Annotated in this window: 172 protein-coding genes and 2 pseudogenes (1 of these 174 only partly in view); 69 read left to right on the forward strand and 105 right to left on the reverse strand. The window is 69.6% G+C overall.

The window, feature by feature from the left end; translation table 11 throughout:
- The 12 genes from IAI58_RS21145 to hdhA form a co-directional block, all read right to left on the reverse strand.
- A protein-coding gene (locus tag IAI58_RS21145) for an efflux RND transporter permease subunit (protein ID WP_207449629.1) crosses the window boundary here: on the reverse strand, positions 1–131 show its beginning. The gene continues 2,965 nt to the left of window position 1, outside the view; the window shows 131 of its 3,096 coding nt (coding positions 1–131); its start codon is at positions 129–131; its stop codon lies off the left edge, out of view.
- The gene (locus IAI58_RS21150; protein WP_207449627.1) at positions 128–1,447 is read right to left on the reverse strand and encodes an efflux RND transporter periplasmic adaptor subunit; all 1,320 of its coding nucleotides are present in this window, start codon (positions 1,445–1,447) and stop codon (positions 128–130) included. Before IAI58_RS21150 ends, IAI58_RS21145 begins: the two co-directional genes overlap by 4 nt.
- A 14-nt stretch (positions 1,448–1,461) precedes the next feature.
- On the reverse strand, positions 1,462–2,886 hold the full coding sequence (locus tag IAI58_RS21155; RefSeq protein WP_207449625.1) for an efflux transporter outer membrane subunit: 1,425 nt from the start codon (positions 2,884–2,886) through the stop codon (positions 1,462–1,464).
- The gene (locus IAI58_RS21160; RefSeq protein ID WP_207449623.1) at positions 2,883–3,314 is read right to left on the reverse strand and encodes a periplasmic heavy metal sensor; all 432 of its coding nucleotides are present in this window, start codon (positions 3,312–3,314) and stop codon (positions 2,883–2,885) included. The genes IAI58_RS21155 and IAI58_RS21160 overlap by 4 nt, the downstream gene beginning before the upstream one ends.
- On the reverse strand, positions 3,311–3,736 hold the full coding sequence (locus tag IAI58_RS21165) for a hypothetical protein (RefSeq protein ID WP_207449621.1): 426 nt from the start codon (positions 3,734–3,736) through the stop codon (positions 3,311–3,313). Before IAI58_RS21165 ends, IAI58_RS21160 begins: the two co-directional genes overlap by 4 nt.
- A gap of 12 nt (positions 3,737–3,748) precedes the next feature.
- Entirely contained in the window at positions 3,749–4,381 is a 633-nt protein-coding gene (locus IAI58_RS21170; RefSeq protein WP_207449619.1) for a sigma-70 family RNA polymerase sigma factor, read from the reverse strand.
- A 111-nt stretch (positions 4,382–4,492) separates the two neighbouring features.
- Positions 4,493–5,140: a uracil phosphoribosyltransferase gene (upp, locus tag IAI58_RS21175; protein WP_207449617.1), complete on the reverse strand. Its 648-nt coding sequence runs from the start codon at positions 5,138–5,140 to the stop codon at positions 4,493–4,495.
- Positions 5,141–5,226: 86 nt separating this feature from the next.
- Positions 5,227–6,186 carry an alpha/beta hydrolase gene (locus IAI58_RS21180; RefSeq protein WP_207449615.1) on the reverse strand — a complete coding sequence of 320 codons (960 nt, stop codon included), beginning with the start codon at positions 6,184–6,186 and terminating at the stop codon, positions 5,227–5,229.
- A gap of 62 nt (positions 6,187–6,248) precedes the next feature.
- Positions 6,249–7,001 carry a tellurite resistance TerB family protein gene (locus tag IAI58_RS21185; protein WP_207449613.1) on the reverse strand — a complete coding sequence of 251 codons (753 nt, stop codon included), beginning with the start codon at positions 6,999–7,001 and terminating at the stop codon, positions 6,249–6,251.
- Between the two features lie 21 nt (positions 7,002–7,022).
- Positions 7,023–7,490 carry a MerR family transcriptional regulator gene (locus IAI58_RS21190; protein ID WP_207449610.1) on the reverse strand — a complete coding sequence of 156 codons (468 nt, stop codon included), beginning with the start codon at positions 7,488–7,490 and terminating at the stop codon, positions 7,023–7,025.
- 499 nt (positions 7,491–7,989) lie between these two features.
- On the reverse strand, positions 7,990–9,207 hold the full coding sequence (locus IAI58_RS21195; protein WP_237182979.1) for a serine hydrolase domain-containing protein: 1,218 nt from the start codon (positions 9,205–9,207) through the stop codon (positions 7,990–7,992).
- Between the two features lie 408 nt (positions 9,208–9,615).
- Complete coding sequence (gene hdhA, locus IAI58_RS21200) at positions 9,616–10,383, reverse strand: 7-alpha-hydroxysteroid dehydrogenase (protein WP_207449607.1); 768 nt, start codon at positions 10,381–10,383, stop codon at positions 9,616–9,618.
- 42 nt (positions 10,384–10,425) lie between these two features.
- On the opposite strand from hdhA, the gene IAI58_RS21205 reads away from it, so the two are divergent.
- Positions 10,426–10,746, forward strand: coding sequence for a hypothetical protein (locus IAI58_RS21205; protein WP_207449605.1), 321 nt, complete (start codon positions 10,426–10,428; stop codon positions 10,744–10,746).
- Here IAI58_RS21205 and IAI58_RS21210 read toward each other — a convergent pair.
- Together IAI58_RS21210 and IAI58_RS23625 are read right to left on the reverse strand one after the other, a co-directional pair.
- Complete coding sequence (locus IAI58_RS21210; RefSeq protein WP_208776299.1) at positions 10,743–11,792, reverse strand: FkbM family methyltransferase; 1,050 nt, start codon at positions 11,790–11,792, stop codon at positions 10,743–10,745. The two genes, IAI58_RS21205 and IAI58_RS21210, sit on opposite strands and share 4 nt — an antisense overlap.
- 399 nt (positions 11,793–12,191) lie before the next feature.
- Positions 12,192–12,449, reverse strand: a complete 258-nt coding sequence (locus IAI58_RS23625) for a hypothetical protein (RefSeq protein ID WP_207449601.1) — start codon at positions 12,447–12,449, stop codon at positions 12,192–12,194.
- Here IAI58_RS23625 and IAI58_RS23575 point away from each other — a divergent pair.
- Positions 12,378–12,663 (forward strand): annotated as a pseudogene (locus IAI58_RS23575) (lysozyme). The gene IAI58_RS23625 and the pseudogene IAI58_RS23575 sit on opposite strands and share 72 nt — an antisense overlap.
- Before the next feature lie 25 nt (positions 12,664–12,688).
- Here IAI58_RS23575 and IAI58_RS21220 read toward each other — a convergent pair.
- Positions 12,689–13,009, reverse strand: coding sequence for a hypothetical protein (locus tag IAI58_RS21220; RefSeq protein WP_207449599.1), 321 nt, complete (start codon positions 13,007–13,009; stop codon positions 12,689–12,691).
- A gap of 290 nt (positions 13,010–13,299) precedes the next feature.
- Between IAI58_RS21220 and IAI58_RS21225 the strand changes: the two genes are divergently transcribed.
- The 3 genes from IAI58_RS21225 (at position 13,300) to IAI58_RS21235 (ending at position 18,482) form a co-directional block, all read left to right on the forward strand.
- A complete protein-coding gene (locus IAI58_RS21225) occupies positions 13,300–15,594 on the forward strand; it encodes a heavy metal translocating P-type ATPase (RefSeq protein ID WP_237182587.1) in 2,295 nt (764 codons plus the stop codon).
- 92 nt (positions 15,595–15,686) lie between these two features.
- Complete coding sequence (locus IAI58_RS21230; protein ID WP_237182980.1) at positions 15,687–17,882, forward strand: amylo-alpha-1,6-glucosidase; 2,196 nt, start codon at positions 15,687–15,689, stop codon at positions 17,880–17,882.
- Positions 17,883–17,987: 105 nt separating this feature from the next.
- A complete protein-coding gene (locus IAI58_RS21235; protein ID WP_207449597.1) occupies positions 17,988–18,482 on the forward strand; it encodes a cupin domain-containing protein in 495 nt (164 codons plus the stop codon).
- A gap of 74 nt (positions 18,483–18,556) precedes the next feature.
- Here the strand turns inward: IAI58_RS21235 and IAI58_RS21240 are convergent, their stop codons facing one another.
- Positions 18,557–18,766 carry a hypothetical protein gene (locus IAI58_RS21240; RefSeq protein ID WP_207449595.1) on the reverse strand — a complete coding sequence of 70 codons (210 nt, stop codon included), beginning with the start codon at positions 18,764–18,766 and terminating at the stop codon, positions 18,557–18,559.
- Between the two features lie 390 nt (positions 18,767–19,156).
- On the opposite strand from IAI58_RS21240, the gene IAI58_RS21245 reads away from it, so the two are divergent.
- On the forward strand, positions 19,157–21,442 hold the full coding sequence (locus tag IAI58_RS21245) for an FdhF/YdeP family oxidoreductase (protein ID WP_207449593.1): 2,286 nt from the start codon (positions 19,157–19,159) through the stop codon (positions 21,440–21,442).
- Positions 21,439–22,248 (forward strand): formate dehydrogenase accessory sulfurtransferase FdhD, encoded by an 810-nt coding sequence (gene fdhD / locus IAI58_RS21250; protein WP_207449585.1) that lies wholly within the window; start codon positions 21,439–21,441, stop codon positions 22,246–22,248. Before IAI58_RS21245 ends, fdhD begins: the two co-directional genes overlap by 4 nt.
- 13 nt (positions 22,249–22,261) lie before the next feature.
- Here fdhD and IAI58_RS21255 read toward each other — a convergent pair.
- The 3 genes from IAI58_RS21255 to IAI58_RS21265 form a co-directional block, all read right to left on the reverse strand.
- Positions 22,262–23,016, reverse strand: a protein-coding gene (locus tag IAI58_RS21255) for an IS5 family transposase (protein WP_208776015.1) whose coding sequence is annotated in 2 segments (ribosomal slippage) — positions 22,262–22,683 and positions 22,683–23,016 — 756 coding nt in all. Because the reading frame shifts where the segments join, the coding sequence is not laid out codon by codon here.
- Between the two features lie 77 nt (positions 23,017–23,093).
- Entirely contained in the window at positions 23,094–24,092 is a 999-nt protein-coding gene (locus IAI58_RS21260) for a DUF2891 domain-containing protein (protein WP_208776300.1), read from the reverse strand.
- Positions 24,089–25,114, reverse strand: a complete 1,026-nt coding sequence (locus tag IAI58_RS21265) for a P1 family peptidase (protein ID WP_207450855.1) — start codon at positions 25,112–25,114, stop codon at positions 24,089–24,091. The genes IAI58_RS21260 and IAI58_RS21265 overlap by 4 nt, the downstream gene beginning before the upstream one ends.
- A gap of 93 nt (positions 25,115–25,207) precedes the next feature.
- Here IAI58_RS21265 and IAI58_RS21270 point away from each other — a divergent pair, with 93 nt between their 5' ends.
- Positions 25,208–26,785, forward strand: a complete 1,578-nt coding sequence (locus IAI58_RS21270) for an ABC transporter substrate-binding protein (protein WP_237182671.1) — start codon at positions 25,208–25,210, stop codon at positions 26,783–26,785.
- Between the two features lie 4 nt (positions 26,786–26,789).
- On the opposite strand, the gene IAI58_RS21275 is transcribed toward IAI58_RS21270, so the two are convergent.
- The 5 genes from IAI58_RS21275 to IAI58_RS21295 are packed head-to-tail and all read right to left on the reverse strand — an operon-like array spanning position 26,790 to position 31,664.
- The gene (locus IAI58_RS21275) at positions 26,790–27,782 is read right to left on the reverse strand and encodes a Bug family tripartite tricarboxylate transporter substrate binding protein (protein WP_237182981.1); all 993 of its coding nucleotides are present in this window, start codon (positions 27,780–27,782) and stop codon (positions 26,790–26,792) included.
- Between the two features lie 30 nt (positions 27,783–27,812).
- The gene (locus tag IAI58_RS21280) at positions 27,813–28,949 is read right to left on the reverse strand and encodes an iron-containing alcohol dehydrogenase (protein WP_207450851.1); all 1,137 of its coding nucleotides are present in this window, start codon (positions 28,947–28,949) and stop codon (positions 27,813–27,815) included.
- Positions 28,950–28,955: 6 nt separating this feature from the next.
- Complete coding sequence (locus IAI58_RS21285) at positions 28,956–29,846, reverse strand: isocitrate lyase/PEP mutase family protein (RefSeq protein WP_207450849.1); 891 nt, start codon at positions 29,844–29,846, stop codon at positions 28,956–28,958.
- A 31-nt stretch (positions 29,847–29,877) separates the two neighbouring features.
- On the reverse strand, positions 29,878–30,375 hold the full coding sequence (locus IAI58_RS21290; protein ID WP_207450847.1) for a 3-isopropylmalate dehydratase small subunit: 498 nt from the start codon (positions 30,373–30,375) through the stop codon (positions 29,878–29,880).
- Positions 30,372–31,664: an aconitase/3-isopropylmalate dehydratase large subunit family protein gene (locus IAI58_RS21295; RefSeq protein WP_207450845.1), complete on the reverse strand. Its 1,293-nt coding sequence runs from the start codon at positions 31,662–31,664 to the stop codon at positions 30,372–30,374. Before IAI58_RS21295 ends, IAI58_RS21290 begins: the two co-directional genes overlap by 4 nt.
- A 198-nt stretch (positions 31,665–31,862) precedes the next feature.
- On the opposite strand from IAI58_RS21295, the gene IAI58_RS21300 reads away from it, so the two are divergent.
- Positions 31,863–32,897: a LacI family DNA-binding transcriptional regulator gene (locus IAI58_RS21300; protein ID WP_207450843.1), complete on the forward strand. Its 1,035-nt coding sequence runs from the start codon at positions 31,863–31,865 to the stop codon at positions 32,895–32,897.
- Here the strand turns inward: IAI58_RS21300 and IAI58_RS21305 are convergent.
- Genes IAI58_RS21305 through IAI58_RS21315 form a run of 3 tightly spaced genes read right to left on the reverse strand, consistent with a single transcriptional unit; the run spans position 32,890 to position 36,002 of the window.
- Complete coding sequence (locus tag IAI58_RS21305) at positions 32,890–33,945, reverse strand: HlyD family secretion protein (protein WP_207450841.1); 1,056 nt, start codon at positions 33,943–33,945, stop codon at positions 32,890–32,892. The two genes, IAI58_RS21300 and IAI58_RS21305, sit on opposite strands and share 8 nt — an antisense overlap.
- Before the next feature lie 30 nt (positions 33,946–33,975).
- Positions 33,976–35,565, reverse strand: coding sequence for an MFS transporter (locus IAI58_RS21310; protein ID WP_207450839.1), 1,590 nt, complete (start codon positions 35,563–35,565; stop codon positions 33,976–33,978).
- The gene (locus tag IAI58_RS21315; protein WP_207450837.1) at positions 35,562–36,002 is read right to left on the reverse strand and encodes a MarR family winged helix-turn-helix transcriptional regulator; all 441 of its coding nucleotides are present in this window, start codon (positions 36,000–36,002) and stop codon (positions 35,562–35,564) included. The genes IAI58_RS21310 and IAI58_RS21315 overlap by 4 nt, the downstream gene beginning before the upstream one ends.
- Before the next feature lie 193 nt (positions 36,003–36,195).
- Between IAI58_RS21315 and hemA the strand changes: the two genes are divergently transcribed.
- Positions 36,196–37,407, forward strand: coding sequence for a 5-aminolevulinate synthase (gene hemA / locus IAI58_RS21320; protein ID WP_207450835.1), 1,212 nt, complete (start codon positions 36,196–36,198; stop codon positions 37,405–37,407).
- 56 nt (positions 37,408–37,463) lie between these two features.
- Here hemA and IAI58_RS21325 read toward each other — a convergent pair whose 3' ends face one another.
- Positions 37,464–38,450, reverse strand: coding sequence for an SGNH/GDSL hydrolase family protein (locus IAI58_RS21325; protein ID WP_237182982.1), 987 nt, complete (start codon positions 38,448–38,450; stop codon positions 37,464–37,466).
- A 269-nt stretch (positions 38,451–38,719) separates the two neighbouring features.
- On the opposite strand from IAI58_RS21325, the gene IAI58_RS21330 reads away from it, so the two are divergent.
- Together IAI58_RS21330 and IAI58_RS21335 are read left to right on the forward strand one after the other, a co-directional pair.
- The gene (locus tag IAI58_RS21330) at positions 38,720–38,965 is read left to right on the forward strand and encodes a type II toxin-antitoxin system CcdA family antitoxin (protein WP_207450833.1); all 246 of its coding nucleotides are present in this window, start codon (positions 38,720–38,722) and stop codon (positions 38,963–38,965) included.
- A complete protein-coding gene (locus IAI58_RS21335; protein WP_207450831.1) occupies positions 38,965–39,285 on the forward strand; it encodes a CcdB family protein in 321 nt (106 codons plus the stop codon). Before IAI58_RS21330 ends, IAI58_RS21335 begins: the two co-directional genes overlap by 1 nt.
- A 42-nt stretch (positions 39,286–39,327) precedes the next feature.
- Here IAI58_RS21335 and IAI58_RS21340 read toward each other — a convergent pair whose 3' ends face one another.
- The 3 genes from IAI58_RS21340 to IAI58_RS21350 all read right to left on the reverse strand — a co-directional run bounded on the left by IAI58_RS21340 (position 39,328) and on the right by IAI58_RS21350 (position 43,105).
- Positions 39,328–39,696, reverse strand: a complete 369-nt coding sequence (locus IAI58_RS21340) for a response regulator (RefSeq protein WP_207450829.1) — start codon at positions 39,694–39,696, stop codon at positions 39,328–39,330.
- A gap of 32 nt (positions 39,697–39,728) precedes the next feature.
- Positions 39,729–41,177, reverse strand: a complete 1,449-nt coding sequence (locus IAI58_RS21345; protein WP_207450828.1) for an ATPase domain-containing protein — start codon at positions 41,175–41,177, stop codon at positions 39,729–39,731.
- A gap of 89 nt (positions 41,178–41,266) precedes the next feature.
- Entirely contained in the window at positions 41,267–43,105 is a 1,839-nt protein-coding gene (locus IAI58_RS21350) for a hybrid sensor histidine kinase/response regulator (protein WP_208776302.1), read from the reverse strand.
- A gap of 213 nt (positions 43,106–43,318) precedes the next feature.
- Here IAI58_RS21350 and IAI58_RS21355 point away from each other — a divergent pair, with 213 nt between their 5' ends.
- A complete protein-coding gene (locus IAI58_RS21355; protein WP_208776159.1) occupies positions 43,319–44,650 on the forward strand; it encodes an IS701 family transposase in 1,332 nt (443 codons plus the stop codon).
- Here the strand turns inward: IAI58_RS21355 and IAI58_RS21360 are convergent.
- On the reverse strand, positions 44,645–44,830 hold the full coding sequence (locus tag IAI58_RS21360) for a hypothetical protein (RefSeq protein WP_207448444.1): 186 nt from the start codon (positions 44,828–44,830) through the stop codon (positions 44,645–44,647). The genes IAI58_RS21355 and IAI58_RS21360 overlap by 6 nt on opposite strands.
- 116 nt (positions 44,831–44,946) lie before the next feature.
- Positions 44,947–45,921: a LysR family transcriptional regulator gene (locus tag IAI58_RS21365; RefSeq protein ID WP_237182505.1), complete on the reverse strand. Its 975-nt coding sequence runs from the start codon at positions 45,919–45,921 to the stop codon at positions 44,947–44,949.
- 105 nt (positions 45,922–46,026) lie between these two features.
- Between IAI58_RS21365 and IAI58_RS21370 the strand changes: the two genes are divergently transcribed.
- The 5 genes from IAI58_RS21370 to IAI58_RS21390 all read left to right on the forward strand — a co-directional run bounded on the left by IAI58_RS21370 (position 46,027) and on the right by IAI58_RS21390 (position 50,131).
- On the forward strand, positions 46,027–46,848 hold the full coding sequence (locus IAI58_RS21370; protein WP_207448440.1) for a dihydroorotate dehydrogenase electron transfer subunit: 822 nt from the start codon (positions 46,027–46,029) through the stop codon (positions 46,846–46,848).
- On the forward strand, positions 46,845–47,780 hold the full coding sequence (locus IAI58_RS21375; protein ID WP_207448439.1) for a dihydroorotate dehydrogenase: 936 nt from the start codon (positions 46,845–46,847) through the stop codon (positions 47,778–47,780). Before IAI58_RS21370 ends, IAI58_RS21375 begins: the two co-directional genes overlap by 4 nt.
- Positions 47,777–49,030: a Zn-dependent hydrolase gene (locus IAI58_RS21380; protein WP_207448438.1), complete on the forward strand. Its 1,254-nt coding sequence runs from the start codon at positions 47,777–47,779 to the stop codon at positions 49,028–49,030. The genes IAI58_RS21375 and IAI58_RS21380 overlap by 4 nt, the downstream gene beginning before the upstream one ends.
- The gene (locus IAI58_RS21385; protein WP_237182504.1) at positions 49,027–49,716 is read left to right on the forward strand and encodes an orotate phosphoribosyltransferase; all 690 of its coding nucleotides are present in this window, start codon (positions 49,027–49,029) and stop codon (positions 49,714–49,716) included. Before IAI58_RS21380 ends, IAI58_RS21385 begins: the two co-directional genes overlap by 4 nt.
- Before the next feature lie 97 nt (positions 49,717–49,813).
- Complete coding sequence (locus IAI58_RS21390; RefSeq protein WP_207448437.1) at positions 49,814–50,131, forward strand: hypothetical protein; 318 nt, start codon at positions 49,814–49,816, stop codon at positions 50,129–50,131.
- Between the two features lie 39 nt (positions 50,132–50,170).
- Here IAI58_RS21390 and IAI58_RS21395 read toward each other — a convergent pair whose 3' ends face one another.
- Positions 50,171–50,821, reverse strand: coding sequence for a TetR/AcrR family transcriptional regulator (locus IAI58_RS21395; protein ID WP_207448436.1), 651 nt, complete (start codon positions 50,819–50,821; stop codon positions 50,171–50,173).
- A gap of 104 nt (positions 50,822–50,925) precedes the next feature.
- Here IAI58_RS21395 and IAI58_RS21400 point away from each other — a divergent pair, with 104 nt between their 5' ends.
- The 5 genes from IAI58_RS21400 (at position 50,926) to IAI58_RS21420 (ending at position 58,606) form a co-directional block, all read left to right on the forward strand.
- On the forward strand, positions 50,926–52,080 hold the full coding sequence (locus IAI58_RS21400) for an efflux RND transporter periplasmic adaptor subunit (RefSeq protein ID WP_207448435.1): 1,155 nt from the start codon (positions 50,926–50,928) through the stop codon (positions 52,078–52,080).
- Between the two features lie 3 nt (positions 52,081–52,083).
- Positions 52,084–55,206: an efflux RND transporter permease subunit gene (locus IAI58_RS21405; RefSeq protein WP_207448434.1), complete on the forward strand. Its 3,123-nt coding sequence runs from the start codon at positions 52,084–52,086 to the stop codon at positions 55,204–55,206.
- A gap of 99 nt (positions 55,207–55,305) precedes the next feature.
- Positions 55,306–55,968 carry an SGNH/GDSL hydrolase family protein gene (locus IAI58_RS21410; protein WP_207448432.1) on the forward strand — a complete coding sequence of 221 codons (663 nt, stop codon included), beginning with the start codon at positions 55,306–55,308 and terminating at the stop codon, positions 55,966–55,968.
- A 63-nt stretch (positions 55,969–56,031) separates the two neighbouring features.
- Positions 56,032–57,450, forward strand: coding sequence for an MBOAT family O-acyltransferase (locus tag IAI58_RS21415; RefSeq protein WP_207448430.1), 1,419 nt, complete (start codon positions 56,032–56,034; stop codon positions 57,448–57,450).
- A 10-nt stretch (positions 57,451–57,460) separates the two neighbouring features.
- Positions 57,461–58,606 carry an alginate O-acetyltransferase AlgX-related protein gene (locus IAI58_RS21420; RefSeq protein ID WP_207448428.1) on the forward strand — a complete coding sequence of 382 codons (1,146 nt, stop codon included), beginning with the start codon at positions 57,461–57,463 and terminating at the stop codon, positions 58,604–58,606.
- Positions 58,607–58,628: 22 nt separating this feature from the next.
- Here the strand turns inward: IAI58_RS21420 and IAI58_RS21425 are convergent, their stop codons facing one another.
- The 4 genes from IAI58_RS21425 to IAI58_RS21440 all read right to left on the reverse strand — a co-directional run bounded on the left by IAI58_RS21425 (position 58,629) and on the right by IAI58_RS21440 (position 65,821).
- A complete protein-coding gene (locus IAI58_RS21425) occupies positions 58,629–59,363 on the reverse strand; it encodes an ABC transporter permease (protein ID WP_208776303.1) in 735 nt (244 codons plus the stop codon).
- Positions 59,364–59,370: 7 nt separating this feature from the next.
- Positions 59,371–63,675 (reverse strand): cellulose synthase subunit BcsC-related outer membrane protein, encoded by a 4,305-nt coding sequence (locus IAI58_RS21430; protein ID WP_207448424.1) that lies wholly within the window; start codon positions 63,673–63,675, stop codon positions 59,371–59,373.
- Positions 63,676–64,114: 439 nt separating this feature from the next.
- A complete protein-coding gene (locus IAI58_RS21435) occupies positions 64,115–64,312 on the reverse strand; it encodes a hypothetical protein (protein WP_207448423.1) in 198 nt (65 codons plus the stop codon).
- Between the two features lie 120 nt (positions 64,313–64,432).
- Positions 64,433–65,821, reverse strand: a complete 1,389-nt coding sequence (locus IAI58_RS21440) for an amidohydrolase family protein (RefSeq protein WP_208776304.1) — start codon at positions 65,819–65,821, stop codon at positions 64,433–64,435.
- 312 nt (positions 65,822–66,133) lie between these two features.
- Between IAI58_RS21440 and IAI58_RS21445 the strand changes: the two genes are divergently transcribed.
- The 5 genes from IAI58_RS21445 (at position 66,134) to IAI58_RS21465 (ending at position 71,815) form a co-directional block, all read left to right on the forward strand.
- Complete coding sequence (locus IAI58_RS21445) at positions 66,134–66,655, forward strand: hypothetical protein (protein ID WP_207448422.1); 522 nt, start codon at positions 66,134–66,136, stop codon at positions 66,653–66,655.
- Between the two features lie 9 nt (positions 66,656–66,664).
- Positions 66,665–67,864, forward strand: coding sequence for an MFS transporter (locus tag IAI58_RS21450; RefSeq protein ID WP_207448421.1), 1,200 nt, complete (start codon positions 66,665–66,667; stop codon positions 67,862–67,864).
- Positions 67,865–68,127: 263 nt separating this feature from the next.
- Positions 68,128–69,981 (forward strand): ATP-dependent zinc metalloprotease FtsH, encoded by a 1,854-nt coding sequence (gene ftsH / locus IAI58_RS21455; protein ID WP_408906210.1) that lies wholly within the window; start codon positions 68,128–68,130, stop codon positions 69,979–69,981.
- A gap of 158 nt (positions 69,982–70,139) precedes the next feature.
- Positions 70,140–70,562, forward strand: a complete 423-nt coding sequence (locus IAI58_RS21460) for a CopG family transcriptional regulator (protein ID WP_207448419.1) — start codon at positions 70,140–70,142, stop codon at positions 70,560–70,562.
- Positions 70,563–70,585: 23 nt separating this feature from the next.
- Complete coding sequence (locus IAI58_RS21465) at positions 70,586–71,815, forward strand: extracellular catalytic domain type 1 short-chain-length polyhydroxyalkanoate depolymerase (protein WP_207448418.1); 1,230 nt, start codon at positions 70,586–70,588, stop codon at positions 71,813–71,815.
- An 18-nt stretch (positions 71,816–71,833) separates the two neighbouring features.
- Here IAI58_RS21465 and IAI58_RS21470 read toward each other — a convergent pair whose 3' ends face one another.
- The 6 genes from IAI58_RS21470 to IAI58_RS21495 all read right to left on the reverse strand — a co-directional run bounded on the left by IAI58_RS21470 (position 71,834) and on the right by IAI58_RS21495 (position 77,657).
- Positions 71,834–73,060 (reverse strand): serine hydrolase domain-containing protein, encoded by a 1,227-nt coding sequence (locus IAI58_RS21470; protein WP_207448417.1) that lies wholly within the window; start codon positions 73,058–73,060, stop codon positions 71,834–71,836.
- Positions 73,061–73,131: 71 nt separating this feature from the next.
- Positions 73,132–74,643, reverse strand: coding sequence for a phospholipase D-like domain-containing protein (locus IAI58_RS21475; protein WP_207448415.1), 1,512 nt, complete (start codon positions 74,641–74,643; stop codon positions 73,132–73,134).
- Positions 74,644–74,726: 83 nt separating this feature from the next.
- On the reverse strand, positions 74,727–75,728 hold the full coding sequence (locus IAI58_RS21480) for a 2-hydroxyacid dehydrogenase (RefSeq protein ID WP_207448413.1): 1,002 nt from the start codon (positions 75,726–75,728) through the stop codon (positions 74,727–74,729).
- 31 nt (positions 75,729–75,759) lie between these two features.
- Positions 75,760–76,479 carry an LrgB family protein gene (locus IAI58_RS21485; RefSeq protein WP_207448411.1) on the reverse strand — a complete coding sequence of 240 codons (720 nt, stop codon included), beginning with the start codon at positions 76,477–76,479 and terminating at the stop codon, positions 75,760–75,762.
- A 7-nt stretch (positions 76,480–76,486) separates the two neighbouring features.
- Complete coding sequence (locus tag IAI58_RS21490; protein ID WP_207448410.1) at positions 76,487–76,837, reverse strand: CidA/LrgA family protein; 351 nt, start codon at positions 76,835–76,837, stop codon at positions 76,487–76,489.
- A 130-nt stretch (positions 76,838–76,967) separates the two neighbouring features.
- Positions 76,968–77,657 carry a fumarylacetoacetate hydrolase family protein gene (locus IAI58_RS21495; RefSeq protein ID WP_207448409.1) on the reverse strand — a complete coding sequence of 230 codons (690 nt, stop codon included), beginning with the start codon at positions 77,655–77,657 and terminating at the stop codon, positions 76,968–76,970.
- Between the two features lie 100 nt (positions 77,658–77,757).
- Between IAI58_RS21495 and IAI58_RS21500 the strand changes: the two genes are divergently transcribed.
- The gene (locus IAI58_RS21500; RefSeq protein ID WP_207448408.1) at positions 77,758–78,441 is read left to right on the forward strand and encodes a FadR/GntR family transcriptional regulator; all 684 of its coding nucleotides are present in this window, start codon (positions 77,758–77,760) and stop codon (positions 78,439–78,441) included.
- Positions 78,442–78,446: 5 nt separating this feature from the next.
- Here IAI58_RS21500 and IAI58_RS21505 read toward each other — a convergent pair whose 3' ends face one another.
- On the reverse strand, positions 78,447–79,139 hold the full coding sequence (locus IAI58_RS21505; RefSeq protein ID WP_207448407.1) for an isochorismatase family protein: 693 nt from the start codon (positions 79,137–79,139) through the stop codon (positions 78,447–78,449).
- Between the two features lie 70 nt (positions 79,140–79,209).
- Here IAI58_RS21505 and IAI58_RS21510 point away from each other — a divergent pair, with 70 nt between their 5' ends.
- The 3 genes from IAI58_RS21510 (at position 79,210) to IAI58_RS21520 (ending at position 81,774) form a co-directional block, all read left to right on the forward strand.
- The gene (locus tag IAI58_RS21510; RefSeq protein WP_207448406.1) at positions 79,210–79,959 is read left to right on the forward strand and encodes a DUF3750 domain-containing protein; all 750 of its coding nucleotides are present in this window, start codon (positions 79,210–79,212) and stop codon (positions 79,957–79,959) included.
- A 53-nt stretch (positions 79,960–80,012) separates the two neighbouring features.
- Positions 80,013–80,705, forward strand: coding sequence for a GntR family transcriptional regulator (locus IAI58_RS21515; RefSeq protein WP_207448405.1), 693 nt, complete (start codon positions 80,013–80,015; stop codon positions 80,703–80,705).
- Positions 80,706–80,790: 85 nt separating this feature from the next.
- The gene (locus IAI58_RS21520) at positions 80,791–81,774 is read left to right on the forward strand and encodes a Bug family tripartite tricarboxylate transporter substrate binding protein (RefSeq protein WP_208776305.1); all 984 of its coding nucleotides are present in this window, start codon (positions 80,791–80,793) and stop codon (positions 81,772–81,774) included.
- A gap of 87 nt (positions 81,775–81,861) precedes the next feature.
- Here the strand turns inward: IAI58_RS21520 and IAI58_RS21525 are convergent, their stop codons facing one another.
- Entirely contained in the window at positions 81,862–83,937 is a 2,076-nt protein-coding gene (locus IAI58_RS21525; protein ID WP_207448403.1) for an AsmA family protein, read from the reverse strand.
- Between the two features lie 204 nt (positions 83,938–84,141).
- Here IAI58_RS21525 and IAI58_RS23175 point away from each other — a divergent pair, with 204 nt between their 5' ends.
- The 3 genes and pseudogenes from IAI58_RS23175 to IAI58_RS21540 all read left to right on the forward strand — a co-directional run bounded on the left by IAI58_RS23175 (position 84,142) and on the right by IAI58_RS21540 (position 86,661).
- Complete coding sequence (locus IAI58_RS23175; RefSeq protein ID WP_237182503.1) at positions 84,142–84,969, forward strand: DUF2272 domain-containing protein; 828 nt, start codon at positions 84,142–84,144, stop codon at positions 84,967–84,969.
- 47 nt (positions 84,970–85,016) lie between these two features.
- Positions 85,017–86,300, forward strand: a pseudogene (locus tag IAI58_RS21535) (multidrug effflux MFS transporter); the annotation flags it as partial.
- Positions 86,301–86,328: 28 nt separating this feature from the next.
- Positions 86,329–86,661 carry a winged helix-turn-helix domain-containing protein gene (locus IAI58_RS21540; RefSeq protein ID WP_207448402.1) on the forward strand — a complete coding sequence of 111 codons (333 nt, stop codon included), beginning with the start codon at positions 86,329–86,331 and terminating at the stop codon, positions 86,659–86,661.
- A 217-nt stretch (positions 86,662–86,878) separates the two neighbouring features.
- On the opposite strand, the gene modD is transcribed toward IAI58_RS21540, so the two are convergent.
- The 9 genes from modD to IAI58_RS21585 form a co-directional block, all read right to left on the reverse strand.
- Entirely contained in the window at positions 86,879–87,727 is an 849-nt protein-coding gene (gene modD, locus IAI58_RS21545) for a ModD protein (protein ID WP_207448400.1), read from the reverse strand.
- 89 nt (positions 87,728–87,816) lie between these two features.
- Entirely contained in the window at positions 87,817–88,932 is a 1,116-nt protein-coding gene (modC, locus tag IAI58_RS21550; RefSeq protein ID WP_207448398.1) for a molybdenum ABC transporter ATP-binding protein, read from the reverse strand.
- Entirely contained in the window at positions 88,932–89,630 is a 699-nt protein-coding gene (gene modB, locus IAI58_RS21555; protein WP_408906209.1) for a molybdate ABC transporter permease subunit, read from the reverse strand. The genes modC and modB overlap by 1 nt, the downstream gene beginning before the upstream one ends.
- Positions 89,631–90,404, reverse strand: a complete 774-nt coding sequence (gene modA / locus IAI58_RS21560) for a molybdate ABC transporter substrate-binding protein (RefSeq protein WP_207448458.1) — start codon at positions 90,402–90,404, stop codon at positions 89,631–89,633.
- 58 nt (positions 90,405–90,462) lie between these two features.
- Entirely contained in the window at positions 90,463–90,870 is a 408-nt protein-coding gene (gene msrB, locus IAI58_RS21565; RefSeq protein ID WP_207448396.1) for a peptide-methionine (R)-S-oxide reductase MsrB, read from the reverse strand.
- A gap of 45 nt (positions 90,871–90,915) precedes the next feature.
- Positions 90,916–91,680, reverse strand: a complete 765-nt coding sequence (locus tag IAI58_RS21570; RefSeq protein WP_207448394.1) for an SDR family NAD(P)-dependent oxidoreductase — start codon at positions 91,678–91,680, stop codon at positions 90,916–90,918.
- A complete protein-coding gene (locus IAI58_RS21575; RefSeq protein ID WP_207448392.1) occupies positions 91,677–92,612 on the reverse strand; it encodes a 3-hydroxyacyl-CoA dehydrogenase in 936 nt (311 codons plus the stop codon). Before IAI58_RS21575 ends, IAI58_RS21570 begins: the two co-directional genes overlap by 4 nt.
- Before the next feature lie 14 nt (positions 92,613–92,626).
- A complete protein-coding gene (gene hisD, locus IAI58_RS21580) occupies positions 92,627–93,934 on the reverse strand; it encodes a histidinol dehydrogenase (RefSeq protein WP_207448390.1) in 1,308 nt (435 codons plus the stop codon).
- A gap of 74 nt (positions 93,935–94,008) precedes the next feature.
- Positions 94,009–95,079 (reverse strand): LacI family DNA-binding transcriptional regulator, encoded by a 1,071-nt coding sequence (locus tag IAI58_RS21585; protein WP_207448388.1) that lies wholly within the window; start codon positions 95,077–95,079, stop codon positions 94,009–94,011.
- A 358-nt stretch (positions 95,080–95,437) separates the two neighbouring features.
- Here IAI58_RS21585 and IAI58_RS21590 point away from each other — a divergent pair, with 358 nt between their 5' ends.
- Complete coding sequence (locus tag IAI58_RS21590) at positions 95,438–95,614, forward strand: hypothetical protein (protein ID WP_207448386.1); 177 nt, start codon at positions 95,438–95,440, stop codon at positions 95,612–95,614.
- Positions 95,615–95,787: 173 nt separating this feature from the next.
- On the opposite strand, the gene IAI58_RS21595 is transcribed toward IAI58_RS21590, so the two are convergent.
- The 4 genes from IAI58_RS21595 to IAI58_RS21610 are packed head-to-tail and all read right to left on the reverse strand — an operon-like array spanning position 95,788 to position 99,786.
- Positions 95,788–97,392: an ABC transporter substrate-binding protein gene (locus IAI58_RS21595; RefSeq protein WP_207448385.1), complete on the reverse strand. Its 1,605-nt coding sequence runs from the start codon at positions 97,390–97,392 to the stop codon at positions 95,788–95,790.
- Between the two features lie 26 nt (positions 97,393–97,418).
- Positions 97,419–98,249 (reverse strand): polysaccharide deacetylase family protein, encoded by an 831-nt coding sequence (locus IAI58_RS21600; protein ID WP_207448384.1) that lies wholly within the window; start codon positions 98,247–98,249, stop codon positions 97,419–97,421.
- 12 nt (positions 98,250–98,261) lie between these two features.
- Positions 98,262–99,029, reverse strand: coding sequence for an SDR family NAD(P)-dependent oxidoreductase (locus tag IAI58_RS21605; protein ID WP_207448383.1), 768 nt, complete (start codon positions 99,027–99,029; stop codon positions 98,262–98,264).
- Positions 99,022–99,786 carry an SDR family NAD(P)-dependent oxidoreductase gene (locus IAI58_RS21610; protein WP_207448382.1) on the reverse strand — a complete coding sequence of 255 codons (765 nt, stop codon included), beginning with the start codon at positions 99,784–99,786 and terminating at the stop codon, positions 99,022–99,024. The genes IAI58_RS21605 and IAI58_RS21610 overlap by 8 nt, the downstream gene beginning before the upstream one ends.
- A 119-nt stretch (positions 99,787–99,905) precedes the next feature.
- On the opposite strand from IAI58_RS21610, the gene IAI58_RS21615 reads away from it, so the two are divergent.
- A complete protein-coding gene (locus IAI58_RS21615) occupies positions 99,906–100,712 on the forward strand; it encodes an IclR family transcriptional regulator (RefSeq protein WP_207448381.1) in 807 nt (268 codons plus the stop codon).
- A gap of 41 nt (positions 100,713–100,753) precedes the next feature.
- Here IAI58_RS21615 and fbaA read toward each other — a convergent pair whose 3' ends face one another.
- From fbaA to IAI58_RS21630, 3 genes are all read right to left on the reverse strand, one after another.
- Entirely contained in the window at positions 100,754–101,854 is a 1,101-nt protein-coding gene (gene fbaA / locus IAI58_RS21620; RefSeq protein WP_207448456.1) for a class II fructose-bisphosphate aldolase, read from the reverse strand.
- Between the two features lie 189 nt (positions 101,855–102,043).
- The gene (locus IAI58_RS21625) at positions 102,044–102,994 is read right to left on the reverse strand and encodes an NAD-dependent epimerase/dehydratase family protein (protein WP_207448379.1); all 951 of its coding nucleotides are present in this window, start codon (positions 102,992–102,994) and stop codon (positions 102,044–102,046) included.
- A gap of 5 nt (positions 102,995–102,999) precedes the next feature.
- On the reverse strand, positions 103,000–104,742 hold the full coding sequence (locus IAI58_RS21630) for a fatty acyl-AMP ligase (RefSeq protein ID WP_207448377.1): 1,743 nt from the start codon (positions 104,740–104,742) through the stop codon (positions 103,000–103,002).
- A gap of 270 nt (positions 104,743–105,012) precedes the next feature.
- Here IAI58_RS21630 and IAI58_RS21635 point away from each other — a divergent pair, with 270 nt between their 5' ends.
- Positions 105,013–105,804: a phosphocholine cytidylyltransferase family protein gene (locus IAI58_RS21635; RefSeq protein ID WP_207448375.1), complete on the forward strand. Its 792-nt coding sequence runs from the start codon at positions 105,013–105,015 to the stop codon at positions 105,802–105,804.
- A gap of 13 nt (positions 105,805–105,817) precedes the next feature.
- Here the strand turns inward: IAI58_RS21635 and IAI58_RS21640 are convergent, their stop codons facing one another.
- Genes IAI58_RS21640 through IAI58_RS21660 form a run of 5 tightly spaced genes read right to left on the reverse strand, consistent with a single transcriptional unit; the run spans position 105,818 to position 110,544 of the window.
- On the reverse strand, positions 105,818–106,582 hold the full coding sequence (locus IAI58_RS21640; RefSeq protein WP_207448373.1) for a nucleotidyltransferase family protein: 765 nt from the start codon (positions 106,580–106,582) through the stop codon (positions 105,818–105,820).
- Positions 106,579–107,730, reverse strand: coding sequence for a GNAT family N-acetyltransferase (locus tag IAI58_RS21645; RefSeq protein ID WP_237182501.1), 1,152 nt, complete (start codon positions 107,728–107,730; stop codon positions 106,579–106,581). Before IAI58_RS21645 ends, IAI58_RS21640 begins: the two co-directional genes overlap by 4 nt.
- Positions 107,730–108,794: an LptF/LptG family permease gene (locus IAI58_RS21650; RefSeq protein WP_207448369.1), complete on the reverse strand. Its 1,065-nt coding sequence runs from the start codon at positions 108,792–108,794 to the stop codon at positions 107,730–107,732. Before IAI58_RS21650 ends, IAI58_RS21645 begins: the two co-directional genes overlap by 1 nt.
- Positions 108,791–110,101 carry an LptF/LptG family permease gene (locus IAI58_RS21655; protein WP_207448367.1) on the reverse strand — a complete coding sequence of 437 codons (1,311 nt, stop codon included), beginning with the start codon at positions 110,099–110,101 and terminating at the stop codon, positions 108,791–108,793. Before IAI58_RS21655 ends, IAI58_RS21650 begins: the two co-directional genes overlap by 4 nt.
- Positions 110,101–110,544, reverse strand: coding sequence for an HIT family protein (locus tag IAI58_RS21660; protein ID WP_207448365.1), 444 nt, complete (start codon positions 110,542–110,544; stop codon positions 110,101–110,103). Before IAI58_RS21660 ends, IAI58_RS21655 begins: the two co-directional genes overlap by 1 nt.
- On the opposite strand from IAI58_RS21660, the gene IAI58_RS23180 reads away from it, so the two are divergent.
- On the forward strand, positions 110,522–111,112 hold the full coding sequence (locus IAI58_RS23180) for a DUF2141 domain-containing protein (RefSeq protein WP_207448363.1): 591 nt from the start codon (positions 110,522–110,524) through the stop codon (positions 111,110–111,112). The two genes, IAI58_RS21660 and IAI58_RS23180, sit on opposite strands and share 23 nt — an antisense overlap.
- Here the strand turns inward: IAI58_RS23180 and IAI58_RS21670 are convergent.
- Positions 111,096–112,019: a metallophosphoesterase family protein gene (locus tag IAI58_RS21670; RefSeq protein ID WP_208776307.1), complete on the reverse strand. Its 924-nt coding sequence runs from the start codon at positions 112,017–112,019 to the stop codon at positions 111,096–111,098. The two genes, IAI58_RS23180 and IAI58_RS21670, sit on opposite strands and share 17 nt — an antisense overlap.
- Between IAI58_RS21670 and IAI58_RS21675 the strand changes: the two genes are divergently transcribed.
- From IAI58_RS21675 to IAI58_RS21685, 3 genes are read left to right on the forward strand one after another with little or no spacing between them, the layout of a single operon-like run.
- The gene (locus IAI58_RS21675) at positions 111,999–113,198 is read left to right on the forward strand and encodes a CDP-alcohol phosphatidyltransferase family protein (protein ID WP_207448359.1); all 1,200 of its coding nucleotides are present in this window, start codon (positions 111,999–112,001) and stop codon (positions 113,196–113,198) included. The genes IAI58_RS21670 and IAI58_RS21675 overlap by 21 nt on opposite strands.
- A gap of 5 nt (positions 113,199–113,203) precedes the next feature.
- The gene (locus tag IAI58_RS21680) at positions 113,204–114,157 is read left to right on the forward strand and encodes a diacylglycerol kinase family protein (protein WP_207448357.1); all 954 of its coding nucleotides are present in this window, start codon (positions 113,204–113,206) and stop codon (positions 114,155–114,157) included.
- Positions 114,154–115,110: a hypothetical protein gene (locus tag IAI58_RS21685; protein WP_207448355.1), complete on the forward strand. Its 957-nt coding sequence runs from the start codon at positions 114,154–114,156 to the stop codon at positions 115,108–115,110. The genes IAI58_RS21680 and IAI58_RS21685 overlap by 4 nt, the downstream gene beginning before the upstream one ends.
- Positions 115,111–115,122: 12 nt before the next feature.
- Here IAI58_RS21685 and spt read toward each other — a convergent pair whose 3' ends face one another.
- The 4 genes from spt to IAI58_RS21705 all read right to left on the reverse strand — a co-directional run bounded on the left by spt (position 115,123) and on the right by IAI58_RS21705 (position 119,141).
- A complete protein-coding gene (gene spt, locus IAI58_RS21690; RefSeq protein WP_207448454.1) occupies positions 115,123–116,343 on the reverse strand; it encodes a serine palmitoyltransferase in 1,221 nt (406 codons plus the stop codon).
- Positions 116,340–116,555 (reverse strand): acyl carrier protein, encoded by a 216-nt coding sequence (locus tag IAI58_RS21695; protein WP_207448353.1) that lies wholly within the window; start codon positions 116,553–116,555, stop codon positions 116,340–116,342. The genes spt and IAI58_RS21695 overlap by 4 nt, the downstream gene beginning before the upstream one ends.
- Positions 116,556–116,650: 95 nt before the next feature.
- Positions 116,651–118,036: a lipopolysaccharide biosynthesis protein gene (locus IAI58_RS21700; RefSeq protein WP_207448351.1), complete on the reverse strand. Its 1,386-nt coding sequence runs from the start codon at positions 118,034–118,036 to the stop codon at positions 116,651–116,653.
- Positions 118,037–118,190: 154 nt separating this feature from the next.
- Positions 118,191–119,141, reverse strand: a complete 951-nt coding sequence (locus IAI58_RS21705; protein WP_207448349.1) for an MYG1 family protein — start codon at positions 119,139–119,141, stop codon at positions 118,191–118,193.
- Positions 119,142–119,271: 130 nt separating this feature from the next.
- Between IAI58_RS21705 and IAI58_RS21710 the strand changes: the two genes are divergently transcribed.
- From IAI58_RS21710 to IAI58_RS21720, 3 genes are read left to right on the forward strand one after another with little or no spacing between them, the layout of a single operon-like run.
- On the forward strand, positions 119,272–120,543 hold the full coding sequence (locus IAI58_RS21710; protein ID WP_207448347.1) for a metallophosphoesterase family protein: 1,272 nt from the start codon (positions 119,272–119,274) through the stop codon (positions 120,541–120,543).
- A gap of 6 nt (positions 120,544–120,549) precedes the next feature.
- The gene (locus tag IAI58_RS23355) at positions 120,550–124,032 is read left to right on the forward strand and encodes an AAA family ATPase (protein ID WP_207448346.1); all 3,483 of its coding nucleotides are present in this window, start codon (positions 120,550–120,552) and stop codon (positions 124,030–124,032) included.
- 37 nt (positions 124,033–124,069) lie between these two features.
- Complete coding sequence (locus tag IAI58_RS21720) at positions 124,070–125,413, forward strand: solute carrier family 23 protein (RefSeq protein WP_207448345.1); 1,344 nt, start codon at positions 124,070–124,072, stop codon at positions 125,411–125,413.
- A 51-nt stretch (positions 125,414–125,464) separates the two neighbouring features.
- Here IAI58_RS21720 and IAI58_RS21725 read toward each other — a convergent pair whose 3' ends face one another.
- From IAI58_RS21725 to IAI58_RS21775, 11 genes are all read right to left on the reverse strand, one after another.
- The gene (locus IAI58_RS21725; RefSeq protein WP_207448344.1) at positions 125,465–126,127 is read right to left on the reverse strand and encodes a 2-dehydro-3-deoxy-6-phosphogalactonate aldolase; all 663 of its coding nucleotides are present in this window, start codon (positions 126,125–126,127) and stop codon (positions 125,465–125,467) included.
- Positions 126,128–126,218: 91 nt separating this feature from the next.
- Entirely contained in the window at positions 126,219–126,872 is a 654-nt protein-coding gene (gene msrQ, locus IAI58_RS21730) for a protein-methionine-sulfoxide reductase heme-binding subunit MsrQ (protein ID WP_208776324.1), read from the reverse strand.
- Between the two features lie 20 nt (positions 126,873–126,892).
- Positions 126,893–127,828 carry a protein-methionine-sulfoxide reductase catalytic subunit MsrP gene (msrP, locus tag IAI58_RS21735; protein ID WP_207448342.1) on the reverse strand — a complete coding sequence of 312 codons (936 nt, stop codon included), beginning with the start codon at positions 127,826–127,828 and terminating at the stop codon, positions 126,893–126,895.
- Positions 127,829–127,963: 135 nt separating this feature from the next.
- The gene (locus tag IAI58_RS21740; protein WP_207448341.1) at positions 127,964–128,749 is read right to left on the reverse strand and encodes an SDR family NAD(P)-dependent oxidoreductase; all 786 of its coding nucleotides are present in this window, start codon (positions 128,747–128,749) and stop codon (positions 127,964–127,966) included.
- Positions 128,750–128,760: 11 nt separating this feature from the next.
- Positions 128,761–129,474 carry an ABC transporter ATP-binding protein gene (locus IAI58_RS21745; RefSeq protein WP_207448340.1) on the reverse strand — a complete coding sequence of 238 codons (714 nt, stop codon included), beginning with the start codon at positions 129,472–129,474 and terminating at the stop codon, positions 128,761–128,763.
- Positions 129,475–129,476: 2 nt separating this feature from the next.
- Positions 129,477–130,244, reverse strand: coding sequence for an ABC transporter ATP-binding protein (locus IAI58_RS21750; protein WP_207448339.1), 768 nt, complete (start codon positions 130,242–130,244; stop codon positions 129,477–129,479).
- A 3-nt stretch (positions 130,245–130,247) separates the two neighbouring features.
- Entirely contained in the window at positions 130,248–131,255 is a 1,008-nt protein-coding gene (locus IAI58_RS21755; RefSeq protein WP_207448338.1) for a branched-chain amino acid ABC transporter permease, read from the reverse strand.
- A gap of 1 nt (position 131,256) precedes the next feature.
- Positions 131,257–132,159: a branched-chain amino acid ABC transporter permease gene (locus IAI58_RS21760; protein ID WP_207448337.1), complete on the reverse strand. Its 903-nt coding sequence runs from the start codon at positions 132,157–132,159 to the stop codon at positions 131,257–131,259.
- A 47-nt stretch (positions 132,160–132,206) separates the two neighbouring features.
- Positions 132,207–133,466, reverse strand: a complete 1,260-nt coding sequence (locus IAI58_RS21765; RefSeq protein ID WP_207448336.1) for an ABC transporter substrate-binding protein — start codon at positions 133,464–133,466, stop codon at positions 132,207–132,209.
- Positions 133,467–133,704: 238 nt separating this feature from the next.
- The gene (locus tag IAI58_RS21770) at positions 133,705–134,643 is read right to left on the reverse strand and encodes an alpha/beta hydrolase (protein ID WP_207448335.1); all 939 of its coding nucleotides are present in this window, start codon (positions 134,641–134,643) and stop codon (positions 133,705–133,707) included.
- Between the two features lie 99 nt (positions 134,644–134,742).
- Entirely contained in the window at positions 134,743–136,386 is a 1,644-nt protein-coding gene (locus tag IAI58_RS21775) for a flavin-containing monooxygenase (RefSeq protein WP_207448333.1), read from the reverse strand.
- A 170-nt stretch (positions 136,387–136,556) separates the two neighbouring features.
- Between IAI58_RS21775 and IAI58_RS21780 the strand changes: the two genes are divergently transcribed.
- The 4 genes from IAI58_RS21780 (at position 136,557) to IAI58_RS21795 (ending at position 140,707) form a co-directional block, all read left to right on the forward strand.
- Positions 136,557–137,453, forward strand: coding sequence for a LysR family transcriptional regulator (locus IAI58_RS21780; RefSeq protein WP_207448331.1), 897 nt, complete (start codon positions 136,557–136,559; stop codon positions 137,451–137,453).
- 153 nt (positions 137,454–137,606) lie between these two features.
- A complete protein-coding gene (locus IAI58_RS21785; protein ID WP_207448452.1) occupies positions 137,607–138,137 on the forward strand; it encodes an RNA polymerase sigma factor in 531 nt (176 codons plus the stop codon).
- Positions 138,134–138,907: an anti-sigma factor family protein gene (locus IAI58_RS21790; RefSeq protein ID WP_207448329.1), complete on the forward strand. Its 774-nt coding sequence runs from the start codon at positions 138,134–138,136 to the stop codon at positions 138,905–138,907. Before IAI58_RS21785 ends, IAI58_RS21790 begins: the two co-directional genes overlap by 4 nt.
- Positions 138,908–139,003: 96 nt before the next feature.
- Complete coding sequence (locus tag IAI58_RS21795) at positions 139,004–140,707, forward strand: gamma-glutamyltransferase family protein (protein WP_207448327.1); 1,704 nt, start codon at positions 139,004–139,006, stop codon at positions 140,705–140,707.
- Between the two features lie 134 nt (positions 140,708–140,841).
- On the opposite strand, the gene IAI58_RS21800 is transcribed toward IAI58_RS21795, so the two are convergent.
- Together IAI58_RS21800 and IAI58_RS21805 are read right to left on the reverse strand one after the other, a co-directional pair.
- The gene (locus IAI58_RS21800; RefSeq protein WP_207448325.1) at positions 140,842–141,462 is read right to left on the reverse strand and encodes an alpha/beta hydrolase; all 621 of its coding nucleotides are present in this window, start codon (positions 141,460–141,462) and stop codon (positions 140,842–140,844) included.
- 26 nt (positions 141,463–141,488) lie between these two features.
- Entirely contained in the window at positions 141,489–142,412 is a 924-nt protein-coding gene (locus tag IAI58_RS21805) for a ring-cleaving dioxygenase (protein WP_207448323.1), read from the reverse strand.
- A 160-nt stretch (positions 142,413–142,572) separates the two neighbouring features.
- Between IAI58_RS21805 and IAI58_RS21810 the strand changes: the two genes are divergently transcribed.
- Entirely contained in the window at positions 142,573–143,514 is a 942-nt protein-coding gene (locus tag IAI58_RS21810) for a LysR family transcriptional regulator (RefSeq protein WP_207448321.1), read from the forward strand.
- 13 nt (positions 143,515–143,527) lie between these two features.
- Here the strand turns inward: IAI58_RS21810 and IAI58_RS21815 are convergent, their stop codons facing one another.
- The 5 genes from IAI58_RS21815 to IAI58_RS21835 form a co-directional block, all read right to left on the reverse strand.
- Positions 143,528–144,700 (reverse strand): CaiB/BaiF CoA transferase family protein, encoded by a 1,173-nt coding sequence (locus IAI58_RS21815; RefSeq protein WP_207448319.1) that lies wholly within the window; start codon positions 144,698–144,700, stop codon positions 143,528–143,530.
- A 102-nt stretch (positions 144,701–144,802) separates the two neighbouring features.
- Positions 144,803–145,345 carry a hypothetical protein gene (locus IAI58_RS21820; RefSeq protein ID WP_207448318.1) on the reverse strand — a complete coding sequence of 181 codons (543 nt, stop codon included), beginning with the start codon at positions 145,343–145,345 and terminating at the stop codon, positions 144,803–144,805.
- A gap of 83 nt (positions 145,346–145,428) precedes the next feature.
- A complete protein-coding gene (locus IAI58_RS21825; protein WP_237182984.1) occupies positions 145,429–145,632 on the reverse strand; it encodes a heavy-metal-associated domain-containing protein in 204 nt (67 codons plus the stop codon).
- The gene (locus tag IAI58_RS21830; protein ID WP_207448317.1) at positions 145,629–146,018 is read right to left on the reverse strand and encodes a MerR family DNA-binding protein; all 390 of its coding nucleotides are present in this window, start codon (positions 146,016–146,018) and stop codon (positions 145,629–145,631) included. Before IAI58_RS21830 ends, IAI58_RS21825 begins: the two co-directional genes overlap by 4 nt.
- On the reverse strand, positions 146,018–148,378 hold the full coding sequence (locus IAI58_RS21835; RefSeq protein ID WP_207448316.1) for a heavy metal translocating P-type ATPase: 2,361 nt from the start codon (positions 148,376–148,378) through the stop codon (positions 146,018–146,020). Before IAI58_RS21835 ends, IAI58_RS21830 begins: the two co-directional genes overlap by 1 nt.
- Positions 148,379–148,468: 90 nt before the next feature.
- On the opposite strand from IAI58_RS21835, the gene IAI58_RS21840 reads away from it, so the two are divergent.
- Positions 148,469–149,503 carry a trypsin-like peptidase domain-containing protein gene (locus IAI58_RS21840; RefSeq protein ID WP_207448315.1) on the forward strand — a complete coding sequence of 345 codons (1,035 nt, stop codon included), beginning with the start codon at positions 148,469–148,471 and terminating at the stop codon, positions 149,501–149,503.
- 42 nt (positions 149,504–149,545) lie between these two features.
- On the opposite strand, the gene IAI58_RS21845 is transcribed toward IAI58_RS21840, so the two are convergent.
- The 7 genes from IAI58_RS21845 to IAI58_RS21875 all read right to left on the reverse strand — a co-directional run bounded on the left by IAI58_RS21845 (position 149,546) and on the right by IAI58_RS21875 (position 159,396).
- The gene (locus tag IAI58_RS21845) at positions 149,546–150,157 is read right to left on the reverse strand and encodes a cysteine hydrolase family protein (protein ID WP_208776310.1); all 612 of its coding nucleotides are present in this window, start codon (positions 150,155–150,157) and stop codon (positions 149,546–149,548) included.
- A gap of 30 nt (positions 150,158–150,187) precedes the next feature.
- Complete coding sequence (locus IAI58_RS21850) at positions 150,188–152,221, reverse strand: NAD(+) synthase (RefSeq protein ID WP_207448314.1); 2,034 nt, start codon at positions 152,219–152,221, stop codon at positions 150,188–150,190.
- Positions 152,222–152,324: 103 nt separating this feature from the next.
- Positions 152,325–153,299: an arginase gene (gene rocF / locus IAI58_RS21855; protein ID WP_207448313.1), complete on the reverse strand. Its 975-nt coding sequence runs from the start codon at positions 153,297–153,299 to the stop codon at positions 152,325–152,327.
- Between the two features lie 25 nt (positions 153,300–153,324).
- A complete protein-coding gene (gene ku, locus IAI58_RS21860) occupies positions 153,325–154,194 on the reverse strand; it encodes a non-homologous end joining protein Ku (RefSeq protein ID WP_208776311.1) in 870 nt (289 codons plus the stop codon).
- Positions 154,191–156,761, reverse strand: coding sequence for a DNA ligase D (gene ligD, locus IAI58_RS21865; protein ID WP_207448310.1), 2,571 nt, complete (start codon positions 156,759–156,761; stop codon positions 154,191–154,193). Before ligD ends, ku begins: the two co-directional genes overlap by 4 nt.
- 84 nt (positions 156,762–156,845) lie before the next feature.
- Positions 156,846–158,222 carry an MATE family efflux transporter gene (locus IAI58_RS21870; protein WP_237182500.1) on the reverse strand — a complete coding sequence of 459 codons (1,377 nt, stop codon included), beginning with the start codon at positions 158,220–158,222 and terminating at the stop codon, positions 156,846–156,848.
- 88 nt (positions 158,223–158,310) lie between these two features.
- On the reverse strand, positions 158,311–159,396 hold the full coding sequence (locus IAI58_RS21875) for an alpha-hydroxy acid oxidase (protein ID WP_207448308.1): 1,086 nt from the start codon (positions 159,394–159,396) through the stop codon (positions 158,311–158,313).
- A 197-nt stretch (positions 159,397–159,593) separates the two neighbouring features.
- Here IAI58_RS21875 and hmuQ point away from each other — a divergent pair, with 197 nt between their 5' ends.
- Positions 159,594–159,914 carry a heme-degrading protein HmuQ gene (hmuQ, locus tag IAI58_RS21880; RefSeq protein WP_207448306.1) on the forward strand — a complete coding sequence of 107 codons (321 nt, stop codon included), beginning with the start codon at positions 159,594–159,596 and terminating at the stop codon, positions 159,912–159,914.
- A gap of 90 nt (positions 159,915–160,004) precedes the next feature.
- Positions 160,005–161,024, forward strand: coding sequence for an NADP-dependent oxidoreductase (locus IAI58_RS21885; protein ID WP_207448304.1), 1,020 nt, complete (start codon positions 160,005–160,007; stop codon positions 161,022–161,024).
- A gap of 34 nt (positions 161,025–161,058) precedes the next feature.
- Here IAI58_RS21885 and IAI58_RS21890 read toward each other — a convergent pair whose 3' ends face one another.
- Positions 161,059–161,928: a hypothetical protein gene (locus IAI58_RS21890; protein ID WP_237182499.1), complete on the reverse strand. Its 870-nt coding sequence runs from the start codon at positions 161,926–161,928 to the stop codon at positions 161,059–161,061.
- A 690-nt stretch (positions 161,929–162,618) separates the two neighbouring features.
- Here IAI58_RS21890 and IAI58_RS21895 point away from each other — a divergent pair.
- Both IAI58_RS21895 and IAI58_RS21900 read left to right on the forward strand, forming a co-directional pair.
- Positions 162,619–163,818 carry a M20 aminoacylase family protein gene (locus IAI58_RS21895; RefSeq protein ID WP_207448300.1) on the forward strand — a complete coding sequence of 400 codons (1,200 nt, stop codon included), beginning with the start codon at positions 162,619–162,621 and terminating at the stop codon, positions 163,816–163,818.
- 5 nt (positions 163,819–163,823) lie between these two features.
- Positions 163,824–165,395 (forward strand): ABC transporter substrate-binding protein, encoded by a 1,572-nt coding sequence (locus IAI58_RS21900; RefSeq protein WP_207448298.1) that lies wholly within the window; start codon positions 163,824–163,826, stop codon positions 165,393–165,395.
- Between the two features lie 35 nt (positions 165,396–165,430).
- On the opposite strand, the gene IAI58_RS21905 is transcribed toward IAI58_RS21900, so the two are convergent.
- From IAI58_RS21905 to IAI58_RS21920, 4 genes are all read right to left on the reverse strand, one after another.
- Entirely contained in the window at positions 165,431–165,790 is a 360-nt protein-coding gene (locus IAI58_RS21905; protein WP_207448296.1) for a nitrile hydratase accessory protein, read from the reverse strand.
- Entirely contained in the window at positions 165,759–166,415 is a 657-nt protein-coding gene (gene nthB, locus IAI58_RS21910) for a nitrile hydratase subunit beta (protein ID WP_207448294.1), read from the reverse strand. Before nthB ends, IAI58_RS21905 begins: the two co-directional genes overlap by 32 nt.
- Positions 166,412–167,038: a nitrile hydratase subunit alpha gene (gene nthA / locus IAI58_RS21915; RefSeq protein WP_207448292.1), complete on the reverse strand. Its 627-nt coding sequence runs from the start codon at positions 167,036–167,038 to the stop codon at positions 166,412–166,414. Before nthA ends, nthB begins: the two co-directional genes overlap by 4 nt.
- A 125-nt stretch (positions 167,039–167,163) precedes the next feature.
- On the reverse strand, positions 167,164–167,409 hold the full coding sequence (locus IAI58_RS21920; protein WP_207448290.1) for a DUF3126 family protein: 246 nt from the start codon (positions 167,407–167,409) through the stop codon (positions 167,164–167,166).
- 240 nt (positions 167,410–167,649) lie between these two features.
- On the opposite strand from IAI58_RS21920, the gene IAI58_RS21925 reads away from it, so the two are divergent.
- From IAI58_RS21925 to IAI58_RS21935, 3 genes are all read left to right on the forward strand, one after another.
- Entirely contained in the window at positions 167,650–168,042 is a 393-nt protein-coding gene (locus IAI58_RS21925) for a response regulator (protein WP_207448288.1), read from the forward strand.
- Positions 168,043–168,147: 105 nt separating this feature from the next.
- A complete protein-coding gene (locus tag IAI58_RS21930; protein WP_207448286.1) occupies positions 168,148–168,876 on the forward strand; it encodes a DUF7168 domain-containing protein in 729 nt (242 codons plus the stop codon).
- Positions 168,873–169,313 carry a SprT family zinc-dependent metalloprotease gene (locus IAI58_RS21935; RefSeq protein ID WP_207448284.1) on the forward strand — a complete coding sequence of 147 codons (441 nt, stop codon included), beginning with the start codon at positions 168,873–168,875 and terminating at the stop codon, positions 169,311–169,313. Before IAI58_RS21930 ends, IAI58_RS21935 begins: the two co-directional genes overlap by 4 nt.
- Here IAI58_RS21935 and IAI58_RS21940 read toward each other — a convergent pair.
- Together IAI58_RS21940 and cysK are read right to left on the reverse strand one after the other, a co-directional pair.
- Entirely contained in the window at positions 169,310–169,903 is a 594-nt protein-coding gene (locus IAI58_RS21940) for a DUF4412 domain-containing protein (protein WP_207448282.1), read from the reverse strand. The two genes, IAI58_RS21935 and IAI58_RS21940, sit on opposite strands and share 4 nt — an antisense overlap.
- A gap of 78 nt (positions 169,904–169,981) precedes the next feature.
- Positions 169,982–170,953 (reverse strand): cysteine synthase A, encoded by a 972-nt coding sequence (gene cysK, locus IAI58_RS21945; protein ID WP_207451555.1) that lies wholly within the window; start codon positions 170,951–170,953, stop codon positions 169,982–169,984.
- A 66-nt stretch (positions 170,954–171,019) separates the two neighbouring features.
- Here cysK and IAI58_RS21950 point away from each other — a divergent pair, with 66 nt between their 5' ends.
- The 3 genes from IAI58_RS21950 to IAI58_RS21960 all read left to right on the forward strand — a co-directional run bounded on the left by IAI58_RS21950 (position 171,020) and on the right by IAI58_RS21960 (position 172,744).
- Positions 171,020–171,475, forward strand: a complete 456-nt coding sequence (locus IAI58_RS21950; protein WP_208776325.1) for an RrF2 family transcriptional regulator — start codon at positions 171,020–171,022, stop codon at positions 171,473–171,475.
- 68 nt (positions 171,476–171,543) lie between these two features.
- Positions 171,544–172,299 (forward strand): 2-keto-4-pentenoate hydratase, encoded by a 756-nt coding sequence (locus tag IAI58_RS21955; protein WP_207449000.1) that lies wholly within the window; start codon positions 171,544–171,546, stop codon positions 172,297–172,299.
- Between the two features lie 64 nt (positions 172,300–172,363).
- Entirely contained in the window at positions 172,364–172,744 is a 381-nt protein-coding gene (locus IAI58_RS21960; RefSeq protein WP_207448998.1) for a VOC family protein, read from the forward strand.
- A 15-nt stretch (positions 172,745–172,759) separates the two neighbouring features.
- Here IAI58_RS21960 and nikR read toward each other — a convergent pair whose 3' ends face one another.
- Complete coding sequence (gene nikR, locus IAI58_RS21965; protein ID WP_207448996.1) at positions 172,760–173,179, reverse strand: nickel-responsive transcriptional regulator NikR; 420 nt, start codon at positions 173,177–173,179, stop codon at positions 172,760–172,762.
- Positions 173,180–173,273: 94 nt separating this feature from the next.
- On the opposite strand from nikR, the gene nikA reads away from it, so the two are divergent.
- The 8 genes from nikA (at position 173,274) to IAI58_RS22005 (ending at position 180,604) form a co-directional block, all read left to right on the forward strand.
- Entirely contained in the window at positions 173,274–174,851 is a 1,578-nt protein-coding gene (gene nikA, locus IAI58_RS21970; RefSeq protein WP_207448994.1) for a nickel ABC transporter substrate-binding protein, read from the forward strand.
- Complete coding sequence (nikB, locus tag IAI58_RS21975; RefSeq protein WP_207448992.1) at positions 174,851–175,792, forward strand: nickel ABC transporter permease subunit NikB; 942 nt, start codon at positions 174,851–174,853, stop codon at positions 175,790–175,792. The genes nikA and nikB overlap by 1 nt, the downstream gene beginning before the upstream one ends.
- Positions 175,789–176,601 carry a nickel ABC transporter permease subunit NikC gene (nikC, locus tag IAI58_RS21980; protein WP_207448990.1) on the forward strand — a complete coding sequence of 271 codons (813 nt, stop codon included), beginning with the start codon at positions 175,789–175,791 and terminating at the stop codon, positions 176,599–176,601. Before nikB ends, nikC begins: the two co-directional genes overlap by 4 nt.
- A complete protein-coding gene (locus IAI58_RS21985) occupies positions 176,598–177,374 on the forward strand; it encodes an ATP-binding cassette domain-containing protein (protein ID WP_237182539.1) in 777 nt (258 codons plus the stop codon). Before nikC ends, IAI58_RS21985 begins: the two co-directional genes overlap by 4 nt.
- Positions 177,371–178,177: an ATP-binding cassette domain-containing protein gene (locus tag IAI58_RS21990; protein ID WP_207448988.1), complete on the forward strand. Its 807-nt coding sequence runs from the start codon at positions 177,371–177,373 to the stop codon at positions 178,175–178,177. Before IAI58_RS21985 ends, IAI58_RS21990 begins: the two co-directional genes overlap by 4 nt.
- Positions 178,178–178,279: 102 nt before the next feature.
- Positions 178,280–179,308, forward strand: a complete 1,029-nt coding sequence (locus IAI58_RS21995; protein WP_207448986.1) for an aldo/keto reductase — start codon at positions 178,280–178,282, stop codon at positions 179,306–179,308.
- The gene (locus IAI58_RS22000) at positions 179,305–180,171 is read left to right on the forward strand and encodes an amidohydrolase family protein (RefSeq protein WP_207448984.1); all 867 of its coding nucleotides are present in this window, start codon (positions 179,305–179,307) and stop codon (positions 180,169–180,171) included. Before IAI58_RS21995 ends, IAI58_RS22000 begins: the two co-directional genes overlap by 4 nt.
- Positions 180,155–180,604, forward strand: coding sequence for an RbsD/FucU family protein (locus IAI58_RS22005; protein WP_207448982.1), 450 nt, complete (start codon positions 180,155–180,157; stop codon positions 180,602–180,604). The genes IAI58_RS22000 and IAI58_RS22005 overlap by 17 nt, the downstream gene beginning before the upstream one ends.
- Positions 180,605–180,671 lie beyond the last annotated feature (67 nt).

Consider the following 180,671-nt stretch of genomic DNA (forward strand, 5'->3'; position numbering starts at 1 on the left):
GTCGGGAAGTCGACATTCGGCAGCGCCGAGACGGGCAGCCGCAGATAGCCCATGATGCCCGCCAGCAGCACCGCGATGGCCAGCAGCGTGGTGGCCACGGGGCGGGAGATGAAGGGCGCGGAGATATTCACGGCGCGCTGCCCGTGGCGCCGCCAGGCGCCGTGGCGGGCGGCTGGGCCGGGGCGGCGCCCTGCGGCGGGGTGCGCCGGCCCCTGCCTTCGGGGGCGGGATCACCACCGGCCGGGGCGGTGCGCTGCGGTGCCGGGCGCGGCCCGGCTGGGGTGACGCGGCTGCCCTGGCTCAGCCGCAGCGCGCCGGAGGTCACCACCTGCTCGCCCGGACGAAGGCCTTCCCGCACCACGGCCTCGGTCTGGGTGACGGGGCCCAGCGTCAGGTCGCGCATCTCCACGGTATTGTCGGGCAGCACCACGAAGGCATAGGCGCCGCGCGGGCCCTGCTGCACCGCCACCAGCGGCACCACGACCGCATCCGGCACCACCTCCATCCGGATCCGCAGGTTGACGAAGGCGCCGGGCCAGAGGCGGCCGCTTTCATTCGGGAAGACGGCCTTCACGCGCACGGTGCCGGTCGCGGCGTCCACCGCATTGTCCACGGTCAGCAGGTTGCCGCGCTCCACCACTTCCCCCGGCAGGCCGGGAATGCTCTCCACCGGCACGGGCCCGGCTTCCATGGCGCGCAGCAGCCGCGGCAGCTCCTGCTGCGGCAGGCTGAAATTGACGCCGATGGGGCTCAACTGCGTGATGGTGACGATGCCGTTGGTATCCGAACCCCGGACGATATTGCCCGTATCCACCTGCCGCAGGCCGGCGCGGCCATCGATGGGGCTGCGGATGGTGGTGTAGTCCAGCTGGGTGCGGGCGCTATCGATCGCCGCCTGGTCCTGATCGACCTGCGCCTGCAGCATCGCGACCTGGGCCCGCTGCGTATCCACCTGCTGGCGCGTCACGCCGCTGGCGCGCAGCAGGGATTCATAGCGGGTGAGGTCGGTGCGGGCATTGGCCAGCTGCGCCATGTCGAAGGCCTTTTTCGCCTCGGCCTGGGCCAGGGCGGCGCGGTAGGTGCGGTCGTCGATGCGGGCCAGCACGTCGCCTGCCTTCACCTCCTGCCCCTCCTGGAACAGCACTTCCATCAGCTGTCCATCCACTTGGGGACGCACGACCACGCTGGCCAGGGCGGTGACGGTGCCCAGCGCATCCAGCGTCAGCGGCACGTCCTGCCGCGCGGCGGGGGCCATCGTGACGGGAATGGCCACGCCGCCCGGCGGGCCGTTCCGCGCGCCCCGCCCGCGCCCGCCGAAAGGCGCGCTGGCGGGGGCATTGGCGGCGGTGTCCTGCGGCGTGGCCTGGCGGTTCCACCACCACCAGGCGCCGGCGGCCACCGCCGCCAGCAACAGCAGGAACACGGCGAAGCGGATAAGACGGGACATGAGGCTCCCTCGGGTCAGAGCGGCGCCGGCCGGCCGGGCTGCCAGCCGCCGCCCAGCGCGCGGAACAGGCCGACAGCGGCCTGCAGCCGCGCCAGGCGCGCCTGAACCAGATTGTTGCGGGCGGAGAAAAGCGACTGCTGGGTATTCAGCAGCGTGATGAGATTGATGGTGCCGGCGCGCAGCTGCGCCTCGGCGATGCTGGCGGCACGACCGGCCCGCTCGGCGGCTGCGGCCTGCAGCCGCTCCTGCTCCGTGGTTTCGCGCAGCGCCACCAGCGCGTCCTCCACATCGCTGAGCGCGGAGACGATGGCGCGGCGGTATTCCACCACCAGCTCCTCCGCCTGGGCCTGGGTCAGCTCGATCCGCCCCTGCCGCGCGCCATTGTCGAAGATCGTCTGGGTCAGGCCGGTGGCCAGGCTCCAGAACTGTGCCTCCGGCCGCAGCAGCGTGCCCAGCACCGCGCTGCTGAAGCCGCCCTGGGCCGAGACGGTCACGCTGGGCAGCAGCGCCGCGCGGGCGGCGGCCACATCGGCATTGGCGGCGGCCAGCTGCGCCTCGGCCGACCAGACATCCGGCCGGCGGGCCAGCAGCTCACCGGGCAGGCCAGGAGCCGGTTCGGGGACGCGGATCCGCTCCAGCCCGCCCGGCAGCACGTCGATCTCCTGCGGCGGGCGGCCGAGCAGCACGCCCAGGGCATTGATGCTCTGCGCGATCCTCTGGCGCAGCGCGGGCAACTGTGCCTCCTGCTGTGCCACCAGCGTCTCCTGCTGCGCCAGGTCCAGCCCGGTGGCGATACCGGCCGCGACCTGAGAGCGGATGATGGAGAGGATGCGCCGCGCCGCCTCCAGGTTCTCCTCCTGCACCCGCAGCTGCTCGCGCGTGGTCAGGATGTCGAAATAGGTATTCGCCAGGCTGGCCTGGGTGGTCAGCATCACCGTGACGGCATCGAAGCGGCTGCCCTGGGCGGCCAGCCGCGCGGCCTCGGCATTGTTGCGGTTCAGGCCCCAGAAATCGATCTCGTAGCTGGCGGCGAGGCTGGCGTCATAGGCGGTGCTGCGCCGGTTGCCGCCGCCATTCTGCCGGCGCGCGGCGTCCAGCCCGCCGGAGAGGTTGGGCAGCAGGGCGGAGCCGGCGATGCGCGTCTGTGCATCCGCCTGCCGCACCCGCGCGGCGGCCGCGGCGATATCGAAGGCGCCGGCACTGGCCTGGGCCATCAGCCGGTCCAGCTCCGGCGCATTGAAGCCGCGCCACCAGTCCGGGTCGGGCCAGCGGGCCTCGCCCTGGGCTGCGGCCTGGCGGAAGCGGTCGGGGATGGTCAGGCCGGCGCGGGTGGCGTCGGGGCGGATGGCGCAGCCGGCCAGGGCGAGCATGGCCAGGAGGCTGATGGCGGCCTTCCGCCCGGCACCGGCGCCGGATAGGCGCGGGATGGCGGCGCTCATTCGCGGTTCCCCGGCATGTCCGCCAGCAGCCTGCGCCGCCCGTCGGGCGAGATGGCGCCGGTGGCCTGCGCCAGACTGTCCTCGTAAGCCTCGCTGAAGGAGAACCAGCGCTCCCGCCCGGCCGCCATGGCGGCGCGCAAGGCCTCCTCGGAGAAGGGCTCGGCCCCCATGGCGCGGCGGACCTCCGGGCGGGCCTGCCGCATGGCGCGCTGGGCAGGCTCCCAGCGCGGCCGGTTGGCCTCCATCACCTGGCGGAAGGTCTCGCGGTCCCGGGGGGAGAGGACGCGCTCCATCCTCGCCTGCAAGCCGCGCACGCCGGAGGGGCGGCCGGGCTGGGGCCAGAACATCATTCCCGCAAAGACAAGGTTCAGGGCCAGTGACGCACCCAGCGCCACTTTCAGGATCAACGTGCCGGAAGGTCGGTTCACTCGGTGCTCTCGATCATCGCAATCTGGCGCGGGGCGCTGAACTCCGGCGCGTCGGCAAGGGGCGGGGCGTAGGTCAGCCAGAGGCCGGAGGCCAGCAGCACCGCCAGGGCGCCGCAGCCGACGGGCACCAGCCCGCGCAGCCAGTCCAGCGGCATGGCCCATGGATTGCTGGAGACGGCGGGCAGCGGCATCCGGGCGACGTGGACGGCGACATGAGCCCGCATCCGCGCCAGGGCGGCGGGGTCGGGGCCCATCCGGCTGCCGCGCAGCGCGTCATCCAGGCCCGAGGTGTGCCGCAGCCTCTCCTGCGCCTCCGGCGAGGCCTTCAGCAGGGTGCGCGCGGCCTCCGCATCGGCCCGGGGCCAGCGGCCGAGATCGGCGCCATAGGTATCCAGGAGATCGTAGAAGCGGGCCATACGCATGGGAAAAGTCCTTCAGCCACCGCCAAGCCGGCTGGCGAGGAAGCGCCGCGCGCGCCGCAGCAGCCCTTCCAGCGCCCGTGTGGAGACGGAGAGTGCTGCGGCGGCCTCCGCGCCCGGCAGTTCCTGGTCGTAGAACAGCGCCAGGGCGGCCCGCTGCCGCGTCGGCATCTCCTTCAGCGCCGCCGCCAGCAGGGCGCGCCGCTCGCGCGCGGCGGCCTGTTGCTCCGGGTCCGGGCCGGAGGCAGGGATTTCCTCGCCCGGTGCAGGGGCGAGGCGCCCGGCCTGGCGGACATGGTCGATGGCCAGGTTGGTGGCGATGCGGTGCAGCCAGGTGGAGAAGCGTGCCCGCCCCGGATCGAAGCGGCCGGCCGCCTGCCAGGCGCGCACCATCGCCTCCTGCGCCACCTCCTCGGCGGCACCGGCATCGCCGGTGACACGGTGGGCGAGGCGGTACAGCCTGGGCAGGTGGCGGAGGGCGAGCTGGTCGAAGGCCAGCCTGTCCCCCGCCGCCGCCCAGGCCATCAGCGTCTCGTCATCGGCGGACGGGCGGTCGCGCTCCAGCACGGCGGCATTTTCAGCGCGTCGGACGATGTCGGGCTCGATCCACCCCTGTGGGGGGGTGTCCAGGAGGTGAGTCAGGAACATGGGCTGCCGTGGTTCTCGCCGGTGATACGGCGGTGAAACGCGCAACCCACGCGGAACGGGACGAAATTTCTTGCCGGGGGCCTATCCGGCCCGAGCCTGCCCCCCCAGACCTTACTTCGTGCCGTAGAGCCGGTCGCCCGCATCGCCCAGCCCCGGGCGGATATAGGCGTTCTCGTCCAGTTCCCGGTCGATGGAGCAGGTGAAGACCGGCACGTCCGGATGCGCCTCCGTCAGCGTCTTCATGCCCTCGGGCACCGCCAGCAGGCAGGCGAAGCGCAACTGGGTGGCGCCGGCCTGCTTCAGCCGCGTCAGTGCCGCGGCGGCCGAATGGCCGGTGGCCAGCATGGGATCCACGACGATCACCAGCCGCTCTCCCACATCCTCCGGCAGCTTCAGGTAGTATTCGACCGGCTTCAGCGTGGCATGGTCGCGATAGAGGCCAATATGGCCGACGCGGGCGGAGGGGACGAGGTCCAGCATGCCCTCGGCGATGCCGTCGCCGGCGCGGAGGATGGAGACGATGCAGAGCTTCTTGCCGGAGAGGATGGGCGCCTGCATGGTTTCCATCGGCGTCTCGATCGCCGCGGTCTCCAGCGGCAGGTCGCGGGTCAGCTCATAGGCCATCAGCAGGCTGATCTCGCGCGCCAGCCGGCGGAACTCGCCGGTGGAGGTCTGCTTCTGCCGCATCAGCGTCAGCTTGTGCTGCACCAGCGGATGGCCGATCACCGTCACGTTCTTGGGGGCTGGGCTCTCGGCCATGGCGTGCTGTCTCCTGTCGGGGGCCATTCGGGCTGCCTCTTCCGCCAGGGCAGGGCGGGTTGTCCAGTCCTGCCTGCCATGCCCGCTCAGTTGAGGTAGCGCGCGATCGCCGCCAGCACGTCGCCCTGCGCCTGCCGCGCCTTGGTAAGCAGCCTGGTCTGGCCCAGAAAGCCGTGCGGCACGCCGGAATAGACCTTCATCTCGTGCGGGACGCCGGCCGCCGTCAGGCGCCGGCCGAATTCCAGCGTGTCGTCCAGCAGCGGGTCCAGCCCGGCGGCCAGCAGCAGCATCGGCGGCAGCCCCTCGAACCGCGCATGCAGCGGCACGGCGCCGGCGTCGTCCCGCGCCGTGCCACCGAGGTAACTCGTCCAGAACCATTCCATCCGCTCGGTGGAGAGGCCGAAGCGCCCGTCCCCGAACGCGCGGTGGGACGCACTCTCATGGTTGGCGGAGAGCATGCCGTAGACGATGGCGCCGAAGCGGGGCAGCGGGTCGCCGGCATCCCGCAGCCGCAGCAGTGCCGCCAGCGCGGCATTGCCCCCGGCGGAATCCCCGCCCAGGCCGATCCGCCCGGGGTCGATGCCCAGTGCCGTGGCCTCAGTCTGCAGCCAGCGCAGCACCGCCACCACCTGCTCCACGGCGGTGGGATAGGCGTGCTCGGGTGAGAGGGCATATTCCAGCCCCACCACCACGATCCCAGCCTGATCGGCCACCTCCCGCTTCCAGCGATCCATGCTGTCGATATTGCCGACGGTGAAGCCGCCGCCATGCACATGCAGGTAGGCCGGCAATGTCCCGGCAACGCCCCTGGGGCGGTAGAGCCGCACCCGCACCGGCGGCGAGATGGGCAGGCTGTGCTCGGCGGTCTCCGTCTCCGGCCCCCCTTCGTTCAGGAAAGCCTGGAAGCGGTAGGTGGCGGCACGCGCCTCCCCGATCGGCAGGGTCAGCACGTCGCCACTGCCCAGGCCCCGCTCGCGCAGCATGTCCTGCGCGGCCAGGACCTCCGCATCGGGCTGATGAGGATCGGTGGGGGAGAGGTCATTCATCGCCGCACGGTCTCCGAAGGAGCCGGCAGCTTGGCAGAGCGTCCAGGGCCGCGCCAGCCGGTTCAGGCGCCGGAAGCAGCCTCGGCCTGGGCGTTGAGATGCGCCGCCAGATCGGCCGGCAGCTTGAGCCGGTGCGCCAGCGCATCAAGATAGGCGTGTTCCGCCGGGTGGTCGGGGTCGATGGCCAGCCGGGTGGCGAGGTAGAGTTCCGCCCCCTGTTCCTGCGTCCGCGCGCTGGCGGCGATGGCGTTCAGGTCGGTCGGCTGGGACAGTGCGTCGAAGACCAGGGCCTTGGCCTCGGCATCCAGCCCGGCCTGCTCGACATGCGCGAAGATGGCCTGCTGTTCCTCGGCATCCACATGGCCGTCGGCCTTGGCAGCGCCGATCATGGCGCGCACCAGCGCCAGGGCGAAGGGCTGACCATCGGCCGCAGGAAGGGCAGCGCCGAAGCCGGCATCCGCCGCCTGCACATCCTGCACCGTCGCGGGGGCGGCGCTGGCGGGGGCCTGGCCCTGCTGCCAGTTCTGGTAGGCGCGATAGGCCAGGGCGCCCAGCGCCGCCGCGCCGCCATGGCTCAGCAGCCCGCCGACGCCCTTGCCTTTCTTGCGGCCGCCCAGCAGCAGCCCGATCAACCCGGCGCCGGCCGCGCCGCCCAGTATCCCTCCGGGTATGCCGCTGGAGGCACCGGCACTCTGCTGCCCCCAGGGCGAGGCACGCTTTCCACCGGTCATCTGGCCCAGCAGCGAGCCGAGTTGGTCGCCGCCCTTGGAACCGGGGCCGAGGAAGCGGTCGAGAAGCATCTTGGGGTCGATCATGCTCCGGAGATCGGGATGGAATTACAGGGAATCAATATCCGCCGACCCCGCTGACACACGGCCGTGGCTGGGATCGAGACAATGTGCGTGGCTGGCATCGGCCAGCACCTCGATCACCCGGCACTGGCCGACGGTATGGCCATGCGCCTCCAGCATCCGCCCCAGCTCCGCCTTCAAGGATTCCAGCCGGGTGATCCGGCTGGTAACGGCGGCCAGCTGCTGCCGGGCGATGGCATCGGCATCGGCGCAGGGAGTATCCGGCCCGGCCTCGGCCAGCCGCAGGAGGTCGCGGATGGCCTCCATAGAAAAGCCCATGTCCCGCGCATGGCGGATGAAGGCGAGGCGCCGCCGGTGCGGCTCGGCATAGAGGCGCTGGTTGCCGGAGGTGCGCGGCGGCGCGGGCAGCAGCCCCACCGTCTCGTAATAGCGGATGGTGCGGATATTGGTCCCGGTCAGCCGGGCGAGCTCACCGATCGGGAAATGGGCCATGGTTGGAAACCTCCAGCGGCTGGAGGTCGTGATATGGGCGCGTATCGAAGCCTCTTGAACCTCCAGCCGTCGGAGATCTGGCAGGGCCCGTCAACCAGCGCTCTTCTGCTTTGATCCTGCCGGGATTCCCCTGCTTTGACATGGTAGCCTGAGGTGTCGACATGGTTGACTTGTTCCGGCTGACAAAGGTGCGGGCCTGGTATCCCGCCAGACGGCATCGTTCTGGCAGCGCCAGATGACGGCTTCCATCATGTGCCGGAGAGGATGGTGCTGCGCCCTGAGGCCTGGCGGCGGTCCAGGCTGGGGCACCACGAATCAGCGACAGGTCCTGCCTCTCCGCCTCCTGGGATCTCATCGCGGGCCTGCCAGGGACATGTGGAGACAGATCTCAAAGGTTCCTGAGGGATCCTGCCGATTTCAGGATGATTCGCGATGAAGGTCGGCACATTTCCAGCTTCGCCGCGATCCTCAGAGGCCACCGATGCACCGGCATCTGCACTCACCTCGATTTCAGATACGCTGCCACGGCCCGGAATGCAGGGAGCGAAGTGGGATCGATGAGCGGATTTTCTGCCCGCGGGTAGGATGCGAAGCGCACCAGAACCATCTGTGCTGACGGATCCACATAGATTGTCTGCCCATATACGCCACGGGCGGCGATGATGCCGTCATCTCCGGGATAGACCCACCACATGCTGCTATACTTACCCCCCACCAGCGCGGGGTAGGCAGTGCCGAACTTCGCGGGATCGCCGCCGGCGCGAATTCGCCGCACTACCTCGGCCGGAAACAGGCGCTCTCCATTGATGACGCCTTCGTTCAGCATGAGGAGACCGATCCGGCCCAGGTCGCGCAGGCCGGCGCTCAGTCCTCCGCCGGCATAGGGAACGCCTTCACCGTCCACCGTCATATAGGCACTTTGCTCGGCCCCCATCGGGCGCCACAGCCTTTCGGAGGCGAGATCCGTTACCGACTTTCCGGACACGCGCGATATGATCCAGCCCAGCACGTCCGAGTTGACGGTCTTGTAGTGGAACGCCTCACCATGCCGACCCTGCGGCTGCAGTTGCTGGAGATATGCCCAGTATCCGTTCGGGCCTGTGTAACCCTGCGGTTTCGGAAAGGGACTGGCGGCAGCTGAATAGGCCCAGATGTCGGCATTCGGGTCTGAGTAGTCCTCGGAGTAGCGAAGGCCGGTGGTCATATCCATCACCTGCCGGACCGTGGCGGTAGCAAAAGCACTGTTCCTGATCTCCGGGATGATCTCCGACACCAGAGCCGATTCGTTGAGCGCTCCTTCCACGATCAGTATCTCGGCGAGCAGACCGGTGAGCGATTTCGTCATCGACATGGCGGCATGCTCGCCATCGTCGCCGAGGCAGCCGAAATACCGTTCATAAACCACCCGGCCCTTGTGCAGGATCAGCATTCCGTCCGTGTAGTTGGCATAGAACGACTCTTCCCAGGTCATCGCTTTGTCGCCGCCGATCGGCATGAACTTCACTGCATCGATCGACCGCTGCGCATCTTCCAGTTCCTGTTTCGGGAGATACTGAAGCGGAACAGGTGCCCCAAGGCCGCGGCTGATCCTTTCGGTCGGGAGCAACTCACGCATATGGCACACGGACCAGCGTAGGCGTGGAAAGCTGAAATAGACTGATTCGGGCTGAGTGATGATCCTGTCTTTCGGCGGCGGGAAGCCCTGCATCCATCCCATCGTTATGGGGTTGGACTCCTGCGCCGACAGTGGAGGGGGCGGGGTGGAAACTCCTTCAACTCCCTGGCCAGATGCCCCGGATGTTGGTCCCAATATCATGGCAAGCCCCGTTACAAGGATGGAAGCATGAGGATTCGGCCAAGGCATCGACGAGTTCCCCTAACGGTGGAATGCCCGAGTGAAGGCACTTCAGCCACGCGTTCCCGGCTTATCCTGAACAGCACCGGGCGTGCCCGCGGCTTGCATGAGGCAGTTGGGGGCGCGACATGCGGTGTGCGAGGTGGCCTCCATGCACACTGCCGGAAGCGTGTTGATCGCTCAGCTCCCGGTTATGCCTTCCCTGAGGACTGTCAGGGACGTTGTCGACCAGGGTGAGCACGACCATAGAGACGCCCATGATGCAGCCCATCAGTCCAGTTCCTGCACGCCGCCCCCGGAGACCGTGAGAATCTGCCCGCTGATCCAGGAGGCGGCCGGGGAGCACAGGAAGAGGGCTGCGTTAGCGATATCCTGAGGCTCCCCCAGGCGCTTGAGGGGGGTATGGCGTAGCATCTCCTTCTCGACCTCGGGCGTGAGCACGCTTGCCAGCGCATCCGTGCGGGTCGCACCCGGCGCGATGGCGTTGACCCGGATACCATGTGGGCCAAGGTCGAAGGCCATGTTGCGGGTCAGGTGATTCACCGCCGCCTTGGATGAGCCGTAGGACGTCATCCGCACATTACGGTTCTCGCCGGCCATGGAGGAGATATTGAGGATCGCGCCATGGCCCGCCGCTGCCATATGAGGCGCGGCCAACTGCGACAGGCGGAAGAGCGAGAAGAGGTTGAGCTCGAAGGCCCGGCGAAAGTCGTCCATGGGCATGTCGAAGGGTTTTGGTCCGCCGCCTCCTGCATTGTTGATCAGGACCATGAGGCTACCGAAATGCGCGACCGCTGCCTGCACGGCAGCCTGCAGATCGGCCTCCTTGGTGACGTTGCAGACAATCGCTGCAGCTTGGCCTCCCGCCTGCCTAATCCCTGCCGCGACCGTTTCGGCGGCCTCGGCCTTAAGGTCGCTGACCACCACAGCCGCGCCGGCTCCGGCCATGGTCTGGGCGATGGCCCGGCCGATGCCAGCGCCTGCTCCTGTGACCAGCACGACGTCGCTATCCAGTCGGAACTGCTTGGGATCAAACACGTCCGCACTCCGTCAAACACAAACAAAGTGCAGGCCGCCGTTATGCGTTTCTCCCTCAGGAAGTTACTTCTTCGCAATGCCATGGTCCGCTTGCCGGACGAGGCGGCCGGCAGCGAGGTGCTGAGCATCACCTCTGGCCCCAAGGCAGTGGAACAGTGGCTCCGCGCCTTCAACGCCGCCGATGCCCACCGTCAGCGCATGCTCGGCGGAAGGATACCCGGCCAGCTTCTCAAAGAGCGCCTCCGGATACAACGAAAGCTCGCCCGACCAGGAACACCCGAAGGTCGTGCCGGGTCAAAGGACATCGCCCACGCATGCCTCATTGCTGAGGGCGCCAAGGCGGTTTCACAACCGGACAGCTAGCGGCGGGAGTTGCGGAGCACCAAGGTCCCGTCATGCTCCACCATGGCAACCAGTGACTTTGCGCCCTGCCTCCACCTGAAGCGGGGAGGCTTCTCGTTCTCCAGCACCCACTCGTTCTGGAAGAAGAGTTGAATGAGCTCCCCATGCAGCCTGCTGTCATGGGTGCCAATGATGACGAAACGGGCGCGCTCGTTCAGGCTCGCAATGCCTGCACGGCATACATCCAGCTCACCGCCCTGGATATCGATATGAACGAGATCATAGATGGGTTCAGCGGCGAGAAGACTGTTGATGCCGAGGACCCTGACATCCATCCAATCCTGGACCTGCCGCCCGATATGGTCGGTTTCCGCATTCTCGGCCTGCGGCGCCGAGCCCCAGTCGCCAGCAGGATCCGGCACCCTTGGCCAGCGTGCCGTGCCGTCCTCGGCCCCGACAGCGGCAAGATACGCTTCTGCGCTCGGCGAGGTGAAGCCATGGTCGTGCAGATGCTCGACGAGAAAGGCGTGATGCCCCGGGTCGGCCTCAACCGCCCTCAGGCGGATCTCGGCAATGCCGAGATGCCTCGCGGCGACGCCGGCGGCAACAGACCACGGCCCCCAGCCGGCACCCAGTTCGAGCGAGACGAAGCGCCCCTGAGCCGCCAGCACGGCCTTGAGCGCGCCGATCCACTCGACCGCCTCAGAGTGCCAGCCGTCGGTAGGAACAGGCAAGCCGAGCACTCGCCCGGCCAGTCCCTCGCTGCCCCGCACATACCGGGTCGGCATCTGCACGCCCAGAAAGTTGGTAATGCATCCCGGGCGCGGCTCTCGCCGGATATCGGCGAATGGCGCGAATACCTCGAGGTCGGCTTCCGTGAAGCCGGTGTAGACGGAGAGGGGATCAACCTGCGGCGAAGGCGCCGGCTTTACCTGCGGGGAGGCGAGTGGCTCCAGCTTCTGCATCGCCGCCTCAATGAGGGTAAGGCGCTCACTGAATTCCTCGACGATGCGAGGCATGTAGGCTGCACGCCTTATCCACCTTCGTGCGCGTTGGATCATCTTCATCCAAAACCTTTCCGGCCTCGGCACATATTTGACACAGGCAACGACCAACGTCGACGCTGCGTTTCCCGGGGGTAGAGAGTTTCAAGCGTCGCGTCGTGCGCTTTTCAGAGAACGATAACTCATGCTTATCGTGTCTCAGGAATGAGAGAGCGCGATTTGCCTTATTCTCTGGGCGTTTGAGCGAAAGCTTTAGATTCAGCGGTTTTTCCCGTTCTGCTGAGATGACGAACCGGCCGCTGGCACCGCCCACGCTCCGGCAGTGGCGTCCGTGCCTGGCGGCCACCATCCCGCGCAGGTGGCGTCGTCATATGAGGCAGGGGAGGTGATCCCCGCCCCGGCGAATACTCCGCTGCCGGTCGGGCCTCACATCCCGCCGGCGGCCATCACGCTCCTGTACCACTATGAGAGTTGCGCCAGGCGGCTGCCGTCCAGGCTGATTGGTCCGTGTCTGGACGGCACGGGCATCGCGACCATCGGCTGGGGCAACACGCGCTGGGAGGATGGGCGGGTGGTGAAGATGACCGATCCGCCCATCACCAGGCGCGGGCCGACGCCCTGTTCGAGACCATCCTGGCGCAGTTCAACATGCGGGTGCGGGAACTGCTGCCGGCCGCCGTGGATGAGGACGCCCACGCCGCGTGCTTGAGCCTCGCCCATCACATCGGCACCGGCGCCTTCGCCGGCTCAACCGCGCTACGCAAGCTCAAGGCGGGGGACCGACAGGGCGCGGCCACAAGCCCTCCAGCTCTGGAACAAGGCCGGCGGCAAGGTGCTCAAGGGCCTCCAGCGGCGACGGCGGGCTGAGTCCCTGGTCATGCTGGGCGCGGCGGCTGAGAGCGCGATTGCAGCCGCGGCGCGGGATTTTCCGTGAGCCGGCGCGGATGCGGGGGGGGTGATCAGACCCGCTGGGTGACGCGCGCCCACAACTGATCCAGCCAAGACAGCAGCCCCCGCTCCGCTGGCTTTTGGCACCCCTCGGCCATGAGCCAGTCGAGATACGCTTCCTTGCTCGGAAAAATGAGCTTGCGGTCGTCCACCGTGACGTGGTGCGCCGACATGCCGTATGGATGCAGCCGCATCAGGCGGCCCGCGCGCATCTCGCCGATATACCAGCGCTCCTCGTCCACGTATGGCGGCATCGCGTCTTCGTTAGCTGGCGGCATCCGCTCCGGCAGACGCGGCCAGTTCCAGCGACGGCTCCCCTCGGCCTTGAGCATCCCCCACCCCCAGCACTGCTGATGCCGCTTTTCGTTTCCGTCACAGTACACAGGAGCGTTACTCGCGGGAAGAATGATTCTAATCAGAAACGAAAAGTGCTTCTGGCAGGCCGGAGCTTATCACTGCGAACAAATGAGGAACAAGGCTTTGTCACAAGATCCCGGCCGCCCGATATCAGGCGACGGGGCCGCAGAATTTGGAACACTCAACTCTTTGATATACCGCCTCTTGAACCTCCAGCCGCTGGAGGTCCCATAACCAGGGCCAGCAGCAGGATCGGAGGCCGAGGATGGCGCGGGAGACAGAGGCGAAGATGCTGGCTTGGCGGGTGGAGGGGATGGATTGTGCCGCCTGCGTCGCCAAGGTGGAGAAGGCGATCGGCCGCCTGCCTGGCATCTCCGACATCCGCGTCAACCTGATGGGGGAGCGGCTGAGCCTGCGCCGCGAAGAAGGCGGTGCCACGGCCGAGGCCATCGAACGGCGCGTGGCGGCGCTGGGCTATCGCCCGACCCCCGTCTCCCCAGTCCCCCGCGACCACGATCACGCGGATGAGCATGGGCATGGCGCCGGCTGCTGTGGCCATGATCATGACCATCGGCACAATCACGATCACGGCCATCACCGCCATGGACCGGATGCGCCCCGGCTGCATTCACATGGAGGCATCGTTCATGCCCATGGCGCCGAGGATGAGGAACTGGCCGCCGGCATGCCCTGGTGGCGCACCGGCAAGGCGCGGCTGGTCTTCCTGATCGGCGGGCTGGTGGCGCTGGCCTGGGCGCTGGCGCATCTGATGCCGTCGCTGGCGGGGTGGTTCTGGCTGGCGGCGACGCTGGCGGGCCTCTTTCCCTTCGGCCGCCGGGCCCTGTTGCTGGCCCGCGCCGGCAGCCCCTTTTCCATCGAGACGCTGATGTCCGTGGCCGCGCTGGGCGCCATCCTCATCGGCGCGGTGGAGGAGGCGGCGCTGGTGGTCTTCCTCTTCGCGCTCGGTGAGGTGCTGGAGAATGTGGCGGCAGGTCGCGCCCGCGCCGGCATCCGAGCCCTGGTGGAGCTGCTGCCCCGCAGCGCGCGGCGGGAAACGCCTTCCGGCGGGACCGAGGAGGTACCCGCCAGCGCCCTGCGCCCCGGCGACATCGTGCGCGTCCGCCCTGGCGACCGCCTGCCTTGCGACGGCGAGATCCTGGAAGGCCGCTCCGCCATGGATGAAAGCCCCGTGACCGGGGAAAGCATGCCCGTGGCGCGCGGCACGGGGGATGCGGTCATGGCGGGCTCCATCAGCACCGACGGCGCGCTGCGCTTGCGCGTCACGCGCGGGGCCGGCGCCAATACCCTGGCTCGCATCCAGCGGCTGGTGGAGGAAGCCACGGCCTCCCGCGCCCCCACCCAGCGCTTCATCGAGCGCTTCAGCGCCTGGTGGACGCCTGCCGCCATGGTGGCGGCGGCATCGACCATGCTGATACCGCCGCTGGCTTTCGGGGCTGAGTGGGGCACCTGGTTCTATCGAGGCCTGGCGCTGCTGCTGGTGGCCTGTCCCTGCGCGCTGGTCATCTCGGTGCCGGCGGCCATGGCCTCCGGCCTTTCCGCCGGCGCGCGGCGCGGGCTGCTGGTGAAGGGCGGTGCGGCGCTGGAGGCGATCGGTGGCGCCAGGACCATCGCCTTCGACAAGACCGGCACGCTGACCGAGGGCCGCCCGCGCGTGACCGACCTGCTGCCCCTGGGCGCCACCCCGGCCGAGGAGGCACTCCGGCTGGCGGCGGCGGTGGAGCAGAGCTCAGGCCATCCCCTGGCGAAGGCCATCCTGGCGGAGGCAGAGGCGCGTGGCATCACGCCGCCCCCGGCTGCCGGCGCCGGCGCCCTGGCGGGCCGCGCCGCCCATGCGGTGGTGGAGGGGCGGGCCGTCTCGGTCGGCAGCCCCCACCACGCCGCCGAGTCCGGCGCCAGCCTGGACGAGGCGCGGGTCGCGGCGCTGGAAGCCGAGGGCAAGACGGTGGTGGCCGTGGTGGCCGATGGCGTGGCGCTGGCCCTGATCGCCCTGCGGGACGAGCCGCGCGAGGATGCCGCCGCCGGCATCGCCGCCCTGCGCGGCCTGGGGCTGCGCCCGGTGATGCTGACCGGCGACAATCCGCGCACCGGCGCCGCCATCGGCGGGGCACTGGGGATGGAGGTCGAGGCCGGGCTGCTGCCGGCGGACAAGCTGCGCCACATCGGCCGGCTGAAGCAGGGAGGCGCGGTCGCCATGGTGGGCGACGGCATCAACGACGCGCCCGCACTGGCCGCCGCATCGGTCGGCATCGCCATGGGCGGCGGCACCGATGTGGCACTGGAGACCGCTGACGCGGCCCTGCTGCGCGGCCAGCTCTCCGGCGTGGCGGAGCTGGTGGCGCTCTCCCGCGCCACGCTCGCCAATATCAGGCAGAACGTCGCCATCGCCGTGGGGCTGAAACTGGTGCTGCTGGTCACCACCCTGCTCGGCGTGACGGGCCTCTGGCCCGCCATCATGGCGGACACCGGCGCCACGGTGCTGGTGACGCTGAACGCGCTGCGCCTGCTTGCCTGGCGCCCCCGCCTGCCCGGATCACACTGAACCGACTTCGAAACGGACCACCGCCGAGAGGGCGGCGGGGCTGGACATCCGCTCCGATCGCTCGACATGCTGCACAGCCCGGAGAAAACATTGTGCAGCCACGGCCCAGACCACAGACCGAATCCGCCCCTGCCGCCCAGGCCTCGCTGCAGGAGCGGCGGCCGCGCACGCTGAAACATGGGGACAGCTTCGGCCTCTTCGACCGCTCCGGCGACCTGGATGGCCTGCCCGGCAGCCCGGAAGGGCTTTACCACCTCGATACCCGCTATCTCTCCCGCCTGCGCCTGCTGGTGAACGGGCAGTCGCCGGTGCTGCTGGGCTCGGACCTGAATGTCGAGGATACCAGCCTGACCTGCGACCTGACCAATGCCGCCGTGCCCGGTACTGCCGAGGACGGGACGGCCCGCGGTCAGCTGCATCTCCGCCGCAGCAAGTTCGTCTGGAATGGCGCCTGCCATGAACGCATCGCCATCCGCAACTTCGGCGACCAGACCCTCTCTGCGCGGGTGGACTTCGCCTTCGGTGCGGATTTCGCCGATCTCTTCGAGGTGCGTGGCCGCACGCGCCCCAGGCGGGGCAGGATGCATGAGGCCGGGATCGGCCGGTCAGAGGTGGTGCTGCGCTATACCGGGCTCGACGAGATCACCCGCAGCGCCCTCCTGGGCTTCTGCCCACAACCCGCGAGCATCGGCCCAGCAGAGGCCTGCTATACGCTGACGCTGCCGCCGGGTGGGCGGGAGGTACTCTTCCTCTCCGTCAGCATGTCCGAGGCACCCGCCGGGGAGGCCAGGCCGCCGGAGGAGCCGCCGCTGGCGCCCAACCACGCTTTCCATGCGGCGCTGCGCGCCTCCCGCCGCGCGCAGCGGCGGGCCACGGCCCGCGCCGCGAAGGTCGAAACCTCGCACGACATCTTCAACGAGGTGCTGCGCCGAGCCGCCGATGACCTGGGCATGCTGCTGACTGAGAAGCCCGGCGGCCCCTATCCCTATGCCGGCATCCCCTGGTTCAGCACCGCTTTCGGCCGCGACGGGCTGATTACCGCCTGGCAGGTGCTGTGGTTCGACCCGGCCATCGCACGCGGCGTGCTGCATTTCCTGGCCTCCACCCAGGCGGAAGCCGAGGATCCGGCCAATGATGCCGAGCCCGGCAAGATCCTGCACGAGATGCGGGCCGGCGAAATGGCGCGGCTGCGGGAGGTGCCCTATGGGCGGTACTACGGCAGCGTCGACTCCACGCCGCTCTTCGTCATGCTGGCCGCCGCCTATCTGGACCGTAGCGGAGATACCGCGACGCTGCGGGACATTTGGCCCAATGTCGAGGCCGCGCTGGGCTGGATCGACCGCTATGGCGACCGGGACGGCGACGGCTTCGTCGAATACCAGCGCCGCACGCCGCAGGGGCTGATCAACCAGGGCTGGAAGGACAGCGGCGACAGCATCTTCCACGCCGACGGCAGCCTGGCCGAGGGGCCGATCGCCTTAGTTGAGATGCAGGCCTATGTCTTCGCGGCATGGCGTGCCGCCGCGCGGATCGCCCGCGTGCTGGACCTGCCGGCGCGCGCCGAGGGGCTGGAGGCTCGCGCCGCCCGGCTGCGGGAGGATTTCGACGCCGCCTTCTGGGACGAGGCGCTGGGCACCTATGTCCTGGCGCTGGATGGCGCCAAGCGGCCCTGCCGCGTCCGCAGCTCCAATGCCGGCCATGCGCTCTTCGCCGGCATCGCCAGGCCGGAGCGTGCGGCGCGGCTGGTGCGTACCCTGATGGACCCCGCCAGCTTCTCCGGCTGGGGCATCCGCACGCTGGCGGCGGGCGAGGTCCGCTACAACCCCATGAGCTACCATAACGGCTCCGTCTGGCCGCACGACAACGCCCTGATCGCGGAGGGCTTCTCCAACTATGGCTACCGGGCCGAGGCCGCGCGGGTGCTGGAAGGAATGTTCGGCGCTGCCGAGCACCTGGAGCTGCGCCGCCTGCCGGAACTCTTCTGTGGCTTTCCCCGCCGCAAAGGTGCCGGCCCGACGCCATACCCCGTGGCCTGCGCCCCACAGGCCTGGGCAGCGGTGGCCCCGCTCTCGCTGCTCTCCTCCTGCCTCGGGATGAACTTTTCTCCGAAGATCGGCTGCGTCGGCTTCCAGCGGCCGTCGCTGCCTTCCCTTCTGGATTCCGTGGTGCTGCGGGACCTGCGGCTGGGAGAGGCACGGATCGATATCGGCTTCCACCGGGTGGACCAGGAAGTCGGCATGGCGGTGCTGGCACGGCAGGGAGACATCCGGGCCACCATGACGAGCTAATAAGCACGAATGATATTCGGGCCTTTAAAATAGACCAGAATTCAATCGTGATTTAAGATCGCGCTGCCCCCACCCAGGGGGTGCCAGAGAGAAGGATCTCCAGACATGCCGCATGACGGCCACGACCATTCCTCGTTGCAGGGGCCGCCGGACGGCTGGAAGCATACGGGCGTCCGGGTGATCCCCGGCGGCAGCCTGGACGAGAACACCGCCCAGACACCGGGAATGCACCGCGCCGCCGCCATCAACCTGGCACGGGTGGGCGCGCAGAAGATCTGGGCCGGCACGGTACACATCCACGCCAATGCCAAGACCGGGGCCCATCATCACGGACCGCTGGAGAGCGTAATCTATGTGGTGAAGGGGCGCGCCCGCATGCGCTGGGGCGAGAACCTGGAATTCGTCGCCGAGGCCGGACCGGGCGACTTCATCTACGTGCCGCCCTACGTGCCGCATCAGGAGATCAATGCCTCCAGCGACGAGACGCTGGAATGCGTGCTGGTGCGCAGCGACAACGAGGCGGTGGTGGTGAACCTGGATATCGAGCCGGCGGAGAAGCCGGAGAACGTGCCCTGGATCGACCCGATCCATAAGGCCTAAATCTGTCCGGGCGAATCGGAAAGGGGCGCCGGTGGAAACCACCGGCGCCCCTTTTGCCTTCGTTCCTGCCGGGTTCAGGCCGCGTGGGCGGCGGAGCTGGCCGAGTCCTGGTGGCGGGCAGCGACCAGCCGGGCCACGCGCGCGGCCTCGTCCGGGCTGGGGAAGGTGGCGCCATCCAGGTCATCCACCACCGGGTCCACGGCGCGGAAGCGCCAGCCGGTAGGATGTGAAACGGCAACGCCGACGAAGCGGCCCGCGACGTCGATAGGACGGGAGGCGATCATGGTCGGAAGATCCCTTACCGGCGCACAAGGCGGCCGGGCGACGGAGTTCTGGCTAAGGTCAGGGAGGGCTGGACGGCGCTTTCAGCGCCGACAGCACATTCGCGCCCTGATCCGAGCGGGCTGCGCCAGGGTCCGGCAGGCGGGACGGCGCTTTAGCGTTTGGTGACGCGGTGCAAGCTGCATAACTCAAATCCCCGCGGGGCCTGGAGCCCGTGATAACGAGTAGCCAAGCCTACCTGCGCCTCGTTATCCGATATTGCAAGTGAAATTTATGTTCACACGTTTTTAATGAGTATATCATGCGGCGCCGGCTGAACCGCGACAGGCAACAATCGCCGCAGTCGAGGGTTCTTTCTCCGTGGTCCCGCCGGGACAGGAGAGGGCTGAGCCATGAGCGACGGAACCCGGATTGAACCCTATGAAGGCCCGGCGGGCGGCTGGGGGTCGCTGAAATCGGTGGAGGGTATCCTGCACCGGGAGGGCAGGCTGGTGGGCGGCAACGCCATCCTGATGAAGCAGAACAAGCCGGACGGCTTCGGTTGCGTGAGCTGCGCCTGGGAGAAGCCTGCGGTGCCGCACACCTTCGAATACTGTGAAAACGGCGCCAAGGCGACAGCCTGGGAGATCACGTCCAAGCGTACGACAGCGGATTTCTTCGCGGCCCACAGTCTGGCGGAGCTGCGCGGCTGGCGCGACCACGACCTGGAGGCGCATGGGCGTCTCACCCAGCCGATGCGCTGGGACCCCGAGACGGACAAGTACCGGCCCGTCAGCTGGGACGATGCCTTCCAGGAGATCGGGGCCGAACTTCGCAGGCTTGAGCCGGACCAGGCGGTCTTCTACGTCTCCGGCCGCGCTTCGCTCGAAGCTTCCTACATGTGGGGGCTTTTCGCGCGGCTGCATGGCACCAACAACCTGCCCGACTCCTCCAACATGTGCCACGAGAGCACGTCGGTCGCGTTGCCGGAGAGCATCGGCGTGGCGGTTGGCACCGTATCGTTGGATGATTTCCACCATAGCGACTGCATCTTCTTCTTCGGGCAAAATCCGGGCTCGAACAGCCCGCGCATGCTGCACCCCTTGCAGGAGGCATCGAAGCGCGGCGTGCCCATCATCACCTTCAACCCGCTGCATGAGCGCGGCCTGGAGCGGTTCCTGAATCCTCAGGCGCCGCTGGAGATGCTGACGGGTTCGGAAACCCGCATCTCCACGCAGTATCATCAGGTGAAGGCGGGGGGCGACATCGCCGCCATCATGGGCATGTGCAAGGCGCTGATCGAGGCGGACGATGCCAAGGGCGGCGGCGTGCTGGACCACGACTTCATCGCCCAGCACACCTCGGGCTTCGAGGATTTCGCCCGCGCGGCACGCGATACCGAATGGGCGGAGATCGAGCAGGAATCCGGGCTGACGCGAAAGGCGATGGAAGCCGCGGCGCGCTGCTACGCCCAGTCCAAGGCGGTGATCGGCATCTACGGCATGGGCCTGACGCAGCACCGGCGCGGCGTCGAGAACGTGCAGATGCTGGCGAATCTTCTGCTGCTGCGCGGCAATATCGGCAAGCCCGGGGCCGGCATCTGCCCGGTGCGCGGCCATTCCAACGTGCAGGGCCAGCGCACCATCGGCATCACCGAGAAGCCGGAACTGGTGCCGCTGGACAGGCTGGCCGAGCAATACAATTTCCAGCCGCCCCGCAGCACCGGCCTGAACACGGTGGAGGCATGCCAGGCCATCATCGACGGGAGCGTGCGCGCCTTCCTGGCCCTCGGCGGCAATTTTATTCGTGCGGTGCCGGAGACACAGGCAATGGAAGATGCCTGGCCCCGCCTCAGGCTTTCGGTGCAGATCGCCACCAAGCTGAACCGCAGCCATCTGATCCCCGGCGAGGTGACCTACTTGCTCCCCTGCCTCGGGCGGATCGAGATCGACCGGCAGAGCACCGGCGCGCAGGGCGTCTCGATCGAGGATTCCAACGGGCAGATCCATCCCTCGCGCGGCATTGCCGAGCCGGCGGGGCCGCATCTGCGCTCCGAGCCCGCCATCATCGCCGGGTTGGCCAAGGCCACGCTGCCCATGAATGCACGCGTGCCCTGGGACGAGTGGGTTGCGGATTACAGCCGCATCCGCGACGCGGCGGCCGAGACCTATCCCGATATCTTCGTGGATTTCAACGCGCGGCTGCGCCAGCCCGGCGGCTTTCCGCGCCCCCGCGCGGCACGGGAGCGGGTATGGAAGACCAGCACCGGCAAGGCCAATTTCATCAGCCCCGCCGGGCTGCGCGCCGACCCCGATGTGCCGCTGGACCGGGAGGGCGTGCTGCAACTGATCACGCTCCGCTCCAACGACCAGTTCAACACCACTGTCTACGGCTATGAGGATCGCTTCCGCGGCGTCAGCGGAACGCGTGACGTGGTCTTCGTCAGCCGCAACGACATGGTGCGCCTCGGCCTGGAGGAAGGTCAGGCGGTCACCCTCGCCAGCGCCGCGGGGGATGGGAAGGAGCGGCAGGTCAGCGGGCTCCGCGTGGTGGCCTATGACCTGCCGGACGGCTGCATCGCCGCCTATTATCCCGAATGCAACCGGCTGATCCCGCTCTGGCACCATGCGGAGCGCAGCAAGGTGCCGGCGGCGAAATCGGTTCCTGTCCACATCCAGCCGGAGGGGAGGGCGGCATGACCAGCGGCGTGCGTCACGCCCCGCGCCGGGTCTGGCGCCGTGGCGGGTGGCAGGAGGGCGACCGCGCCCTGCCGGAGGAGGTGCCCGTCGCCTTCACCTATGATGGCGCCGCCCATGCGGTGATGATGGCAACCCCGGACGACCTGCGGGACTTCGCCATCGGATTCAGCCTGACGGAAGGGATCCTGAGCAGCCCCGAGGACATCGAAGCCCTGGAGGTCGTATCTCTGCCCACGGGCATCGATCTGCGATTCTGGCTGCATCCCGGCCGGTCTGAGGCGCTGGCGGCGCGGCGGCGGCGCATGGCGGGGCCGGTGGGCTGCGGCATGTGCGGGCTTGAAACACTCTCTCAGGCACGGCGGGTGGTGCCTCGCGTGGGGAAGGGCATCACTCTTTCACCGGACAGGATCGAGGTGGCGCTGGCGGCCCTGTCCTCGGCCCAGGCGCTGCATGCACAGACCCGCGCCGTCCATGCCGCCGGCTTCTGGCATCCCCGGCTGGGGCTGGTGGCGCTGCGCGAGGATATCGGCCGCCACAATGCGCTGGACAAGCTGGCCGGTGCCCTGGCTACCCGGCGGATGGTCGCCGAAAGCGGGATGGTGATGGTGACCAGCCGCATCTCGGTGGAACTGGTGCAGAAGGCCGCGATGATGGGCGCCACGGTGCTGGCCGGCATCTCGGCCCCCACCATGCTGGCACTGGAGGTGGCGGAAGCCGCGGGCATCACCGTCATCGGCATCGCCCGGCAGGACGGGTTCGAGGTCTTCACCCATCCCGCCCGGGTGCGGGACATGGCTCCGGCCTAGGTAGGGGACTCATTCAGATCCACTCTGTGACGGCGGCGATCAGCGCGAGTGAGGCCAGGTAGTTCTGGGCCAGGCGGTCGTAGCGGGTGGCGACGCGCCGCCAGTTCTTGAGGCGGCAGAACAGGCGCTCGATCTGGTTGCGGCGCCGATAGGCCTGGCGGTCGAGTGGGTAGGGCCTGGTGCGGGTCGCGGTGGAAGGGATGACGGCCTTGATGCGGCGCTCCTTGAGCCAGCGCCGCAGGCTTTCGGCGTCATAAGCCTTGTCTGCGATGAGGCACTTCGGTGCGGCCACGGCCCCGAGCAGTGGCAGCGCCATGCTGATGTCGGCGGTGTTGCCCGGCGTCAGCGCGAAAGCGACCGGTCGGCCGCGATCATCGGCCAGACAATGGATTTTCGAGGTGCGGCCGCCGCGCGAGCGGCCAACCGCCTGCGTCCACTCCCCCCTTTTCCACCCGCGGCCGAGCGGTGCGCCTTCACGTGGGAGCTGTCCAAGCTGAGTTCCTGAGGTATCTCGCCGGAGGCGGCCATCTTCGCGAACAGGCGCTGCCACAGACCACGTCCGGACCACCTGTTGAAGCGATTGTAGATGGTGGTCGGCGGACCGTAGGCCGCAGGCACATCGCGCCAGCGGCAGCCGGTCTTGAGCACGTGCAGGATGCCGCTGATCACCCGCCGGTCATCCACGCGGGGCTTGCCTGGCCTGCCGCGCGGCAGGTGTGGCTCAATGGCAGCCCAAGCCTCATCCGACAGCCAGAACAACCGCGCCATCTCAGCCTCCTGAGCCGTTCAAACCCGTTCAGGAGATAAAACACCAGCAGCGCCAATAAGTTGTATGGGTTCCCTACCTAGGCTTCCAGCGCCAGCACGGCGAAGCTGGCCAGCCAGTGCTCGCCCATGTAGTCGCCGGCGACATGCGGCAGGCCGGCTGCCAGATGCGTATCGGCCGCCTCCAGCGCCAGCGCGCGGCGGGGGTGGCCCTCCGGCAGCGCGGCGGCCAGGCTGCGCCAGCACCAGGCGCGGCTGAGGTTCAGGCCGTCCAGGTGCACGATCTTGCCGTCGCTGCGGTCGCTGACGGTCGCGGGTGTGAACAAGGTCGCCGGTTGCCGCTGCTCCAGGCGCGGCAGGAAGCGTATGAACCAGGGCAGGAACTCCCCTGCGGGCAGCAGGCGGCGCATGCATTCCGCCTCCATCAATGTGGGGGAGAGGAACTCGTCCCCGCCCGGCTCCCAGGCCTGGCAATCCGCATCCCCCGCGTGCCAGCGCCACGCAGCGTCCCGCGCCATGGCCAGCAGCCCGGCGTCTTCCATGGCCTCCGCGTAGTCGGCGGCGAGCGTCAGCGCGAAGCCCGTGTTGAAATGCGTGCCGACACGGAGGGGATAGGTGGCGCGGGGCAGGAAGGCCTTGAAGCGATCGGCCATCATCCCGGCCAGCGGCGCCAGGAGGCGGGCATGCCGGTCGTCCTCGTGGCGCGAGAGTTCCTCTGCCAGCTTCAGCAGCCAGGCCCAGCCATAGGGGCGCTCGAAGCCACGGGCTGCCGGGCGGCGCAGATAGGCGCATTCGCCCTCCACATTCTCCGGCGTGAACTGCGCGGTGAAAAGCGCGCGGATCTCTTCCGCCGGCGCCATGGTGGGGAAGCGCCGCAACAGCCGCGCCAGCATCCAGTAGCCATGTACGCAGGAATGCCAGTCGAAGCTGCCGTAGAAGATCGGATGCAGCGCGCGCGGCCCCCGCACATCCTCCGGCCCGGCGAGCACATGGTCCAGCTTGTTGGGGTATTCGCGCGTCACATGCCCGAGGGCGATTCGCGCCAGCCGGGCGGCGAGATCCTGGTCCAGCCGCATCATGCCGCCGCTCCCCCGCGCGGGGCCTGCCCGAAGCGGTCGCGCCACGCCGGCTGCGCGCCGGGCCAGGGCAGCGCGGTGGCCTCGAAGACCGCGCGGGCCACGGCGCGGGCCATGACCTGCGTCGCAGCATGGCCCAGCAGGGTGAGGGCGTGAACGGGATGCTCCAGCGGATGCTGGCCGGTGGCGGCGGCGAAGACTGTGTCGCCGTCATTCGGCGCATGGGCGGGCAGGATGGCGCGTGCCAGCCCGTCATCGGCCATCAGCGCCAGGCGGCGTGCCTGGGGTTTGGTCAGGGCCGCATCCGTGACCACCAGCCCGATGGTGGTGGCCGTGCCCGGGCTGCCCTTCAGCCGGGGGCTGCGGTGCTCCGGCAGGAAGCGCGGCGGCAGGCCCTGGCCGCCGAATTCGGCACCCTCCTCGAAAGGCGCTGCCCAGAACCAGGGTCCATCCCCCACCAGGGGCGAGCCCACTGCGTTCACCGCCACGATGGCCGCGACGCGGTGGCCCAGCGGCGTCACGGTGCTGGCCGAGCCCAGGCCGCCTTTCACGGTGGCCGTGGTGGCCCCGGTGCCGGCGCCGACCGAGCCGAGCGCGAAGCCGCCCGCCGCGGCGGCGCGCGCGGCCTGGTAGCCGAGGTCCCGGTACGGGCTGAAGCGGCCCCAGTCCTTGTCGCCGCCATTCAGCAGGTCGAAGAGGATGGCCTGGGGCGCCAGGGGGATATTGATGCCGGCGAAGGCGATGCCGCGCCCGTCCTCCCGCAGCGCGGCCTGCACTCCGCCCGCTGCGTCCAGCCCGAAGGTGGAGCCGCCGGAGAGCACGATGGCATCCACCCGCTCCACCGTCATCTCGGTGCGCAGCAGGTCGGTGTCGCGCGTGCCGGGAGCGCCGCCGCCGATCTGCACAGACGCCACGGCGGGCTGGTCGAAGATCACGGCGGTGACGCCGGAGCCCAACGAGAGGTCGGTGGCATGGCCGACACGCAGGCCAGGGATATCAGTCAAGAGGTTCAGCGTCTCACTCATGGCATCTATGATGCGCTCCCCAAAGGGTATCGGCCAAGGTTTTCCGCTCCGCGAAACCGGCCTATGGGTGCGGCCGATCCGACGGAGGCCCTCATGCCCGTTTCACGCCGCCTGCTGCTCGCCGCCCCCGCTCTCCTGGCGGCGCCACGCCTTGCCCGGGCGCAGAAGGCCAATACCCTGCGCTTCGTGCCACAGTCGGACCTGTCGATCCTCGATCCCGTGCTGACCGCCGCCTATGTCACGCGCAACCACGCCATGATGGTCTTCGACACCCTCTACGGCATGGACGCGCAGTTCCGCATCCAGCCACAGATGGTCGAAGGGCAGCGGGTGGAGGAGGATGGGCGGCGCTGGACCCTGATGCTGCGCCCTGACCTGCGCTGGCATGACGGCACCCCTGTCCTGGCACGGGACTGCGTGGCCAGCATCCGCCGCTGGGCGGTGCGGGATGGGCTGGGGCAGACCCTGATGGCGGCGACGGAGGAGCTTTCCGCCCCCGATGACCGCAGCATCGTCTTCCGCCTGAAGCATCCCTTCCCGCTGCTGTCCTACGCCCTCGGCAAGCCGGGCTCGCCGGTCTGCGTGATGATGCCGGAGCGGCTGGCGCAGACCGATCCTTTCAAACCCGTGGCGGAGATGATCGGCTCCGGCCCCTTCCGCTACAATGCGGCCGAGAGGCTGGCCGGGGCGCGCGTGGTCTATGACCGCAACCCCGGCTATGTGCCGCGCGGGGGCGTGTCCAGCTTCACCGCCGGCGGCAAGGTGGCGCATTTCGATCGGGTGGAGTGGCTCGTGCTGCCCGACCCTTCCACCGCCGCCTCAGCGCTGCGGGCCGGCGAGGTGGATTGGTGGGAGGCGCCAGGCTTCGACCTGCTGCCCATGCTGCGCCGGGGCGGCGAGGTGAAGGTTACCTTGCCGGACCCCACAGGCTTCATCGGCACCATGCGGATGAACCACCTGCAGCCACCCTTCAACAACCCGGCGCTGCGCCGGGCCGTGCTGCCGGCGTTGACGCAGTCGGATTTCATGTCGGCGGTGGCCGGCAATGCTCCGGGCGGCTGGCGCGACGGCGTCGGTTTCTTCTGCCCCGGCACGCCCATGGCCAGCGACGCCGGCATGGCGGCCCTGACCGGCCCACGGGATATCGAGGCCGCGCGCCGGGCGGTGGAAGCCTCCGGCTATGCAGGGGAGCCGGCGGTGGTGCTGGCGCCGACCGACTTCCCCAACCTCAAGGCCCTGGCCGATGTGGGCGCCGACCTTCTCTCGCGCATCGGCATCAAGGTCGATTACCAGGCCATGGACTGGGGCTCGGCCATCCAGCGGATCGGCAAGACGGAGCCGGTGGAGCAGGGGGGATGGAGCGTCTACCACACCTTCTGGTCCGGTCTGGACCAGTTGAACCCGGCGGTGAATGCCTCGCTGCGCGCCAATGGCCGCGCGGCCGGGCGCGGCTGGCCAGACAGCCCGGCGCTGGAAGCGATGCGCGAAAGCTGGCTGGCGGCCGGCAGCGAGGCCGAGCAGGTGGCCATCGCCGCCGGGATGCAGCGGCAGGCCTTCGAGGACCTGCCCTATGTTCCCCTCGGCCAGCTGCTGCAGCCGACGGCCTTCCGCCGGGACATCCAGGACATCCCGACGGGCTTCGCCGCCTTCTGGAGCGTGCGGCGGGGCTGAGGGCTTATTCCGTGCGGATGCCGCCCGCACGGATCACCTTGGACCAGCGGTCATATTCGGACTGCAGGAAGGTGCTGAATTCGGCGCGCGTGCCGCCGATGACGCGGCCGGCCTGGACTTCCTCCACGGCCTTCCGCACTTCCGGCACCGCCGCGACCTTGTTGAAGACCTCGTTGATGCGGTCCGCCAGCGCGGGGTTCATGGCGGGCGGGGCGACGACACCGTACCACACCGCCGCCTCGAAGCCCGGAATGGCGTCGCGCGCCGAGGGCACGCCGGGAAGCTGGTCGGTCGTGTCGCCGCCCATGGCCACGGGACGCACCTGGCCGCCCTTGATCATCGGGAAGGCGGAGGCGAGGCTGGGGAAGGAGAACTGCGCGTCGCCGCGCATCACCGCCGTCACCGCCTCGGAACCGCTGCGGTAGGGCACGTGGACCATGGTCGTCTTGGTCTGCTGCTCCATCAGCGCCATGGCGAGGTGGCTGATATTGCCGACACCGGCGGAGGAATAGACGAAGCCCTCGGGCTTCGCGCGCGCCGCGGCGATGATCTCGGCCAGCGTCTTCTCCTTCACGGAGGGATGCGCGATCATCACGGCATGCAGGACGGCGCCCTGCATGATCGGCGTGAAGCCGGTCAGCGGCTCGTAGGAGAGCTTAGGATTCAGCTCCTTGCCGACGACATTGGCGCCGATATCGGCCATCATCAGCGTGTAGCCATCAGCCGGCTGGGTGTTCGTATAGGAACCCGCCACCATGCCGCCCGCACCCGAGCGGTTCTCCACCACCAGCGTCTGGCCGTTGGCGAATTCGGAGAAGCGCTGCGCGAAGAGGCGGGCCAGCGTGTCCACGGCGCCGCCGGCGCCAAAGGGCACGACCATCTTCACGGGGCGGTCGGGCCAGGACGCGGCCGGCGACTGGGCCAGGGCGGGAGTCGCGAGCAGCCCGGCCGCGAGCCCGCCGAAAGCCCGGCGGGTGATCTTCGTTATCGTTGTCACTGGAATTTCCTCGCTATAGTCAGGGAAGAGTCAGAAGGCCTCTTCGTAAAGGCGAAGCGCATCCGCCTCTGTCAGTTCCACGGGATTGTTGATCAGCAGGCGTTGCTGCTGCATGGCATCGGCCGCCAGCTGGGGCAGGCTGTCGCGCGTCACCTGCAGCTCATGCAGGCGCTTCGGCATCTCGCAGCCCGCCACCAGCCGCTCGACGGCGGCGAGGAAGGCCTCGGCCGAATGGCCCTCGGCACCCACGGAGGGGGCCAGCTCGGCATAGAGCGGCGCGGCGGCGCTGAGGTTGAAGCGCAGCACCGGCAGCAGCATCAGCGCGTTGGAGAGCCCGTGCGGCACGTGGTAGCGGCCGCCCAGCGGATAGGCGAGGGCATGCACGGCCGCGACCGGCGCATTGGCGAAGGCCATGCCCGCAAGGCAGGAGCCCAGCAGCATCGCGCCGCGCGCCGCCTTGTCCTGCCCATCCTTCAGCACCACCGGAAGGTTGGCCGAGAGCAGCGCGAGCGCCTGCTTGGCCAGCACGTCGGAGAGCGGATTCTTCAGGCGCCTGCTGGTGAAGGCCTCGATGGCATGCACCATGGCGTCGATGCCGGTCGCCGCCGTGACGGCCGGCGGCAGGCCCAGCGTCAGGTTCGGGTCCAGCAGCGCCACGTCCGGCAGCAGGCGGCGGGAGACGACGCCCTTCTTTTCCTCGGTCGGCGTGGTGACGATGGAGATCGGCGTCACCTCGGACCCCGTGCCGGCGGTCGTCGGCGCCAGGATCAGCGGCAGGCGCGGCCCCTGCGCGAGGTCGACGCCATAGATCGTCGCCAGCTCGCAGGGGGAGCGAAGCAGGTAGGCTACCAGCTTCGCGGTATCCATGGCGCTGCCGCCGCCGATGGCGAAGACGCCATCGACGCCGGCCGCGCCGAGCTTCTCCACCGCGGCCAGCACGATCCGCTCCGGCGGGTCCGCCTGCACCTCGTCATAGACGGTGACGGCGATGCCGGCGGCACGCAGGCGCGCCTCCACGGGCGCCACGAGGCCGGCACGGACCAGCCCCGCATCGGTGACCAGCGCGACATGCCGGACACCGAATTCCGCGAACATCGCGGGCAGGTCATCCAGGGCACCGTCGCGCAGCACGATCCGCGGGGTGGTGGAGAAGCTCATCGACAGCATGATGGATTACTCGGCGGCCTGCTTGGGCTCGTCGCGGGCCCAGCGCTTGTCGAAGTCCCAGACCTCCGGGAAGCCCATCAGCTCGTTCATCTTGGCGAAGTCGTAGATGACGCCCTTGTCGAGGCTGTTGGTGTCGCCTTCCTTCAGCAGATGCGCGTAGGAACGCTCCAGCGCCGCCGCGACCGTCAGGAAGCCGATGGCCGGATAGATGGCGATGTTGAAGCCGAAGGAGGCCAGCTTCTCGGCGGAGAGGATCGGCGTGCGGCCGCCGCCATCGACGTTATTGGCCAGCAGCGGCGCGTCGATCTCCTGGCCGATGCGCTTCATCTCGTCCTCGGATTCCGGGCTCTCGATGAAGACGATGTCGGCGCCGGCCTTCTGGTAGAGCTTGCCGCGGCGGATCGCCTCGTCCAGGCCCAGGCTGGTACGGGCATCGGTGCGGGCGATGATCAGGAAGTCATCGCTCTTGCGCGCCTCGGCGGCCACCTCGATCTTCAGCGCCATCTCCTCGGCGGGGATGACGCGGCGGCCCGGGGTATGGCCGCACTTCTTCGGCACTTCCTGGTCCTCGAGCTGGATGGCGGTGACGCCCGCCGCCTCATAGCCCATGACGGTGTGGCGCACGTTCAGCAGCCCGCCATAGCCGGTATCGGCATCGCAGATCACCGGCGTCTTGCAGCCCTGGGCGAAGCGGCCCATGCGCGCGACCATGTCCGTATAGGTGGCGATGCCGGCATCCGGCACGCCCAGATAGGAGGCGACGGTGCCGTAGCCCGTGGCATAGAGCGCGTTGAAGCCCATACGGTCGGCCATGCGCGCGGAAATCATGTCGAAGATGCCGGGGGCGACGATGAACTTCTTCGCCGCGATGGCGGCCTTCAGGCTGGGATCGGCCATGGATCGTGTCTCCTCTAGAGAAATTGGTTGTTCAGGCGGCGGCCAGGGCTTGGCGCACGCGCGATACCAGTCCGCCGGCGGCGAGGATGGCGCGCACCTCGTCGCCCAGCGGCGCGGCCTGCCAGCTCTCGCCGCCCTGCGTCACGGCCATGCGGTCGAGGTCGACTCCGGCCTCCTCGCCCTCGCGCAGCGCCTGGGCGGCGTCGGGGCAGAGGATGACGGGCAGGCCGAGATTGACGGCATTGCGGAAGAAGATGCGCGCGGCGCTGACCGCGACGATGGCCGAGACGCCCGCTGCCTTCAGCGCGATCACCGCATGCTCACGCGAGGAGCCGCAACCGAAGTTCCGGCCGACGGCCAGGATGTCGCCGGGGCGGACCCGCTTGATGAAGCCGGGGTCGAGGCCCTCCATGCAGTGGCGGCCCAGTTCCTCCGGCTTGCGGAGGGACAGGTAGCGGCCGGGCAGGATGACATCGGTGTTCACCTCGTCCCCGAAACGGTGGACGCGGCCCTGAAAGACCAAGCTCATGCGGCCTTCTCCAGCATGCGGGCGACCTCGTCCGGCGGGACGATCTCCCCGGTCACGGCGGCGGCGGCGGCGACCCAGGCATTGGACAGGAAGACCTGGGAGTCCGGGTGCCCCATGCGGCCGCGGTAGTTGCGGTTGGTGGTGGCGATAGCCGTCTCGCCCGCCGCCAGGATGCCCATATGGCCACCGAAGCAGGCGCCGCAGGTGGGAGTGGAGATGGCGGCACCGGCCTCGGCGATGATGTCCAGCAGGCCCTCGGCCAGGGCCTGACGCCAGATCTTCTGCGTCGCCGGCACCACCACCATGCGCACGCCCTGGGCGACCTGACGCCCGCGCAGGATCTCGGCCACCTGACGCAGGTCCGTCATGGTGCCGTTGGAGCAGTTGCCGACGTAAACCTGATCGACCTTCTGGCCGCGCAGCGCCTCTACCGGCACGCCCGAGGCCGGGGAGGGCGGCTTGGCCACCATCGGCGTCAGGCTCGAGAGGTCGATCTCGATCCTCTGGCGGTATTCAGCATCGGCATCCGGCATCACCGCCGGGGCGGCCGGCACGCCGCGCTTCACCATATCGGCGGTGGACAGCGCGTCACCTTCGAAGACGCACATATCTGCGCCGCCCTCGACCGCCATGTTGGCGACGGCCATGCGTTCGTCGATGCCCAGCGCGGCCACGCCCGGCCCGCCGAATTCCAGCGAGGCATCCGCCGCGCCATCCGAGCCGATGCGGCGGATCAGCTCCAGGATCACGTCCTTGCCCGTGACGAAGGGGCCGGGCCTGCCGGTCAATTCGACCCGGATGCTATCGGGAATCCGCATCCAGAGCCGGCCCAGGGCCAGCGCGCCCGCGAGGTCGGTGGAACCGAAGCCGATGCCCAGCGCGTTGAAGGCGCCGGCGGTGCAGGTGTGGCTGTCGGCGCCAAAGACGATGGTGCCGTGGCCGACCATGCCGAGTTCCGCCAGCAGCGTATGCTCGATGCCGCCGCGGCCGGGCTCGTAGTAATGCGGAATGCCATGCTTGCGGGCGAAGTCGCGCGTCATGGCGATGGCGCCCGCCGCGGTCACGTCGGGCGCCGGCGCGAAGTGATCGGCCACCAGCACGATGCGCTGCGGGTCGAAGGGGCGGGCGGCGCCCATGGCATCGAACTGCTCGAAGGCCAGCGGGCCGGAGACATCGTTCAACAGGACGACATCCGGCCGGATGGTGGCGATGGCGCCGGGGTAGATCGCCTCCGGCCCTTCCACCGCATGCGCGGCCAGGATTTTCTGTGTGATGGTGCCGTGCTTCATGCCGACACCCTGCAGGGACCGCTGGCCGCTGGCCGCATGGCGCCTTCCTCCCGAATCTGCTTTGCCTGGCCTTTGCCAAGCCTTATGCAATCGATAGCATAATCCGGTGCGCCGTAAAGGGGGGTTCACGGAAACTCTCCTTGAGCAGGCTTGGGCCAGCGATTGCATGAGCCCCGGCGCTCTGCTACCGGCGCAGTCATGGAGGACCCGCAGCATCCGGCCAGGGCGACCGTGGCCAGCCTGGCCCGCCGTGCCGGCGTGGCAGCCTCCACTGTTTCCAGGGCGCTGCGGGACGACCCGCGAATCTCGCCCCAGGTCCGTGCCAGGATCGCCGCACTGGCGGCGGAGGCCGGCTATACCCCAAATGCCCTGGCACGCACGCTGGTCAGCGGCCGCAGCGGGTTAATCGGCCTGGTGCTGGGGCCGATCGAGAATCCCTTCTATACCGAGCTGATGCAGCAGGCCGTGGTACAGGCGGCGGCGCGTGGCTACCGGCTGCTGCTGCTGCATGTCGGCTCCGGCCCCATCGACGACGCGACCGCCGCGGCGCTGCTGCAATACCGGGTCGATGGCTGCCTGATCACCTCGGCCGAGCTATCCTCACGCGCCGCTTCCGTCTGTGCCGCCAATGGCGTGCCGGTCGTGATGATCAACCGCGTGGCGCGGGAACATGCCAGCGCTGTCTCCTGTGACAACCTCGCGGCGGGGGAAACCCTGGCCGATCTGTTGCTGGCTGCCGGCCACCGCCGCATGGCGGTGATCGCCGGCAATCCCGGCACCTCCACCAATATCGAGCGTGCCGACGGCTTCATCCGCCGCGTGACCGCGGCGGGGCTGCCGGCGCCAGCCGTGCTGCCGGGTGGTGGGGACCACGCCGCCGGCTATGCCGCCGGCCAGGCCGTCGCCGCCCTGCCGCGGGCGGAGCGGCCGGATGCCCTCTTCGGCGTCAGCGACATCCTGGCCATGGGGGCCATGGACGCGCTGCGGGAGGCCGGGCTCTCGGTGCCCGGGGATATTTCCGTGGTCGGCGCCGATGGCATCGCCGCCGCCGGGCGGCCGCCCTATCGCCTGACCAGCTATGCCCAGCCGTTGGAAGCCATGGTCTCCCGCGGGCTGGACCTGCTGCTGGCGCGCATTGGCGGCGCCAGAATGCCGGATGAGCGGGTGCTGCTGCGCGGCCAGCTGATCCGCCGCGCCTCCGCCCGGCTGCCGCTCGAGGCCGCGCTCACCTGACCGGCTGATCCGCCGTGTCGACCCGCACCACCACCGACAGCCCTGGACGCAGCCGTTCCGCCAGGGGCTGGCCCTCATCCACCGTGATACGCACCGGCAGCCGCTGCGCCACCTTGGTGAAGTTGCCTGTCGCATTGTCAGCGCGGATGATGCTGAACTCCGAACCCGTGGCGGGGGAGAAGCGCTCGATCCGCCCCGTCAGCTCGACGCCGCCCAGGGCATCGACGCTGAAATGCACAGGCTGGCCCGGGCGCATGCCCGCGACCTGTGTTTCCTTGTAGTTCGCCACCACCCAGCGATGCGGCGGGACGATGGTGGTGAGCTGCGTGCCTGCCTGCACATACTGGCCGAGACGCGCGCCCACCTCGCCCAGCCTCCCATCCTCCGGCGCGCGGATGCTGGTATTCTGCAGGTCGATCTCCGCCAGCTTCACCGTGGCCTCGGCATTGTGCACGGCGGCCTCCAGCGCCGGGCGGGTGGCGAGGGTCTCAGCCAGGTTCTGCTCGGCCACCGTGACGGCGGCATGGGCCTGGGCCAGACCCGCCTGGGCCTGGTGCAGCGCCGCCTCGATACTGACCAGCGTGGCGCGGGACTGGATATTGGAAGCGACCAGCGGCGCGATGCGCTGGTAATCCGCCTGGGCCTTGGCCAGCACGGCCTCGGCACCGCGCAGCTGTGCCTTGGCGACCTCGATGCTCGCCTCCCGCGTCTCCCGCGTGAGATCCAGATTGGCCAGGTTGCTCTGCGCCGTGGCCAGGGAGGCCCGCGCCTGCTCCAGCCGCTGGCGGTAGATGCGGTCGTCGATCTGCACCAGCAGCGTGCCGGCCTTCACGTCCATGTAGTCCTGGACCGGAATCTCGGTGATGTAGCCGGTCACCTGCGGGCTGATGGTAGTGACGAGCCCGCGCACATAGGCATTGTCCGTGACCTGCACCGTGGAGGTGAAGGGCGGCAGGTGCCAGGCATGCAGCACCAGCAGCACGCCCGTGAGGCCGATGGCGGCAACCGGGATCGTGGCGCGGTTCTTGAGGAAGCTGGGGAGGGGCATCGTTGTCCTGATGGATCTGCTGCGGCCGGCTCAGGCGGCCTGGGTCTCGCGGCCGCGCAGCCGCTTGAAGAGCATGTGCGCCAGCAAAAGCACGATGGCGGCCATGGCCATGACGGACACGGTCAGGAAGACATCGTTATAGGCCAGCACATAGGATTCCCGGCTGGCGACCTGCGCCAGCATCGCATTGCCTTCGGCGCCGCGCAGCGCCGGGTCGCCCAGCGTGCCGGCATGGACGCCGCTGTACTGCTGGATGCGGGACGCCACGGCCGGGTTCTGCAGCGTCAGCGACTGCACGATCTCGCTGGAATGGAACTTCTCGCGATAGACCAGCAGCGTGCCGAGCCCCGCCGAGCCGAGCAGGCCGCCGAAATTCTGCGAGACGAGGAACACCGCCAGGAAGCTCGGCAGATACTGCATGCCGGTGCGGATGAGATAGGTGAAGCTCCAGGAGGTGGCGGCCGGCAGGAAGATGGCGGCGCCGAAGCCCATCATCGCCTGGGAGAGATAAAGATCCTGCGGCCGCGTCAGGCTGGTGGACTGGCTGTCCATCCAGGCGCCGGCGGCGATCAGCAGCAGGGCGACGAGGTGGATGCCCTCCGCCCGATGCGGCTTGTTGATGCAGGCAACGGCAAGAGAGCCTGCCAGCGTCGCCGCCGTGATCACCCAGAAAAGCCCGGTCATGTGGTCGTTGAGCAGGCCGAGATTCTGGAAGAAGCCGACCATGCCCGTGCTCTGCTCCGCCATCACGCAGCGGAGGATCAGCATCGAGCCGCCGAAGGCGATCATGTTCAGCGACGAGAGGAAATGCAGATGCAGCAGCGGCTGCGCGCGGTTCATCTCGATCAGCAGCACCAGCGTCAGCGCGCCAATACCACCGGCCAGGGTCACGCCCAGCCAGGGCGCTTCCAGCCACCAGTAATAGCGGCCCAGGGTGAGGGCGACCGAGAGCAGACCGCAGCCGAGTGCCAGCAGCGGCAGGGAAAGGATATCGACCCTGTCGAAGACCTTGGCGCGGGGCGGCGGCGTGATCGGCAGAAGATAGATCACGGCGAAGCTGAGCATGGCCAGTCCCAGCTCCAGCACGTTCAGCCCGTGCCAGAGGTCGAGCTGCAGCAGATCGGGCGAGATGACCCGCGCCAGCGGCATCGACAGCTGCGTTCCCATCAGGCCGAGCGCGAGGCCGGAGGACAGCTTTTGTGACGGGGGCAGGGGCTCCAGCATGTAGAGGAAGGCCAGTGTACCCAGCGGCGCCGTGGCGAAGCCGGCTACCCCGCGCAGCACCACCGCCGCGTTCAGGTCATCCGTGAAGAGATGCAGCAGGGAGACCAGAACGAAGAAGCCCAGCCCCAGCTCAGCGAAGATGCGGATGCCGTATTGCGTGCGGAACTTCCACAGCAGCAGCGTGGCCGTTGCATTGGTGGCGGAGAAGGCGGCCGATAGCCACAGCACCTCGTTGGTCGTGGCGCCGAACTGCGCCTGCGCCGCCAGAAGATTGGCGGTGAACAGGTTGCTGCTGAGGCCAGAGGTCAGGCCAAAGAGCAGGGAGGCCAGGAAGTAGACGAAGATGCGCGGCAGCGAGGCGGGGAGCGGGGCCGGCGGGTCTGCCGCGCCGCTCATCGGCCGGCCTCCCCGGCGAGGGCATCCAGATTGGCGCTGATGGCGCGCAGCACCTTCAGCGCCGTCGCCAGCTCGGCCTCGTCGATACCCGCCAGCACGCGCGCGCGCAGCCCCTCGGAGATACCGGTCACCTCGGCCGCCACGGGGGCAGCAGCGGCGGTCAGCGCGACGCGCTTGGCACGGCGGTCCCCGGCTTCCGGCAGGCGGGCGACGAGACCCTGCCTCTCCAGGCCATCGAGCAGCCGCACCAGGGTCGGGTTCTCGATCGAAAGCTGCGCGGCCAATTCCCTCTGCGGCATCCCGTCGCGCTCATGCGCCAGCAGCGCCAGCACACGGGCGCGGGCCAGGGTCTGGCCGGAGGCCCGCAACTCCGCATCGAAGCAGCCGCGCCAGCGAAAGAAGACGCGCCGCAACTCAGCCCCGAAAGCTTCATGCACGGACAAAGTCGTGATCCATCGATAAAATGTTAGCTTGCTAATTAAATCGATGAGGACATGACTACAAGCGATGCAGCCTTGCCCCGACGGGATTGCTGATCTGTGCTGTGCGCGGCACGAAGAGGTGAAGCGGATGACATTCCTGCAAGCCGGGTTTAATTCTGGTTCCCTGACTCAGTTGGCGGAGGCCGTCTTGCATCCCTTCCAGAATTATTGCCGAGACGAACTCGCCCGCATGAAGGCCGAGGGGCGCTATCGCAGCTTCGCGGCCCTCTACAAATCCCGCAGCGACTTTCCGCGCTATACTGACGCCGAGGGGCGGGAGATTATCGTCTGGTCCTCCAATGACTATCTCGGACTTGGCGGTTCCGACATTCTGGCCGATGCGGCGATCCGTGCGGTGGAGATGCATGGCGTCGGCTCCGGCGGCACGCGCAACATCTCTGGCAATACGCCGCTGCATGAGGCGCTGGAGCGGGAGCTCGCCACGCTGCACCAGAAGGACGCGGCACTGGTCTTCACCTCCGGCTACGTGGCCAATCAGGCGGCGCTGGGCACCATCCTCGCCAGCATGGGCGGTAACTGGCAGGTCTTCTCGGACGAGAAGAACCACAACTCCATGATCGCCGGCATGAAGAATGCCCGGCACAAGAGCATCTTCCGCCATAATGACGTGGCGCATCTGGAGGAGCTGCTGGCGGCCGCCGACCCGGCGGTGAACAAGCTGGTGGCCTTCGAGTCCGTCTATTCCATGGATGGCGATATCGGCCCGCTGGCCGAGCTGGCGGCACTCTGCCGGAAATACGGCGCCTTGAGCTATCTGGACGAGGTGCATGCCGTCGGGATGTATGGCCCGACCGGTGCCGGCGTGGCCGAGCGCGACGGCATTCTGGACCAGATCGACATCGTCCAGGGCACGCTGGCCAAGGCCTTTGGCTGCCATGGCGGCTACGTGGCGGCAGGGGCGGAGATCGTGGACTACCTGCGCTCGGCTGCGGCCGGCTTCATCTTCACCACGTCCCTGCCGCCGGCCCTGGCCGCCGCGGCCCTGGCCAGCGTGCGGTACGTGAAGGGCGCAAAGGCGCTGCGGGCGCGCCATGCCGAGCGCGCCGCCCGGCTGAAGGCCGCCTTCCGCGCCGTGGGCGTCGAGCCCATGCCTTCGGTCAGCCATATAGTGCCGGTGCCGGTGGGCGATGCCGCGCTGTGCCGCCGCGTCAGCCAGATGCTGCTGGAAGATCACGGGCTCTATGTGACGCCCATCAACTACCCGACGGTGCCGCGCGGGACCGAGCGGCTGCGCTTCACGGCCACGCCGCGCCATGGCGATGCCGAGATCGAGCAGGCAGCCCAGGCCCTGGCGGATGTGCTGCGCCGGGTGGGGCTGCTGCGGGCGGACGCCGCCTGAGGCAGCCACGGGTCCGGAAAGCCCCGGGCCGCGCCAAGCGGTCCCGGGGCCGGTATCTACGCCGCCAGGGCAGGGCTGCCGCGCCGGCGCGACCAGACCAGCGCCAGCAGGGCCGGGGCCAGCAGCAGCAGGGCGGAGGGCTCAGGCACCGGGACCGCCAGCTGGTCATGTGCGATCCGCTGCAGGGCAAGGGCCTGTTCCGGGGTAATGCCCAGATCGGCGGCCACATATTCCTCCAGGCCCAGGCTGAGCGGGTCCAGCCCTGTGATGCTGCCGAAGACCATCAAGGCTTCCAGGTAATAGCCGAAGACGCTGGCGTGATAATTGTCCGGCGCCCAGAGGCTTACCTGGCCGGGCGCGATGCCGTCATAGGGATTGGGGTCGGCGAAGCCGGTCTCCATCGCCCTGTTCCATGCCCCACCCACGGTGATGACACGGTCGATCTCCGGCGAATTCGCCTTGGCGGCCTCGTAGCCGGCCTGGACATCCTGATACATGGCGCTGATCGGCTGGCCATACCAGGCGCCGGTGGGGCGGTAAGTCTGGTCGGCGCGGGACCAGGTAGCCATCAGGCTGATATCGACATCCGGGTTCCGCGCTGTCAGCAGATCCGCGAACAGCGCGGAATATTCGATCAGCTTGGCCGGGTTGCCGGGGTCCGTCACGTCCAGGGTGCTGTAGCTTTGCAGCACCACATGGTCCCAGGGTTGGTCGATCAGACTGCGCCGGTTGTTCCAGTGGAAATCCAGGCCTGAACCACCCTGGGTCTCCAGGCTGACATCGTAGTCCAGGCCGGCCTGCAGCGTGAAAGCCTTGAAGAGAGCGGGGACACCGCCGATGCCCGTGCCGTTGAGGTCAGTGACCGTACCGGGCCGGTAGGCCTGCACCGTCGGCGGCGCTGCGCCGGCTGGGTCGCCATAGGTGAAGCTGTTGCCAACGAAGAGGATGCTGGCGGCCGAGGCTGCCGTGCATTGCAGCGCGAAGGCGAAAACCGACACCACCAGGATGCCGGCCCGCCGGCCTGTCGAAGAGGGGAAGTTCACTGTTTCCTCCATTGCTTGACCCAAAGCCCAGGACGCGCTGGCTTCGGGCGAAGCAAGCCAAGCAAAGGGCATACCGGAGAAGGAAATCTTTCTTTTTCAGGAGTTCAGGAACGTTTTTCGATATCGCTGTTACTGATATGTAAAGAACTGCAACAACTATCCAGCCTTAAGCGCATAAGATATGTTATGTAATATAAGAGGCGCGAAGCATATGTCTTGAAACCCGCTCTCATTGATGCGTATCAATACGCATCTACATGGAGGCGCCGATGCCTTACGATGCGAACGCGCCCAAGCGGCGCGTCAACATGACCCTCAATGTCGATCTCGTGGATCAGGCCCGCGTGCTGACCGACAATCTCTCCGATACGGTCGAGCACCTGCTCGCGCAGTTCGTAGCCGAGGCCGGAGCAGCCCAGCGCGAGAAAGAGCGGCGGATCGACCAGCATATCGAGGCCAGCAACCTGTTCGTCGCCCGGCACGGCACGCTCGCCGACGAATTCTCCACCCTCTGATGCCACAACAGTTCGGGGTCTTCCGGAACCCCGGCCGGAACAAGGCCGTGATCCCCTATGTATTGGTGGTCCAGTCCAACCGCTTCCGGCACTCCGGCCGGCGTGTCGTGGTCCCCCTCATCTCCGCCAGGAGCTTCGCCCCACCGGAGAGCGACATCGGGCCACGCTTCATCATCGGTGGCGAGGGTGTGGTACTGGATCCTCTCCAGGTCACGAATGTTCCGGCCGCCGTCCTGGGCGACCCGGTGGCTTCCCTGGAGCAAGAGGAGGAGCGTATCGTCCGGGCGCTGGACGTCATGATGAGCACGGCATGGCGTTGATCCCGCGGCGCACCGTCGTGGCGGGCCGGCCACGGAAAGCGCTCAGCCGCCGGGGCGGCCGACCAGCGCGATAACGGCATCCACGATCTCCGACACCCGGAACGGCTTGTCGAAGACGGCGGCGAAGAGATGCGCGTTCTGCCGCGCGATATCGGCTTGCGCGCCACTCATCAGGATGATCGGCGGCGGGTCGCCATCCGTCCGCTCCTGTATCGCCTGGGCGAATTCCAGGCCGTTCATTACAGGCATCATGAAATCCGTGATGACCAGCGCGGGCCTGTCCCGCTGGAAGACATCCAGCCCCTTCCGCCCGTTGCTGGCGCGGACGGCCATGAACCCTTCATCCTCCAGTGCGAAGGACAGCACATCTGCGATCAGGAATTCGTCATCGACCACCAGGATCGTCGTCATGTGCCGGCCTGCCCCACTGAACGCTTGCGCGGTCAGTTCCCCGGTCCGGAGTTGAGCGTTCCCGTCGTGATCGTGCTCATGCTCTCGAAGGCCCGGGACAGCCGGATGCCGTGATCCGTGATCACGAGCTCGCGGAGCGAAGGCTCGAAGCCGCTGTCCCTGACCTTGATGACCGAGAAGACCCGGCGGAGTTCCGAGCGCACCTCGACGAGCCGCACCAGCAACAGGTTGTCGAAGATGCTGGAAAGCTCCATGGCTGGCGCATGGGCATTGGCATCGAACATGTCACGGATTTCCCAGCTCGCCGTGACGGAGGTCCCCATCGCGCGCAACTCGTTGATGAGAGCTGCGAAGAATTCCAGCCGCCGGCTCTGGTCGAGAACGGTGCGTGCGATGGCGCCCAGGCTGTCGATCATGACCCGCCGGTAGCCGCCCTGGCGCACCGCATCCAGCAGGCGGTAGCCCAGTTCATCCATCAGATGCTCCGCCGCCGGCTGCCACATCAGGCGGACGGCACCGGATTCCATCTTCTGCCGCAGGTCGAGCCCCATCCGCTCGGCCTTGCGCTGCAGGCGCCCGGCCGTCTCGTAGAAGCCGAAGATCAGCCCCGGCTCCTGCATCGTGCATTGCGTGATGAAGTTCAGCCCCAGGCTGGTCTTGGCGGTCCCGGACGGACCGATCACCAGGGTCGCGGAATTGCGCTGCAGCCCCCCGCCGGTCATCTTGTCCAGGTCCTGGACGCCGCTGCTCACCCGCTCGTCGCCCGGCTCCGGATCATCAGAGTTCGGCCTGCTGCCCAGCACGGCTTCCAGCCGCGGATGCACGACAATGCCATCCGGCGTGATCCTGAAATTATGCAGCCCCCCGATCGCGCCGCTGCCGCGCGTTTTCCGCAGATGCAGCCGGCGGATGGAGCGAACCCCCACCAGATCCTCGCCCAGCTCGATGACGCCATCGACCATCGTGTGCTCGGGGCTCGAGTCGTCCATCCGGGCGCTGGTCAGCAGCAGCACGGTGCAGCCAGCGAAGGCGGCATGCCCCTGCAGTTCCGCGATGAATTTCTTGGTATCCAATGTGTTGTCGGCGCGGGAGCGCGCATTGAGCACGCCGTCCACCACCAGCACCGAGGCACGCTGCCGCGCGATCTCCCGCCGCAGCAGCTTCACCACCTCGTCCAGCCCCTCGCTCTCGAGGGTATCGAAGGCGCTGACGAACTGGATTTCGTTGCCGATCCTCTCCCGCGAGAAGAAGCTCAGGCTGGAGAGGAAGTGGAAGAGCCGCTCATGCGATTCGGACAGCAGCGTCGCGAAGAGCACCCGCCCACCCTGTCGCGCGTGATGGAAGGCGATCTGGTTGGCCAGGATGGTCTTGCCCGAGCCGGGCCGCCCCTGGACGATGTAGGAGGATCCGGCCAGCAGACCACCCTTCAACACGGTGTCCAGGCCCGGGATTCCCGTTTCTAACCTCGCGAGAGTTTCCAAGTCCGTCGCAACCCCAACAAACGGCCGAGGGGCAGCCAGGCGCTGCCCATGATGGCCCTGCCCTTCTCTGCACTCTTATGGGCGTGGGGTCAAAGGCCTCCGGGGCCCCGGGCCTGCTTCCCCTGGCGGCGGGTCGCCTGCAGGCCGGCATTCCGCTGCGCCTGGTTGGAAAGGACGTGGCGGATCTTCCGGGCCAGCGCCTGCTGGGAATAAGGCTTGCTCAGTAGCTCCACCCCCTCATCCAGCCGGCCGCCACGGGCGATGCCATTCTCGGCATAGCCGGAGGTGAAGAGCACGCCCATCCGCGGCTGCAGTTCCCGCGCCCGGCGCACCAGTTCGGTGCTCCGCATCGGGCCGGGCATGACGACATCGGTGAAGAGCAGGTCGAGCCTGATGCCACTCTCGATGATAGCCAGGGCACCCTGGGCATCATTGGCGCGCAGCACGGTGTAGCCCAGGCAGGAGAGCATATCGACCACGACCTCTCGCACCGCCTCGTCATCCTCCACGACCAGTATCGTCTCACGCCCCCCGGCGACGGTATCCGGCACGGCCTCATCCTCCTCCGCCGGCGCGTCGCAGCGGGGCAGGTAGAGGTGGATGGTGGAACCCCGGCCGGGTTCGCTGATCACCCGCACATGCCCCCCGGACTGGCGGACGAAGCCATAGACCATGGAAAGGCCCAGCCCGGTGCCCTTGCCTTCCGGCTTGGTGGTGAAGAAGGGCTCGAAGATCTTTTCCACCACCTCCGGCGGCATGCCGCAGCCGGTATCCGTCACCGTCAGCATCACGTAGTCGCCGGGCTCGGCGTCCGGATGCTGCCGGGCATAGGACTGGTCGAGCACCGTGTTGCCGAGCCCGATGGTCAGCCGGCCGCTGCCGCCCATCGCGTCCCGCGCGTTGATGGCCAGGTTCAGCAGCGCGTTCTCGACCTGGCTCGGGTCCACCAGCGTGTTCCAGAGGCCGGGGGCGATGATCGTCTCGATATCCACCTGCTCGCCCAGGCTGCGCCGCAGCATGTCGTCCAGCCCCAGCACGAAGCTGCCGATATTGACCACGCGCGGCCGCAGGGGCTGGCGCCGCGCGAAGGCCAGGAGCTGGGACGCCAGCCGGGCGCCACGATCCACCGCGCTGATCGCCTTCTCCAGCCGCGTGGTGGGCTGCCGCCGCTGTTCCAGCTCACGCTCCAGCAACTCCAGGCTGCCGCGGATGACCTGCAACAGATTGTTGAAGTCATGCGCCACGCCGCCGGTCAGGTTGCCCAGCGCCTCCATATTCTGCGCCTGTTGCAACTGCGCCTCGGCGCGCTGCCGCTCCCGCTGCTCGGCCTCCAGCTCCCGCGTGCGTTGCCGCACCCGCGCTTCCAGATCCTGCGCGCTCTGGCGCAGCATGTCGCGTGCCCGGACGGTGTGCTCGATATCCGTGCAGGTGCCGAGCCAGCGGATCACCTCGCCGCTCGTCTCGTCCCGCACCGGCAGGGCGCGGCGCAGGAACCAGCGCCAGGCGCCATCGGCGCGGCGCAGGCGGTATTCGCTCTGGTAGCCCTGCCCCGTCTCGACCGCGCGGCGCCAGTTCGCCTCGGCGGCCGCGCGGTCGTCGGGATGCACGGCGCTCAGCCAGGCGGCGATATCGGTGCCATGCGCCGGCAGCCCGGTGAATTCCTGCCAGCGCTCGTTGAAATAGTCATACCGGCCCTCGGCATCCGCGGTCCAGATCAGCTGCGGCAGCGCGGCCGTCAGCGCCTGAAGCTGCGCCTCGCTCTCCCGCAGCGCGCGGCCGGCGATCTGCTTCTGCTGCTCCAGCCTGACGCGGCCGGTGGTCTCCATGACCACCCCCAGCACGCCCGCCACCCGGTTCCGCCGGTCCCGCACACTGCTGTAATGCAGGTCCAGCCATACCTCCTCAGGCTCGCTTCCCCGGTGCAGCACGAAATGCTGGTCGGTGTAGGAGAGCGTGCCGCCCCCGAGGCACTTGCTGAGTACATTACGGCTGAACTCCGCCCCCTCCGGCCAGGCCTCGGTGACAGGCAGGCCCAGGATTTCCGGATGGCGGTTGCCGGCGAACCGTGCATAGCACTACCTGGGCATTTTGTTTGCGTATGATCTGATGGTGTGCGACGCCTCCTGCTGGAGGCGACGATGATGACGAGCATCCTTGGTGGTGGAGCAGATCTGGATCGCTGGCTAGCGCCGTTCCTGGAGGTTCTGGGGCGCAAGACCCGCCGCACCTGGGCACCGCTCTACCTGCGGGGTCTGCTCGGACCCGGCGAGCGCAAGAGCCTGCAGCCGATGGCCGCCCGGCTTGGCTTGGGCGGCCACGACCAGCTGCAGCACTTCATCGCCAGCCCCGCCTGGGATGATGCGCCGCTGTGGTCGGTGCTGGCGCAGCAGGCCGACAAGCTGGTCGGCGGTCCGCAGGCTTGGCTGGTGATCGATGACACGGCGCTGCCTAAGAAAGGCACGATGTCAGTCGGCGTGCTGCCGCAGTACTGCGGCCAACTCGGCAAGAAGGCCAATTGCCAATCGCTGGTGTCGCTCACCCTGGCACAGGGCGAGGTGCCTGTTCCGGTCGGTCTACGGCTGTTCCTGCCGGAGAAGTGGACCGATGACCCTGCACGCTGTGCCCAGGCAGGCGTGCCGGAGGCGGCGATGGCGCCGCGAACCAAGGCCGAAATCGCACTGGACGAACTCGACCGGCTGAGGGCGGCGGGCGTGCGGTTCGGCACTGTGCTGGCCGATGCGGGCTATGGCGCAAGTGCGGCGTTCCGGCAGGGCCTGGATGCTCGGGATCTGCGCTGGGCGGTGGGCATCCCGCGCAACCAGAAGGTCTACAGCGCCGCCGTGCAGCTGGTGCCGCCGCAGGGACGGGCTCGTAAGCCAGTGCCGAACGAAGAGCCAGCAGAGGCGGAGAGGGTGTTGGCCTCGCAAACCTGGCGCCGCATCGCCTGGCGGCAGGGTACCAAGGGCGCATTGGCGGCCCGGTTCGCCGCGGCGCGCATCCGGGTGGGCGACGGCGCGGTTTGGGGCAACAACCGGCATCTGCCGGGTGATGAAGCCTGGCTGGTCGGCGAATGGCGCTCTAGCGGCGAGCGGAAGTACTATCTGAGCAACCTGTCCGCCGACACACCGCTGCGGGCGCTGGCGGCCACCATCAAAGGACGCTGGATCTGCGAACAGGCGCACCAGCAGCTGAAGCAGGAACTCGGGCTCGGCCACTTCGAGGGACGGTCCTGGACAGGCCTGCACCGACACGCGTTGATGAGCTGCATCGCCTGTGCCTACCTGCAGCACCTCCGCCTCGCCGCGCACCGCCGGACGAGGCGGGGGGAAAATGCGGCCCCCAATGCCGGGCCCGCCACCCTCACCAAGCCTGCCCGCCGTGCGACGCGCCATTCTCGACCGCCTGTTCAGCCATCTCGTCACGCCGATCCGATGTCCGCACTGCCGACGCAGGTTCCTGTCACCTCATCATAAAATGCCCAGGTAGTGATAGGCATCGTTATACAGCAGGATGCCCTGCTCGCCCCAGAGCAGCACCAGCGGCAGCGGGGCTTCCAGCATGAAGCTGAGCGTGGCCCTCAATGTCCCGGGCCAGTTCCGGATCTGGCCGAGCGGCGTGGCAGCCCAGTCGAAGTCCCGGATCAGAGCCGGCATGCCGTCCGCTCCGGCGGGGAAGAAAACCAGATTGTCCGAACATGCGAAGGCTGCACGCATCATCATTCATCCGGTCTCGGGCAGAGGGACGCTGGACAGAAGCTGGGGCGGTGTAACTATTTTCCTGGCGGCTCCTCATAGCAGGATTCGTCAGCCCCATATACGCAAAGTCCAAGCTGCGCGACGATCTGCCGCGCGAAGGCCTCCACCGCGCCGGAATGCGCCTGGCCGGCGCCGGCATAGAGCCCGAGTTCGCTTGTCACGGGGCGGTTGCCATGGCGCAGCGGCACATGCGCCAGCCGCCCGGCCTCCAGCTCCGCCTCAAGTCCCACACGGGTCATGAAGGCCACGCCCAGTCCGCACAGCACCAGCTGCCGCATCAACTCGATCGATCCCGCCTCAACCTGCCCCTGCAGGCTCAGCCCGGCCTGGAACAGCAGCGGTTGCAACTGGTCGCGATTGGCGAAGTTCTCGCGCGGCAGCACCAGCGGCAGGCCGGCGCAGTCGCGCAGCGTGGCGAAGGGTTTTCCGGCCAGCGGCGAATCCCTCCGCACCACCAGGCCCAGTGGCAGGGGCACTGTGCTCAACTGCCGCAGTTCCGGCCGGCGCCGGACCTCGAAGGCCAGACCGAGATGCGCCTCGCCGGTCAGGATGGCGGCGGGGATGGCGGCGCTCTCCAGCAACCGGGCACCGATGCTGATGCGCGGATGCCGCTCATGCAACGCGGCGATGGCGGCGGGTACGATGCGGTGGCAGCACCCTTCCAGCGTCACCAGCTCCACATGGCCGGCCCGCAGCCCCTCCAGTGCGTCGAGGTCGGAACGCACCCGCTCCACATCCCGCAGCACCGTCAGGACGTGGCGGGCCAGCACCTCCCCCGCCGCGGTCAGGCGCAGCCCGCCCGGCAGGCGCTCGAACAGCGGGGAGCCGATCTCAGCCTCCAGCTTCAGGATCTGCCGGTTGACGGCGGAGGAGGCGATGTTCAGTCGCCGCGCCGCCTCCCGGATCGAGCCCGCGCGCCGCACGGCGTCGAAGTAGTGGATGGCGGCGGCATGGATGCGCGGATTGCGCGGCGTCGTGTCCCGGGCCAAGCGGCACCCCTCCTGCTGCCGATCCGGCATCGGCTTGCGCGAAATCTTCTTCTTTCTAGCGCGCCCGGCGCGTCCTAAGCGAATCCCTCAAGTAGAGGACGCCGCATGCCTCACCCTGCCCCCGCGCAGCCGAAACCGGTTTCCCAGCAGGCCGCCCTGGTGCTGGCGCATGATGCCGTGAACGCCGAGTACCGCCACCTCGTGCTGCGGACCGACGCCACGGCGGCGGCGGCACGGCCCGGCCAGTTCTTCCAGCTGCTCTGCCCCGCCCCGCCCGGGGAGGCCCCTTTCCTCCGCCGCCCCATGAGCCTCTACGGCGCCGATGCCGAGGCGGGCACGGTGGAATTCCTCTACAAGGTGACGGGCGCCGGCACGCGCGGCCTGGCCACGCTGCGGGTGGGGGAGCGGCTGGATATCCTGGGTCCGCTGGGCCATGGCTTCATCCTCAATCCGTCCTGGCGCGACATCGTGGTGGTCGGGCGCGGCGTGGGGCTGGCGACGCTCGGGCCGCTGGCACGGATGGCGCGCGGCATGGGCATCGGCGTCACCGCCGTCCTCAGCGCGCGGCGGCCGGAACTGATGCTCTCCGACGAATTGTTCCGGCAGCACGGGGCCTCGGTGCTGGCCGTGCATGACCATGACGGCACCAGCGCGCCCGCGGCGGTGGAGGCCATGCTGCGCGGGCTGATCGCCCAAGGCCGCTGCGATGCCTTCTTCACCTGCGGCTCCGCCCGGCTGCTGCGGCTGCAGCAGGGGCTGGCGCGGGAATTCGGCCTGCCGGGACAGGTCGCGATGGAGCAACAGATGGCCTGCGGCCTCGGGATGTGCTTCTGCTGCGTCAGGGATTTCTCGGTGGACGGGAAGACGGTGCACCGGCGCGTCTGCTGGGACGGCCCCGTCTTCGACATGCTGGAGGCCGTGGCATGACGGACATGTCCGTTCGCATCGGCGATTTGAAGCTGGCCAATCCGGTGATGCCGGCCTCCGGCACCTTCGCCGAGGGGCTGGGGCAGGTGATGGACCTCTCCCGCCTCGGCGCCATCGTCACCAAGACCATCACGCGCGAGCTGCGGGACGGGAATGCACTGCCCCGCGTGGCCGAGGTGCAGGGCGGGATGCTGAACGCCATCGGCATCCCTTCCAAGGGCCTGTCCCATTTCCTGGAGAAGACCCTGCCGCTCTACCGGGAATGGGGACCGCCGCTGGTGGTCAGCATCTCCGCGCCCACGGTGGAGGGCTTCGCCAGCCTCGCCTCCGAGGTCAGCGTGCCAGGCGTCGCGGCCATCGAGGCCAATATCTCCTGCCCGAATATCGAGGAGGATGGCCGCGCCTTCGCCATGCGCGCCGCCTCGACCGAGGCGGTGATCCGGCGGATGCGCGCGGCGACCACCCTGCCCCTCTGGGCCAAGCTCACCCCCAATACCGGCGACATCGCCGAGGTCGCCCTGGCCGCCGAGGCTGCGGGGGCCGATGCGCTGGTGGTGGCCAATACCATCCTCGGCATGTCCATCGACCTCCGCAGCTTCCGCCCCAGCCTGGGCAATGTGATGGGCGGCCTCTCCGGCCCCTGCATCAAGCCCATCGTGCTGCGTCAGGTCTTTCAGTGCGCGCGGGTGGCGCGCATCCCCATCATCGGCTGCGGTGGCGTCTCGACCGCCGAGGACGCGGCGGAATTCATGCTGGCGGGCGCCAGCGCCGTGCAGGTCGGCACCGCCACCTTCCTCAACCCGCAGGCCATGACCGAGGTGATCGAGGGCCTGGACCGCTTCTGCGCCGGCCGGGGCATCGCCCGGGTGGCCGATCTCACCGGCGCCCTGCGCCACGCCGAAGACTCTCGCCTGGAATCCTCCGCAGCATGACCCCCGACCGCGATATGGCCATCCGTCTTTTCGAGCGGCTGCGCGCCGCCGGCCATGACGGTGTCGGCATCACCCGTGAAAGCTATGGCCACGGGGAATCCGTGGCGCTCGACCTCATCGAGGAGGAAGCCCGCGCGCTGGGGCTGGAGACTCACCGGGATGCCGGCGCCAATCTCGTGATGACGATGCCGGGCAGCGATCCCTCCCTCCCGCTGGCCGCCTGTGGCTCGCATCTCGATTCCGTGCCGCAGGGCGGCAATTTCGATGGCGCGGCCGGCGTAATCGCCGGGCTGCTGGCGCTGAAGAGCTTCCAGGCGCAGGGCTTCAGGCCCCGGCGCGGCATTGCCGTCTATGCCCTGCGCGGGGAGGAGAGTGCCTGGTTCGGGCGGGCCTATATGGGCTCCTCCGCCCTCTTCGGCCGGCTTTCCGGGGCGGATCTCACCATGCCGCATGTCGTCACGGGGCGGCCGATGCTGGACTGCATGCGCGATGCGGGCGTGGAGGCCGGGCGCGTGGCGCGGGGGGAGAAGCTGCTGGACCCCGCCTCCCTCGCCTGCTGGCTGGAACTGCATATCGAGCAGGGCCCGGTGCTGGTGGCCCGCAAGATCCCGCTCTCCGTCGTCACGGGCATCCGCGGCAACGTCCGTCACCGCACGGTGGAATGCATCGGCGAGGCCGGGCATTCCGGCGCCGTGCCGCGCTGGCTGCGCCGCGACGCGGTCTTCGCGGTGGCCGAGCTGATCACGCGGCTGGACCGCCACTGGCGCACCCTGCTGGAGCGAGGCCGGGACCTGGTGGTGACCTGCGGCGTCATCGGAACCGACCCCGCCGAGCACGCCCTGGCCCGCATCCCCGGTCTGGTCCGCTTCTCCTTCGAGGCACGCAGCCAGAGCGCCGAGGTGCTGGAAGCCTTCTACGACCTCTTCCTTTCCGAATGCGCCGGCATCGGCGAGGAGCGTGGCGTGCAATTTCGTTTCGACCGCAGGCTGGACACGGCACCCGCGCGGATGGATGAAGCTCTGGCCGAACGGCTGCGTGCCGGGCTGCGCGACATGGGCCTGCCGGATGAGCCGATCCCCTCCGGCGCCGGCCATGACGCGGCGGTCTTCGCCCAGGCGGGCATCCCGAGCGGCATGATCTTCGTGCGGAACGAGCATGGTTCGCACAACCCGAAGGAGGCGATGGAGATGGATGATTTCCTCCTGGGCACGGAACTGATGGCCCGGACCCTGCATGAGGTGGCGGCATGATGGCCGCGCCGCCCGGCCCGGCTGGGCAGACCGGGGCCGAGACCGCCCGCCTGCTGCTCGAGGCCGGCGCCATCCAGGTCAGCCGGGAGCAGCCATTCGTGCTCGCCGCCGGCTGGGCCAGCCCGGTCTATGTCGATTGCCGCCTGCTGATCGACCGGCCGGAATGGCGCCGCGCCATCACCCGCATGGCCGCCGAAAGCCTCGACCCCGCCAGCTTCGACATCATCGCCGGGGCCGAGACCGCCGGCATTCCCTGGGCTTCCTGGCTAGCGGAGGCGCTCGACAAGCCGCTGCGCTATGTCCGCAAGCGCCCCCTGGGCATCGGCCGCAACGCCCAGGTCGAGGGCGGCGGGGTGGATGGGCAGCGCGTGCTGCTGGTGGACGACCTGACCACCGACGGCAGCAGCAAGCTCGCTTTCGCGCGGGGCCTGCGCGCGGCGGGGGCCGAGGTGAACCAGGCTTTCTGCATCTTCCATCACGGCGCCTTTCCTGGCGGCGCGGAACGGCTGGCGCGGCTGGGCCTGACGCTGCACCCGCTGGCCACCTGGGCCGATGTGCTGGCGCTGGGCAGCGATGCCGGCATGGATGCCGAGGACCGTGCGGAGATGGCGCTTTTCCTGCAGGATCCCGTTGCCTGGTCCACCGCCCATGGCGGGCGCGCCACCCTGACGGTGCCACCGCTTTAGCTGGCGGTGGGCACGACAGGGCAACCCGGCGGCCCGCATGGAGGTTCCTACGGCAGGATGGCGCCATCTGGCGCCCTAACGCTGGAGGAGAATTCCCATGCGGCATGCCGCTTTCGCCCTGATGACCGCCGCCACGCTGGGGCTGGCCGGTCCCGCCCTCGCCCAGGGTAACGAGCCGCAGCGCACCATCACCCAGCCACCCACCGACACCGTGCCGAACCCGTCCAGCGGCACCGCCAACAGCAGCGCCGGCCCCACCCGGCCGGGCGGCAACTCAGGCAACAGCGCCTCTCAGCCCGAGCGGCCCAGCGGCAACAACCCCTCGCCCCTGGGCACGACGACCGAGGCGCCCTCGCTGGAAATGCGGCAGGTCACACCGGAGGCACGGCCGGACCGGCAGCAGGGCAACCGGTGATCGCGCGCCGCGCGGTGGGCTGACCGCCCTTCCGCCGGCTCAGGCCAGCAGCGCCCGCAGCATCAGGTCCAGATGCGCGGCGCGCATGGCATCGAGGTCAGGCGCGTCCGCCGGCCCCAGCAGCAGATGCCAGACGGAGCCCATCATCACCGGTGCCAGCAGAACATGCGCCAGCCCCGGCTCCTCCAGCACGCCGGGGCGGAACTCGCCGTTGGCAGCCCCGGCCCGCAGCACAGCCTCCAGCACCCGCATCGCCGGCTGGAGGACGACATCGCGATAGAGGCCGGACAGTTCCGGGAAGTGATCGGCCTCGGTCAGCAGCAGCTTCATCAGGATCCGGTGCTGCTGCTTCTCGGCCGCCACCCGCGCGTAACCGATCTCCATCAGCGCGGTCAGAAGCTCCCGCGCCGTGCCCTGGAAACTTCCCGTCATCTGCCGCGCTTCCGCCAGCGCCGGCTCCACGCAGGCGGTGACGACACTCTGGAACAGGTCCGGCTTCCCGCCGGGGAAGTAGTGATAGAGCAGCCCCTTGGTCACGCCGGCCCGGCTGGCGACGGCCGCCATGCGTGCCCCGGCGAAGCCCCGTGCCGCGAATTCCTCCAGGGCAGCTTCCAGGATCAGGGCCTGCCGCTCGGCGGAGGGAAGGCGTGCGGGACGCGGCGGGGTCTGGCTGTCGGGGCTGTCTGTCATGGTGCGAGAGTGAAGGTGGCTCTTATTGACCATTTGGTCAACAACATCATATAGGCGTCAAGGCCGGCTTTTCCGCCGGCACGGCAAGAAGTCAGAACCACTCCATGCTCGACAGCCCCGCACCGCATTTCACCTCGTCGACCGAAGCCCCGGCCAGACGCGCCTGGATCTGGGCCGTGGCGGCGCTGGCGGTCTTGGCTGCAGGGCTGGCGGCCTGGCAATTCATGCTGCCGCGTGCCCCGGCGCAGACCGCCGCCCCGGCTAAGGCCGAGCCGCCTCCCGCGCTTTCCGTTGCCGTGGTGCCGGTCACGTCACGCAGCCTCGCCCGCGCCGTCTCCGGCGATGGATCGGTGGTGGCCTGGCAGGAGCTGCTGCTGGGCGCCGAGGTCGGCGGGCTGCGCGTGGCCGAGGTCGCGGTGGAGGAGGGCGACCACGTGACCGCCGGCCAGGTGCTGGTGCGGCTGGAGGATGCCGTACCCGCCGCCCAGCTCGCACAGGCGGAGGCGGGGCTGGCCGAGGCGGAGGCGGCGCTCACCATCGCCCGCGCCGACCTGAACCGCGCCGTGGAACTCTCCCGCACCCAGAATACGCCGCGCCAGGTGCTGGAGCAGCGGCAATCCGCCACCCGGCAGGCCGAGGCGCGCATCGCCTCCGCCCGCGCGGCGCGGGACGAGGCGCAGGCGCGGCTGGGCCAGGCGCAGCTGCGTGCGCCATTCGACGGCATCGTGCTGAAGCGCGGTGTGCTGCCCGGCGCCGTGACGGCCGTGGGACAGGAGATGGTGCGGCTGCTGCGCGACGGCCGGCTGGAGCTGGATGCCCGCGTGCCGGAGCTGGATCTGGCCACCATCGCCCCCGGCCAGGCCGCGCGGGTGATCCATGGCGTGCGTGAGATCACGGGCGAGGTCCGCGCCATCGCTCCCGGCGTGACGCCGGAGACGCGGCTGGGCATCGTGCATATCGCCCTGCCCCCCGATTCCGGCCTGCGCCCCGGCATGTTCGCCCGCGCCGAAATCCATGCCGAGGCCAGCAGCGCGATCGTCATCCCGCAGGAGGCCGTGGTCTTCCGCGACGGCGCCGCCGCTGCCTTCGTGCTGGAGGGCGAGCATGTGCGGCTGCGCCGCCTGACCGCGGGCGCGCGGCAGGAAGGGGTGGTGGAAGTACTGGACGGCCTGAAGGAAGGCGAGCGCGTCGTGCATCGCGGCGCCGGCTTCCTGGCCGATGGCGACCGCGTGCGGCTTGCCACGGCGCTGGAGGACTGAGCCATGGCCGCCCCCGAACACCGCAATATCTCCGCCTGGGCCATCCGCAATCCGGTGGCCACCACCGTGCTCTTCCTGCTGCTGACCGTGGCGGGGCTGGTGGCCTATCCGATGCTCCGCATCAACAACATGCCGGATATCGACCTGCCGGTGGTGGTCGTCACCGTCATGCAGCCCGGCGCCGCGCCGTCCGAGCTGGAGACGCAGGTGACGCGCCGGGTGGAGGATGCCGTCGCCGGCCTGGGCGACGTGCGGCACATCACCTCCACCGTGGTGGACGGTACCTCCACCACCATGGTCGAATTCGCGCTGGGCAAGAATATCGACCGTGCCACCAACGACGTGCGGGACCGCGTCTCGCGCATCCGCACCGACCTGCCCGCCGATATCCGCGAGCCCGTCATCTCCCGCGTCGAGACCACCAGCGGCGCGATCATGACCTATACCGTCGCGGCGCCAGAGATGGACCAGGCGGAGCTGTCCTGGTTCGTCGACGATGTCGTGGCCAAGGCGCTGCTCTCCGTGCGCGGCGTGGGCGAGATCAACCGCGTCGGCGGCGTGGAGCGGGAGATCCGCATCTCGCTGAAGCCGGATCGGATGCTGGCGCTGGGCATCACCGCCGCGCAGGTAAACGAGCAGCTGCGCGCGCTCAACATCGACCTGCCCGGCGGCCGCGGCACGCTGGGCGGCGCGGAGCAGACCATCCGCACCCTGGGCGCCGCCCAGAGCGTGGAGGCGCTGCGGCAACGCAATATCGTCCTGCCCAATGGCCGCACCGCGCGGCTGTCCGACCTGGCCGAGGTCAGCGACGCCACGGCCGAGGTGCGCAGCGCCGCGCGGCTGGATGGCCGCCCGGTGGTGGGCTTCGAGGTCATGCGCACCAAGGGCTCCTCCGAGGTCGCGGTGGCCGAGGGCGTCGAGGCGCGGGTGCGGCGGCTGATGGCCGAGCATCCGGGCGTGGAGCTGAGGCAGGTGGCCTCCACCGTCACCTTCGTGGTGGCCGGCTACCACGCGGCGCTGGAGGCCCTGGTGGTTGGCGCGGCGCTGGCCATGCTGGTGGTCTGGATCTTCCTGCGCGACTGGCGCGCGACCTGGATCGCCTCCATCGCCATGCCGCTCTCGCTCATCCCGACCTTCCTGGTGATGTGGGCCTTCGGCTTCTCGCTGAACAACGTCACGCTGCTGGGCCTGACGCTGGTGGTTGGCGTGCTGGTCGACGACGCGATCGTGGAGATCGAGAACATCGTCCGCCACCTGCGCGCCAATCCGGCGGCCGGCACCATGCGCGCGGCGCTGGACGCCTCGGCCGAGATCGGGCTGGCGGTCGTCGCCACCACCGCGACCATCCTGGCGGTCTTCGTGCCCGTGGCCTTCATGCCCGGCATTCCCGGCCAGTTCTTCCGCGAATTCGGCCTGACGGTCGCGGCGGCCGTCGCCTTCTCCCTGGTGGTGGCGCGGCTGCTGACGCCGCTGCTGGGCGCGCATTTCCTGAAGGCCGGCAACAGCCGGCACGACGAGGACGCGACCGGCTTCTTCGGTCGCCGCTACATGCCGCTGCTGCAATGGTGCCTGCATCACCGCTTCCTGACCGTCGTGGCGGGCGTCGGCTTCCTGGCCGCCTCCATCGCTCTGATGCCCTATATCCCCCGCGACTTCGTCCCCGGCTCCGACCGCAGCCGTTCCGCGCTGTCCATCGAGCTGGCGCCCGGCTCCACCCTCTCCCAGACCGAGGAGGTGGTGCAGGCGGCCACGCGCATCCTGAAGGCGCGGCCGGAGGTGCAGTCCGTCTTCGCCTCCATGGGCACCAGCAGCAGCGGCGCCATGGCCATGGGCAGCAGCACCCATGAGGGCGACCCGCGCCAGGCCAACCTGATCGTCAATCTGCTGCCGCTCAGGAAACGCGAACTGAGCCAGCAGCAGTTCGAGGCGGCGGTGCGGCCGGAGCTGGAGAAGCTGCCCGGCGCGCGCATCCGCTTTGGCGCCGATGGTCAGAGCGGCGCGAAGCTGCAGGTGACGCTGGCGGGCGACGACGGCACGGCGCTGAACGAGGCTGCGCGGGAGCTGGAACGGCAGATGCGCTCCCTGCCCCAGCTGGCCGGCGCGCGTTCCACGGCCAGCCTCGCGCGCCCGGAGATCCAGGTGATGCCGCATGACAGCCGCGTGGCCGATGCCGGTGTCTCGCCCAGTGCCATCGCCGCCACGATCCGCATCGCCACCACCGGCGACATCGACCAGAACCTCGCGCGCTTCAACCTGCCGGACCGGCAGATCCCCATCCGCGTCATGCTGGATGAGCAGGCGCGCGGCAATCTGGAGCATCTGCGCGCCCTGCGGGTGCAGGGCCATGGCGGCGCGGTGCCGCTGGGCAGCCTGGTGGAGATCCGGCACGGTGCCGGCCCGGCGCAGATCGACCGGCTGGACCGCGTGCGGAAGGCGACCGTGGAAGCCGAGCTGAACGGGCTGCCACTCGGCGTCGCGACCGAGCTGGTCAACCAGCTGCCCATCATGAAGAACCTGCCCCCCGGCATCCGCCAGCAGGAGATCGGCGATGCCGAGATGATGCGGGAGCTGTTCTCCGGCTTCGGGCTGGCGCTGGGGGCGGGCGTGCTGATCGTCTACCTGGTGCTGGTGCTGCTCTTCGGCGGCTTCCTGCAGCCGCTGACCATCATGTCGGCCCTGCCGCTCTCCCTGGGCGGGGCACTGGTGGCGCTGATGATCGCGCAGAAGTCGCTGGGCGTCTCGGCGGTGATCGGCGTGCTGATGCTGATGGGCATCGTCGCCAAGAACTCCATCCTGCTGGTGGAATACGCCATCCTGGCGCGTCGGGAACGCGGGCTGGACAAGGATGCCGCCATCCTGGAAGCGGCGCGCAAGCGTGCCCGCCCCATCATCATGACCACGATCGCCATGTGCGCGGGCATGGCCCATATCGCTCTCGGCATCGGCGCGGATTCCGAATTCCGCTCGCCGATGGCACTGGTGGTGATCGGCGGGCTGGTGACATCGACGCTGCTCAGCCTCGTCTTCGTACCGGTGGCCTATTCCTACATGGATGGTGTGGAGCGCTGGATCGGGCGGCGCCTGCACCGGCGGGCCACCGGGTCAAGCCCCGCTCCCGCTGAATAATAGCAATTTACTGGATTTGCATCCGTTGCGCATTCTTTTACATCGTAGTTGTTTTTTGAGGCGCCCCTGTCCTGAATGCGCCGCGGAGCAGCCTGACCGATGCAATCCCTCCTGACGGGGCTCAGCCTCCTGATCCTCGGCGACAGCCATTTCGGGATGCAGAACTACCTGATCACCACCTTGCAGGATGAGCTGATCCGCCAGGGCGCACGGGTCTCCACCTTTGCGGCCTGTGGCTCGCCCCCCAGTATCTGGCTTACCGCACGGGTCGCTTCCTGCGGCACGGCACAGCGTGTCCAGTCCGGCCCCGTGATCCAGCAAACCGGCGCCGAGGCCCGCACCACGCCCGTCGACCAGCTGGTCGCCAGCGTGAAGCCGAACATGATCGTGGTCGCGATGGCCGATACCATCGGCGGCTACGCCCGCCCGCAGATGCCCCGTGAGGAAATCGAGGAGCAGGTGGCGGTGCTCACGGACAAGATCCGCAGCCTGAACATCCCCTGCCTCTGGGTCGGGCCTAGCTGGGGCAACGAAGGCGGGCCCTTCATGAAGACCTTCGCCCGGGTGGATGAGCTGTCGAAGTTCATGTCCACCATCGTCAGCCCCTGCACCTATGTGGACAGCACCAAGCTGGCCGGGCCGGGCCAGTGGGGCACATTCGACGGCCAGCATTTCACGGTCGCCGGCTACAAGGCCTATGGCGCCGCGCTGGCCGAACAGATCGCGAAGCTGCCGGAGGTGCAGGCGGCGGCGAAGCGCTGAAGGGCGCCGAGAAGGGCCGCACCACCGCCCCAGACATGGCCCCTCCTCCGCAGGCGTGCCCGCATGATCTTCGCTTCCTTCGAGTTCGTCTTCCTCTTCCTGCCTGTCTACTTCACGATCTATTTCCTCGCGCCGGCCCGCTGGCGCAACTGGCCCGTGCTCATCCTCTCCTGGCTCTTCTATGCCTGGTGGCGGGTGGACTTCCTGGCGCTGCTGATCGGCGTCACGGTCTTCACATTCACCGTCGCGCGGCTGATGGATGCCGCGGGCGTGGAGACCGCCCGTGGCAGGCGGCTGTTCATCCTGGGCATCGCAGGCAATCTCGGCGTCCTCGCCTACTTCAAATACGCCGATTTCGGCGTGCGGAGCTTCAACGACCTCGCCGCTATCCTCGGCGCCGCGCCGCTGTCCTGGACTGGCATCCTGCTGCCCATCGGCCTGTCCTTCTACGTGCTGCAATCCGTCAGCTACCTGATCGACCTGCGACGCGGCGTGGTGCCGGTCAGCCGCGACTTCATCGCCTATGCCACCTACAAGGCCATCTTCAGCCAGCTGATCGCCGGCCCCATCGTGCGCTATGCCGAGGTTGAGCAGGATCTGAAGCAACGGAGGCATTCGCTGGCGCTCTTCGGTGCCGGCGCGCGGCGCTTCATGACCGGCTTCGCCATGAAGGTGGTGCTGGCGGATACGCTGAGCCCGATGGTGGATGCCGTCTTCGCCCTGCCCGAGCCGACGCTGGCCGAGGCCTGGGCCGGCGCCATCGCCTATACGCTGCAACTCTTCTTTGATTTCGCGGGATACTCCGCCATGGCCATCGGCCTGGCGCTGATGTGCGGCTTCCACTTCCCCGAGAACTTCGACCGTCCCTATCTTTCCCGCAACATCCAGGAATTCTGGCAACGCTGGCACATCACGCTGGGTCGCTTCCTGCGGGACTATCTCTACATCCCCCTCGGCGGCAATCGGCATGGCCGGTTCCGTACCTATCTCAACCTGTTCCTGACCATGGTGATCGGCGGCCTCTGGCACGGCGCTGACTGGAGTTTCGTCCTCTGGGGCGCCTGGCATGGCGGGATGCTGGCACTGCATCGCGGATGGAGCCGGGCCGGCTTCCGCATGCCCCCTGCCCTTGGCCACGCGCTGCTGATGCTCTGCATCGTCATCGGCTGGGTCACCTTCCGCGCACCCGGCATCCAGGGCGGCTTCGGGATGTATGGCGGCATGCTCGGGCTGAATGGAACGGGGCTGACGGATGCCCTGGCCTGGCAGGTTACGCCGGACCAGTGGTGGACCATGCTGGCCGCCGCTGTCCTGGTCTATCTGCCCGCCCTCGCCCGTCATACCCCGATGTTCCGCCCGCCGGAGCAGAACGGTCCGATCTGGCGCGCCGCCTGGATCGCCGGCCCTTTCCTCGGCTTCCTGTTGAGCCTGGTGCTGCTCTACAGCCGCGCCGCCGTGCCCTTCCTCTACTTCCAGTTCTGAGAAGGCCGCGATGCGCCCGCCCGCCAGCCCCTTCCTCCGCGCCGCCCTGGCCGGCCAGGGTATCGCCCTGGTCCTTCTGCTCGCCTGGGGCTTCTGGCAGGGCGTCTGCGCCCTCGCCCGGCCCGTGGCGCAGGCACGCATCCACCGGACCCTGTCCCTCGACGCCTTCCTCTCCGGCCAGACGGCGGCGGCGGTAAACCATGCCATGGCGCAGGACCTGCCGGTGGACCGGCAGCTCCGCGCCGCCGGGGGTGTCTTCCGCTGGATGCTCTTCCGCTCCGCCGGGCCCCAGGTGCGCGCCGGCTGCGACGAATGGCTCTACCTGACCGATGAATTGCGCCCCTGGCCGGATGCCCAGGCGCATCAGGTCGCCCGCGTCGACGCCCTGAAGCGCATCGCCGGCCGACTGGCGAGCCAGGGAATCCAGATGCTGGTGGCCGTGGTGCCGGACAAGGCGCGTGTCCATGCGCGGGACCTCTGCGGCGCCCCCTGGTCCGCCCAGGCGCGGGCCCGCTATGGCGGCTTCCTCCAGGCGCTGGAGACCGCTGGCCTCCCGCATCTCGGCCTGTTGCCCGCGCTGGAAACCGCAGGGCGTGAGGCCCCGGCCTTCTATCGCACCGACACGCATTGGAGCCAGCATGGCGCCGCCGCCGCTGCCTGGGCCATCGCCCCGGTGGTGCGGCGGATGGGCATCGAACCAGCCGAAGCCTTCCGCACCAGCGCCGAGGCGGAGGAGAGCCATGGCCCCGGCGACCTGCTGCGGCTGATGAGCCTGGATCATGTGCCGGACTGGCTGCGCCCGGCGCCGGACCGCCAGCGCAGGGAAATCACGGAACCTTTGCAACCCGCCGCGCCGGGAGGCGGACTGCTGGACGACACGCCGGCGCCCCCCGTGACGCTGATCGGCTCATCCTATTCCATGAACGCCAATTTCCATGGGCGGCTGCAGCAGGCGCTGGGGGTCACGGTCGCGAATTTCGCCCAGGAGGGCGGCGGCTTCTTCCGCGCCGCCAGCGACTATTTCGGCGGCCAGGCCTTCCGCGAGACGCCGCCCAGGATGGTGCTCTGGGAAATTCCGGAACGCATCATCGGCCAGCCGATCGGCCCAGCGGAACAGAACTTCCTTGACCTCTGGCAAACCGGCGCGGGTCACTGACGCCAGCCCCACCCAAGCCGTATCACCGCCGTGGCGCGATCCGGTCCCTCGCCAGAACGGTGATTGGCTGGCCCTGGGGCGCCATGAGCCAGATGCTGTACTGCCCGCCAGCTTCCAGCCGGCCGAGATCCCGCACCGGCGCCTGCTGCCCCTGGCATGAGGCACGCAGGCTGGCGGCGGCGGGATTCACGCTGCGGGCCTTGGTGGTATAGGGTGCGACCCCCGTGAAGATCGCCTGATTGGAACCCTCCAAGGTCAGTGCCCCATCGCCGCAACCGGGAATCAGGTTGTAGAAGGCCAGACGGGCCCGCAGTTGGTTGAATTCCAGGCTGTCCGGAAGATTCATCGCCGTCAGCTTTCCCTCCTGCCTTAGCAGAATCAGTGTGTTATACCCTTTCTCGAAGGTAATGGCAGAAGAAAGCTCTTCCCCTCCCTCGGTGATGCGGAATCGCGTCTCCTGCCCCGTCGCCTTTTCAGCAGGCACATAGGGGCCGATGCGGTCGGCCTCTCCGTCCCCTACGGTAAAGCCCGGCATGATGTCAGATGTGATGTCAGCACTGCCGGGCAGGGCGTTAATTATACGGATAAATGCCAGGTCATCCGGCAGGCGCTGCTCATAGAGCATCGGAGCCTGGGCCAGCGCCGGCTGGGCCATGAGACCGCCCAGCATGCATGCCGCAAGGACCATGCGGCGAGGGCGATAAACAGGCATCACCGGCATGGCATGGCCAGCGGAGGGGAGGACAAAGTTGCGCATCCGTATCTCACCGCAGCGCCGTGTTCCGCAGCATGAAACCGGTCAGTTCCGGCCCCGGCTGCTCCAGCGCATAGCGGAGGCGGACCATGCCCGTGGCCTGGTTCCAGTCCCCGGCACGGTCATAGGTGGCATAGGCACCGATGCGGAGCTGCGGCGTGATGTTGTACTCCGCCTCGGCCCGCAGCGACCCGACGGCACCGCTGCCATCGCGTGAGGGATAGCGGCTGTTGAGCGTGCCATCGCCCGCCGCCGCGAAGGCCAGCTGCCCCTGGAGGGCGGGATCGGTTGGGAAGACCGGGCTGTCATCCTCATGATAGTTCTGCCAGCCCAGGGCGCCGCCCAGGCGCAGCCGCAGATCGCCGATCTGCTTCCGCCAGTCCGCCTGCACCACCGCCGCCACATAGGATTGCGGGCTGAAATAGCCGCCATGGCCCAGGGTGAAGTAGCGCAGGTTCTTCTCGTATTCGGCGTAGCGGACATCGAAGCCCAGCATCAGCTCCTGGTCGGGCTGGCGCAGCACGGTCCAGCCGATGCCGCCGCCCAGGTCAAAACGGCTGTTGCCGGCCACGCGGTGCCCGTCGATGGTCGCATAACCGCCGCCGCCATAGAGCACGGCATCCCCGATGGTATATTCCAGCTGCGCGCGGCCGCCGCTGCTGGCGACGCCGCCCCAGGTGAGGCCGCTGCGGTCATCCCGCAGGCCCGCGTAGGAAAGCACGCTGTCATTCAGCGCCCGGCGCTCACCCACCGCGCGCAGGCGCAGGCGGTCGGTCAGCGCCGGGGCGTATTCGATGCCACCGATGACGTTCGAGCGCCGGAAGCCCAGCGGGGTCGTGCCGACATCCGCCTTCAGGTCCCCATAGGCATAATTGACATTCAGTGCCACGCCGCTGGCCCGGCCGCTGGGGCTGACCATCCCGGCGGTGCTGCCGCCCGCCAGCGGATTGGTGCCGAACTGCCGCATGCTGTTGAGGCTGCCATTGATCGTGCCGGCGCTCAGCGTGGCAACCTCGGCCCTGGCCGCCACCCGCCCGCCGATGCCCGGCATGGCGGCCGAAACCTCGACCGGCGCCGTCACCTCGGCCAGCTCGCTCAGCCCGCTTTCGCCGGAGCGGGTGCGCAGGCCAACGCCGCCCTGGACCCAGGTGGCCGTCTCCTGCCGCGCCGCCGCCAGCTCGGTGGCGATCTGCGCGGCCACGGGGTCGGCGATCTCGGCGCCGGCCGGCGTCTCGCTGGCGCTGCTGCGAAGCCGTGCCGCCAGCAGGGCGGCGTCACCCCCGCGTCCGCCCGCCGCCTGCAACTGCGCATGGCGACGCACGCCCGCCCCCTCAAGCGAGCGCAGCGCGCGATATTGGTCGCCGCGCGCCCGTGCCACGCGGGCGTCCAGCAGCATGATCTGCGGCTCGGCCGGGTAGCGGCCGCGGCCTTCCTGTAACAGCGCATCGGCCCGCTGCCAGTCACGCCGCGCCAGCGCTGCGTCGGCCGCGACCGCCAGAGCCTCCAGGCTGCCGGGGCTGCGCGCCAGGGCGGCATCGGCGATGGCCTGCGCCTCGTCGGGCCGGTTGCTGGCCAGGTAGACGCGGGCCAGGGCCAGATTGACCGAGGCATTCTCCGGCATCTGCTGCAAGGCGGGCTGCAGCCGCGCCAGCGCGGCCTGCTGGTTGCCCTCGGCGCTCAACTGGCCGGATTCCACCACGGCGCTGCCGGCGCTGAGGGCCAGGATCTGCCGCCGCTGCTCCTCCGTCAGCTTGCCGTCCAGCAGGATGTTGCTGGTCAGCGCCTCGGCCTCCTCCACCTGCTGGGCGGAGAGCAGGGCGCCTGCCAGCTGGATGCGCGCATCGACCGAGGCATTGCGGTTGAGGGCGAGGGCGAGGCGCGCGGCCTGCGCCGCCGCCTCCGGCTGGCGCAGGCGGCCCAGCGCGCGGACCACGCCAGGGGCCATGGTGCCGGAGGGGTCCGGGCGGGAGGCCAGGGCGATCAGCCGCTGCATGGCGTCCGAGCGCGGCAGGGTACGGGCCAGGCCTTCCAGCCGCGCGATCTCCTGCTCCTGCCGTGCCTGGGTCAGCAGGCGGTTCGCATCTGCGTTGCGGAGCCGGTTGGGGATGGCCTCCAGACGGGTGATGACCTCGCCATGACGTTGCTCCTCCTGTGCCAGCAGCGCGGCGGCATAGGAGGCGTCGGGCGTGCCGAGCGCGGCGAGATCCTGCTCCTCCCGCGCCGCGGCATCCGCGCGGCCCTGGTTGCGGAGCAGGCGCACCAGGTCCAGCCGCGCCCATGGGTTCTTCGGGTCCAGGTCCCGCGCCTGGGTCAGCAGAGCCAGGGCCACGGCCGGGTCGTTGCTGCGGCTGGCCTCGTCGCGCAGGGCATAGGCGCGCTGCGCGCCGGTACCGCCGGCGGGGTTGAAGCCGGTCTCGCGCTGCAGCGCCTCGGCCTCGGCGAAGCGGTTCTGCCGCAACAGCACGTCATAGAGGCCGCCCGCCGCTTCCGGCAGGCGGGGCTGCCGGGCCAGGGCGGCGCGGAACCGGCCCTCCGCCGTGTTCAGATCTCCGCGCCGCAGCGCGATCTGGCCCAGGATGGTCTCGGCCGCCACCTGTTCCGCCGCATTGCCCTGGGCGGCCCGGCGCGCCAGCTGGTCCGCCCGCTCCAGATCACCCCGGCCCAGCGCCTGCCGCGCCTGGGCGGAGGGGCTGTTCGGCGCGGGCCCGGCGGATATGCCTCCGCCGCCGATGCCCGAAAGCATGGAGGCAACCTCCGCCCGGCGTGGACCAGCCTGGGACAGCGCACGGTCGCGCAACTGCCGGGCTTCGGCCAAGCGGCCCTGCCGCTGTCGCAGATAGGCCATGCCGGCCAGCCCATCGACATCCTCGGGCCGGACATCCAGCAGCATCTGGAAGCCCTGCTCGGCCTTGGCCAACTGGCCGGCATGCATATCGGAATAAGCCAGCCCCACGAACATGCTGGCGAATTCCGCCGTCCGCGCCGGTGCCAGGGCGATGGCCCGGTCGCGCAGCTCCCGCCCTTCTTCCAGCTTTTTCTGCTGTACCCGCACCAGGCCCAGGCCGGCCAGGGCGGTCGCATCCTCTGGCGAGGCGGCCAAAGTCTCCTGGAAAGTGCGCTCCGCCTGCTGGACCTGACCCGCCGCGAGGTCGGCGAAGCCCAGCCGGTCGAACATGTTCACGAGTTCCTGCCGCCGGTCCGGGGCGGCGGCGACGGCGCGGTCGCGCAGCTGCCGCGCTTCCTGGAGCCTGCCCTGCTGCAGCCGCACAAGCCCCAGCCCCGCCAGCGCGGAGGCCTCGTCCGGTCGCTGCGCCAGGGACTCCTGAAACTCCTTCTCCGCGGCAGCCACATCCTTCTTGTTCTGCAGCAGGTCGAAGCCGCGGAGACGCGCCTGCGTCGCGGCATCGGGCAGCGAGCTTCTGGCCTCCTGCAGCTTCGCCTGGATCTGCGCATCGGGGGGATTAGCGGCGAGATAGGCCTCGATCGCCGTGATCAGCTCCCCGCTCGGCCCCTCCCAGAGCAGCGCGTCACGCCAGGCGGAACGGGCCGCCGCCGAGACCTGCGGGTTCCGGGTCAACCGGGTCAGTGTCTCGATGCCGGTGAAGCGCGTGGTTTCCCGGAGGGTCTGGATCTGCGCCAGCGTCAGTTGCAGGCGCGGGTTATCGGGGTCGCGCTGGACCATGGCGCTCAGCGCCTTCACGGCCTCCCGGAAGTTCTGGAAGTCGATGCTGGCGAGGGCGCGGTAATATTCCTCAGCGATTCCTCCGGGGAAGGCACCATTGGGGAAGAGGGCACGGTAGCGCGCCACGGCCTCCGCCGCCCGGCCGGACCGCGCCAGGGCGCGCGCTTCCTCCAGCGCCGCGCGATCGGCCTCCGTGAAACTCCGTTGCCGCTCGATCAGGGGGATGCGCGGGTCGTTCGGCGCAACGCGGCGCAGCATGGCGAGATGGCTTTCCGCCTCCCCCCCGCGCCCGAGCTGGATGGCGATCTCGGCGGCGCCGGCCAGCACATCGGGGTCTCGCGGGCTGATGGCCAGCAGGCGCTCGGCCGCGGCATAAGCCAGTTCGGGCCGGTTCTGCGCGCTCCAGAACTCCATCTGCTCGGCCAGGGTAGTGACGGCACTGGCCGGTCCGGCCGGGGTCGCGGCAGTGGAAGCGGCCGTGGAGGGGGCGGGATCGGGGACCGGCGCCTGGGCGACCGCCGTGCCGCCCAGGATCAGGCTCCCCAGCACCGCTCCCAGGACCGGTGCGCCCCGCCCACAGCCGGAGGTCTCGGCCGGAGGCACGCTGGCGCGTTGTTGGGAAGCCTGTGTCATCCGATCCGATCCGTTCGCCGAAGGCGATTTGCCCGAGTTCCCCTGCCCGCAGGCAAGCACGCTCCACGCAAATCTATGCCGCCCACATCCTGATGATAAGCTACAGCCAGGGGCGTCGGGATGCGTCGAATTTTCTCAGAAATGCATGAATTTTGAGTAGGACATGCCGGCGCTGTGGCAAATTCGCCGCTTTTCGGTGATGTGCCGGTGCCAGACGCCGGGCCACGCAACTATGGCGTGTCCTTGGCTGCCGCCGTTTAACCGGAAAATCGTCCAGGCGGAAATTGCACTGGATGTATCATCCTGCGGCCGGGCCGTAGCACGGTGAGACAGAAGGGGCATGGGTTTTCCCTGCCCCCGTTCCGGCCGGGTGCGGGTCGAAGGCAGCGCCTGGGTGGAAGGCGCCGGGGCAGCGGAGATGTCCCGGCGCCCATCCGTCTCAGCGGGTTTCGCCGGTGCCGGGACGGGTATTCATGATCGGGGTACCGGGCGGCGGCGGCGCGGAGCCACGGGCCTCGGCGGGCCGGCCGCCTTCCCGCACGACTTCGCCGGAGGCGGGTCCGGTCTGGTTGCCGGATGGCGCGCAGGCGGCGACGAGCAGGCCGAGCCCCAGGGCACCCAGGGTAATGGTCCTCATGGTCTTCCTTCCTTGTGCTGTGCCGCCTGGCACCGCCAAGGCACCGGCGCGGCGTTCGGGACAAGGGCTCAACGTGCGCCTGCCGGATCGGTTTGCCACAGGCGCGCTTTTTGTCGTGCCTCAGCCAGCGAAGGCGGCCCGGGCCTCCGGCAGGTCCCAGATCTTCTGAATGGCGGCGGCGCCGTCGGCGGTGATGGCATGTTCATTCCCCCCCAGCAGCTGCCCGCCATGCAGCAGCAACCGGCCATCCACCATGACGCCGTCGATATTGGCGCGGTTGGCCAGCCAGACCACCGCGCGGCACGGGTCGAACAAGGGCTGCAGATGCGGATGCGTCAGGTCCACCAGGGTCAGGTCGGCCGTGGCGCCGGGGCGGATCGCACCCAGGTCGCCTCGCCCTATGGCGGCCGCGGCGTCGCGCGTGACGGCGCCGATCAGCTGCGGCGCATTCGCCACGTCCGGCCTGCCGGCATCGATCTTGGAAATGATGGCCGCCGCGTTCACCTCGCCCAGCAGGTCCATGTTGTAGCCGTCAGTGCCGATGACCGTACGCACGCCATGTTCCGCGAAGCGGGCATAGGAGGCGGTGGTGCCGGCGCGGGCGAAGACGCGCGGGCAGTTCAACACCGTGGCGCCGCGCGCGGCCATCAGCCGCAGATCGCCATCGGTGCTGGCGATGCAATGCGCCGCCAGCAGGTCGGGGCCCAGCACACCCAGCCAGTCCAGATATTCCGCCGGCGTGCGGCCGTCATAACGCCCGCCGATGGTCCTCACCTCCTCCGCGCTCTGCGCCAGGTGGGTCGTGACGGGCACTCCCAGCGCCCGTGCCCGCGCCGTGGCTGCGCGCAGCAGGTCGGGGCCGCAGGTATCCGTGGCATGGGGGCTCATCGCCAGCCGGATGCGGCCCTGGTCCTGCCCTTCCCATCGCGCATGCAGCGCGTTCCAGGCGGTGAGGTCGGCCTCCCCGTCATTCCCCGCGTAAGTCACCTGGCCCGAGGCATCGGCCCGGGCATCGCCGGTGGAGAAAAGATAGGGCGCGCCATAGAAGCGGATGCCCATCTCCAGCGCGGCATCGAACATCTCCGGGATGCCGTTGCGGAAGGGCTCCATCACCGTGGCGGCGCCGCCCTTCAGCAGTTGCAGGATGCCGAGCCGGGCGACGGCCATCCGCTCCTCCGGCGAGAGGATCTCGATGCCGCGCTTCGTCAGCGGCAGCAGCACCGTATAGACGATGCTGGCATTGTTCTTCCGTCCCGCACCGTCCTCGGTATGCGTGCGGGCCACCGCCTCGCTGAAGCAGTGGTTGTGCAGATTCATCAGGCCCGGCAGCAGGAAGTATCCGGGCTTGTCCAGCACAATATCCGCGCGCGGCCTGGTGGTGGTGATGGCGGCGATGCGCCGGCCCTCGGTCAGTACCCAGTGGTCGCGCAGCACCGTCTGTTCACCATCCTGCTCCGTCAGGACATAGGAGCCGAAGATGGCGGTGGTACCGGGCTCGGTCAGGGACATCGCGCATGCTCCTCGGGCGGGTCTGCGACAGGCTTAACCGCGTATCTGCCCCGCGTCATGCGGGTGCCTGCACGATCCTGGAGGTCCGGCGGGACCTTCGCGCCCGGCCCATCGACGATATGGCGGGATTCGGACCCCGAGTCGCTCGCCACCCCGCCCGGCAAGCCGACGGCGCGTTCAGGGTGTCCGTGAACTTGCCAGGGCACCGATGGCCCGTAAGCCCGCCTCACCGGACAGCGTCTCCACGACAGGCGGCTGGCCGGCGCTTCAATGAGGCTTGCGAGGCCGGGTTCATAAGCGCAGGTAAAGGTCATGGCCACGCGATCCCTCCTCTCGCGCCTCTCCCTCGCGGCTGCCTGCCTGGGCATGACGATACCCGGCCTGGCCGCGGCCCAGGATGCACCAGTTGTCCCGCCAATCAGCCAGGCGCCCGCGCCACAGCCCCCGGCCCAACAGCCGCCCGCGCCACAGCCGCCCCCCCTGCCCCCGGCGGCGCAGGAAAAGCTGGACAAATCGGCCGTGCCCCTGCTGGGAAGGGACGTGAAGGGCCCCTCCGGCATGGTGGTGGCGCAGTTCGTCAACGTGCTGGTGGACCCCGCCGGCCGGGCGGTAGGGGCGGTACTGGACTACGGTGGCTTCCTTGGCGTCGGTAAGCGGCGCATCGCCGTGGCCTGGCGCTGCCTGAGCTTCCAGGCCGACGGCATCCAGCTGAGCCTGGGCCGGGAGCAACTTCGTGACGTCCCTGACTTTAAGGATGGCGAGCCGGCCGTGATGGCGGCGCCGCCAGAGGCCGGCCAGGCTGAGCCGCCGGAGGAAGCGCCCGGAAAGGAGTAAGGCGTCGGCATGGCATCGCGACGCAGCGAACGGGCGCTGGACTGGCTCAACTTCTTTGTCGCCGATGTGCAGACGGGGTTCGGGCCCTTCGTCGCCGTCTATCTGACCGCGCAGGCCTGGACCGAGGTGCAGATCGGCTTCGTGCTGAGCATCGGCACGGCCACCGCCATGCTGGCCCAGGTGCCCGCCGGCATGCTGGTGGACGCCACGCCCCGCAAGCGGCTGGCGGCACTGGTGGCGCTGGCCAGCATCGCCGTCAGCGCCCTGCTGCTGGCGGCCTGGCCGGAATGGCTGCCGGTCATCGCATCGGAAGTGCTGCATGGCGTCGCCAGTTGCGTGCTGGCGCCCGCCGTGGCCGCCATCAGCCTGGCACTGGTGGGCCGGGCGCGGCTGGGTGAGCGGCTCGGGCGCAATGCGCGCTATGCCTCGATAGGCAACGGTGTGGCGGCCGCGGCCATGGGCAGCGTCGGCGCTTGGCTCTCCGGCGCCTCGGTCTTCTGGCTGACGGCCGCGCTGACGGTGCCGAGCCTGATCGCACTGATGATGATCCGCGCCGAAGACCTGCATCCGCCGCCCGTCATCCGTGACCCGAAGACCGCCGCGCCGCGCGACAGCATCTGGCTGCTGCTGCGCAACCGGGGCGTCCTGGTCTTCGCGCTCTGCTGCCTGCTTTTCACGCTGTCCAACGCCGCCATGCTGCCGCTGGTGGGAGCCGAGATCACGCGCCTCGGCGGCGAGCAAGCCAATCTCGTCATCGCCGCCTGCATCGTCGTGCCGCAGCTGGTGGTGGCGGCCCTCTCGCCATGGGTCGGGCGGCTGGCGGAATCCCGGGGGCGGCGCATCGTGCTGCTGCTGGGCTTCAGCGCGCTGCCGCTGCGCGGTGCGTTGCTGGCCGTGGTCTCGGACCCGATCGGGCTGGCGGCGGTGCAGGCGCTGGACGGCATCAGCGCCGCGGTGATGGGCGTGCTGCTGCCGCTGCTGGCGGCCGACCTGACGCGCGGCACCAACCGCTTCAACCTCTGCATGGGGCTGTTCGGCCTGGCCGTGGGCATCGGCGGTACCATCAGCACCAGCCTCGCGGGCGCCGTCTCCACCTGGTTCGGGCCAGCGGCGGCCTTCGGCATGCTGGCCGGCTGCGGCCTTCTGGCGATTCCTCTGCTGCTCTTCGCCATGCCGGAGACGCGGGAGAAAGAGAACGGAGCTGCCTAGGCTCCGCTTCTTCGATGCCGGAACCAGGAAGTTCGCGAAGCGGATACGCGGCGGCGAATCATGCTGGCGCGGAGGCCGGCACCGGAACCTTCGTTCGCGGAACAGTGTTAGAATCCTTCAGGGGCGCCCATCGTAGAGTGACGGCATCGGTTCAAGCACCTGCCGCGCACCGCCACCGGACGAAGGCGGGCCACGCGCCGAAGTCCACCGGAGCCGGACCCGGCGTTGTCTTGGCGGATTGGCATTGGACAGGAAGGCAGGCAGTGATGAAGAGAAGCACATTCACTGCCTGGTACTGGGTTGCGGCGCTGCTTGGCCTCGTGGCGGCGCAGTATGTCGCGACGACCGTCGTGCGACCGGTGGCGACGATCCCCTACAGCCAGTTCCAGCAACTCCTGCAGGAGAACAAGATCGCCGAGGTCGGGGTCTCCGACCGCTTCCTCCAGGGCGAGCTCAAGGAGCCGCTGCCCGGCGGGCAGATCCGCTTCGCGACCACTCGGGTGGAGCCGCCGGAATTCGCCGAGGAGCTGAGCCGCCACGGCGTGCGCTACACCGGCCAGGTCGAGAGCAACCTCCTGCCGATGCTGCTCTCCTGGATCGTCCCGGTGCTGCTGTTCGTCGGTGCCTGGCTCTGGATCGGCCGGCGCATCGGGATGGGCCAGGGCGGCCTGATGCAGATCGGCAAGAGCAAGGCCAAGGTCTATGTCGCGGCCGATACCGGCGTGACCTTCGCCGACGTCGCCGGCGTGGACGAAGCCAAGGACGAACTGCGGGAGGTCGTGGACTTCCTCAGGGAGCCCGAGCGCTACCGCCGGCTCGGAGGGCGGATGCCGAAGGGCGTGCTGCTGGTCGGCCCGCCCGGCACCGGCAAGACGCTGCTGGCCAAGGCCGTCGCGGGCGAGGCCAAGGTGCCGTTCTTCTCCATCTCGGGCGCCGAATTCGTCGAGATGTTCGTGGGCGTCGGCGCGGCACGGGTGCGCGACCTGTTCGAGCAGGCCCGTGCCAGGGCGCCGGCCATCATCTTCATCGACGAGCTGGACGCGCTCGGCCGCGCGCGCGGCGTCGGCGGCGCCTATGGTGGCCATAGCGAGGCGGAGCAGACGCTGAACCAGTTGCTGGTCGAGATGGATGGCTTCGACAGCCGCTCCGGCCTCGTCATCCTGGCCGCGACCAACCGGCCGGAGATCCTAGACCCGGCGCTGCTGCGCGCGGGGCGCTTCGACCGTCAGGTGCTGGTGGACAGGCCGGACCGGAAGGGCCGCGTGGATATCCTGCACGTCCACATGCACAAGGTGACGCTCGGCCCGGATGTGGACGCGGAGAAGGTGGCCGCGCTGACGCCGGGCTTTACCGGCGCGGATCTCGCGAACCTGGTGAACGAGGCGGCGCTGCTGGCGACCCGCCGCAGCGCGGATGCCGTGACCATGGCCGATTTCAGCAATGCGGTGGAGCGCATCGTCGCCGGCCTCGAGAGGCGCAATCGCCTGCTCAATCCGAAGGAGCGGGAGATTGTTGCGTATCACGAGATGGGCCATGCGCTGGTGGCGCTGGCACTGCCGGGCATGGACCCCGTGCAGAAGGTTTCGATCATTCCACGCGGGATCGGCGCGCTCGGCTACACGGTGCAGCTGCCGACCGAGGACCGCTTCCTGATGACGCGCGAGGAGCTGGAGCGGAAGATGATGGTGATGCTCGGCGGGCGCGCCGCCGAGCTGATCGTCTTCGGCCACCTCTCGACGGGCGCCGCCAACGACCTGGAGCGCGTCACCGAAACTGCGCGCGCGATGGTGGCGCGCTACGGCATGTCCGAGAAGCTCGGCAGCGTCACCTACGAGCGTGATCCACGGTCCTTCCTCGCCGATGGCGGCCCGCTGGGGGGCGGCGCGCGCGGACGAGAATACGGCGAGGCGGCGGCCAACGCGATCGATGAGGAGGTACGCCGCATCGTGGACGGAGCCTTGGAACAGACCCTTGCCCTGCTGCGCGAGCGCCGCGAGGTCCTCAACAAGGGTGCGCGTCAGCTGCTGGAGATGGAGACGCTCGACCAGGCGGAGCTGACCCGGCTCGCCGGACGGCCCGCCGAGCCGGCGCAACCGGACGCCACGGCCGCGCAGTGAGGCGCCGCCCCGCGCCTGCCGCCCTGGGCGGGTGAGAAAGCCGAAGCCACCCCGCATCGTTCCGGAACGAGTGTCGTCCGCTATGGCCGATGCTCCTTGAAAGCCACTGCCAAGGACCCATCTACCATCCACATGGATGGTCAGAGGATGGCGAACAGATGGCTGGGAATGTGCATGAGCTCCGGCCCAAGCCCGGCGGCGAGACCGAGAAGATCACCATCAACCTGGGCTATGTCGACCTCGGTCATATCGACCTGCTGGTTCAGGACGGTTTTTACTCCAACCGGACCGACTTCATCCGCACCGCGATCCGCAACCAGATCGAGCGGCATTCCGACGCGGCCAGGCAATCCGTCACGCGCAAAGGTCTCGATCTCGGGGTCCGGCATTTCAGCCGGGAAGACCTCGAGGCCGCCCGCGCGGCGGGTCAGCGTCTCGACATCCGGGTACTGGGCCTGGCAAGCATCGCAGCCGATGTCTCGCCGGAGCTGGCCCGCGACACGATCGCCACGATTTCCGTCCTTGGCGCATTGCAGGCCAGCGGCGCGGTGAAGGCCGCGCTCGCCGATCGCATCCGCTGAGAGGCGCATTGAAAGTTTCAGACATGAACACGGTTCTTCCGAACTCCATGCTCCAGGCGACCCGTCTCGTCCGTGAAGGACGGCTGGGCGAAGCCTCCACCCTGCTGCAACACTTCCTTCGTGGCGGAGAGCCGCCTGCCGATGCGCCAGCAGCGCACGGCACCACCGGCGAAGCCCGCGGGCAGCCACGGCGCGTCATCGACATCGACCCCGAGACGGGTGAAACCCCGGACCCCATGGCGGCCGCAAGGCGCCCAGCCGCCGCCGGAATGGGCAAGGCCAGGATGCCGCAGGCGCTGCAAGGCCTTCTCGACCAGTTCAATCAGGGCGGTCTCGCTTCGGGCCTGTCGTCCCGTCCGGCCGTGCCGGTTCCCGACGGTGCGCGCTTCCTGGCCGGCTCTTACAGCAGCGATGCCGGGAGCCGCGGCTACAAGCTCTTTATCCCCAGCGGTTATGCCGGTGAGGCAGTGCCCCTGGTCGTCATGCTCCACGGCTGCACGCAGTCACCGGATGATTTCGCCGCCGGCACGCAAATGAACGCGCTGGCCGAGGAACAGGCCTGCCTGATCGTCTATCCCGGCCAGACATCATCGGCCAATGCCCAGAAGTGCTGGAACTGGTTCAGCCCTGGCGACCAGCAGCGGGACCAGGGCGAGCCCGCGCTGATCGCCGGGATCACGCGTCAGGTCATGCGCGACTACGCGGTCGACCCAGGCCGCGTCTACATCGCCGGGCTGTCCGCCGGCGGCGCCGCGGCGGCCATCATGGCGCAGTCCTATCCGGACCTTTACGCCGCCGCGGGCGTGCATTCCGGCCTGGCCTGCGGCGCGGCCCGCGACGTTCCCTCGGCCTTCGCCGCCATGCGGAATGGCGCGGCGCCGCAGCAGCCCATCCGCGCGGGAGCGGCCGGGGGAAGCCCGCGCATCGTCCCGACCATCGTGTTCCATGGGGACAAGGACGGCACGGTGCATCCCCGCAACGGCGATCAGGTCATCGCCCAGTTCGCCATGGCCGGCACCCGGCGGGCCGAGCCGCAACGCGGGCAGGTGCCGGGCGGGCACACCTATAGCCGCACCATCCATACGGATGCCGCCGGGAAGCCCTTGCATGAGCATTGGCTGGTCCATGGCGGTGGCCACGCCTGGTACGGCGGCAGCGCCGCCGGGTCCTATACCGACCCACGAGGCCCTAACGCATCGCGCGAGATGCTCCGCTTCTTCCTGGAGCATCCGCGCGGAATCACGACGCCGTAACTCCGGGACCCGCCAGCCTCAGTCCATCAGGGCCTGATAGGTCAGCACCCTCAGCTCCCGCCGCAGCGGGTAGGTGGAGGACGGTATGAGTTGGGTCAGCAGGATCACCGCCATGTCCTCGGCCGGATCCACCCAGAAGGCGGTGCTGGCGGCACCGCCCCAGGCGCATTCGCCCGGCGAGCCCAGGATCTGCGCCCGCGCCGGGTCGAGCATCACGGAAAAGCCGAGGCCGAAGCCGATTCCCTCATAAGTGCTTTCGGAAAAGCGTGGCTGGCCCATGGCCGCCATGTCGCCGGGCAGATGATTGCTCATCATCAGCGCGATGGTCTTGCGGCCCAGCAGGCGGGTGCCGTCCAACTCGCCTCTGTTCAACAGGAACTGGCAGAAGCGGACATAGTCCCCGACGGTCGAGACCAGTCCGCCGCCGCCCGAGCAGATGGCGCGGGGCTCGCCGAAGCGGCTGTCCTGCGGGTCATCGATCAGCGACAGGCGCCCGTCCGCGCCGCGGCCGTAGCAGGCGGCGAAGCGCGGGAGCTTCCCTGCCGGCACATGGAAATCCGTGTCCACCATACCCAGCGGCTGGATGAGGCGTTCCCGCAGGAACGTTCCGAAATCCTGGCCCGATATGACGGCGACCAGATGCCCCAGCACATCCGTCGCGATGGAGTAATTCCATTCCCGCCCCGGCTGCGCCAGCAGCGGCACGCCGGCGGCAGCTTCCACCACCTCGCCCAGGCTGCGGTCGGAGGTCTGGAAATCCACGCCTTGCTCTCGGTAGAGCGCGTCCACCATGCTGGCCTGCATGAAGCCATAGGTCAGGCCCGAGGTATGCGTCAGCAGGTCCCGGAAGGTGATGTCACGCTCGGCCGGGACGCTCTGGTAACTTCCCTGGCTACCACCGGTGAAAACGCGCATGTCCCGGAAGCAGGGCAGGAAGCGCGTGATCGGGTCGTCCAACTGGAAACGCCCTTCCTCGTACAGCATCATGATGGCGACGCTGGTGAGCGGCTTGGTCATGGAATAAATGCGCAGGATGGTCTCCGGCGTCATCGGCACGCCACGCGCCATATCCGCGAGGCCGGAACAGCCGAGATGCGCCACCTGGCCATGCCGCATCACCAGCGTGGTGGCACCGGCCAGCCTGCCGTCGCGGACCAGCGCCTCCCGCCAGGCATCAACCCGCGCCAGCCTGGCGCTGCTGAGCCCGACATCCTCGGGCCGGACCTGGTGAAGGGCACTCTCCATCCGTCGCACTCCCTGCAACTGGAACAAGCCGGCAGCATGCGCCCGGGGGCACCCGATGGCCAGACCGCGCCTCAGCGCCCCCGGCGCAGCAGGCGCCGCAGCCGCCCCTTGCGGAAGAGGCCGCGCTGGCTGACCGCCTCGAACATCTCCTCAGGCCCCTCGGGGTCCAGCACCTCGTTGTCCGCCAGCCATTCCTCGACGACATTCAGCTCCGGCTCCTCATAGGGGCGGAGCGAACGGCCGGGGCCACGCAGCGCCTCGACGGCACCGACCAGCGAACCCTCCGTCTCCATGCGCTGTGCCACCTCCTCCTCCGTCACGCCGAGATGCTCCGCCAGCAGCCCGTCGCGAAAGCGGCGTATGCGCGCGGAGAGGTCAGGATCGGCCGGCGCGCCGGCATCCACCGCCACGTCGCATTCCGTGTCCAGCCGCATGGAACGGTTGTTGAGGTTGGAGGAGCCGACCCGCAGCACCCGGTCGTCCACGATCATGATCTTGGCATGGACATAGATGGGCTGCCCGCCCCTGGTGAAAGGGTGATAGAGGCGGAAGCGCCGGCCATGCGTATCGGCGCGGCGCAGCGCCTCATGCAGCCGGGCGCGGGCGGTATCCATGGCGACCGGCTCCAGCCATCCCTGCGCCGAGACGGGATTGACCAGCACGATTTCCGGCCCGTCCGGCTCCGAGAGCCGCCGGGCGATGGCCTCGGCGATGCGGCGGGAGGCGAAATACTGGCTCTCCGCATAGATCATGCGCCGGGCACTGGCGATCAGGTCCAGGTAGAGCTGCTCGATCTCCAGGACAGGCTCGACATCCGGCATGCGCGGATAGGTCCGGGCGATGGCGAAATCCGTATCCTGGAACTGCGGCTTCAGCATCTCCGGCCAGCAGTCGGTGCAGCTTTCCACCGGCTGCAGCACCTGCCCTCCGGCGGCGTGCCAGCGGTCGCGCGTCACCTGCCCGAGGACACGCGCGGCCTCGCCATCCAGCGCGGTGGTGGCGTCGTGCCAGGGGCCATAGGGGCTGCCACCCGGGCGGCGGCGGTCCGGTTCCTCATCCCGGTGCGCGCGGGTGTCCCAGCGGTCGCCCGTCATGTCGATGCCGCCGCAGAAGGCCAGGCTGTCATCCAGCACAACGATCTTCTGGTGGTGGGAGGCGCCGGTCGGATGCGCGCTGTCCAGCCGCGCCTGGATGCGCGGATGCCACATCCAGCGCATCAGCGTGAAGACGGTCGTGCCGCGGAACACCGCCCGCATGGCGCCGATATCCCAGCGCAGCAGATAGATCTCCAGCTCCGGCCGCCGCCGCACCAGCCAGAGGATGAAGTCGCCGAGCCGTTCCGGTGCCTCATCCGCCGCATCGGCCTTGCCGAGGCGGATGCGCGCGTCGAAATCCCAGCCCACCAGCATGATGCGGTGCTTCGCCGCCAGCATCGCTGCCCGCGCGACCCGGAAATAGTCGTCGGCATCGACGATCACCGCGGCGTGGTCGGCGCGCGCCACGCGCCAGCAATTCCGCCCGGGTTGCAGCAGCGAGGATGTCGTCCCGGCCAATGCGGATTGCTCGATACCGGCTGATGTCATGACCCGGCCACTGGCCGCCCTCCTCCACGCGGCGGAATGCCGACGGCGGCGGTGCAACGGTGTTCCGCCACCAGGGTTTCCGTTCAGGACAAGGCGGGCAGCCGGTTCGGCAGAGGTCGGCCAGCCTCGAAATCGGCGGCGGAATGCAGCGTCGTCTCGGCAATGGCATGCAGCGCCGGGCGCGTCAGGAAGGCCTGATGCCCGGTGACCAGGACATTGGGAAAGGTCAGCAGCCGCTGGAAGACGTCGTCCTGGATGATCTCGTTGGACAGGTCCTCGAAGAACAGGTCGCCCTCCTGCTCATAGACATCCAGCGCCACGCCGCCGACAAGGCCGCGCTTCAGCCCGTCGATCAGCGCATCGGCGTCCACCAGCGCGCCACGGCTGGTATTGATCAGCTGGAAGCCAGGGCGCGCGCGGGCGATGCTGGCGGCATCGACCAGATGGCGCGTCCCCGGCGTCAGCGGGCAGTGCAGGGTGATGATATCCGCCTGCTCCAACAACTGCTCGGTCGGTACGTAGCGCACGCCGGCGCTGACCAGGGCGGGGTTTTGCACCTGGTCGGCGGCCAGCACCTCGCAGCCGAAGCCCAGCCGCAGCGCGCGCGCCACCAGGGCGCCGATACGCCCGGTGCCGACCACCCCGGCCACGCGCCCGTGAAGCCCCAGGCCCAGCAGTCCATCCAGCGAGAAGTTATTCTCCCGCACGCGGGCCCAGGCGCGATGGATCTTGCGGTCCAGCGACAGCATCAGCCCGATGGTGAATTCCGCCACGGCCTCCGGCGAATAGGCGGGCACACGCACCACCGTGATCCCCAGCCGCGCCGCCGCCGCCAGATCGACATTGTTGAAGCCGGCGCAGCGCATGGCCACCAGCCGCGTGCCGCCTTCCGCCAGAACGGCCAGGGTAGCGGGATCCAGCCGGTCGTTGACGAAGGCGCAGACCGCCGGCCAGCCAGCCGCCAGCGATGCCGTCACCGCGTCCAGCCTCGGCTCCAGGAAGCCGATCTCATGGGCGAAGGCGGTATTGGCTTCCTCGAAACTCTGGCGGTCGTAGGACTTGGTGCTGAAGAAGGCGATGCGCATGGTCGGGTCTCCCTGCCGTCATTCAGCCTAATCAACGCATCAGGTTCCACAGGAACGGCAACCAGAGTGTCGTCAACACCGCATTCAGCCCCATGGCGAGACTGCTGAACACGCCGGCGGTGAGGTTGACCGAGAGCGCCCGCGCCGTGCCCAGCCCGTGCGAGACGGTGCCGATGGCCAGCCCTCGCGCCCGCCAGTCCCGCACGCCGGCCCAGTTCATCACCAGCGGGCCCAGCGCCGCGCCCACGGCGCCGGAGCAGAGCACGACGATGGCCGTGAGCGAAGGCAATCCGCCCAGCCGCTCGGCGACGCCCATGGCGACGGGGGTGGTGACGGAGCGTGGGGCCAGCGAGGCCAGGATCTCCGGCGCCGCGCCACAGGCCGCAGCGAGCCCGACACCCAGCCCCGCCGAGAGCAGCCCCCCCAGCAGGATGGAAAGCCCCGCCGGCAGCAGCGCGCTGTTGAGGTCACGCCATTGCCGGTGCAGCGGCACCGCCAGCGCCACGGTGGCCGGCCCCAGCAGGAAATGGACGAACTGCGCGCCCTGGAAGTAGGCGCGGTAATCCACCCCCGTCACCAGCAGCCCGAACGACAGGATGGCGACGGCGATCAGCACGGGGTTCGCCAGCGGGTGCCGGTGCAGCAGATGCTGGATGCGCAGCGCCGCCAGCCAGGCCAGTAGGGTGAAGGTCAGGGCGGAGAGTGGCTCCCGCGCCAGATAGACCCAGATATCGGCAAGGTCCTGCGGCATGGCGACGTCAGCCCCGGCGCCGCAGCAGGAACTGCGCCAGGCGCCCGGTCAGCGCCATGCTCAGCAGCGTGCCGGGGATGATGGCCAGTGCCAGCGGCAGCCAGTTGCTGGCCAGGGTGGGCAGCAGCACGACCACCCCCACCCCCGCCGGCACGAACAGCAGCCCGAGATTCCCGAGCAGCACGTCGGCCACGCGGCCCAGGGCAGGCGGCGGCTCCTCCTTCCCGCGCCACAGGCGCAGGATGACGAAGAGCAGCATCATGCCGATGACCGGGCCGGGGATGGGCAGGCGCAGCACCCGCGCCAGCAGCTCGCCGGCCAGCTGGCAGGCCAGCAGGGCGGTGATGGCGCCGGTCATGGCTGGCGCACCGTGAACGACAGGGGCATGAGAAGGGTCCTTCCGCGGCAGGAACCCCCAGATTTCCCTCTGCCCGGCCGCTGCCGCAACGCATGATGAGCAGCGGCCGGGTGTGCGTCAGGCGGGAGGCTCAGACCGCCTGATAGGTCACCGTGACCTCGCCCACGCCCTCGCAGGTGCCATGCATGGTGTCGCCCGGCTTCACGGCGCTGACGCCGGCGGGGGTGCCGGTCATGATCAGGTCGCCCGGCAGCAGCTCCACATAGCGGGAGAGATAGGCGATGGCTTCCGGCAGGGACCAGATCATCTGGCTCAGGTCGCCGGTCTGCTGCACCTTGCCGTTCACGGTGACCTCGATCTTGCCCCGGCTCGGATGGCCGATGCGGGAGGCAGGGACGATCTCGCTGATCGGGCAGGACTGGTCGAAGCCCTTCGCGAGTTCCCAGGGGCGGCCAAGCTTCTTGGCTTCCGCCTGGATGTCGCGCCGCGTCATGTCCAGGCCGATGGCGTAGCCATAGACATGCTCCAGCGCGCGCTCCTGCGGGATGTTCTTGCCGCCCTTGCCGATGGCGGCCACCAGCTCGACCTCGTGGTGTAGGTCCTTGGTCTGGCCGGGAAAGGGCAGCGTGCCGCCGGGCACAGCGGCATTGGCCGGCTTGGAGAAGAAGAAGGGCGGTTCGCGGTCGGGGTCGTGGCCCATTTCCCGCGCATGCTCGGCATAGTTGCGGCCGACGCACCAGATGCGCCGGACGGGGAAGACGCCTTCTTCTCCCTTGACCGGGATGGTCGTCTCGGGCGCGGGCTCGATGACATAGCGCATGGCGGTTGCTCCTGAACCAATTCCATTGATTGGTTAGGCCCGCACGGGAGAGGCGTCAAGCGGGTGGCGCAATGAAGCCGGGACGCCTATGGCAGAGGCCATGGAACCTGATTCCGGCCTCCACGGCACGCCGGTCATGACACTGCTGCAGGCTTATCTCGCCAGCATCGCCCTCCCCGCCTCCGGCCGGCTGCCGCCGGAGCGCGAATTGGCGGAGGCGCTGGGCGTCTCCCGCGCCGAGCTGCGCAAGGCCCTGGCGATGTTGGAGGCCGAGGGGCAGCTCTGGCGCCATGTCGGCAAGGGCACCTTCCTGGGGCCCCGGCCACTGGCAGCCATCGGCGACGTGGCGCATCTGGCCCGGCAGGCGGATGCCACGGACATGTTGAATGCCCGGCTCGCATTGGAGCCGCAGCTTGCGGCGCTGGCGGCCCGCAATGCCAAGCCGGCGCAGCTGGAGGCGATGCGCGCCGCCATGGAGGCCTCCCGCCGTCCGGGCCTCTCCTGGCGGGGCTATGAGGGCCAGGACGCCCGGCTGCACCGGGAGATCGCCTCCGCCGCCGGCAACCCGCTGCTGCTGCATCTGTTCGACCAGTTGGCGGCCATCCGCCGCGTGCTGACCTGGGACAGGCCGCGCCCGCAGCCGGAAGGCCCGCCACCCGGCCATCCCTCCTTCGCCGAGCACGAGCAGATCGTCGCCGCCATCGCGACCAGGGAGGCCGAGGCGGCGGCGGCGCATATGCATGACCACATCGCCGCCGTGCACCGCCTGATCGCCCAGGCCTGAGGCGTTCAGCCCGGTCCCGCATTGCTGCCGAGGGCGGCGCGCAGCTCCGCCCCCGTGGTCAGCCAGCCGAAGAAGTGCAGCACGTTGAACTCCGTGGCCGCCTGCTGCCCCGGCCCGGCGGCCATGGTGCCATCCGTCACCATCACCGGGAAAAACTCGCGGTGATAGGCATCCCGCAGCGTGCTCTCGACGCAGACATTGGTGGCGACGCCCAGGATCAGAACGGTGCGGATGCGGCGGGCGGCGAGGATCTGTTCCAGGTTGGTGCCGGCGAAGCCGCTGTAGCGGGATTTCGGCACCACGATATCGCCCGCCTCCGGCCGCAGGGCCTCGACGATCTCGTAGTCCCAGCCGCCTTTGGTGATCAGCCGTCCCGCCAGCTCGGGCTTCTCCCGCATCAGCCGCAGGGCATTGGATTTGTGCCAGACCGGGGCGGTGGGGCCGCCGGCCTCGCGCAGGTCGGGCTCGAAGCCGTTCTGCAGATAGATGACGGGCATGCCCGCCGCCCGGCAGGCGGCGATGGTCAGGCGCGCTTCCTCGATCACCGGCGCGCTGCCGCTGACATCGAAGCCCGCCTGATCCAGGTAGCCGCCGGGGCTGCAATAGGCATTCTGCATATCCACCACGATGAGCGCGGCATCGGCGGCGGAGATGGGCAGCGGGCCGGGACGGGCCGGCAGGGTCACGGTCTGCGTCATGGCGGCAGGTTACAGGCAGAAACAGGCCTGGGGAGATTGCAGATGGCATGAGCGGAACAATCTTCCGTTCATGCTCGCCCTGCTGAAGCCAGCCGCCTGGCTCTTCCTCCTGTTCTTCCTCCTCCCGCTCGGCGTCTCCGCCGCGCTCTACTGGCAAAGCGGCCAGGGCGCGGGCTGGCAGACCGCTGACCGTTCCAGTGCCGGCATCCTGCCGCCGGCAGAGACGCACAGGCCGGCCGTGCTGCGCGTCTTCGCCGCGCAGACGGTGCGCTGGCGCGGCATTTTCGCCGTGCATTGCTGGATCGTCTTCAAGGAGGAAGGCGCTTCCCACTACACGCGCTACGATTACACCGCCTGGGGCGAGCCCATCCGCATGAACGGCTTCGAGCCTGATGGCCGCTGGTTCGGCCGAGCGCCACAGACGGTCCTCGCCGCTGATGGCGAGAGGGCGGAGGCGCTGATCCCGCGCCTGCGACAGTCCATCGCGCAGTATGCCTACCGCAACCGCGGCGACTACCGCGCCTGGCCCGGGCCGAATTCCAACACCTTCGTCGCCGCCGTGCTGGATGGGCTGCCGGAGATCGAGCTGGCGCTGCCGCCCACCGCCATCGGTAAGGATTATCCCTATGATGGCCGCTGGCTGCGCCTGACCCCTTCGGGCACCGGCATCCGGCTGACCCTGGGGGGCTATGGCGGGCTGACCCTGGCCTGGGTGGAAGGGATCGAGCTGAACATCCTGGGCGCCGTGGCCGGGCTGGACCTGCGTCGCCCCGCCATCAAGCTCCCCGGGCTCGGGCGGCTCGGGGTGAGCGCGGGCTGAACCGTTGCGGAGACGCTTGCCGGCGTCCGGCGGCTCCTGCTATTGCAGATCCGATGGTCACGACCCTCGCCCCGCCCGCGCTGACGTCGCTTCCGCCGGAGGAGGATCTCCGCCCCCTGGCCGACCGCGCCTATGAGCGGCTGCGGGAGGCGATCGTGGAAGGCATCCTCATCCCCGGCGCCAAGCTGTCCGAACGCGGACTGGCGGCCGCCCTCGGTATCTCCGCCCAGCCGGTGCGGGAGGCGCTGCGGCGGCTGGAGGCGGAGGGGATGGTGGAGACGCGGCCCCGCAGCGGCTCCTTCGTCGCGCCGCTGGACACGCCAAGGCTGGTGGAGATGGGGCGCATCCGTGCCGCGCTGGAAGGCGCCGCCGCCGGGCTGGCCGCCCGCCGCGCCGGCGCCGCCGACATTGCCGTGCTGCGCTCACGGCTCGCCGCCATGCGAGCCGCCACCGGGACGGGCGACCCGGCCATGCTGCGCCGGGCCAACGAGGCCTTCCATGACGCGCTGCACACGATCGGCGGCAATGCCTTCCTGATCCGCAGCCTGCATGCGCTGGGCGCCTACGACCATATCGGCCGCGCCCGTGCCCTGGCGGCGGAGGACGAGCCTCGCCAGGCGCTGGATGAGCATGCCGCCATCCTCGATGCCATCGCCGCCCGGGATGCCGAGGCGGCGGAGGCGCTGATGCGCGCCCATACCCTGCGGTCCCTGGCCGTCGCCTTTCCAGAGGAGAGCCGCGACTAGCAGAGCCCGCGCCGGCAGCGCCGCTGCCGCAGGATTCCACATAGCAAACACAGGGCGGTCAACGCCCGTGCCAGGAGGAATGAAGATGCAGTTGTTTCCCCGTGCCGCCATCGCCGCGGCCATGCTGAGCCTCGCCACCCCTTGGGCGGCGCAGCCGGCCGCCGCGCAGGGCGCGGCCTATCCCAACCAGCCGATCCGGGTGATCGTCCCCTTTTCGGCCGGCACCTCGGACACCGTGGCACGCCTGGTCGGCCAGAAGATGAGCGAAACGCTGGGCCAGCCGCTGGTGGTCGAGAGCCGGCCCGGCGCCGGCGGCAATATCGGCAGCGAGGCCTGCGCCCGCGCGACGCCCGATGGCTATACGATCTGCCTCGGCACCATCAGCAGCCACGCGATCAATCCCTCGATCTTCGTGAAGATGCCTTATGACAACCTGAAGGACTTCGCGCCGATCACGCAGCTCGCCGCCCAGCCCAATGCCCTGGCGGTGACCAACGACCTGCCCGCGAAGAACATCCAGGAACTGATCACGCTGCTGAAGGGCAAGCCCGGGGAGTACAACTACGGCTCCTCCGGCGTCGGCACCTCCATCCACCTGGCGGGCGCGCTCTTCTCCCAGCTCACCGGGACGCAGATGGAGCATGTGCCCTATCGCGGCAGCGGCCAGATCATGACGGCGCTCCTGTCCGGCGAGTTGCCGCTCGCCTTCGACAACTTCTCCTCGGCCTGGCCTTTCGCCAGGGAAGGAAAGATCCGCATCCTCGGCGTGACCTCCGCCAGCCGCAGCCCGACGGCGCCCGACATCCCCGCCATCGCCGAGGCGGTGCCGGGCTTCGAGAGCCTCTCCTGGCACGGCTTCTTCGCCCCCGCCGGCACGCCGCCGGAGATCGTGGCGCGGCTGAACAAGGAGGCCGTGGCGGCGCTGCGCTCCGAGACCGTCTCCTCCCGCTTCCGCGACCTGGGCATCACCCCCGTCGGCAATTCGCCCGAGGAATTCCGCGCTTTCATCGCCGGCGAGACGCAGCGCTGGGGCGAGGTCGCCCGCGCCGCCAATATCCGCGTGGAGTGATCCGCGCCCCGGCACGGGGCGGCGAATGGCGCCGGGCCGGCCGCTGGCATCCCATCGACGGGGTGCCGGGGCCGGCCCGGTGCTTTTTCAGCGGCGTTGCCGGCTGCCGGCGCGGTTGGCCAGGGCGCGGCAGCCGCTATCCTCGTCCGTGCCGAACTGGATGGTCGGCAGGATGGCCAGCAGCGGGTTGATGAAGGCCAGCCCCACTGCCGCGCCGCCCCGCGCGCCGAGTTCCAGCGGCTCGGGCAGCACGCTGGGGTCGCTGAAACTGCCGGAGATACGGATATCGGTGGAGAGCGCGCCGATGGTGAACTCGCGCGACTGCGTGCGCAGGCGGTAGCCGATCTGCTCCCGGGCCAGGTTCACCTGCCCATCCCCGACGATGATGGCTTCATCGGTGTCGATGATCATGGACTGCGTGTCCAGGGTGCCATCCTTCAGCGCCAGGTCGGCGATGAAGCATTGCAGGCTGGTCCGGCTGGGGATGCCTAGCGCGGAGAGGATGGCATTGGCCAGCCGCAGCCCGGAAAGATCCACCAGCAAGGCCGAGAGATTGCCGCCGGAGGTGGTCAGCGTCACCCGCCCGTCGCCGCGCCCCAGCAGCTGCGCCAGTGACGCGCCGGTGGAGCGCAGCTCCGCCCGCCCGCTCAGCGTGCCGCCGCCCTCGGAGCCCGCGGCGCTCATCAGCTTGGAGATATCGATGCGCTGGAACTGCGCCTTCACATCGGCCCTCAGCCCGCCGCCATCCACCGGGGAGAGCTTGCCGGTGAAGAGCATCTGCCCCCGGCCGATGCCGAAGGAAATCGGATGCAGGTCGACATTGCCGTCGACGACGTCGAATTCGGCGCGCAGGTTGTCCAGCGGCTGGCTGCGCCCGCCGCGGATGGAGCCGGCGCGGTATTTCACATGCACATCGGCGGCCGTCAGCTTCGGCATGTTCACCGGCGTATCCGGCAGCACCTGTCCGCTGGGCTTGGCGGGCGGCTTGTCGCCCGGAGCCTCGCCGATGAAGCCCGCGAGGTCATCCAGGTCGACACGCTCGGAGACGAGGTTGACGGTCACGTCCGGCCGCTCCCGGCGCGGCAGCACCGCGACCTCCCCGCCCAGGTCGCTGCGGCCAACGGTGCCCCTGATATCGCTGAAGCGGATGCGCTCGGCGCTGTAGTCCAGCGCGCCGGCGACGCGATAGGCCGAGGTCTGCGGGATGGGCACGCCGGTCAGCGGCGTCAGCAGGCCCATATCGGGCCCGGCGAGCACCAGCTGCAGCGCCGCGCCCTGGAAATGCAGCGGGTCGCTGAGCGTGCCTTGCAGCGAGACATTGGTGGGCCCGTTATCCAGCCGCAGCTGCACCGGCCAGGGCTTCTCGGCCTCGCGCAGCGAGAGCAGCCCGCCACCCACCAGGCGTCCGGTGATGGGCTGGCCGGCATAGGTGCCCTCGGCCGTCACGACGATGCGGGATGGCTCGGCCTCCAGCGCGGGCGTGATGGCATTGGCATCGGCCGTGGCGGAACCCTGCCGGGGCGGCACGGGAGGCGCGGGCGGCGCCGGCAGCGGGAGGCCGTTCTCCGCGATCACCAGGGTGGATTCCGGCGTGGCGGCAGGGGCCTCGGCCGCTGCCTGCGGCGTGGCTTCCTCGGTCTCGATGTGGAGGCCGAAATCGGCGCGCAGCTGCGGCAGGATCACCTTGCCCTCGCCATCGCGGATGCGCACGGCGCCGATCTGCGGCTGCTGCGCCGGCTCGGACGGCTCGCCGGCATTTTCCTGGCCGTCGGTGTCGAAGATGTAGTTGGCGCTCCCGTCCGGCATAGCGCGGATATTCAGCACGGGGCGGTCGGCCTCGATCCAGGGCAGGGTCAGCGGTGCGCCACGCCACCAGTCCCAGGCATTCACGGCGGCGGCGAGCCGGTCGATGCGCGCGAAGGGCGTGGGGTCGTTGAAGCCCTCGGGGTTTCCCACCACCACGCCCTCCGCCGTGACGACGATGGTGCGGCCGAGCTTCACATGCAGATGCTCCAGCTTCACCTCCCGCCCCAGGGCGGCGGAAGCACGCGGCTCGATGATCGGGATCAGCCAGTCCCAGCGGAAGAGCGCCACGGCCAGGGCGACGAGCAGCACGGGAATGCCGAGCCAAAGCAGCCATCTGCGCGCCGCGCGTCTCGCCATCGTCGTCCTCCGTGATCTGCCGCGCTCTCCTGCGTCAACGTCGCCTGGGTGGCGGGGTTGTGCGCGGCGCCCAATGCTCAAGTCATGGTGAGGGTAGCGGCCACCACCTCCAGGCGGCGATGCGCCGCGGCAAGGTGGCACGCCTTTGTGACGCTGGGCCGCCCGCCGCGTTGAGGCTTCCGCAACCAAGGCGGAGATTCGACTATGCGCGGATGGATCGGGCGAGGGCTGGCACTGGCGATGGCCGGGGCAGCGCTGCTCTCAGGCTGCGCCTCTCCGCCGCCGCCCCCGCCGGTGCCGCAGGTCAGTGCCGAGGCTCCCCAGCGGGCGGCGCTGGTGCGCGCCGCGCTGGAGGAATGGGAACGCTGGGGACGCCCGACCGTCGACGGCTGGCCGGAAGTGCTGCCGCAGGAGCCGGCACCCGAGAACTACAGCAATGTCCTGGCCTACTGGGAGACGGTGCCCGAGGGCCCCGCCGTCATCCAGCGTCACCAGCAGACCCACGACGCCTTGATGACCGGGCTGATGGAAATGCTTCCCGTGGGCGCGCCGCAGGTCCTGCCCTCCATCTCCCTCTGGTCGCATCCGGCGTGGTCCGCGGCCTTCGTCAGCTACGTCATGCAGCGGGCGGGCGTACCGGGCTTCGTCTTCCCCCCCTCGGCGGCGCATTCCTTCTATGTCGACGCGCTGCTGGCCAACTGGTCCAGCTACCCCGAGGGCGCCGCCTTCCGCCCGCATGCCCCGCATGAATACGCGCCCCGGCCCGGCGACCTGATCTGCGCCGACCGTTCCATATCGCCGCTCTACGGCTGGGAGGAGCGGCTGGCCGAGCCGGGCCAGTTCCGCCCGATGCATTGCGACGTGGTGGTGGCCTCGGGCGGCGGGCTGGTGCAGGCGGTGGGCGGCAATGTGCTGGGCGCGGTGGTGTTGCGCCGCTTTCCCGCGGATGCCGCAGGCCGTGCCCTGCCCCCGCCCTGGGACAAGCCGCCCTTCTTCGTGGTCTTCGAGAACCGGCTGGATACGACGCGCTGAAGGATGGGGGCAGCTTACTTACCTCTGCCCCCTGACCAGGCTAGACACGGCCGCGACAAGACAGGACTACCGCTATGGCAGTGAAGACACAGGCGCCGCCCGCCCCGGCACCGGGCGGCACGCCGCATGCCGGCATGGGCTTCAAGCAATTCGTGGCGATCATCGCCGCCATGATGATGACCAACGCCCTGGCCATCGATTCCATGCTGCCGGCGCTGCCGGAGATCGGCCACGCGCTGGGCGTCACCTCGGACAACCAGCGGCAATGGATCATCACCGCCTATCTGCTGGGCTTCGGCGCGCCGCAGATCATCTATGGCCCGCTGGCCGACCGCTTCGGGCGCAAGCCGGTGCTGCTGACGGGCTTCGTGATCTATACCCTGGCCAGCATCCTGGCGATGTTCAGCGGCAGCTTCGCCACCATGCTGCTGGCGCGGGTGCTGCAGGGCACCGGCGCGGCGGCGACGCGGGTGCTGGCGGTCTCCATCGTGCGGGACTGCTACTCCGGGCGGAAGATGGCGCAGGTGATGTCGCTGGCCTTCATCGTCTTCCTGGCGGTGCCGGTGGTGGCGCCGAGCCTGGGGCAGCTGATCGTGCTGGTGGCCCCCTGGCCCTTCATCTTCCTGGCGCTGGCGGTGTTCGGCGGTGCCGTCGGCATCTGGATCACGCTGCGCCTGCCGGAGACGCTGCACCCCGAGGACCGCATGCCCATCGCCGCCGGGCGCATCATGGCCGCCTTCCGCCTGGCGCTGACCAACCGCCAGGCCGTGGGCTACATGCTGGCCATGGCGCTGATGCTGGGCGGGCTCTTCGGCTTCATCAATTCGGCGCAGCAGGTCTTCGCCGATACCTTCCGCGCGCCGGAGCTGTTCACCACCATCTTCGCCGCCGTGGCGATGGCCATGGCCATCGCCTCCCTGCTGAACGCCCGGCTGGTCGGGCGCTTCGGCACGCGCCGCATCTCCCACACCATGCTGCTGGGCTATATCGGCTTCGCGGTGGTCCATGCGGCCGTGGCGCTCTCAGGGCATGAGAGCCTCCTGACCTTCTCGCTGCTGCAGGCCGGCATGATGTTCTGCTTCGGCCTGACCGGGCCGAATTTCGGCTCCATGGCGATGGAGCCGCTGGGACACATCGCCGGCACCGCCTCATCCGTGCAGGGCTTCGTCACCACCGTCGTCGGCGCGCTGATCGGCTTCTTCGTCGGCCAGCAGTTCGACGGCACGACCGCGCCGCTGATGCTGGGCTTCGCCGGCTGCGGCATCATGGCCCTGGTCCTCGTGCTCTTCGCCGAACGGGGGCAGCTCTTCCGCTCCCGCCAGGGCGCCTGAGGCCGGCACCGTGGCGGCACCCGGGCTGATGATCCGCATCGATCTGGGCGCCGGGCGCCGGCTGGGACCGGGCAAGGTGGCATTGCTGGAAGCCATCGCCGAGACCGGCTCCATCTCCGCCGCCGCGCGGCAGATGCGCATGTCCTACAAGCGGGCCTGGAGCCTGGTGGAGGAAATGAACGGCTATGGCCCGCAGCCCGTGGTGGCCGCGGCCCCGGGCGGCGCCCGCGGCGGCGGCGCGAGCCTGACGGAACAGGGACGGCGGCTGGCCGAACTCTACCGCGCCGTCGAGGCCGCCGCCGGCGCGGCGGCCGAGGCACCGCTGCGCGCGCTGGCCGCGCTGACCGGCCCCGGAACCTAGGGTCCCGTCCCCCGGTCCGTGGGACTATCCCTGAACCGTGGCGGAGCGGCGGGCCGATGGAAAGCACGGCCGCCTGTCCGGATGGCGAGGTCTGAAGGACTTCGGAATCAGGACACCGAGGCGGCTTCCATCCACCAAGGTCCGCTTGCCGGCCCTGGCCTTTTGACGGCGCGAAGGCCTTCCCCGGCCAGCGGCCTCTGCCTGACCGGGATCCGCACTAGCCCAGCCGGTCGAAGGCGACGCTGATCGCCAGCGGCGGCGCGGCGAAGGGCGCGGCGGTGATCAGCACATCGGCGCCGGCGCGGGCATAGGCTGCGGCATTGGCCTCCGTCACATCGCCATTCGCCGCCAGCCTGGGGCGCCTCGCGTGATCGGTCAGGGCGCGCGCCACCTCGGCGAACTGCTCGGGCGAGAGGCCGGCGCATTGCACGACATCGACGCCGGCATGGGCCAGCAGCACGGCTTCGTCCACGCTCCGGGCTTCCACCATCACCTGCCGTCCCGGCTGGGCCGCGCGCAGGCGTGAGACCCAGCGATGCGCCGGCTCCCGCCCCAGGAAGGCGCGGTGATCCGCCGTCACCAGCAGGCTGTCGGAGAGGCCGAGGCGATGCGGCACACAGCCCGCCGTCATGATGGCCTTCAGCATCACATCCTTGGCGCCCGGCAGATGCCCGCGCGTGCAGGCGACGACGATATCCGGGCGGGCCGTGCGGGCCTCGGCGCGGATGCGGGCTGCGCGGCTGGCGACACCGGAGGCCACCGCCATCAGCGCCTGCGCCACCTTGGCCGCCAGATGCAGGGTGCTGGCCGGACCCGTGGCGGTCAGGATGGTTCCGCCCTCCTCCGCCAGCGCGCCGGAGGAGGCGACCCGGTGCACCTCGGCGCCCGCCAGGCGGAACAGGGTCTCCGCTTCCTCCGCCGCGCAGAGCGTCATGGTGGCACCAGCCCGCAGCACCGCCTGGCCCCGCGCGTCCTGAATTCCCAGCGCCAGGGTGGTCAGGTCGCCATAAGGCGCGTCTTCCCGCAGCATCGCTTCCAGCCGGGCGGTCGAGATCAGAAAGGTCATTTCCACGGTTTCCTTGGACGCTGGGGTTGGGGCTTTGCCGTCAGGATAGCGCCGTCATGCTTCGCGTATGACAGGGCGCAGCGGGCGGCTCACATGCCGGTTGGACATGCCTCGTTACGGGCTTCGCCATGATCGAAGGCGACGGATTTGATCAGCGCCCAGACTTGCCGCCCCGGCGAGAGGCCAAGCCGCGCCACGGAATCGCGCGTCACGCGCGCCAGCAACAGGCTGGGGCCGATCCGCAGCCGCAGCGTCGCCTCATGCGGACCGGCGGGCACGCCGGGGACGACGGATTCGATCACCGCCGGCAGCACATTCTGCATGGAGAGGCCGCGCGGCTCCTCGACGGCCACGGAGACGTCGCGCGCCCGCAGCCGCAGCCGCAGCGCGGTACCCACCGGCACCGGCCGCAGCGTCGCCACCAGTTCCCCGCCAGGGAAACCCAGCCGCATCAGGCCACGCGCCGCATCGTGCACCAGCACCACGCAGGGCAGCAGCGCGCCGGCATCGCGCCGCGCCGCGAGGGGCAGGTCGGGGCGGGCGGAAAGCTCCTCCGCCGGACCGGCGGCCAGCACGCGCCCGGCCTCCATCAGCACCAGCGTATCGGCCAGGCGGTCCACCTCCTCCAGCGAATGGGTCACGTAGAGCAGCGGCACCCGCAGCGCGTCACGCAGACGCGCCAGGAAGGGCAGCACCTCGGCCCGGCGGGCGGCGTCCAGCGCCGCCAGCGGCTCATCCATCAGCAGCAGGCGTGGGCGGGCCAGCAGAGCACGGCCCAGCGCCACGCGCTGCTTCTCCCCGCCCGAGAGCGCGCCGGGCCGGCGCCCTAGCAGGTGCCCGATGCCCAGCAGCGCCGTCACTTCCTCGAAGCCCGGTCCCTCGGCGCCTCGTGGCGCGCGGCGGGCGCCGTAGCGCAGGTTGCTCTCAACCGAGAGGTGCGGGAAGAGGCGCGCATCCTGGAAGACGACGCCGCAGCGGCGCCTTTCGGGCGGCACGTCCAGCCCGGCGCCGGTATCCAGCAGCACGTCGCCGTCCAGGGCGACGCGGCCTTCCTGGGGGCGCAGCAGCCCGGCGGCAGCCGAGAGCAGCGTGGACTTGCCGCAGCCCGAGGGGCCGAAGAGCACCGTCACACCAGGCGTCGGCGCGGCGAAGGCGGCCTCAAGCCCGAAGCCGGGAAAGCGGTGCCGGACCGAGACCTCCAGCATCAGCGGCCCAGCATCCGGTGCATGTGCCGCGCCACCCATTCCGCCAGCAGCAGCCCGCCCACGGCCAGCGCAAAGGACAGCGCCGCCAGCCGCGCCGCCCTGATCTCGCCGCCCGGAGACTGGGTGGCGCTGTAGATGGCCAGCGGCAGAGTCTGGGTCTCGCCGGGGATATTGGAGACGAAGGTGATCACGGCGCCGAATTCGCCCAGCCCGGCGGCGAAGGCGGTGATGGCGCCGGCCAGGATGCCGGGGGCGATCAGCGGCAGGGTGACGGTGCAGAAGCGGTCCAGCGGCCCGGCGCCCAGGGTGCGCGCCGCCGCCTCCAGCCCCGGGTCCACGGCCTCCAGCGAGAGGCGCACGGCGCGGACGATCAGGGGGAAGGACATGACGGCCGTGGCCAGGGCGGCGCCCCCGCTGGTGAAGACGAGGCGGATGCCGAACCATTCCTGCAGCAGCCGCCCGATTGGCCCCTGCACGCCGAACAGCACCAGCAGCAGCCAGCCCACCACCACGGGCGGCAGCACCAGCGGCAGATGCACCAGCGCATCCAGCAGCGCCCGGCCAGGGAAGCGCCCGCGTGCCAGCACCCAGGCCGCCAGCACCGCCGGCGGCAGGCCGAAGGCCACGCTGCGGAGCGCGACCGCCAGGCTGAGCCGGACGGCCTGCCATTCCTCGGGCGAGAGCAGCTCCGGCAGCACTCAGGGCTTGTTCAGGCTGAAGCCGAGGCGGCGGAAGGTGGGCGCGGCCTCCGTGCCGGTCAGGAATTCGAGCACCGCGCGCGCCCGGGCGTCGCCCTCCGCCCGGCGCGTCAGCGCGAAGGGATAGGTGACGGGCGGATGGCTTCCGGCCGGAAAGGTGCCGACCACCGCCACGTCCGGCGCCACGGCGGCATCGGTGCCGTAGACGATGCCCAGCGGCGCCTCGCCACGCTCCACCAGCAGCAGGGCGCTGCGGACATTGTCGGCACGGGCCAGGCGGGGACCCAGAGCCTGCCACTGGCCCATCCAGGTCAGGGCCGCCTGGGCGTATTTGCCCACCGGCACATGGGCCGGATCGCCCGTGGTCAACCGACCGTCGGCGCCCAGCAGCGCCAGCAGGTCCGTCTGCTGCGTCAGCGCGACCGGATGCGCCCGCGCCCTGGGAGCCACCAGCACCAGGCTGTTGCCGACCGGACTGATGCGCGTCGCACTGAGGATCAGGTTTCGCTGCTGGAGATAATCCATCCAGGGCTCATCGGCCGAGGCGAAGAGATGGGCCGGCGCGCCCTGCTCGATCTGCCGCGCCAAAGCGGAGGAGGCGGCGAAGGAGAAGCGCAGGGTCTGCCCGGTGCGGGCCCGCCACTGCTCGCCCAGCGCCTTCATGGCATCGGTCAGGCTGGCGGCCGCGAAGACGGTGATGGCATCCTGCGCGCGGGCCGGTGGGGCCGCGGCGGGCAGCGTGAGCAGGACGGCCAGGATCAGGCGGCGAAGCATCACGGCGGCCTCCGCTATGTCCAACCAGACATAACGGAGGCCTGACCGGGCGGCAAGTTCAGGCGGGCGTGAAATCCATGGCCACGCCGTTGATGCAGTAGCGCAGGTGACTAGGGGGCGGACCATCCGGGAAAACATGGCCGAGATGGCTTCCGCAGCGGGAGCAATGCACCTCCGTGCGAATCATGCCGTGGCTGCGGTCGGTGGTGGTTTCGACCGAGCCTTCCAGCGGCTCGTCGAAGCTGGGCCAGCCGGTGCCGCTCTCGAACTTCCGGCCGCCGCGGAACAGCGGCTGGCCGCAGCCGGCGCAGGAGAAGGTGCCGTCCCGCTTCTCATGCAGCAGGGCACAGGTGCCCGGCCGCTCCGTGCCGTGCCGGCGCATCACCTGGTACTGCTCCGGCGTCAGGCGCTGGCGCCATTCGGCGTCGGTGAAAGTGACGGGATACTGACGGGTCTCGTTGTCCATGCGGTCCTCCGCTGATGGCGCCTGGGCGGCAGAGATGGGGGTTCCCTACTCCGCCGTCCACCCACCATCGACCAACATGGCCGAACCCGTCATCAGCGAAGAGGCGTCGGAGGCCAGGAAGACCACCGCGCCCATCAGATCCTCCACCTGCCCGATGCGCCCGAGCTTGATCTTGCCCAGCACGCTCTCCTTGAAGGCCGGGTCCTCGAAGAAGGGCCTGGTCAGCGGGGTTTCGATGAAGGTGGGGCCGATGCTGTTCACGCGGATGCCATGCGGCGCCAGGTCGATGGCCATGGCCTTGGTCAGCCCCTCGATGGCGTGCTTGCTGGCGCAATAGACGGTGCGTCGCGCACCGCCCACATGGCCCATCTGCGAGGAGACATGGATGATCGAGCCGGGCCTGCCCGCCGCGATCAGCCGCTTCGCCACGGCCTGTGCGGCGAAGAAGGCGCCACGCAGGTTGAGGTCCATCACCGCGTCGAAATCCTCCACCGTCACATCGGTGAACTGCGCGGGGCGGTTGCTGCCGGCATTGTTGACGAGGATGTCGTAGGGCTCCCGCGCCTCCAATGCCGTGGCGGTGGCATGGGGGTCGATCACGTCCAGGCACAGGGTGTCGGCGCTGCCGCCCTCGGCCCGGATGGCCCCGGCGGCGTCCTCGATCTCCGGCGCGGTGCGGGCGGCGAGGGTGACATGCGCCCCCGCCTCGGCCAGGGCCGCGGCCATGGCGAGGCCGATGCCCCGCCCGGCACCCGTGACCAGCGCCCTGCGCCCGTCCAGACGGAAGGAGGGTGTGCGCGGCAGCTTCATGGCTCGGCGTCCTTCAGGTGGCGCGCCAGCGCCATCAGCCGGCGGTCGCGCCAGGCACGGCGAGCCGCGAGTTCAGATTCCGGCAGCACCTCGCGCCGCTGCGCCTCGATCTGCCCGATCAGCTTCTCATCCCAGACGCGGTGCTCCTCCGTGGAGGCGGCGATGCTGTGATAGAGCGGGCCGAGGCGCCGGGCGTAATCGGCCACGCCGCCGGGGGCGTTGAGGTCGATGGTCTCGAAGGGCCCCATGAAGGCCCAGCGCAGGCCGAGGCCCTTGGACACCGTGCGGTCCACATCCTCGGCCGTCGCCAGCCCGGCTTCCACCAGCCGCCAGGCCTCCATCAGCAACACGCCCTGCAGGCGGTTGAGGATGAACCCCTCGATCTCCCGCGTCATCTCGACGGGGGCCTGGCCGACGCGCTCCATCAGGGCACGGACGGATTTCACCGTCTCCGGCGCCGTCCAGGGGGCGGGCACCAGTTCCACCACCGGCGCGAGCGACGGCGGGTTGACCGGATGCGCCACCAGGCAGCGCGCCCGGCAGGCCACATGGTCGGTATAGGCGGAGGCCGGGATGCCGGAAGAAGAGGAACCCACCAGCGTGTCGGGGCCGATGACGGCATCGATCGCGCTGAAGACCTCGCGCTTCACATCCGTGCGCTCGAAGGTGCTTTCCTGCGCGTAGACGGCGCCATCCAGCGCCTCGCGCAGGTCCTTCGCGACGGTGACTCGTGCGAGGATGGCCGAAGGGTCCTCCTCGACCAGCCCATAGGCGGAGAGATCGTTCAGCTGCTGCCGGACCACCTCGCGCCCCTTCTCCGCCCCGCCGGGGGAGGCGTCGTAGAGCGAGACCTCGCAGCCTGCGCGCGCGAAGACCACGGCCCAGCCGCTGCCGACCAGACCCGTGCCGATGATGGCGATCTTCTCCGCCATGGCGTCTTCCTCCCTTATTCCGCCGCGGCGCCGTACGGCACGTTCTTGCCGCCGTAGCGCCGCACGCGCAGGTTGGCCTGTTCGCCGTGGCCCGTGAAGCCTTCCAGCGCGCAGAGGCGGGAGCAATATTCGCCGATGCTGGCCGAGGCCTCATCTGTCAGCACGCGCTGATAGGTGCAGGTCTTCAGGAACTTGCCGACCCAGAGGCCACCCGTATAGCGCGCCGCCTTCTTGGTCGGCAGGGTGTGGTTGGTGCCGATGACCTTGTCGCCGTATGCGACGTTGGTGCGCGGGCCGAGGAAGAGCGCGCCGTAATTCGTCATGCGGTCCAGGAACCAGTCGGGGTCCTTCGTCATGACCTGCACATGCTCGGACGCGATCTGATCGGCGATCTTCAGCATCTCCTCGTCGTCTTCCGCGACGATGACGGCGCCATGGCTCTCCCAGGCCTTCCGCGCGATCTCGGCGGTCGGCAGGATCTTCAGCAGGCGCTCCACCTCCGCCATCGTCTCGCGCGCCAGCTTCTCGGAGGTCGTCAGCAGGATCGCCGGCGAGTCCGGGCCATGCTCGGCCTGGCCCAGCAGGTCGGTCGCGCACATCTCGCCATCGACGCTCTCGTCGGCGATCACCAGCGTCTCGGTGGGACCCGCGAAGAGGTCGATGCCGACGCGGCCATAGAGCTGCCGCTTGGCCTCGGCCACGAAGGCATTGCCGGGGCCGACTAGCATGTCCACGCTCTCGATGCTCTGCGTGCCCAGCGCCATGGCGCCGATCGCCTGGATGCCACCGAGGCAGTAGATCTCATCCGCGCCGGCCATGTGCTGCGCGGCGACGATGGCGGGCGCGGGCTTGCCCTGGTAGGGCGGCGCGCAGGTGATGATGCGCGGCACGCCCGCCACCTTGGCGGTGATGACGGACATATGGGCCGAGGCCAGCAGCGGATACTTGCCGCCGGGCACGTAGCAGCCCACCGAGTTCACGGGGATGTTCTTATGGCCGAGCACCACGCCCGGCAGCGTCTCCACCTCGATATCCTTCAGCGCGTCGCGCTGGGCCTGGGCGAAGTTGCGGACCTGGGTCTGCGCGAATTCGATGTCCTGGAGGTCGCGGTCCTTCAACTGCGCCATGCAGTCGCGGATCTCGGACTCGCTCAGGCGGTAATTGTCCCGGTCCCATTTGTCGAAGCGGACGGAGAGTTCGCGCACCGCCGCGTCACCGCGCGCCTCGATGTCGAGGAGAATGTTCTCCACCGTCTCCCGCACCTGGCGGTCGGCGGATTTCGCCGCTTCCACATCCGTGCCGCGCTTGAGCCACTGCGCCATCACCCGGTCCTCCCTGGCTGTTGCATACGTATGCAACAAAGGTTAGCGCAGGCCCGGATGGGCCGCAACGGGGTTCAGGGCTTCCAGACCAGCCTTCCCTCCTGCGTGACCACGCCCTGCGGCGGCAGGCGGGCGGAGCCCCGCAGCACCAGTTCCCCCGGCATGACCGCGCCCACGGCCGGCGCCGCCGGATCGGCCAGGTGGTGGCTGAGGATGGAGAGCACACGGGCCGCCATGGGCTGGATCGGCTGGGCATAGGTCGTGAGGTCCACCACCGGCCAGGATGCCGGCCCCGCGTCGTCGAAGCCGATGATGGAGACCTCCCGCCCCGGCTCCAGTCCGAATTCCCGCCGTGCCACGCCAAGCGCGGCGAAAGCCATGTGGTCATTGGCGCAGAACAGCGCATCCGGCCGCTCAGGCGCCGAGAGCAGTTCCCGTGCCGCTCGCGCCGCCTCCGCGAAGTCGTAATGCCCGACGGCCCGCAGCGGCGGCGGCAGGCCCAGCGCCGCCAGGGCCTCCCGGAACCCGGCCTCACGTTCCCGGCTGGTGGAGGCGTTCTCCAGCCCGGCGATGAAGGCGGGGCGCCGGTGACCGCCCGCCGCCAGGAAGCGCGCGATCAGCGCCGCGCCGCCATGGTTGTCGCCGGTGACGCTGGAGGTGGCGCCATCCTCGGTCCGCCGGTTCAGCAACACCACTGGGATACCGGCCTGCCGGCATTCCAGCGCGAAGCGGGAGGAGAGGCTGGCCGAGGCCATGACCAGCGCGTCCAGCCGGTAGCGCAGCACCTCCTCCAGGATGGGGTCGGAGCTTTCCCCCGGCCGGGCGGTGAAAAGCAGCACCCGGTAGCCCGCCCCTTCCAGCGCCGTGGAGAGGGCCTCCAGCATGGCGGGATAGAACGGGTTCTCCAGATAGGCGGCCGCGACCCCGATGATGCTGGACCGCCGGGTGATCAGGGAGCGCGCGATCAGATTGGGGCGATAGCCCAGCCGGGCGGCAGCTTCGGCCACCTTGCGCGCGGTGTCCGGTGCGATGCTGGCACCTGGGGTGAAGGCGCGGGAGACGGCGGATTGCGAGACCCCGGCCAGCCGCGCCACGTCATGCGCCGTGGCGGCGCGGATGGGGCCGGGCGCACGGGTCTTGGCCATGCGGTGTTCAGCCCCGCCGGCCAGGGCGCGCGGCGAAGCGGCAGGGCGGCAGGGCGGACGGCGGAAGCAAGGGCGGTGTCATGGCGGGTCCAGCGGAGCAGTAGCGCGAATGGGGCCGGCTCTCACGGGCAAACTGCGCTCTGGCCAGCACCGAGGGCAACCCGGCGAGGGAGCCGCGAGCCAAAGCTTTGCCATAATTACCCTTGTGGCGCTGCCGTTTTCCATTTTTTGTTCACGATAAGTTCTGATACTGACCTGGAGACGCGCCTCAGTATGGCAAAAACGTGACCGTCGCTGCCCAAATTGAGGCTGGAATGTGGCGATAGTTCGCCCTAATTGGGAAGCACAGGAGGCACCGATGGACAGCAAGCTGATCGATATCCGCGGCACCAAGAAGATCCACGAGGATGCTGTGGCTGCCGCCCGTCGGGAACGCGAAAGCGCCGCTTATGCCGAACTGGCCGAGATGAACGTCAACTGGAACAGCTGGGGCGAGAAGCCTGGATTCCTGATGGGGTCCTACCGCCCGCACTGAACGCACGCGCCTCTCCCCCAGGCGCGGCTGCCTTCCCCCAAGGCAGCCCCCCGAAACCGCAGCGGCCTGCCTCGCCATTGATGCGAGGCAGGCCGTTTTCATATGGCGGCGCTGTCAGGCCAACAGGGCCGGGACAGCGGAACGGGAAGCCCGTGGGCTTCCCGTCATCTCATTCAGGACGCTTCGCGGCGGATGTTCCAGAGCACGGGGAAGCCGAAGTCGATCACTCCCTTCAGTTCCTTCCGCCACACCGCCGGGCTGGAGAACTGGCCCGTCAGCATGAAGTTCACATTGGCCAGGGCGCGGCGGTTGATCTCCGCCATGATCTCCCGGCGCTTCTCCAGATCGGCCTCCGCCTCGAAACGCTGTAGCAGCGGCGTCAGGGCCTCATCGCAATACAGCCAGGGCGCGGTGCCCGTGCAGTTGTAGCCGATGCCCAGGTTGCTCAGCGGGTCTGAAAGGTCGAAGCCCGTGTAAACGACGGGCACGGCGCTCCAGCCGCCCTTCTCCACCGGCTCACGGCTCAGCCAGCGCTGCGCGGCCGTGGCCCAGTCCAGGGTCTGCTGGTCCACGTTCAGCCCCATCCGCTTCATGCGATCCGCCACCACCATGGCCATGGGGTTGATCAGCGCTGAATCCGCCGGGTGCAGGAGGACCACCCGCTCGTTGTTGTAGCCGGATTCCTTCAGCATGGCGCGGGCGCGTTCCAGGCTCGGCTCCCGCAGGGCCTCACTGCCGGCCTCGGTGGCGTAGCGCGTGCCGCACATGGTCATGGACTGGCAGATGGGCTGGAACATGCCCTCCGGCAGGCCGTGCACGGCCACCGTCTCGCTCTGGTCCAGCCCCGTCTGCAGGGCCTGGCGCACCTTCAGGTTGTTGAAGGGCGGCTGTGCATGGTTCAGCGCCAGGCCCCCCATGATCTGGGCGATGCCGCCGGGCTTGGCCAGGGTGAGGTTACGGTCGCGTTGCAGCACCGGCAGGAAGTCCAGCGGCGCGTATTCGAGGTAATCCACCTCGCCATTCCGCAGCGCGGCGGCGCGGGTGGCGGGGTCGCCGATATTGATGAATTCGGCGCGCTCGACATGCACGACCTTGCCGCCGGCCAGGCCATCCGCCGGCTCCTCGCGCGGGCGGTAGCGCGGGTTACGGCGGAAGACGGTCTTCTCGCCCGGCACCCATTCCTCCTTGATGAAGAGGAAGGGGCCGGAGCCCACAATCTCCTTCACCGCCTCGGTCGGCGGCGTCGTTCCCGCGATGCGCGCGGGCATCATGAAGGGCACATGCACGCTCGGCTTGCCCAGCGCGTCGATTACGCCGCCGAAGGGCCGCGACAGTTCCAGCACGAACTGATTCTCGCTGGTGGCGCGCAGATCCTTACTGGCCGCCATCAGCCGGCGGCCGGTGGAATCGCGCCCGCCCCAGCGCTTGATGGAGGCGACGCAATCCTCCGCCGTCACGGGCTTGCCGTCATGCCATTCCAGGCCGGGGCGCAGCGTGAAGGTATAGGTCAGACCGTCATCGCTGATCTTCCAACCTTCCAGCATCTGCGGGCGGAAATTGCCTTTGCTGTCCATCGACACCAACGTGTCGAAGACCATGTAGGCGAAGTTGCGGGTGATGAAGGAGGTGCCAACGACGGGGTCCAGCACCTGCAGGCCGACATTCACCACCAGCCGCACGGGCCTCTCGGCCTGCTGTGCCTGCACGGGCAGGGCGATGCCGGCGGCAAGCAGCGCAGAAGCGAGGACCGTCCGGCGCAGCCAGTTCTTCAGTTGCATCGTGCTCTCTTCCTCTCCGTTCCTGCTCAGCCCGCCTCATGCGCGGCGGACCATGCCGCCGCCACTTCCTCGCCCGTGGCGAACCAGACACCGGGGAAGGTCTTGATCCACTGGATCATCTCCCGCAGCAGCGCGACGCGGCTGGGCCGGCCGCTGATCTGCGGATGCATCACGAGATTATAGAGGCCGCCCCAGCGATAGATTTCGCGGAACTCGTCCTGGAAGATTTCCCGCAGGTGGCTGTTGGGAAAAATCGGACGCGGGCGGGCAATGGAGAAGAGCGCGTGCGGCGCGTCGTCCAGGCTCCAGTGCCAGGGCAGCTCGATCGGCCCACGCCCGCCATCCGGCAGCTCCAGCCGGTAGGGATTCACATCGGCCATCAGCGAGCTGTCGTAGAGGAAGCCGTGCTTCTGCAGCAGGCCGATCAGGTTGTCGCTGGTCTCGCCGGCCGGGGAGCGGTAGCCCTTCGGGATCACGCCCAGCACGCGCTTCAGGGCATCGAGCCCGCGTTCCATCTCCTCCACTTCCTTCTCGGGGAAGTCGGGATCGATCCACTCATGGGAATAGGAATGATGGGCGATCTCGTGCCCACCCTTCAGAATCATCTCGCCACGGCTCGCATGATTCTCCGCCGTCCAGCCAGGGACGAAGAAGGTGGCCTTTACCTCCTCCTCGGCCAGCGTCTCCAGGATCTTCGGCACGGCGACGCGGGCGCCATAGGTGCCCTGGCTCAGGATACCGGGGCGGCGCGCATTGGCGGGATCGCGCGAGAGCCAGAGCGTCTCCGCGTCGAAGTCGAAGGTCAGCATCACCGCGATGCGCGCCCCGTTCGGCCAGTTCACCTTCATGTCGATCATGCTTCTCGCTCCTCAGTTCTCGCCGTCGCGCGGCGGATGCCGCCCATCCATCCAGCCGCCATCGGCCACGATGACCTGCCCCGTCACGAAGGAGGCATCGGAGGATGCCAGGAAGGCAATGACGCCCGCGATCTCCTCCGGCCGCGCGCTCCGGCGCAGCGGCGCGGCCTCCACCATGGCACGGCGGTAATAGGAGTTGAGGAGGAATCCCTCGGTCATCGCCGTTTCGATCACGCCGGGCGCCACGGCATTCACGCGCAGCCCGCGCGGACCCAGCTCGGCCGCCAGCTGCCGGGTGAACTGCGCCACGCCGCCCTTGGCCGCGGCATAGGCGCTGATCCCCGGATAGCCCGCGACGCCGAAGATCGAGGAGAGGTTCACCACGCATCCGCCTGGCTGGGTCAGATGTGGCAGCACATCCCGCGTCACCCGCAGCACGGCGGTCAGATTGGTGTCGATGAAGCGCGCGATCAGCGCGTCGTCGCTCTCTGCCAGCGCGCGGGAGCCGCCGATGCCCGCGTTGTTCACGAGGATATCGATGCGGCCGAAGGCTTCCAGCGCCGCCACGGCCAGCCGGGCGCCGACATCGGGCGCCGTGATGTCCAGCACGCAGGCAACGGCGCCGGGCGGCAGGGGCGCTTCAGCCAGCGCGGGGTCACGGTCGGCCAGCAGCACGCGCGCACCTTCCGCCGCCAGTCGTGCAGCCGTGGCGGCGCCGATGCCGCCCGCGGCCCCCGTGACAATGGCCACTTGGCCGGCGAAGCGTTGCGGGTCAGGCAAGACGACCTCCATCGACAGGCAAAGAGACGCCGGTGACAAAGCCCGCCCCCTTCCCCAGCAGGAACAGGACGCTTTCCGCCACTTCCTCGGCATGGCCAAAGCGGCCCAGCGGATGGCGGGCGCGGAATTCATCCATGCGGCGGGCCCGCGCCTCCGCATCTCCGGCAGCGGCGAAAGTGGCCTCCAGCATCGGTGTCTCGATCGAGCCCGGGCAGACGCAGTTGACGCGGATGCCTTCCGGCGCATGGGCCAGGGCGAGGCTGCGGGTCAGCATGACCACCGCACCCTTGCTGGCGGAATAGGCGGGGAGCGCCAGGGAGCCCACCAGCCCAGCGGTGGAGGCCAGCGTCACCACCGCGCCGCCGCCCGCCTGGCGGATCTGCGGGATGAAGGCGCGGACGGCCAGCCAGGTGCCCTTCACGTTCACGGAGAAGACGCGGTCCCAGTCGGCTTCCTGCGCCTCCACCGCCGGCACGGTGGGGCCGAGCATCCCTGCTGCCGTCACCAGCAGGCTGGCGGGGCCGAAGCGGCGCAGCCCTTCCTCGGCCGCCCGCGCCACATCCCCGGCGACGGAGACGTCGCCCGCCACGGCAAGCGCCTGCGGGCATTGCGCCGCCAGGGCGTCAAGCCCTGCGGCATCACGGTCGAAGAGGACGAGCTTCGCTCCCTCTCGCGCCAGGGCCTCCGCGACAGCGCGGCCCAGGCCGGAGGCGGCGCCGGTCACCGCCGCCACCTGCCCTTCGAAACGTCCACCCATGCTGGGCCCCCAGAAGCCGAGAGGAAGAGAGAGCCGGCATGCCGGCCGGAAGTGCTGGACAAAGCCCATATCGCAGAGCAATACGAACACATCGCCATGAAGCCTAGGAAGCCGCGCTGATGCTGTCAAAGGGAAAGGACGACACCGCCGCGAGGGAGGCAGGGGACCGGCTTTTCCTGCAATCGGTGGAGCGCGCGTTGCGGGTCCTGGAAGCCTTTGGCCGGCAGGCCCGGCCCATGTCGCTGGCCGAGCTGGCCGCGGCCGCGGGGCTGGACAAGAGCGCGACCCAGCGGGTCGCGCATACCTTGCAGGCACTCGGTTATCTGGAACGCAGCGCCAGCGGGCCAGGGCTCGTGCCAGGCAAGCGGCTGCTGGACCGTTCCTTCGACTACCTGCGGATGAACCCGCTGGTGGAGCGGGCGACGCCGGTGCTGCAGGAACTCCGCCGTACCGTGCAGGAGCGCGTGGATCTCAGCCTCTTCGACGACACCGATGTCGTCTATGCCGTGCGGCTGCAGAGCAAGCGGGAGACTTTCTTCGCCACGCTGGTCGGGCGACGGCTGCCGACCTTCTGCTCCTCCGGCGGCCGCGCCATCCTGGCGGCCCTGCCGGAGGCGGAGGCCGAGGACATCCTCGCGCGCTCAGACCGCCGGCCGATGACCCCCAAGACCATCACCGATCTTCCGGGCATCCGGCGCAAGATCGCCGAGGCGCGGCGGGACGGCTTCGCCCTGGCGGTCGAGGAGGCACTGCTGGGAGAGATCGCGCTGGGCACGGCGGTGCGTGACCGGGACGGGCGCCCGGTGGCCGCCATCCATGTGGCGGGCTCGCTGTCTGAATGGGATGCCGAGACCTTCCGCCGCCGCGTCGGCCCCGTGGCCATCGAGGCGGCACGGGCCCTGAGCCAGGGCCCGGCCATCCGCTGAGAGCGTCCCGGCGCGCGCCCTGGCGCGCCGGGTGTCGTCGCTCAGAGCGCCAGGGAGCGCCCGGCGGAGCCGAGATCGGCGAAGGCTTCGTCCAGCCGCTTCACCACGCCCTTCTCGCCGGCCCGCAGCCACTTGCGGGGGTCGTAAAGCTTCTTGGTCGGCTTGCCGTTGGAGGGGTCGATCTGGTGCGTGAAGGCCACGGGATTGGCCTGCACATAGGCGCCCACCGGCTCGGCGAAGGCGAATTGCGTGTCGGTGTCGATGTTCATCTTGAACACGCCATAGGACACGGCCTCGGTGATCTTGTCCTTCTCCGAGCCCGAGCCGCCATGGAAGACCAGGCTCATCGGCTTGGCGCCGCCGCCGAACCTGGCGGAGACGGCCTCCTGCGAGGCCTTCAGGATCTCCGGCCGCAGCTTGACGTTGCCCGGCGCGTAGACGCCGTGGACATTGCCGAAGGAGGCCGCGACGGTGACATGGCCAAGGGGGGAGAGAATCTCCCAGGCCTTCAGCACATCCTCGGGCTGCGTGTAGAGATGCGCGTTGTCGGCGGACTCTTCGAGATCGTGGCCGATGCCGTCTTCCTCGCCGCCGGTGACGCCCAGCTCGATCTCGAGGCTCATGCCCAGCGGCGCCATGCGCTTCAGGACCTTGGCGCATTCCTCGATATTCACGTCGAGCGGCTCGGCCGAGAGGTCGATCATGTGGGAGGAGAAGAGCGGCTTGCCCGTCCGCTTCATGAACTCCTCGCCGTGGTCGATCATGGCATTGACCCAGGGCAGCAGGCTGCGGTCGGCATGGTCGGTGTGCAGCACCACGCAGATGCCATAGGCCTTGGCCACGGTGTGCACATGCTGCGCGGCGGAAACCGCGCCCAGCACGCGGGCGGCATTGGCGTCCGGGCAGCCTTCGCCGGCGAAGAAGCGGGCGCCGCCGTTCGAGAGCTGGATGATGACGTCGGACTTGTTCTTCGCCGCCGCTTCCAGCACCGCGTTGATGCTGTTGGTGCCGACGACGTTCACGGCGGGCAGCGCATAGCCACCCTCACGGCAGGCATCCAGCAGCGCCAGGTAATCCGCTCCGGTCACCACGCCCGGCTGCAGCTTCCTGCCTGCCTGCGGAGCCTGGCTCTCCTGTACCATGTCGTTCATCTGTGGTCCTCGTGGTGGCTGTATGCGCGTGGCCGCTCCGGCCCCGGCGCGTCATTCCCGGCCTGCATGACGAAGCAGGAGCCACGACCATAATTCCAATTCGCGCCGCCGGGTAGATGCCCCCCTCCGGCCACCGGCCAACCCACGAGGAAATCATCGCCTTTCCCGGGATGCCGGGTCTCAGCGGTCTCCGCCGTCCCACCAGCGCACCACTTCCGCCATGCCGTCCCGCAGAGCGATGCGCGGCGTCCAGAGCGTGGCGGGGGGCAGGCTCGCGGGGTCGGCGCTCCAGTCGCGATGCAGCAGCTCCCGCGCCTTGCCATGGCCGAAGATGCCGCGCCTCCCGCTCAGCTTCGCCCAGAGGTCCGCCGACCACCCGGCGGCCAGGAAGACCGCGTCGGGCAGGCGCAGCAGGCGCGGCGGGCGCCGGCCCATGGCGGCGGCGGTGACGCTCAGCACCTCGGTGAAGCCGTAGCCGTCGTGGCGTGCATCGGAAACTTCGTAGCAGCCGCCTGATATCTCGGCGCCGCAGAGAGCAGCGATGGCATCGGCCAGGTCGGCGGCATGGATCATGGCGATCCGTGGCTCGGGCGGCCCCGGCACGGCGGCGAAGGGTGCCGTCACGAGCCGGCGCAACGCCCTTCCCTCCTCGTCTCCGGGGCCGTAGACCACGCCGGGGCGCAGGATGGTCCAGGCCTCCCCGCCAGCGGCGGCACGCGCCGCCGCCTCGCCCGCCCGCTTGCTGGCGGCATAGTGGGAGAGCTGCGGCGCCCGCGCGGCCAGCGAGGAGATCAGCAACCGCCGTGCCTCCGGCGCCTCCCGCGCCACCACCTCGGCCAGCAGGGCGGTGCCGTCGCGGTTGACGCGCATGAAGCCGGCGAGGTCCGATGCCTTGGTCAGCCCGGCCAGATGCACCACCGCATCGGCACCGCGCACCAGCTGGGTCAGGGCGGCGGCGTCCTGCATGTCGCCCAGCACCAGCTCCATCGGCGCATCGGCCAGCAACGGATGCACAGGGTCGCGCCGTACCAGCATGCGCAGCCGCCAGCCGGCGCGGGCGAGCGCGGCCAGCGCATAGCGGCCGACGAAGCCGGTGCCGCCCGTCACTGCGACCAGCGGCGCCCCGCGCATGGGCGTCAGGCGACCTGCTGGCTGGCGCTCGGGACCGGACCGAATTCGCCGGCGAGATATTTGCGGCGCGACCAGGCCCGGCTCAGCTTGCCAGAGGAGGTCTGCACCAGCGCGCCCGGCGGCACCAGCACCACCCGGCCCTCCAGCCCGTGGCGGGCGCGCAGCACGCCGCCGACCTCGGCGATCAGCCGCTCCCGTGCCGTGGCATCGGGGGCGCCGCGCGCCTCGACCAGCAGCACCACCGTCTCCTCGCCTTCCTCATCCACCGAGAAGGCAGCGACATCGCCAGTGCGCAGGTTGGGCAGCGCGTGCTCCACGGACCATTCCAGGTCCTGCGGCCAGATGTTGCGGCCCTTCACCAGGATCACGTCCTTGGCGCGACCGGTGATGACCACCTGTCCGTCCAGCATGTAGCCGAGGTCGCCGGTATCCAGCCAACCGTCTTCCGAAAGCACCTCGGCCGTCCGCTCAGGCTGGCCGTCATAGCCCTGCATGATGCTGGGGCCACGCACGCGGATGCTGCCCACCTGCCGGTCCGGCAGGATCCGGCCAGCGGAATCGCGCACCTCCAGCTCATGCTCCGGCAGCACCTTTCCGCAGAGGACGAAGGGCCGGCGCCGCTCGGTCTGCGCGGTCGCGGGCACGGCCCGGCCCTCGGTCTCCAGCCGCGTCAGGTCGATCTCGTCGGTTTCGAAGCCCTGCTCCAGCTCGGCAAAGGATATGGCCAGCGTCGCCTCTGCCATGCCGTAGCTCGGCACCAGCGCCTCCCGCCGGAAGCCATGCGGGGCGAAGCCCTCGGCGAAGGCTTCCAGCACATGCGGGCGGATCATGTCGCCGCCCAGCCCGGCGACGCGCCAGGAGGAAAGGTCCAGCCCCTCCGGCGCGCTGGCGCGGCGGCGGACGCAGAGCTCGTAGCCGAAGCTCGGGCTGAAGGAGAGCGTACCTTTGTATTCCGAGAGGATCGACAGCCACATCATCGGCCGCCGGGCAAAGTCGGAGGTCGGCATCGCGTCGATCGAGAGCTGCCCGGCGATCGGCGTGAGCAGGAACCCGACCAGACCCATGTCGTGGTAGAAGGGCAGCCAGGAGGCGGTGCGGTCGCCCAGCCGCATCTTCAGCCCGTGCTGCATGATGCCGGAGGTATTGGCCATCACCGCCCGCTGCCGCACGGCCACGCCCGTCGGGTGCCGCGTGCTGCCGGAGGAGAATTGCAGATAGGCGATGTCATCCGGTCCGCTGGCCACGGGTGCCGCGGCGGCGGGCTGCACGCCGCGCATCTGCTCCACCGTGCCGAAGAACTTCAGGCCCATCCGCCCGGCCACCGGGGCCAGCCAGGGCATGATCTCGCCGGGGACAAAGAGGGCGGCCGCGTGGGCTTCCTGCAACAGCCGCTCGACCTGCGCCACATAGGCCTCCCGCCCGCCGAAGGGCGGCGGCAGCGGCAGCGGCGCGGGCACCAGCCCGGCATACTGGCTGGCGAAGAAGGCGCAGACGAAATCCGGCGAGGTATCGGCCAGCATGGCCACCCGCTCTCCCCGCCGCAGCCCGGCGCCCAGGAGCCGGCCGGCCAGGTCCAGCGCCTGCTCCCGCAGGTCGCGATAGGTCAGGCTGGCGACATGCCCGCCGCGGATCGAATGGAAGGCGATGCCGGTCGCGCCGCCGGCCGCGTAATCCAGCGCCTCGGGCAGGGTCGCGAAATCGCCCCTGCGCAGCGGAAGGCCGCTCAAAGTCGGTATCGGAAGCGGCATGAAGGCTCTCTCCGCCCAGATGCTCGGGCATGGCCAGATACAAGATCGCCTGCCCAGTCTCCGGCAGGCGTGGAGGCACTCCCTCAGCCCGGAAATGCGTCTGGCCTGCCTATAAGCTCAAGCCGATCCCGTCAATCTTATGAGGGGCCGCCATGGTCCTGTGGCATGGCGCGGCGGACTGGCCGGTGCTAGATTCAGTCCTTACTCGGAGTTCGGGCCGGGTCCCGGCACCGCCGTGTGGCCGCGCCGCCAGCCGGCTCTTCGAGGCGGATGAGGACCAGAACACTGCGCGCTGTCATTCTCTGCGCCGGCCAGGGCCGGCGTCTGATGCCCCTGACCGAGTTCAACCCGAAATGTCTTCTGCCAGTCGCCGGCATGCCCGTGCTGGAATGGCAGCTGCGCGCCCTGGCGGCCAATGGCATCACCGATGTCACGGTCGTCACCGGCTTCGGGGCCGACCGGGTGGAGGCCATGCTGGCCGGGCTCGGCGATTCCGCCGCCGGCGTGCGGCCGCGCTTCAACCCCTTCTACGCGGTGGCCGACAATACCGGCAGCTGCTTCCTGGCGCGGGACGTGCTGGAGCAGGGCAGCCGCGAGACTGGCGGCTGCCTGCTGCTGAATGGCGACACGCTGTTCGAGCCTGCCATCCTGCGCCGGCTGCTGGATGCGCCCGCCGCCCCCATCACCGTCACCATCGACCGCAAGGCGCAGTATGATGACGACGACATGAAGGTCTCGCTGGCGGGCACGCGGCTGCTGGCCATCGGCAAGACCCTGCCGCCGGAACGGACCCAGGGCGAGTCCATCGGCATGCTGCTTTTCCGCGGCGAGGGCGGCGCCCGCTTCGCCGCCGGCGTGGAAGCCGTGCTGCGCCGGCCCGACGGGCTGAAGCGCTGGTATCTCTCCGTCATCGATGCCCTGGCCGCGGAGATGGAGGTGCGGGTCGCCTCGATCGAGGGCCTCTCCTGGGGCGAGATCGACTTCCCGGCCGATGTGATGCGGGCGGAAATGCTGGGCCAGCGCTGGCGCGAGGCCGCGGCCACGGTGGCCGCGGCGGAGTAAGGGCGCGGCGCCCTCAGCCCCGCCGGGCCAGCACGGCCTCCGCCAGTTCCAGGTCGGCCGGCTTGTCCACATCGACGGCGGCCTCGGCGAAGGGCAGTTCCACCGCCGCCAGCCGGGTGCCGGTGCGGGCGCCCAGCGCCGCCAGCACGGCGGGCAGGCTGAGCAGGCCCAGCGCGAAGCGCAGCAGCACCCAGGGGCCCAGCAGCCTCACCATGGAGAGCGGCTTCTTCCGCTGCTGCTCCACCTGCCGCCAGAAATCCACCACGGCCCCGGCGCGCGCCGTGCCCATCCAGAAGAGATTGCAGCCGCTGAAGCGCCCGTCGCGGAAGCGCAGCCAGGTGCGGCGCGTCTCCGGCCAGGCGGCCAGCACCGTCTCCGCCCGCGCCAGACCGGCGGCGACATCCACGCCCGGCGGCAGGTCGGCCAGGAAGCGCCCCACCATGGCCGGGGTCAGCAGCGCGTGGTCGGCCGTCGTCACCAGCAGCGGAGCGCCGAATTCCGCCAGGGCGGCGGCCACGCTGCGGCTGGGCGAGCCTTCCGCCGGGCGCGGCAGCGCATTCCCCAGCGGGAAGCCGGCCAGGCTCCGCTCCGGCGCCTCGATCATCACGACGATCCGGGCGATGCCGGGGCTGGCCCGCAGCGCCGCCAGCACCCGCGCCAGCATGGGCACCCCGCCCACCGGCAGCAGCGCCTTGTGAGAGACGCCGGCCGCCAGCGCCATGGGATCCCGCGCGCCCTGCCGGCTGCCCGCCAGCACCAGGGCCGTCACGCCGGTCATGCCGCGATGTCCCTGCCGAAGACGCGATAGGTCTTGTAGGCCTTGCCGCCCACCGCCTCGGCCAGGCGGCGCATCGGCAGGTTGTCCTCCAGCACCCAGGACATCTCGATGGTGCGGATGCCCATGGCCCGGGCCTCCCGCCGCAGCGCGTCCACGATGAAGAGCGGCAGCACCCGGCCCAGCATGCCCCGCGCGACATCCCGCCGCACGCCCATCAGCGGCACGCGGGCGGTGCCGGGCAACCTGTGCCGCAGCCGCCAGAGCAGCTTCGCCCAGCCGAGGGGCAACAGCCGGCCGCCGAGGTCGCGGATCGCCTCGTTCAGGTTGGGCAGGCAGACGGCGAAGGCCACCGCCTGCCCCTCCATCTCCGCGAACCAGACCAGCCTCTCGTGCAGCAGCGGCTTCAGGCTGGAGGCCATGGCATCCACCTCCTCCCGGGTGATGGGCACGAAGCCCCAGTTGCCGGCCCAGGCCTCGTTGAAGATGTCCACCAGCCGCTCGACCTCCCGCCGCAGCTCCGCCCGCCGCAGCGGCCGCAGAACCACCCCCGGCGGCAGGCCGCGCGCCACCAGCTGGGCGGCGGCGGGGGTGGGCGGCAGGGCCGTCTCCACCCGGTAGGCGAGCAGGTCCTTCTCCCGCTCATAACCGAGGGCCTGGAGGTGCCGGGCGGCATGGGGCGGGTCATGCGGCATCATCAGCATGGGCGGGGTGTCGAAACCCTCCACCAGCAGCCCGCTTTCCTCATTGATCGAAAGGCTGAAGGGGCCGGTGATGCGCCGCACGCCACGCGCCGCGCACCAGCCCTCCGCCACCTCCAGCAGCGCGGCATGGACGGTGGCGTCATCCCCCGCGGCCAGCAGGCCGAAATGCCCGGCCGGGCTGCCATCGGCCATGGGGGGGGAGAGCCGGTCCTGCTGCGCGCTGATGCGCCCCACCACCTCGTCATCCCGCAGCGCCAGCCAGAAGGCGGCCTCGGCATGGCGGAAATAGGGGTTCCGGCGGGGAGAGAGGGTCATGCGACGCTCCATCCGCAACGGCGGCACCCAGTTCGGGTCGCCGCGCATCAGCCGCTCCGGCAAGCGGATGAACCGCTCCATGGCGGCGCGGCCGGAGACCGGGACGATCTCCACCCCATGGCGCTGGTGCATCATTGTTCCTCGAAGCGGATCAGCAGCATGCCGCCCAGGGCGGCGAAGACGATGGGTGCGGTCCAGACGGAGAGGGCCACCGGCGCCACTCCGGCCTCGCCCAGCGCGGTCAGCAGCCCACCCAGCAGCAGATAGCCGAGCCCCAGGCTGAGGCCCAGCAGCGGCCGGAGCCCCCCGCCGCCCCGCCGGGGCATCTCAAAGGCCACGGGCGCGGCCAGCAGCAGCATCAGGAAGGGGGCCAGCAGCCGCGCGAAGCTGTTCTGCAGCCGCGTGGCATAGAAGGCCGGGCCACGGTCCACCGCCTGTTCCCGCCGCAGCGCGCGCAGCAGCCACCAGGGGTCCTGGGATTCCGTCGGCCTGGCGAGCTCGATGATCTCGGCGGGCGGCGGGCCCTCCGGCCAGGGGCGCGTGGCCTGCCGCACCAGCCTGGTGCCGCCGGGCTCGGCCACCCGCACGCCCTGGAGGGTCCAGCCGGCGCCGTCATGCACGGCACTGTCGGCCTCGATCCGCGCCCGGGCCACGCCATCCTCGGCCCGCGGCACCAGCAGCAGGCCCTGGAGATGCGCGCCATCCAGCGAAACCCGGTCGATGCCGACGATCTGCGAACCCGCGCGCAGCCAGACGCGGGGCGGGGCGGAGGCCGGCGCCAGGGCGCGGCTCTCGGTGCTTTCCCACCATTCGGCCAGCATCCGCTCCGTGCGTGGGGCGACGAAGCCCAGCAGTACCCCCTGCGCCAGCGCCGCCGCCAGGCAGACCGGAAGCAGCGTCACCAGCACCCGGCGCACCGGAATGCCGGACGCTCGCAGCGCCGTCATCTCCAGCGTCATGGCCAGGCGGCGAAAGGTGAGCATGCCCGCCACCAGCGTCGCCAGAGGCACCATCTGCCCGAGCACGGTGGGCAGCCGCAGCGCCGCGTAGCGTGCGAGATCCTCGATGCCGCCGCGGTGCAGCACCTCGCTGGCGCGGTCCAGCAGGTCCAACAGTTGCAGCAGCGCCGCCAGCCCCAGCAGCGCCGCCAGGAAGCGGCCGATGAAAATCCGGGAAAGATACCGGCGGCGGATCACGGGCGGGACTGCCCGGGCGACGAGGCGACGGGCCGCTCCGTGGCGGAAGCGCGTGGGCGGCGGCGCGGCAGCCAGGCGCCGAGTGCGGAGGTCATGCTCTCCAGCCGCTGCAGCACGGCATCGAAGGGCCCTTCATAGGGGTTCCGGTTCGCATGGCGGAAGGCCATGAGGGAGAAGAGGGCGAAGAGGCCGAAGATCCCCCAGAGCGCCGGGGCGGGGTTGATCAACCCGATATCGCCCAGCGATTCCGCGAGCTGCACCGCGTGGTGGTAGATCACCAGGATCACGGCCGAGAGCGCCACGCCCTGCCAACGCCGGGTGCGCTTGGCGCCAAGGCCCATCGGGATGGCCAGCAGCGGCAGCAGCGCCATGGAGAAGGAGCGGACCAACCGGCCGTTCAGTTCCCCTTCCAGCCGACGGCGCGGGACATCCGGCTCCCCCGGGCCCGGCGGCCCGTCCCTGCGGGTGGCCGCCCAGAGCTCGCCCAGCGTCATCTCCCGCTCGTCATTGCCGCGGAAGCGGAAGGGGTCGATGGTCATGCTGAAGGGGCGTGTGATGGCAGAATCGCCGAATTGCAGCGTCGTCACTTCCCCCTGCGGAGAGATGGAGATCTGCCTGCCGGCCTCGAGTTGCAGCAGCAGCGTGCCTTCCGCTGGCTGCCGGGTCAGCCAGCCGGTGCGGGCCGTGGTGGTGACCTGCGTGCCGTCCGGCCGTTTCTGCTCGATGAAGATGCCGCCCAGCTGCCCGGTCCGGGGATCGACCACATCGGCGCTGACGGCGAGGTTCTTGCCGATGCGGATGAATTCCCCGGCGCCGACCGTGGCGTTCCAGCCCGCATGCGTCACGGCATAGAAGGCGGCGCGGTAGCTGTAGCGGCCGAGCGGCTGCAGGTAGCCGTAGATCACGATCCCCGCCAGCGCCAGCAGCACGCCGACCAGCAGGAAGGGCCGGGCCAGCCGGGCAAGGGAGAGGCCGCTGCTCTGCAGGGCATCCAGCTCGTGATTCTCGCTGAGCCGGGTGATGACGGTGAAGACGCTGATGAAGAACGCCGCCGGCAGCGCCAGGCCTATGTAATGCGGCGTCAGGAAGACCAGCAGCTGGATGACCGGGGCGATGGCGCCATTGCTGCTGGCGACGAGGTCGAACAGCCGCAGCAGCCGCTCCAGCAGCAGGGCCGGCAGCACCACCATCAGCGTCGCCAGCAGCGGCCGGCCCAGCAGGCGCAGCAGGTAGCGCGACACCAGGGGGCTGGCGAATGTTCCGGCCAGGGGCGGCCGCCCGGCAACTGTGGCGGGGGTGCCCTCCATCAGGCCGGCAGACCGGCCCAGCCTGCCCGCAGCCTCGTCACGAGGTCCCGCAGTTGCGCCGCGTCCGGCGTCACAGCCTTGCCCAGCGCCGGGGGACCGGGCCAGCCGGCATCAGGCACCCTCAGCCCGGCATGCTCACGCTCGCCCTCATAGCGGGGGATGACGTGGAAATGCACATCCGGGTCCATCATCATCAACATGAGGTAGTTAATTTTCTCATATTGCGTAAATTCCCGCAGCAGGGCCTCGATCCGCGTGACCACGCTGCCCAGTTCAGCGAAGGCAGCGGGGCTGACATCGCCGAAGGCCTGTACCGGCTCGCGGCAGATCAGCGCCAGACTGCCGAGGGTGGGTTGTTCCGGGCGCACCAGCACGGCCCAATGCGCCGTCTCGCCGACCAGGGTCGTGGGGTAACCGAATTTGCTCAGCGTCGCACTTGCCATTCTGCGTCTCGGAAGCCTGAGGGGGACGGGACACTCACCCCGCAACATAGTCCTTCCGGCCACCGGGGACGAGAGGGAGCGCAAGCGCGGGCATGTTCTGGCGGCGGGGCTGCTGGCGGCGCTGCTGACGGCGGCGGCGGCGCCGGCACTGGCGGCGGACCCGGTGGCCGGCACCTGCGGCGCCCCTGGCGCGCCCGAGGGGCCGCATATCCAGGTGGTCGTGACGGGTGCGCGGAAGGTGGCAGGCAACATGACCATCACCCTCTATGGCCCTCGCTCCGAGGCCTTCCTGGCACGTGGCGGCAGGCTGGCCCGGCAGCGCGTGCCGCTGAGGAGCACCGAGGCGCAGGCCTGCTTCGCCGTCTCCGCCCCCGGCGACTACGCCATCGCCGTCTATCACGACGAGGATGACGACCATGACTTCAAGCGCACGGCTCTGGGCCTGCCGGCCGAGGGCTATGGCTTCTCCAACAACCCCTCCACCCTGCTGGGCCTGCCGAGCTTCAACTCGGTCCGCTTCCGTGTAGGAGCGGCGGGGGCGCAAATTCCCATCAGGCTGCGCTACTGAATGCCGCGCCTGCCGGGACGGTGCCCAGCGCCAGCCCCCATCGGCCGGTGGTGCGGAACCGCCCCTCCGCCGGGTCGTAGCGGCGTATCACGGCCCCCAGCACCCAGCCGCCCGCGGCGCGGGTGATGCGGTAGAGGTTCCAGCCGCCCATGTGGCGATGCCCTTGCCCGGCCAGCGCCTGCGGCACGCCGATGGCGGGAAGCAGGCTGCCCCCGGGGCCGGGCAGCGGCACCAGCGCGGGGCGGTGGCTGTGGCCATGCAGCAGCAACTCCGCGCCCTGCCGTGCCAGGACTTCCAGCAACGCCGCGCGGTCCCGCAGGCCGCGCCGCCGGTTCTCGCCGATCGGCGGATGATGGATCAGCACCACGCGGCACAACCCCTGCCGCCCGGATTCCGCCAGCAGCGCCGAAAGGCCTTCCAGCTGCGCCGGCCCTAGCCACCCGGCCGCCGAGCCCGGAGGTGTCGGCACCGCGCTGGAAAGGCCGATCAGCGCCACCTCGCCCATCCGGCGCAGAAAGGGAAAGCCCTCCCGGTCCGGCCCGTCCCCGCGCATCCACTCGGCCCAGAGGCCCAGCCCCTGTGCCCAGGGCACGGGCACCAGCGCGTCATGGTTGCCGGGGATAGCCACCACCCGCGCGGGCCGGCCGAGCCTTTCCAGGAAGGCGCGGCCGGCGGCGAATTCATCCGGCAGGGCGAAATGGGTCAGATCCCCTGTCACGGCCACGGCATCCGGCGCGAAGCTCTCCAGATCCTCCAGCAGCAGGTCTGCCGGCAGCTCGGCGCGCCGCTGGCGCTTGCGTTGCCAGGCAAGGTAGGACAGCAAGCGCTTCCCAAGCAGTTGCCGGACACCCGGCAGGGCCTGGGGCGGCAAGTGGAGATCCGAGAGATGGGCGAGAACCAGCGTCATGCGGACGCGACCATAGCGGCTGAGGCGCCGGCGGCGAATGCCGGGGCCCCGGTCACGGCGCGGCTGCTGGGCGAGGCCTCGACACCGATCTGGAGCATGTCATCCTCGGAGCTGCTGCGCCGGGCCCTCTCCCGCGCGGGCGTGGCCGAGGCCGGGCCGCAGGACCCGGCCGGCGGGCCGCTGCTGCTGATGCGGGCGGATCATGTCTATGACGCCTCCCTGGTCGCGCAGATGGCCAAGGCCACCGGCACGCTGCTGCTGCGGCCCGAAGACCGCCGGCCTGTGGCGGCGCATCTGCCGGCCGGCACCGGTGCCGCGCGAGCCGAGGCCGTCGCCCGCGCCCTGCTGGCCGGCGCTCCGGCGCGGGACCCTGCTTTCGACGGCCTCTCTGCCGCCGCGCCGGGCGAGATGGTGGGCGCCTATGACAAGGCGCTGCGCAAGCGCGGCGCGCCTTACTTGCTGGAGCTGACGCCGGAGAGCCGGCGGGCGGTGGAGTGGCGGATGTTCGGCGGCGCCTACAAGGGCGTCACCGATCTCGTCACCAAATATGCTTGGCCGCATCCGGCCTTCCATGTGGTGCGGGCCTGCGCGGCGCTGGGCATCACCCCCAACCAGGTGACGGCGCTGAGCCTGATCCTGGTCTTCGCGGCGCTCTATTGGTTCTGGCAGGGGAATTTCTGGCCGGGCCTGGCCGCCGCCTGGGTGATGACCTTCCTCGACACCGTCGATGGCAAGCTGGCGCGGGTGACGCTGACCTCCACCAAGTTCGGCAATCTCTTCGACCACCTGATCGACCTGATCCACCCGCCCTTCTGGTGGCTGGCCTGGATCGCCGGCTGCACCGCCATCGGCATGCCGCTGCCCGACCCCTGGCTGGCTGGCGTCATCGTCTTCGGCGGGTATGTGCTACAGCGCGTGCAGGAGGGCATCTTCATCCGCGCCTTCGGCATGCACATCCATGTCTGGCGCCGCTTCGACAGCTTCTTCCGGCTGATCATCGCCCGGCGGAACCCCAACCTGCTGCTGCTGACGCCCGCCATGCTCATCGGCCGGCCCGACCTGGGCATGATGGCCGTGGTGATCTGGACGGCGCTGGGCTGCGTGGAGCAGCTGGTCGTGACGGTGCAGGCCATGCTGGCCCGCCGCCGCGGCCCCCTGCGCTCCTGGCTGGATGCCTGAGGCGATTGGCCCGCATCGCCATCCTGAGCAACCCGCGTAGCAGCAGCCACCGCGCCGGTCGTGCCGCGCTGGCCGAGGCCGCCGCGCGCCTGCCCCATGCGGCGCCGGAGAGCCGCGAGGCTCTGCGCGCCGCCCTGGCCGGCTTCGCCGCCGGGGGGGTGGACCTGCTGGCCGTGCATGGCGGCGACGGGACGCTGCGGGAAGTGCTGAGCGCGCTGCCTCAGGCCTGGACCGGCCCGATGCCCGCCCTCGCGCCCCTGGCCGCCGGCCGCACCAATCTGGCTGCCCATACCCTGGCGCCGGAGCGGCGGGCGCGGGACGGAGATGTCACGGGCCTCCGGCACCTGCTGACGGCGGCGGCGGAGGGGCGGCTGCGGCGGCAGGCCCGGCCGGTGCTGGAAGTGCAGGGCCATGCCGGCCCCGGTGCCGCGCCGCTGCGCGGGCTGCTCCTCGGCGCCGCCGGGTTCACCGAGGCCATCCGGCTGGCCGAGAGCCGGCTGCACCGGCACGGGCTGATGAACAATGCCGTGGTGGGCATGACCGCCCTGATGGTGGCGGCGCAGACCCTGACCGGGCGCGGCGATACCGGCCGCCGGCTGCGGCAGGGCACCCCCATGTGGGTGGCGCGGGATGCCGGCGCGGCCGAGGAAGGCGCCCGCTTCATGCTGCTGGCCACCACGCTCGACCGGCTGATGCTGGGCCTCTGGCCCTTCTGGGGCGGAGGGCCGGGAGCCATCCGCCTGCTGGACGTGGCGGCGCCGCCACGGCACCTCGGGGCCGGCCTCTGGCGCCTGCTGCGGGGCCGGACGCCGGACCTGCCGGGCTGGCGCAGCGGATGCGTCGGGCAGTTGCAGGTCGGGCTGCAGCAGCCCTTCGTGCTGGACGGGGAGATCTTCGAGCCGGGGCCGGAGGGCATCCGCATCACGGCTTCCGAACCCCTGACCTTCGTCGCGGCATGAGCAGGGCGCTGGAGGCCCTGACGGAGCGGGTGGCGGCGGAGATGGCGGTGCCGGCCTCCCCTTCCCCGGCCATGGCGGCCGCCATGGCGCTGGCGCGGGACATCGCGGCAAGCCACGGCGGCTCGGTGCGGGCGGTGCTCTTCTACGGTTCCTGCCGGCGCAGCGGCGAGACCTCGGGGCTGCTGGACCTCTATGTGGTGCATGACGGCCACCGGGCCTTCCATGGGGCCGGCATCCCGGCCCTGCTGAACGCGCTGCTGCCGCCCAATGTGATGCAGCACCGGGCCGAGGTCGCCGGGCTGGGCGAGGTGCGGGCCAAGGTGGCCGTGCTGTCCCGGCGGCAGTTCGAGCGCCGGCTGAGCGCCGCCTCGCTGGATACCACCATCTGGGCCCGCTTCTGCCAGCCGGCCACCCTGGTCCATGCCCGGGACGCCGAGGCCGCCGCCTGGGCCCATGTGGCGGGGGCGCGGGCCTTCATGGCGGCCGCGCTCTGGGCTGCGAGGCTGGGACCACGGCGCGGCGCCCCCGCCGCCTTCTGGCGGGCGCTCTTCGCCCATACCTATGGCGCCGAGCTCCGCGCGGAGCGGCAGGGCCGGGGCGGCAGCATCCATGATGCGGCGCCGGACTGGTTCGACGGCAACCTGCCGCTGGCCTTCGCGGCGCTGGGGCTGGATGGGGTGCCCGACGCAGAGGGGCAACTGGCGCCCGGCCCGCCGCCCTCCTGGCGCTGGCCGGCCGGCTGGGCGCTGCGGCGCTGGCTGGGCAAGCCCCTGAACATCGCGCGGCTGGTCAAGGCCGCCTTCACCTTCGAGGGCGGTGCCGACTACCTCGTCTGGAAGATCGAGCGCCATTCCGGCGAGCGGCTGGCACTCACCGACTGGCAGCGCCGCCACCCCATCGCCGCCGCGCCGCGCCTGCTCTGGCGGCTCTGGCGGCGCGGGGCGGTGCGCTGACGGCGCGGGGCGCTACTCGGCGGCGGAGTTGACGGCGATGTCGCCCACCATGCCCAGCGCCTGGCCGATGGCACGGATGGTCGCCAGGGCATGGTCGATCTGCTCCGGCGTATGATCGGCGCAGATGCTGGTGCGCAGCAGCGGCTTGCCTTCCGGCGTCGCCTGACCCAGCGCCAGGTTGACATAGACCCCTTCGTCCAGCAGCCGGTTCCAGAAGAGGATCGCCACCTCCTGGTCCGGGCAGCGGATGGAGGCGATGGGGCTGGCCACCGGGCCGAGGCTGAAGCCCGCCGCCAGCAGGCCCTCGTGGAACTGGCGGGCGTTGCGCTGCAGCCGCACCCGGCGCAGCGGCTGGCTTTCCATCACCTCGATCGCCCGTGTCACGGACGCGATGACGGAGGGCGGCAGCGAGGCCGTGAACATGTAGGGCCGCGAGGTCAGGCGCAGCAGGTCGAAATCCTCGACATCCGAAGCGCAGAAGCCGCCCACGGCGCCCAGGCTCTTGCTGAAGGTGCCGACGACATAGTCCACACCGTCCTCGCAGCCCTCGGCCTCGGCCAGGCCGCGGCCATTCTCGCCCAGCACGCCCAGCGAATGCGCCTCATCCACCAGCATCCAGGCGCCGGCCTCGCGCTTGACCTCGACGAAGTCGCGGAGCGGGGCGGTGTCGCCCAGCATGGAATAGATGCCCTCGACCACCACCAGCTTCTCGCCAGGCTGGCTGGCCAGCAGGCGCAGGCGGCGGCGCAGGTCCTCGGGGTCGTTGTGGCGGAAGCGCGTCACCTGCGCGCCGGCCAGCTTGGCGCCGTCATAGATGCTGGCATGGCTGTCGGCGTCCAGCAGCAGGTGGTCCTTCGGCCCCGCCAGCGCCGCCATCGTGCCCAGGTTCGCCTGATAGCCGGTGGAGAAGACCATGGCGGAGCGGCGCTTGAGGAAGGCGGCCAGCCGCCGCTCCAGCCCCGAATGCCCGCCATAGGAGCCGTTGGCTATCCTGGAGCCGGTGGTGCCGGTGCCCTCATGCTGCAAAGCCTCGACGCCGGCGGCGATGCAGCTCTCATCGAAGGTCAGGCCGAGATAGTTGTTGGTGCCGAGGAGCAGCACGCGGCGGCCACCGAGCAGCGCCTCGGTCGCCGAGACGACCCGGTCGAAGACCACGCCGAAGGGGTCGCGTCCCGCGGAGGCCACCGCATCGCGGGCCTCGCGCAGCTTCCGGTATTTCGCCAGCACGCTCAGGCGACCCGTGACGCTGCCAGGATCTGGACGAGATCGCCAACGGTCTCGATCTCAGCCATCTGGTTCATCGGGATGATCGTGTCGAACTGGGTCTCAACCTGCATGATGAAGTCCATGACCGCGACGGAATCAAGGTTGAGATCCTGCAGGATATTCGTGTCAGCCGTGACCGGACGGGAGACCCCTACCACCGACTGGATGGCAGCGACCACGCTCCGGTAAATCTCGTCCTCTGGCAATGAAAGAGCCCCCAAGGTGCCGGCCGGTGCCCCCCGGCGCCGTTCGTGACGAATGCAAGTCATAAAAGCTAAGACAAACCAACTGAATTGTCAGGTGGTGGAATGAAAGGGCTGGCATTCGAATGTCGCAGGGCAGCCATGGCGGTTCCCGCCTGGATCGCCGCCATCGTGGCAGCCATGGCGATGGAAGCCAGCCCCGCCCCCCAGAGCCCGGCCAGATGCATGCCGGTGAGGGCGGCAGGCACATAGAGGACCGCGCCGGCCAGCCGGGCCTTCAGCGCCGCACCCTGGCGGTCGATCGACATCAGCAGGGGTTCCAGCGCGAAGCTGGCGAAGCCGATACCGGAGGCGATTCCCAGCAGCATCATGACCGGATAGGCCGGCAGCGCCTCCGCCCCGCCCACCAGCCGCAGCAATGGCTGCCCCAGCAAGGCCAGCACCACCAGCAGCAGCGCCGAGCCGGCGGTGGAGGCCAGCAGCGCCCGGCGCAGCAGCGCGCCGATGGCACGGCGGTCGCGTGAGGCGGCGAGCCGCGCCAGCTCCGGGAAGATGGCCGGGCTGAGGAAGCGGCCGGGCTTCAGGGCCGCCTCCCCGATCTGCCGCGCGATGGCGAAGAGCGCGGCCTCGGCCGGCCCCAGCACCGCGCCTGCGCAAAGCGCGCCCAGATGGCCGGAGGCGAGGGAGAGGGTGGCGGTGAGATTGGTGGTCCAGACGAAGGACCAGATGCCCGGATGAACCCGGGCGGCCGGCGGCGGCCGGCCCTCCCCGGCATCGCCGATCAGCCCGCGCTTCCTCAGCTCCCGCCAGGCGGCATAGACCAGAGAGAGGCCGCCCACGGCGGTCGCGATGTACCAGACGGTCAGGAAGGCCGGCAGCCCGAGGCCCAGGAAGAAGGCGAGGCCGGCGCCGGCCAGCCGCACCAGCGCGCCGAGCGTGTCCCGCGTCGCCAGCACGTCGAATCGGTTGAACAGCCGCAGCAGCCCGGTGGGCGTGGCCATGACCATGAAGGCCGAGGAGGTGGCGTAGAGCGCCGCCATGCCCGCCAGTTCCGGCGCGATGTTGAAAAGCCCGCCGAGCCACCAGGCCACGGCGGCGCAGATCGCCATGCCCCCCAGGGCGGCGCCGGCATCCAGCCCGGCGGTGAAGCGGACCAGGCTGCGGAACTCGGCGCGCTGCCCATGCTCCAGACTCGCGGCGCCGTAGCGCAGCACCGCCTGCCAGGACTGGAACTTGGTGATGGAGGAGGCGGCCTGCGCGAAGGCATGCATCAGCACCAGCACGCCGAAGGTCTCCACGCCCAGGGCGCGGAAGGCCAGGCCCGTGGCGGCGAGGTTGATCAGGCCCATCGCCGCCTTGCCACCCAGCATGGTCCCGGCATTTCGCAGCAGGCGCCGGGTGATCGTGTCAATATTGGCAGCCGTGGCGAGTCGCTCGCCCTCGGAGGATGCTGTCACGCTGGTCCTGTTCCCGACTCGGGTGCCCCGGGCGACATCGCGGCGGGCCAGTGCCCCGGAGGGGCGTCCCTCCCGCCCGGAGCGGGGCTCCGGCAGCGGGAGGACACAGCTTCTACCATGCCATCGGGCGGCGAACCAATGCCGCCCTGGCAGGTCAGGCCGTTACCAGCCCACCCATCCGCAGTGCCTTCTGCGCCATGGCCACCGCCCCCGCGCGGGAGCGGGCGGCGCCGACGAAGCGGCGGACATGCACGAAGACCGCGTCCGGCACGCCGGAGGCCTCGGCCAGCGCGGCCTCCTGCAGCCCTGCCCATTCCTCCGGCAGCGGCAGGCGCTGGGCGAAGGAATGCGGCTCAGGCGGCATGGCATCGACCATCCAGTTGCCGTTGGGCACGGGATAGACGGCATAGATCACCGGCAGCGCATGCGCGAAGACGGCATTCTTCCAGGGCATGCCGCGCTCCAGCTCCAGCACGCGCGGATCGGCCGAGGCCGCATGCGCCGCCACCACCTTCGCATCGGCGGCCAGGCGGGAGCGAAGCACGGCCACGCGGCGGCGCAGCACCCCGTCCAGCAGCGCGACGGCCTGGAGGAAGGCGGCGTCCTCGGCCTGCTGGCGGCCTTCCTCCGGCGTGTCCCAGGTCAGGTTGCAATCGCCGACCAGGGCGGCGAGGTCCAGCGCCTCCCGGCTGCCGGCCACGCCGTTATCGACCTCGTCGATGCGGCGGATGAGGCTGCGGTCCAGCTCGGCGGCGATGGCGGGGGCCATGTCCTCGGCACCCTCGGCGCGCAGCAGGGCACGGAGCGCGTCCTGGCCAAAATGCTGCCAGACCAGTCCGGCGGAGCTGAAGGGCGTGCCGTCCTCCCGCGCCGGGGCACCACGCTGATGGTGGTCATAGCGATGGGCGGCGGGGTCGTAGGACAGGCCCACATCCCAGACGTAATCCCCCTGCGCGATGGTGGCGGCGTCGCGCGTGCGGACAAGGCGGTGGTCCTGCCCCGGCGCATGCAAGCCCAGCGCGTGCCGCAGCACGACATAGGCAAAGGCCTCGTCGCAGTGGAAGCTGCCGCTATGGGTGACAAGAAGGGGGAGGGCGTCGGTCATCGGTATTCCTGGCGGCTGCGGCGGGGGTTATGTCGCCTCCGCCCGGCCGGGACAACCGACGGCCAGCCCTGTCCCCCTGTCGCGCCTGCCCCGCCCGTGGCAGTTTACATTTCCTGAAACCGAGACGACCTTGCCCAGCTTCCGCTTCCTGCACGCCGCCGACCTGCATCTGGACAGCCCGCTGCGCGGGCTGGACGCCGATGCCAGCGCACCGGCGCAGCGCATCCGCCAGGCCAGCCGGGACGCGCTGGGCAACCTGGTGCGGCTGGCGCTGGCGGAGCAGGTGGATTTCCTGGTCGTGGCCGGCGACCTCTATGACGGCGACTGGCAGGATTTCCGCACCGGCCAAGCGCTGGTGGCCGCCTTCGCGCGGCTGACCCGCGCGGGCATCCGCATCGTCGCCATCCGTGGCAACCATGATGCCGACAGCGTGCTGACCCGGGACCTGCGCCTGCCGGAGGGCGCCACGCTGCTGGCGCACAAGGCGCCGCAGACGCTCTGCTTCGAGGAGCTGGGCGTCGCCTTCCACGGGCAGAGCTTCGCCCAGCGCGCGGTGGTGGAGAATATCGCCAGGGCTTATCCGAGGCCGCATCCGGGCCTGTTCAACATCGGGCTGCTGCATACCGCCGCAGCCGGCCACGCGGCGCATGAGAACTACGCCCCCTGCAGCATCGAGCAGCTGGCGGGCCATGGCTACGACTACTGGGCGCTGGGCCATGTGCATGAGAGGGCCGTGCTGCACCGCGAGCCCTGGATCGTCTTTCCCGGCAACCTGCAGGGCCGGCATGTCAACGAGCCCGGCGCCAAGGGTGCCTCGCTGGTCACGGTGCGGGGCGGGCGGGTGGCCGATGTCAGCCACCAGCCGCTGGATACCGTGCGCTGGGACCGGCTCAGCATCGACTGCACGGGCACGGCCGACATGCCGGCCGTGCTGGACCGCGTGAGCGCCGCCATGCAGCGGGCGATGGACCGGGCGGAAGGGCGGCTGCTGGCGCTGCGCATCCAGCTTGAAGGCCCCTGCCCCGCCCATCTGGCGCTGGTCCGTGATGCCGCGGCGACGCGGGAGACCATCCGTTCCGCCGGCCTGGAGCTGAGTGAGGACGATCTCTGGATCGAGGATGTCCGCATCCGCACCCGCCCGGCACTGGAGCTTTCGGCCCTGCGTGCCCGCACCGACGCGGTGGGCCGGCTGGTCGGCGCCATCGAGGATCTGGCGGCCAGCCCGGACGAGGCCCTGGCCGCCCCTGTCCGCGACTATGCCGCCCGGCTGCTGGACCGCGCCGGGCTGCGCGAGGCGCTGGGCGAGGACCACCCCGCCGTCCTGGCGGCCGGGGGCACCCTGCCCCTGGAACTGCTCGAACGTGCCCGCGCCCTGCTGCTGGCACGGCTGGCCGAGGACTGAGCCGCCTTGCGCCTGACCAGCCTATCGCTACGCCACTACGGCAGCTTCGCCGACAGCAACCTGGAATTCGACCCCGCCCCGGGCCGGATCAACCTTGTGCTGGCGCCCAATGGCGCCGGCAAGTCGGTGCTGCGCTCGGCGCTGGGGGACCTGCTCTTCGGCATCGGCGCGCAGACCCCGATGGGCTTCCGCCACGGCTATGCCGGCATGCGTATCCTGGCGCGGGGCACAGGCCCGGATGGCCGGCCATTCACGCTGGACCGCTCTAAAGGCCGCACGAATACCTTGCTGGATGACGCCGGCCAGCCGGTCGGCGCCGCCGGACTCGCGAGGCTGGCCGGCACCGCCGACCGGGCGCTGCTGGAACGCCTCTTCGCCCTGGATACCGAGCGGCTGCGGAGCGGCGGGCAAGGGTTGCTGGCCTCCGGCGGCGCGCTGGCGGAAGCATTGCTGCAGGCGGCGGGCGGTATGCGACAGGCCCGCACGCTTCGGCTGGCGCTGGAGGGGGACCGTGACCGCCTGGCCCCCACCCGCAAGCGCGCCCAGGCCCCCTTCTATGCGGCGCTGGACCGTCTGGCCACCAGCCGCCGGCTGCTGAAGGACAGCACGGTGCGGCCCGAAGGCTGGCAGCAGCGGGACCGCGCGCTGGCGGAGGCCATGCGGCAGCGGGAGGAAGCGCAGCAGGCCGCACGGCAGGCCGGTGCCGCCATCCACCGGATGGAGCGCGTCCGCCGCATCCGCCCGCTGCTGGCACGGCTTGACGCAGCCAGCGCCTGGATGGCGGCCAACCCGGATTCGCCGCAACTGCCGGAGGGGTTGCAGGACCGGCTCTCGGCGGCGCTGCGGATGGCGGAGCAGGGCACCGAAACCCTGCGCGTCGCCCGGCAGCGGCATGACGCCCTGCTGGAACAGGCGCGCGGCGTCACGCCGGATGCCACGCTGCTGGCGCAGGCCGAGGCCATCCGGGCCTTGCAGGAAGCCGCCGGCGCCGCCGCCAAGGCGCGCCTCGCCCTGCCGGAACTGGAAGAGACGCTGCGCGCCCTGGAGGCCGGCATGGCCGAGCACCGGCTGGCGCTGGGCCTGGCCGCCGATGCGCCGCTGCCGCCGCCGGCCCTGCTGCGGCAGGCGCGGGAGCTGGCCGAGGAACATGCCCGCCGCGCCATGGCGGCTGAGGCGCTGCCGGGCCGCATCGCCGGCCTGGAAGCCGAATGGCGGGAGGCCGCCGAGGCCCTGCGCCGGATGCCCCCGGCGGAGGAGCCGGAGGAATTGACCGCCCTTCTGGCCGAGATCGCGGCGGAGGGCGAGCCGGTGCGGCTGGCCACCGGCGCGGCGCGCGAGGTGGAGCAGGCCCGCGCCCGGCTGGCGGCGGAAACGGCCTGCCTGCCCGAGGTTTTGCGCACGGCCGGGGTCCTGCACGCCCTCTCTCCACCCCCTCCGGCCCTGCTGGAGCGGCTCTGGGAGGCGCGGGAAGCAGCGATGGATGCCGCGCGACGGGCCGAGGCCGAACACGCCCGCCTGGATGCGGCGCTGCGGCAGGCGCGGCAGGACCGCGCGGTGCTGGACCGCCAGGGGAGCCTGCCTGACGAGGCGGCGCTGGCCCACGCGCGGCGGCGGCGGGAGGAGGGCTGGCACCTGATCTTCCGGCGCGCCTTCGCCGGGCCTGTGGATGCTGCGGCGGAACAGGCCTTCGCCGGGGCGGAACCCCTGCCCCTGGCCTATGCCCGCGCCGTGGCCGAGGCGGATGCCATCGCCGACCAGCGGCTGCTGGAAGCGGAGCGGCTGACGCGCGCCGCCGACCTGGACGGGGCGATCCTGCGACAGCAGGCCGGCCTGGAACAGGCCGCCGAAGCCGCCCGCGCCGCGCGGGAGGAGGCTGTTGCAGCCGAAGCCGCCTGGACCGCCTTGCTGGAGCCCTGCGGGCTGGCGCCTGGCGCGCGGCGATCCGAGCTGGCGGCACTGCTGGCGCAGCGGGAGACCTGCCTGAAGGCCGCGCTGGCGCTCGAAGACGCGCTGGCGGCGGCCAGGGAGCTGGAAGCCCGGCAGGCGGCCCAGGCGAAGCGGCTGGCGCATGCCCTGGGGCTGGCCGGGGACGGGCAGGACCTGCGCGCACTGCTCGACCTCGCCTCGGCCCGGCAGCGGGAGGCGCGTCGCGGGGTCGAGGCCCGCGCCGCCCTGGCCGCCCGGCACGACACCGCCGCGCGCGACCTCGCCCAGGCTCGGCGGGATCTGGAGGAGGCGGAGGCGCGCATCGCCGCCTGGCGGCAGGAATGGGGCGAGGTGGCACGGCGCCTTGGCCGCGACCCGGAGGAGCGCGCCGGGCAGGGCATCGCCAGCCTCGCATTGTTCGAGGAGCTGCGCGGCCTCTCGGCGCAGGCTTCGGACCTCCGCGCCCGCGTCGCCGGGATGCGGGCGGAGATCGAGGGCTTCGGCGCGGAATGCCTGCGCCTGCACAAGGCTGTGACGGGCGCGGCGCCGGAGGATGTCTTCGCCGCCGCCCGCGCCCTGCGGCAGCGGCTGGAGCAGGAGGAGGCCGAGGCCTCGCGCCTCGCGCTGCTCCGGCAGCAGGCGGAAGCGGCGGAGCGGGAGGTGGAGACGGCCGGGCGGCAGGCGGCGGAGGCCGGTGCCGCGCTGCGCGGCGTGCTGGCCGAGGCCGGCGCCGGCACGGCCGAGGAAGCCACGCGGCGCCTGGCCCTGGCCGCCCTGTGGCGGGACCAGGCCGCCGCCCAGGCTTCCGCCCTGGAAGACCTGCGCCAGGCCGGCGACGGCCTGCCCCCCGAGGCGCTGCGGACCGAGGCGGCGGAGCTGGCGGCCGAGACGCTGGAAGACCTGCTGGCGGCGGCGCGGGCGGAGCAGCAGGCGCAGCAGGATCGCATCGCCGAGGCCTCGGCGCAGGCGGCGCGGCTGCAGGCGGAGCTGGACGCGCTGCATGCCGATGACGGCGTCTCCCGCGCCGCGCAGGACCAGCAGGCCGCCATCGCCCAGCTGGGCCGCACGCTGGAGGAAGCCGTGCTGGCGCAACTGGCCGCCAGCCTGCTGGAGTCCGCCATGGGCCGGTTGCAGGAAGCGGGGGACGACGCGCTGCTGCGCCGCATCGGCGCAACCTTCGCCGCCCTGACGGAAGGCGCCTATCCCGCCGTGCAATCGCGCGAGGATGAGAAGGGCGTGGCGCATCTCGTCATCCGCCGCCGGGACTTCCCGGAGGAGGAGACGCTGGTGGAAGCCCTTTCCGAAGGCACGCGGGACCAGCTTTTCCTGGCGCTGCGCCTGGTGGCGATCGAGGACCAGGTGGCCGAGGGCACCTGCCTGCCCTTCCTGGGCGACGACATCCTGCAGAGCTTCGACGACCGTCGCGCCGCCGCGGCCTTCCGCGCGCTTCTGGACTTCAGCACGACGGCGCAGGTGATCCTGCTGAGCCACCACCGGCACCTGGCCGGGATCGCGGCGGATGCGCTGCCGCCGGGCGCCCTGCATCTGCAAAGCCTGGAATAGATCACCCGCACGGTTACCCCGAGAGGAGAGACACCCCATGACTTCCTTCTTCCCCCGCTGGCCACTCGCGCGGGGCGGCGTCGTCGCACCCGATGAGCGGCTGCCCTGGGGCACCACCGGCGTCATGGGGGTGCAGCACCTGGTGGCCATGTCCGGCTCCACCATCCTCGGCCCGCTGCTGATGGGCTTCGACCCGAATCTGGCGATCCTCTTCTCCGGCATCGGCACGCTGATCTTCTTCGTGCTGACCGGCGGCCGGGTGCCCAGCTATCTCGGCTCCTCCTTCTCCTTCATCGCCGTGGTCATCGCCGTCACCGGCTATGCCGGCCAGGGGCCGAACCCGAATATCGGGCCGGCACTGGGGGGCATCATCGCCGCCGGCGCGCTCTACGCGCTGATCGGCCTCATCGTGATGGCCGCGGGCTCCCGCTGGATCGAGCGGCTGATGCCGCCGGCGGTCACGGGCGCGGTCGGCGCCGCCATCGGCCTGAACCTGGCGCCGGTCGCGGTGCGGGGCATCGAGGGCATAGGGCCGCATATCCTGGTGGCGCTGGGCACGCTGCTGGCGACGGCGCTGATCGCCGTCTATGCGCCGCTGCGTATCCGCCGCCTTTCCATCCTCTTCGGCATCGCCGCCGGCTATGCCTTCTATCTGCTGCTCGGCAACGGGCTGGGGATGCTGCCGCCGATCTCCTTCGCGGAGCTTGCGGCCACGCCCTGGCTTGGCATGCCCACGCTGCACGCGCCGAGCTTCGAGACGGGCGCGATGCTGCTGATCGCCCCGGTGGCCTTCATCCTCGTCGCCGAGAACCTCGGCCATATCAAGGCCATCGGCGCCATGACGGGCCGGGATCTCGACCCCTATATCGGCCGTGGCTTCCTGGGCGACGGCATCGCCACCATGGTCTCCGGCGCCGGGGGCGGCACGGGCGTCACCACCTATGTCGAGAATATGGGCGTGATGGCCGTCACGCGCGTCTATTCCACCCTGGTCTTCGTGGTGGCGGCCGTCGCGGCCATCGCGCTGGGCTTCTCGCCCAAATTCGGCGCCCTGCTGCGCACCATCCCCGCTCCGGTGCTGGGCGGGCTGGCGGTGGTGGTCTTCGGGCTGATCGCGGCGGCGATGATCCGGCTCTGGGTCGATAATCGCGTCGACTTCTCCGACCCGCGCAACCTGCTGACCGTCGGCGTCGCGCTGGTCATGGGCGCGGGGGATTTCTCCGTCACGATCGGCGGCTTCTCCATCGCCGGCATCGGCACGGCCACCGTCGCCGCCATCGGCCTCTACCAGTTGCTTGGCATCGGGCGGCGGGATCGGGTGGAAGTGTTGCCCGGCCTCTCGGAAGCCGATGCGGCGCCTGAGCAGCGGCGCCCGCACTGAAGTCCTGGCGCGGGGTGCGGGATCACCCCGCACCGGAGCATTCCTCAGTCCCTAGGCGGTCCTGCGTCCGGGATGCAGGCGTGCCCAGGCCGCCACGAAATCCCTTGCCCTGGCAGCGACCTCGCCCGGTGTCATGCCGGGCTTGAACAGCGCCGAGCCCAGTCCGAAGCCGGCGGCGCCCGCTTCCAGGTAGGGTTCCATGTTGCCGGGCGTGATGCCGCCCACCGGCAGCAGCCGCGTGCCAGGCGGCAGCACCGCGCGCATGGCCTTCATCACATTCGGGCCGACCAGCTCCGCCGGGAAGATCTTCAGCGCCGTCGCGCCGGCAGCTAGGGCGGCGAAAGCCTCGGTCGGCGTGGCGACGCCGGGCGTGCAGATCAACCCGGACCGCGCTGCGGCGGCGATCACGGCGGTATCGGCATGCGGCGTCACCACCAGTTCCGCCCCCAGTGCCTCGAGGCGCTCCACCTCCGCCGCCTGCATCACGGTGCCCGCGCCCACCAGCGTATCCTGCGGCAGGGAGCGGCGCAGGATGGCGATGCTGTCGAAGGGCTGCGGAGAATTCAGCGGCACCTCGATCAGGCGGAAGCCGGCCTCGTGCAGCACGGTGCCGGTGGCCTCTGCTTCCTCCGGCCGCAGGCCGCGCAGGATGGCGATCAACGGCAGGCCGGCCATGGCGGCATCGAAGCGGGCCTGAAAGGGCGTCGTGGTCATGGCTGGGGCCTCCCTGGCCGGCGCATCACGGGGCGGGGCCGCGCTCCGTGGATTCCCGTGCTACGACGGCCCACAGGCAGGGTCAAACGGTTCAGGCTGGTGGCGCCAGCGTAGTGGCGGGACGCGCACTCCTCCCGCGCCGCTCGGCCCGTCGGCGGCGCGGCACCAGCCGCAGCAGCAGCAGCCCGGCCACGATGGCGGCATAGATCACGGGCTCCGCCGGCCAGGACTTCACCGACAGCACGAAATGCACCGCCACCAGGGCGATGGCCGGGTAGACCAGCTTGTGCAGCCTGGTCCATTTCGGCCCCAGCCTGCGGATGGAAAATCGGTTGGAGGTGGCGGCCAGCGGCACCAGCATCAGCAGCGCCGCGAAGCCGATGGTGATGTAGTAACGCTTCAGGATATCTGCCGAGATCGCTGCCCAGCTCAGCCCCTGGTCCAGCAGCAGATAGGTGGCGAAGTGCAGGACGGCATAGAGGAAGGCCAGCAACCCCAGCGCGCGGCGGTAGCGCAGCAGACTCAGGTCGGCGAAGCGCCGCAGCGGCGTGACGCAGAGCCCGAGGATCAGGAAGCGCAGCGCCCAGAGGCCGAGCCGGTGCTCCAGCTCCCGCGCCGGATCGGCGCCAAGCTGGTTCGAGACGGTGAGCCAGACGATCCAGGCCAGTGGCAACAGGCCCAGCAGATAGCAGGCCAGTGACGGAATGCGCGCCGTCGCCGCATTGATGCGGTGCGAGAGCGGCATGGGGATGGCGGTACCCGACATCAGAAATTCGTCCGCAGGTCCAGGCCGGAATAGAGGCCGGCCACCTGCTCGCCATAGCCGTTGAACGTCAGCGTCGGCTTGCGGCGGGCGAAGAGGCCGGAACCGATCACGCGCTCATTCGCCTGGCTCCAGCGCGGATGGTCGACCTGGGGATTCACATTGGCATAGAAGCCATATTCCCGCGCGTTCTGGATGTTCCAGCTGGTGGGCGGCTGCTTGTCAGTCAGCGTGACGCGGACGATGGATTTGATGCCCTTGAAGCCGTATTTCCACGGCACCACCAGCCGCAGCGGCGCGCCGTTCTGGTTGGGCAGCACCTCGCCATACAAGCCGGTGGCCAGGATGGTCAGGGGATGCATCGCCTCATCCAGCCGCAGCCCCTCGACGTAAGGCCAGTCCAGCGCCTGGAACAGGCCGCGCTGCCCTGGCATTTCCGATGGTCGCACCAGCGTCTGGAATGCGACATACCGGGCCGCCCCCTGCGGGTCCGCGCGCTTCAGCACCTCCGCCAGCGGGAAGCCGAGCCAGGGGACGACCATCGACCAGGCCTCGACGCAGCGATGCCGGTAGATGCGGTCCTCCAGCGCATAGGGCTTCAAGAAATCCTCCAGCTGGTAGTCCGCCGGATTGTTGACGAGCCCATCGACCCTGACCGTCCAGGGGCTGGTCTTCAGCGCGCCAGACCTCTGCTTCGGGTCGGATTTGTCGACGCCGAATTCGTAGAAGTTGTTGTAGCTGGTCACATCCTCCCGGCTGGTCGGCTTCTCATCGGTCGAGAAGGGGCTGGGGATGCCCTGGAGCGTGGCGGCCCCTGCCCCACCCCCGGCACTCAGCGCCAGCCCCGCCGCGCCCAGCAGCAGGCCACGGCGGTTGAGGTAGATGTCGCGGGGCGTGATCTCCGAGCCGTGAATGTCACGCTGGGTGAAGAGCGGCATGGCGAGGACCTCCTGCGGCCCCCGCCACGGAGGTGGCGCGGCAAGGGGCTGGTTCCGGGCACAGACGCCGCCGCCCCACCACTTATTCCCCCCGCCCCGTGATTTTCCATCAACACCGCCGTGAGGCGGCGCGCCTCAGCGAGCCGGGCGGATGCCGCCATAGGTTGTCAGGTGCGCCCCCGCCAGCCAGCCCGCATCGACCGGCAGGTTGATGCCGGTGACGGCCGAGGCATCGTCCGAGAGCAGGAAGGCCACGCTCGTGCCAATCTCCTCCGCCTCCACCATCCGGCCGAGCGGCGCGGCCTCGGCCAGCAGCGCCGGGTCGCGCAGCCCCTTGTCGATGGCGGCCCGTAGCGGCGGCGTCGCGACATAGCCTGGGGAGATGGCATTTACCCGCACGCCGGAGCGGCCCCATTCCGCCGCCAGGCAGGCCGCCATATGCACCACCGCGGCCTTCGAGGGGGCATAGGCATGCAGCGGCGCGGTGCGCCAGGCGGTGACGGAGCCCGTAACCACGATGGCCCCCTTCCCCCGCTTCGCCATGCGCCGCCCGGCCGCGAGGCAGGAGACATAGACGCCGCGCACATTCACCGCCATCACGCGGTCGAACTCGCTCAGCGGCAGGGTCTCCGGCGTGCTGCCGGGCTGGATCAGCCCGGCATTGGCCATCAGTGCTTCCACCGGGCCGAACTCCGCCTCGATCCTCTCGATGGCGGCCTCCGTCGCGGCCTCGTCCACCACGTCGAAGGGCACCGCCCCCGCGCCGATGCCGCGTGCCGCGCTTTCGCAGGCCTCGGCATTGATGTCGGAGATGACGACGCGCCAGCCGCGCCGCGCCAGCACCCCGGCGGTGGCCAGCCCGATGCCGCTGGCCCCGCCCGTCACCAGGGCAACGCGCCCGCGTCCTTCGTCCCGTTCCATGGTGTTTCCCCTCAGACCGCGAGATATCGTTGCATGATCGCATCATTGCTGCGCAGCTCGGCAATGGTCGCGCTATAGACCACCTGCCCCTTGTCGATGACGGTGGCATGGGTGGCGATGCCCAGGCAGAAATGCATGTTCTGCTCGGCGATCAGGATGGTCACGCCCATGTCGCGGAGCGAGCGGATGAGGTCGCCGATGGCCTGCACGACGATGGGCGCCAGCCCCTCGCTCGGCTCGTCCAGCAGCAGGATATCGGGGTTGCCCATCAGCGTGCGGGCAATGGTCAGCATCTGCTGCTCGCCGCCCGAGAGGCGCCCGGCCATGCGGTTCCGCATGCCCTCCAGGACAGGGAAGACCTCGTAGATCCGCGTGGTGGTCCAGTACCGGTCGCCACGCGGGCCGGCCTTGGCGCCGACGATGAGATTGTCCTCCACCGTGTGCTCCGGAAAGACCTGCCGGTCCTCCGGCACATAGCCGATGCCGGCGCGGGCCACGAGATAGGGCGGCTTGCCCGAGACCGTCCGGCCGGAAAGCGCGACACGGCCATGGCGTGGCGGCGCGATGCCGGCGATGGCCTTGAAGGTCGTGCTCTTGCCAGCGCCGTTGCGGCCCAGCAGCGCCATGGTCTGGCCGCGGGCCACCGCCAGATCGACGCCGAAGAGGATCTGGCTGGCGCCATAGAAGACATCGGCGCCCTGCATTTCCAGGATCGGGGTGTTCATGCTCAGGCCTGCCCCGGCGTCAGCGCCATGTGGTGGTCGGTGCCGAGATAGGCGTCGATCACATCCTGGTTGCGGCGGATCTCCTCCGGCGTGCCCTGCGCCAGCACGGCGCCGTATTTCAGCACATGCACGGTCTGCGAGATCTTGAATACGATATCCATGTCATGCTCGATGAAGACCATGGTGAGGCGCTTGGCCTGCCAGAGGCTGTGCACCTTCTCGATCATCCGCCATCGCTCGTCCGGCCCCATGCCCGCCGTCGGCTCGTCCAGCAGCAGAACCTTTGGCTCCATCGCCAGGGCCAGGCCGATATCCAGCAGCTTCTGGTCGCCATGGGAGAGGCGGCTGGTAGGCTGATCGGCCTTCGCGGTCAGGCCCAGCAGTTCCAGCAGTTCCTCCAACCGTTCCTGAAGCCCTGCCAGAGGGAAGCGCCTGAAGAGCGTCCAGGAACGGCGTTGATGCGAGGTGATGGCGGCGGTGACAGCCTCCCGCACCGTCAGGCTGGGAAAGAGCGAGGCGACCTGGAAGGCACGCGCCATGCCGCGGCGGACGATCTCAAGGCTGGAGAGGCCGACGATATCCTGCCCATCAAAGAGCACGCGGCCGGAATCCGGCCGCAGATGGCCGGAGATGAGATTGAAGAAGGTGGTCTTGCCCGCGCCATTGGGGCCGATGATGGCGGTGAGCGAGCCTGTGGGGAAGGCAAGCGTGACATCGCGCGTCGCCTGCACGCCGCCGAAGGATTTGCTGAGGTGTTCGACCTGGAGCATCGCTCAGCCCACCGCCTTCTTCTTCTTGGCCACGACGGGCGCGGTGGCCAGGCCGGCACGGGCCTCGCGCCGTGTCAACAGCCAGGCGTGCAGGTAATCCGCCACGCCGCGCCGCAGCCCCAGCACGATGACGAGGATGACGATGCCCAGCACCAGGCCATGGTGCTCGGTATAGATCGTCACATAGTGGTTCAGGGTCTGCAGCAGGAAGGCGCCGATGACCGGGCCAAGGAAAACCTGCGTTCCACCCAGCATGATCATGAAGATCGCTTCACCCGAGGTCGTCCAGAAACCGAATTCCGGATAGGCGCCGGAGACGAAGAGCGCGAGCAGGATGCCGGCCACGCTGGCCAGGGTCGCGGCCATGACGAAGATGCCGAGCTTCATCCGCACGACATCCACGCCGAGGAAGTTGGCGCGCGCCGGATTGTCGCGGATCATGCGGAGCGTATAGCCGAAGGGCGACTGCCAGATCTGCCGCATGACAACCAGGCAGGCGACGAAGACCACGACGCAGAAGCTGTAGAGGGTCAGGGCGTTGTTCAGGTCGATGCCCAGGAAGGCCGGGCGGGGAATGCCGCCGCGAAGTCCCTGGTCGCCGCCTGTCAGGTCAACCCAGGTCAGGATGATGCTATGGATGAACATCTGGAAGGCCAGGGTGATGAAGGAGAAATAGATCTCCTTCAGCCGCACGCAGATGGCGCCGATGATCGTCGCCAGCACGGCCGTGCCGCCCACCGTGGCCAGCATGGCCATAGGCACGGAAAAACTGCCGGACTGCATCAGCAGCCCGAAACCATAGGCGCCCGAAGCGAAATAGGCGGCATGCCCGAAGGACACCAGTCCTGTCAGCCCCACCAGCAGGTTCAACGACATCGCCAGCAGCCCGTAAGCGATGACATAGATCAGGAAGTCCCGCAGCGAAGGCTGCGGAAAGACCATCGGCAGTGCCAGCAGGACCACCAGCGCCACCAGTGCGATCAGCAGGTCGCGTGACCATTCCTGGCGCATGTCAGGTCGCCTTCACGCCGAGCAGGCCGCTGGGCCTGACGATGAGCACCAGCCCCATCAGCCCGAACATCAGCCCGTCCACGAAGAGCGGAAAGCCGATGGCGCCGAAGGCGCGGGTCAGCCCGATCAGCAATGCCGCCACCAGCGCGCCGGGAATGGAGCCCATGCCGCCGATGACCGTGACGATGAAGCTCTCGATCAGGACCGAGAGCCCCATGCCGGGTGTGAGGCTGCGTACCGGCGCCGCCAGCCCCCCCGCCACACCTGCCAGCACGCAGCCGATGCCGAAGACGCCGGCATAGAGCAGGGTGGTATTGATGCCGAGCGCGCCGACCATCTGCGGATTGATGGCCAACGCACGGATGATCTTGCCCACGCGGGTCTTGTTGATGCCCAGCCAGAGCAGCAGCCCGATGCCCAGCGCGATGGCCAGCATGAACAGGTAGTAGCCCGGGATGAAACCGCCGGCGATCTCCAGCGGCGCCGTGGCGAAGGCTTCCGGCATACCCATCAGCTTGTAGTCCGCACCGAAGAAGATCTTCACGAGGTCGTCGAGAATCAGGATGGCGGCATAGCAGACGAGAAGCTGCATCAGCAGATCCTGTCCGTAGACACGGCTCATGATCAGCCGCTCGAAAGCCACGCCGATGACACCAGCACTCAGGGCACCCGCGATCAGCGCCAGGGTGAAGCTGTCCGTCTGCACATAAGCCAGGAAGGCGAAATAGGCGCCGACCATGTAGAAGGCGCCATGGGCGAAGTTGACGATGCCCAGCACGCCGAAGATCAGCGAAAGGCCGGAGGCTACCAGGAAGAGCAGCATCCCTACGATCAGCCCGGTGGAGACTTGGGTAACGACGCAGGATGCTGTCGCGAAACAGCCGGCGAGGACCTCGAGATTCACATGTGGTCTCCCATTCGGTGTGGCAGGGCAGGGTAAGGCGCTATGCCTCAGGCATAGCCCTTCTGCTTCTTCCACTCCGCTTCGAGCTCAACGATCTGGCCCCAGTCCACTGGCGCGAAATCCTCCACGAAGGGCGCCTTCGGCACGGTGCGACCCCAGGCCACGGGATAGCCGATGATGGTATGATCGCTCTCCCGCATGGTGATGACCTCATCCACCGCCACGGGCGAGGGCAGTTTCATACCCTTTAGTTCGGCCGCCAGAGCCGTGGCATCCGTGCGGCCGTCGGTGCGCTTCAGCGCCTCAGCGATGAAGCCGGCGGCGACGAAGTTCTGCCAGGCCCAGTTCGTGGGATCATGCTTCGCCATGCCGCTATAGCCATCGGCGAAGGCGACATTCTCCGGCCTGGTGGGATAGGTACGGTTGTAGCGATAGGCCGTGTGCAGGCCCTGCGGCAGCTGCTTGATGGCCGTCAGCACCGGCGGATCGCCCAGCGAGGAGGAGAAGAAGGTGATGTTGTTGAAGAGACGGTAGAGGTTGGTCTGCTCGACGAAGCTGACGAGGTCACCGCCCCAGAGCGCCGAATACATGGCCTGCGGCTTCACCTGGAGCGCCTTGGTGATATTCTCGGTATAGTCGGGCGCGAAGAGGCGCGGCCAGACCTGATCGACCACCTCGATGTCCGGATCGAACATCTTTGCGAATTGCAGGAACTCCGCAGTGTTGTCGCGGCCATAGGCATAATCGGGAGAGCAGGTCATCCACCGCTTCAGGCCACGTGCCTTTGAAATGGTGGAGGCGTAGGTGCCTCCCGCCACAGCATCATGGATGCCCTGCCGCGCGCAGCGGAAAGCGGTCTTCACATGCAGCTTCGGGTCGGCCGAGAGGGATGATGTCTCGGAATTCGTATGGAGGCAAAGGACGGGAAGGTCGCGGATCACCTCATGCACCGCGAAACTGCCGGCGGAGGATTCACCATCGATGATGATCTCACAACCATCATTGTTGATGAGGTCGCGGGTGATCTTGGCGGCTTCGTCCGGTCGGCCCTTGGTGTCGCGCTCCACCAGTTCCAGCTTCCGGCCGCCCATGCCGCCGGCTTCATTGATGCGGTTGAAAGCGTATTGCACCGCAACGCGGCTGGAACTGCCCATGATCGCGATGCGGCCGGAAAGGGTGGTCGGCATGCCGACCCGGATCACCTTGGCCTGCGCGCCGGCCACATGCGGCATGGCGAGGATGCCCGCGCCTGCCGCGGCAGCACCCAGGAACGCACGACGCCCGACAGCGCCTGCCTGATTCGACATTCTCGTTTTCCTTCCCATTCGCCTCCGCCGCCTGCCTTCCGGCAGTACAGCGGGACCATTTTGATTATGATTTCCGGTATGGTGATCGCATCGACCCACGCAAGTCAACGCACATTGACGGGGCGCGGCATCTCACGATCTTCACGCAACACGCAATATGCGCCGTTTCTACTTTCCCCTTGCTACACCAGTTGGCATCATGCGCCATGACAAGGGGGTTCCGCCCTTCCCCTGCCGCCTACCAGACGCCACGAAGCGTCTGGGCAGCGAAGGCCATGACGCCCGCGACTGGACGGATGGCCTTGTTCATGGTCAGGAAGCCGTGGGTCTGGTCACTCAGATGCAGCGCCGTGACGGCGACGCCATCCTGTTCCAGCCGCCTGGCATATCTCCGCCCTTCCTCGCCAAGCGGATCGTGCCCGCAGGTCAGCACCAGCGCAGGGGGCGCACCGCGAAGGCTGGGCGCGCGCAGGGGCGATGCCCGCCAATCCCGGCGCTGCTCCGGCGCCGGCAGATATTGTTCGATGAAGTAGCGCATTGTCGTAGGCGCCAACAGCATCGCCTCGGTCACGGGCGCGTAGCTGTTCTCGTCGATATCCAGATCCACCGCCGGATAGAGCAACATCTGAAAGACGGTGGGGGGGACATGACCCTCGCGGCCCATCAAGGCCAGGACAGCGGCCAGATTGGCTCCGGCGCTGTCGCCACCCACGGCGATCCGCCTGGGATCGATGCCCAGCACCTCCGCCTGGGCGGCCAGCCAGCGCAGCGCGGCGATGCCATCTTCCAGCGCCGCGGGGTAGGGATGTTCCGGCGCCAGGCGATAATCGACCGCCAGCACACAGGCGCCGAGTTCCCGAGCCAGCCGGCGGCAGACCCAGTCATGCGTGTCCAGACTTCCGAGGACCCAGCCACCGCCGTGCAGGAACAGCAGGCAGGGGGAAGGCCCATCCTCCGCCCTGGTGGCACGGTAGAAACGCAGCGGCACCTCGTGGCCCTGGCCTGCGGCCCGCATGTCCCGCACGTCCTCCAGGCTGTCGCCTTCCGTCTGCATGGCGCGCGCCCGCTCCGCATGAACCCTGCGGGCCTCCTGCGGCGACAGCTTCTCGAATGGCAGGCTCTCGGCCTGACGCACCCGCTCGATCAGGGCCAGAACATCCGGGTGAATCGCTGACATCCGCTCTTCCTTCCATGTCTGAAGGGGCGGCAGGCGATAGCGGCCTGCAGCCCGATGCAATGCCCGCCCCGCATGGCGGGGCAGGTGGACCGGAATTGCTCAGCGACTCAGTTCGAATCCTTCATAGTCCTTCGCCGCGACCTCCTCGCAGACCCGGGCGTAATTCGCCATGCCCCCGGCATAGGGCATGAAGACGCGCGGCTTGCCCGGGACATTGGCGCCGAGATACCAGGAACTGTTGGCCTGCGGCAGCAGCGTGGCATTGGCGGCGTCATTGACATGCGCCACCCATTTCTCGGCGGCCTCCGGCTGTGCCTCGATCCGGCTCAGGCCATTCTGCCGCATATGCTGGATGCAGCGGGTGATCCAGTCGACATGCTGCTCGATCGCCACAGGCATGTTGGTCAGCACGGAGGGGCTTCCCGGCCCGGTGATGGTGAAGAGATTCGGGAAATCCGCCACCTGCAGGCCAAGATAGCTGCGCGGACCAGCCGCCCAGGCATCCTTCAGCGCGATGCCGTCCCGGCCGCTGATATCGATGGATAGCAGCGGCCCCGTCATGGCGTCGAAGCCCGTGGCGAAGACGATGATATCCAGCTCGTGCTCAGCATCCCGCGTACGGATGCCGCGCGGCGTGATCTCGGCGATGGGCGTGGCCTTGATATCGACCAGCTTGACGTTGTCGCGGTTGAAGGTCTCGAAATAGTCGGTATCGATCGGCGGCCGCTTGGTGGCGAAGGGATGGTCCTTCGGCGTCAGCATCTCCGCCACCACCGGGTCCTTCACGATGCCGCGGATCTTGGCACGGATGAACTCGGAGGCCGTCTCATTCGCATCCCTGTCGATCAGCAGGTCCTTGAAGACCGCGCGGAAACGCAGGCCGCCCGTCTCCCAGGCCTGTTCATAGCGCGCCAGGCGCTCCTCCGGCGTCATCTCCAGTGCCGATTTCTGGAAGACATCGAAGGGATGGCCGTTGGGCGAGGAGCGCGCCTTCTCGCGGATGGCGGCGTAATTGGCCTTGATCTCGCGCAGCTGCTCCGGGCTCATCGGGCTGTTGCGGGCGGGAATGCTGTAATTGGCGGTGCGCTGGAAGACGGTCAGGTGCGCCGCCTGCGCGGCGATGACGGGCGTCGCCTGGATGCCGGTCGAGCCGGTGCCGATCAGGCCGACGCGCTTGCCGGCGAAATCCACATCCTCATGCGGCCAGCGCCCCGTATGATACCACTGGCCCTGGAAGCTCTCCAGGCCCGGAATCTTCGGGATATTGGCGGCGGAGAGGCAACCGACGCCGGTGATCAGGAAGCGTGCGGACAGGGATTCTCCGGCTTCGGTAGTGACGCGCCAGAGATTGGCCTCGTCATCATAGCGCGCGCTGGCGACGCGGGTGTCGAAGCGGATGTTGCGGCGCAGGTCGAAGCGGTCGGCGACGTGATTGAGGTAGCGGCGGATCTCGGAATGGTCGGGGTAACGCTCGCTCCACTCCCATTCCTGCTGCAGCTCCTCCGAGAAGGAGAAGGAATAGTAGTAGCTCTCCGAATCGCAGCGGGCGCCGGGGTAGCGGTTCCAGTACCAGGTGCCGCCGACGCCGCTGCCGGCCTCCAGCACCTGCACCCTCATCCCCAGTTTGTCGCGCAACGAATAGAGCTGATACAGGCCGGAGAAGCCGGCGCCGATGACGATGGCATCGAAGTCGCCGGAAATCCGCGCCTGAACGTTGGCGGTTTCTGCTTGCGAACTGGACATGACCGGCCGCTCCCTATTCATCTTTACTGTTCATGGACGTCATCAGCCGCCGCGATGCCTCTGCGGGCACTACTCGGGGTCACACAGACGCTAGGCCCTTGCATGGCCAGCGGCAATTTCCAAACCGTCCAAACTGGTGTGAACTGGTGTCACAACGGGGAGGAGGGTGCATGGACCGGCTGGGCGAGATGCAGGTCTTCGTGAGGGCGGTCGAGGATGGCGGGTTTTCCGCCGCCGGCCGCTCCCTGTCACTGACTCCCTCGGCGGTCAGCAAGCTGATCGCGCGCCTGGAGAACAGGCTTGGCGTGGTGCTGTTCAACCGCTCGTTGCGGAGCCTGGCCCTGACGCCGGAAGGCGAGGCTTTCTACCCCGCCGCCCGGCAGGCCATCGAAGCGGTGGAGGCGGCCGAGGGCGTGGCCTTCACAGGCGTCCTGGTGCGGGACGTGCTGCGGATCCGCTCCGTTCCTACCTTTGCCATCCACCAGCTCGCGCCCCTGATCCCGGCCTTCCGTCGCCAGCATCCGGCGCTGCGGCTGGAATTCGTGCTGAGCAACGAGCCAGGCAACCTGCTGGAAGGGGGTGTGGATGTCGCCATCTCGATTGGAGACCTGCCGGATTCCTCCCTGGTCGCGCGGCGGATCGTGGATATGCGCTGGATCATCTGCGCTGCCCCCGCCTATCTGGAGGAACGCGGCACGCCCGGCACGCCCGATGACCTCGCGGAGCATGAGTGCCTGAACTTCAACAAGCGCATGCCCTGGAGCACCTGGAGCTTCCGGGACAGCGACCGCTCCGTCCGCCGCATCCGCGCCAGCGGCAGCGTGACCGCCAACCAGGGGCAGATGCTGATGGCCCTGGCGCGAGCCGGGGCCGGCATCGCCCGGCTGGCGGATTTTCAGATCACGCGCGACCTCGCCTCCGGCCGCCTCATCCGCCTCTTCCCCGAGCATGAGCACAGGATGGAAGACACCATCTATGCCGTCTATCAGAGCAGGCGTCACCTCAGCCAACGTGTCAGGGTCTTCCTGGATTTTCTGGAAGCGTCCTTCCCACGCCCGGCGGCCTGACGACCGCCTTTCCGGCCCCGTCTCCGCGACCGGGGCCCGCAGGAGGAGGGCCGCAGGGATTTTTCTGGCATCGGGGGAATAAGCCGCATCCTGCGGTGTCTTCCTCAGGACGCCGCGCGGGAAGCATGATGGTGGCCATGAACAGGCCGGATGATGAGTGACATGGCGCGGCTGCTGGAGCCGCTGATCCCCTCCCTGCGGCGCTATGCGCGCGCCATGCTGCGCGACAGCAGCGCGGCGGACGATCTGGTGCAGGACGGGCTGGAACGCGCGATCACCCGCTGGCACCAGCGCCGCGCCGATGGCGACGCGCGCAGCTGGCTCTTCGCCATCGTGCATAACCTCGCCATCAACCGCCTGCGCCAGTCCGCCCGGCGCGGCCCGCACCTGCCGCTGGACAGCGCCGAGGAATCCGGCCCCACCCAGCCGCCGCGGCAGGAGGAAGGATTGCGGCAGCGCGACCTGATGCGGGCGCTGGAGACGCTGCCGGAGGAGCAGCGGAGCGTGGTGCTCCTGGTCTCGGTGGAGGATCTTTCCTACGCCGAGGTCGCCCATGTGCTGGGAGTACCTGTCGGCACGGTGATGTCGCGCCTGTCGCGCGGGCGGGAACGGCTGCGGCTGGCGGTGGATGGTGGCGTCGCGTCCGGCCCGGCCGGGGAAGCGCGGCTGCGGAGGATCAAATGAATACGCGCCCGATCACCGAAGAGGATCTGCACGGCTTTGTCGACATGGCGCTGGATGCCGCGCGGCAGGCGGAAGTGGCGGGATACCTCGGCGCCCATCCCGAGGTGGCGGCGCGCGTCGAAGCCTATCGCCGCCAGCGTGCCGGGCTGCGGGAGGCTCTGGCGCCCGTTGCCGAGGAACCCCTTCCGCCCGGGCTGAACCTGACCCGGCTGATCGAGGCGCGGCAGCGGCCGCGCGGCGCATTCTGGCGCGTGGCGGCCATGGCGGTGCTGATGCTGGGGGCGGGGGGCGCCAGCGGCTGGTGGCTGCGCGGGGCGATGCAGCCGGCGGCGCGGCCCATGACGACCCTGGCGCAGCAGGCGGCCGACAGCTACGCCGTCTATGTGCCCGACCGGCAGCGGCCGGTGGAACTGAGGGCCGCGCAGCGCGCCGAGCTGGTCGCCTGGGCTTCCAGCCGCCTGGGCCGGCCGGTGACGGCGCCGGACCTCTCGGCCTCCGGCTACCGGCTGATGGGCGGGCGGCTAGTCTCGACCCCGCAGGGTGCCGCTGTGCTCTTCATGTTCGACGATGACCGCGGGACGCGGCTGGTGCTGCTCACCCGCCCGATGGGCCTGGATCGCGACATGCCCATGGCGCGGGAAGCCCGCGGCGATGTCGAGGCCATTACCTGGGCGGCCAAGGGCAATGGCTACAGCCTGGTCGGCCCCCTGCCGGCCGAGAGGCTGCACCCCCTGGCGAATGAGATCCGCCGGCAGATGCAGCCGACCTGAGCCGCGGGTAGGGAGTGAAACGCTACCGCAGGTGGTGCTGTAGCGCGACGATACACTTGCGGTTAGAAGCGATGCCTTCCTGATGGGAAAGTATCCGTGCGCCATAAACCAGCTTATGTCCTCGCGGCTCTCCTGGCGGCCGCGCCGCTCCAGTCCTGGGCAGCGGAGGGTGCCGCCCGCGCGACGCGCCAGATGGTGGCCACGGCTCATCCGCTGGCGGCGCAGGCGGGGTTGGACATGCTACGCGCGGGCGGCTCGGCCGCCGATGCCGCGGTAGCGGCGCAGGCCGTGCTCTCGGTGGTGGAACCGCATGCCAGCGGCCTGCTGGGCGGCGCGCTGCTGGTGCACTGGGATGCCGCGGCCCGGCGGATGAGCGGCTATGAGGGCATCGCCTCGGCCCCTGCTGCCGCCACCTCGCGCCTGATCGAGGATGCGGACGGCACGCGCGTGGGCGCGGCCACCGTCGCGCGGTCCGGCCGCTCGGTGGGTGTGCCGGGCACATTGCGGATGCTGGCCATGGTCCATGCGGATCACGGGAAGCTGCCCTGGAAGGATCTTTTCGCGCCTGCCATCCGCGCGGCAGAGGAAGGGGCGCCCATCTCGCCCGTGCTGCACCGGGTGCTTTCGACCCGCGCGGTGGAGCTGGCGAAGGACGCGGAGATGCGTGCCTTGTTCTTTGGCGCCGATGCCGAGCCGCTGCCGGCGGGCACGGTGGTCCGCAACCCCGCCCATGCCGCCGCCCTGCGCCAGATCGCGGAGGAAGGACCGGATGCGCTCTATCGTGGCTCCCTCGGGCGCGCGGTGCTGGAAGCCGTGGCGCGCGAGCCGGTGCCGGGCTGGATGACGGCCGAGGATCTGGCGAATTACGAAGCCAAGCGGCGCGACCCCGTGTGCAGCATCGCCTTCGGGCGGACGGTCTGCTCGGCCGCCCCGCCCTCCTCCGGCGGCGTGGCCGTCCAGCAGCAGCTCGGAATGCTGGAGCGCCTGGATATCGCCGGCAAGGCGCCCGATTCCGCCGAGGCCGCGCATCTGATCCTGGAAGTCGGCCGCCTGGGGCTGGCGGACCGCCGCCGCTGGCTGGGCGACCCGGATAGGGTGCCCGTGCCCACCGAGCAGCTCGTGGCGCCTTCCTACCTGGCCAGCCGGGCCGCAGAGGTGAAGCCCGGCCAGGCCATGGAGCAGGCCCGCCCGGGCAATCCGCTGGAGCGCCATGGCGCCCTGCCCACGCCCTCCGACCCGCTGGTGCTGGCGGGCACCTCCCATGTGTCGATCGTGGACGGATCGGGCAACGCCATTTCCTTCACCACCACCAACAACCTGAATTTCGGCGCGGAACGACTGGCCTCAGGCATCGTCCTGAACAACGGCCTGACCAATTTCGCCGCCGATCCCGGGCCCGCCGAGGCGCCCGCCTTCAACCGGCTGGAAGGCGGCAAGCGCCCCATCACCACCATGGCTCCGACCATCGTGCTGGGCGCGGATGGCACGCCCGAGCTGGTGGTGGGCGCGGGTGGCGGAGCGCGGATCGTGGATTCTGTCACGGTCGCCCTCGTGGAAGTGCTGGCCTGGAACGCCGATGCCTATCGCGCCACGGCCCGCCCCCGCATCGGCGCCCAGAACGGCGCGCGGGAACTCGAGGCAGGAACCCCGGCCGAGGGGCTGGCCGATGCCCTGGCCGCCATGGGCCATAAGCCGAAGGTCGGTGGCATGAACACGGGTCTTCAGATTATCCGCCGCATCCCCGGCGGCTGGGAAGGCGCGGCCGATCCGCGGCGCGACGGCGTGGCCGTGGGCGACTGACAGGGCTGGGCAGACGGGTCGCCCGTGACATGTGACCGTCACGGGCTGCTCCCCCTACATCCTGGCGACGGCATGCCCCGACGGTGACGGCCGGGGCATCCGTCCACGCACTCACATCCCGCGGCGGCACACCGTCACAGCGCCGCCAGCCAGTTTTTTACCAGCATCAGATCGGCCTGGGAGAGGCCATGCCCTACGGGCAGCACCTGACGCGTGACCGCCGCGCCTGCCTGTTCCAGCTGCGTCGCGAGTTCGGCGCTATTGGCGGCCGGCACGATCGGATCGGCGGCGCCGGAGAGCAGCAGCACCGGCGTGCCATCGAGCCGCGCCGCCGGGGGCTGGCGCAGCGGCACCATGGCGCGCAGCAGCGCGGCGCCGCGCAACACGCCAGGGCGCAGCAGCAGCATGGCGGCGGCGATATTCGCGCCATTGGAAAAGCCCAGCGCGACCGGCGCCGGAATGCCATAGGCATCCCGAGCCGCCGCCACGAAATCCGCCAGTTCCCCGGTGCGGCGGCGCAGGTCCTCCTCGTCGAAGACGCCTTCCGCCAGTCGCCGGAAGAAGCGGGGCATTCCCTGTTCCAGCACCTGCCCGCGCGGCGAGAGCAGCGCCACCCCCGGCGCCACGGCACGGCCCAGCGGCAGCAGGTCGTTCTCATCCCCGCCCGTGCCGTGCAGCAACAGCAGCGGTGGGCCGCTGCCTTCGGTGCCGCGCTCGAAGCGGTGCCGGAAGCCCAGCTCCTCAGGATTGGTCATGGTCGCACTCCTATTCAGGCTGGAACTCAGGCCAGCGCCGGCAACGACGCCTCGATCACGGAGCGATGCGCCTCCAGAAAGCCCGGCAGCTTCAGCGACTGCCCCAGTTCCACCGCCGGCTCATCCACCGCGAAACCCGGAATATCGGTCGCGATCTCGAACAGCACATGGCCGGGCTCGCGGAAATAGAGCGAGCGGAAATAGTTGCGGTCCTTCTGCTCCGTCGTATGGATGCCGTGGTTGGCAGCCAGCTTCCGCTGCATCTCCATCTCCTCCGCGTCATCCGCGGCACGGAAGGCCAGGTGGTGCACCGAGCCACGCCCCAGCCGCGCCGGCAGGAAATCGCCTACCGAGCGCAGGTCGATGATGCCGCCCACCGTGCTGCCGGGCACCTGATAGCGCGTCACATTGCCGTCCTTCGCAGCCTTGGCGAAGCCGAAGACATCGCTGAGGATCGCGCCCGTGGCGGCACCATCCGCCAGCATCAGGCTGACGCTATGGAATCCGCGGATGGCGAATTCCGCCGGAATTTCCTGGTTTTCCCAGGCGGGTTCGGCCTCGATACCCGGCACGCCGGCCAGCGCCAGCCGCATCCCGTCCGAATCCCGGAAGGAAAGCACCGTCTCGCCGAAGCGCGTGCTGCGCTCGGGCGCGTAGGGCATCAGCCGCTGCATCCAGAATCCGATGGCGCCTTGCGGCACGCGGAAGACGGTTTCCTGCAACTCGCCCGTGCCCTGGCGGCCAGGGGCGGCATGTTCCCAGGGGAAGAAGGTCAGGATGGTGCCGGGGCTGCCGGCGCCGTCACCATAGTAGAAATGGTAGGTGCCGGGATCGTCGAAATTCACCGTCTTCTTCACCAGGCGCAGGCCCAGGACCCGTGTGTAAAAGTCCAGGTTGCGCCGCGCCGGGCCGGCGATGGCGGTGACGTGGTGGATGCCGTGCTTGGCCATGATGTTGCGTCCTTGTGAGGCGGGGTGCCTCGTTGGGACAGGAGATTAGGATCGCGGGCCTCTGGGACCAGCGAAAACGGATTGCGTTGGTGCAATGTTATACGTGCACGAATAGCTTTGGCATTGCATGTTCGCCTGGGCCAGACTGCTGCGGACAGCCATGCCGGAGGTGGAAGTGCAGGCTCCGAGGGATGCCGCCAGGAGTATTGCCTGGGATGATTTCCGGCTGATCAAGGCCGTGGCCGAGGCGCGCAACCTGCCGGCCGCCGCCGCGCGCCTGGGCATCAACCATTCCACCGTCTTCCGCCGTCTGCGGCAGATCGAGGCTCTGCTGGGCTTCCCGCTCTTCGAGCGGCACCGCACCGGCTATGCACCGACCCCGGCCGGGGAGCAGATGGCCGCCCTGGCCGCGCGGGTGGATGAGGATATCACCGCCGTCACCCGCCATCTGGCCGGACAGGCGCCGGCAGCAGCCGGCGAAGTACGCATCGCCACCAGCGATGCCCTTCTATCAGGGCTGCTGATGCCAATGCTGGCGCGGCTCCGGCAGGCGCATCCGGCCATCCGGCTGGATGTGGTGACGGGAAATGAGGCGCTGAACCTCTCCCGCCGCGATGCCGATATCGCCATCCGCGCCACGGACGCGCCGCCGGAAACGCTGGTGGGGCGTCGGCTCGGGCGTATCGCCTGGGCGCCATACGGCCGGGCCGAAGATGTTCCAGGCGGCTCGCCTCCGCTGGCAGAGCTATTGGCCGGGAGTGACTGGCTCTCCCCCGGCGATAACCTTTCCGGGTTGAGGGCGGCGCGCTTCCTGCGCCAGCGGGTGCCGGCCGAGCGCATCGCCGGCCGCTTCGACACGGTGGGCGGGCTGGTGGCGGGGGTGGAGGCGGGGCTGGGAATAGCCCACCTGCCCTGCTTCCTCGGCGATAAGCGTGCCGCTCTGGTGCGGCTGGCACCGCCCGAGCCCGACCTTGCCACCGATCTCTGGCTGCTGACGCATCCCGACCTCCGGCAGACTCCGCGCATCCGCGTGCTGATGGATGCCCTGGCCGCCGGGGTCGCGCGCATGCAGCCCTTGATCGAGGGCGCCGCCCCGGATTGAGGCGGCTTCCGCGTCAGATCACCTTGCCGGCCCGCAGCCCGGCGATTTCCTCCGCCGTGAAGCCGAATTCCCGCAGGACCGCGTCGGTGTGCTGGCCCCGCTCCGGTGTCGGCGCGCGGGGCGGCTCGACGCCGGCGATCTGCATGGGCGGCCGCACCAGCGCGATCTCGCCCAGCTTCGGGTGCTGCACCGGCCAGGCAAGGCCGAGATGCTTCACCTGCTCATCGGCGAAGACCTGGTCCATCGTATAGACGGGGCCGCAGGGCACGCCGGCCTCGTTGAAGCGGCTCACCCAGTGTTCGGCTGTCTCCGTCTCCAGCTTCGCCTGCAGCACCGCATTGGTCTTGGCCCGGTTCTTCGAGCGCAGCGCATCGGTCGCGAGGTCCGGGTCCTTCGCCTCCTCCTCGATCTCCAGCACCGAGACGATGCGGCGCCACATCTCCCCGCCGCCGGCGGCGATGTTGATGACGCCGTCGCTGGTGCGGAAGAGGCCGGTGGGAATGGTGGTGGGATGGTCGTTGCCGGCCTGCTGTGGCACCTCGCCCTTCATGGTCCAGCGGGTGGCCTGGAAGTCCATCATGGCGACCATGGCCTCCAGCAGAGAGGTATGCACCCAGCGGCCCCTGCCGGTCTGCTCCCGCTCCAGCAGGGCGACCAGGATGCCGATGGCGCAGTAAAGCCCCGCCGTCAGGTCGGCCACCGGGATGCCGGCGCGCACCGGCCCCTGGCCCGGCAGGCCCGTCACGCTCATCAACCCGCCCATGCCCTGGGCGATCTGGTCGAAGCCGGGGCGGCGGGCATAGGGGCCGTCCTGACCGAAACCCGAAATGCTGCCGAGCACGATGCGCGGATTGATGGCAGCGAGGGAATCGTAGTCGATGCCCAGCCGGGCCTTCACGTCCGGGCGGTAGTTCTCCACCACCACATCGGCCTGCTCCACCATGCGGCGGAAGGCGGCGATGCCCTCCGGCTTCTTCAGGTTCAGGGTGATGCCGCGCTTGTTGCGGTGGACGTTCTGGTAGTCCGGGCCCAGCGTATCGCCGCCCAGGCCCTTGCCGGTATCCACCTCCTCCGGCGCCTCGATCTTCAGGACATTCGCGCCCCAATCCGCCAACTGCCTGACGGCCGTGGGGCCGGAGCGGACGCGGGTGAGGTCGAGCACGGTAAAGCGGGACAGCGGCAGCATGGTTCCTCCCTTTCGCCCGTCCGCCCGCCTGACGAGGGCGGGCACGGGGCTGGCGCGCCGGATGAGCGCGCCTATGGGCGATAACCCCACAACCGCCCAGGCTCAACCGCGCGGCGTATCGGCAAGGCGTGCGAAGGGCCCGTAGAGGTCATTCAGCTCCGTCTCCCGCGATAGCTTGCTGTAGCGCAGCGCCGAGGCCGGCTCCTGCGGCTGCACGGCCAGCATGTGCCGCCCCTGGCGGTCCAGGAAGAGCAGGTGGCGGTGGCTGTCGCCACGATGGATCACATAGACCTGGCGCATCTCCGCCACGCGCTCGTCCAGGTCGGCCAGGGCCCGCTGGCGCCAGGCCAGCGACCATTGCTCCAGGCTCTGCGCCATGCTGGCTCCGCCCCCCGCGGCGTCCCGGGTGGTTCCGGCGGGGCGCGGAGGCGGTTCCGGGATCTCGTCCAGCAGCCGGTCCAGATCCTCCCGCAACCGGGCGATGACGGGGTTCAGCGCCGGGGAGAGCGCCTGCTGGATGTCGGAGGCCTCGGCCTCCAGCCGCATCTGCCTGCGGGTCGCCTCGTCCGTGCCGCCATAGCCGGTGAAACGGCTGGGGGCATAGCCGGGCTGCGGTTCCTGCGACGGTACGTGTTCATTGCTCATGGCGGCGGGCCCTGTACTGCCGGGCGACGACCCGGCCTGCCCTTCCGTCATGCCACCGCCTGCGTGAAGAAATGGTGGAGGGACTAGCGAGTCACCCCATACCCTTCCTCCTCGATCAGGCTCACCAGCGTTTCGCGCAGCTGGCGCGTATCGGCGCGCACGATGCCGCCGGCGAGGTCTACACTGACCTCGGCACCGGGGTCCCCGGCGCGGATCGCCTGGACAATGGCACGCGCGCAGTGCTCGCACCTCATACCCGTGACATTCAGTTCGATGGTGCCGTTCACAGCGTCTTCTCCAGTTCATCGAGGATGGGACAATCGGGCCGCGCATCGCCGCAGCAATGCTCGGCCAGGTGGCGCAGGCTGCTGGCCATGGCCTGCATCGCCTGCGCCTTGCTCTCCAGCGCCGTCACATGGTCCAGCGCGATGCGGCGCACATCGGCACTGGCGCGGTTGCGGTCAGCCCAGAGTGCCAGCAGCTTCCGCACGTCTTCCAGCGGAAAGGCCAGCGCCCTGGCGTGGCGGATGAAGCGCAGGGTGGCGACATCGGCCTCATCGTAGTCGCGATAGCCATTCGCCAGCCGGCGCCCCCGCAGCAGCCCCAGTTGCTCGTAGTGGCGGATCATCTTGGCATTGATGCCCGAGAGCTTCGCGGCGGTGCCGATGTTCATCACGCCCTCCAGCGCGCCAGCAGCAGCGCATTGCCCAGGACGGCCACCGAGGAGAAAGCCATCGCCGCCCCGGCCAGGGCCGGCGAAAGCCCGCCCAGCGCCGCCAGCGGGATGCCCACGGCATTGAACCCGAAAGCCCAAAGCAGGTTCTGTCGGATTTGTGACAGAGTCCGGCGCGTGATGGCTAGTGTCGCGGGCACCAGAATGGGGTCGGGGCGCAGCAACGTGACATGGGCGGCGGCGATGGCGGCATCGGTGCCGCTGCCCATGGCGATGCCCAGGTCGGCGCTGGCCAGCGCGGCGGCGTCGTTGACGCCATCGCCCACCATGGCCACGCGCCGTCCCTTCTCCCGCCAGGCGGTGACCTGCGCGGCCTTCTGTGCCGGCAGAACCCCGGCCGCCACCTCGCCGATATCCAGCGCGCGGGCGACGGCGCCGGCGGCCTCCGGCGCGTCGCCGGTCAGCATGGCCACCTGCACGCCCTGCGTCTTCAGGGCCCGCACAGCCTCCGCGGCGCCGGCGCGCGGCGCATCGGCGAAGGCCATGAGCGCCAGCACCGCCGGAGCGGAAGGGTCGATCAGCCAGGAGAGGGTATGGCCCTGCCCGGCCTCCCGCGCTGCCGCCTCGGCCAGGGGGCCGGCGAAAAGCCCGCTTTCCGTCAGCAGCCTTGTGCTGCCCAGGGCCAGCCTCCTGCCCTCCACCCGACCTTCCACCCCACGTCCCGGCAGGGCGCGGAAGGTCTCGGCCGGCGCGATGTCGCCTCCCGCCGCCACCAGCACGGCGCGGGCCAGCGGGTGCTCGCTGCCGGCCTGCAGCCGGGCGGCCAGCCGCAGCGCCTCCTCACGCGCCACGCCCCTCGCGGGATACAGCGCCGCCAGGCTCGGGCGGCCCTCGGTCAGCGTGCCGGTCTTGTCGAAGGCCACCAGGTCAATCTTTCCAGCCTGCTCCAGCGCCGCGGCATCGCGGATCAGGATGCCCGCGCGCGCGGCGGCGCCGGTACCGGCCATGATGGCGGCTGGCGTGGCCAACCCCAGGGCGCAGGGGCAGGCAATGACCAGCACGGCCACCGCATGCAGCAGCGCCGCCGAAAGGCCCGCCCCCGCCGCCAGCCAGCCCAGCAGCGTCACCAGCGCCACGCCCACCACCACCGGTACGAAGACGGCGCTGACGCGGTCCACAAGCTTCTGCACGGGTGCCCGGCTGGCCTGGGCCGCCTGCACCAGCGCCGCCACCTGGGCCAGCCGGGTATCGCCGCCCACGGCCTGCGCACGCACCACCAGTCGCCCGTCCAGGGAGACGGTACCGGTGGAGACGGTATCGCCCACGGCCTTCTCGACAGCGCGGCTTTCCCCCGTCAGGGCGCTTTCATCCAGTCCGGCGGCGCCTTCCTCCACCACGCCATCGGCGGGCACGCGCTCGCCCGGGCGCACCACAACCCTGTCGCCGGCGCGCAGGGCGGCCAGGGGCACTTCCTCCTCCCGCCCAGCGGCATCCAGGCGACAGGCGGTGCGGGGGCGCAAGGCCAGCAGCGCGGCGATGGCGGTGCCCGTGGCGCGTTTGGCGCGATGCTCGAGGAAGCGGCCCAGCAGTACGAAGGCAATGACGACGGCCGCGGCCTCGAAATAGAGGTGATGCTCGCCGCGCAGCCACTGCACGGTGGAGAGGCCGAAGGCGGCGCTGGTGCCGAGCGCCACCAGCAGGTCCATGTTGCCCGCACCGGCACGCAGCGCCCGCCAGCCGGCGCGATAGAACCGCGCGCCCAGCCAGAACTGCAGCGGCGCGGCCAGCAGGAACTGTGCCCATCCCGGGGGCATCCAGTCCCGCCCGAGCGCCATGCCCAGCATGCCCGCCAGGAAGGGCGCAGCCAGGGCGAAGGCCACGGCCAGTTCCGCCAGACCACGGCGGTCCGGCGCGGCCTCGGGCTCCTCCTGCTCCGGGACTATGGCCAGGGCGTAGCCGGCCTTTTCCAGCGCGGCGGACAGCGTGGCATCCTCCACCGTCGGCAGCAGCCGCAGATGCACCTGTTCCGTCGCCAGGTTCACGCTGGCCTCAAGCACCCCCGGCACCTTCTCCAGCGCCCGCTTCACCCTGCTGGCGCAACTGGCGCAGGTCATGCCGGTGACGCCGATATCGCGCGTCACTTCCCGCAGATCATAGCCGGCGGCGCGCACCGCCTCGGCCAGGGCGGGCAGCGGGGCGCTTCCACGCAGGCTGGCCTGTTCCGTCGCCAGATTGACGGAAACCTCCTCCACCCCCGGCACCTTGCGCAGCGCGCGCTCGACCCGGCCAGCGCAGCTGGCGCAGGTCATGCCGGTGACGGGCAGGGTGATGTCGAAAGGAGTGGATCGGGTCTCGGGCATGGCCGTCATCTGGGGCTTCCCATAATAGGAAGGTCAAGAGGTGGTACTGCCCGATTGACGCGGCCGGCGCGAGGAGGAACATCCCGCGCCATGCAGACCTCCTCCCTCCGCACCGCCCTGCTGGCCGCCGCGCTCTTCTCAGCCCCGCTGGCCGTCCAGGCGCAGCCCGCGCAGAACCGCTTCCAGATCGTCAACCGCACGGGGCAGGAGGCCAGCGCCGTCCATGCCGTGCATAGCGGCCGCAAGGACTGGGGCGGCAACCTGGCCCCCGGCCCCATGCCCACCGACAAAGCGCTGACCCTGCGTCCGGATGCCGATACCGGCTGCCGCTTTGACGTGCGGCTGGTGCTGCGCGATGGGAGGGAGGCGGTGAAGCGGGGGCAGGATATCTGCGCCACCCCCCGCGTGGTGCTGGAGCCCGGCGACGTACGCGGCGTGGCCCAGTCCCGGCCGACCCAGCCGGCGCCGGGGCAGCCGAACCCCAAGGCGCGCAGCGTTTCCTCCGGCACCGGCTTCGTGGTGGCGGCGGACCGGGTGCTGACCAACCAGCATGTGGTCGCTGGCTGCGACCGCGTCTTCATCCGCACCGCCGACGGGCGGATGCTGCCCGCCGTGCCGCCCGCCAAGGTGGACGCGGCGCTGGACCTCTCGCTGCTGACGGTGCCCGGCAACCCCGGCCCGGCCCTGGCCTTCCGCGCCGGCCCGGCCGTGCGGCGGGGCGAGGGCGTGGTCGCCTATGGCTTCCCGCTGCCGGGCCTGCTCTCCTCCGACCCCAAGCTGACCCGTGGCGAGGTGAACGGGCTGAACGGGCTGGGGGACAACCCCTCCCAGTACCAGATCAGCGCGCCGGTGCAGCCCGGCAATTCCGGCGGGCCGTTGCTGGACCTGCAGGGGAATATCGTCGGCGTCGTGGTCAGCAAGCTGAATGCCGGCGCGGTCTCCCGCCGGACCGGGGACATCGCGCAGAACATCAACTTCGCCGTCAAGGGCACCGCCGCCGCCGATTTCCTGCGCCGCGCCGGACTGACGCCACAGGCGGCGGAGAGCCGCGGCCCCGAGCGGAGCGCCGCCGATGTAGGCGAGATCGCCAACCGCAGCACCGTCTTCATCCGCTGCGAGCGTTGAGCTGCCGCCGCGCAAGACCGGGGGCCCCGGTCCTGCCGGGATTCACCGCCAGAGTTCAAGGATCTCGGAAACGGTCCCGACCTCGACCTGCTGCCCGTAGCGGTGGCTGTAGAGCCCGAGCAGCGCGTCATGCATGGCGTCGGAAGACGAGCAGAGCGCATCCTTCGGCACGATGATGCGGTAGCCGCGGTCGACCGCGCCCATGACCGCCGCCAGAACGCAGACATCCGTCTCCGCCCCGCTGATGACGAGGGTATCCACTTGCCGCTCCCGCAGCGTCCGCTCCAGCTCGGGCGCGAACCAGGGGGAATAGACCGTCTTGTCGATGACCTGTGCCGGCGGCACGAAGCGCGCCAGATCCGGCAGCAGCTCGATCATGTCCGGCGGCAGCGCCTCCAGCGTCATGTTGGACCAGCGGCGATAGTAGTCCTTCCAGGTTCCCTCGCCCTCCCCGGGATGCTTCAGCGGGATGAAGCGGGTGAAGATCGTCCTGTCCGGATGCGCGGCCACCAGTTGCTCCACCATTGGCAGCACGCGCTTCATCCAGGGGGTGTGCCATTCCGACCCCTCGGCGAAGAGCTTCTGCATATCGACGCAGAGATGCATGCAGTTCGGGCCCAGCGGCTTGTCCTGCAGCCCATGCCTATGCGCCACGGCGTCTCCTTCCCTGCTGATGAAGCATCGTCATTCCTCCGGCACGTTGCGGCGCAGCTCCTCCAGCCAAGCCGTGGCCGTGCCGTCGGAGGGCGCGCGCCAGTCGCCGCGCGGTGAGAGCGAGCCGCCCGCCGAGACCTTCGGGCCATTCGGCATGGCCGAGCGCTTGAACTGGCTGAAGCCGAAGAAGCGCGAGAGAAAGACCTCCAGCCAGTGGCGGATGGTCGCCAGGTCGTATTGCGGCCGCGCTTCCTCGGGGAAGCCGGCGGGCCAGCGCCCGCGCGCCGCGTCGCTCCAGGCGCGCCAGGCCAGGAAGGCGACCTTGGAAGGGCGGAAGCCGTAGCGCAGCGTATAGAAGAGGTGGAAATCCTGCAGCGCGTAGGGGCCGATCTTGGCCTCCGTGCTCTGCAATGCCTGCCCCTCCGCCGGCACCAGCTCCGGCGAGATCTCGGTGCCGAGGATGGAGGTGAGGATCACGCCCACCTCATCGTCGAACTGGCGGGAGGAGACGACCCAGCGGATGAGGTGCTGGATCAGCGTCTTCGGCACGCCGGAATTGACGTTGTAGTGCGACATCTGGTCGCCGACGCCATAGGTGCACCAGCCCAGCGCCAGTTCTGACAGGTCGCCCGTGCCCAGCACCATGCCGCCATGGTGGTTGGCGGCGCGGAAGAGGTAGTCGGTCCGCAGGCCCGCCTGCACATTCTCGAAAGTCACGTCATAGACCGGCTCTCCCCGCCCGAAGGGATGGCCGAGATCCTTCAGCATCTGCGTGGCGGCGGGGCGGATATCCAGCTCCTGCGCCGTCACGCCCAGGGCCTGCATCAGCGCATGGGCATTGGTGCGCGTGCCCTCGCTGGTGCCGAAGCCCGGCATGGTGAAGGCCAGGATGTCCGTGCGGGGCCGGCCCATCAGGTCCATGGCCTTGGCGGCGACGATCAGCGCCTGGGTGGAATCCAACCCGCCGGAGACGCCGATGACGATGCGCCCGCGCGTGGCGCGCAGCCGCTGGATGAGGCCGGAGACCTGGATGTTGTAGGCCTCGTAGCAGTCCTGGTGCAGCCGCGCCGGGTCGGCGGGAACGAAGGGGAAGCGTTCCACCACCCGCTCCAGCCCCAGATCCTCCTGCGGCGGATCGAGATGGAATGTTGCTGTGCGGAAGGCGGCGGCGGGATGGGCGCGGCGGTTGTCGTCGAAGGTGCCCTGGCGCGCACGCTCCTGCCGCAGGAGGTCGAGATCGACATCCGCCACGACGACCTGCCCCTCGGCGGGGAAGCGCTCACTTTCCGCCAGGATATTGCCGTTCTCGAAGATCGAGACCTGCCCGTCCCAGGCGAGGTCCGTGGTGGATTCGCCCGTGCCGGCGGCGGCATAGACATAGGCGCCCAGGCAGCGCGCCGACTGCGACTGGCAGAGCAGCCGCCGCGTATCCGCCTTTCCCACGGTGATATTGCTGGCCGAGAGATTGGCCAGCACCACCGCCCCGGCCAGGGCGCCATGGGCACTGGGCGGCACCGGCACCCAGAGATCCTCGCAGATCTCGGCATGCACGATCAGCCCCGGCAGGTCCTCGGCGGCGAAAAGCTGATCCGGGCCGAAAGGTGCCTCCTGCCCGGCATAGCGGATGCGGCCGCCTTCCGTGCCCGCGCCGCTGGCGAAATAGCGGCGCTCGTAGAATTCACGGTAGTTCGGCAGGTGCTGCTTCGGCACCACGCCCAGCAGACGGCCGCCCTGGATGGCCAGGGCGGTGTTGTAGACCCGCCCGGCATGGCGCAGCGGCGCGCCGACCAGCAGCAGCGGGCGCAGGCTGGCCGATTGCGCGATCAGCAGCGCCGCCGCCTCTTCCACCGCGTCCAGCACAGTGTCCTGCAACAACAGGTCGTCGATGGAGTAGCCGGAGAGCGCCAGTTCCGGGAAGACGGCCACCGCCGCGCCCCGTCCATGGCATTCGCGGGCGGCGGCCAGCACGGCCTCGGCATTCGCGGCGGGGTCAGCCAGGGTGCAGCGCGTCGTGCAGGCGGCGATGCGGGCGAAACCGTGGCGATAGAGGGAAGCGAAGGTCATGCGATGCACCACCGGCAGCGGGAGGGGGAAGCGGGGCCGTATGGTGGCCGCCGCTTCCGTGATGTCCTATGCCCCGAACGGGCGCAAGGTTGCGTCCAGCACGTCAGAAGGCGCGCATCCTGACCGGAGGGCTGTCCAGCACGGTGCGCCCGAAGAGGCTGGCCACCAGTTCCACCAGCAGCCGGGCGCTGCGCCCGCGCTCGTCCAGGAAGGGATTCAGCTCCACGACGTCGAGGGAAGCGGTCAGGCCGCTGTCGGAGAGCATCTCCATGATCAGATGCGCCTCCCGGTAGGTGGCGCCACCCGGCACGGTGGTGCCGACGCCCGGCGCCAACGAGGGGTCGAGCATGTCCACGTCCAGACTGACATGCAGATGGACGCCCCGCGCCTTCCAGTCCTCGATCAGCGGCCGCATCAGCGCGGCCACGCCCTGCTCGTCGATGGCGCGCATGTCGATGGCCTGCGCGCCATAGGCCTGCACCTGCCGGCGCTCCTCCATGTCGATCGAGCGCAGGCCGAAGATATGGACCGACCCGGGCGCCAGGGGCACCAGCGGCCGGTCGGGAAGCAGCGGCCGCAACCGGGCATCGCCGCTCAGGAAGGCCAGCGACATGCCGTGCATGTTGCGCGACGGCGTGGTGGCGGGATTGTTGAAGTCGGCATGGGCATCGATCCAGAGCACCGCCAGTTCCCGCCCGGCTTCCTGGCAATGCCGGGCGATGCCGCTGACGCTGCCCATGGACAGCGCATGGTCCCCGCCCAGGAAGATCGGCAGCCGGCCGCTGGCGGCCAGGGCATAGGCGCGGTTGTGGATCAGCCGCACCCAGCCCGCCACCTCCTCCAGGTTTCGGCAGGCGGCGGCATCCTCCGGGGCCAGGGAGACGCTGCGCGGGCCGGGCGGTACCAGGTCTCCGGCATCCTCCACCTCATGCCCGAGCTCCCGCAGCAGCGTCGCCAGTCCCGCGATGCGCAGCGCGGTCGGCCCCATGCGGGCGCCGGGCACGCTGGTGCCCGCATCCATCGGGATACCGAGCAGGGTCACGCGCCGCTGGCCCTCGCCGCTGTCAAACTCCAACATTCAAACTCCTACGGGCGGTCAAAAATCAGGCGCGCTTCTTGGGCGCGGGCTTGCTGCGCCTGGAGGGGGAGGCCTTGCGGGCGGGCGGCTTACGGGCCGGTGCCTTGCGCGGCTCGCCTTGCTTGAGGCTGTTCAGCAGCGCCGCCATCAGGTCTATCACATTCCCGCGGTCCGGTTGCTCCTCCGGCTCCGGCTCGGGCTCCAGCCCTTCCTTGCGCGCCTCGATGACCTCCCGCAGGCGGGCCTCGTAGCGGTCCTCGGTATCGGCGGGGTCGAATTCGCCCACCTGCCGCTCGATCAACTGGCGCGCCAGCTTGACCATCTCCTTGTCCGGCGTGGCTTTCGGCAGGTCCTCGAAGGCGCTGGCGGCCGGGCGCAGGTCGCTCTCCTCATGCAGCGTATGCAGCACCAGCCCGCGCCCGAGTGGCAGGATGCCCACCGCCCTTTCCCGCCGGAAGAGCACGAGGCGGGAGAGGGCCATCATGCCGCTTTCCTGCAGCGCCTCCCGCAGCACGGCATAGACATCGGCTCCCTCCTCCCCATCCGGCACCAGGTAGTAGCTGGAGTCGAAATAGAGCGGGCCGACGGAGCCAGCCGGGACGAATTTGGCGATGGAAAGGGTGCTGCTGCTCTCGACGCGGGCGCTGTCGAAATCCTCGTCGGTGAGGACGACGTATCTGCCCTTCTCCACCTCATAGCCGCGCGCCAGCTCACTCCGCTCGACCGCCTGGCCGGTCTCGGCATCCACGGTCTGCGTGTGGATGCGGTGCCCGGTATCAGGATTGATCAGGTGGAAATGCAGGTTGTTGCGCTCATGCCGTGCCGTGAGCAGGGCGATGCGGCAGGAGACCAGGGCCAGGCGCAGGGTGCCGCGCCAGATCGGACGGTCGCTCATGACTTCTCCTTGCCGCCGCGCCGGGCGGGGGATTTCCTGCCGGCGGACTTCTCTCGCGGCCGGGGCAGCGGGCGCGCGGCGGCGGCATAGCCTTTCCAGGGGTCGGGGCCATCCATTCGCCCCGGCGCCGTGCGGATGGTGAAGGCGCGGGGATCGAAGTCCTTTTCCAGTTCCTCCCAGGCCAGGGGCATGGAGACCGTGGCGCCCGGCCGCGCGCGGGGCGACCAGGCGGCGACGGCCGAGGCGGTGCGGTCGTTGCGGAGGTAGTCCAGGAAGATGCGCCCCTTGCGGGCGCTCTTGGCCATGGTGGCCGTGTAGCGGCCGGGCGCCTGCTGGACCATCAGCTTGCAGAGCGCCTCGCAGAAGAGCCGGGCCTCCGGCCACTGCGCGCCGGGGCGCAGCGGCGTAACGACATGCAGCCCCTTGCCCCCGGTGGTCTTGACGAAACCCGCGAGGCCAAGTTCCTCCAGCCGGGCCTTCACCTCCCGCGCCGCGTCCATGACGGCGGAGAAGGCCAGCCCCTCATCCGGGTCGATGTCGAAGACCAGCCGGTCCGGGCGCTCGGTATCGTCCGCGCGCGCGCCGCCGGGGTGGATCTCCAGCACGCCGGACTGCGCCAGGGCGACCAGGGCCTCGGCGCTGTCGACCATCAGGAAGGGTTCCTCTTCACCCTTCAGCGGCACGCGCTTCAGCAGCGCCGAGGTGCCGGCGCCCGGATGGCGCTGAAAGAAGCGCGCCCCCTCGATGCCATCCGGCGCCCGCAGGAGGGAGACGAGACGCCCGCCCGCATAGTCCAGCAGCTTCGGTGCCACGGCCGCGTAGTATTCCGCCAGGTCGCGCTTCGTCACGCCGTCCTTCGGCCAGAGCAGCTTCTCCGGGTGGCTCAGCCGCACGCCCGCGACGCTCCCGCCGCTGCCGGCCGGTGACGCAGTGCGCTTCCCCGGTGCCGGCACGGGCGGCGGGTCCTGGCCCGCGATGGCGCCGGGCGGCTCCACCGCCTCGGCTGGCTTGTCCTCCCGCAGCCCCTTGAAGGAAGCCTGGCGGATACGCCCCTCCCCGGTCCAGCCGGCGTAGTCCACCTCGGCCACCAGTCGCGGCTCGACCCAGTGGGCACCTCGGCGGTCGCCCGGGGCCGGGCTGGTGGCAAAGGGGGAGGTCTTGCGCGCCAGCGGCTGCAACAACGTCTTCAGCTCCGCCGCGCGGGCGCCGGAAATGCCGGAGCCGACGCGGCCCAGATAGACCAGCCGCCCCTCCCGCCACGCGCCGAGCAACAGCGTCATATTGCCCTTGGGCCCTGTGCCATGGCCGCCGATGACGAATTCATCATTGCCCCGGCATTTCGTCTTCACCCAGTCCTCGCCCCGGCCTGAGCGGTAGGGGGCGCCCAGCCGCTTCGACACCACGCCTTCCAGCCCGGCCTGGCAGGCCGAACGAAGGATGGCATCGCCCGAGGCCGGGAAATGCTCGACATAGGTGATCTCCGGCGGCGCGCCATCCAGCAATGCCCGAAGGGCGGCCTTGCGCTCCCGCAGCGGATGCGGGCGCCAGTCCCTGCCCGCCGATGCCAGAAGGTCGAAAGCGAAGAAGCGCAGCTCATTCGTGCGCTTGCGGTCCATGGCGGCGATCAGCGCGGCGAAGTCGGGATGCCCCTCGGCATCCGTCGCGACCAGCTCGCCATCCAGGATACTGTCCGGCAGCCCGCCCAGCGCGGCGGCGGTTTGCGGGAAGCGATGAGTCCAGTCCTGGCCGCTGCGGGTCAGCAGCCGCGCCTTGCCGCCGGAGATCTGCGCCTGAAGCCGGTAGCCATCCAGCTTCACCTCATGCACCCAGTCGGCCCCGCCGGGCGCTTCCGGCGAGGTCGAGCACAGCTGCGGCGGGATGAATACGCCGGACGCGGCTGCGCCCTCTTCCTCTGCCGGGGCAGCGGCCTTCGCCCGCTTCGGTTTCGCCCGTCTGGGATCCGTCGTGGCAGAGGCGCCGGATTTGCCGGCGATCTCCTCCATCGAGCGGCCGGAGGCGACGGAGGTCTCCGCCGTCCCGATCAGGCTCTCGCCCTCGCCGGGGCGGGCCTCATCATCCTTTTCCTTGATCAGCAGCCATTGCGGCTTGGTCTCGCGCCCTCGCGCGCGCATCCGCACGAGCGTCCAGCCGCCCTGCATCCGCTCCCCATGGAGGCGGAATTTCAGCTTGCCGGCGGCCATCGCGGCGGCGGGGTCGTCATCCAGGCTTTCCCAGGTGCCGCGGTCCCACAGCATCACCGTGCCGCCGCCATATTCGCCGGCGGGAATGGTGCCCTCGAACCCCGCATAATCCAGCGGATGGTCCTCCACCTGCACGGCCAGGCGCTTGTCAGCGGGGTCCAGGCTGGGGCCGCGCGTTACCGCCCAGCTTTTCAGGCTTCCATCCAGTTCCAGGCGAAAATCGAAATGCAGCCGCGTGGCGTCGTGCTTCTGCACCACGAACTGCGGAGCGCCCTTGCGGCGCCGCGCCGCCTTGCCGCGCGGCTCGGCGCTGCGGGTGAAATCGCGCTTGGCGTTGTAGCGGTCCAGACCGCCTATCTGCGGCATGACACACCCCTCCGATGGCGGCGGGGCGCTGCGGCATCCCGCCCAGGCTATCAAAGCCTGGGCGGTTCGCGGGTTTCCGACGGGTCAGACCGCCGGCAGCAGTGCCATCCGCCGCCAGCGCAGCGTCATCAGCGTGGCCACGATCGCCAAGCCGGCCGCCAGCCCGAGCCAGACGCCGATGGGTCCCAGTTGCAGCCCCAGCGCCAGCACCAGCCCGACCGGCAGCCCCAGGCCCCAGTAGCCCAGCGCCGCGATCAACAGCGGCAGGCGCGTGTCCTTCAGGCCCCGCAGCGCCCCGGCAGCAGCCACCTGCACGCCATCCGCCAGTTGGAACAGCCCGGCCACCATCAGCAGCGTGGCGGCCAGCTGCCGCGTGCTTTCGAGGTCCGGGGGCAGGAAGAGCGCGGCGAGGCGATAGGGCAGCAGCAGCAGCAGAATGGCCGTGGCCGCCATGAAGCCGGCGGCCAGCAGGATGGCCGCCCAGCCCGCGCGGCGGATACCGGCCGGGTCCACGGCGCCCGCCGCCAGCCCCACGCGCGCGGTGGCCGCCTGGCCGATGCCCATCGGGATCATGAAGGCGGAGCCGGCCACCTGCAGGGCCACCGCATGCGCGGCCACCGCCGCCGGGCCGAACCACCCCATGACCAGCGCCGCGCCGCTGAAGACGCCGATCTCCAGCAGCATGGTGCCGGCGATCGGCAGGCCCACGCGGATGATCTCCAGCATCCGCGGCAGGTCCGCGCGCCAGAAGCGGCCGGCGAGGCGGAAGCGCGCGGTGCGGCGGTTCAGCGCCATCACGCCAGCCAGCCCCACGAACATGAAGAGGTTGGAGAGGGCGCTGGCGATCCCCGCCCCCAGCACGCCCAGCCGCGGCATGCCGAACCCGCCCGTCACCAGCCCGTAGTCCAGCACCGCGTTCAGCCCGATGGCCACCAGCGAGACCCAGAGCGCGGCCTGAGGCCGCTCCAGCGCCGAGAGAAAGCCACGCAGCAGCATGAAGCCGTAGAAGGGTATCAGTCCCCAGAGCATCACCCGCAGATAGGTCTGCGCCTGCGCGGCCAGATCCGCTTCCTGGCCGGTGAACCGCAGGATGGCGCCGCCATGCCAGAGCAGCAGCGCGATGGGGGGGAAGACGAGGAGCCCCAGCCACATGGCCTGGCGGAAGGTGCGGCGCATCTCCCGCACATGATGGCGCACGCGCCCCCGTTCCTGCGCCAGCATGGCCGAGGCGGCGAAAGCCAGGCCGAAGGGCAGCGCCATGGCGATGAAGTAGAGATTGCCGCCGAGCGTGGCGGCCGCCAGCGGCACTTCCCCCAGGCGGCCGAGGAAGAGCGTATCCGTCACCACCAGCGCGATCTGCGACAGGTTGGTCAGGGCCAGAGGCCAGGCCAAGGCCAACATGGCGCGGAATTCCTGCGCCCAGCCGCCGAGGGGGCGGGCGACGGCATCGCGGTGTCTCATCTGGCGCTCCTCACTCGGGCGGGGGGCTTATGGGAGGCGCGAGCGGCACGCAACCATGATCCGCTTCAGGAGACGGAGGATACAGGCCTCAGCGACCGCCGCGCGGGCGCCAGAGGATGTCGGGGGTGATCGCGGAAAGGCTGGGGCAGCCGGTCTGCACCATGGCCACCTCCAGCTCCGTCCGCAGCAGCTTCAGCACATGGGCGACGCCCGTCGCGCCGCCCACCGCCAGCCCATGCAGCACCGGCCGCCCGACCATGACCGCCGAGGCACCCAGCGCCAGCGCCTTCAGCACATCGGTGCCACGCCGGATGCCGCCATCCAGCAGCAGGGGCACCCGCCCGGCCACGGCCTCCGCCACTTCCTCCAGCACCTCGATGGTGGCGGGCTGCCCGTCCAGCACCCGGCCGCCATGGTTGGAGACGACCAGCCCATCCGCCCCGGCCTCCAGCCCGCGAAGCGCATCTTCGGGGGTCATGATGCCCTTCAGCAGCAGAGGCAGCCGGGTCTGCCGGCGCAGCGCCTCGATATCCGCCCAGAGGGGCGCACCGCGCTGCACGCTGCCGAAAACCTCGCTCGCCTCGCCCGGTGGCGCGGGCGGCGGCGGGACGGCGCCGCGCAGGTTGACGGCCTCCACCCCCGCCGGCAGGCGGAAGCCGGCGCGCTGTTCCCGGTTGCGGAGGCTGATGGGCGCATCGACGGTGACGACCAGCGCCGTGCAGCCCGCCGCCTCCGCCCGGCGCACCAGGGCCTGGGTGAAGGCGCGGTCGGGCTGGATATAGAGCTGGAACCATGGGGGCGGACTGGCGCGGGCGACGATGGCTTCCAACGGCAGGCTGGCCTGGGCGCTGACGACCATGCCCGCCTGCAAGGCGCTGGCGCCGGTGGCCGTGGCCAGTTCCCCTTCCGGGTGCAGCAGGCGGTGGAAGGCGCTGGGCGCCACCAGCACGGGATGCGCGTAATCCTGCCCGAAGAGCGAGAGCCGGGTCCCGGCCCCCGCCATATCCGTCAGCACGCGCTGCTTCAGCCGCAGCCGGGCGAATGCGGCGCGGTTCTCGGCCAGGGTCAACTCATCGGCCGCGCCGCCGGCGACATAGGCCCAGGCATTCTCACCCATGCGGCGGCGGGCATGCGGTTCGTAATCCGCGACGGCGGCGATATCGGGGGGGATCATGGACGGGCGCCTTCCTGGCTGCGGGCGCGGCCCGCCGGAGCCGGCGGGCCTGGGCGACCCGGGCCTGACTTGTCGGCAGGCCCGGGACACCCCAGGCTTATCCGAGCCGGCGATTCCTGTCCTGACCCTTCCGGGCCGGGACAGACGCAGGCTAGCATATTGAAAACCGCCCGCAAATAACAGGAGAGGGTTGCGCCATGACCTTCATCGCCATGAACCGCTTCCGTGTCGCCAGGGGCTCCGAGGCGGAATTCGAGCAGGTCTGGGCCAGGCGGGATTCGCGGCTGCGGGAGGTGCCGGGCTTCGTCTCCTTCGATCTGTTGCGAGGCCCGGAAGCGGAGGACCATGTGCTCTACGCCTCCCACACCATCTGGCGCTCCAAGGCCGATTTCGAGGCCTGGACCCGGTCGGATGCCTTCCGCGCGGCGCATCGCGGCGCCGGGGAGCGTAAGCCCCTCTATATCGGCCCGCCGCAATTCGAGGGCTTCGAGGCCGTGCAGAGCCTGCGGCCGGAGTAGGGCACGGACCGGTTGGATACATCCAACACGGTGGTTTCCCGATCAGGCATGCGCCCCCATGTGATGCGGATATCGCGAAGGGAGCGTCCCATGTCAGAGATCACCAGCCGCCAGATCCGCCTCGCCGCACGCCCGGAAGGCCGCCCCGGCCCCGAGCATTTCCGTCTGGAGGAGGCGGCCGTGCTGCCGCCCGGCGAGGGTGAGGTGCTGCTGCAGACGCTCTATCTCTCGCTCGACCCCTATATGCGGGGGCGGATGAGCGCCGCGCGCTCCTATGCCCAGCCTACCGAACTGGGGGCGGTGATGGAGGGCGGGACCGTCAGCCGTGTGCTGGAATCACGCGATCCCCGCTTCGCGCCGGGAGACATCGTCCTGTCTTATTCCGGCTGGCAGAGCCATGCGGTCGCCCGGGGCGACAGCCTGCGGAAGCTGGACCCGGCCGTGGCGCCCGTCAGCACGGCGCTGGGCGTGCTGGGCATGCCGGGCTTCACCGCCTGGTCGGGATTGCTGCTGCTGGGCCAGCCCAAGGCGGGCGAGACGGTGGTGGTGGCGGCGGCCACCGGCCCCGTCGGCTCGGCCGTCGGGCAGATCGCGCGCATCAAGGGTGCGCGGGCCGTGGGCATCGCGGGGGGGCCGAAGAAATGCGCGGCGCTGCTGGAGGAATTCGGCTTCGACGCGGCCATCGACCACCGGGCGCCGGACTTCCCAGAGCAGCTGCGCGCCGCCTGCCCCAGAGGCATCGATGTCTATTTCGAGAATGTCGGTGGACCCGTCTGGGACGCGGTGTTCCCCCTGCTGAATGAATTCGCCCGCGTGCCGGTCTGCGGCCTGGTCTCGCAATACAATGTAGCCAGCACCGGCGGGCCCGACCGCCTGCCCGGGCTGATGCGGGAGGTGCTCTCCCGCAGCCTGACCATCCGTGGCTTCATCCAGCGGGAATTCGCGGCCCATCGGCCGGAGTTCCTGGAGGAAATGGCGGGCTGGGTGGCGGAAGGGAAGGTTCGCTATCGCGAGGACGTCGTGCGGGGGCTGGAACAGGCGCCGGAGGCCTTCGCCGGGCTGCTGGAGGGCCGCAACTTCGGCAAGCTGCTGGTGCAGGTGGCGGAATAGCGGGGCGGGCGCGAACGACCCCTTCATTCCGGCGTCAGGTGCTATCCGACCCTTCCATTCCCGGCTGGAGCAGGGCCAGCGTGCCCTGCTTCGGCAGGGCGTGCACGTAGCGGTAGCGATAGGACTTGGCCCGGCCGCTGCCCGTCTCCTCGCAGGTCCAGGAGGCGAGGCCGCCGGCATTGGTCATGTCGTCGAAGGCCTGGCGGCATTCCTCGCGGAATTTCAGCCGCTGGCGCGTGGTTTCGGCCTTGTAGTCACGGCCCGCCAGCTCGGCCAGGGTCTCCACCGCGACCCAGGTATAGTCGGGCTGGGAGTCGATGAACGGCCAGAAGGCCTTGGCATAATCCGAGCGCAGCTTGAAATAGGTTTCGCCATCAATACTGGCGAGGGTGCGGCTCTCGAACATGTCGCGCACCCATTCGCCATAGGCGACCTTCACCCGGGAATCGAGCGTGATGCCGTCCCATTCGATGCGGCCCAGCAGATTGTCCGAATAGCCGGCGGCGGCGAGGCGGCCGCTCTGCGTCGCCGCCTCGTATTGCGCGAAGTCGCCCTGGTAGAAGCGGAAACTGACGGAGCGCAGTTCCTCGAAGACCCGCAGCATGGTGCCGAGGTTGTTCACATGGGCGGTGCGGCCGGTCGCCGAGAGCAGGGCGCGCCAGGTCGTCTCGGTATGGTAATATGGCAGCGGGCGGGCGCCGTCCTGGGGTGCCATTTCCGTCCGCCTGGCGCGCATGCGGAAGAGGGCATAGAGCGCATCGCGGTGCTGGGAACCCAGCTCCCGACCCCTCACCTCCACCACCGTATGCGGGCGGACGACATAAAGCCTCTGGAAGCCGCTATCGGTGATCAGGCCCTTCTTGCGGGGCGCGAAGGCTGAGGTGCGGGCAAGGCGGGAGGGCATGACGGTAGGCGCCTTGCGACCGCGCCGATTGGCCTTGGCCCGCTCGAACCGCTCAAGCCGCTTCCGTTCCGCTTCCGTCAGTTCCTGACCGCCTGTGATTGTCGCCACAATATCCGACCCTTTGATTCCCGCCGAGGCATGCAGACTAGCATTCCAGACCGGCGTGCGCATCAACGCGGAATCAAGGGGTCGCTTTGTGCTTCAGGCATGGTGACCCGGCGCCGGCGGAGTGGATAAGGCGGGGGAGAAGTGAAAGGAGGGGTCGCTTTCGGGAATGGCAGGGTCGCGTTTGGGAGGGAACGGGTCGGAACCCGGAAACAACGGGTCTAAACCCTCTCATAACCTGTTGATTCTAAAAGTCCCACGGCGGAATAGACTCTTCTTAATAGACTTTGAATCAGACTCTGACAGACCTCTGCTGTGGATGCTATTTGTGAATAAGCCAGGGCCACAGGCCCTTTCCGAGGCGGAAGCCCCGGAAAGCCGGCTGAAACGACCCTTTGATTCCGCGTCTCACGCGACTCCGGACGCCGTGGGAAGCGGTGCCGGGAACAAAAACGACCCCATGATTCCGGCGGGAGGAGCCTCCCCGACGAAACGACCCTTCAATTCCACATGAACCAGCGGATTGACCGGCCGGAGTGGTCGGATCACTTTGCGCCCCGGGTAGCAACGGGAACGAGGTCAATCATGACGCGGCACGACATCCTCGAGAAAATCCGGCAGTTCGAGCCGGAACTCGTGGCGATCCGGCGTGATATTCACAAGCATCCGGAGACCCGCTTCGAGGAAGTGCGGACCGCCGGCCTCGTCGCCAGCAAGCTGCGCGAATGGGGCTTGCAGGTGGAAGAGGGGATCGGCAAGACCGGCGTCGTCGGCACCCTGCAGGGCCGCCGTCCCGGTCAGCGCGCCATCGGGCTGCGCGCCGACATGGACGCGCTCTTCATCCAGGAAGAGAACGACTTTGAGCACGCCTCCTCCGTGCCCGGGAAGATGCATGCCTGCGGCCATGACGGGCACACCACCATGCTGCTCGGTGCCGCCAGATACCTGGCCGAGAACCCGGACTTCGCGGGCACCGTGCACTTCATCTTCCAGCCGGCGGAGGAAGCCGGCACCGGCGCGCCGGCCATGATCGCCGACGGGCTGTTCGACCGCTTCCCGGTCGATGCTGTCTACGGCATGCACAACACGCCGGGCATGCCCGTCGGCCATTTCGCCACGCGTCCCGGCCCGATCCTGGCAGGCGCCGATTTCTGGGGTGTCACCTTCACCGGCACCGGCGGCCACGGCGGCGCCGCCCCGCATCTGGCGACGGATGCGACGGTCGTGTTGGGCCATTTCCTGCTGGCGGTGCAGACCATCCTGCCGCGCAACCTGAAGCCCACGGAACCCGCCGCCCTCTCGGTCGGCCATGTCTCCGGCGGCACCTTCGGCTCCCCGAATGTGATGCCGGCGCGGGTCGTGGTGCGGGGCACCGCGCGTTACTTCCGACCGGAGGCGCAGGCGGTGATCCGCCAGCGGCTGGAGGAGCTCGCCAAGACCCTGGCCGCCGCCCATGGCTGCGAGGCCGAGCTGACCTATGAGGCGCTCTGCCCGCCGACGGTGAATGCGCCGGAGAAGGTGCCGGTCGCCAATGCCGCGGCCGTCGCGCTGGTGGGCGAGACCAATCTGGGCGAGTATCCGATGAGCACGGGCGGCGAGGATTTCGCCTTCATGCTGCAGCAGAAGCCCGGTGTTTTCATGCGGATCGGCAATGGCGTGAATGCCGACGGCAGCTTCCACAACGTGCATACGCCGAAATACGATTTCAATGACGAGATCCTGGGCCTGGGCGCCGCCTATTGGGCGAGCCTGGTGCAGCAGGAACTCAGCCTCGAAGACCGGTGAAACCCATGAACTCCACCCTTCGCGCCGCCCTGCTGGGCTGTGCCCTGCTCACCCCGCTGGCCGCTGGCGCGGAACCGCTGTCGATGGCCGTCAGCGCCCCGCCGGCGAGCATCGATCCGCATTACTACACGCTGACGCCGAGCATCCAGGTCTCCGCGCATATGTTCGAGGCGCTGACCGTGCGCGACCCGAATGCGCGGGTGCAGCCGGCCCTGGCGGAATCCTGGCGGCTGGTCGATGACACGACCTGGGAATTCAAGCTCCGTCCGGGCGTGAAGTTCCACAACGGCGCCGACTTCACCGCCGAGGACGTGGCCTATACCCTGAAGCGTGTGCCGACGGTGCAGAGCCCGAGCTCCTTCGCCGTCTATATCCGCGCCATCACGGATGTACAGGTGGTGGACCCCCTGACCATCCGCCTGAAGACGGCGAACCCCTACCCGCTGCTGCCGAACGATCTTGCGCAGATCTACATCGTCTCCCGCAGCATCGGCGACGATGTGCCGTCCTCCGACTTCAACTCGGGCAAGGCGACCATCGGCACGGGGCCCTTCCGTTTCACCTCCTATGACCCGAACAACCGGGTGGAGATGACGCGGAACGATGCCTACTGGGGCACGAAGCCGGCCTGGGACAGCGTCAACTACCGCATCATCACCAATTCCGGTGCGCGCGTCGCGGCGCTGCTCTCCGGTGACGTGGCGATGATCGACAATGTGCCGACCGCCGATGTCGCCCGCCTGCGCAAGGACAACCGCATCGCCATCTCGGAAGGCACCAGCCTGCGGCTGATCTTCCTGGGCCTCGACGTCTTCCGCGACAGCGAGACGCCGGACGTACGCGGCCCGAACGGCGAGGCGCTGCCCAAGAACCCGCTGCAGGACAAGCGGGTGCGCGAGGCGCTGTCGATCGCCATCAACCGCCCGGCCATCACGCAGCGAATCATGGAGGATGTCGCGGTGCCGACGGGGCAGTTCATGCCGCCGGGCGCCTTCGGCTACAACCCTGACATTCCCGTGCCGAAGTTCGATGCCGACCGCGCCAGGAAGCTGCTGGCCGAGGCGGGGTATCCGAATGGCCTGACCATCACGCTGCGCGGCCCGAACGACCGCTACATCAACGACGCGCAGATCCTGCAGGTCGTGGCGCAGATGTGGGCGCGCATCGGCATCAAGACGCAGGTCGAGGCATCACCGCTGGCGACCCTGATCGGCCGCCTGAACCGCCTCGATGCCTCCGTCTATCTTCTGGGCTGGAGCAACAGCACGGGCGAGCCTTCCACCTCGCTCCGCGCCGTGATGGGCACCCGTGCCCCCCAGGGCGGCAGCCTCGGCCTCTCCAATTACGGCCGCTATTCCAACCCGCGCATGGATGCGATAGCGGAAGAGGCGATGCGGACGCTGGACAACGGCGCGCGGGAGAAGCTGATGCAGCAGGCGATGAAGATCGCCATGGATGATGTCGCCATCATCCCGCTGCACATCCAGAAGAGCGTTTGGGCCACCCGCAGCGGGCTGAGCTACACGCCGCGGCTGGATGAGCAGACCCTGGCCACGGGCGTTCTCCAGGCGAAGTGAGCCGACCCGTCGCTTCCTGAAAAAAGCGAGCCGGTTCAGCGAAGTAGAATCGGCTCGCCATGCGGGGTGGCTTCGGCCGCCTCGCGCCATTCCTCACGCCGCCGCAGCAGTTGCTCGGCGTCGAGGATACCCTTCTCCGCCACCAGCCGCTCCAGCGCCGCCAGCCAGTGCTGGTAGTAGGGCAGACCCTCCCCGCCCGGCCGCGCGATCTCGCGCCCCAGGGCCGTGGCCCATTCGTTCCAGCCGAAGCAGCCTTCGCCATGCAGCGCCACGGCCATGGCGAAGGCCTGCGCCTCCCAGGGCTCGCGGAAGACGGGGCCATCCGGCGCCGTATCCAGGCCGGGAAGATCTCCGGGAACGGGGTCAGAGCGGTTCAAGATACGACTCCCAGGCATCGACGGAGAGGGTGATCCCGAGGTCCGCACTCTGGCCCCAGATCTCCCGCCCTTCGAAGCGGATGGTGTAGAGCCACTGCGGCGCCTCCCCCTGCCCGTGCGCGTGGCTGTCGGGGAAGACGAAGACGCCGTGCACGCGTTCCACCACGCCCTGCTTGTCGCGGGCGTAGCGCGGCAGGCGGGTATGCCCGGGCGGATGCTCGTTGATGGTCCGCACCGGCTGGCCGGGCACGAAGCGGGCGGGGGCCTGGGCGGGGCGGTCGTATGGCGTGCCGCGGGCCAGCACGGCGCCGACATCGGCGGCCTTCAGGGGTGTGACAGGCCGCGGGGGCTCAAGGCTGCGGCCCTCGCGCAGCTCAGCCTCCGTCACCAGCCCCGCCTGCCGCAGCAGCTGCTCCAGTGCCGTCAGCCAGATCTGATAGTAGCTGAAGGAAAGATACCGCGCGGGCGGGATGGATTCCCGCGCATGGCGGCTGGTATCGATGTTCCAGCGGCCCAGCGCGCCGGCGGCCAGGGTCAGCGCCAGGGCGGTCTTCTCCCATTGGGCGTGGAAGATCTCGTCTTCCGGTTCCGGCACCACGGGGCCGAAGCCCATGGCGCCGCCCAGATCCTGTGGCCCGTTCATGCGGCGGGCCGGGCCAGGCCGGTGCCGATCATGGAATCCCGTGTCACCAGCGTGGCCAGGCGCGCCTCGTCCCAGCCCTCCGTGCCCTCGGGGCGGCGGGGGATGACGAGGTAGCGGATCTCGGCCGTGGAATCCCAGATGCGGATGCGCGTCGCCTCGGGCAGTTCCACCCCGAAATCGCGCAGCACGCCGCGCGGGTCCATCACGGCGCGGGAGCGATAGGCGGGGGATTTGTACCAGGTCGGCGGCAGCCCCAGCACCGGCCATGGGTAGCAGGAGCAGAGGGTGCAGACGACGAGGTTGTGCTCCTCCGCCGTATTCTCCACCGCCACCATGTGCTCGCCCTGCCGGCCGGTGAAGCCGAGGGAGTGGACGGCGGCCGTGGCGTCCCGCCCCAGCCAGCCGCGGAACTCCGGGTCGGCCCAGGCCTTGGCCACCACGCGGGCGCCATTGCGGGGGCCGATCCGGGTCTCGTAGGTCTCGACCAGCTCGTCCAGCGCGGCCGGGTCCACATAGCCCTTCTCGACCAGCAACGACTGCAAGGCCCGGACACGGAGGTCCATCTCGGACAGGGTGCCGCCATGATCGTGGTCATGATCATGGCCATGATGGTCGTGCGGCATGGCGCCTCTCCTTCCGCTGCCACCGGATCATCACGCCGATGGCGCGGCGGGCGCAACCATGGGATGCGGCCCGCAGGCGGCGGCCGGTGGCAAGGCGGTTGGCGCGCACCGCCCGCCGTGGTCGTTCAGCGCGTGGCGCGCTTCGCCGGGTCGCGCGGCGGGGGCGGCAGGTCTTCTTCCAGGATGGTGAGATGGACGGAATAGGAAGTCTCGCCCTCGTCATGATCCTGATGCACGGTGCCGATCACCTCATCCTCGACCGCCACTTCCACCGACAGTCCCTTGCGCGCCGGCGGCACGATGCGGATGCGGTCGGAGCCGAGCAGGCGGCGGAGATAGGTCTGCACGCGTGCGATATCGGTTGGGGTCATTCCGTTTTGCTCTTCTCGCTGGGGGGGCTTGCATGCCCCCGATGTCCCGCCCGGTCCAGTCACCGGACGAAAAATCGCCACTTTTGCCTCTCAGAAGCGCCCGGCCTGCACATTACCTTGATCACTTGCGGCCCCGGTCTTGGCAGGTGCAGGATTGGACCATATCCAGGATGGGGAGTGTGGGCGGCTCCCTTTCATTCGCCATGATGGCGATCTGTATTGACCTTGGCGAGAGATGCAATGATTGCCACCCAGCCAGATGATCCCATACGCCCGACTATCCTGGTGGTGGAGGATGAGCCCATCGTGCGGATGGTGACCGTGGCGATGCTGGAAGAGATGGGTTTCCGCGCGACAGAGGCCGCCAACGCGGCCGCCGTGCTGGCGCGGGTCGACCCCGGCGAGGGCGCGCTGAAGGCCGTCCTGCTCGACATCAATATCCCGGGCGCCCGGGGGCGCGACATGGTGGATGAGATCCGCGCCCGGCGTCCCGGCCTGCCTGTGCTGATCGCCAGCGGCGCGGATACCGAGGAACTGCGCGAGCGCTTCGACCGGCATGGCCATATCGACTTCCTCCCCAAGCCTTACGCCAATGCCGAGCTGCGCCAGGCGCTGAACCGTCTGGGTCTCTGACCCTCCCCGCCACTGGCGGAGCTTCAACCTTATCGTCCGGGTTTCGCGGCGGCGGTGCCGGTGCGGCGCTTGCCCTGCCTCGGACGGGACCTTTTTCAGACCGTCATGCCCGTTTCCCAAGACACCGAACTGGCGCGCGTCAAGGCGCGCATCCGTGCGCTGGCCGAACGCACCGTCTCCAATGGCTGCACGGAAGCCGAGGCCATGGCGGCGGCCGGGATGGTCGGCCGCCTGCTGGAACGATACGCGCTGACGATGGAGGAGATCGACCTTCGGGAGGCGCGCTGCGTTCAGGTGGAGATCCCCCTGCCCGGCCGGCAGCGCCGCCCGATCGATGGCTGCGTGCCGGCCATCGCACGCCTCTGCGACTGCAAGGTGTGGCTGGCGCGGGATGGGGGCATCCCGCGCTATGTCTTCTTTGGGTTCGAGACGGATACGGGTCTGGCGGCCTATCTCTACCAGGTCGTCAGCCGCGCCATGGCGGTGGAGCTGGAAGGCTTCCGCGCCGCCCATCCCGCGCTGCGGGGCCCGCGGCTGCGCCAGGCCTCGACCAGCTTCCAGCAGGGCATGGCCGCGCGCCTGGCGGAACGGCTGGAGGCCATGCATGCGGCACGGGAGGCGGATGTGGCGGCGCGGCGCCAGGCGGGCACTGCGCTGATCCTGGTGAAGCACCGGGTGGTGGAAGATGCCTTCCGGGAGACGGGCACGCGGCTCGTCTCCGGCGGCCGCCGCAGCCTGCGGGAGGATGCCGCCTTCCGTCATGGCGAGGTGGCGGGCGAGAGGGTGAACCTGAACCGCCCGGTGGCAGGCGGAGGCGGCGGGTTGCTGGAATGACGCGCGCGCCGGACCGCCAGCGCGCCCGCGTCTATGCCTGGGAGGATGTGCATGTCGCGCCCCATGCCCGGGACCTTCTGCCCTTCTCCGCCGCGCAGCCGATGGTCGATGCCATCTGGGCCGAGATGGGTCTGCGCTACCCGCCCGCCGTCGAGCCCCTGCCCCGCCAGTCCCGCCGGCTGCTGGGCGATGCAAACCGGCTGCGCCTTCGCCTTCCGCAGCAATGGCCGAGCTTCCTGCTGCTGCATGAGCTCGCGCATGCCATGACCAGCACTCATGACGGCGCCTCGGACGGGCATGGGCCACGCTTCATGGGGCTCTACCTGCAAATGCTGGAGCGGTACCTGCGGCTGCCGGCGGAAAGCCTGCTGGCCTCCCTGGCGGAAGCGGGCATTGCCTGTGACCCGGCCGCCAGGCCCCTCTTCCTCGATCCCTAGCCGGGCAGGCGCAGGCCGCGCAGCCCGGCGGGCAGCTGCAGCTGCGGAAAACCCTGGGGCAGCCGGAAGCGTGATGGATCCTGCGGGCCATAGGTGACGCGGGTGGCTTCCAGCACCTCCTGCCGCCCGGTCTGCTGCGCCCGCAGCAGCACGCCATCCGCCGTCAGGCAGGCGACGCCGCCCTTCCCGTCCCGCCGCTCGATCTGCCAGTCCGTGCAACCGGCGCCGGCAATGGTGCGGCGCCCGAGGCGCGTCACGCGCCCCTGTGACTCCGGCCGGTCCAGCAGCATGGCGATCTCGGGCGCGGCCGGCAGGCGCATCACGAGCCGCTGGTCCTCCATGACCATGTAGGCGCGCTGCGTCGGCTGGTCGACCATCAGCCAGCCGGGGGCGGAGGCATTGTCCACCCGCAGCACCCGCTGGCTGGCCAGCCAGGTGGCATGGATGTCGCCCGGCTGCCGGTTGCCACCAGAGAGGCGGAAAGTCACTGCCACGTCCCGGCTGGGCAGCAATTGCGGTGACTGCTGCGCCAGGGCGGGCGCCGCCAGCAGCATGGGTGCCAGCAGAGCCGTGGCGAGGCGCTGGATCATCGTCAATCTCCCCTCTCTTCCAGGTTCAGATGGCGACGCCCCTGACCGAAGTCATCCCGGCGGCGCCCCGGCCCGGCCTCACAACCCGTGGAAGAGTTCGGTGGAGAGGTAACGTTCGGCGAAGGAGGCGGCGATGCCGATGATGAGTTGGTTGTGGTGCTGGGGTTGGGCGGCGAGGTCGAGCATGGCGTGGAGGACGGCGCCGGAGGAGATGCCGATGGGGATGCCTTCGGTGCGGGCGCAGAGGCGTGCGGCGGCGAAGGCCTCGCGTTCGGTGACGCGGCGGAGGAGGTCGATGCGTTCGAGTTCGAGGACGCCGGGCCTGAAGCCGGCGCCGATGCCCTGGATTTCGTGGGGTCCGGGGTCGTCGCCGGAGAGGACGGCGGATTCGGCCGGCTCGACGCCGACGAGGGTGAGGCCGGGGCGGCGGGGCTTGAGGGCGCGGGCGATGCCGGTCAGCGTGCCGCCGGTGCCGAGGCCGGCGACGATGACATCGGCCTGGCCGTGGCTGTCGGCCCAGATTTCCTCGGCGGTGGTGGCTGCGTGGATGGCGGGGTTGGCGGGGTTGTCGAACTGGCGGGGCATCCAGGCGCCGGGGGTCTGGGCGGCGATGCGCTCGGCCTCGGCGATGGCGCCGGCCATGCCCTGGCGGGCGGGGGTGAGGACGACCTCGGCACCGAGCAGGCGGAGCATCTTGCGCCGCTCGGTGGAGGCGCCGTCGGGCATGGTGACGACGAGGCGGTAGCCGCGGGCGGCGGCGGCGAAGGCCAGCGCGATGCCGGTGTTGCCGGAGGTGGGCTCGACGATGGTGGCGCCGGGGGTGAGGGTGCCGGCGGCCTCGGCCTCGGCGATCATGGCCTGGCCGATGCGGTCCTTCAGCGAGCCGAGCGGGTTGAAGAATTCGAGCTTGAGCGCGAGGCGGGCGGAGAGGCCGCAAGTGGCCTCGATGCGGGGCAGGCGGACCAGCGGGGTATGGCCGATGGTGTCGAGGATGCTGTCATGGAGGCGGCCGGGGCGGGGGGCGGTGCTGGGGGTGTGACCTGCGGGCATGGGAGGGCTATACCACGAGGAGGGGGCGTGGATCAGGGTGAAAGGGAAGGCAGGCGCGTGGTTGGGATGATGTTGCGGCGGGACCGGGCGATGGTGGCGGTCTCGATCATGCTGGATGTGGGGTTCCACGCGGGACGCGGGTCGGTGGTGCCGGCGGGCGACATCGCTGAGCGGCTGGGGGAGGCGCGGCGGGGCATCGAGCCGGTGCTGCAGGCGCTGTCGCGGGCGGGGCTGCTGGGCAGCACGCGGGGGCCGAAGGGCGGCTACCGGCTGGGGCGGGCGGCGCGCGACATCCGGCTGTCGGAGGTGGTGGCGGCGGTGAGCGGCGGGGCGGGGGAGGACGAGGCGGCGGAGGCCGCCGGCTCGCCGCTGAACGAGGCGGTGGTGGTGCCGCTCTGGGCGGAGCTGGAGGCGGGCCTCGCCGCCATCCTGGAGCAGCTGACGCTGGCCGAGCTGCTGCGCCGCGCCGCCGCCAAAGGCCTGCGACGCCCCACACCCGAAGCCCTCAACTTCGCCATCTGAGACAGGGGCTGGTCCTCGCAGCGGGCGCGGCACAAGATACCGCCGAGCCCTTCCGGAGGATGAGTGTCATGGCTACCGATATCGCTGCCGCAGCCGAGGCGCTGCTGCATGCCCGGCGTGAGAACAGTCGGATCGACGCGCTCCCCGAGGGTGCCCGCCCCACCACCGTGGAGGAGGTCTATGCCATCCAGAAGCGGGTGGCCGAGGCGCGCGGGCCGATCGGCGGCTGGAAGGTGGGCGCGGCCGACCCGCAGGCCGAGCCGGGCACCGCGCCACTGAATGTGGTGGACCTGCACCTGACGCCGGAACCCCTGCCCGCCTCGCGCTTCCATGTCACCGGGGTGGAGGCCGAGATCGCCTATCTGCTCGGCCGTGACCTGCCGCCGCGCGAGACGCCCTATACGCGGGAGGAAGTGCTGGACGCGGTGGAAAGCCTGCACCCCGTCATCGAGATCGTGGATACGCGCTTCACGCGGCTGAAGGGGACCGATCTGCTGAGCCATGCGGCCGACCAGATCAACCATGGCGCCCTGGTGGTAGGCCCTGCCCTGGCGGACTGGCGCGGCATCGACCCCGTGAACCAGCCGGTGCGCCTGCTGCTGAATGGCCAGAGGGTGGTGGAGCAGGTGGGCGGCAATCCGGCCGGGGACCCGGTGCGGCTGCTGCAATGGCTGGCCAATACCGGCGCCCGCGCCTATGGCGGGCTCTCGGCGGGCATGATCGTTACCACGGGGAGCTGCACCGGCCTCATCATGGTTGAGCCGGGCACGCGGATCATGGCGGAATTTCCGGGCCTTGGCGCGGTCGAGACCGCGGTGGCATAAGGCGCCCCCTGGCGCTCCCCCCGCTTGCCGCTAGCATCGCGGCGCCAACAAGGGGAGAAACGCCATGGCATCCTTTCGCTTCGACCATATCCACCTCCGCAGCGCCGACCCCGAGGCGGCGGCGGCCTTCTACGTGGACAATCTGAGGGCCACCATCCGTGACCGTGTCCGTAACGGCGCGGCGCTGCGGGTGATCGTCGATCTCGGCGGCGTCTCGCTCTTCATTGAGGAAGTGCCGCCCACCACCCCCGCCGCGCCGGTCCCGCCGCATCAGGGCATCGAACACATCGGGTTGCAGGTCACGGATATGGATGAGGCCGTGGCGGCGATGAAGGCCAGGGGCGTGCGCTTCACCATGGAGCCGAAGGAACTCCGGCCGGGCCTGCGTATCGCCTTCCTGGCGGCGCCCGACGGCGTGAGTGTGGAAATCCTGCAGCGCGGCTGAGGATCTCCGGCAACCTCATTCGTGCGCGTGCTCGTGCGAATGAGGTTCGCCATCCTCCATCATCATCAGCCGTCCGTGCCGCACGCCCCGCTGCGAGATGACGGAATCGGCGAAGGCGCGAAGGCGTGGCGCCAGTCCGCGCAGCACCGTCACCTCCATGCACCGGTCATGGTCGAGATGCACATGCAGCGTCGCGACCGAAAGGTTGTGATGTTCGTGGAAGCTGTCCGTCAGCCGCTGGGAAAGGTCGCGCCTGGCGTGGTCATAGACATAGGCCAGCGCCGCGACGCAGGGGCCTTCCTGCGCCCTTTCCTCGGCCAGCTGCCGCAACCCGGCGCGGGCCAGATCCCTTATGGCTTCCGAGCGGTTGCCATAGCCTAGCGCGTCGATCTCGCTCAGCAGCGCCTCGTCCAGGGTCAGGGTGATCCGCTGCATGAACATCGTTCCTTCCCAAATGGCTGTAGACACCCGGCTTCGCCCGGAAGTATGATATTTCGATAAGAACATCATACTTCTGGTCTTTGACCGGATGGAGGGGCCCGTGCTCCGCCGAAGCCTTCTGGGCGCCGCTACCCTAGCCTGGACAACCTCCTCCGTCAGCGGGGGCGCCCATGCTGCCAAGGCAGATAGCCTGAGGTTCTCCTGGCCAGTCAACGCGGGGCCGCTGGATCCGCAGGGATACGGACCCAACCAGCTCTTCGCCCAGGCCATGGTCTACGAGCCTCTGGTCCGCTTTACCGAGGGCGGCCGGGTCGCGCCCTGCTTGGCGACGGAATGGCGATTGGAAGAGGATAGCCGCGCCTGGGTCTTCAGGCTCCGCGAGGGCGTGCGCTTCTCGGACGGCCAGCCCTTCGATGCGGCAGCGGCCAAGGCGAATATCGATGCCGTCCTGGCGCAGCGGGACCAGCACGCCTGGCTGGATCTGGTGGCGCGGATCGAAGGTGCGGAAGTACTCGACCCCGCCACGCTGCGGCTGCGCCTCTCGCACCCCTATGACCCCGTGCTGTTCGATCTTTCGCTGATCCGCCCGCTTCGCTTCGCCTCCCCGGCGGCGCTGCGGCCGGGTGGCGGTGTCTCCGCGCCCGGCGGCACCGGGCCATGGCGGCTGGCGGAAAGCCGGCGTGGCGATCGCGACGTCTTCCTCCGCAACGACGACTACTGGGGTGAGAAGCCCGCCCTGCGCGAGGTGGTGGTGAAGGTGGCTGCGGACGCCAATAGCCGCGCCCTGGCGCTGGAGACCAACGAGATCGACCTGATCTACGGCGCTGATCAGCTGGATGCCGACACCTTCCGCCGCTTCGCATCAGACAGCCGCTTCACCACGGCCATCTCTCCTCCCCTGGCGACGCGGATGCTCTCCATCAATTCTGCCCGCTTCCCGACGGATGAACTCGCGGTGCGTCGCGCCATCCACCAGGGTATCAATCGCGCCGCGCTGGTGCGCCATGTGCTGCAGGAAACAGAGCCTGAGGCCACCAGCCTCTTCGCCCGCAACCTCCCGCACACCAATCTCGACCTCCCTTTCCTCTCCTTCGACCGAGAGGCGGCCGTGGCCGGGCTGGAAGCGGCGGGCTGGGTGCTGCCGCCCGGCGGCAGGCTGCGGCAGCGGCAGGGGCAAACCCTGGCACTGGATCTCTGCTTTCTTGGTAACGATGCTCTTCAGAAGGCCCTGGCGGAGGCGATCCAGGCCGATCTGGCCCGCATCGGCATCGCCGCGCGGCTGCTGGGCGAGGATTATGCGCGCTTCAAGGCCCGGGAGCGGTCCGGCGAGTTCGGGATGATCTTCGCGGAAACCTGGGGCGCGCCCTACGACCCTCATGCCTATCTGGCCGCCATGCGCGCGCCCGCGCATTCCGATTGGCAGGCGCAGCGCGGCTTGCCGATGAAGGCGGAGATCGACCGGCGCATCACCGCCCTCTTGGTCTCCACCGACGCCACGGCGCGGGAGGCGGATTACCGCTGGGTCCTGACCACGCTGCACGAGCAGGCGGTCTATTTCCCGGTGTCCTTCCTCACCAACAAGCTTGTGCACCGGAAGGGTTTCGCGAAGGTGCCATTCGGCAACACGCCCTCCGAACTGCCCTTCGCGCAGGTCCGGCCCGGCTGATGCTCGGCTTCATCCTGCGGCGCCTGTTGTCGTTGCCGCTGCTGCTGCTGGCTGTCTCGGTGTTGTTCTTCCTGATGCTGCGGTTGGGACATGGAGACCCGGCGATAGACTACCTCCGCCTCTCCCGCATTCCGCCGACCGATGGGGCGCTGGCCCTGGCGCGGCAGCAGCTGGGGCTGGATCAGGCCTTGCCGCTGCAATACTGGGCCTGGCTACAAAGCGCGGTGCGGCTGGATCTCGGGGCATCCTGGGCGACCGGTAACGCGGTGTCGGAGGAAATCCTGCACTACCTGCCGGCAACCCTGGAGCTGGCTGGCGCCGGCATGGCGCTGGTGTTGCTGGTGGGACTGCCGCTGGGATTGCTGGCGGCCCTGCGACGGGACCGCTGGCCGGACCACCTGACGCGGGCGCTGGCTTTCCTGGGCGTTTCCCTCCCCAATTTCTGGTTGGGCTTCCTGCTGATACTGCTGTTTTCCGTGCAGCTGGGCTGGCTGCCTGCCATGGGCAGGGATGGCCCGGCCAGCCTGATCATGCCGGCCATAGCCACGGCCACCATGTCCGTCTGCATCACGCTGCGGCTGATGCGCGCCTCTGTACTGGGCGTGCTGGGGGAGAGGCATCTGGTTTTCGCGCGCGCGCGGGGCCTGCCGGAACGCGGCGTGGTCGCACGGCATGTGCTGCCGAATGCCCTGATCCCGCCGCTGACCACGATTGGTCTGCATCTAGGTGAGCTGCTGGGCGGCGCCATGGTGGTGGAGATGGTGTTCGGCTGGCCTGGCCTCGGACGCTACGCGCTGCTGGCGATTTCCAATCGCGACTTCCCCGTGCTGCAGGGTTTCGTGCTGTCGATGACCACGGTCTTCGTGCTCTGCAACCTGGTGGTGGATCTGGCCTATGCCTGGCTGGACCCACGCATCCGCCTGGGCGAAGGCCGGATATGAAGCCCGGGATGCTGCGGGCCGGGCTGGCGCTGCTGGCACTGCTGGTCTGCGCCGCCCTTCTGGCGCCCTGGATTGTTCCTTTCGATCCGGCTGAGACCGATCTGGCAAGGCGCTTGATGCCACCCTCCGCCACGCACTGGCTCGGCACCGATCATCTGGGGCGGGACCTGCTCTCCCGCCTGCTTTGGGGGGCAAGAACCTCACTGGGCGCGGTCGCGGTGATCCTGGCACTGGTCCTGAGCATCGGCACCGTCCTGGGCTGCCTGGCCGGGCTGCTGGGCGGTTGGGTGGACGCGGTGCTGATGCGGCTGGCCGATATCTTCATGACGGTGCCGACCCTGGTGCTGGCGCTGTTCTTCATCGGCGCGCTGGGCACCGGAATGACCAATGTCATCATCGCCATCGCCCTGTCCCACTGGGCCTTCTACGCGCGGCTGGTGCGGGGGCTGACGCTCTCGCTGCGGGCGCGCGAGCATGCCGCGGCCGCGCGGGTGGCCGGGGCCTCCCGGCTGGATATCGCCCGGCGGCATGTGCTGCCGGCCATGGCGGGACAACTGGCGGTGCTGGCCGGCCTCGATCTCGGGCACTGGATGCTGCATGTCGCCGGCCTGTCCTTCCTGGGGCTGGGCATGGAGCCGCCGACGGCGGAATGGGGCATCATGATCAATGACGCCCGTCCCTTCTTCCGGGTCGCGCCCATGCTGGTGCTGCTGCCGGGCGCGGCCATCCTGCTGACGGTCATCGGCTTCAACCTGCTGGGCGACGCGTTGCGGGACCGTCTGGACCCATTCCTGGAACACAGCCATTGACCGGCCTTTCCATCGAAGGTCTGTCGCTTGCCGCCGGCGCGACGGTGCTGGTGCGCGATGTCTCCCTCTCGCTGGAGCGCGGCCGGGTAATGGGACTGCTGGGTTCCAGCGGCGGCGGCAAGAGCCTGACGGTCCTCGCCATGCTGGGCCTGCTGCCGCCGGGCGTGCGGCAGACCGCCGGGCAGGTGCGGCATGCCGGGCGTCTGCTGGACGACGCCGGGCGCGCCGCGCTGCGCGGCCGGGTGGCGGGGCTGGTGCAGCAATCCCCCCGCGCCTGCTTCAACCCGATCGTGACCATCGGCCGGCACTTCGCCGAAACGCTGGCGGCCGATGGCGTATCGCGCCGCGAGGCCTGCGGGCGCGCGGCGGCGCTTCTGGCCGAGGTAGGCTTCGATGACCCCTCCCCTCTTCTCGCCGCCTATCCGTTTCAGCTCAGCGGCGGGATGTTGCAGCGGGTGATGGTGGCCCTGGCCCTGGCCCGCGAGCCGGATTTCCTCCTGGCCGATGAACCGACCACCGACCTGGATCTCGTGGTGCAGGCCAGCATCCTGGCCTTGCTGGAGCGGCTGATGGCCCGCCGCGGCCTGGGCATCCTGCTGGTGACGCATGACCTTTCGGTCCTGGCCCGGCTGGCGGACAGGGTCGCGGTCATGCAGGGCGGCCGCATCGTGGAACGGCAGCCGGTAGCCGATTTCTTCGCGGCCCCGCGCCACCCCGCCAGCCGCGCCCTGATGCGCCGGCATCTGGAACTCTATGGGGAGGCGCTGCCGTGAGCCTGCTGCTGTTGCGCGAGCCCCGCAAATCCTACCGGCGCGGCAGTGCCTTCCGCCGCCAGAGGCCGCTACCGGTGCTGCGCGGGGGGGAGCTGCGTATCGGGCCCGGCGAATGCGTGGCGCTGCTGGGCCCCACCGGATCCGGCAAAAGCACGCTGGGGCGCGCTCTGCTGGGGTTGGATAGGCTGGATGCGGGCGAGGTGCTGTTCGAAGGGCAGCCGCTACTGGACACGCGGGGCCGCATGGCGCCCGCCACGCGCCGCGCCATCCAGGCCGTGTTCCAGGACCCTCATGGCGCCACCAGTCCGCGCTTCACGGCGTTCGAGGTGGTCGCCGAGCCGTTGCGGTATCTGGGCCTCTCCGGCGACGCGCTGCGGACACGGGTGGAGGAGCTCGTGGCCGCCGTGGGGCTGGATGACGCTGAGCTGGGACGTCTGGCGCATCGCTTCAGTGGCGGGCAGTTGCAGCGGCTCTGCATCGCCCGGGCGCTGGCGCCCCGCCCCCGCCTGCTGGTGCTGGATGAGGCGGTGAACAGCCTGGATCTGGAAAGCCAGTCGCGCATCCTGCGGCTGCTCTCGGCTCTGCGGGCCGGCACGGGCCTGGCCTATCTCTTCATCACCCATGACCTGCGGCTGATCCGCGGCTTCGCGGACCGCTGCTATGTCATGCAGGATGGCCAGGTAGTGGAAGTGCCTGAGCCGTTCGGCAATGATCCCGTGCCGCCCGCCATGGCCGCGCTGCGTGCCGCCATCCTTCCGGCCCGTCCCTGCATCCGCCGCGTCGAAGCCCCCGCCCTGGCCTGATGGCCGGCACGGGAAGGTGCTTACCCTTCTGCTGACGCTGCATGTTAGCGTCGCGCCAGGGCCGCCTGTTGAAGAGCGGCAGCGGAATGGGAGAGATGTCGCATGCTACCTCAGCGTATACTGGGCCGTACCGGCTTGCCTGTCTCCGCGATCGGCTTCGGGGCAGCCCCTCTGGGCGACCTTTATGAAAAGCTGGACGACCGGACGGCTGTGGAGACGGTCGAGGCGGCGATCGGGGCCGGCATCACGCTGGTGGATGCCTCACCCCACTACGGCAACGGGCTGGCGGAGCATCGCTGCGGTACGGCGCTGCGCCGGACCCGCCACCCGGCTGTCCTGCTTTCCACCAAGGTCGGCCGGCGAATGGAGCCCCGCGAAAGGCCGGAGCCGCCCCCAGCTGGCGTGGTGGCACCAGGCTTCGCGGGCGGCCTGCCGCACCGGGCGGTCTTTGACTACTCCTACGACGGCACAATGCGGATCTTCGAGCAGTCGCTGCTGCGGCTCGGCACCGACCGGATCGACCTGCTGCTGATCCATGATGTCGATGTCTGGACGCACGGCCCGGATATGGTGGAGCAGCGCTTCCGGGAAGCGATGGAAGGCGCATACCGGGCTCTGGAGCGGCTCAGATCGGAGGGTGCCGTAAAGGGGATCGGGGTCGGTCTGAACGAAGCGGAGATGTGCGTCCGTTTCGCTGAATCCGGCGATTTCGACACGATGCTGCTAGCGGGCCGCTATTCGCTGCTGGAACAGCCGGCGCTGGAGCATTTCCTGCCGCTGGCGCAGCGCAAGGGTATTGGCGTGATGCTCGGCGGCGTCTTCAACTCCGGCATCCTGGCGACCGGCGCCGTGCCTGGGGCGCGCTACAACTATGCCGAAGCACCGCCCGAGGCCATGTCGCGGGTACGGAGGATCGAGTCCATCTGCGTCGCGCATGATGTGCCGCTGGCCCGCGCGGCCTTACAGTTCCCGCTCGGCCACCCGGCCGTGTCCTCTGTCGTGCTGGGTGCGGTCACACCAGAGGAAGTGAAGCGGAACGTGGAAGGCATTTCCGCCCGCGTGCCGGCGGCGCTTTGGTCCGACCTTAAGGCGGAAGGCTTGCTGGACGTGGGAGCCCCCGTACCGGCATGAGCAGGCAAATCGACGCTCACCAGCATTTCTGGCGCGTGTCGCGTGGGGACTACGGCTGGCTGACACCCGAGCTGGCCGCCATCTACCGGGACTTTGGCCCGGCTGCCCTGACGCCGCTCCTGGACCGGCACGGCATCGGCGCCACGATCCTGGTACAGGCTGCGCCGACGGCCGAGGAAACCCGCTTCCTGCTGGAGATTGCCGCAGCCGAGCCCATCGTCGCGGGCGTGGTCGGCTGGGTGGCGCTGGACCGGCCCGGCGCCGCGGTGGAGGTCGCCGGCCTTGCCGACAACGACCTGCTCGTGGGCCTGCGGCCGATGCTGCACGACCTGCCGCAAGATGACTGGATTCTGCGCCCTGAGACTGCGCCTGGACTGGAGGAAGTCCAGCGGCAGGGGCTGGTCTTCGACGCACTGATCCGGCCCCCGCACCTGCCGCATCTGCTGCGGCTGGCTGAGCGGCACCCGGCACTTTCCATTGTCATCGATCACGCCGCCAAGCCGGAGTTGCGGCGAGGCTGGAGCGATGACTGGGCTGCCGGGATGCGGGCGCTGGCGCGGCACGCTCAGGTCTGCTGCAAATTCTCCGGCCTGCTGACCGAAGCCGGCCCGGGAACTGGGGCCGCCCTTCTTGCCCCTTATCTCGACCTGTTGCTGGACGCCTTTGGCCCGGAGCGGCTGGTCTGGGGCAGCGACTGGCCGGTGCTGACGCTGGCGGCGGATTACGACCGCTGGCGTGATGTGACCATGGAACTGCTGGAGCCCCTGCCGCCGGAAGCCCGCCATGCGATCCTGGGCGGCAATGCCGAGCGTATCTACCTCTCCCGCCGCGGACGGAGAACCGATCATGCTGAAGCATATTGATCCTTTGCTGACGCCGGACCTGCTCTGGGTCCTGGCGGCCATGGGCCATGGCGATGACCTGGCACTGGTGGACGCAAATTTTCCGGCCGAGGCCATTGCTGCCTCTACCGTATCGCGGCGGCTGGTTCGCTTACCCGGCCTCCGCATGGGAGCCGTGATGCGCGCCGTGCTTTCGGTGCTGCCTCTGGACGACTTCGTACCGGACCCGGTGCGCCGCATGGAAGTGGTCGGCGAGCCGACGCAGATACCGCCCGCCCAGGCGGAAGTGCTTCATGCGATGGGCACTGCCCTCGGGCATGCGGTCAGGATGCAAGGGATTGAGCGCTTCGCCTTCTATGCCGCGGCGCGCGACTCCTTCGCCATAGTTCAGGTGGGGGATCTACGCCCCTATGGCGACTTCCTGCTCCGGAAGGGCGTGATCCTCGGTGCCTGAGGATCTGGCGGCAGCGCCCTGACGGGAATAGAGCCAGTTGGATGCATCCAACTGCGTTCCGCGCCTG

The organism is Roseomonas marmotae (genome assembly GCF_017654485.1).
Lineage (GTDB): Bacteria > Pseudomonadota > Alphaproteobacteria > Acetobacterales > Acetobacteraceae > Pseudoroseomonas > Pseudoroseomonas marmotae.

Coding starts and splice junctions, on each gene's coding strand:
- IAI58_RS21330 (WP_207450833.1), top strand. CDS start 38,720: ATGCCTTACGATGCGAACGCGCCCAAGCGGCGCGTCAACATGACCCTC.
- IAI58_RS21450 (WP_207448421.1), top strand. CDS start 66,665: ATGGCATCGCGACGCAGCGAACGGGCGCTGGACTGGCTCAACTTCTTT.
- fdhD (WP_207449585.1), top strand. CDS start 21,439: ATGACCAGCGGCGTGCGTCACGCCCCGCGCCGGGTCTGGCGCCGTGGC.
- IAI58_RS21660 (WP_207448365.1), bottom strand. CDS start 110,544: ATGGCAAGTGCGACGCTGAGCAAATTCGGTTACCCCACGACCCTGGTC.
- IAI58_RS21165 (WP_207449621.1), bottom strand. CDS start 3,736: ATGCGTATGGCCCGCTTCTACGATCTCCTGGATACCTATGGCGCCGAT.
- IAI58_RS21185 (WP_207449613.1), bottom strand. CDS start 7,001: ATGATCGACCCCAAGATGCTTCTCGACCGCTTCCTCGGCCCCGGTTCC.
- IAI58_RS21630 (WP_207448377.1), bottom strand. CDS start 104,742: ATGCCGCTTCCGATACCGACTTTGAGCGGCCTTCCGCTGCGCAGGGGC.
- IAI58_RS21490 (WP_207448410.1), bottom strand. CDS start 76,837: ATGACCGGCGCCATCACCGCCCTGCTGGCCTGCCAGCTGGCCGGCGAG.
- IAI58_RS21805 (WP_207448323.1), bottom strand. CDS start 142,412: ATGGCCAAGCACGGCATCCACCACGTCACCGCCATCGCCGGCCCGGCG.
- IAI58_RS21360 (WP_207448444.1), bottom strand. CDS start 44,830: ATGCCGGCTCTGATCCGGGACTTCGACTGGGCTGCCACGCCGCTCGGC.
- msrQ (WP_208776324.1), bottom strand. CDS start 126,872: ATGCCGCTCTCGCACCGCATCAATGCGGCGACGGCGCGCATTCCGTCA.
- IAI58_RS21890 (WP_237182499.1), bottom strand. CDS start 161,928: ATGCCCTCCCGCCTTGCCCGCACCTCAGCCTTCGCGCCCCGCAAGAAG.
- ku (WP_208776311.1), bottom strand. CDS start 154,194: ATGAGCGACCGTCCGATCTGGCGCGGCACCCTGCGCCTGGCCCTGGTC.
- IAI58_RS21205 (WP_207449605.1), top strand. CDS start 10,426: ATGCGTTTCTCCCTCAGGAAGTTACTTCTTCGCAATGCCATGGTCCGC.
- IAI58_RS21460 (WP_207448419.1), top strand. CDS start 70,140: ATGGCTGGGAATGTGCATGAGCTCCGGCCCAAGCCCGGCGGCGAGACC.
- IAI58_RS21410 (WP_207448432.1), top strand. CDS start 55,306: ATGCAATCCCTCCTGACGGGGCTCAGCCTCCTGATCCTCGGCGACAGC.
- IAI58_RS21400 (WP_207448435.1), top strand. CDS start 50,926: ATGCTCGACAGCCCCGCACCGCATTTCACCTCGTCGACCGAAGCCCCG.
- IAI58_RS21525 (WP_207448403.1), bottom strand. CDS start 83,937: ATGGCGAGACGCGCGGCGCGCAGATGGCTGCTTTGGCTCGGCATTCCC.
- IAI58_RS21480 (WP_207448413.1), bottom strand. CDS start 75,728: ATGCGCATCGCCTTCTTCAGCACCAAGTCCTACGACCGCCAGAGTTTC.
- IAI58_RS21905 (WP_207448296.1), bottom strand. CDS start 165,790: ATGCCTGGGAGTCGTATCTTGAACCGCTCTGACCCCGTTCCCGGAGAT.
- IAI58_RS21670 (WP_208776307.1), bottom strand. CDS start 112,019: ATGACGCTGGTTCTCGCCCATCTCTCGGATCTCCACTTGCCGCCCCAG.
- IAI58_RS21815 (WP_207448319.1), bottom strand. CDS start 144,700: ATGCTGCCGCTGTCCCGCTTTACCGTGCTCGACCTCACCCGCGTCCGC.
- IAI58_RS21505 (WP_207448407.1), bottom strand. CDS start 79,139: ATGACGCAGACCGTGACCCTGCCGGCCCGTCCCGGCCCGCTGCCCATC.
- msrB (WP_207448396.1), bottom strand. CDS start 90,870: ATGGACAACGAGACCCGTCAGTATCCCGTCACTTTCACCGACGCCGAA.
- IAI58_RS22000 (WP_207448984.1), top strand. CDS start 179,305: ATGAGCAGGCAAATCGACGCTCACCAGCATTTCTGGCGCGTGTCGCGT.
- IAI58_RS21675 (WP_207448359.1), top strand. CDS start 111,999: ATGGGCGAGAACCAGCGTCATGCGGACGCGACCATAGCGGCTGAGGCG.
- IAI58_RS21155 (WP_207449625.1), bottom strand. CDS start 2,886: ATGAGCGCCGCCATCCCGCGCCTATCCGGCGCCGGTGCCGGGCGGAAG.
- IAI58_RS21385 (WP_237182504.1), top strand. CDS start 49,027: ATGATGGCCGCGCCGCCCGGCCCGGCTGGGCAGACCGGGGCCGAGACC.
- IAI58_RS21485 (WP_207448411.1), bottom strand. CDS start 76,479: ATGCCGCAGGACCTTGCCGATATCTGGGTCTATCTGGCGCGGGAGCCA.
- nikC (WP_207448990.1), top strand. CDS start 175,789: ATGAAGCCCGGGATGCTGCGGGCCGGGCTGGCGCTGCTGGCACTGCTG.
- modD (WP_207448400.1), bottom strand. CDS start 87,727: ATGACCTTTCTGATCTCGACCGCCCGGCTGGAAGCGATGCTGCGGGAA.
- nikB (WP_207448992.1), top strand. CDS start 174,851: ATGCTCGGCTTCATCCTGCGGCGCCTGTTGTCGTTGCCGCTGCTGCTG.
- IAI58_RS21220 (WP_207449599.1), bottom strand. CDS start 13,009: ATGCTCAAGGCCGAGGGGAGCCGTCGCTGGAACTGGCCGCGTCTGCCG.
- IAI58_RS21370 (WP_207448440.1), top strand. CDS start 46,027: ATGCCTCACCCTGCCCCCGCGCAGCCGAAACCGGTTTCCCAGCAGGCC.
- IAI58_RS21180 (WP_207449615.1), bottom strand. CDS start 6,186: ATGAATGACCTCTCCCCCACCGATCCTCATCAGCCCGATGCGGAGGTC.
- rocF (WP_207448313.1), bottom strand. CDS start 153,299: ATGTTGGAGTTTGACAGCGGCGAGGGCCAGCGGCGCGTGACCCTGCTC.
- nthB (WP_207448294.1), bottom strand. CDS start 166,415: ATGAACGGGCCACAGGATCTGGGCGGCGCCATGGGCTTCGGCCCCGTG.
- IAI58_RS21835 (WP_207448316.1), bottom strand. CDS start 148,378: ATGCCCGAGACCCGATCCACTCCTTTCGACATCACCCTGCCCGTCACC.
- IAI58_RS21615 (WP_207448381.1), top strand. CDS start 99,906: ATGCTGTCAAAGGGAAAGGACGACACCGCCGCGAGGGAGGCAGGGGAC.
- IAI58_RS21170 (WP_207449619.1), bottom strand. CDS start 4,381: ATGTTCCTGACTCACCTCCTGGACACCCCCCCACAGGGGTGGATCGAG.
- IAI58_RS21765 (WP_207448336.1), bottom strand. CDS start 133,466: ATGTCGAATCAGGCAGGCGCTGTCGGGCGTCGTGCGTTCCTGGGTGCT.
- nikR (WP_207448996.1), bottom strand. CDS start 173,179: ATGCAGCGGATCACCCTGACCCTGGACGAGGCGCTGCTGAGCGAGATC.
- IAI58_RS21935 (WP_207448284.1), top strand. CDS start 168,873: ATGACGCGCGCGCCGGACCGCCAGCGCGCCCGCGTCTATGCCTGGGAG.
- IAI58_RS21515 (WP_207448405.1), top strand. CDS start 80,013: ATGGTCACGACCCTCGCCCCGCCCGCGCTGACGTCGCTTCCGCCGGAG.
- IAI58_RS21310 (WP_207450839.1), bottom strand. CDS start 35,565: ATGAGCGGCGCGGCAGACCCGCCGGCCCCGCTCCCCGCCTCGCTGCCG.
- IAI58_RS21195 (WP_237182979.1), bottom strand. CDS start 9,207: ATGGGATGGATGCAGGGCTTCCCGCCGCCGAAAGACAGGATCATCACT.
- IAI58_RS21295 (WP_207450845.1), bottom strand. CDS start 31,664: ATGAAGCACGGCACCATCACACAGAAAATCCTGGCCGCGCATGCGGTG.
- IAI58_RS21475 (WP_207448415.1), bottom strand. CDS start 74,643: ATGACATCAGCCGGTATCGAGCAATCCGCATTGGCCGGGACGACATCC.
- IAI58_RS21900 (WP_207448298.1), top strand. CDS start 163,824: ATGAACTCCACCCTTCGCGCCGCCCTGCTGGGCTGTGCCCTGCTCACC.
- IAI58_RS21285 (WP_207450849.1), bottom strand. CDS start 29,846: ATGGCCGATCCCAGCCTGAAGGCCGCCATCGCGGCGAAGAAGTTCATC.
- IAI58_RS21495 (WP_207448409.1), bottom strand. CDS start 77,657: ATGCGCTATGTCATCGAGCCCGCGCCCGAGACGACCATCCCGGTCAAG.
- IAI58_RS21540 (WP_207448402.1), top strand. CDS start 86,329: ATGATCCGCATCGATCTGGGCGCCGGGCGCCGGCTGGGACCGGGCAAG.
- IAI58_RS21290 (WP_207450847.1), bottom strand. CDS start 30,375: ATGAGCTTGGTCTTTCAGGGCCGCGTCCACCGTTTCGGGGACGAGGTG.
- hmuQ (WP_207448306.1), top strand. CDS start 159,594: ATGACCTTCATCGCCATGAACCGCTTCCGTGTCGCCAGGGGCTCCGAG.
- IAI58_RS21655 (WP_207448367.1), bottom strand. CDS start 110,101: ATGGAGGGCACCCCCGCCACAGTTGCCGGGCGGCCGCCCCTGGCCGGA.
- IAI58_RS21820 (WP_207448318.1), bottom strand. CDS start 145,345: ATGAGCAATGAACACGTACCGTCGCAGGAACCGCAGCCCGGCTATGCC.
- IAI58_RS21920 (WP_207448290.1), bottom strand. CDS start 167,409: ATGACCCCAACCGATATCGCACGCGTGCAGACCTATCTCCGCCGCCTG.
- IAI58_RS21685 (WP_207448355.1), top strand. CDS start 114,154: ATGAGCAGGGCGCTGGAGGCCCTGACGGAGCGGGTGGCGGCGGAGATG.
- IAI58_RS21300 (WP_207450843.1), top strand. CDS start 31,863: ATGGAGGACCCGCAGCATCCGGCCAGGGCGACCGTGGCCAGCCTGGCC.
- IAI58_RS21955 (WP_207449000.1), top strand. CDS start 171,544: ATGGCTACCGATATCGCTGCCGCAGCCGAGGCGCTGCTGCATGCCCGG.
- hisD (WP_207448390.1), bottom strand. CDS start 93,934: ATGGCGCAGTGGCTCAAGCGCGGCACGGATGTGGAAGCGGCGAAATCC.
- IAI58_RS21245 (WP_207449593.1), top strand. CDS start 19,157: ATGAGCGACGGAACCCGGATTGAACCCTATGAAGGCCCGGCGGGCGGC.
- IAI58_RS21810 (WP_207448321.1), top strand. CDS start 142,573: ATGCCGGAGGTGGAAGTGCAGGCTCCGAGGGATGCCGCCAGGAGTATT.
- IAI58_RS21610 (WP_207448382.1), bottom strand. CDS start 99,786: ATGGGTGGACGTTTCGAAGGGCAGGTGGCGGCGGTGACCGGCGCCGCC.
- IAI58_RS21270 (WP_237182671.1), top strand. CDS start 25,208: ATGCCCGTTTCACGCCGCCTGCTGCTCGCCGCCCCCGCTCTCCTGGCG.
- IAI58_RS21435 (WP_207448423.1), bottom strand. CDS start 64,312: ATGAGGACCATTACCCTGGGTGCCCTGGGGCTCGGCCTGCTCGTCGCC.
- IAI58_RS21415 (WP_207448430.1), top strand. CDS start 56,032: ATGATCTTCGCTTCCTTCGAGTTCGTCTTCCTCTTCCTGCCTGTCTAC.
- modA (WP_207448458.1), bottom strand. CDS start 90,404: ATGCTTCGCCGCCTGATCCTGGCCGTCCTGCTCACGCTGCCCGCCGCG.
- IAI58_RS21470 (WP_207448417.1), bottom strand. CDS start 73,060: ATGGAGAGTGCCCTTCACCAGGTCCGGCCCGAGGATGTCGGGCTCAGC.
- IAI58_RS21895 (WP_207448300.1), top strand. CDS start 162,619: ATGACGCGGCACGACATCCTCGAGAAAATCCGGCAGTTCGAGCCGGAA.
- IAI58_RS21585 (WP_207448388.1), bottom strand. CDS start 95,079: ATGGCCAAGACCCGTGCGCCCGGCCCCATCCGCGCCGCCACGGCGCAT.
- ligD (WP_207448310.1), bottom strand. CDS start 156,761: ATGCCGCAGATAGGCGGTCTGGACCGCTACAACGCCAAGCGCGATTTC.
- IAI58_RS21625 (WP_207448379.1), bottom strand. CDS start 102,994: ATGCGCGGGGCGCCGCTGGTCGCAGTGACGGGCGGCACCGGCTTCGTC.
- fbaA (WP_207448456.1), bottom strand. CDS start 101,854: ATGGTACAGGAGAGCCAGGCTCCGCAGGCAGGCAGGAAGCTGCAGCCG.
- IAI58_RS21720 (WP_207448345.1), top strand. CDS start 124,070: ATGACTTCCTTCTTCCCCCGCTGGCCACTCGCGCGGGGCGGCGTCGTC.
- IAI58_RS21750 (WP_207448339.1), bottom strand. CDS start 130,244: ATGCTCCAGGTCGAACACCTCAGCAAATCCTTCGGCGGCGTGCAGGCG.
- IAI58_RS21520 (WP_208776305.1), top strand. CDS start 80,791: ATGCAGTTGTTTCCCCGTGCCGCCATCGCCGCGGCCATGCTGAGCCTC.
- IAI58_RS21770 (WP_207448335.1), bottom strand. CDS start 134,643: ATGTCAGCGATTCACCCGGATGTTCTGGCCCTGATCGAGCGGGTGCGT.
- IAI58_RS21840 (WP_207448315.1), top strand. CDS start 148,469: ATGCAGACCTCCTCCCTCCGCACCGCCCTGCTGGCCGCCGCGCTCTTC.
- IAI58_RS21340 (WP_207450829.1), bottom strand. CDS start 39,696: ATGACGACGATCCTGGTGGTCGATGACGAATTCCTGATCGCAGATGTG.
- cysK (WP_207451555.1), bottom strand. CDS start 170,953: ATGCCCGCAGGTCACACCCCCAGCACCGCCCCCCGCCCCGGCCGCCTC.
- IAI58_RS21790 (WP_207448329.1), top strand. CDS start 138,134: ATGAATACGCGCCCGATCACCGAAGAGGATCTGCACGGCTTTGTCGAC.
- IAI58_RS21600 (WP_207448384.1), bottom strand. CDS start 98,249: ATGATCGACATGAAGGTGAACTGGCCGAACGGGGCGCGCATCGCGGTG.
- IAI58_RS21995 (WP_207448986.1), top strand. CDS start 178,280: ATGCTACCTCAGCGTATACTGGGCCGTACCGGCTTGCCTGTCTCCGCG.
- IAI58_RS21745 (WP_207448340.1), bottom strand. CDS start 129,474: ATGAACACCCCGATCCTGGAAATGCAGGGCGCCGATGTCTTCTATGGC.
- IAI58_RS21280 (WP_207450851.1), bottom strand. CDS start 28,949: ATGCTGTCGATGAGCTTCTCCACCACCCCGCGGATCGTGCTGCGCGAC.
- IAI58_RS21875 (WP_207448308.1), bottom strand. CDS start 159,396: ATGATCCCCCCCGATATCGCCGCCGTCGCGGATTACGAACCGCATGCC.
- IAI58_RS22005 (WP_207448982.1), top strand. CDS start 180,155: ATGCTGAAGCATATTGATCCTTTGCTGACGCCGGACCTGCTCTGGGTC.
- IAI58_RS21440 (WP_208776304.1), bottom strand. CDS start 65,821: ATGTCCCTGACCGAGCCCGGTACCACCGCCATCTTCGGCTCCTATGTC.
- IAI58_RS21355 (WP_208776159.1), top strand. CDS start 43,319: ATGACGAGCATCCTTGGTGGTGGAGCAGATCTGGATCGCTGGCTAGCG.
- modC (WP_207448398.1), bottom strand. CDS start 88,932: ATGCTGGAGGTCTCGGTCCGGCACCGCTTTCCCGGCTTCGGGCTTGAG.
- IAI58_RS21785 (WP_207448452.1), top strand. CDS start 137,607: ATGAGTGACATGGCGCGGCTGCTGGAGCCGCTGATCCCCTCCCTGCGG.
- IAI58_RS21930 (WP_207448286.1), top strand. CDS start 168,148: ATGCCCGTTTCCCAAGACACCGAACTGGCGCGCGTCAAGGCGCGCATC.
- IAI58_RS21925 (WP_207448288.1), top strand. CDS start 167,650: ATGATTGCCACCCAGCCAGATGATCCCATACGCCCGACTATCCTGGTG.
- IAI58_RS21380 (WP_207448438.1), top strand. CDS start 47,777: ATGACCCCCGACCGCGATATGGCCATCCGTCTTTTCGAGCGGCTGCGC.
- IAI58_RS21725 (WP_207448344.1), bottom strand. CDS start 126,127: ATGACCACGACGCCCTTTCAGGCCCGCTTCGATGCCGCCATGGCCGGC.
- IAI58_RS21240 (WP_207449595.1), bottom strand. CDS start 18,766: ATGATCGCCTCCCGTCCTATCGACGTCGCGGGCCGCTTCGTCGGCGTT.
- IAI58_RS21940 (WP_207448282.1), bottom strand. CDS start 169,903: ATGATCCAGCGCCTCGCCACGGCTCTGCTGGCACCCATGCTGCTGGCG.
- IAI58_RS21850 (WP_207448314.1), bottom strand. CDS start 152,221: ATGACCTTCGCTTCCCTCTATCGCCACGGTTTCGCCCGCATCGCCGCC.
- IAI58_RS21335 (WP_207450831.1), top strand. CDS start 38,965: ATGCCACAACAGTTCGGGGTCTTCCGGAACCCCGGCCGGAACAAGGCC.
- IAI58_RS21740 (WP_207448341.1), bottom strand. CDS start 128,749: ATGGAACGGGACGAAGGACGCGGGCGCGTTGCCCTGGTGACGGGCGGG.
- IAI58_RS21800 (WP_207448325.1), bottom strand. CDS start 141,462: ATGACCAATCCTGAGGAGCTGGGCTTCCGGCACCGCTTCGAGCGCGGC.
- IAI58_RS21590 (WP_207448386.1), top strand. CDS start 95,438: ATGGACAGCAAGCTGATCGATATCCGCGGCACCAAGAAGATCCACGAG.
- IAI58_RS21595 (WP_207448385.1), bottom strand. CDS start 97,392: ATGCAACTGAAGAACTGGCTGCGCCGGACGGTCCTCGCTTCTGCGCTG.
- IAI58_RS23625 (WP_207449601.1), bottom strand. CDS start 12,449: ATGGGCGAGGCTCAAGCACGCGGCGTGGGCGTCCTCATCCACGGCGGC.
- IAI58_RS21775 (WP_207448333.1), bottom strand. CDS start 136,386: ATGTCCAGTTCGCAAGCAGAAACCGCCAACGTTCAGGCGCGGATTTCC.
- IAI58_RS21510 (WP_207448406.1), top strand. CDS start 79,210: ATGCTCGCCCTGCTGAAGCCAGCCGCCTGGCTCTTCCTCCTGTTCTTC.
- IAI58_RS21210 (WP_208776299.1), bottom strand. CDS start 11,792: ATGAAGATGATCCAACGCGCACGAAGGTGGATAAGGCGTGCAGCCTAC.
- IAI58_RS21645 (WP_237182501.1), bottom strand. CDS start 107,730: ATGCACCAGCGCCATGGGGTGGAGATCGTCCCGGTCTCCGGCCGCGCC.
- IAI58_RS21570 (WP_207448394.1), bottom strand. CDS start 91,680: ATGAAGCTGCCGCGCACACCCTCCTTCCGTCTGGACGGGCGCAGGGCG.
- IAI58_RS21640 (WP_207448373.1), bottom strand. CDS start 106,582: ATGACCGGCGTGACGGCCCTGGTGCTGGCGGGCAGCCGGCAGGGCGCG.
- IAI58_RS21950 (WP_208776325.1), top strand. CDS start 171,020: ATGATGTTGCGGCGGGACCGGGCGATGGTGGCGGTCTCGATCATGCTG.
- nikA (WP_207448994.1), top strand. CDS start 173,274: ATGGAGGGGCCCGTGCTCCGCCGAAGCCTTCTGGGCGCCGCTACCCTA.
- IAI58_RS21305 (WP_207450841.1), bottom strand. CDS start 33,945: ATGCCCCTCCCCAGCTTCCTCAAGAACCGCGCCACGATCCCGGTTGCC.
- IAI58_RS21390 (WP_207448437.1), top strand. CDS start 49,814: ATGCGGCATGCCGCTTTCGCCCTGATGACCGCCGCCACGCTGGGGCTG.
- IAI58_RS21225 (WP_237182587.1), top strand. CDS start 13,300: ATGGCGCGGGAGACAGAGGCGAAGATGCTGGCTTGGCGGGTGGAGGGG.
- IAI58_RS21235 (WP_207449597.1), top strand. CDS start 17,988: ATGCCGCATGACGGCCACGACCATTCCTCGTTGCAGGGGCCGCCGGAC.
- IAI58_RS21780 (WP_207448331.1), top strand. CDS start 136,557: ATGGACCGGCTGGGCGAGATGCAGGTCTTCGTGAGGGCGGTCGAGGAT.
- IAI58_RS21830 (WP_207448317.1), bottom strand. CDS start 146,018: ATGAACATCGGCACCGCCGCGAAGCTCTCGGGCATCAATGCCAAGATG.
- IAI58_RS21395 (WP_207448436.1), bottom strand. CDS start 50,821: ATGACAGACAGCCCCGACAGCCAGACCCCGCCGCGTCCCGCACGCCTT.
- IAI58_RS21265 (WP_207450855.1), bottom strand. CDS start 25,114: ATGAGTGAGACGCTGAACCTCTTGACTGATATCCCTGGCCTGCGTGTC.
- IAI58_RS21960 (WP_207448998.1), top strand. CDS start 172,364: ATGGCATCCTTTCGCTTCGACCATATCCACCTCCGCAGCGCCGACCCC.
- IAI58_RS21150 (WP_207449627.1), bottom strand. CDS start 1,447: ATGTCCCGTCTTATCCGCTTCGCCGTGTTCCTGCTGTTGCTGGCGGCG.
- IAI58_RS21635 (WP_207448375.1), top strand. CDS start 105,013: ATGAGGACCAGAACACTGCGCGCTGTCATTCTCTGCGCCGGCCAGGGC.
- IAI58_RS21755 (WP_207448338.1), bottom strand. CDS start 131,255: ATGCGCCAGGAATGGTCACGCGACCTGCTGATCGCACTGGTGGCGCTG.
- IAI58_RS23175 (WP_237182503.1), top strand. CDS start 84,142: ATGCGCGGATGGATCGGGCGAGGGCTGGCACTGGCGATGGCCGGGGCA.
- IAI58_RS21500 (WP_207448408.1), top strand. CDS start 77,758: ATGGAACCTGATTCCGGCCTCCACGGCACGCCGGTCATGACACTGCTG.
- IAI58_RS21190 (WP_207449610.1), bottom strand. CDS start 7,490: ATGGCCCATTTCCCGATCGGTGAGCTCGCCCGGCTGACCGGGACCAAT.
- IAI58_RS21465 (WP_207448418.1), top strand. CDS start 70,586: ATGAACACGGTTCTTCCGAACTCCATGCTCCAGGCGACCCGTCTCGTC.
- IAI58_RS21425 (WP_208776303.1), bottom strand. CDS start 59,363: ATGCGCAACTTTGTCCTCCCCTCCGCTGGCCATGCCATGCCGGTGATG.
- IAI58_RS21870 (WP_237182500.1), bottom strand. CDS start 158,222: ATGAGACACCGCGATGCCGTCGCCCGCCCCCTCGGCGGCTGGGCGCAG.
- IAI58_RS21575 (WP_207448392.1), bottom strand. CDS start 92,612: ATGGCGGAGAAGATCGCCATCATCGGCACGGGTCTGGTCGGCAGCGGC.
- IAI58_RS21375 (WP_207448439.1), top strand. CDS start 46,845: ATGACGGACATGTCCGTTCGCATCGGCGATTTGAAGCTGGCCAATCCG.
- nthA (WP_207448292.1), bottom strand. CDS start 167,038: ATGCCGCACGACCATCATGGCCATGATCATGACCACGATCATGGCGGC.
- IAI58_RS21405 (WP_207448434.1), top strand. CDS start 52,084: ATGGCCGCCCCCGAACACCGCAATATCTCCGCCTGGGCCATCCGCAAT.
- IAI58_RS21705 (WP_207448349.1), bottom strand. CDS start 119,141: ATGACCGACGCCCTCCCCCTTCTTGTCACCCATAGCGGCAGCTTCCAC.
- upp (WP_207449617.1), bottom strand. CDS start 5,140: ATGGCCGAGAGCCCAGCCCCCAAGAACGTGACGGTGATCGGCCATCCG.
- IAI58_RS21885 (WP_207448304.1), top strand. CDS start 160,005: ATGTCAGAGATCACCAGCCGCCAGATCCGCCTCGCCGCACGCCCGGAA.
- IAI58_RS21260 (WP_208776300.1), bottom strand. CDS start 24,092: ATGATGCGGCTGGACCAGGATCTCGCCGCCCGGCTGGCGCGAATCGCC.
- IAI58_RS21445 (WP_207448422.1), top strand. CDS start 66,134: ATGGCCACGCGATCCCTCCTCTCGCGCCTCTCCCTCGCGGCTGCCTGC.
- IAI58_RS21430 (WP_207448424.1), bottom strand. CDS start 63,675: ATGACACAGGCTTCCCAACAACGCGCCAGCGTGCCTCCGGCCGAGACC.
- msrP (WP_207448342.1), bottom strand. CDS start 127,828: ATGCCGCTCTTCACCCAGCGTGACATTCACGGCTCGGAGATCACGCCC.
- IAI58_RS21420 (WP_207448428.1), top strand. CDS start 57,461: ATGCGCCCGCCCGCCAGCCCCTTCCTCCGCGCCGCCCTGGCCGGCCAG.